This is a genomic window from Methylorubrum populi (genome assembly GCF_002355515.1).
Classification (GTDB): Bacteria; Pseudomonadota; Alphaproteobacteria; order Rhizobiales; family Beijerinckiaceae; genus Methylobacterium; species Methylobacterium populi_A.
The window spans coordinates 1-230,686 of record NZ_AP014809.1 but is presented as its reverse complement, the minus strand read 5'-3'; the positions used below and the strand labels follow the sequence as shown (position 1 = coordinate 230,686).

Sequence of the window (230,686 nt, the reverse complement as noted above, 5' to 3'; positions counted from 1 at the left end):
GCCCGCCGCGATGGTCTGGCCGGTGACCGTCCGGGCCAGGTAGTCGCTGCCGGCGGTGGCGGTGCCGTCCGCCGTGGCGATGTCGAAGGTCACGCCGCTCGCGGTCGCCGGCGCATTCAGGGACACGGTGAAGACGAGCTGCTTGGTGCCCGAATCGCCCTCGCTGACCTGAACGTCGTTGATCGACAGGATCGGGAGGGGTGCGTTGGCGGCCACCGCGAACGCGCTGTAGCTGCCGGCACCGACGCGCACGGCATTGTCCTGGCTCCAGGACCCAGCCGAACCGATCGCCGTCAGGAACTGATCGCGCGTGCCGGAGACGGGGCCGTTGTAGCGGCCGTTATCGGCGCCCAGCGCCACGGCGGTTTGCCCGAGGGTCAGCCCGGGCGGAAGCGCCGAGGTATTCGAATTGGTGGCGTTCGGCGAAAAGCTGCTGCCGCCGTCGGCGAAGTTGATCGCGTACAGGAAGGTCGGATTCGCTGAGCTGCCCTGATAGGCGAGGATCTGGTCGCCGTCCGTGCTGAACGAGAACCGCGGGGCGTCGGTGGCCGTGTAGACGGGGGTGTTCGGCCCTCCGGCCGCGCTGTCGGCGGTAGGGTGAATCACCGTGCCGGCGGAAAGCGCCGTCGGGGCGGTGTAGGTGTAGCTGCCCTCGCTGGTGAGGAGCGCGTTGGTGCTGCTGCTCCAGCCATTGTCGGTGAAGGTGATGGTCGTGCCGGCCTCGATGTCGCGCAGGATGACGAAGGCGAAATCATCGGGATTGTCGGCATCGTATCCGACGAAAACGATGTCGCCGGCGGCGAGGCTCGTGGCCATGTCCATCTCCAGGCAGCCGCGCGGGACGGACGCGCAGGTCGCCCGCTGCAAGGCCAAGGGTTGATCCTCGGCCGGGTGCGAGAAGACGCGGCGGTCATGGACGTCCCGCTTTCGGGACGCTCACGGCACGCGGACAGCGTTTCGATCTATGCCAGCCGGATGCTTCGCTAGCGGCGTTCCGCAACAGTACTGTGAAGCTTGTGTCGCCTTGCGAGAATTCGGCAGGATCGTTTCCGCAGGCCGCTCGCGGGACGTCGCGCGAGACCTTCCCGAGACTCGGCAGGCTCGCTTGGGACGTCGATTCGGTCGGTTGCACGTGGCTTGCAGGCGTCTCGCAGGCGGCTTTCGCGCCGATGGTGGAACCGAGGTGCAAGCGGCATGGATGGACGTGCGAGCAAGGTCGGTTCGGCAGCGCATTGGCGCACGCAGGAGATGTTCCTGATCCAGGAGGTCATGAACCTGATCGGCAAGGGCCTGCGCCTCGATCAGGTCGCCCGGGAGATGCTGCATCTGTTGTCCGAGATCGTCGGGCTGAACCGGGGACGCATCGTCCTGCAGGACCCGAGCGGCGACGGCTTCCGAATCGCCTACTCCTACGGCCTGACCCGTGAGGAGGCCGCCCGCGGCCGCTACGCGCCGGGTGAAGGCATCACCGGGCGCGTCATCCAGGATGGGCACCTGATCATCGTCCAGGACATCGACAAGGACCCGACCTTCCTCGGGCGTGCTGTCGCGCGGGCCCAGCTTCCCCGCGGTGCGGTGTCGTTCCTGGCGCTCCCGATCCGGGTCGATCACCGCACGGTCGGGGCCATCGCCTGTCATCGAATCAGGCACCGGGAGCGGGCGCTGTCGGACGATCTCACGATCCTGCGCATCATCGCGACCATGGTCAGCCAGTTGCTGACGCTGAGCGAACGGGTGGAGCGGAAGACGCGCGCGCTCGAGGAGCACAACGACATGCTGGCGCGCGAACTGCGCATCAGGCGGGCGCGCTACGGCATCATCGGCACGTCACCCGCGCTGCTGCGCGCGCTCGTCCAGGTCGAGAAGGTCGCGAACGCGACCGCAAGCGTGCTGCTGCTCGGCGAGTCGGGAACCGGCAAGGAACTCTTCGCCCGCGCGCTCCACCTCGCCAGCCCGCGGCGCGACCGGCCCTTCATCAAGGTGAATTGCGCGGCGATCCCCGATACCCTGTTCGAGTCCGAGTTGTTCGGGCACGAGCGCGGTGCCTTCACCGGGGCCGTCGATGCGCGGGCCGGCTGGTTCGAGCAGGCGAGCGGCGGCACGATCTTCCTCGATGAGATCGGCGAGTTGCCGGCGATCCTCCAGACCAAGCTGCTGCGGACCTTGCAGGAAGGGACCGTGGTGCGCCTCGGTGGCAAGCGCGAGATCCGCGTCGACATGCGCCTCGTCGCCGCGACGAACCGCGATCTCGCCAACGAGGTCTGTCACGGCCGTTTCCGCGAAGATCTGTTCTATCGCCTCAACGTCGTGCCGATCACGCTGCCGCCGCTGTCGGAGCGCCGCAGCGACATCCCCGATCTGGTGCTCCACTTCCTCACTCAGGCGAACCAGAACAACCAGCGCAACGTCAACCTGACCCAGGCGGCCGTGGCGCATCTCGCCCGGCAGTCCTGGCCCGGCAACATCCGCCAGCTCGCCAACTTCATCGAACGGCTCGTGCTTCTCGCCGGCGAGGGCATCCTCGACGTCGAGGACCTGCGGCCGATGCTCGAAGGCGCCGTCGTCACCGCGCCAACACTGCGTGCACCGGGGCAACCGCCGTTTCCCTCGCTCGACAGAGAGGCTGCCTTCCGTGCCATGGGCACCGTGCGCCCTTATCTGCCGGCCGACTCGCACGATCACGAGGCGCTGCGAATGGCCTTGACCCAGGCGGGGGGCAACAAGACGCGGGCGGCCCAGCGCCTCGGCCTGACCGAGCGCCAGTTCTCCTACCGCTGGCGCAAGCTTCAAGTGACCTCGTGAACCGCTTCGGCGAAAACCGACAATGTCGACAAAGTGTCGACATTTACCCACATGTCGCGGACTGAGCGCGCCAGATGATCCGGAATAACCTGCTGATTATGATCGGTTTCTAGAAATAATCGTCGAAATCCTGCTGCTGGCATCCGCCTTGCGCAACGCCCTTCGAGCCGGCCCCGACCACAGCGGGGGCCGGACCGGAAAAGGAGTTGCCGATGAGTGCGAGCGCCGCCCCCACAACCGTCACCACGTATCTGCGCCCGATTGATCGCGACGGACTGATGCAGTTCGCCGAAAAGGGCCGCTGCAATCCCGGCTCGCGCGGGACCAACCGGGTTCATACCGTCGTCGAGGGACAATATCGCACCCTGAGTTACGTCGGCGACCACGCGCCGGTCGTGGTGGACGAACCCTTCCATCTGTTCGGCGAGAACACGGCGCCGGCACCCGGTGAGATCGTGCTGTCAGCCCTCGGCGGCTGCCTGGCGGTCGGAATCACCGCCGTCGCGACCTGGAAGCAGGTGCGCCTCTCCCGCCTCGAACTCCATCTCGAGGGCGATATCGGCAACCCGGCCGCCTGGGGCGCCGGCGGCGCCGAGAAGCTGCCGGAAGAGATGGGCTTCCAAGAGATCCGGGTGGCCGTGACCATCGAGGGCGACGCGAGCCGCGAGGAGCTCGACGAGATCGTGCGCCACGCGAACCGCTACTCGCCGGTGGCCAACTCCATGCGCAACCCGATCCCCTTCACGATCGGCCTGGCCGGCTGAGCCGCGGCCCGAGCCACTCGGCGGGACCGATCGGGTCCCGCCCCATCCCTGCTCTGTGGAGACTGCACCATGCCGAGCGCACTCGCTCTCCGGCCGGCTCACGCCGCGGCTTGTTCCGTGGCGCAGCTGCCCCTGACCCGGCCGGATGCGCCCGATTGGACGGACGCCGCGGTTCTCGGCGGCACGACCGCCATCGCCGACGGCGCGCTGAAGGCCGCGGCGGCGGCGATCGACCGTGGGACCTACCCGCTCGATATCATGGCTCGGCTCGGCGCCGCGGGCGGGCTCGGCGTCCACCTCGACCGGCACGGCGCCCGCTTCGGACTGTCAGTCGCCGCAATGCAGGCGGCGAGCCGGGCCTGCGGCGCCACCGGTTTCCTGATGTGGTGTCACGACGTCTGCGGCCTCTACCTCGAGCAGTCGGGCAACCCGGCGCTTTCCGGCAGCGTTCTCGACGACCACGCGGTCGGCCGCACCTTCGGCGGCACCGCTTTGTCCAACCCGATGAAGGCCTTCGCCGGGATCGAGCCGATCCTTCTGCGTGCGCGCCGCGTGCCCGGCGGCTACCGGGTGAGCGGCATGCTGCCCTGGGTCAGCCATATCGGGCCGGGCCAATATTGCGGCGCCATCGCCGGGGTGACCGGCGCGGGCGACGCGATCAGCCACGAGATCATGTTCCTCCTGGCCTGCGACCGCGCCGAATTGAGGCCCTGCCCGCATTTCTCCGGCATGGAAGGAACGAGCACCTGGGGTGTGCGGCTCGACGATGTGTTCGTCGGCCAGGATAACCTCATCGCCGATCCGGCCCGGCCCTTCATCGGCCGTATCCGCGCTGCCTTCATCCTGCTCCAGTGCGGCATGGGTCTCGGCGTCGCCGACGGCAGCCTCGACGACATGCTGGCGGTCGAGGAGACCCTCGGCCACGTCAACGAGTACCTCGACGACCGTCCCGAGACGATCGCTGCCGAACTCGCCGAGCTGCGCGCCCGCGTGATGCGGCTTGCCGAAACGCCCTATGACGGCGCCACCGACTACCTGATCGACGTCCTCGACGCCCGCGCCCAAGCCTCCGAACTCGCGCTGCGCGCCTCGCAATCGGCTCTGCTGCACCAGGGCGCGCGGGGTTACCTGATGTCGGCGGCCCCCCAGCGCCGCACCCGCGAGGCGCATTTCGTCGCCATCGTCACGCCGGCGATCAAGCACCTGCGCCGGGAGATGGCGCGGCTCTCGCAGGAGATTCTGCCGACCGGCAGCGTCGGGGGAGGCCGGGCATGAGCCTCCTCGAACCGACCGACGGTCTCGGTCCCTGGAAGCAGTTCCTCTGCCGGGCCTGCGGACTGATCTACGACGAGGGTGAGGGCGACCCCGACAGCGGCCTGCCGCCCGGCACCCGCTTTGCCGACATCCCCGAGGATTGGGCCTGCCCGATCTGCGGCGTCACGAAATCGGATTTCGAGCCCTACCAGCGCAGAGCGACGGTCGCCCCGATATCGAGGCCTGTGGCACTGCAGCGGCGGGCGGGTGTGGTGATCGTCGGCGCCGGCCTCAGCGGGTGGAGCGTGGCCGAGGCGATCCGGGCGGAGGATCAGCACGTTCCGATCACGCTGGTGACGGCCTGCGACGGCAGCCTCTACCACAAGCCGGAACTCTCGGTTGCCCTCGGGCGCGGCCTGTCGCCGGACGCGCTGCGCCGCGAGGCCGGCGCGACGGCGGCAGCCCGCCTCGGCGTGCGCCTGATCGCCGACACGGTCGCGGTCGGCCTCTCGCCGGACCGGCGCAGCCTGCGTACGACGCGTGGCACGCTCCAATACACCCGTCTCGTCCTCGCCCACGGCGCACGGCCGGCGCTGCCGGCCAGCCTCGATCCGGCCCTGTGCTGGCGCGTGAACGATCTCGCCGCTTGGTCCGGGCTCCATGCCGAGCTGGTACAGGGTCCGCGCGCGGTCGCGGTCATCGGCGCCGGGATGGTCGGCTGCGAACTGGCCGAGGATCTGGCGCGGGCGGGCCACGCCGTCACGCTCCTCGGCGCCGGTGCGCTGCCGTTATCGGAACTGCTGCCGGAATTGGCCGCCCGGCGCCTGCTGGCGGGTCTCCAGCGAGTCGGAGTCCGTTACCGGGGCAACAGCCTCGTGCGCGGCCTGAGCGGCGGAGCCGACGGCAATATCGTGGTCGCCCTCGCCGACGGGACGAGCCTTGCCGCCGCGACCGTCGTCGCCGCGACCGGCCTCGCCGCGCCTTCGCGCCTCGTGCGGTCCGCCGGTCTCGCCTTCGACCACGGCATCGCCGTCGATCCGACGACGCTGCGGACGAGCGGTCCGGACATCTTCGCCCTGGGCGATTGCATCAGCATCGCGGGGCGGCCGTGCCGCTTCATCGAGCCCATCGCCCGGCAGGCCGCCGTCATCGCGAATGGAATTCTGGGCCGCCCGCATCCGGGCTACGCACATGCCGCTCCCGTCATCCGCCTGAAGACCCGTTCGGCGCCGATCGCGCTGCACGGTGCGCCCGTCGCCAGCGCGCCGTGGCACGTCGTCGAGGAAAGCGAGCAACGGCTCGCGATGGAGCAGCGGCACGACGGCACCGTCACCGCTTGGCTTGCGGCCTGAGGGAGGACACGATGACGGATGCGATCCGCGCCACCGATCCGGCCCTGACTCGAGCGAAGGATCAGGTCACGGCGAGCCGCTCGGGCGCCGCCTTGTGCCCGGCCGTCCGAGGCTTCTTCGACGAGCCGACGAACACCGCGACCTTCGTCGTCTACGATCCCGTGAGCCGGGAGGCCGCGGTGATCGACAGCGTGCTCGATTTCGACCCGGCGGCGGGAGCCTTGTCCTACGCGGCGGCCGACCGGGTGATCGACTACGTCCGCGAGGAGAAGCTGACGGTCACGTGGGTCCTCGAGACCCACGTCCATGCCGATCACCTCTCCGCTGCCCCTTACCTACAGGCGCAGCTCGGCGGCCGCCTCGCCATCGGACGCGGCATCCTTCGGGTGCAGGAAGAATTCGGCAAGCTCTTCAACGCGGGGACCGAGTTCGCCCGCACCGGCGCCGAATTCGACCGGCTGTTCGACGATGGCGACCGCTTCGCGATCGGAGGGGTCGAGGCGGTGGTGCTGCACGTGCCGGGCCATACCTCGGCCGATCTCGCCTACGTCATCGGCGACGCCGCCTTCGTTGGCGATACCCTTTTCATGCCGGATTACGGCACGGCGCGCGCCGATTTTCCCGGCGGCGACGCCCGCCAGCTGTTCCGCTCGATCCGGCGCCTGCTCGCGCTTCCGGACGCGACGCGCCTGTTCCTCTGTCACGATTACAAGGCGCCGGGCCGGGACCGCTTCGTCTACGAGACCACCGTCGCCGCCCAGCGCAGCGCAAACGTCCATGTCCGTGACGGGACGGCGGAGGACGATTTCGTGGCGATGCGCGAGGCCCGCGACCGCAGCCTGAAGGCACCACGGCTCATCATGCCCGCGATCCAGGTGAACATGCGCGGGGGCCGCCTGCCGGAGCCGGAAGAGAACGGAACGCGCTACCTCAAGATCCCGCTGACGACGGGCCGGGCGTGAATCGATGCTGGAGCCGGTTCAATACGCTCTCGGCGCAGCCTCCGGCTCGGTCGTCGGGCTGATCCTCGGACTGGCCGGCGGGGGCGGCTCGATCCTCGCCGTCCCGATGCTGATCCATGTCGTCGGCCTTCGGAACGTTCACGTCGCGGTCGGAACGGGCGCCTTCGCGGTCGCCGCCTGCTCGCTGGTCAACCTCATCGGCCACCTGAGAATGGCGCGGGTCCCCTGGCACGCCGCCGGCTGGTTCGGCATCGCCGGCATCCTCGCCGCCCTTCTCGGTGCCGATCTCGGCAAACAACTCGATGGAAGCCGGCTGCAATTCCTGTTCGCGCTGGTCATGCTTGCCGCCGCGGGCCTGATGATCAGGCGCCGTTTCGTGCCGCTCGCTCCGAGGCAGAGCGCGACGGGCGGCCGCGTGCCCAAGCTCGTGGGCTACGGCGGCGCGACGGGATTGATGTCGGGCTTTTTCGGCATCGGCGGCGGGTTCCTCGTGGTGCCCGGGCTCGTGGCTGCGACGGGCATGCCGCTGATCAGCGCCATCGGCTGCTCCCTCGTCGTCATCACCGCCTTCGGCCTCACGACGGGTTTGAGCTACGCCCTGTCCCAGCTCGTGGACTGGGCTCTCGTCCTGGCCTTCGTGGTCGGCGGTGCGGCCGGCGGTCTTGCCGGGCTTCGGCTGCGCTCGGTCTGTGCCGCTCGCAAGGGTCTGCTCGAAGCCGTCCTGGCCACGCTCATCGCGGGGGCAGGCCTCGCGATGCTGTTCCGCTGAGTCGAAGCCTGCCGACAATGTCGACATTTGATCGACAAAGTCGCGCTCGCGTTTCCGGCCGCACCGATCCTGTTCGACGCAAATCTCTGATCTGACTGAGAAAACATTTTAGCTCAGATCTTGGCGCGACTGTTGCTGAGAACCTGGGGCTAGCCCTGCCGGAGATCGCGATGGCCCTGTTCGACAATCCCTTTGACGCCCGGCGCCGTCTCGCCCGCGGCGGCTGCTCCTGCGGCGCGCACGAGACCCAGGCCGCGCATGAGGCGGCCCTGCCGGCGGGAGACGCTGCGATCGAGCGCGCGGTCGAGGCAACGATGATGCGCGCGCTGTTTCCGAATGGGGCCGAGCGCCGCGCCTTCCTCCGCAGCGTCGGTCTGGCGACCGCGGCGGCGGCCGTCAGTCAGTTTCTGCCGACGAAGTTCGTGGCCGAGGCCTTCGCGGAGGCGGGCAAGCCCGAGAAGACCGATCTCAAGGTCGGCTTCATCCCGATCACCTGCGCCACGCCGATCATCATGGCCAAGCCCATGGGCTTCTACGAGAAGCAGGGCCTCAACGTCGACGTGGTGAAGACCGCCGGCTGGGCGGTGGTGCGCGACAAGACGCTGAACAAGGAATACGACGCCGCCCACATGCTGGCGCCGATGCCGCTCGCCATCACGATGGGGCTCGGGTCGAACCCGGTGCCCTTCGCTGTACCGGCAATCGAAAACGTCAACGGACAGGCAATCTGCCTCGCGAATAAGCACAAGGACAATCGCGACCCGAAGAACTGGAAGGGTTTCAAGCTCGCGATCCCGTTCGATTACTCGAACCACAACTACCTGCTGCGCTACTACCTTGCCGAGCACGGCATCGACCCCGATACCGATGTGCAGTTGCGCTCGGTGCCGCCGCCCGAAATGGTCGCCAACCTGAGGGCCGACAACATCGACGGCTTTCTCGCGCCCGACAACGTCGTCCAGCGCGCGGTCTACGACGGTGTCGGCTTCATCCACGTCCTGTCGAAGGAGATCTGGGACGGGCATCCCTGCTGCTCCTTCTCGGTGGCGCAGGACACGATCCGCGAGATGCCGAATGCGACGGCCGCGCTGCTGCGCGCCATCCTTCAGGCCACGGCCTATGCCTCCAAGACGGAGAACCGCAAGGAGATCGCCGCGGCGATCGCGCCCGCGAACTACCTCAACCAGCCGCTCACGGTGGTGGAGCAGGTTCTCACCGGCACCTATGCCGACGGGCTCGGCAGCGTGAAGAAGGACCCGAAGCGCGTCGCCTTCGATCCCTTCCCCTACGAGAGCTTCGCGATCTGGACGCTGACGCAGATGAAGCGCTGGGGCCAGATCAAGGGCGACGTCGACTACGCGGCGGTCGCGAAACAGGTCTACCGCGCCACCGATGCCGCCCGGTTGATGAAGCAGGACGGGCTCACGCCGCCGGAGTCCACGACCAAGACCTTCGTTGTCATGGGCAAGACCTTCGATCCAGCCAAGCCCGAGGAGTACCTCGAATCCTTCAAGATCAAGCGCGCGAGCTGAGCCATGCAACGCACCCTCTCGCTTCGCGCCGGCATCCTCTCCCTGGCGCTGCTGGCGCTCATCCTGCTCGGCTGGCAGATCGCCGTGAGCGGCTCGGCCCGGACCGAGGCCATGGACCCGGAATACGCCGCCCTGATGGGGCAGACCGCCACGACCGGGAAGTCGGCCATGCCCGGCCCCCTCGATGTGGGAGCCACGATCTGGAAGCACCTCAAGGACCCGTTCTACGACCGCGGACCCAACGACAAGGGTATCGGCGTCCAGCTCGCCTACTCGATCGGCCGCGTGGCGCTGGGCTACGGCCTCGCGGTGCTGGTGGCAATCCCGGTCGGCTTCCTCATCGGCATGTCGCCGCTGATGAGTCGGGCGCTCGATCCGTACATCCAGATCCTGAAACCGGTCTCGCCGCTCGCCTGGATGCCGCTTGCTCTCTACACGATCAAGGATTCGAGCCTGTCGGCGATCTTCGTGATCTTCATCTGCTCGGTCTGGCCGATGCTGATCAACACGGTCTTCGGCGTCGCCGGCACGCGCAGGGAATGGCTCAACGTCGCCCGCACCCTGGAGGTGGGCCCGGTCCGCCGCGCCTTCACGGTGATCCTGCCGGCCGCCGCGCCGACGATCCTCACGGGCATGCGCATCTCGATCGGCATCGCGTGGCTCGTCATCGTCGCCGCCGAGATGTTGGTCGGCGGCACCGGCATCGGCTACTTCGTCTGGAACGAGTGGAACAACCTCTCGATCACCAACGTGATCACGTCGATCCTGGTGATCGGCCTCGTCGGCATGGTCCTCGACCAGCTTCTGGCGCGCGCGCAGCGCCTCGTCACCTTCCCCGAATGAGGTCCGGCGCGATGAGCAAGCTCCTTCCGTTCACGCGGCGAGCCGGCCGCTCCGCTCCCGCGACCGCCGAGGCCGGGACCAGCCGCATGTCGACATCGGACAAGTTCATCTCCATCGAGGGCATCGCTCGCCGTTATCCGGCACCGGGCGGGGCGACGACGATCTTCGAGAACCTGTGGCTGCCGATGCGCCGCGGCGAGTTCGTCTGCATGATCGGTCATTCCGGTTGCGGCAAGACGACGGTGCTCAACATCCTCGCCGGACTCGATGCCCCTTCCGAGGGCGTCGTCATCGTCGACGGGCAGGCCATCACCGGCACGAGCCTCGACCGGGCCGTCATCTTCCAGGGCCACGCCCTGCTGCCCTGGCGCAGCGTGCTCGGCAACGTCGCCTACGCGGTCTCCTCGCGCTGGCGGAAGGCGGGGCGCACCGAGATCGAGGCGCGCGCCCGGAAGGCGATCGCCACCGTGGGGCTGGCCGGCTCCGAGCACAAGCGCCCCTCCGAACTGTCGGGCGGCATGAAGCAGCGCGTCGGCATCGCCCGGGCGCTGGCCATCGAGCCGAAGATTTTGCTCATGGACGAGCCGTTCTCGGCCCTCGACGCGCTCACCCGCGGCACGCTGCAGGACGAGGTGCGCCGGATCTGCGTCGAGACCGGCCAGACCGTGTTCATGATCACGCACGACGTCGACGAGGCGATCTATCTCGCCGACCGCATCGTGCTGATGACGAACGGGCCGGAGGCGAAGGTCGCCGAGATCGTCGAGAATCCGCTGCCGAAGGCCCGCGACCGCACGCAGCTCCACCACGCGCCCGGCTACTACGCCCTTCGCAACCACCTGATCGACTTCCTGGTGACCCGGTCCCGAACCCTGCGGGACGCGATGCCGGAGGGCTACGACCCGCGCCATCCGCCGAGGGTCAGACCTTCCCTGAGCGAGGCGGACGCGGCGGCCATCGCCGCTGAGCCACCGGCGAAGCGGGCCTGATTCCCACTACCCCTGCCGGCTCGCCACCCGGAGGGCGGCCCGGTGACGCGCGCCTCCGCGGGGGATCGAGCGGGCTGGCGGGTCGCGCTCGCAGCGTTGCCGCTGTAAGGTCCCGCCCCACTCCGTCGAGGCGGGAGGATAAATGTTCGGTTCCGGCGCGCGGTCGCCTGGAGCAGCAGACCTGACTGCGTGCGACAGAGAACCCATCCATCTGCTCGGCACGCTCCAGCCGCACGGCTTCCTGCTCGTTCTGGAGGAGCCGGACCTGCGGATCGTTCAGGCGAGTGCGAACGTCCCGGATCTCCCCGGCTGCCCGGCGGCCGGCATTCGTGGGACGTCCCTCCTTACGGCGTTCCCGCAGGCCGCTGCGGCCCTGGCGCCCTACCTGTCGGAGGGCCAAGCGACAGAGGGCGCCGCCTACTTGACCACCCTGGCGATGGAGGGTTCGGAGGAGGCCGTTTCCTACGATCTCGCCGTGCACCGGGTCGGTGACCTCATCGTTCTCGAGTTCGAGGCGGTCGCGAGCGAGGCCGCCTCCACCCAGAGCCTCGACGCGCTCTATCCGCGCCTGAACGCGTTCGTGGAAGGCCTCCACGCAGCGGGATCCGTGGCCGATCTCTGCGCCCTGCTCGCGTCGGATATCCGGCACATTACCGGCTTCGATCGCGCCCTGGTCTACCGCTTCGACCGCGATTGGCACGGTACGGTCGTGGCCGAGGACGGCAACGGCGTGCTGCCGTCCTATCTCGACCTTCGCTTTCCCGCCTCCGACATCCCTGCCCAGGCGCGAGAGCTCTATCGGCGCAACCGCCTGCGCATCATTCCCGATGCCGGCTACCAGCCCGTGCCGATCATCCCATCGCATAGGCCGTCGACCGGAGCCGCCCTCGATCTCAGCCAAGCGGTCCTGCGCTCGGTCTCACCGGTCCATGTCGAGTACATGCGCAACATGGGCACCATGGCGTCGATGTCCGTATCGATCCTGGTGGACGGCGCGCTCTGGGGCCTGATCTCCTGTCACAACAAGGCACCGCACCGTGTGCCGCTCCAGGCCCGCAACGCCTGCGACTTCCTCACACGCATCTTCGCTCTGCAACTCGCCGCGAGGGAGCGGGGCGCTCTGGCCGAGCAGCGCATCCGGCTCGGCACGATCCAGGCGCGCCTTCTCGCCTACATGGCCGAGGAGGAGCAGTTCATCGACGGCCTCCTCAACCATCCCGAGGACGTGCTGGCGCTCGTCGACGCTGCGGGCGCCGCCGTGGTGACCGCCGAGAGTTGCCGCCTGCTCGGTGAGACGCCAGCTGCCAGCGACGTTCGCAGGATTCACGAATGGGTGTCGAGCCGGCCGATCCATGAGGGCGTCTTCGTCACCGACAGCCTCGGCGAAGACTACCCTCCGGCCCGAGAATTCGCTGATCGTGCAAGCGGCCTGCTCGCCATCTCGATCTCACAGAAATACGCCAGCTACGTCCTTTGGTTCAGGCCGGAAGTGGTGCAGACCGTGAGCTGGGGCGGCAATCCGAGCAAGCCGGCCACCACGGATCCCGACGGCGGACCGGACCGGCTGCATCCGCGCAAGTCCTTCGACACCTGGAAGGAGACCGTACAGGGGCGCTCGCTGCCCTGGGCCGGTCCCGAGATCGACGCCGCCAAGGACCTGCGATCGGCCGTGCTCGGCATCGTGCTGCGTCGAGCCGAGGAGCTCGCGGCCCTGAGCGAGGAGCTGCAGCGCTCGAACAAGGAGCTGGAGGCTTTCTCCTACTCGGTCAGCCACGACCTTCGGGCTCCGTTCCGCCACATCGTGGGCTACTCGGAGCTGCTGCGCACGCGCGAGGGCGCGAACCTCAGCGAAACGGGGCGTCGCTACGTCGACACCATCGCGGACGCGGCGCTGTCGGCCGGGAAACTCGTCGACAACCTCCTCAACTTCTCGCAGATGGGGCGGAACTCGCTCAATCGCGTCTCCGGCGACATGAACCAGCTCGTCGAGGAAGTTCGCCGCAGGATCTTGCGTGACGTGCCGCCGGGCCGCGCCATCCGCTGGCAGGTCGGCTCCCTCGGCCGCGTCTATGCCGACCCGGTGATGCTGCGCCTCGTCATCGAAAACCTGCTCTCGAACGCCGTGAAGTATACCCGCGACAGGCCCGAGGCGCTGATCGAGATCGGCCGCGACGACGATCGCGACGGCGAGGCGGTGTTCTACGTGCGCGACAACGGCGTCGGGTTCGACATGGCTTATGTCGGCAAGCTGTTCGGTGTCTTCCAGCGCTTGCACCGCGTCGAGGATTTCGAGGGCACCGGCATCGGGCTCGCCAATGTTCGCCGCATCGTCGAGCGGCACGGCGGACGAACCTGGGCCGAAGGCAGTCTCGGCCGGGGCGCGACCTTCCACTTCACGCTGCCCTTGCGCGAGGGGGCGCGCTGACATGGCCGACCTGAAGCCGATCCTGCTCGTCGAGGACAACCCGAACGACATCGAACTCACTCTCGCCGCGCTGGAACAGAGTCAGCTCGCCAACGAGATCGTGATCTGCCGCGACGGCGCCGAGGCCTTGGACTACCTGCACCGGCGCGGCATCTACGACCGACCGGACGTGCAGGACCCGGCCGTGGTGCTGCTCGATCTCAAATTGCCCAAGGTCGATGGTCTGGAGGTGCTCGGCGCAGTGAAGGGCGATCCACGGACCCGGGCGATCCCCGTCGTCATGCTGACCTCCTCACGGGAGGAGAGCGATCTCGTCCGATCCTACGAACTCGGCGTCAACGCATTCGTGGTGAAGCCGGTCGGCTTCAAGGAATTTTTCGACGCCATCCAGGACCTCGGCGTATTCTGGGCCGTCCTGAATGAACCGCCACCGCATCGGGGAGGCTGGCCATCGAACACCTGAAGGACGGTGCGGCACGCGGGGCGGAGGTGCCCCTGCAGATCCTGCTGCTCGAAGACAGCGACCTGGACTCGGAGCTTCTCACCTTCGTTCTCGACGGCGCGGGTCTGACCTACCGCCTGGACCGCACCATGACCCGCGAGGCCTTCACGGCCGCGGCGGTCGAGCGGCGTCATGACCTGATCCTCGCCGATTACGTCCTTCCGACCTTCGACGGCCTCAACGCGCTGGCCATCGCCCGCCAGCACTGCCCCGAAACCCCGTTCGTGTTCGTTTCCGGGACCCTCGGCGAGGACATCGCGGTCGAGGCCCTGAAGAATGGTGCGACGGACTACGTCACCAAGCAGCGTCTCGACAGATTGCCGACGGTGATCGTCCGCGCCCTGGCGGAGGCACGGGCCCATTCCGAGCGACGCGCCGCCGAGCAGGCCCTTCACGCGCTCAACGAGACGCTGGAGACGCGGGTCGCCGAACGCACGCGGGAACTCGCCGAGGCGAATGCCGCGCTGCGGCGACAGATCGTCGAGCGCGAGCGCGTGGAGGAGGCCCTGCGGCAGGCTCAGCGCCTGGAGGCCGTCGGGCAACTGACCAGCGGCGTCGCCCATGACTTCAACAATCTTCTCACCGTCATCGCCGGCAACATCGAGTTCCTGGGGCGGGCGGTCTCCGACGACCGCTCGCGGCACCGGCTTGAGATGATGCGCGGCGCGGCCGAGCGGGGAGCCCGTCTGACCGCCCAATTGCTGGCCTTTTCCCGGCGGCAGCGCCTCGATCCGGTTCCCGTTCGGCTGAACGAGACCGCCGCGTCCATGCGCGACCTACTCCAGAGCTCCATCGGCGGTGCGGTGCGCATCGAGATGACGCTGCAGCCGGACCTGTGGCCCGCACTGGTCGACGCCACGCAGATCGAATTGATCATCCTCAATCTGGCCATCAACGCCCGCGACGCCATGGCCGTCGGCGGCTGCCTGACCATCGAGACTGCCAATGTTCGTCTCGGCGGCGCCCCGACGCGCCCCGAGGAGCCGCCTCCGGGCGAGTACGCCATGGTGGCCGTCAGCGATACGGGGTCCGGCATTCCGCCGGACGTGCTTCAGCGCGTCTTCGAGCCGTTCTTCACGACGAAGGAAGTCGGAAAAGGCTCCGGCTTGGGCCTCGCCCAGGTTTACGGCTTCGCCAAGCAGTCGGGAGGCGGAGTACGGATCGAGACGAAAGCAGGGGAGGGCACCACGGTTCGCGTGTACCTTCCGCGCGTCGCCGCCGGCGAGGGTGTCGAGGCCGCCGAGCTGACGGAGATCGATTGTGCGACGGTCCGCAATCCGGGCGACAAACCGTTGCTCCTCGTCGTCGACGACGACGGCGCCGTCCGGGAGATTACGCTCACCAAGCTGACCGAGGCTGGCTACGTCACTCGGGAAGCGAGTTCGGGGCTGGCCGCTATCCATGTCCTCGAGCAGGATCCCTGCTTCGACCTTGTCGTGGTGGATTTCGCGATGCCCGGCATGAACGGCGTCGATGTCGCCGCCGAGATTCGGCGGAGATGGCCGACCGTCCCCGTGATCTTCGTGACCGGATATGCCGATCAGACCGCGCTGACCCGCGGCGGCATCGGCGAGGATCGGATCGTCCAGAAGCCCTTCCTCGACGGCGAACTGGAACGCAAGGTTGCCGCGGCCCTTCCTGCACAGCGCGCGCCGGGCCTGAAGCTCGTGTCGAGCCGGTAACGCCCGCCTCTACCGGGACCGGTCACTCCGTAGCGTTCCGCAAAGCCGTTCGGCCGATTTTCCGAGATAGACTACCCCGTCATCAGGGCACGAAGCCGCGCGGGAGCGCCCCGGCGGGCGAAGCGAATCCCCCTGACAGAAGATGGGTGAGACGCCATCCACTGCAGCCGGGTCCTGGCCCTCGCGCGCCTCAAGCACGTATTCGAAGCCGCCGCTCGTCGAGAGCCCGACGATGGGCGGAAGGTTGAAGGGCCGCACCGTCGCCTGGCCGATTTGGGCGGCATCCGCATCGGCGCGCGCGATCAGGGCTTGTGCGGATTCCGCCGCGCTCCGGCGGTCGGCGAACGGTTTGAGCTGCGCCACCAGGAAGGCGGCGTTCGGCTCCGCCGCCCCGTCCAACAGCGAGAAACCGACGATCGACAGCACTTGGTTGATCCCGGGCATGTCCTTCAGGAGCCCCTCGACCTCGGTCGCGACCGCGCTCGTGCGGGCCACCGAGGCGCCGTCGGGCAGTTGGATCGAGACGAAGAAGGCGCCCTGATCCTCCTCCGGGAGGAAGCCGACCGGCGTGACCCGCGAGAGACCGAAGATGCCGCCCGCGAACAGCAGAACCAGCATGAGCGAGAGCGCGGAGACGCGGACGAGGCGGCGGACGCCTGCGGCATAGCGGTCCCGCACCCAGTCGATCCCCCCGAGCACCCGGCCCATGATGCCGCGCCGCGCGCCCGTCGGACGCAGGAATACCCCGCAGAGCGCGGGCGATAGGGTCAGCGCGTTGATCGCCGAGATCACCATCGCGGCGCTGATCGTCACGGCGAACTGGCGAAACAGCGTTCCCGACACGCCCGGGATGAAGGCGATCGGGACGAAGTCGGAGATTATAGTCGATAAAGCTCAGCCTTTTTCTTGATGGCAATCAATAAAAACCCTGCTTGTCTTCGCCTGAAACTGTCAAAATCCAGCTGCCGATCACGTCGACTTCAGCAGCCAACGGAGCGGGAGGGCGATGGCTGTCAGGGTCGCGACACTCATCGCCCAGAGGAGAACGAACCAGCCGACCCGGCTGAACTGGCCGATCATCCGTGCTCGCCGGACACCCATCAATGATACCCGGATTCCGGCGTGACCTTCCCGCGGAACAGCCAGTAGACGTAGGCCGTGTAGCCGAGCACCATAGGCACGAGGACCGCGGCACCGGCCAGAAGAAAGGCCTGGCTGCTCGGATGCGTGGCCGCCGCCCAGATCGTGATGTCCGGAGGCACGATCGTCGGCCAAAGGCTGATTCCGAGCCCGATATAGGAGAGTAGGAAGAAGCCGAGCGCGCAGAGGAAGGGCATGATCTCCTCCCGCCGCTCCAGCGCGCGCTGGAAGCGCAGCGCGAGAAGTCCGACGAGCACGGGCACCGGCGCCCCGATGAGGATGCCGGGGAAGGAGAGCCAGCGCTCCCGGAAGGGGACGCTGAGGACGAGCATGATGGCCGAGATGATCGCGATCAAAAATAGGGTCGCGAAGCCGAGCGGACGGGCGAGGCGGTAAGCGCGGATCTGCAACTCGCCCCCGGTCTTCCAGATGAGCCAGCATGCTCCCAGAAGCCCGTAGCCCACGACCAGCGCCACGCCGGTCAGAACGGAGAAAGGGGTGAGCCAGTCCCACCAGCCGCCCGCATAGGCCCGGCCGTCGACGCGGATGCCCTGCACGAGGGCGCCGAGCGCGATGCCCTGGCAGAAGGCCGCGACGTAGCTGCCCCAGGAGAAAGCCCGATCCCACCACAGCTGGCCCCGCGCGGTCGCCATGCGGAAGCGCATCTCGAAGGCGACGCCGCGGAAGACGAGGGCGAGCAGCATCAGGATCAACGGCATGTAGAGCGCCGGCAGGATCGTCACGTAGGCCAGCGGGAAGACCGCGAAGAGCCCGCCGCCGCCGAGGATCAGCCAGGTTTCGTTGCCATCCCACACGGGCGCAACGGAGTTCACCATCACGTCGCGGTCGGCCTTGTCGGTCACGGCCGGGAACAGGATGCCGATGCCGAGATCGAACCCGTCCATCGCGACGTAGAGGAACACGGCGGTGGCGATCAGGACGGCCCAGATCAAGGTCAGGTCGAGAGACATGGACATCGCCTCCTTCACTCGGCCGGCTGAGCGTTGGCGCCGGCCGCGAGCGCCGGGGCCGGCGTGATGCCGGCGGTGCGCACCGGCTGGCCGGTGGGCAGACCCGCCTCGTGCGGTCGCGGCGGCTGATTGAAGAGGTGCAGAAGGAACCAGATGCCGGCCCCGAACACGACGAAGTAGACCACCGCGAAGGCGGCGAGCGAGGCCGCGACGGCGGGGGCGGCGATCGGTGAGACGCTGTCGGCGGTGCGCAGCAGCCCGTACACCGTGAAGGGCTGACGGCCGGATTCCGTGACGATCCAGCCCGCCGTGACGGCGATGAGCCCGGAGGGCCCCATCGCGACCGCGCCGCGATGCAGCCAGCGCGAGGTGTAGAGCCGTCCTTTCCAGCGCAGATAGAGCGAGGTCATGCCCAGCCCGATCATCAGGAAGCCGATCCCGACCATGACCCGGAAGGCCCAGAACACCAGAGGCAGGTTGGTCGGCCAGGTGTCGCGCGGCATCGCCTTCAGCCCGCGCACCTCGGCGTTCAGGTCATGGGCGAGATACAGACTCGCGAGCCCCGGAATGCCGATCGCCCAACGGGTCGTCTCGGCCTGCGCGTCCGGCCAGCCGAACAGGATCGAGGGCGCCCGCCGCTCGCTGTCGAAATGGCCCTCCATCGCCGCGACCTTGGCCGGCTGATGGTGGTAGGTATTGGTGCCGTGCAGGTCGCCGAGGACGAGTTGTACGGGGGCGACGATCGCCGCCATCCACATCGCCATCGAGAACATCAGGCGCGCGCGCGGGTTCGACCGGTCGCGCAGGAGATGCCACGCCCCCACCGCGCCGACGATCATCGCGGTGGTCAGGTAGGCGGCGGTGACGGTGTGGGCAAAGCGGAAGGGGAAGGATGGGTTGAACACCACGGCCCACCAATCCTGGGGCGCGAAATGGCCGTTGGCGTCGAGCACGTAGCCCGTCGGCGTCTGCATCCACGAATTGGCCGACAGGATCCAGAAGGCCGAGATCAGCGTGCCCACCGCCACGAGGCAGGTCGCGAGGAAGTGGAGGCGCGGGCCGACGCGCTCCAGGCCGAACAGCATGACCCCGAGAAAACCCGCCTCCAAGAAGAAGGCCGTCAGAACCTCGTATCCGAGAAGGGGGCCCAGAACCGGGGCGGTCTTGTCGGAGAAGACCGACCAGTTGGTGCCGAACTGGTAGCTCATGACGAGGCCGGAGACGACGCCCATGGCGAAGGCAACGGCGAAGATCTTGAGCCAGTAACGGTAGGCATCGAGATAGACCGCCCGGCCCGTGCTGAGCCAGAACACTTCCAGCACTGCAAGAAAGCTGGCCAGACCGATGGTGAAAGCCGGGAACAGGAAGTGCCAAACGACTGTGAAGGCGAATTGGCTTCGAGCCAGATCGAGGGCACTGGGGAGGTAGTCGGCCAACATCTCTGACACCCGATTTGCGGGATTGATGGAATATATTAGTGATAAGTCACATTATATTCTTCGCGACGGTCAGCTTGATCCAGATTTTTTACGCAATTACCTCGGCCGTTCCAGCGAGATTCGCTGGCGTTAAAATGGCAATTGCCGGACGTAATCTTCATTTCTTATGCCGCGTCTGCGCATCGCTGTTTCGAATAGTAGTCCACGGCACTCGACTGAATGAGACGAACCCGGCGGGATCGTCGCACCTCCTGACCGTCTCGTTTGAAGGCACCCTTGACGAATCCCTCAGCAAGAAAGCCCATCACGTTGAAGCTCACATTGATCTCGATCAGACGGGATCGTTGCGGCGCCGGGAGCAGGTGCCTGACTGTGCACCCCGGCCTTCCGTTGTCTCGAAGCGAGAGACCGTCGGTCAGAGGACGGGCGATGGAAAAAGAGCCGCTTCAGGCCGAAGTGCAGTTCATCGGCATCCTGAACGAGTAGCGGGCTGGGCTGCCGGTCGCTGAGATCTGCCGCCGTCGCGGCATCAGCGTCGCGACGTTCGACAGGGCACGCTCGCGCCATGGCGGCATGGAAGCTCGGATGGCCCTGCACTCGCGCAGCAGGCCGGAGCCATCCTTCTCGGCGGCCAGATCCCTGCTCCTGAGGCATTGCGTTCCGTTCGCACTGCCGCTCGACGGTGCCGACACGAAGCAACGTTGCTCCGCCGGGACCCCCCTGCGGAACTCGTCCCTGCCCAACCCATCACGGATGAGATACGGCGCAAGCGCCGCGGCCCGTTCAGACCAGCCGTTGGCACGGCTGGAGGCGGCTTAAGTCATAGCTTCAATGCGGAAATTCCGGCCGAGCGGAGCTTCGGAATAGAATGGCGCGCCAGCTCGAATATAAATGCGAACACGTATGTACTTGAGATTGTGAGGTGAATCGCACTCGCCAGATAGCCACTCGCCCGCTACGACCGCGTCAGAGGTGGCGCGCAGGCGCGGACTGCATGCCACCTGCCGCCAAGTTCGGCCGAGAGTCCCGGCGTCAGCGCGAGGACGAAAGACTTGTTCGTGGCATAGACGGCGTTGAAGCGCTCCGGGGCGAAAGCGACGTTGACGACGGCTGCGTTCGAAACGACGTCGTCTGATGCCCACCGCCGGGAGACACCAACAATGAACGGCCAGACCGAGGGATAGATGACCCGCCTCAAGCTCATGAAGCGGCAGATGTACGGTCGGGCCAAGCTCAATCTGCTTCCTGCGCCGCCGATCGGTGCCAGGTGAGGCAACTGCATCCAGAGTGCGCTAGACCCAATTCTGGACGCCAGTCTGTGCTCAACATTCCACGCTGTTTGACATACAAATAGCGATTCAAATATAATTTCGAACATGAAAGGCTAATCCGAGCAGTTAAAACCAAACTGTTCTGTTTTTCAAGGTCTGCCGCGACGAAATCCTGGTTTTGAAAACATCCGTCTGTACTTGGCTGCGTCAGTGAGGTGCTTGGCTACCATGGCCTCGCTGATAATTAGCATGCCACCTTCATCTCCAAGCAAATATTGGCCCATCGGGAGCGACCAATAACAATGTTGTCGCATCCCCTTATCGAAGGCGTCGGCCAATGGTTCTTCTAGAATCAAGGCGTCAGCCTTTGGCCATAAGGTGACACCCGCAGGTGTGAATACAACGTCCTCGCGTCGGAGCGTGAGGACCCGAGACAGTGGCAGTGCGTAGAGCCTTGCAATAAGTACAGCGATGAGCGCTCGAGCCTCGCGGCTGCTGGCTGGATACTCCAAGCGCTTGCGCCATGTGGTCGCGTCGCGCTGCCATTTTTTATTGGCGGCCAGTTCTGCACGGCTCGGCATTGGCAAGGCGAGGATTGGACCGCCCTGTGCCGCGATAAAGCAGAGAAACTCCTGAAGCGCGTCACGATGCTCCGGGCCTTTGTGGAGCGTGCGCTTAAGGTGTAGCTGACTGAGCTTGGCAAGCGGGGCATCACCGAGTTCGGCGAGGAGATCGACAGCTGCCGTTATCGCCGTCCTTTCGGTGACTGACATACGGACCCGGTCCGCGAAGTCGTTGCGGTATCGATTCAGCAGTGACCGATGTGGGCCCTCCCCATACGCTACAAGGACCTGCATGACCCGGTCCTCCTCAATCTGGTTCATGATCCTGGCGCGATCTAACCTAACTGCACCAACCTCTGCCATGTACGTGATCATGGGAGAGACGCGTTGCAGGCCCCCTGCACCGAGCGCCGCGTAGAGTGCATCGGTCGTCAGGTCATCGGGATGCGGGACCGTAAGCGCGATCTGCCGGCATGCGGCTGCGGCTCGTGCGATACGACCTGTAGCAACCGTTGCCTTAAGTTCGTCGGCCGCTTCCGTGCCGTACTCGGTGAACAGCTTGGCCAACCACTTGTGTGGGATCGTGGCGGCTTCCCTGGCGATCAACCGCTTGAAGTGGTGTTCCTTGCTGCAAGGGAAACAGGGGCCTGGGGCGCTTCCAGATACGACGGCTTGGCAGATCGGGCAGATGTGGGTGGTCCCCACAGAACAGGGGAAGCAGATTTCATCGCCGGCCATCAGGGGGCGACGGCGATCACAGATCCTGCAGCGCCTCTTCATCAGTGCTCAACCATTGCTTCGAAGAGGCGCCAGTCTGCGTCCGGCGGCTCAGGTAAGCCGTTCCAACCTGACAAGCAGCCGCCCGCCGTTCATTCTTTGTTCTAAGGCAATGCGATTCTCAACTGCTCCGAGAGCCTTGCCTTCAGCCTGTGGAGATCGGGGATATCAGCCTGAGCTTAGGCGTTGGAAATGGCGAAGGAATCCTCCCCGGTGATCGATCTGAACACGGTGACGACTAGGTCGCAGACTCATTAAGCTCGGAGCCAGACGCGGACAGCTGCGAGCTTGACGCTGGCGAGGAAGTTTTCCGGATCCTTGTCGTATCGGGTCGCGACCGCGCGGAAGTGCTTGATCTTGCTGAAGAACCGCTCGACCAGATTGCGGTACTTGTACAGGAAGGCGCTGAAGGCGGGCACGGTCTTGCGGTTGGGCATCGGCTTCACGTTGGCCCACGCTCCCTGCTCGGCCAAGCGCTCGCGCCGCGCATCACTGTCGTAGGCGCGATCACCCAGAAGGGTCTGCCCTGGGCCGAGATCGCCGAGCATGTCGTCGGCCGCCCGACCGTCATGCGCTTGGCCTTCGGTGATCTTGAGCGCGATGGGCCGGCCCTCGGCATCCACCAGCGCGTGGATCTTGCTCGTCAGGCCGCCGCGCGAGCGACCCATGCCACGGGATCGGTCGTCTTTTTTTTAGCGCAGCCCGCGTGCTGATGCACCCGCACGCTGGTGGCGTCGATCATCTGCAGGTCGCCCTCGTAAGTCTCTGACACGGCTTTCAGAAGTCGATCCCAGACCCCGCGCTTGCGCCAACGCCGGAAACGGTTGCCGCACGTCGTGTGCGGGCCGTAGCGCGCCGGGATGTCGGCCCAGGGCGCGCCCGTGCGCAGCCGCCAGAAGATCCCGTTCAGCACCCGCCGGTCGTCCGCCCGCTCCTTGCCGCGAACGTCCGTCGGAAGAACCGGCTCGATCGCCGCCCACTCCGCATCCGTCAGGTCAAACCGCGCCATTCGTGATCCTCCAGTCCTGAAGGACCAACGACACAGCCGCTCAACCGTGCCGCCGTTATGAGTTCACGACCTAATGCACTTGACGAGGTGCCCGCCGCGAAGAGGCATGGTCTAAGCAGACTTCGACCATTGCCTAACAGGAGGTCTCAGATGCGCCATAAGCCGACTATGGGCCGGCAGGCGCCGAAACGCCGCTTTTCACCCGTTGGAGACATTTGTTGGCACGGAGCTGTACGGCCGAAGTGCGGTCTCTCGCGCGGTCAAGCAGAGGGCTGATCGCGCTTCGATCCGAGGCGCAAGCCATCCCACGCGCCGCCACTTCAAAAAGATCGTGCGCCGCGTTCCTTCGCCAAACATCCGCGGGCGTATCACGGGGCGCGGCGGACCCGCCGGCCATCCGCGCCACCAGCCTACTTCAAGCCTTCGCTCGGGCAGGACTCGGGATGAATCGGGAAGGCGAAGGCCGCCGCCTCATTGAGCGCCTCCGGCAGCACGCTCATATGGGTGCGGCCGGGGATCAGCTGGAAGCGGCTCGTCACGCCGGGATGGCGGCCGAGCCGTTCTGCCATGGCGCGCGCCCGCTCGACCGTGCTCGCCTCTCGTAGGCGGGCGAGGCGCTGTTCCCGGTCAGGCAGCGCCTGCTGGAACGGCGCCAGCTCCGCCTCGTAGGCACCGGCCAGCAGCAGCAGCTGGGCGCAGACCGGCGATCCCTTCTCGAAGGCGACGATGCTGGGCAGCAGCGATCCGTCCTCCCAGAAGATGCTGGGGCTGGCGGCGATCCAGTGTGAGAACGCGTCGGGCGCGCGGGCGAGCGCGTAGAGAACGAACAGGCCGCCAAAGGAATGCCCAAACAAGGCCTGCCTCGAACGATCGATTGGGCAGCGCCGGGCGATCTCGTCCTTGAGCTCCCGCGTCACGAATTCGAGGAAGGCGGCAGCTCCACCGGTGCGCAGCTCTGGGCCGCCCGGCTTGTAGGGCGGGTAGGTCCGGCCCGGCGGCGGGGTGTAGTCCCATGAGCGGGCCACGCTGTCGTAAGCCTCCTCCGTTGCGGATCCGATCGCGACGATGGCGAAGCGGGAGCCGACACCGCTGCCAGCCGGATAGGCCGCCTGCACCCGCTCGATGTCGATGGCCGTACCGGCCAGGGCGTTGCCGTCGAGCAGGGTGAGGCAGGGCCACCCGGCCGCGGGCGCCTCGCCGGGCGGGACGTAGAGCGTGATGCGCCGGGGGGCGCGGCCCTCGCCAGCCCCGAGAGCGAACCGGACTGTCCCGGGAAGCACGGCGGGCCCGTCCGCCTCCGTCGCCGCCCGGGCCGGGGCACGAAGCGGGAGCCCGATCCCGGCCGCCAACCCCAGGGAGAACTCCATCGAGAGCCGGAGCATCGCGCGGCGCGAAAGGCGTGTCATCGGACGGCGTTCCTCGCGGCCGACGGCCGGTTGCAGCGTTGGAGCATGGGGCGGCGTTCTCCTCGCGATCTGTTAGGCTGCGGGCGGGCGATCGATAGTTGTGCGAGCTGAAAGTATAGGCATCATCTCAAGGGCGGAAAAATCCCTGCCACAAGAATTATACAAAGAACATTCATGCGCATCGATTTATATTAATTCAAAACTGGGAGGATTTTCGAGCAAATTGGCTTGTCTTTTGTACCAATTGCCTTCAAATCCGTTCAAGGCCAAGCTTGAAACCACCGTCCGCACCATGCTCCTGCCCCGCCGCCGTCTCGCCGGCCTGCTTCTCGCCTCCACGGTGCTGTCGTCGGCCCTACCCCTCGCCTCTCCCGCACTGGCGCAGCAGGCCAGCGTCGAGCTGAGCGAGCTGTCAGTCGAGGGCAGCCGGAGCGGGACCGGCCTCAGCGGGGCGGGCGGCAACGTCGCGGTCTCCCAGGACAGCGCCGCCACGAGCGGCGGAGGCGGCGGCCCGAGCGGGGTGACTGGCTATACCGCCCGCGTCAGCCCGACCGCGACCAAGACCAACACGCCGCTGCTGGAGACGCCGCAATCGGTCACGGTGCTCACCCGCGAGGCACTCAACGACCGCAACGTCCAGACACTCAACGAGGCGATCGGCTACGTGGCCGGCGTCTCCTCGAACGTCTTCGGCTTCGATCCGCGCTTCGATTCCTTCTACGTGCGCGGCTTCAGCCTGACCTATGACGGCATCTTCCGCGACGGCCTGCGCCAGATTGCGTCGGGCCTGACCGTGCCGCGCATCGAGCCCTATGGCATCGAGGCGGCCACGATCCTGCGCGGGCCGGCCTCCGGGCTCTACGGCCTCGGCTCGCCTGGCGGCATCCTCGATGTCACCACCAAGCGACCGGTCTTCACGCGCTTCGGCGAGGTGCAGTTGCAGGTCGGCAACTTCGACCGCTACCAGGGCAATTTCGACATCGGTGGCCCGGTCGAAGGCACGGACGGAACGCTCGCCTACCGCATCACCGGCATCAAGCGGCAATCCGACACCTTTCTGCCGGGTGGTGCCGACGACCGCAGCTACATCGCGCCGGCCTTCACCTGGAAGCCGTCCGCCGATACGACCTTCACCTTCTTAAGCGAGTACCAGGAGAACAAGCTGCCGGGCAGCACGACGTTCTTCAACCAGAACTTCCGGCCGACCCGGCTCTATGCAAGCGATCCCGCCTTCAACGACTTCAAGCAGCAGCAGGGCCGCGTTGGCTACGCCTTCGAACACCGCTTCGACGGGGATCTGTTCTTCCGCCAGAACTTCCGCTTCTACGATGTCTCTACCGACTACCGCTACACCTCGATCACCGGCCTCAATCCCGACGGCGTGACCGCGAGCCGCTCCACCGGCTTCTCCCGCCAGCATCTCAGTCAGTTCACCCTCGACAACCAGATCGAGGCGCATCTCGCGACGGGGCCGGTTCAGCACACGCTGCTGGCCGGGCTCGACTACGCACATTACGACTTCAACTACCGCTTCGGCTTTGGCACGGCGCCCGATCTCAACCTCGTCACCCGCAATTACGGCCTTCAGCCGATCCTCGCCGCGCCACTTGGGCCGCGCACCGCGCAGAGCCAGGATCAGGTCGGGCTCTACCTGCAGGAGCAGGCCAAGTTCGACCGCTTCGTGCTGACATTGAGCGGCCGCTACGATTGGGTGTTCCAGAACACGGTCGACACCACGGGCGCCGCGACGCAGCAGAACGACCAAGCCTTCACCGGCCGCGTCGGCCTCAACTACCTGCTGGCGCCGGGCCTTGTCCCCTATGCCAGCTACGCCACCACCTTCGCGCCGCAGCCGGGCACCGACGCCTCGGGCCGTGCCTTCCGGCCGGCGACGGGCGATCAGATCGAGGCGGGTGTCAAGTACCTGATCCCGGGCACCAACATCCAGGCGGGGTTTGCCGGTTTTGACATCGTGCAGAGCAGCGTTCTGCGCACGGACCCGAACAACATCGCCTTCCAAATCGCGACCGGCTCCGTCCAGTCGCGCGGCTTCGAGATGGAGGCGATCGCCAACTTCGCACCCGGCACCAACCTCACGCTGGCTTACACGCATCTCGACCTGCTCTACCTCCGCCAGACCTCGTTCGCGGGGCAGGTGCTGGACGGCAATTATCTCTCCGGCATTCCGGGGGACACCTTCACCGGCTTCCTGACTTACCTGTTCCCGCCGAGTTCGGCCTTGAGCGGCCTGACGCTCGGCGGCGGCGTCCGCTTCAGCGCCAACAGCTACGCCAACGACGAGAACACGGTCCGCAACCCGACCGTGACCCTGTTCGATGCGTTGGTGGCCTACGATTTCGCGGCGATCGATCCGAAGTACAAAGGTTTTCGCGCCCAAGTGAACGCCAACAACATCTTCGACCGTGACTACTTCACCTGTCAGGCGGGCTTCTGCTACCGGGGTGCCCCCGCGACCGTGATCGGCAGCCTGATCTATCGCTGGTGACGAGGGATGAGGAGGATGGCCGGGGGCGCGCGTGCTGAGTGAAGCGGGCACGGGCGTCAGCGATACCGCGCGCCAGAACCGGGCTTCGTCCCGCTGCCATGGAACTTCTGCAATCCACCCCATCCGGACCTTCAGCGGCAGTTCCTCGAATGTCCGCAAGGGGTCAGGAACTCGCCCGCTATCGATAAGCAGGATCTGAGCGACGGCTTCCGAAGACCACCGCTATTCTGCGCCGCCCGGCTCGGACATCTTCCTGTGCCGCTCCGCCTTCATCGAGTCGGGCAGGATGCGGTTCAGCACCGCAGCTTCGAACTGCGTCGCGATGCTACCGGCTACAACCTTCTCCCGGCCCGCCATCATCGCCTCGTAGCCGGCCTTGGCCACATCGGTCGGGTCGCTCTTCGGACCCGCTCCGATGCTGGTGCCGTCCATGCCGGCATGATGGAAGAAGTTGGTCTCGGTCTGACCAGGCAGGAGGGCCGTTACGGTGACGCCGGTGTCGCGCAGCTCGTTGCGGATGGCTTCGGCGAATGAGAGAACGAACGCCTTGGAGGCGCTATAGACGGCCTCGAACGGTACCGGTGTGGTGCCGGAGATCGAGGACGTGAACAGGATGCGCCCGCGCCCCCGGGCGACCATGCCGGGCACGACGAGCTTGGCGAGGTGGACGGTCTCGACGACGTTGATCCGCATGAGGTTCAACTCGTCCTCCCAGCGGTTCTCGACGAAGGGACCGCCGAGGCCGACACCGGCGTTGATGGCGATGGCCTCAAGGGGCCGCTCAGCGGCTTGGATCGCCGCATGCAGTGTCTCGACGCCCGCTGGCGTCGATAGGTCGGCTCGACAGGCTTCGACCGACGTTCCAGCCTCGCGCATCCGGCAGGCCACCTCGTCAACGTGCTCGCTGCGGGCGGCGATTAGAAGGTCGTAGCTATCGGCTGCGAACAGCTTCGCCAGCTCCAGTCCGATGCCGCTGGAGGCGCCCGTCACCACCGCCAACCCCTTGCACTCTCGCACTTCCATCGTCGGTTCCGTCCCACTTGCCATCGCGCTCGTGCCGAGGCGCAACGCTCCGTTGGTCGAGATGATCCCGCGTTGATCTTCGTGCGCTGGAGTCCCTGGCCGTCAGGCTGCATCGCGCCACAAACGGCCTTTCAGACAGACCCGCTGGAATGGCCGCTTGGACTCTGAAAGCTGCCATCAGAAAGGTACGGCAGGTCCCGGCGGCCACAACGTCCTGACGTTGTATGACATTAAAATCGGAGTCGTCGTCTTTGCTGGCCGGCGGAACCGCGGCATAGCCGATCGGCTGGATCCGACTTCCCGGCGCGCACCCATGGATAGAGCGCGCGTGAGCCTGATCAGCTCCGATGCCGGAGCGCATCCACGACCAACGTGAAGGCCGCCGAGGGCTGGAGCCGGCTCGGGTAATACAGGTGGTAGCCCGCGAATGGCTCGCACCACTCTTCGAGGACGCGCCTGAGGCGTCCCGTGGCGATCTCCGAGGCGGCGAGATCCTCCATGACGAAGGCCAGCCCGAAGCCGTCCAGCGCGGCGCGCAGGATGATGTCGTCGTCGTTGAACGCGAGTTGACCCTCGACGCGCACGCGCACCTCGCGTCCGTCCCGCTCCAGCTCCCATGCGTAAAGCCCGCCCGAGGTCACCCGCCGTTGGTTGATGCAGCGGTGCGCGGCCAAGTCCTGCGGCGACCGGGGAACCGGGTATCGCTCGAAGTAGGCAGGCGAGCCGACGACGGCCATGCGGAGGTCCGGACCAATGCGGACGGCGACCATGTCCTTCGCTACCGCCTCGCCGAGCCGAACCCCGGCATCGAAGCGGTCGGACACGACATCGGCGAACCCGGCGTCCAGGCTCAGCTCGACATGGACGTCGGGGTAATCGGGCAACAGCTTGGCCAGCCGCGGCCACAGCGCGCTCATTGCGGCATGCTTCGACGTTGTGATCCGGATGGTCCCGGACGGCTTCTCACGCAGTTCGGTCAGCTCCGTCAGGCCGGCTTCGATCCCGTCGAAATGCGGGGCGATGCGGCGCCGCAGGCGTTCGCCGGCCTCCGTGGTGGCCACGCTGCGCGTGGTCCGGTTGAGGAGGCGCAGCCCAAGCCGGCGTTCGAGTTCCTTCATCGCGTGGCTCAGGGCGGGCTGGGACACGCCCAGCTGCTTCGCGGCACGGGTAAAGCTGCCCGTGCGGGCAACCGCCAGGAAGGCCGCCAAGTCGCCGACGTTCTCCCGCAGCATTCATAAATCCTGACTATAACGCTTAGCGCGTTTGAGCATCTAATCGAATGGGTGCGGACCCGCTACATCGAGCGTGAGCCTCGGCCCCGGGGCAACACCCCTTCAAGAACGAACGCGAGGAGGCGGCCCGGCCGGCGGCCCGGCAGGGCACGGCCGTGCCGCCTCCCATCCGCACGGGAAATCGACATGGCAGTACAAACCGCACCGGCCGGCCTCGCCATCGAGCCGGGCCGCGCTTCCTGGGGGGCCGTGGTCGCGATGAGCTTGTGCGCGGCGACCCTGGTGGCGTCCGAGTTCATGCCGGTGAGCCTGCTCACGCCCATCGCCACCGACCTGCACCTGACCGAGGGACAGGCGGGGCAGGCCATCGCGGTCTCCGGCCTATTTGCCGTGCTGACCAGCCTGTTCATTGCACCGGCGACCCCACGGCTCGACCGGCGTACGCTCCTGCTCGGGCTGACCGTGCTGATGCTGGTCTCCGGGTTGGTCGTCGCATTCGCGCCCAACGCCGTGATCTTCCTCGGCGGTCGGGCGCTCGTCGGCATGGTCATCGGCGGATTCTGGTCCCTATCGGCCGCGACGGTGATGCGCCTCGTCCCGGCGAAAGACGTGCCGCGCGGCCTCGCCATCCTCAACGGCGGCAACGCGCTGGCCACCACGATCGCCGCGCCGCTCGGCAGCTTCCTGGGGCAGTACATTGGCTGGCGCGGGGCCTTCTTCTGCGTCGTGCCGGTCGCCGCGATCACCTTCGCCTGGCTGTTCCTCACCCTGCCGGCGATGCCGAACCGGACGCGGGCTGACGCCTTCGCCACGTTCAAGGTCCTGCAACGGCCGCTGGTGCCGCTCGGCATGGCCGCGGCCGCCCTGTTCTTCCTGGGCCAGTTCGCGCTGTTCACGTACCTGCGGCCGTTCCTGGAGACGGTGACCCGCGTCGACGTCTCGACCCTGTCAGCCCTGCTGTTGGTGCTCGGCGTCGCGGGCCTGGTCGGGACGTCGCTGATCGGCCGCGTCCTACAGGCCTGGTTCCACAGCGCGCTGGTCGCCATGCCGCTGGCGATGGCGCTGCTCGCGGCGGGTCTGATCGCCTTGGGCCCGAGCCTGCCGGCGGTGGCCGTCCTGCTCGCGTTATGGGGCCTGATCGGCACGGCCGCGCCCGTCGGCTGGTGGACTTGGGTGAGCAAGGCTTTGCCGGACGAGGCCGAGGCGGGTGGCGGGCTCATGGTCGCCGTGGTCCAGCTCGCCATCACGGGCGGCGCGGCCTTCGGAGGGCTGCTGTTCGACCATGGCGGCTACCGGACGACGTTCACCTTCGGCGCACTCGTGCTCGTCGCCTGCGCCATCGCGGCGGCCATGGTCGCTCGCGGCGGCCGTGCCACCCTCGGCGGAAACCAGGCTCATGGGACGGCTTGAGCTCCGTCGCCATCTCCGAAGCCGGCGACGGGAAGGCCCCGGCCCGACTCAGGCCGCGGCGATCACCGGCAATTCGTCCAGACGGGTGGTGTAGCGGGGCGAGCGCATCTCGAACTTCGTCGACCAGTCGCGCCGCGCCACGAGCCCAGCCGCCGCGGGCACGACGGCCCCGCGGCCGAACCGGCCGTTGCAGGCGTCGAGCGCCGCCATCAGCGCCGCCCCGTGTTCCCGGTCGAGCCGGCCGAGGCCGGGCAGGGCCCGCTGCGAGGCGGCCAGCGGCACGAGGTCGGTCGTGACCACCCCGGCCTTCGCGTAGCGGTAGCCGTCCCGCCAGACCTTGCGCACGCCGTGCGTCGCCGCCTTCAGCAGCACCAGGGTGTCGTTCGAGGCCTCGGGCAGACCCACCACCGTCGAGACCGAGCGCTGCGGCCGGTCGCGGTCGTGATCCGAGGTGTGGAAGAAGACCGTGACGTGATCGGTCCCGAGTCCCTCGTGGCGCAGCTTCTCCCCGAGCCGGGTCGCGTGCGCGGCGACCGCCTGCTCCATGGTGGCGAGATCCTCGACCCGGCCGGAGAAGCTCCGGGTCACCGCACTGCCCTTCCGGGTCGGGGCGATCTCCTCCAGGTCGAGGCAGGGCACGCCGCGCAGCTCCTGAACCAGGCGCTCGCCCACCACCGTCATGGCCTTGCGCACTGCCCGGGTGTCGAGGTCGCGCACGTCCGCGACGCACTCGCAGCCGAGCGCCTCCAGCTTGCGCGCGTTGGCCGGCCCCACGCCCCAGATCTCGTCGGGCGGGATCCGGGCCATCCAGTGATCGTACTGCACCGGGTCGGTGAGGTCGCAGACGCCGCCGAGTTCCGGCACCGTCTTGGCGACGTGGTTGGCGGGCTTGGCGAGCGTCTTGGTCGCGCCGATGCCGACGCAGGTCGGGATGCCTGTCCAGGCCCGCACCGTCGCGCGCATGTCCCGGGCGAGCGTCATCCGGTCCCCCGCGCGCACGTCCGAGAGGTCGAGGAAGCTCTCGTCGATCGAGTAGACCTCGATCCGGGGCGAGAAGCCCCGGTAGACCGCGTTCACCCGGGCCGACATGTCGCCGTAGAGGGCGTAGTTCGACGAGTAGACCCGTACGCCTTGCGCCCGGCACATCTCCCGGATCTTGAAGTACGGCTCGCCCATGCGGATGCCTAGCGCCTTGGCCTCGCTGGTGCGGGCGATGGCGCAGCCGTCGTTGTTCGAGAGCACGATCACCGGCACTCGCGCGAGCCGGGCGTCGAAGACCCGCTCGCATGAGCAGTAGAAGCTGTTGCCGTCCGACAGGGTGTCGCCGCGCATCTGCTCGGGCCGTGACATGCGGATGTAGGAGTAGGCGATCGGCATCCCGCGAGGATGTCCCGCATCGATTAGGTTTTCGTGCATGGCCTGGGTCGGCGGCCGGGACCGGCCGCCCGTGCGGGGAGGGTGGCGCACGTCGGGCCGGGTCGGCCGACGGCAGGGAGGATCGCGGCTCCCGGGGAGCCGGCCGGCCCTCAGGGTTTTCGGATCCCGACGCGAGTCATGGGCCAAGGGTTACCGAGCGACCGGGCGCGCCACAAGGCGGTAACGCCGTCGTTCCACCGATACCGGAAGGGGTTCTTCACGGATCGTCGGCGAGGATGGCCCGAGCCCCCGAGCCAGCCGCCATGATCGCCCAGCCCTTGTTCGACGCCCTGGCCGACGCCCTCGTCGAGAAGGGGGAGCCCGTCACCTACACGAGCCTCCAGAAGGCGCTGGAGGCCGACCGGGGCCGGGGCACCTCCGATCGCGACCTGCAAGCTCCCTTCGCAGACTGGCGCGCACGGCGCCGGTACAAGCCTCGCCTCGCCGCCCTCGACCTGCCGAAGGCGATGGAGAAGGCAATTGCCGACTTCGCCTTGCTGGCGATGCGCGCCGGCCGGACCCCTACGGACGCCGACGGAGCACTCGCCGCAAAGCTCCCGTACGCGGCCAGCACCGATGGGCTCCTCGACCGGATCGCCGACCTGGAGGAGGTCGTCGACTGCCTCGCCCGCGAGAACCGGGCCCTCAGGACCGAGATCGCCGCCCTGCACGCCGGCCCCGGGACGCCGCCCGCCGACGCTCCGACCGGGAGGCGCAAGCGCGGCACGAGCGCGGCCACGTCACGCTTCTTCTGGCAGCAGATCATGCGCGGGTTCGCCGCGAGGATCCGGTCGGAAGGCCCCCAGCGCCTTGACCAACTCCTCGCCTCCATCGGGGAGGACGACCTGGCGCTGGCCCGGAAGGCATTCCGGCCGATCGATGCCCGAATCCTGAAGAAGGCCCTGGCGGAACGCACGACCCGCAACCGGCACGGTCTGACGGAACTCCCCGATGGACGATACGACGTGACCCGGGTCGGACGAGAGGCGGCCTCGAACGTGTCGTGACGAACGTTTGGTAACGCCCGTGCCTGGTCGCTACGGGAGCGCCACCCTTTGCCGCGTAGCCACGGTAACGATCCGTCGACGCCGTTACCTTCGGGGTTGACGCGCGGATCGGCTTCGAAGCGACGCTTGCTCGACGCCTAGAGGCTGTTACGGACTGATGTGAATTCGGCAGCCCTGCGGAGAAGCAGGACGCTGAAGGCGACGAGGTGCAATCCGGCCAAGGTGGCAGGTAGACGCTCGTAGTCGCGGGCCAAGCGGCGGAAGCGGGCCATCCAGGCGAAGGCGCGCTCGACCACCCACCGTCGCGGGAGCAAGACGAAGCCGCGCTTGGCCTCAGGCAACTTCACGACCTCCAGGGCGATGCCGTGATCAGCCGCCGCTTTCGCCGCGCGCTCGCCCGTGTAGCCCTGAGCGACATAGGCGAGATCGACGCTGTCACCGGTCGCCTCCTGCACGGCGTCGGCCAGGGCCGCTACAGCAGCGCGGTCATCGGCATTGGTGGGCGTGACGTGCAGCGCCAGCACTTGGCCGAGCGTATCGACGGCCGCGTGCAGCTTCGAGCCACGGGTGCGCTTGTGTCCGTCCCAGGCCGCGCGGGCGCCACTCTCGGGCGTCGAACGCAAGGTGCGGCTATCAAGCACGACGGCGGAGGGCTCCTCGGCCCGGCCTGCCGCCAGGCGCAACACGGCCCGCAGATCCTGGACCAGGTTCTCGAAGCAGCCGGCCCGGAGCCAGCGTTGGGCCTGATCGTACACGGCGTGCCAGGGCGGCAGATCGTGGGGCATCGCACGCCAAGCCACGCCATAGCGCACGACGTAGCGTAGCCCGTTGAACACGTCCCGCAGGCTGTGCTCGCGCTGGGCGGCGGTCTCGGGCAGCAGCGTCAGATAAGGGGCGACCAACGCCCATTCTTCATCGCTGACATCGGACGGGTAGGCGCGGCGGGACTGCATCCCCCAGAAACTGGCGCAGCCCCAGGTCCGTAACAGCCTCTAGTTGAACAGGTGCGCCATCTGGCCGTGCCGGCGCTTGAGGTGCAATTCGATCAGCTCGAACAAGCCGCCTCGATTGCGAGCGCGGCGCTCCGGCAAGGCGAGCTCATGGAGCAGCGCATCCATCGCGGCCCTACGCCCCCGGTAGCCCTCGAAATCGTCGAGGTAGGCATCCACGACCCGCTCCGCCCGCACGATGGTGCCGGGCCTGTAGGAAGCCGCGAGGGCGAGGATCGTGCGCACGGTGTCGTCGAGGCTGTCCATGTCGCTAGTAGCGCCGCGTGACCTCCGACGGTTCCGGCTGGCGCGGCAAACACGGTCCCGATGGGCGCTGCCCTGGCCCCCAGGCCCGTCGCCCACGAGGAGCGGTGGACCCTTGGCGTAACCGGTCCGCGCCTCGTGCCGTGGCCTTCGGCCACGTTCGGCCCTCCACCGTCAGGGGCCGGCGATCAGCTCCTTGATGCGCGAGGCGAGCGCCTCCATCACGAAGGGCTTCGTCAGGACCGCCATGCCGGGGTCGAGGTGCCCGTTGCCCACTGCCGCGTTCTCCGCGTAGCCGGTGATGAACAGCACCTTCAGGTCCGGCCGCTTCACGCGGCCCGCGTCCGCCATCTGACGCCCGTTCATGCCGCCGGGCAGGCCGACGTCCGTCACCAGAAGATCGATGCGCACGTCCGATTGCAGCACCTTCAACCCGGCGACGCTGTCGGCGGCCTCGATGGCGGTGTAGCCCAGATCCTCCAGCACCTCAGTGACCAGCATCCGCACCGTCGGTTCGTCGTCGACGATTAGCACCGTCTCACCCTGCTCGGCGCGGGGGGCGCCGGCAAGGTCCGGGAGACCCTCGTCACCTTCCGTCTCGCCGTAGTGCCGGGGCAGGTAGATGCACATCGTGGTGCCCTCGCCGACCTCGGAGTAGATCCGCACCTGCCCGCCCGACTGCCGGGCGAACCCGTAGATCATGGAGAGGCCCAGCCCGGTGCCCTGGCCGAGGGGCTTGGTCGTGAAGAAGGGGTCGAACGCCTTGGCGATGACGTCGGGCGTCATGCCGGTGCCGGTGTCGGTGACACAGAGCGAGAGGTACTGGCCCGGCGGCAGGTCGCGCTCCCGCCCGGCCCGGTCGTCGAGCCACTTGTTGGCGGTCTCTATGGTGATGCGGCCGCCTTCGGGCATGGCGTCGCGGGCGTTGATGCACAGGTTCAGCAGCGCGTTCTCAAGCTGCGGCGGGTCGACCAGCGCGGGCCACAAGCCCGCGGCCCCGACCACCTCGATGTGCACGGACGGGCCCACGGTTCGACGGATCAGGTCCTCCATCCCGTGGACGAGCGCGTTCACGTTGGTGGGCTTCGGGTCCAGCGTCTGCCGGCGCGAGAAGGCAAGCAATCGGTGCGTGAGGGCCGCGGCCCGCTTCGACGCGCCCTGAGCGGCTGTCATGTAGCGGTCGAGATCGGTCAGCCGCCCCTGGCTCAAGCGGGTCTGCATCAGCTCCAGGGAGCCGGAGATACCGGCGAGCAGGTTGTTGAAATCATGGGCGATGCCACCGGTGAGCTGTCCGACCGCCTCCATCTTTTGGGATTGCCGCAGCGCCTCCTCGGTCTTGGTGAGCGCCTCGGCGGCCTCTCTCTCGGCCTGGACGTCTCGCCCGACCGCGTGGATGAACGCTTCGTCCGGCACAGCCGTCCAGGACAGCCAGCGGTAGCTCCCGTCCTTGTGCCGGTAGCGGTTCTCGAAGCGCGGGATGATGGAGCCATCCGAGAGGTCGCCGGCCGCCGCTGCAGTCGAGGCCGCGTCGTCCGGGTGCACAAGGTCCATGAACGAGCGCCCGATGAGTTCGGCCTCGCTCCAGCCGAACAGCGCCGTCCAGGCCGGGTTCACCGCCACGATGGTCGCGTCGAACCGCGCCACCAGCATCACGTCCGAGGACAGGCGCCACATGCGGTCGCGGTCGCGCGTGCGCTCCTCGACCTGCTGCTCCAGGTTGCCGGCCAAACGCGCCAGCTCGGCGGTTGCCTGTTTCTGGTCCTCGATGTCGGTGTTGGTGCCAACCCAGCGGGTGACCCGACCCGCGGGGTCCCGAACCGGCTCGCCCCGCACCAAGAACCAGCGATAGGCGCCGTCGGCGCGCCTTACCCGGTACTCGGTCTCGTAGACGGTCTCGGTCGCACGGGCATGGTCCCAGGCGGCGGCGACGGGCAGGACGTCGTCCGGGTGGACGATGCGGGCCCAGGCATCCGGGCCGAGCAGGCTACCCGTCGGCTCGCCGCAATAGGCGTAGAACTGGTCGTTGAACCAGTACAACGAGCCATCGGGGTGCGCGGCCCAGACCTGATTGGGGATGGCCTGGGCGAAGACCCGGAACTGCTCCTCGCTCTCGCGCCGGCTCGCCTCCGCGCGGAAGCGCTCGATGGCCGCCCGGGTGCGCTCGGCGATGTCGCGGACGAAGGCGAGCTTGTCCGGCCGCCAGTCCCGGACGTCGCGGTCGTGCAGGAAGAACACCGCCACGACGCGCCCGTGCTCCATCACCGGCACGTTGATCAGGGCGCGGACGCCGATGTCGAGCAAGGGACCCGGGTTCCCGGCGGTGCGCGGGTCGGCGGTCACGTCCGTGATGACCACCTCGCGGCCTTGCTCCAGGCCGATACGGACCTCGCCGTAGTCGTCGAAGCGGTGGTGGCCCGCGATGCTGGCGACGCCGGGTGCCGTCCAGTCGCGCTCGATCTCGATGTACCGGAGCGTCTCGTCGACCGTGCCGTAGCCGGCCCGGTCGAGACCGAGGGTCCGTGCCATGACCTCGGCCGCGACGGCCGCCATCCCCGCGGTGTCGCGGCAAGCCTGCAGGCGGTCCCCGAACGTGATCAGGCCGTCCCTGAAGGACTCCTGCCGCCGGCGCTCGGTGAGGTCGCGGGTAACGGTGCCGTAGCCGGTGACCTCGCCTCCCGCGTCGCGCACCGGGAAGAGGGTGTAGTGAACGGGGACGGCCACTCCCGTCGCGAAGTTGCGGAAGGCGAAGTCACCCTCCCAGAAGCCGGTCTCGCGAACCGCCGGGAGCACCTGCCCGAGCACCGTCGGGCGGTCGCCCAGCTCGAAGAAATCAGCCACCTCGTAGCGACGGGCTTCCTCCAGGCTCGCGAGACCGACGAGCCTGCGGCCGGCGTCGTTCAGGAACTCGGCCTTGCCGTCGAGGTCGGCGAGGCCGATGAAATCGCTGGACTGCTCGACGAGGGCCGCCAACCGGCGCGCCTGGGCCTCGGCCGTACGGGCCTCGGTCACGTCGCGGACCGTGCCCACGAAGCGGACGGGCTTGCCGTCCCGGTAGACAGTATCGCCCTTGGCGGCGACCACGCGCTCGACGCCGTCGCGCCGTCCGAGGACGCGGTACTCGATGTCGAAGCCCTCGGGCGAGCCGATGGCCATCTGGACGGCTTGGTCGGCCCGTTCGCGGTCGTCCGGATGCACGCCGGACAGGAAGGCGTCCTCGTACGAGACCGGGTCGTCCGCCGACAGGCCGAACAGGGCGCGGGTGCGCGCATCCCAGGTCAGCGTGCCGGTGACGAGGTCGTAGTCGTAGATGCCGGTGCCGGCCCCCTCCAGCGCCAGCCTGAGGCGGTCCTCGGCCTCCTGCAGGTCGGCCCGGGCGCGCTGGCGTTCTGCGATGTCGGTGACGAGCACGAAGATGCCGTCCACCGTCCCGTCGGGGGTTCGGCGCGGGATGTAGCGGATTTCCGCCTCCCGGGTGCCGCCGCCCCGGTAGGGCATCGCCGCGTCGAAGGTGATCTCCTCGCCGGCGAGCGCCCGCTCCATGACGGGCAGGCGGGCGGCGTAGACCTCCTCGCCGACGACCTCGCGCACGGGCCGGTCGAGGATCTCGCTCGCCGGCCGGTCGAACCAGGTCTCGTACCTGCGGTTCACGAAGCGGTAGACGTGATCCCGGTCGATGAAGGAGATCAACACCGGCAGCGCGTCGGTGACGACCTGGAGCTCGTCCCGGACGCGGCGGGTCTCGCCCTCCCGCGCGATGGCTTCGGTGCGGTCGCGCAGGATCTTGAGGAAGCCCAGGTCCGTGCCGTCGGGCGAGCGCAAAGGCATCAGCTCCCCGCTGGCCCAGAAGCGGGAGTCGTCCTTGCGTACGTGCCATCGCTCGTCGGCCGCGCGCCCAGCCTCGGCGGCGCGCCGCATCTCCGCCGCGGGCTGTCCCGACGCCCGGTCCTCAGGCGTGAAGAACGTCCCGGTCGGCTGACCGAGCATCTCCCCGACCGACCAGCCGAGGATGCGCTCGGCCCCAGGGTTCCAGGCCGTGACCGTTCCTTCCCGGTCCGTGGTGATGATGGCGAAGTCGACTGCGCAGTCGAAGATCGCCTCGCAGTGGGCGGCCCGAAGCGAGGAGCCCTCGCCACGAAGGCGTGCTACCTCCGCCTCCAGCTCGCGCTCGCGCCGCTGGAGTCGCTCGATCTCGGGCTCGCTCACGACCGCGCTCCGATCCAGGTCGAGACAGGCGACGAACGGGAAGGCGCGGGGATGGCGGACGTGATCAAACCAGGTAACCGACGTGGGGCAGAAGGACGGATCTCACCCGCCCAACTAGGAGGGGCGGGCTCGGCGGCAGCGGAGGCGTAGGCTACGCCCCTCCCTTTTACGCAATCGTGCCCCGCGGGAGGGCGGCACAGGTGTCGCACCCGCGTGGCCGCCGTCCGCCACCCCGGGCGTTTTCGAACGGCGCACCGCCTCGCGCGTTCAGTCTCGACCGGCGAGACCGGCTCGCCCGGCCTGTTCGCCGCGGCAGGCCAGGCCGTCCCGGCAAGGTTGGCGTGCTTGGGTGACGATGCGGGATCACGACGGGGACGGACGCACGGGGCCGGGGGCCGGACGACGACCGGTCCAACAGGTGTCGAATGGCTGAACCCGAGCGGCAGGTGCCGGCGCAGCAGGCCAAGTCGAGGCGGATCGTGCTCCGGGCCCGGTGGATCGCGCGGGCGAGCGGCGTCTTCGGGGTCGCCGCCGCCCTGACCGTCCTTGCCGGCTGGTGGTTCGACGTCCCGACCCTCAGACGCATCGTCCCCGGGCAGCCGCCGATGGTCGTGCTCACCGCCATCGGCGTCCTGCTGCTCGGGTCGGCGCTCCTGGTGGCGACGGCAGCCGGTGCAGCCGCGACGACCGGCCGGGCCGGACGCCTCCTCGCCGCCGGGGCGGCGGCCATCGGCGCCGGAGGGCTCCTGCGGTACGTGCCGCCCGGCGACCTCCGCCTCGACGACTGGGCGCAGCGCCTCGTCTTCGGCCCGCTCAAGCCCGGCAGCGGCATGGCCTTGGCAACGGCGACGAGCCTGTTCGCCCTCGCGTCGGGGCTCCTCCTCCAGGACGTCCGATCCCGGCGCTTGCGCCACGCCGGCCTGCTCGCAACCCTGAGCGGCCTCGTCGTCGCGGCGGTGGGCGGGCTCGGCTACGCCTACGGCTTGGGCGCCTTCCATCAGGGCGGACCCTTCTCCCGCATGGCGCTCGTCACCGCCGCCGCCCTGAGCGTCCTCGGCCTCGGCGTGCTGTTCAGCCGGCCGAACCGACCCTGGATCGCCACCCTCCTCGGCACCGGCGAGGCAGGGGCCCTGACGCGCCACCTCCTGCCGGCCTTGGTGCTCGCACCGCTCCTTCTCGGTTGGCTACAGCTCCATGCGGTCCGCGCCGGCCTGACCGAGGCCGAGACCGGCACGGCGCTGCTCGTCATCGTCCTCACCCTCTGGCTTGCCGCCCTTGCAATCCGGATGGCCCGCAACATCGACCGGCGCGCCACCGTCGAGCGGCAGCTCCGGGAGGCGCTGCAGGGGATGAACGCGGCCCTGGAGCAGCGGGTGACCGAGCGCACCCAGGCGCTGGCCGAGGCCCAGGATGCGCTCGTTCAGGCGCAGAAGATGGAGGCCATCGGCCAGCTCACGGGGGGCGTCGCGCACGACTTCAACAACCTGCTCACCATCATCCGGTCCTCTACCGACTTCCTGCGGCGGCCCGACCTGCCGGAGGAACGGCGACGGCGCTACCTCGACGCGGTGACCGACACGGTGGAGCGGGCCGCCAAGCTGACGGCGCAGCTGCTCGCTTTCGCCCGCCGTCAGGCCCTCAAGCCCGAGGTGTTCGATGCCGGCGAGCGCATCCGCGCCATTGCCAGGATGCTCGATTCCCTCACCGGCGCCCGCATCCGGATCGTGACGCAGTTATCCGAGAGCCCTTGCCTCGTGCGGGCCGACGCCGTGCAGTTCGAGACGGCGCTGGTGAACCTCGCAGTGAACGCGCGCGACGCCATGGAAGGCGAGGGCACCCTGACCATCGCGCTTGCTTGCGGACAGTCGAAGCCGGCCATCAGGGCACACGCGGGGTCATCCAGCCCCTTCGTGGCGGTCGCGGTGACCGACACCGGATCCGGCATCCCGCGCGACCAGGTCGCCCGCATCTTCGAGCCGTTCTTCACCACGAAGGAGATCGGCAAGGGGACCGGGTTGGGCTTGAGCCAGGTCATCGGCTTCGCCAAGCAATCGGGCGGCGACATCGACGTGTCCAGCGTCGTCGGGCGCGGCAGCACCTTCACCCTGTACTTGCCACAAGCCGAAGCCGAAGCGGGCGTGGAGAGACCTGCACCCGAGCCCGAGGGGCAGCCGCTGGACGACGGCGACCAGTGCATCCTGGTGGTGGAGGACAACGTTGAGATCGGCCGGTTCTGCGTGCAGATCCTGCACGACTTGGACTACGGGACCGTGCTGACCCAGACGGCGGAGGCGGCGCTGGCTGAGGTCGAGGCAGTGCCCTTCCGTTTCGACGCGGTGTTCTCGGACGTGGTGATGCCGGGCATGGGTGGGATCGAACTCGCCAGGCGGCTACGGGAGATCCACCCGGAGATGCCGGTGGTGCTGACCTCCGGCTACAGCCACGTCCTGGCCAAGGAGGAGATCCAAGGCTTCGAGTTCGTGCGCAAGCCCTATTCGGCCGCGGAGGTCGGCAAGGTCCTGCGCACGGCCACGGCGCGCATGCCGAAGGTCCGTGCAGCTTCCTCGGAAACGTAGACCCAAATGGCGCCTTGGCCGGAGCCGTGGTACTCGTGAGCTCCGCGAGCGACTTACCGGCACGGTCAGCCATCGCGCTTCGTCACGGAGCACACGATGGGCACGGCCGCCGCGGGCCCCGCGCTCGCAACCCTCGCCACCGCCCGGGCCGGCAGGACCCAACGCCGGCTCGCCGTCCTCGTCAGCCTCGCCTTCGGCGCGGTCACGCTTGCACTGCTTCCGTTCGCGAGCCGGCCCATGCCGCCGATGCCGGGCTTCGTACCGGTCTACCAATCGGCCTTGACCGTGGTCTACGGCCTGACCACGTACCTCTTCCTCACCCAGTACCAGCGCACCCGCTCGGGGTCGCTGCTCGTGCTCGGGGCCGGCAGCCTGTACGTGACGCTGGTCGTGCTCCTGCAGATGCTGTCGTTCCCCAACGTCCTCGCGCAGGGACGCCTGCTCGGGACCGGGCCGGACACCACGACATGGCTCTGGACCTTCTGGCATCTCGGTCCCCCGCTTTTCGCGCTGGCCTACGCCATCATGGAGGGCGACGGACACGACCGGTCGGTGCCACCGGCGCGCGTCGGCCCTGTCGGCCTGCTCGCCATCGCTGGAACCGTGGCGGCCGCAGCGCTCACGGCCGTGGTCGTGACGCGATACGTCCACCTGCTGCCGAAGAGTGTGGAGGGCGACGACTATTGGCTGCTCACCACCTCGGGCGTCGGGCCCGCCATCGTCGCCCTGACGGTGCTGGCGCTCGCGGTGCTCTGTTGGACCACGCGGCTCCGCACCGTCCTGCAGCTCTGGCTGGCCGTCTCGCTGCTCCTGCTGGTGTTCGACAACCTGGTTACCCTGCCGGGCGCCGCCCGCGGCACAATCGGCTGGTTCGCGGGCCGCCTGGAGGCGCTGGTCGCCGGCTTCATCCTGCTCGGAGTCTACCTGCGCGAGGTCGACTTCCTGTACGCCCGGGCCGAGGCGACGGCCCAGGAGCGTGAGACGCGGCGGGCGGAGCTGCAACTGGCGCGCGACAACCTCGCCCTGGCGCTCGAAGCCGCCGAGATGGGCGACTGGGAGCTCGACCTGCGCACCGGATCCTCGCGCCGCACCCCGAGGCACGACGCGATCTTCGGCTACGGTCAGCCCTTGCCGAGCTGGGACGTCGAGACCTTCCTGGAGCACGTCGTCCCGGAGGACCGCGGAATTGTCCGCATTGCCCTGGATGGGGCGAGCGGCACGGAGCGTATCGACTTGCACTGCCGCATCCGACGGGCCGACGACGGCGCCACCCGCTGGATCGCGCTCCGGGGCAAGGCATACCTCGACGGAGTAGGGGAAGTGACGACGATTGCCGGTATCGTCATGGACACGACCCGGCAGCACGAGGCCGAGGACCGGCTCAACCAGGCGCAGAAGATGGAGGCCATCGGCCAGCTCACCGGTGGCGTCGCGCACGACTTCAACAACCTGCTCACCATCATCGTGGGCAACCTCGACATGATCGTGCGCAAGCCCGACAACGCGCAGCGCGTGGAGCGGCTCGCGACCTCGGCGATGACGGCGGCGCGGCGCGGCGCCGAGGTCACTGAGAAGCTGCTGTCCTTCTCGCGTCGGCAGGTGCTGCGGCCGGAGACGGTCAACCCAAACCGGCTGCTCAAGGATTTCCGGACGCTCCTGCAGCGAGCGGTCGGCGAGACCGTCGAGGTGCGGCTCGACCTCGACGCGAGCCTCGACCCGGTGCGGCTCGACCCGGGCCAGTTCGAGAGCGCGGTGCTGAACCTCGCGGTGAACGCGCGCGACGCGATGCCGGGTGGCGGCACGCTGACCGTGAAGACCTGCAACGCTCACCTCGATGCGCACGAGATCACGGACCGGCCCGACCTAAGGCCCGGGGCCTACGTGCTCGTTTCCGTCACGGACACCGGCCACGGCATGGATGCCGGCACGCGCGCCCGCGCCTTCGAGCCGTTCTTCACCACCAAGGACATCGGCAAGGGCACCGGCCTCGGCTTGAGCCAGGTCTACGGCTTCGTACGGCAGGCCGGCGGCCACGCGCAGATCAAGAGCGAGGCCGGGAGCGGCACGTCCATCGAGCTTTACCTGCCGCGCTCGGTCGAGAAGGCGGTTGAGAGCCGACTGGATAGTACGCTGCCGCTGCGCCGCGCCGCCTCCGGCGAAGTGGTACTGGTGGTCGAGGACGAGCCGGCGGTGCTGGAGATGGCGGTCGAGAGCCTGGGCGAGCTCGGCTACCGGACGCTGACCGCCACGCAGGCCGCCCAGGCCCTGGAACGACTGGGCGGGCCGGAGCGCATCGACATCCTGTTCTCGGATGTGGTGATGCCCGGCGGCATGAACGGGGTGCAGCTCTCGGTCGAGGCCCGGCGCCTGCGGCCCGGCCTCCGGGTGCTGCTGACTTCCGGCTACACCGGGACGGCGCTCGACGAGCACGGCGTGCCGGCCGACCTGCCGCTCCTCAGCAAGCCATACCAGCGGGACGAGCTGGCGAACAAGCTGCGGGTCGTTCTGAGCTGAGTGGATTGAGGACGACCCGCACGGCGAAAGCGGGCCGAAGCTGATAGACGGACCGTCACCGGCGCGGAGGGGGCCGCGCGCATCGCCGCCAAGGTCCACGCCTCGGACGCCGCGCTCGCGGTGCCGGCGACCGGCATCGTCGTGTGAACCTTCAGGGTCGACGTAGGGCCGCTGGTCGAGCACGTGCCCGCGGGCATCTCGCCCGCAAGGGCGCGGAGGGGCTTCGGGTGGACGCGTCCGAGAAGTGACCGGCCGGCAAGGTGGTCGATCTCCAGCCGGGGCGGGATGCCTGACGAGGCGGCGCCGTCCGGTCGGGCGGGGACGCCCCCTTAACCGAGCGGCGTTCCGGCCTCGATCCGCGCCAGGTGCGCCTCGTGCTGGCGCTGAATGTCCTCAAAGGTGGCGAGCAAGGCCTCTGCGTCGGCGACGGGCAGGCTGTCCGCTTTCAAATGGGCGACGAGCGCGCGTTGGTTGGCGACGTGCCCCGCGCCCTCGCGGACGTGCCGCCTCACCATGTCGAGTTCGGTCTCGTCCCCGTCCATTCGGGCAACTTACACCCTCCGGTTTAGAAGGTCTCGCCCCGCCAGTGGGAATCTGTGTCGGGATAGGGCGGTACGGTCCCGACGCGGCAAACGGCCCAGGAACATCGCCAGCAAGGTCGTGTTGCCAGGAGAGCAGCCAACGGGAGACATCGATGTCAGCACCGAGCAGCCTCAAGGAAGTCTATCTGGACGAAATGAAGGATCTTTGGTCGGCCAACGACCAGATGATCAGGACCATCAAGGAGTTGGGCGGCCATGTCTCCGATCCCAAGCTCAAGCAGATGCTCGAACATTCGGTCGGCGGCATCCAGAAGCACACCGACATCCTCAAGGACCTCATCCGGCAGAACGGCGGCGAGGCCGAGCCCGAGCACTGCAAGGGCATGGAGGGGCTCGTCACGGAGGCCAAGAAGCACGGCATCCAGGAGGCGCCGAGCGACAGCAAGTTGCGCGACGTGGAGATCATCGCGCAGTACCAGCGGATGTCCCACTACGGGCTGGCCGGCTTCGGCTCGGCGGCGGCCTATGCCAAGGCGCTCGGCCGCACCGAGGACGAGCAGAAGCTGAAGCAGGCCGTGTCCGAGATCTACGAGGGCGACGAGATCGCCAGCAAGCTCGCCGAGACCCTGGAGCAGGTGGCGGCCTAAGACAGGGCTGAGCCTACCCCACGCGGCGGATGCCTGCGAACAGGCGTCAGCCGCGCGCGTTTCGGTAGGCTCCGCGGCGCGGCGGCCGTCAGAACTCGACGCCGAAGCGTACGCGCAAGTTGTGGCGCGAGAACTGGTTGAGGTTGAACACCTGGTCCGAGAAGTCCGGGTCGCGGTCGTGCCCGAACACCTGCGTCGAGTAGGCCAGAGTGAGGAAGCCCTTTTCCATCACCTGGTAGTGCAGCACCGGGCCGACGAACACGGCGTGGCCGTCGAAGCGGTTCAGGAACGCGCCGTCGTAGGCGCGCATGTACCGGGCCTCCGGGCCGAGGAAGAGGTTGTCCGCGACCTTCGCCATCAGCGTGCCCGAGACCGAGAGCATCGAGGTCCGGTCGACCTCGCCCGAGCCCTTCAAGCGCGACACCTGCGGGTCGTAGACCAGGTTGACGCCGGCCCAGAGCTTGTCCGGCAGGAGCCGCGCGTCGGCGATCAGGCGGGTCTCGACGCTGAACACGTCCGCGCCCTGACCCTCGACGGGCGTGATGCGCGCGTATTCCGGCTCGACTTGCAAGGCGACGCTGAACGGCCGCTGGTCGGTGCGCTTGAAGAACTGGTACTTCAGCTCCAGCGAGCCGCCGTTGAAGGTGCCGAAGGACTTGTCGGGCACGCCGGCGACGTTGCGGCTGTCGCGGGCGTCAAACCAGAGGCCCGGCTCGATGCTGAAGTTGTCGGTCAGGTCGTACTGGTAGCTGATGATGGGCTGCGCCGCGGCGTAGCCGGACAGGCCGGGGCCAGCCCGCCTTTTGCTGAAGCGGCCGATGATGTCGACGAGGACCTCCTGCTCGCCCTTCTTGCCGACGTCGGTGCCCTCGGTGAAGCCGAACAGGTTCTCGGTGTCGATCTTGTCGGGCTCGCCGTCCTTCTTCCCAGCGCCAGCCTCCGTCGGCGCGTCCTGCGTCAACGAGGCCTTGTCGGCCCAGGCGGGCGCGGCGACGGCCAAGCAGGCCGGCGAGGAGGGCCGCGCCGAGGCGCAGCGTGGTCGAGGAAAGGACGGTCACGTTCTCGGTTCCGGAAGCGACGCATTCTCTACCAGCGCTGCGTCCCCTGGATGCTGCCGTTCCGCCACACCACCCACCATCCTCACTTTAGCCCGTGACAAGCGAGTTGCCGACCACGCCGCCCAAGGCCTGGGCGGTGACCTGTGCGGCCGGGGTCTCCACGGGGAACGCCGTGCCCGCCTCTCCGTTGTCGAGCGCCTGGCCAAGGCAGGGCTTCCATGAGAACGGAGGACGGGATGAGCATCTTCGGGTCGATCATGTCGAAGATCTTCGGCGGCGGCAGCGCGAGCGCCCAGGTGGCGGCCCCGCATGCCTCGGAGACGCCGAGCGTGTCGGCCGCGGCGCAGGGCGAAGACGGCCCGACCGGCTCGGCCAGCAGTGCGGTCGCCCCGTCGATGAGCGGCGCGCCGTCCCCGGTCGCAGCGGGCTCGGCCCAAGCGAACGTCGACGTCGGCCAGGTCCTCGCCGACCTGGCGTCGAGCAAGGGCCAGACGCTCGACTACAAGCGGTCCATCGTCGACCTCCTGAAGCTGCTCGACCTCGACAGCAGCCTGCAGGCGCGCAAGCAGCTCGCCGACGAGCTGCACTACGCGGGCGACAAGGAGGATTCGGCCACGATGAACGTCTGGCTGCACAAGCAGGTGGTCCAGAAGCTCGCCGAGAACGGCGGCAAGGTGCCGGACGACCTCAGGCATGCCTGATCCGCGAGATCGGCCGGCCCCTGGAACGCCGGCCCCGGCCAGGGGGCGGACCCGTCCGACCGCGGGCGAGTTGACCCGTACAGTGGCGCCGGCCGTGCCGGCGTCACCGAGCAGCCACCTTGCCTCTCGCCTCGACGGGACCGCCGCCTCATGCTCCATCGATTGGTTGTCGTGCTTGCCCTCGCGTCCGCGGCTTGCGGTCTTGAGACGCGGGCCGGCTCGCTGGCCGAGGCCGACCGGGCGGCCCTGAAACAGCACTGCAGCGGCGACTACGCGACCTATTGCGGCGACCTGCCGCCGGACGGGCCGGAGGTCCAGGCGTGCTTCCGGAGGAACATGGCCGAGCTATCGCCGGCCTGCAAAGCCGAGATCGGGCGCCACGAGAAGGGCGGCAAAAAGGGCTGAACCGCAAGGTTGTCCCGCGCGCCGCGGGCGGGCCTCAGGCGTGCGGCTCCGGCAGGGGCATGCGGACCGACACCCGCAGCCCGTCCGGCGCGAAATCGACCGCCACCTCAGCGCCCGTCTGCGTGGCCAGGACCTTGTTGAGGAGCCGGTGACCGAAGCCCTCGCGCGTCGGAAGCGGCGCCGGTGGCCCGTCGTGTTCGGCCCAGTCCCAGCGCAAGCCCCGGCCTACCGTGCCATCCTCGATCCACCAAGTGACCTGCAGCCGTCCCTTTGGGTCGGCCAGGGACCCGTGCTGCAGGGCGTTGGTGGTCAGCTCGTGCAGTGCCATGCCAACCGGCACCGCGAGTTCCGACGGTAACACGACCGAGGGACCTTCCAGGCCCAACCGCCCGCGCTCGTCGTAGGGGCCGAGCTCGGCTCGCAGCAGGCTCTCGAACGAGGCCGCCTGGGAGAGGTCCTCGGTGATCAGCGCGTGGGTCCGGGCCAGCGAGGCGATCCGGCCCGACAGGGCGCGGGTAAACTCGGGAATGGAGAGTGCCGAGCGAGCGGTCGCATTCATCACCGCTTGGACGGTGGCGAGGGTGTTCTTCACCCGATGATGGAGTTCGCGCACCAGCAGCGCCTGCCGGTCCTCGCCCGCGCGCCGCTCGGAGATGTCGCGCTGCGTCGAGACCCAGTGCGAGATGCGTCCGTCGGGCTCGCGCACAGGAGTGATCAGCCACTCGACCACGTAGTGAGTGCCGTCCTTGCGGTAGTTGACCGCCTCGCCATGCGCGGGCTCCCCGGCTTCCAGGGCAGCCCGAAGCTCGTCCAGCACGGCCCGGTCGGTTTTTGGTCCCTGCAGGAGCCGGGGCGAGCGGCCGAGCACCTCCGCCGCCGCGTAGCCTGTCATGCGGGTGAAGGCCGGGTTGGCGTACTCGATGCGCGGCCCCGGCTCGTCGAGCTCGGCGGAGGTGATGATGATGGCCTCGCCGGACGCCTCGACCGCCGCGCGCAGCAGCGTGAGGTCGGCCGCCCCTGGTCCCGTCTCGTCGCGCACGGCCACACGGCCCTCCAGGAACAGCCGTCGTCGCCCGGCTCGGAAGCTCGATGAATGCCCGTGGCCGGGCATACGATGCCTAACTTGCGATAATGTCCCCGGTTGCCGCGCCCCGTCGCCGCGCTTGGCCGAAGGGCCGGTCGGGACGTCGCACATGGAGCCGGCACGCTGCGCCCGTGACCCGCGGTCAGGCCGCCGCAGCGATGGCTTCCAGGAGCTCTCCCTGCCGGTAGAGCTTGAGCAGGAAGCGTCCGTGGTCGGGCAGCCCGGCGTCGTGCAAGTCCTTGCCGCCGGGGGGCACCACGAGCCGGATGTCGGGCCAGCGTTCGGCCACCCGCCCGGCCAGGGTAAGGCCGTCCATCGTTCCCGGCATGTCGATGTCGGTGAACAAGGCCCCCACAGACAGGGTACGTTCGAGGATGGTCCAGGCCGCGTCGGCCGAGCCAGCCTCCAGGACATCGAAGCCGGCATCCTCCAGCATGTCGACCGCCACCATGCGCACGAGGCCGTCGTCCTCGACGACCAGGACGGGCGCCGTCGGCGAGAGCGGCTTCTTCGGCATCGGAAGCGGTGACCTGTCGGGAAGGTGACGGACAGGTCAATGGCCGAAGGCAGGTCCCGGTTTCAGCTTGGCCAGTCTACGGATAGCGGCCATGTGCGCCATGGCCCGGGCTCGCGGCCTTGACCGCCGCCCGCACCGTGCCGTCGGCTGGGGGGCGAGCCGGGCTCGGGCGGCGCCTACTGGAACATGCGCGTGAGCTCGCCGTGTCGGCGCCTCAGGTGCAGTTCGATCAGCTCGAACAGGCCGCCCCTGTTGCGGGCGTGGCGCTCCGGCAAGCCGAGTTCGCGGAGCAGGGCATCCATCGCGGCCCGCCTCGCCTGATAGCCCTCGAATGTGTCGAGGTAGGCGTCCATGACACGTTCGGCCCGGATGATGGTTCCGGGCTTGTAGGTCGCTGCGCGTGCCAGGATCGAGCGCACGGTCTGGTCGAGTTGGTCCATCGCCTCAGTAGCGCCGCTCGTTCCGCGAGGTTCCGGTTCGTTTGCCGGGACGGGGCCTGTTCGGCGGCCCGCGCGTATCATGCGGGTCGTGCCCTACACACGTGCCAGCCATAGCCTGAAGTCCTGCAGGGGATACATGCCACGTCTGTCGGTCCGGTCCGGTGCGGAGCCCTTCGTGCGACCCGACGTTGCCCGCCCGTACTCGGCCCTCGGCCGGCAGGCCCAGGCGGGAGCCGCGCCATGTCACTGTCCCGTGCCTTCACGTCCTTCGCTGGCAAGGTCGCCAAGTGGGCCGGCCACCCGCTCGCCTTCGCAGCGGGGGCGGCCATCGTCGTCGGCTGGGCCGTCAGCGGACCGTTCTTCGGGTACTCGGAGACTTGGCAGCTCGTCATCAACACCGGCACCACCATCGTGACCTTTCTGATGGTGTTCCTGATCCAGAACTCGCAGAACCGCGACGGGGCGGCCATCCAGGCCAAGCTCGACGAGCTGATCCGGGCGAGCGCGGCCCAGAACCGCTACATCGGTATCGAGAGCCTGACCGAGGAGGAACTCGACGAGCTTCGTCAGCGCTGCGGGACGACGGCCAGGGCCGAGCGCCTGGACGACGTCCTGGATGCCGCCGACGAGGCCGAAGCCAAGGCCCACGAGAAGGCGGCGCGTGCTGCCTCTAGGATAGCGGGCGGCTAGGGCTGGCGCGTCATGCGACCGCCTCGTCGCGCGCTTCCTGCATGGAGGCGAGCGGCGCCTCCAGGCGGCACGTGAGGCCGCTCGGCGCGTGGGTGAGCTTGACCTCGCTGCCGACCTCGGCCGCGAAGCTGCGCTCGATCAGGCGCGAGCCAAAGCCGCGGCGCGTAGGCTGGCTCAGGATGGGCGTTCCACCCTGCTCGGACCAAGTCAGGCAGAACCGAGGTGCCTCGCCCTCGTGAACCACGTGCCAACGCTGGTCCACGGCACCGGAATCGTTCGAGGGCGCGAAGGCGGTCCGCTTCATCCTCGCTGGTGCAGGCACGATCCATCGTACAGACAGGCTCAAGACGTCCGGGTGGTTCCATCCCAGGAGGATTCCGACGGGAAGCCGGCGTGATCCTGCGTCCCGCCGACCTGACCGTCCGTGGCGGCCGTGCGCGGCGGCACGACCTTGCCGAGGATGCGCCCGAGCTGGTCGGCCGAGTACGGCTTGTGCAGCAACTCGAAGCCGTGAAGCCCGTCCTGGGCCAGCACGTGGCTGTAGCCCGAGGCGAGCAGCACCGGCAGGTCGGGCAGCCGCCGCTGCAGGACCTTCGCCAGCTCGATGCCGCTGGCAGCGCCCACACGACGGCGCTGGAATGAAACGGATGCTCGTTCCCTTGGCCCGCCGAGAGGGGCACCAAGGCACCCAGTGCCGCGTTGGCCTCTCCAAAAACCGGAGGCCGCGATGTCGAAGCTCAAGACCGAGGAACGCCAGGATCTGTCCGAGAGCAAGTTCGCCTTGCCCGAGGAGCGCAAGTACCCCGTGGAGGACAAGGCGCACGCCCGGAACGCCAAGGCCCGCGCTGCCCAGCAGGAGAAGGTGGGCAACCTCTCGACGGCCGACAGAAAGAAAGTCGACGCCAAGGCCGACAAGGTCCTCGGCGGTAAGTAGGCCACCTTCGCTCTGGGTCACAGCTGCACGCAGGTCCGCACGGGAGGATGCACGATGGACAATCCACCGGACACTGACCCCAGGCCGCGCCTCGTTGGCGTGAACCACGTCGCGCTGGAGGTCGGCGACCTCGAAGCCGCGCTCGCCTTCTACGGCGCGATCTTCGCGTTCACGCTGCGCGGTCGGGCGGAAAAGATGGCCTTCCTCGACATGGGCGACCAGTTCCTCGCGCTCGCCGAGACGCCGGCCGCCGCGGCCCGCCCGGCCGACTACCGGCCGGACGGTCACTTCGGCCTGGTGGTCGACGACCGCTCCCGCGCAAAGGCGCTCGCCGAGGCTGCGGGAGCCCGCATGATCGAGGGGAGCTTCCTCGACTTCCTCGACCCCTGGGGCAACCGCGTCGAGGTCGTCTCGTACGCCGACGTTCAGTTCACCAAGGCCCCGGAGGTGCAAGCCGGGATGGGTCTCGACCTGTCCAAGTCGGAGAAGGCCCTCCGGCAGCTCGCCGAGAAGGGCATGAACACCGGCGCCATCGGCTGACCGGTCAGGGCCATCGGAGATCCTGGCCCCGGCCCGGCAGAAGTCGCGCGACCGCTCCTTTGCGTGGTCCGCGACCCGTCCACGACCGGCCTCGACCGAGCGCCTACAGAGACGCAAGACGACCCCAGGGCGCTCCCGCCATGTGTCCGTTCGTCAGGGGAAGGCGCGCAGCAGCTCGTCGGCGCCGTAGGGTTTCTTCACCACCGGGACGTCGCCCAGGTCGGGCGGCACCTTGAAGCTCTCGCCGTAGCCCGTCGCGAAGGCGAAGGGGATGCCGAGCTCGGCGAGCCGGCGCGCCACCGGCACGCTCGTCTCGGAGCCCAGGTTGACGTCGAGCACCGCCCGGTCAGGCCGCGACGCCTCGATCAGGCGCAGCGCCTCACGGACCGAGGCCGCCATGTCGACCGCGCTCGCGCCCAGGGCGGTGAGCACCTCCTCGGCCTCCAGCGCGATGATCATGTTGTCCTCGACCACCAGCACCGTGCCGTCGAGGCGGGTCGCGGGCGACGGCTCGCGAGAAGCCGGTTGGGCTTGCTTCGGGGGAGCGGCGCGGACATAGGCCGGCGGCACCACGAAGCGCGCCCGCAGCCCGGTGAGCTCGTAGCGCACCTCCGCCTCGCCCTTGAGCTCGTAGGGGATGGAGCGCTCGATGATGGTGGTGCCGAAGCCGCGCCGGGTCGGCGCACGCACCACCGGGCCGCCGCTCTCCCGCCAATGGATGACGAGGTGGTCGAGGGCGTCGCGTTCCCAGCGGACGTCGATCCGGCCGGCGCTGTCGCAGAGGGCGCCGTACTTCGCCGAGTTCGTCATCAACTCGTGGATGACGAGGGCCACGGTCGTGAACGCCTGCGGCTCCAGCAGGACGTCGACACCGTCGAGCACGACACGGTCGGCCTTCCTCCCGAGGTAGGCCCCGGCCTCAAGGAGCACGAGGTCGCGCAGCGACCCCGGCCCCCAGTTCGAGCTCGTGACCTGGTCGTGGGCGCGGGCCAGCGCCTGGATGCGCTCGCCGACGACGGCGGTGAAATCCTCGGGCCGGTCCACGTTGGCGCGGCTCTGCGTGACCACGCCCCGGATGAGGTTGAGGATGTTGCGCACGCGGTGGTTCAGCTCGGCGATGAGCAACTCCTGCCGCTCCTGCGCCTCCTTGCGCTCGCGCTCGGCCGAATCGGACAGGCGCAGGATCACCTCAAGCAAGGTGACGCGCAGCGCCTCCGCGGTGCGGAGCTCGACCTCGGACCAGGGCAGCGAGCGCCCGCGCACGGTCTCGGTCCAGGCCTCGAAGCTCTTGCGCGGGGTGAGCCGCACCCCGTTCGGGCCGAGGCCCGCCGGCTTCTCCGGGTTGCCGGCCCAGGTCACGGTCCGCGCGACCTCGCGCCGGAAGAAGACCAGGAAGTCGCGCGGCGTGCGCGAGACCGGCACGGCGAGCATGCCGGCGGCGCGCTCCGTGAAGTCGCGGCCGGGCTCGTGCGCCCGCCCGATCTCGTCGACCGCGTAGACGCGGCTCGCCGCGGTGCGGTTGAGGAAGCGCACGAGCCCGGCGAACTCCTCGGCGGTCGGGGTCGCGCCGTGCAGGGAGACCGTGCCGTCGACCCAGAGGCCGATCCCGTCGCTCGGCACGATGGCGGCGAGTTCCTCGACGAAGTCGGGCAGGCTCTCCAAGCCGGTGACGCCGGAGGCGAGCGCGCCCATCAGCCGGTTGTGGATCTCGCGTGAGCGCGCCTCCTGGGCGGCCTCCTCCTCGCGCTGCCGGCTCTCCAGGATCCAGGAGAACATCTGCCCGAACAGCTCGGCGGCGGTGCGCCGCTCCAGGGAGATGTGGCGCGGCTCCATGTGGTGGCAGGCGAACAGGCCCCAGAGCCGGCCGTTGCGCAGGATCGAGACCGACAGGGAGGCGGCCACGCCCATGTTGCGCAGGTACTCGATGTGGATGGGCGAGACCGCCCGCAGCGTCGAGAGCGACAGGTCGAGCGGCTCGCCTTCGGGGTCGCGCGGCGGCAGGACCGCGGCGGCCGGGGCGCCGACGTCGGCGATGATGCGCAGCCAGTTGCGCTCGTAGAGGGCGCGGGCCTGTTTCGGGATGTCGGAGACCGGGTAGTGCAGGCCGAGGTAGCGGTCGAGGCCGGAGCGTGCGGCCTCGGCGATGACCTCGCCGTGGCCGTCGGGCGCGAAGCGATAGACCATGACGCGGTCGAAGCCGGTGAGCGCGCGCATCTGGCGGGCGGCCTCGCGGCAGAGCGGGTCGTAGCCCGCGGTTTGCTGCAGGCGGCCGACCATGCTGCGCACGAGGTTGCCCGCGCTGAGGTGCTCGGGCTCGCTCGGCTCGGCCTCAATGACGATGGCCGGGCCGGACAGGTGCAGCGCCACGTCGAAGGGCGGCTGGTCAGGGAGCAGCCGCACGGCGAAGATGCGGTCGACGGCGTCCGGCCCGCGCAGCGTCTGCAGGTGGCCGCGCAGCCGGTGGATAGCCTCGGCGTCGACGAACGCGTCGAGCGGCAGGCCGAGCAGGTCCTCGACCGGGCGCCCGAGCCAGGCCGGCGCGTTCTCGCTGACGCGGGTGACGATCCAGTCGGGCGAGACGGCGAGGAGAAAGCCGAACGGCTGGACCGAGCCCAGGATGTGGATGGGCTCGCGGTCGCACGAGGCCAGGTCGACGGTCGCGGGGGGCTGGTCAGGCTGTGTCATGGGAAGGCTGCCAGGGTCGCACACGCGTCCGTGAAAGGCCAGCGAGCCGACTTCGGCCCCAGATCGAGAACAACGTCGGTCCTGCTCGGTCAGGTGTTCGCCAGCCGGGCGAGGCTCGCGGCGAGCTCGTCCTTGCGGAACGGCTTGGTCAGCCGCGGCAGGTCGGGCTCGACCCCGTCGCTCTCCGCGTAACCGGAGACCAAGAGCACGGGCACGCCGGGGCGGTCGCTCCGGACCGCCCGCGCCAGGTCGGTGCCGGTGATGCCGGGCATGAGGTGGTCGGTCACCAGCAGGTCGAAGCGTCGCCCGCCGTCGACCAACCGCATCGCCTCCTCGCCCGATGCCGCCTCGATGACCGCGTAGCCGAGCTCGCCCAGCATGTCCGCCGTGCTCATGCGCACGAGCTCCTCGTCGTCGACCAGCAGCGCCGTCCCGCGCGTTCGCGGCGCCTCGGCGGACTCGGCCGCCACCTGCGCGGCCTCCGGCGCCAGGGCGGTACGGGGCAGCCAGAGCTCGACGTTGGTGCCAAGCCCCGGCTTGCTCCGGATGGTCAGCGCGCCCCCAAGCTGGGAAGCGAGGCCGTGCACCATCGAGAGACCGAGACCGGTGCCCTTACCGACGCCCTTGGTCGAGAAGAAAGGCTCGACCGCTCGCGCCAGCGTCGCCGCGTCCATGCCGGCGCCGGTATCGGCGACTGAAAGGCAAATGTAGTCGCCCGGCCGCAGCTTCGAGCGGTGACGGGCCCCGACCGTCTCGGCGCTGGCCGAGATCCGAAGCGTGCCGCCCTCGGGCATCGCGTCCCGGGCGTTCACGCTCAGGTTCAAGAGCGCCATCTCCAGCTGGTTCGGGTCGGCCAGCGCGGGCGACAGCGCCTCGCTCGCCTCGACCACGACCTTGATCTGCGGGCCGGTCGTGCTCGACACGAGGTCGCCCATGCCCGACACTAGCCTAGCGACGTCGACCGGGACCGATTGCAGCGGCTGCCGCCGCGCGAAGGCGAGGAGGCGCTGCACCAGCGTCTTGGCGCGCTCGGCCGATTGCATAGCCCCCGCGATCAGGCGCTGCTCGCGCTCGCCGCCCAGGCCCCGGCGCTGCAGCATGTCGAGCGAGCCGACGATGGGGGTGAGCAGGTTGTTGAAGTCGTGGGCGACACCGCCGGTGAGCTGGCCCATCGCCTCCATCTTCTGGCTCTGGCGCAGCGCCTCCTGGGCGGCCTCCAGCTCGGCCCGGCGCGCCTTCTCCTCGGTGACGTCGCGGGTGATCGAGTAGAGCTTGCCGCCGTCCGGCACGGCCGCCCATGAGAGCCAGCGCCAGCCGCCGTCACGCGCGCGGTAGCGGTTCTCGAAGCGCATCACGGGGTTGCCCTGCCGCACCTGGGCGAACGCCGCGGCGCTCGCCCCGGCATCGTCCGGATGCACGAAGTCGGCGTAGGAGCGGCCCTCGATCTCGCCCGCCGACCAGCTGAGCGCCGCCGACCAAGCCGGGTTGACCGCGTCGAAGGTGGCCGTGCCCATGTCGATGACGGACAGCATGTCGAGGCTGTGCTGCCAGACGAGGCCGCGCTCGCGCGAGCGCTCGACAACCTGCCGTTCGAGGTCGGCGTTGAGCGCCCGCAGGGCCTCCTCCGCCAGCTTGCGGTCGTGGATGTCGACCGAGGCCCCGAACCAACGCACGACCTCGCCGGACGCCGGGTCGCGGTAGGGCTCGGCGCGAACGAGGAACCAGCGGTAGGCCCCCGATGCCGCGCGGATGCGGTGCTCGACGAGGAAGGTGCCGCCCGACCGCCGGGCCGCGTCGAACGCGGCCATGGTGGCCTCGGCGTCATCCGGATGCACGTGGGTGGCGGCGACCTCCGTGGCGGTGGTCGGCTCGTAGGAAGCGCCGGTGTAGTCCGACCAGTGCCGGTTGAAGAACTCGTTGCGGCCCTCGGCGTCGGTGATCCAGACGATCTGCGGGACGGCGTCAGCCATGAGCCGGAAGCGCGCCTCGCTCTCCTTCAGCCCGCGCTCGCCCGCGACCCGCTCTGTCGTCTCCGCCAGGACGCAGAGCACGCCCGCCGGTCGGCCGCTCTCGTCGATTACCGGCGAGTAGTCGAGGTCCATCCAGACCTGCTCGGGACGACCGTATCGGAAGAGCGTGAGCTCCTTGTCCTTGTACGAGAGCGTCCCCCCGGCCAGGCCGACCCGCACGACGTTGTCGTTGAAGTCGGCGACCTCGGGCCAGCCCTCCCGCACCCTGGAGCCCAGCAACTCGGGGTGCCGCCCGCCCGCGAAGACGGAGTAGGCGTCGTTGTAGAGCATGACGCCGTCCTCGCCCCAGAGCATCACCATGGGCACCGGCGAGCGGAGCAGCATCGCGGTCATGGTCCGGAGGCTCTGGGACCAAGCCTCGACGGGGCCGAGCGAGGTGCAGGACCAGTCCCGTGCCGCGACGAGCCGGCCGCAGGCGCCGCCGGCGAGCAGGCTTTCCCGAAACAGGTGAGCCTGGGCGTCGGCCACGGTCGGTCCTTTAGTCAATGGTGTCGTCGGGCGGAGGGTGGGAAGGGCTCAGTTACACCGACCGGCGGGCTCCGTCATGAGCCGTCGTCGCCGCGGCACCGACGAGGAGCGTCCAACTCCGTCGCTACCAGATCCCGGGGACCAACCGGCGGCGCACCCTGCGGGTGTAGTCCTCGTAGCCGGCGAGAGCCTTCCGCAGGGCCGCCTCCTCTGAGAGGGTGCGGGCGACGAGCGGCGAAACCATCACGGTGAGCCATGTCAAGCCCCAGAGCGAGCCGGGGAGGAGCGGCGTCCCCGCCAGCATCAGAAGGGCGAAGCCGTACATCAGGTGGCGCACGCAGGCGTATGGGCCGGTGTCGACAACGACCGGCCGCTTCAGCCGGCTCCGCTGGTGCCCCAGTCTTGAGGGCCACGGCGCTTGTCCCGCTCGATGCCCGATCTCACCTTCACCGCATGGGCAACGAGTTCGACGTCATCATCGTAGGCGGAGGCGCCGCTGGCATAGGCGCTGCACGGCGGCTGGCGGCGCACAACAGGGCGGCGCTGCTGCTTGAGGCGTCGTCGCGCCTCGGAGGGCGCGCATTAACGCAGGATCTCGCTGGGTATCCACTCGACCTCGGCTGCGAATGGCTCCACTCGGGCGACCGCAACGCTTGGGTTGCCATTGCCGAGGCGTCAGGGTTCACGGTCGACCGCAGTGACCCTCCTTGGACCAAGGCGCACCCCGGCATCGTCAAGGACGAGGACGAGCAGGAGGCGGCGCAGAGGGCGTTCGGCGACTGGGAGGAGCGGCTTCGCGTCGTCGCAGCGGGCAGCGACCGGGCCAGTGATGCCCTTGAGCCCGGCGGCGCCTGGAATGACTACGTGCGCGCCTTCGCCGGCTTCATGAGCGGGGTCGCGCCCGAGGAAATTTCCGCCACCGACTACATGGCCTACGACACGGCCTCGACCAATCGGAACTGGAACGTGCCTCTCGGCTACGGCACCCTGGTCGCCGCCAGTCTGCCAACCTCGACGTCACTGCGCTTGGCCACCCCCGTCGATCGGATCGACCTGACGGCGGATGGCGTCGCGGTCTCGACGCGGGCCGGCACCGTCCGCGCCGGGGCCGCCATCCTCACGGTCTCGACCGCTGTCCTGGCCGGCGACGCGATCCGCCTACCTTCCGGGACCGAACCCTGGCGCGAGGCGGCCGCGGCGCTGCCGCTCGGGCGCAACGAGAAGGTCTTCTTGGTCATCGGGCGCGATGCCGCGTTCGAGCCGAACACGCACGCCTACGGCAACCTGCGCGACCCGAGGTCTGCCTCCTACTCGATCCGGCCCAACGGCTGGCCGATCATCGAGGCGTTCCTCGGTGGCGACGGAGCTCGCATCCTGGAGGAGGAGGGCCCGGCCGCCGGCTTCGCATACGTGTCCGCTCAGTTGGTTGCCCTGTTCGGGAGCGAGGTGGCCTCGGCCGTCCGTCCGCTCGCGGCGACGTCGTGGAGCCGGATGGCATCCATCGGCGGCGCGTATAGCTGTGCCCTGCCAAGCCAATCTCAGGCGCGCGCACGCCTGGCGCAACCGTTCGAGGACCGGCTCTTCTTCGCGGGCGAGGCGACGCACCCCTTCGACTTCACGACCGCGCACGGGGCCCTCGACAGCGGCGAACGGGCAGCCGACGAGGCCCTGGCCGCGCTTCGGGACCGGCATCCCTTCGGGGGACGAGACCCGCTCGCCGCCGCGTAAGGGCGAGCGGCCTGGCGACTTCAGCCGCGGCAGCGCAGCGCCTCGGTGTCGCGTACCAACTGACCCTCTACCTACACGCGTTATGTTACCGCGTGCGATCCACGTTGAGCGCTCCGACGTGTAGCACGTGCCCGCTCCGTGGACGCTGCCCTGCGCCGTTCCTCGCGCAGGACCTTGATGGTCGGCTGCCACCAGCCGCGCTCGGTCTCTGCCGGGCCTGCTTCCTCCCGCGCGGGCCAAGCCCGGACCAACTCGTCGTGCGTAGGCCTGCGCCGAATCGCCCCGACCAGCGTGCCGGCCCCAGCCGCAACGCCCGGGTAGAAGCGGGCCGCGACCTCAGGCTCGACGACCTCGCCGGTGACTACCTCGAACACCACGCATCCTGCATGGGTCTGCAGCACGCGCCCCAGCGGCGGCAGCGCGTCCTCGGGCACGGGGTAGCGGTTGCGCCGACGTTCGGCGGCCTCTGCCAGCCTGTCCGCGTGCTCGGGGGCAGCCCTGCGGCTGGCCTCGCGCTTCCGACGCTCCTCGGGTTCGGCCCGGCGGGCAGCGTCCTCGATAGCCGGCCAGCGGCGGCGCAACTCCTCCAGTGACCGGAAGGGCACGCGCCACGCCTTCGAGGCCGGGTCCCAGCGCGCCCAAGGCACCTGCCGTAGTTCGGCGACCACGGCACGCGAATACGGCGTCCGAACCACCAGGTCGTCCGCGACCTCCAGGTAGCGGCTCACGAGCGGCTCGAAGACAAAGGCATCCCGGCCGCGATCGTCGGCATGGGCCAGGACGCCCGTCCACTCGCGGCTTGACCAGGCGTTGAGGCGCCGCGCCGCCGTGGCGCCGGGCACGAACCAAGCGCCCAGGTCCTCGCGCCAGCGCGCACGAGGGAACGCCGCCCGAAAGCGCTCCACGGTCATCCGGTCGTAGGGAAAGGCCGCGATCGCTCCGGGCGCTCCGTCGCCGGCCTCCCGCTGCGTCGCACTGAACTGCTCGGTCTCGTCGGCCACCGGTCGGACTACGCGTTCCCACCATCCACGCCGCCGTGACGGGCGGATGATGTGGAAGTTCGAGCATGTACGGCCGGTTCCCCGCCTACGTCCCCAAGCCTGCCGTCATTGCGACCTCCATGACGAGGCACTGCTCCGCCGGCGGGCCAGCCGACGACGGGCGCCGTATCGACCTTCACGCGGTCCAGGGCGACGTCGGTGCGATAGTAGTCGACGAGTTCGTTCTCGGCGAACAGACTGCGCGTGAGTGCCTCGTAGGCGCGCATGTCGCGGCAGTCGATGACCTGCTCGTTCGGCATCCGGCGCTGCTCGGGCGGACGATCTCACAAGGGATAGCGCATGGCCACGTTGCAGCGGGCATAGCGCCGGCCGAACCGGTCCATGACCTCCGCGTCGTGTCTGAACCCGACCTTCCCGTACAGGTGCACGGCGGCCGCGCACTTGGTGTTGGTCAGCAGGTAGAGCGTCCCGATCCCCATGGCCACCGCGCGGTCGAGGACCGCCCGCAGGAGGTGCTCGCCCGCCTTGCGCCCACGGGCCCGCTCGGACACGGCCATCTTGGTGAGCTCGAAGCAGCCTTCGTCTACCCTCATCAGCGCGCAGGTGCCGACGATGCCGAGGTCTTCCGCCTCCACGAACAGGATGATCCCGCCATGGTCGAGGATCTGGCCACGCGGGTCGGACAGGATCCGGCGGTCGTTCTCCTCCATCGAGAACATTGCCTCGATCCACTCCGCGTTGATGTCACGGAAGCACCCCGCCAACTCGTCCGTGTACTCGCGGATCGCGAGGCCCGAACGTGCCTGGTCCGATCCCTTGGAGTGCCGGACCCGACTTTCGAAGGGAACGTCGTCGAGCCTGCGCTCCAGCGCGGCGAGTTGGTCCAGCAAGGGGCCGGACAGGCCGGCGCACAGGTCCGTCGCGGCTGCGTGGACCCGCGGCCAGAGGCCGGCCTTTGCGCGCGCCATCAGGTCCCGTCCGCCCGGGCTGAGCGACAGCGCCTTCTGGCGCAGGTCCGCGCCCGACCGCGTCCCCTCGACCAGGCCAAGCTCGACGAGGCTCGCGGCCGTCCTGGTGACCGCCGGCTGGCTGACGCCGAGCGCGGCGGCGGCATCGTTGACGCCCAAGGGACCGTAGCGGTCGAGGGCGGCGAGCAGCGGGAACTGCGCGGGCTGGATGCCGAGCCCCTCGTCGCGCAGGACCCTGGCGGCGTCGGCCTGGAAACGGTCGGCCAGCCGTTTCAGACGGCTGCCAAGGAACAGCGGCCCGAGATCGTCGAGAATGTCAGCGACCATGTCGACCTCCATAAGGCCGATATATAACGTGTTATGTTTCAGGGCAAACCGATGGGTGCGTGTCTGTTCGCTGTGACGCATCGCGCGACCGGTCGCTCTCCTCGGATGCCAGGCCACGGCGCCGATCAGCCCGGGGTAAGCGATGCTCCAAGGTGCTCCACGATAGCCCGGACCTTCGCCGATGGCCTCGGACCTGCCGGGAAGATCGCATAGACCTGGGCCGGATCGAGTCGGTAGGCTTCGAGCACCTGGGCCAACTGGCCGGTCCGAAATTCCTCCCCGGCCATGACGCGGGTCGCCAGCGCGATGCCCATCCCTGCCACCGCGGCGGCCAGGATCCCGGACGCCGAGTTGATCCAGAGCTTCGCGGGCACATCGACGGAGGTGACGGTCTGGTTGTGCGTGAAGCGCCAGCTCTCGCGACCGAACAGGCCGTGCTGGACGATGCAATCGTACTGGGCGAGCTCGCCCGGGTTGGTGGGCGTGCCATGGGCCGAGAGGTAGGCGGGCGCCGCAACGACCAGTCGCTCGACCACGGCGAGCCTGCGGGCCCCGAAGGTGGAGTCCGCCAGCGGCCCGACGCCCAGGCGGATGGCGACGTCGACCCCGTCCGTGATCAGGTTCTGGCGCGCATCGCTCATGGTGATCTCGACCCGGAGGTCGGGATGCCGGGCCAGGAACGTCGAGAGCGCGGGAATGACCGCCCGCGAGCCGTAGAGCACCGGCAACGCGAGGCGGATGATGCCCTGCAGTGAGTCCACCCCCCGGGCCGCCTGCTCGGCCTCCTCGACCTCCGCGAGGAGGGATCTCGCGCGCTCCAGGTACAGGCTGCCGGCTTCCGTCAGCGAGATGCTGCGCGTGGTGCGCAGCAGCAGCGTCGTGCCCAGCCGCGCCTCCAGCGCACCGACGATGCGCGACACGGAGGGCTGCGAAAGCATCAGTTCGCGTCCCGCCCGCGAAAGGCTGCCGGTCTCCGCCACGCGGACAAACACGGCCATTTCCTGCCAGCGGTCACTCATCCGGCATCCGGATAGATGTTGTTCGTAACGAGTGAATACACGGATTTGTACGGATAGCCCATCTTCCGGCTCACGGCGCCGCCACGGCGTCAGGGAGAACGGCGATGAGGCTTCAGGACAAGCTCGACGCCATGCGCGAGGCTTTCGAGAGCGGACGCTTTCCGCTGGTGCCGACCAGTGACTAGCTCGACACAATGCGGCGCGCGACCCAGGCGCTGATCGACGGCGACCGGGTGAGCGACGCGCTTAAGGCCGGCGACACAGCGCCCGAGTTCACGCTCAGGGATGCGGACGGCAACAGCGTCAGCTCGCGAACGCTGCTCCAGCGGGGGCCGCTGGTCGCAACCTTCTATCGCGGGGTCTGGTGCCCCTACTGCAACTATGACCTCCAGGCGCTGGAGGAGGTTCGGCCGGAGATCGAGGCGCGCGGCGCGAGCCTCGTCGCGATCTCTCCTCAGACGCAGGCGAACAGCCGCAAGGCGCAGCGCGACAACAAGCTCGGCTTCCCGATCCTGAGCGACCCCGGCACGGCCGTCGCCGCCCGGTTCGGCCTGCGCTTCGCGCTGCCGGACGACCTGATCGAGGTCTACCGCCAGTTCGGCAACGACCTCGCCAGGATCAACGACGATCCGGCCTGGGTCCTGCCGATGCCGGCTCGCTACGTGATCGGGACGGACGGCGTGATCGCATACGCCGAGGTCAACCCCGATTACACGCAGCGTCCCGACCCGTCGGAGCTTCTGCCGGTGCTCGACCGCCTGTGCGCCGGCGTCCCTGCCTGACCACCCACACCATCACCCAAGAGAAGGAGTGTTTCGCAATGGCTATCAAGATCTACGGCGACCCGGGTTCGGGCAGCAGGCGTCGCGTGACGGCAGCGGCGGCCGCGATGGGCGTCGCCATCGAGGTCGTGGACATCGATCTCTTCAAGGGCGAGAGCCACACGCCCGAGTTCCTGGAGATGAACCCGCACGGGCTGTCGCCCGTGATGGTGGACGGCGAATTCGTCCTCTACGAGTCCGCGGCGATCAACCTGTATCTCGCCGAGAAAGCGGGTAGCGACTTGGCGGGCCGGACGACGCAGGAGCGGTTCGAGATCCTGCAGTGGATGTTCTGGTCGGGCGAGCAGTGGCGGGTCTTCGCGACGCTCACCTTCGATGAGGTGCTCGCCAAACGCTTCATGGGCCAGCCTGCCGACGAGACCATCGTCAAGCTGGCGGCCGACAAGCTCCGGGCGGCGGCCGCCGTGCTGGACGCGCATCTCGCCAAGCACAGCTACATCGTCGGCGACCGGCTGACGCTGGCCGATTTCGACGTCGCCGGTCCGTTCTCCCAGAACGAGCGCACGAAGATCCCGCTGAACGAGTTCCCGAACCTGGTCGCATGGCAGCAGCGCTTGCTGGCCACCGTCCCGGCCTGGGCCGCGACGAAGCGCGAGGTCGACGACCGCATTGACGGCGCGCTCGCGGCGGCGGGCATCAAGCTCTGACAACCGGGCGCCAGCGTCCATCGGGACGACCGGCGCCGAGCCAGAAGGACGGACACATGAAGATCGACTTGATCGGCCGCACGGCCATCGTCACCGGCTCCACCGCCGGCATCGGTCGGGCGACCGCGGAGGGTTTGGCGCAGGCCGGCGCCTCGGTTGTCGTCAACGGCCGCCGGCAGGAGCGTGTCGACGAAGCGGTCCGGCAGGTGCGCGCGGCATATCCTGACAGTGCCATCTCCGGCATCGCCGCCGATCTGTCGACCGCGGAAGGTGCGAACGCCTTCATCGCGGAGGCGCCGGATGCCGACATCCTCGTGAACAACGTCGGCACGGCGTACCTCCGGGAGTACCGGGACATCCGGGATATCGCGGCCATCCCCGACGAGGATTGGCTCGGCCTGTTCCAGCTCAACGTCATGAGCGGCGTCCGCCTGTCGCGACACTACCTGCCACGCATGATCGACAAGGGCTGGGGACGCGTCGTCTTCGTCAGCAGCGAGTCCGGGGTCAACACGCCCAAGGAGATGCTCGACTACGGCATGACCAAGACGGCGCAGCTCGCCGTCTCGCGCGGCCTGGCCGAGGCGGTGGCGGGCACAGGCGTGACGGTCAACGCCGTGCTCCCTGGTCCGACCCGGTCCGAGATCCTCGGCGAGTTCATGGTGAAGCAGGCCGAGGCGGACGGCATCACGGTGGAGGAAGCTGAGCAGCGCTTCCTTCAGGCGCTGCGCCCGACGACCCTGATCCGGCGCTTCGCCACTACCGGCGAGGTCGCGAACATGATCGTCTACGCCTGCTCGGAACAGGCATCCGCGACCAGCGGCGCCGCGCTGCGCGTGGACGGCGGCGTCGTGCGCTTCGTGGCCTGATGTCGAGCGCCCGGCGGGCTCCCTGGACCGTGATGCCGGCGAGACGCGTCAGCCGACGCGGTCCCTCTCGTAGCGCAACCTAATCAAACGCAGGACGAACCATGAAGATCGGTATCGTGGGCAGCGGCCGCATCGGCGGCCTCATTGGAAAGCTCTGGTCCAGGGCAGGGCACGAGGTTCTGTTCTCGTCACGTAATCCGCAGACTCTGGGCGGGCTCGTCGAGCAGGCGGGCGGCAGCGCGAGGGCGGGCACGCCGGAACAGGCAATCGCCTTCGGTGACGCCGTACTGATGTCCGTCCCCTTTCTCGCGCTGCCGGAATACGGGCGCACGATGGCCGAGACCCTCGGCGGCAAGGTCGTCCTCGACACCTCGAACCCCTATCCGAACCGCGACGGAGCCATGGCCGAGGAGGTCAGGCGGTCCGGTCGGGGGACAGGCCCCTACCTGCGCGAGTGGTTCCCGGGCGTCCACATCGTGCGCGCCTTCAACACCGTCTGGGATCGCACGCTGGAGAGCGAGGCCCATCGTGCTGGGCCGCGCGTCGGGATACCGCTCGCTTCGGACGACGCCGAGGTCATGCGGATCGCAGCCGCCCTGGTGACGGACGCGGGCTTCGACCCGGTGACCGTCGGGCCGCTCGACCGCTCCCGTGAGTTCGATATGGGTACGCCCGTCTACGACACCGGGATGTCCGGGCCCGAGGTGCGTGAGGCTCTTGGCCTCCCTCAAGCCTAGCGTCCAGCCGCCAGAGGGAGGCGAAGCGACCGAACAGGTCCAGGACGAGTGCGCCGATCATGTGACCCCGGACGTAGCGGGTAGCGGATGAGGCGACGTGGGTCTGCTACGGTGTGGGACCTCGGCCGGTGCCGTGAGTGAGTGAGGTCGGCGCTGGTCGGGACGTCCTAGCCGCCGACCGTCAACCGGTGAGTATCCGGCGTCGGGTCAGGCGGACCGCGCACCTGACGATTGCCTCTGCTCCTGCGCATAAACGGCCGGCGGCAGGCCCACATGGCGGGAGAACGCCACGCTGAACGTGCTCGCCGAGCCGTAACCCACGCGTTCGGCCACCTCGGCGATGCCGCCACCCTCACGGCGGAGCAGGTCCTTCGCCAGGGCCATCCGCCACGCGAGAAGGTACTCCATCGGCGCGACCCCGACCGCACGGCCGAACCTTTCGAAGAACACCGAGCGCGAGAGCCCCGCCTCGTGCGCCATCCGTGCGACGGTCCAGGCTTCGGTCGGCCGTTCGTGCATCCTGCGCAGCGCCGCGGCCAGGCGGTCGTCGCTCAGCCCCCGCACGAGGCCCGGCGTCGTCGCGGGACCGTCCATGGAGCGCAGCGCCTCGATCAGCATGACCTCCAGCAGCCGCTCCAGGATGAGGTCGCGCGCTGGCCTGCGCTGGCGCGCCTCGTCTCCGATAAGTTGCATGAGGGAGGCCAGCCTGGTCTCGCCCCGGACATGGACGAGGCTCGGCAGGAGCGACACCAGCAGGCCTGCGTCGGGTGAGCCGAAGGTGCAGTAGCCCACGAGCATGCGAATGTCCGCCGGCCGAACCTCATGCCCGATCCGGAACTCGCCGGGCCCCACCTCGACCGGCAGTGTCTCAAAGCCTTCAGTCGGGGGCGTGAGGCTCGACATCTCGAACGTGTCCGCCGCCGGGATCAGGACGAAGTCCCCCGGCTCCAGGATCATCCGGTCGCGCCCCCGGACCGCCAGGCCGCAGGATCCCTCAAGGACGGCGCAGTAGAACGGACGCCCATGCTCCGCTCGGCGGACGCGCCACGGGCCCGAGCCGCTCACGGACTTGGAGAACGCGGCGCTCGGCCGGAGCAGTGTAACGACGTCGGCGAGCGGATCGGTCATTTCCGGACTGACGCTAACGAAAGCGGGACGTACGATTGTAGTCCGTCCCGGCGAGCGGATCTATCCAAAGGCTGTCACAAGCTGTTGGAGCCGACATGCAAACCGTCCTGATCACCGGCTGCTCGTCCGGGTTCGGTCTTGAGACCGCCCGCCTCTTCATCGACCGGGGGTGGAACGTGGTGGCCACCATGCGCACGCCGCGCGAGGTGGGTCTGCCCGCCACCGACCGCCTGCGCGTGCTCGCCCTCGACGTCACCGACGCGGCGAGCATCCGCCAGGCCGTCGAGGCCGCGGGACCCATCGACGTCCTGGTCAACAATGCCGGCATCGGCTGGCTGAACGCCCTCGAAGGCACGCCGATGGACACCGTGCGCGAGCTCTTCGAGACGAACACGTTCGGGACGTTTGCCGTGACGCAGGCGGTGCTGCCGCAGTTTCGCGAGCGCAGGGCCGGCGTCGTCGTGAACGTCTCTTCGAGCGTCACCCAGAAGCCGCTGCACCTGCTCTCGGTCTATACGGTGTTCCTCGAACAGCCGCCCGACCCTGGGCGAGCCGGACAGGACCGCCTCCGGCACGTCGGCCGAGACCAGCGCGTCGAGATCGCCGGCCTCCAGCATGTCGCCGAGGTCCACGTCCTTGCCGACCCATTCCACCTCGACGCCGGGCGGCACCGTGCGGGCCACGAAGTCGATGGGCTCCATCGGGAAGTCGATGCCGCCCACGACCCAGCGGCTCTGCTCGGGCCGCCAGGCGAACTCGTCCGAGAGGACGCCCTTGGCCATCACGCCGGCATCGTGGCCGTAGAGCGCGAGTTCGCCGATCCGCTTGCCGGCCAGGTCCTGCGGTCGCGCGATGCCGCTCGCCCTGTTCACGTAGACCGCCCCGTGGCGAAAGGCACGGTTGAGGAACACCGGGATGGCCACGAAGGGCGAGCGCCCCTCATCGTCGAAGGTGCGCAGGAAGTAGGTCATGCCGAGTTCGGACACGTCGTAGCGTCCCCGGATCATGCCCTCGAAGATCTCGGTGACGATGCGGGCGCCGTGGAAGCGCGGCTCCACGCCCGCGATGCCAACGCTGCCGTCCGTGAGCAGGCGGGTGCGGTCGTAGTCCCAGAAGGCGATGTCGAGTGTCCTGTCGCCCATGGCGACCTCCTTCTCTCAAACCATTGTCGACCCTATTTAGTAAACGTGTTTACTATCTCAAGCTTGGGGTCGGGAGGGCACTCGGCCACGACCCGGTGTTAGGAGAGGACATGGCAGCCGATCCCGAGACCCTGACGGACCTATTCGCCAACGAGACGCTCGGCGCCCCGGAGAACGCCGTCGGCTTCGTGCTGTGGCGGGTGCTGCATCGCTACGTGCGTGAGGTCGACCGCGCGCTCGAGCCGGTCGACCTCACGCATCTCCAGTTCACCGCGCTCGCGCTCGCGGCCTGGATGGCGCGGTCGGGCGAGGCCGTGACGCAGACGGACCTCGCCCGGTTCGGCGACATCCACCCGATGCAGGTGTCGCTCCTGCTCAAGGCCCTCGAAGCGAAGGGCATGGTCCGCCGGTCGCGCCATGCGTCGGACACGCGCGCGAAGCTCATCGAGGTCACGGACGCGGGCGTCGCCGCGCTGCGAAAGGCCATGCCGCTCGCCATCGAAGTCCAGCATCGGCTCTTCGGGAGGGAAGGACAGCCGGGTGGCCCGCTGTTGGCAGCGCTCCTGGCGACCGACCTGGGCGACAAGCCGGCAACCGAGCGTGAGGGAGCCCGAAAAACCCATCGGCGGCCGACGACCCCGCGTGGTGGATAGGCCGCCGGCAGGCATCCGGAGAAGGACACCGGATCGGCTCGTTCCCTTACCGGTGGTCGCGCCGTGCCAGTTTGCTTCGAGGCTCAGTTGGGCCGGTCGACTACCGGATCGATCAGGCGTGGGGCCTATCAGGGTCTCAAGGCCTGTTCGATGAGGGCGCGGACTTCGCGCCAAGCCGAGGTGTGCGGCGTGACCAAGTCGAAGTGGCCGGCGTCCGGGACGTCGACGAGCCTCGGCACGGTCGCGGACTTGCCCCGCATGGCGCGGGCATAGTCGTAGGCGACCCAGGGCGGCACCAGCCGGTCGATCACGCCGCTGACCATCACGACCGACCCGGCCGACGGCGTCAGGGCCGCGGGCGAGACCTCCGCGAGCTTGTCCGAAGGGGCGAGCCGCTCGACGATGCCGGGGCCGCACAGCACCGGGACGAACCGCGCGAACGTCGCGAGGTCGCCCACGCCGCCCAGGCTGATCACGGCGCGCGGCACGAACCGGGGCAGCCCCTGCAGGGGACTCGCGGTCGGAAGCGAGCCGCGCGAGGTCGCCCACAGCGCGAGATGACCACCTGCCGAGTGTCCGGCGAGCACGACCCGCGAGAGGTCAAGCCGGTGGGTGGGCGCGTCCTCTGCGAGCCGGTCGAGCGCAGAGGCGACGTCCTGGTAGGTGCCCGGATAGCCGCCGCCGGCCTCGTTGGCGCGGCGGTAGCCGATGCTCCACACGGCGATGCCACGTCGCGCCAGCTCGGACCCGAGATGGCGCATCTGCTCGCGACCGGCGGTGCTGGCGCTCCAGCAGCCGCCGTGGATGAGGACCGCGACCGGGTGCGGGCCAGGGCCGTCGGGTAGGAAGACGTCGATGCCCTGGGCCGGCGCCTCGCCGTACGCGACCTGCAGGGTGGGCTCGGGCCGCGGCAGGTCGCGGAAGGTCGAGAGCTCCACCGGGTCGGCCACGGCCGGTCCGATGGCCAGCGTCGTCGCCAGCGCGAGGGCAGCACACCGCTTCATGTCAGCCTCCTGCCGGCCGTACCCGGTCGGCACCGACAGATCGCGTTCGCACCCAGCATATCACTCGTTGGTGTCGGGTTCGCCCGCCAACTTGAACAGGGTACCTCCGTTCCGGACATGGACGTGCGACGGAAGCGCCGCGCCAAGCCGATTTTAGCCTCAACCCTTACGGCGACGACCACACTCTGGCCCGCGCTTGTTTGATTGCATTATAAAGTATCTCGAATGGCATGTGCAGGGACAAGCGCTAAGACCACATCTCTGTTCGTCGTATTAAGCCGACTATACGAGAAAACCGATGTAAATTGTCGCACGCGGGCTGCGATCTGCTTTCCAGGCGTTCTCCTCGATGTCGGCGCCCGCAATCCACGCGCCGACGCTCCCACTGGACGACGACGATGAACAATGACGCTCTCAAGACGCTCGTGGCCCAAGGGCTCGCCGCCATGAAGAACGGCGGCAAGGTCGCCGCGCAGGCCACCGACGAGATCCGGAACGACGCCCGCCATCCCGACCTCAAGGCCGCGCTGGAGCAGGGCAACCAGACCTCGCAGCAATGGGCGCAGCGCATCGACCAAGCCCTGCAGGAGGCGGGCGGCAGCGGCGAGCAGAAGAACCCAGTGCTGGAAGGCCTCTACGAGGTCAGCCGCCAGATCCGCCAGCAGGCGCCCGACGACGCCTCGCGCGACCTCGGCATCATCGCCAACGGGCAGTTGGCGCTGCACTACTGGATCGCGGCCTTCGGCACGATCCGCGCGTATGCCGAGCAACTCGGCCTGAGCGGGATCGTGCAGGCGATGCAGACCTCCCTGGACGAGGCCAAGGCGGCCGACGAGCGGCACAACGAGATCGCCGCCACGATCATGGGCGCCTAAGCGACCAACCAACCCTCGGGGTCCCTCGACGCGCAGCATGCGGCTTCAACGCATGCTGCGCGAAGCCGGTGTGATCCACCGGGTAAGCCGACGCTGCTCGATATGCTTGAGCCGGCGCTAGGTCGCCTCAAGGCGATGACCGGCGCCTTTTCGTCTCCGCCGATGCGACCACCAACGCGGCGAGGCAGACGGCGGCGACGTCCTCGGCGAGGCCCCGGGCGCGTCCTGCCGATGTCCGCGAGTCCCCGCCCCGAGCGCCCCGCCCGAGGAGCGTGCCGGCGACCGCGCCAGCTACGCCGGCCAGGGCGCCGTACTCGGGCGATGCGCGCCGGCCGGCCAAGGCCCAGCCTCCGACCGCGCCGATGGCGAGCCGGAGCGCAAACGAGGGCGGGATGCGGCGGTCGGGCGCGAACGGCATCTTGTCCCCGGCCATCTCGGCGGCGGCGGCCGTCGTCGCGACGGCGCGCGCGCCCGGACCGCCGGGAATGAGGTCACCGCGCGTCCGGCCCTGCGACGCCGCCCAGGTCAGGGCGGCGCAAGCGGACATGCTGCGCATCCCCGCCACGAACCCGATGCCGAACGAGGTTCCATATTCCTGCATGCGATCCAGCCGGTATCCCGAGAAGCCCACTCCAGCGGCAAGCCGCGGGCACACCGACTGTTCCGGACCATGGCAGGGCCAGTCTCCACTTCGGTGGATGTCGTCCGCATAATGGGCCACGTTATGCTGATGTTATCGCCGCCGCTTTCAGATCCGCTTTCCCCTTCAGAGCGGACGTCCGAAGAGGTAGGGAGGAAGGTCCGAAAGGGGTCACGAGGAGCCCATCAACTGAGCTGTACTGAACGGCCGCCTGCTTCTTTGCCAAGCTTTGAGGGCGGACCACGATTGGCCAGGAGGTGCAGCAATCAACAGCTAGCCTCGCGATTTTCCGCTTCGGATCAAGTGTCTGTCGATGCCGATCTGATGATTCGTCCAAAGCTGTTAGCGCTTCCGGGATTTTGGACCGTGCTCATGCCTAAGTAGCACAAAGCCTGCTAAAAGCATCAGCCGAAGGTCATGGGACTGCGTAACACAGGTTAGTATTGACTGCATTTCGACCTCCGCTGGAGATCGTGATGGCCTCAGTCTTAAAAGAGAGTCTGTTTCGTCGACAAAAACCCGCTTTTCTCCAGCGCAAAAAGCCGCAGGTCAGCTGAGAAAGGCTGTCTCAGTGCTACCGGTGCGAGTTGCCGGAGACTTGGCGAGCCCGCTCGTTGGGGATGCCACCGACGAGCGGAGACGCATCGCGCAACGCCGCGCCATCACAGGTGCCGCAATCCGGAGACTGAGATCGTGGGTGTGGCTGCGGCCGTAGAGGTAGACGGCCAGCCTTGTCTGCGTGCTCTCGGGGACGTCACCGAGCAGATCGGTGAGCCCATCAGCCTCGGCACGGTAGAGCGCGTTGAGCATTCCAAGCGGCACAGGAGGGATGTCGTCGTACAGCCTGGGACGATAGTCCAGCCGCAGCTCCCTTGGTCACGAGCAGTGTGATCACCTTTTTTGTTCGAGCAGTTTGAACCGTGCTGCCGCCTCCTGCGACCAATGAAGGTGAGGGCCGCTGATAGCCCTCAAACACAGGAGACGAAGATGTCTGGCGGTCGTAAATTGATGAGCCTCGTCCTTCTGGTCGGCCTCAGCGCGGTCGGCGCGACCGAAGCCTTCGCGCACGGGCCGAACCATCGCCCCTTCCCCGGGCACAGGCCGGGCCACGTCGGGCACAGCCATTGGGGCCATAGGCATCATCACTTCAGCCCCTGGGGCTACTCGAACATCTACTATGGGGGGCACTGCCACACCCGTCGCTGGATCAACGACTTCGGCGATGTCGTCGTGCGCAGGTTCTGCCACTGATCAGGCTTAACGACCTCATCGAGCGTGGAAACTTGACGTATCAACGCCAGAACACAGAGGCGTTGCACCATCTGGCGATCCTCAGCATCACTTTCACGCACCTGGCTCCGTTCGGACCCGGGTGCGTTCCTCGTCCTGGGACTCCGTTGAGACGGTAACCACACGTCTTCGTTCTCGGCCTTAGATGCTGCAGCCCCTGCGAAACATTTCGGGGATGCCGGCCAACCCACGCGATCGTTGAACGAAGGGAAGGCGCGGCCTGTACACCGCCGGCGGCGGTGCCTGTCCGCGCACATCTGAGATGATGAGCACAAGGTCAAGCTACGCGAGAGAACCTCCAGCCGTGTCGAAGCTGGAGTGGCCGAGAGCCCACGATTTCTCGCAGCGTACTTTATCGGGGACGTACGCAGTTGCATGACACGCCCACACGGCGTCCTGCCCGCCGGAGACCCTGCGGAGTTTCGACCGCATTCTCCAAAAGGCGAGTGACTTCTTCGTGCCGGCGGCGGTGCGAAGCAGGGCTGAACCCGGCCGGAAATTCGGTGCACATTACTCGCCGGCGTACCGCGCACGGCGGATGTAGGCACCCGGTATGCAAGAACCTACCCGGGATAAAGCGGCCTCGGCCCGCGCCCGGGTTGGGTAGGCGCCGAGCACCGAAACATCGAAGCCCGGCACGAACCCGGAGAACTTCTCCGAGACGTCATTGAAGGGTCTTTCTCCGCAGGACCGCGCCTGCCGCCGCGTCCTGGCGACCGCGGCATCCGCCGAGCGGCTGCCCGTCCCGCCGTTGTTGTCGAAGGAGCCGAGCACCACCCACCAGCCCTCGTCCGCAAGCGGCACGCCGCGCATGGGCTGGGCCTGGGCCGGTGCGACCAGCGTGAGAACCGCGAGGATCAGGGCGACATGCATCTTGGTCTCCTCCCTTCAGCGTACCAGAGCCGTCTCGGGCACTGCGAGAACGACGAGGCCGGGCTTCGCGCGCAGCCGGTCGAGGAGAGCACTCGGATTGTCCTGCCTGTCCGCGGCCTCTCTGAGGCGGAGGCGATAGATGCCACCGGCACGAGGCCCGTCCACGACGGACAACCTGGTCTCCGCGAGGGCTTCCGTAATCTGCGCAGCCGTGGCCGCCGGCGCGAAGGCGACGAGGAAGAAGGTGCCGCCTGTCGAGGGTCCGTTCGCGTTATGGGAGGCGGTCTCGTAAGTCGTCGTCAAACCACCCAGCCACGCGCCCGTCAGCAGCCCCGCCTGCAGCAGGAGTAGGAGGCAAGCGGCGATGGCCGAGCCCGCCAGCATCGGTGGCGACAGGCTCGCCAACGTCTCGCCGATCCGCCGCAGCCAGCCGCGCTCCCGCACCGCTGGGTCCCCGTCAATACGCGCGAACAGGTCGTCTCGGGCCTTCATCGACGGCACGCCGAGGCCCTCGTTCACCGCCACGGTCCCGTCCCGCTCGGCGCGGGCGAGATCGAGCCTGCGCGCGAGTTCCGGTTCGCGCGCGAGCGCCGCTTCGATGCGGGCGGCCTCCGCCGGACGGAGACGGCCGGTGGCGTGCCAGGGCAGCAGCAGCTCGTCCTCGTCGCGCTCCGGGTCGGTCGTGCTCATCGCGGCCTCCTCACGGCCAACCCCGATCGATGCCTGCCTTCAGCAGCAGGTCCGACAGGCGCTTGCGGGCGTGGAACAGGCGGGTCTTCACGGTGCCCGCTGGGATGTCGAGGACCTGCGCCACCTCCTCGACGCCGAGCTCGTGGTAGTAGACGAGGTCGATCACGGTGCGGTGTTCCAGGGACAACGCTTCGAGGCAGCGCCGCATGGCCTCGGCCTTGCTCGCCTTCTGCAGTGAGACCTCCGGCGTATCGGCCTCGTCCTCGATGGCCTCAGCCAGCTCCGGTTCCAGTTCCTCGTGCGGGCGCCGCCGCAGGCTGGAGAGCGCCTTGAAGCGGGCGATGGTCAGCATCCAGGTCGTGACGCTGGACCGACCCTCGAAGCGGCCGGCCTGCTGCCAGACATCGAAGAAGACGTCGCTCATCAGGTCCTCCGCCCGGCTCGGGTCGCGCACCATGCGGACGAGGAAGCGGAACACGGTCGTCGCGTGCCGAGCGTAGAGGCCCTGCATTGCCACCCGGTCGCCACCGGCGATACGCCGGATCAGATCCTCGTCGGAAGGCGTGCTCATCCGCGCCCCTTCATAGGTCGCGTGGGCGAGGCGAGTGGTTCAATCCCGGATGAGGATTTCGCGCCGTGGCTGTCGCCGTCACGGCTTGTCACCATCGTCACGGCTGCGAGTTGGCGCTGACGGGGGTGGCACTTGCCCCCCTCGGCATTGTTCCGTCCGGCTCCTTGGGGGCCATAGGTGCTGTCAGGAACCGCACGGCACCGTCGGCATCGGCGAAGCCGGCGCCGAACTCACGGTCCGGACCTGGGGGACCGAGGTCGCGGGCGCTGTGCGTCAGCGCCGCTCGCACCTCAGCCGGCTTCAGGTCAGGTCTCGCCTGCAGCATCAGGGCAACCACACCGCTGACCTGCGCGGCGGCCATCGAGGTGCCTGAGAGAAGCCCGTATCTGTTGTTCGGCGCGGCGACGAGGATGTCGACGCCCGGTGCGGCGACGCAGAGGTACGAGCCGCGGTTGGCCGCCGGGAAGAGCCTGTCCTCAGCGTCCGTCGCGGTCACGGCGATGACGTTCGGGTCGGCTGCCGGGAACAGTGGCGGCGAGGTCGGGCCGGCGTTGCCAGCCGCGGCCACGTAGACAACGCCGCGTCCGGTTCCGGCGGCCAGGAACTCGGAGAGCGCCGCGTCCCAAGAACCGGCGAAGCTCATGTTGACCACTCGCGCGCCCATTTTCCCGGACCAATCCAGGGCTCGCAGGACGTGCAGCGTAGTGCCTTGGGCCCCGGCTCGCGTCTCGCCCGAGAAGGCGCGCACCACGAGGAGGCTGGCCTCCGGTGCTGCGCTGGCCAGTTGGGCGCGGGCGCCGACGATGCCCGCGATGGCTGTCCCGTGCGGGTGGGCGGCCGCCGCCTTGCCGCCGTCCAGCGCGTCGTGCCGGTCCGTGACGGCACCCTGCAGCGAGGGATGCCCCAGGTCGACGTCGGAATCGATCACGGCGACGGTCACGTCCTTGCCCGTGACCGAGGCGTGCGCCTCCTTCAGGCGGAGCTTGCCCACGACGTACTGTGCGCCGGCGAGGACCGGCATGGCCTCTCCGACGAGCGCGTAGACGTGGTTTGCCTGCGCCGAGGCGACGCGAGGGTCGCGCGACAGGGCGGCGACCACCTCCGCAACCGATCGACGGTCACGGAAGCGGGCTCGGTGCACGGTCACCGGCACCAGCGTGAAGGTGTCCGTGGAGATCAGCGAGAGGCGCTCGCGGCGCAGGATCTCGGGCAGGCTCCCGGCGGACACCTCCGCCTTGAGGACGAACAGGACCTCGCCGGGAACCTCGCCCGGGCCCGCGAGGCTCGGTTGGCTTACGGCCGGGACTGGTGCGGAAACGGGCGCCTGCCGACGCGGCGGAGGCGGTGCTTTGGCGAGTGCAGGCTTCGGCGGTTGCGGCTTGGCGGCGGGTGTCGCGATTGGCTTCGAGCGCTCCGGCCTTTGCGTAACCTTGGGCGAAGATTCGCGAACGGGTGTGGCCTGCTTGGGACGCGGTGCCGGTGCAGGCTCCGCACGATGAACGGGCGACGGGGCCTGTGGCCGGGGACGTGGCCTCGGCCGGTATGCCGGAGGCTCGTCCTCGTACTCCGGTTGTCGGACCGGCCGCCGCGGCGGCTCCTCGTCCTCGACTTCTTCAACCGGCTGTCGCGGGATCAGGCGCGGGATGACGCCGATCATGCCCGGCAGGCCGATCATCGGGCCACCGCGGTAGCCGCCACCGTAGCCGCCCCCTCCGTAACCGCCGCCACCGTAGGGGGCTCCGGCACCGGACCCGGCCGGGCCGCGCATCTGCGCATGAGCGATGAGGCAAGCGGAGAAGAGGAGCACCGCCGCGGTCAGGACGCGGCAGAGCCATCCGAGCATGAACCGAACGAAGGCACTCCGCATCGCAGCACGGGCTCCCGCGACCGCTCGCCCGAGCCGGCGCGCAGCGTCCTGACTGTAGATGAGCGACCAAACTCAGTCTACGCGGACTGGACACTCAGAGCCGCGCAGTTCTGACGGCGAACGCCGTGTCTCATTCGCAGACCCGTACCCGGCGAACATAGACGTTGCCGAAGCCGTCGTAGGTCCGCCGGACCTTGACGATGCACTCGTAGGTCTCGTCGGAGGTGGCGGCGATTGCGCTGCCGACCACCACGGCCCCGAGCGCAAGGCCGCCTAGGACGGCGCCCCCGTGGCCGAAGCCGTGGCTGTGACCGTGCCCGTGGAAGGGCTTCGCCTCGGTGGAGCCTGCTCCGAGAACCAGGCCAACGGTGCAAAGGGCGGCGATGATCTTGGTCCGGGTCATGGCGGCAATCCTCTGAATGGCTCGGGCCGCGCGGTGCGGTTCCGACATTCGTTGGTCGCGCGAGGCCGGGATCTGGTTCGCCAGCTTTCCAAACAAATGGAGGAGCGGTCAGGAGGATCGGGACGGCGTAGTTCGGCAAAAGTTCCGGCGCCCGTTTGCAAGAAGCTCCGCACTCCTCCGGATCATGCGAATCGCGGGGCAGCAGTCGTCCCCTTTCGTCGTGTTGCGGTCAGTAGCCGTGATGGTGATGGTGTGGCCCCGCTCGAAGCCATGGTCGAAGAGGCACGCAGTCTCGGCTTGGCGCGTAGAGCCTGAGCTGATGCGGGGGGAGGGGCGCAGCATTCGTTACGGGAGCTGGCGAGGCTCGTCCGTTGAAGAGTTCCACTCTGTAGGACTTCGCGATCCGTCACGAAGGTCTCCTCGTGTCTGAATAGCGGACTTGCTGCGGCTCAAGAATGAACGTCGGCTTGTGGCGGATTTCGTTGAAAAACTCGGGACCGGTCTTAGGCGGCACCACGACCTGCGCAAGGCGTAGAAAATCTTTCTACCGAGGCGATCATAAGCCGCCGTCGTAGACGGGGATACATCGTCATGTAGAGAAAAATCATTTCTAATTCTCAGCCCGAGATGACGCGCGAAGTGCAGAGCCTGAGTTTTTCAACATCGGGTAATGGGCGGCAGCTCTTCTGCGGAAGTCGTTAGGATCGGCTCTGCTGTTGGAAGAGGAGGCTGATCATGGAGTATTTCGCTGGCCTGGATGTCTCGATGGAGGAGACGCACGTCTGCGTGCTCGACCGCGACGGAGTAATTACCCATCAGGCGAAGGTGGCCTCTACGCCTGCAGACATCGCGCAGGAACTCAAGAAGACGCCCGCCTGCCGTCGGGTTGTGTTCGAGACAGGCCGGATGGCTCCGATGCTGTTCCACGGCTTGGCCGACCATGGTGTGCCGGTCGTCTGCGTCGAGAGCCGGCAGGCTTACCAAGCCTTAAAGTCGCTCACGACGCACAAGACCGACCGCAACGATGCGCGCGGTCTCGCTCACCTGGCACGAACGGGCTTCTTCAAGTCGGTGCACGTGAAGTCGTTGCCGGCACACGCCGTGAGGTCGTTGATCATCGCACGCAAGAAGCTGGTGGGCCAGCGGGTCACGTTGGAGAACCAGATCCGCGGCCTTGCCGTCGTGTTCGGGGTGCGACTGCCGCGGGCGCTCAGCCCTGCGTTCATCGAGCAGGCTCTGCGTTCGAGCGAAGGGATCACTGGGCTGTCTGCCGCCATGCGCGGCCTGATCGGAGCGCGAGCTGCCGTGCTGGCGGCTGTCGCCGCCATCGACGCAGATATCAAGCGGATGGTCCGAGCCTCAGAGGCTTGTCGCCGCTTGATGACGATCCCGGGCGTAGGTCAACTCACCGCGCTCGCCTTCACGGCAGCCATCGACGATCCTGAGCGCTTCAAGCGCTCTCGCGACGTCGGGCCGTATCTCGGTCTCGTCCCACGGCGTTACCAATCGGGCGAGGTCGACTACACCGGCAGCATCTCGAAGTGCGGCGACCGACGGGTCAGAACGCTCCTGTACGAAGCCGCCAACGTGATGCTGACGCGCTGCAGGCAGCCTCTGAAGCTCAAGGCTTGGGCTCTGGCCATTGCGAAGCGCTCGACGATGCGCAAGGCGCGCATCGCTCTCGCGCGTCGGCTGGCGATCATCATGCACGCGATGCTGCGGCAGGGCAGCGAGTTCAAACCTGCCTAGCGGCTGACATCACCGAACAGGAGGCCGAACCGAGCTCCCGAGCGGGAGCGACGCCCGAGGGAGGGAGCAGACGATGGCGCCGATTCTGTAGCATGCGGCCTCGCGCCGACTGCGCTTTCAACCGAGCCGCTCTGTACCCAGCTAACCCCATCAAGTGCCGCACGAGCACGTAGAGAACGCAGGCACCCGAAAGCGTCGAACGCTCTGGACCGAGCTGCCACCCATTGACCCATTAGAGAACAAAATCGGCGCACAGCCGACCAACTGGCATGCGAACTCCTGACCCCTAGCGGACGTTCAGGCGTGCCGGCTCAGAAGTCTGCTCAGTAGGAGCAAGCAGACCTAGCAGCGGCGGCCACGACATCATTTGGTACGGGCACATTTGCGGCCCAATACCCGAGGAGTGTGAAAGTCGAGGTCGGGATAGGGACCGGGCCCGTATCGATCAGCCACGTCCACCCCATCGCTTGCGAAGTCCACTAGGCTGAAAGACGGGACGCCGACCCAAGCTGTTTTGGATCTCAATCTCGGCGGCGGGGCAACGGTCCGAGATCACCCAGACGCTCGGAGAGCGGGGCGTGCCGTTCGTGTTCCTGACCGGCTACGATCCGGAGGTGATCCGGGAGTGCATACGAGACGTCCTACGGCCGCGGACGTTGCTGCCACTCAGGGTACATCGTCGCCGTCCGGTCAGCATGGTTTGCCGATGGCAGCCCTCTGCGACGATTGGGCGAACTCGAACAAGCTTCGTTATCTCCCGTTTGGCAATATCGACGCCGATCTGATCGTCGTCCAATGCTGTCAACGGTCTATGCTCGACGCAGTACGTCCTGCCATTCCGGGCGGCGCTCGATCTGCGCCTTCGCGAACGGACAGAGCGGGATGATGGCGACCCCATCACGCCGGGCATCCTCGACTGCGCGGCGAACCATCTGCTCGCCGATCCTGCGACCTCGCAGGGCGGCCGGGACGTTGGTAGAGTCGATAATGATCAGTTTCTCGCTGGAGCGGGTGTAGGTCATCTCGGCCTCGATACCCTCGACGACGATCCGGTAGCGCCCCTTCGTTGCGCCTTCCTCCCGTTCGACCGTCACGTCGGTCGCCCGTGATGCTTCGTCAGATTGCTCAGCGTCCGGCGCCCGAACCCGGCGAGACCGACCAGGCACGCATTCCAGCAGATCGCGATCCCATCCTCCCCGGTCGGCGGCGGCCTCGTAGGTGGAGACGAGAAACGCCGTGAGAGCCTCGTCGGGATCGGCGGCCGATTGCACAGCGTCGTAGGGCAGAACGAACTCGCCCAGTTCTTCGAGCCAGAAGGCGGCATCGGGCCGAACTGATGCACTGCGAAAGCCGCTCGGCGCCGGGTAGGCGTAGGCGTAGAAGGCGGGATAGTCGAGGCCGCCGCCACCCGGCCAGAAGCCCACCGAGGCAACCTCGCGGTCGTAGGCTTCCCGCGCCACGTCGTCCGGAAGCGCTGGGATGCTGCCGCGATGGAGCGGTGCTCGCCGGCCCGAGAAGCGGGTTACGGCCAAGTCGAGAGCGCCCCAGAACAGGTGGACTGGGCTGGACTTGCCGAGGAAGGAGGTCCGGAACGCCTTGAACACCCGGTCGACAGCCATCAATGCCTGATGGAAGCGCTGTACGGCGTCGCGATCCCAGGGCCGGTCGCGATGATCTTCGCGAAAGGGCATCGGGAAGGGCACCTCGTTCGGCTGTCCGTCGAAGGTGGGCGTACCGCCGAGGTCAGACACCAAGCGGACGAAATCGGCATGGAACGTCGCGACCGTGGACGGGCCGAGCGCGAACGACGCCTGGCGGCCGTCACCATTCGTGCCGACGACCCTGTGCTCGTGAAGGTCGAATAGGATCTCGATCCCCGGCCCATCAGGGATGGGTGAGGAGGAGAGGCCACGAGGCGTGACGTAGAAGGTGGCGTTCCAGGAGTGGTTGAGCCACGGGCTATGCGCCAGCCGGTATTTGCCGGCGATCTGCAGGTAGAGGTGCAGGGCCGAACAGGTCTCGCGCCAACCGAGATAGTCGAGGTGGGGCCACCTGTTGCTCATGCGGCGTTCTCCATCGCGCCTTCGCATATGCGTCGCGCCTGCCGTCTCGGACTGCGCGGCCGGACGCCGCGCCATCACCTTGTCGGCGCCCCTCAAGCCGGGAGCGGAATGTGCTCATCCCGGTCATTGGCCGGCAGGTCGAAGCGCCCTTGGCCCCAGTTCTGCGCGCGCCATTCGGCCTTCGCCGCCTCGATGCGCTCCTTGGAGGAGGCAACGAAGTTCCACCAGATGTAGCGTGGTCCCGCTAGCGTCGCACCGCCCAGGATCATCAGCCGCGCGCCACGCTCGCCCGCGGCCACGGTAATCCTGTCGCCGGGGCGAAAGACCATCATCTGCGCCGCCGCGTAGTCACGGCCGGCGACCGAGATCGAGCCCTCGACGACGTAGATGCCCCGGTCCTCATGGTCGTCCGGCAACGGCAGGCGGCTCCCCGGCTCCAGCCTCACGTCGGCATAGAAGGTCTCGGAGAACATCGTCGCTGGGGCGGCCTTTCCATAGGCGGACCCCAGGATCAGGCGCAGGGAGACACCCCGATCCTCGATGACCGGCAGCGCCTCCTTGCCGTGGTGCTCGAAGCTCGGTGCCACGTCCTCGTGGCTCTCGGGCAAGGCGATCCAGGTCTGGATCCCGAACAGGCTGTGGGGGCCGCTACGCGCCGTTGCCGTGGTGCGTTCCGAATGGGTGACGCCGCGTCCCGCCACCATCCAGTTCAGTGCGCCGGGACGGATGACCTGGTCGGCCCCGGTGCTGTCGCGGTGATGGAAATCACCGCGGAAGAGGTAGGTGACGGTGCCGAGACCGATATGCGGGTGCGGCCGGACGTCGACGCCCTGGCCCGTCAGGAGTTCGGCGGGCCCGGCCTGGTCGAAGAAGATGAACGGCCCGACCATCTGCCGGTTCGGCGCCGGCAAGGCGCGCCGAACCTCGAAGCCGCCGAGGTCGCGCGCACGGGGCACGATGAGCGTCTCGATCGCGTCGACGCCCACATCATCGGGACAGCCCGGTTCCAGGGCCGGGTTCCAGCTCATGACCTCAACCTCTCGATGCGGAGCGGCGTGGACGGATCTTTCCGGCAAAAGCCTGGCGTACCGTCTAGCCCGCGACCGCGTGGCGCGGGTAGTCACGCAGGACGTAGAACCGTGTCGCAGGATGTGGAACGCCGCCCGTCAGGAGCGAGACCCGGGCAATGCGTCGTCCAGGCCCCAAAGCTCCGGCGCGCTCTCGAAATGCTCGATCAGCAGCTCGGTTAGCACCCGCACCTTGCGCGAGGCATGAGGGCCGGGCGGCCGAACGACGTAGGCCGCCGCCGGAGGCGGCGGGTGACGCGTCATGACCCGCACGAGCCTGCCCGAGGCGACGTCCTCATAGGTGATGCAGTCGGGCAGCCAAGCGATGCCGAGACCCGCCGCGGCCGCCGCCGCGAGGGCGACGCCGTTGTCCGCCTTGAAGCGGCCCTGCGGACGGAACGTCCTGATCTCGTCGCCGTCCGTGTACTGCCAGGTCTCGGTCCCCTGCATGAGCGCCTGATGGCCGGCAAGGTCCTCAGGCGTCTCCGGCGAGCCGTGCGCCCTGACATAGTCCGGGCTCGCGACGAAGTTCCCATAGATCGGTCCGACCCTTCTCGCGACCAAGTTCGAGTCCGTGAGGTACCCGACCCGGATCGCGCAATCGAACCCCTCCGCGACGAGGTCAACGAAGCGGTCGCCGTAGCTCGCCTGGATGTGGAGCAGCGGGTGGCGCCGTGCCATCGCCGCGATCACGGGCGCAAAATGGGTTGGGCCGAACGTCAGCGGCATGGCCACGCGCAGTCGGCCCCGGAGGTCGCCCCCGGGTGAGACCGTCTCCCTGGCGACGTCGATCTCGGCGCAGACCCGTGCCGCGTAGTCCCGGAACGTGGTCCCGGCCTCCGTCAGCGAAGCGCCGTGCGTGTTGCGGGCGAGAAGCTGGACACCGAGATCGGCCTCAAGCCGCATAAGCCTGCGGCTGACGATGGACTTCGACACGCCGAGGCGACGCGCTGCGGCCGAGACGCCTCCGGTGTCGGCGACCTCGACGAAGGTGCGCAGGTCCTCGATCTCCAAGATGCCGTTCCTCGTTTCGCGACACGGTGTAGCCGGATACCGGTCTACCGTGCGAACATCGGAACTGACACTGTCCGACCTGTCAACGTGGCGGTTGATGCAAGGCGCGCCGCGGGCCCTGCCAACGGAGGTTGATCTCGGACATGGCTTTTCGGAACGGACTCGACTCTCTTCTTCGCCCCGAGGACTCGGTCCTTGTCCTGATCGACCACCAACCTTACCAGCTCGCGAACCTGAACAGCCACGATCCGCACATGGTCGTGAACAACACGACCGCCCTGGCCAAGTCGGCGAAGGTGTTCGGCGTGCCCACCATCCTGACGAGCGTCGTCGCGGAGCGCGGCGGCCTCATCTTCCCGCAGGTGACCGACGTGTTCCCAGGCCAGGAGGTGATCGACCGCACGTTCATCAACACCTGGGAGGATCCGAAGGCCGTCAACGCCGTCAAGGCGACGGGTCGCAAGCAGCTGATCATCGCCGGGCTGTGGACCGAAATCTGCGTGGCGATGCCGGCGATCCAGGCCGCGGGTGAGGGCTGGGATGTGACGGTGATCACCGATGCGTCGGGTGCCGTCTCTGTCGAGGCCCACGAAGTGGCCATTCAGCGCATGATCCGAGCCGGCGTGAACATGATGACTTGGCTGGCGCTGGCGGCCGAGTGGCAGCGCGACTGGGCCCGCTTGGACACCGCCGTTGGGCTCACCGAGGTGCTCAAGCAGCACGCTGCCGGCAGCGGCATCGCCTATCTTTGGGAGCAGCAGCTGCTCGCCACGCCCGTGCCGAAGGCCGTAGGCTAATCGGAAAACGACCGCCGCGCTCGACAGGGTGATCGATGAGAGCATCGAGCCTGTTCGTTGCGGCGGCGCTCGCTACGATCCCCGCCGCGGCCGAGGCTCAGCTCTCGACCAGCGTCGCGCGGGCGCCGACGCTTACCATCGAGCGCTATCCGGAGGACTGGTCCTACCTCGCCAATCCGGCGAGGCGCACGGGCGGCTGGACGGAGCGGTTCAAGTACATCCCGCTGAGCGAGGATGGCTCGATCTATCTCTCGACCGGCGTGGAGATCCGCACCCGTTACGAGGGCTATGCCAACGTCAACTGGGGATCGGCGCGCAACGATTCCTTCGTCTGGCAGCGCGTGATGCCCTATGCCGACCTGCACACGGGAACACTGCGGATCTTCGTGCAGCCGATCTTCTCCGCGATCACCGGCGCCGACCGCCCGCCGCGCCCCATCGATACGACGGGCGCGGACATGCTGCAGGGTTTCGTTGAGGCTCAGATGCGGGCCAGCGAGCGCCTCACGCTGCGGCTATCGGCGGTACGCAAGCTCGTGTCGCTCGGCGCTGGACGCCTGATTGACACGCGCTACGGCCCCAACGTCCCTCAGGCCTTTGAGGGCATCGACGCCACGCTGACGGGCGAGAGCGGCCAGCTGACCGCCTTAACCTTCCGGCCGGTCGACGCCTTTTCCGGTGATTTCGACGATCGCGCCTCCCGTCAGAGGGCGGTCTGGGGCCTCTATGCGATGCAATGGCTGAGCCAGGAACGGGCGACCGGGTTCGACGCCTATTATCTGGGGCTGGAGGACCGCAACGCGGTGTTCGACCAGGGTGCTGGCAGGGCGACGGTCCATACCTACGGCACAAGGTTCTTCGGTGACACCGGCGCCTGGTTCTTGAATGCCGAGGCGGTGCTCCAGGGCGGACGCTTCTCTGGCCATCCGATCGCGGCCTGGGGCGTGGGCGGCGAAATAGGCCGCCGTTTCCTTGATGTGCCGCTGCAACCCGCCCTCAGTCTCACCGCCGACGTGATCTCGGGGGATGCTGATCGCAACGACCCGAAGCTGGGGACCTTCAATCCGCTGTTTCCGAGGGGCAAGTATTTTGGCGCGCTCTCGCCGATCGGCCCGCGCAACCTGATCCACCTCCGGCCCACCGTCACGGTGAGCCCCCTCGACGACCTCGCCGTCTCGCTGACGGGTGCCGCCTATTGGCGACAGAGCACAGGCGACGGCATCTACGCGATCCCCGGCGTCCTCGTGCGCGGCGGCGAGGGCAGCGACGCACGCTTCATCGGCACGCAGATCGAACTCACCACGGCGTGGCAGGCCACGCCGGAACTGAACCTAACGGTGTCGGCAAGCGCGTTCGAGCCCGGGACGTTCATCCGCGAGACGGGGCCTGCGCGGACGATCGGGATGATCGGGGCGATGGCGAATTACCGATTCTGACCGTGACACCTCCGCCGATCCACAGCAGCAACTCAACAGGGATCTCACATGGAAATTGGCGTCGATAGTTTTGCAGCCATCCTCCCCGATCCGGCCACGGGCCGCTTCCCGTCCGCGGCCGGTCGCATGGCTGACCTCATCGAAGAGGTTGAAGTCGCTGACCGGGCCGGCCTCGATGTGTTCGGCATCGGCGAACACCATCGCGCGGAGTTCCTCGATTCCGCGCCCGCGATCATCCTGGCCGCAGCTGCCGCCCGCACGAGCCGGATCCGCCTGACGAGCGCGGTGACGGTGCTGAGTGCCGCTGACCCCGTTCGGGTCTTTCAGGAATTCGCGACCCTCGATCTCATTGCAAAGGGTCGCGCCGAGATCGTCGTCGGTCGAGGATCGTTCGGTGAGGCCTTTCCGCTCTTCGGCTTGGACACACGGGCCTATGATGAACTCTTCGCGGAAAAACTCGATCTGTTTCTGAAGCTCGGCGAGACGACCCATCTCACATGGGAGGGCCGCTTCCGTCCGGCGCTCCAGGGGCAGGGAATCTTCCCACGCCCGCATCAGCCGCGGCTCCCTCTATGGGTCGGCGTCGGTGGAACGCCACAATCGTTTGCGCGCGCCGGCGCGCTCGGCCTTCCATTGATGATTGCAATCATTGGTGGGACGTTCGAACGCTTTCGTCCGCTCGTCGACCTCTATCGCGAAACCGGCATCCGTGCCGGACACAGCCCCGACAGGTTGACGGTGGGCGTCCATGCGATGGGATTCGTCGGCGAGACCGACGCAGCTGCCAAGGATGCGTTTTTCCCCGGCTGGGCTCATCTGACAGGGATCGTCGGGCGGGAGCGCGGTTGGCCGCCGCCGACGCGGCAGCAGTTCGAAGCCATGGCAAGCCCGGATGGCGCGTTCCTGATTGGCGAACCGGCGACAGTCGTGGCTAAGATGCTCCACGCCGATCAGGCGCTCGGCGGCGTTTCGCGCATCACATTCCAAATGAGCACGGCTTCTCTCGAACCGGCAGCGATGCGGCGCTCGATCGAACTGCTGGGTGCCGAAGTAGCCCCGACCATCCGGGAAACGCGAACGAAAAACGAGTTGGCTTCATAGATACAACGATCTGGCGGCGTAGGGCGCCGGTGCTCCCGGTCCAGGCGCCGATCTCCTACGAGCTGCTCGTAAACAACCGAACGACCCGCGAACTCAGCCTGATGATTCGGATGTCCATTCTTGCCGGCGCCAACGAGGTGATCGGATGAGGAGACGGGATGCTCTGGCCGGCATCGGGGCTGCGGCTGCGACCTGGCCCGCGATGGTCCATGCGGAGGGCACAACCCGGCGCATCGGGGTGCTGATGTCGTATCGGGAGGGGGATGATGAGGGGCGGAGCCGTTTGACTGCGTTTCGCGACAGTTTGCGCGAGGCTGGTTGGGTCGAAAGCCGCAATCTCTCGCTCGACGTGCGGTGGCTCGCGGGCGATTCCGAACGCGCCGCACGTGAAGCCCGGGCGCTTGTTGCGCAAGCGCCTGACGTGGTCCTCGTCAACGGCACACCGGGACTCGCCGCGCTGCGGACCTTGACGCGCACGATCCCGATTGTCTTCGTCGTGGTCACCAATCCAGTTGGCGCCGGTTTCGTTGAAAGCTTGGCACGTCCTGGCGGCAACATCACCGGGTTCAGCAGCTTCGAACCAGAGATCGGCGGCAAGTGGCTCGAGAGTCTGAAAGCCATGACGCCCCAGCTCACGCGCGTGGGCGTGCTGCATGATCCTGAGGCCGCCGGCTTCCTGACCCTACTGCGCGGGACCGAGGCGGCAGCGGGGCGTTTAGCACTGCACGTGCAGCTGATCCACGCCCGGAACCCAGCCGAAATTCAAACCGGGATCGAGGGATTCGCTTCCGGTGGGGGCGGCGCGCTGGTCGTGTTGCCGAACCCGATCAACTCGGTCGAGCGTCGAAGCATCTTCGCATTGGCTGAGCGACATCTCCTGCCCGCGATCTACCCCTTCGCGTTTCACGCCAGGGACGGTGGCCTCGCGGCCTATGGGTTCGATGCCTTGGAGTTGTTTAGGCGTGCCGGTCCCTATGTGGCCCGGATCCTTGCGGGCGAAAAGCCTGGAAACCTCCCAGTGCAGGCCCCAACCAAGCACGGGCTGGTCCTGAACCTCAACGCGGCGAGAGCGATCAAGCTCGAGATTCCACCTACCTTCCTCGCCCGCGCCGACGAGGTAATCGAATGAGCGCCGGCGCCCTCGTTCCGGAGGCGGCCCCAGCGTCCTCTGGCGTACCCTTGAAAGCGGCAGGCCGCTGGCGGGTCCCGCTTTCCGTCAAGCTTGCTTTCGCGCTGGTCGGGCTCGTCACCTTCGTCCTTCTCATCAACGGTGGCGTGAACCTTTGGCTGAACTACGAGGAAGCCAAACGGAACGCAGTGCAGGTGCAGGGCGAGAAGGCGCAGGCGGCGGCGGAGCGCGTAAGCGAATTCATTTCCGAGATCGAGAACCAGATCGGGTGGACGACCCGCGCCGAATGGCGACGCGTGCCACTGGAGCAGCAGAGCTACGACTTCATCCGGCTGCTCCGGCAGGCACCCGCGATCACCGAGGTCTCCTATCTCGATCCAGCCGGCAAGGAGCAGATCAAGGTCTCGCGGCTCGAGCCAGACCAGGTCCGCAGCGGCAAGGATTTTTCCGGCGAACCGCGCTTCAGGCAGGCGGTGGCCGAGAAGGTCTGGTTCGGTCCCGTCTACTTCCGGCGCGGGTCCGAGCCCTACATGACCGTTGGGGTTGCACATTCCGGCCGCAACCCGGGCGTCACGACCGCTGAGGTGAATCTCAAGCTCGTCTGGGACGTGATCACGGGGATCAAGGTCGGCGAGAAAGGCTATGCGTATGTAGTCACTTCCGCCGGCCGCCTCATCGCTCATCCCGACCTCAGCCTCGTGCTGCGGAATACCGACCTGTCGAGCTTATCTCAGGTCGCGCGCACGCTGCCTGCAACCGGGAGCGCAGCACCGCCTGCCGGCCACCTCACCGAACTTAGCGATGACCTATCCGGCAATCCGGTCCTCACCGCCCATGCACGCATCGGCCGGGTCGGCTGGCTCGTATTCGTTCAATCGCCCGTGAGCGAGGCACTGGCGCTCGTCTACCGAGCCCTGACACAGTCGCTGATGTTGCTGGGCTTCGGGCTTCTGCTAGCGACGTTGGTAGGAAGCGTGCTCGCGCGCCGCATGGTGGTGCCGATTCGCCGCTTGCAAGAGGGCGCCGAGCGGCTCGGCGGCGGCGACCTCTCGCAGCGTATCGCCATCCGCACCGGCGACGAGATCGAGACGTTGGCCGATCGGTTCAACCAGATGGCCGGCCGCATCCAGGAGAATTACGAGACGCTGGAAGCCAAGGTCGAGGAGCGGACAAAAGAACTCAGCGCGACCTTACAGCAGCAAACCGCGATGTCAGAGGTTCTGAAGGTTATCAGCCGCTCAGCCTTCGATCTAGAGGCCGTGCTTTCCACGCTAATCTCGTCAGCTGGCGAACTCTGCGAGGCGCCGAGAGGCTTCGTCTACCTTCGCGAGGGCGATGCTTTCCGAGCCATGGCTGCGTGCGGTTACTCCGATGCAGACTTTGCGCTGCTCAGATCGACCCCTCAATGGCCCGGACGTGCGAACGTCGTGCAGCGGGTGGCTGCATTGGGACGGGTCGAGCACATTGCCGATTCGCTCGCAGATCCCGAACTCGATTATCCTATTCCCGTAAGTGTCGGCATGGCCCAGGCGCTGCTCGGAGTGCCCCTCAAGCGGGAAGCGCGCACCGATGGGGTGTTCGTCTTGAGCCGTTCTGAGCCGCGCCCTTTCAGCAGCCGCGACGTCGAGTTGGTACAAACGTTCGCCGACCAGGCAGTCATTGCTATCGAGAACTCTCGGCTCTTCGAGCAGGTGCAGGCCCGAACACGTGATCTTTCCCAATCTCTTGAGAACCTACGCAAGGCACAAGATCGACTCGTTCAGTCGGAGAAGCTGGCTTCGCTAGGACAGCTCACGGCCGGCATTGCACACGAGATCAAGAACCCGTTGAACTTCGTGAACAACTTCTCCTCGCTTTCAGTGGACTTGATCGACGAGCTCAACGAAGTTCTGGCGCCCATACCGCTCGACCAATGGGTACGGGAGGAACTCGACGAGCTCACCGGCATGCTAAAGAGCAATCTCGAGAAAGTGGTCCAGCACGGCAAGCGCGCGGACTCGATCGTCAAGAACATGCTCTTGCACTCGCGCGAGGGGTCGGGCGATCACCAGATGGTGGACGTGAACGCGCTTGTTGAGGAGAGTATAAATCTCGCCTATCACGGTGCCCGGGCGGCGAAGCCCGGCTTCAACGTGACGCTCGCGAAAGACTTGGATCCGGCGGCAGGCGAGGCTGACCTCTACCCGCAGGAGATTACGCGCGTCCTACTCAATCTGATCGGCAACGGCTTTTACGCCGCGGCGAAGCGCGAGGCGGAGATGGGCGGAGCTTTCGACCCGATGCTCGCGGCCAAGACACGCAACCTCGGCGACAGGGTCGAGATCCGAATCCGAGATAACGGCACCGGCATCCCGGATGAAGTGGTGGCCAAGATGTTCAACCCGTTCTTCACCACGAAGCCCGCGGGTGAAGGGACTGGCCTCGGGCTCTCCCTCAGCTACGACATCGTGGTGAAGCAGCATGGCGGAACCATTGAGGTCGCGACCGAGCCCGGCGATTTCACCGAGCTCACTATCGTCCTGCCGCGGAGTGGCGCAGCCGCGGCGAAAAGGACAGGCCCAGGATCGGTATTCTGAGATGAGCTTTCTGATCCTAGTCGTGGACGATGAAACTGATGTCGCAGATCTCTTCCGCCAACAATTCCGGCGCGAGCTCCGCTCCCGGCGCTTTGTCATGGACTTCGCCCACTCGGCCCAGGATGCGCTGGACCGGATCGCGGTGTCAGGCGACACGTGCCTGATCCTCGTCCTGTCCGACATCAACATGCCAGGTACGACCGGGCTTGAGCTTCTGCCGAAGATCAAGGCCGCGCATCCGGACGTGCCTGTGATCATGATCACAGCATACGGGGATGCCGAGACGCGCCGGAAGGCAGCAGAGGCAGGCGCCGCCGGGTTCCTGACGAAGCCGATCGACTTCGAGGCACTCCGGCAGGAGGTCGACAGGCGGCTCGCCGAAATCGATCGTGCCGCCTGAATGCGTCGACGCCGAAGGAACAAATCGATGAGAGCAGCGGTGTTCCATAGGATAGTCATCTCCGCCGTGCTCGGCACCATGGCGTGTGCCACCTCAACAGCCGCACAGGGAAGCAGCGGGACGAAAACGGCCATCATCCTGTGCCATTATTTCAGGTTTGCGGGCCGGATGGGGCTGAACATCGCCCCGTCCTTCGTGGCGCGAGTGGATGAGCTCGCCGTTTAATGTCGCCCAAGCCCCCTCTCTGCTTCCTGGCTGCCCGGCATGCCCACTAATATCCTAGTGGTCGATGACGAGCCCGACCTTGAGGCACTCGTCCTGCAGAAATTTCGCCGGCAGATCGGCGCGGGGCAGATCAGCTTCCTGTTCGCCCGTGACGGGATCGACGCGCTGTCGATGCTGTCCGAGAACCCAGGAGTCGACATGGTCGTGTCGGACATTAACATGCCGCGCATGGACGGGCTGTCGCTGCTGGCGAAGCTGCAGGAGGCTGACGAGAAGCTCTCGACAGTGATCGTGTCGGCCTATGGCGACATGGCCAACATCCGCATCGCGATGAACCGCGGCGCCTTCGACTTTCTGACCAAACCGATCGACTTCGTAGATTTGGAGACCACAATTGCGAAGACGATTAGGCACATTGAGGTGCTGCGTCAGGCGCGGCGGCGGCAATTAGAGGCCGAGCGCGCGCACGCCAGCCTGTTGCGCTACTTCTCGCCCAACCTCGCGCAGCAACTCGCGGGTGACGGCTCGATTCTCGGCATCGCCGGAGAGCGGCGCGAGGTCGCCTCGCTTTTCACCGACATCACTGGCTTCACGTCCCTCGTGGAGAGCCTTGAGGCGGCGCTGCTCGCCGAATTGCTCAACGAGTACCTAGCCGAGCTGACAAATGTCGTCTTCGCCTATGATGGAACGGTCGCGAAGATCGTCGGCGACGCGATTCACGTACTCTTCGGCGCGCCAAGCGACCAGCCGGACCATGCCGATCGTGCCGTAGCCTGCGCACTTGATCTCGATAAGGTCGCGGAGGCTCTCAGGGCGCGCTGGTTCGAGCGCGGGGTGAAACTTGGTGAAACCCGCATCGGCGTCCATGCCGGGCCAGCGATCGTCGGCAGTTTCGGCGGCGGCCGATTCTTCGACTACACGGCTTATGGTGACACCATAAACACAGCAGCCCGGCTCGAGGCAGCAAACAAGCAACTCGGCACACGCATCTGTATTAGCCGGGCGGTAGCGGATCAAATGATCCGCTTCTGCGGCCGTCCGGTAGGCGACCTCGTCCTAAGGGGAAAATCAGACGCCATCCGCGCCTTCGAACCACTAACGGAGGAAGCCTGTGGCGAGCAGGCCACGATCAACTATGGCAGAGCTTTCAGCAAGCTGGAGGCTGGCGATCCCGGTGCGATGCCCGCTTTCGCCGCTCTTGTCGGGCTCAAATCTGACGACCGCCTAGCCGAGTTCCATCTCAGACGTCTGCTCAACGGTGCCGCCGGGACTAGGATTGACTTGGTATGAGGAGCCTCGGGTTGAGGTTGAAGCGGGCTGTGTGTCGGAAGCGGCTCGAGCACCATGTCCGCTCTCAGCTGTGTCAGCTCCTTCGAACCGGAAGCTTTCGACCCATTCTCAGTCATTCCAGGCCAATAAGACTGTCGGCAAGCTGGCCGTCCGGAGGCTTGGAAAAGCGACGCACCGATTCGGGGCGGCGTGACGTTACTTGTCGGACCGCGAGCGGCTCGGCTTCGGTAGCCCCGAATGTCATGCTGACGTCGTCTCGACCCAGGTCGAGCGGAGCCACAAAGCAGCCTCATCCAGGCCGCAGATCCTGTCGCCGGCCTATCGTTCAGCCGCGAGTTTGAACGCTTGGAAGCCACACCTCCGCAGGCAAGTCTGCTTACGAAACAACAGCGGGCCTGCCGCCGCACAAGAGCGAAGGTCTGCTGATGGCGCATAGCTGAACAAGAGGCATTCGGACGGAGGCTCGATCAGGTCCCAGGCCAGTGGGCGATGCTCTGCACCGCCCACAGCCTTCTGCAGCTAGCACATGCCGGCCGCTAAGCCCTTCAACCGGCTTCGACTACTCACGCTTCGCTGTTACATCGTGGCCCTCGGGCCCGTCTTTCGCGCGGGCTCCTAGCTGATCGGACAGCGGCCTCGGCCTGTGTAAACGTATGGCCTACCGGCGAAGTTATAACAGACCTTCCCCATCCCAGGCCCGCCACCATACCCGCCTTGTCCGTAGCCGCCTCCGCCGTACTCAGCAGGCCGATAAACCCCACCGCCGGGGCGACCTTGGCTGCCACCGTAGCCTCCCCCCTGGTTCCAGCCGCCAGGACGACCCCCGCTGCCAGGACGGCCTCCACCGCCATAGCCTCCACCCTCATTCCAGCCACCTGGGCGACCTCCACCGGGACGCCCTCCGCCGCCGTAGCCGCCACTCTCACTCCAGCCTCCGGGACGACCACCACCGCCGTATCCGCTGCCCTCGTTCCAGCCGCCAGGACGACCTCCACCGCCAGGACGACCTCCACCGCTCTCGTTCCACCCGCCAGGACGACCTCCGCCGCCACCGTAGCCGCCGCCCTCATTCCAGCCGCCGGGGCGACCTCCGCCGCCAGGACGTCCTTGGCTGCCCGGCTTGCTGCCGATGCTCGGCGTTCCGCCATAGCCGCCGCCCCATTCAGCCTGCGCGGGGACGGCAAATGAGAACATCGCTGCGCCAAATAACAAGGCGCCCATGCCGGATTTTCTATACGCAAGCATTGCTTCCGCTCCTCTGTGAGGTCTAGCCCCCAGGCGACAGAGTGCGTGTTCTTATCTGCCTACAATCGAGTCGGAACCGAAGATTATTATCACAGCCGGGGCCATGAGTATAGATGCATCGTTCGTTCATGCAAATAACAACAAAAGACCTATTAGATTTGATTCCCAGATACCAGAAAATAATCTGAATTTGAGCTCCGTAGGCAGGTGCGAGACGCCATTCTGATGGCTCTAGCCAAAGTTCTGGAAGTGGCGCAGCGCTGATGGTCGGCCTGCGTGCATCATGAGGCCGCTGGGCGTAGGAGGAGAACTCCACCACCGTCTTCTCTCCTGATGCATAGAATCCTGAGCAGGCTCGGCCTGCGCTTCGAAGATCCCGTCGACGAGCGCGCCTTCGTTGCGCGCTTCACCCTCGACGACCTCTTCCGTACGCAGGCGGCGATGCTGCTCGGCGCCTTCGTCTACTGCGTCTTCGCCGTGTGGGACTGGATCCTCGACCCGGCGCACTGGATCGATACCCTGTTCCTACGCCTCACCGTCGCGACTGCTGTGCTCCTGCCCGCCACCGTGGCGCTCAGCTGGCCTGCGGCGCGGCCCTGGGCCGAGGAGATCTACCTCGGCTACTGCGTCGTGCCTGGCTGCGTGCTCAGCCTAATTTACCTGCGGCTGGGACCCGGCTTCGATCATGCTGCCGCAGGCTTGATCATCATCATCCTCTTTGTCTCAACGCTGCTGCCGTTGCGCCTGCCCTCGCTCGCCATATTCTGCGGACTTACCTGGCTCTGGTTCGCCGTGTGCGAGGCCTTCGCGACGCACGAGCGGCCGGGCATGCGGTTCATAAACAACTTCGAGATAGGTATGGCCTACGCGCTCTCGCTCTACGCGGTAGGCGCGCGAGAGTTGAGAGCTCGACGCCAATTCCAGATAGAGGAAGCGCTTCGGCGGGAGACCCAGCGCTCAGAGGCAGCCCTGTCTGAGCTGCGCGAAGCGCAAGCCCAGCTTGTGCAAGCCGAGAAACTGGCGGCCCTGAGCCAACTCGTGGCGGGGGTCGCTCACGAGATCAACACGCCGATCGGCTTGGCCCTGACAACCTCGACGGCCGCCGACGGAGATCTGAGGCATCTTCAGCGCGCGGTCGAGACAGGACAAATCCGCCGATCGGATCTCACGCAAGGCCTTAGTCGTGTAAGTGAAGGCCTGCGGCTACTGTTCTTGAATCTGACGCGGGCAGCCGACCTCGTGCATAGCTTCAAGCAGGTCGCGGTCGATCAAGCTAACGAGGAACGGCGCACCTTTGAACTGCATGGCTGGCTGGATGACCTAATGAGTACGCTTGAGCCGCTCGCGCGCCGCAAGGGCCATGCGGTGCGCATCCGCTGCGAGGACGGGATCATACTCGACTCCTATCCCGGCGCGCTGGCTCAGGTGATCAGCAATCTGGCGCTCAACGCCATCGTGCACGGTTACCCAGATTGCCAGTCAGGCGTGCTCGATGTTGCGGCATCACGGTCGGGCGAGAGCCGGCTGCACATCATCGTTGCGGATGACGGCGTCGGCATCCCGCCAGAGAACCTGTCCAAGGTGTTCGACCCGTTCTTTACCACGCGGCGTGGTAAGGGCAGTACGGGGCTCGGCCTGCACATCGTCTTCAACCTTGTTACCTCAACCCTGCAGGGTCAGATCGCGCTATCGAGCAACGGGGACAGAGGCACGCGCTTCACCATCGACTTGCCACTCTCGTTGTCTGAGGGTGAAGCACGCGAACCAGCCGAACCGCGGGTCGTCCATTGGCAGAGCCCTGGATCAGCCTCTGGCTCATCTGAGCCCTTGGTCTAGCCTGAGGCGAATGGGTGAACGTGACCCCTTGCAGGCTTTCCAGCTTGCTGGCCCAGACGTCCGCTCAACAGGAGGAAGCGGACCTGTAAGCGGCGGCCACGGCATCAGCATGTCGTAGCCCATTAAGCGGGCTTCGCGTTCGACGGCGCGCCCTCCTCGTCTCCGTCGGGCGCGGTGATCAACATGTCCCATGGAGCCGGAGACGGGAACACCTCTCCGAGGAAGGCCAGGAACGCCTTCACGTTCGGGTTGCCGCGTCGGCTCTCCGGCCACAGCGCGGTGATGACGGAGCGCTCGACCGCGAACTCCTGTAGGACGGGCACCAGGGCGCCCCGCTCGATGTACGGAGCGGCGATGTAGGTCGGCGAGATGCCGATACCGCCACCCGCGACCAGAACAGCCGCCACGGCGTCGCTGAAGTCCGTGACGATGCCAGCATCCGGAACGAGCTCGACCGTGCGACTGCCTACGCGGAATGGCCAACGCAGAGCCTGGCCGGTGCTCTGGAAGCGGAAGTTGATGCAGTCGTGGTGGACCAACTCGTCCGGGTGTTTCGGGATGCCGCGTCGCGCCAAGTAGGCTGGCGCGGCGAAGGCGCAGAGCCTGTGGGGGGCGAGACGCCGGGAGACCAGGCGAGAGTCGGCCAGATCGCCGACGCGGATGGCGACGTCGATGCCCTCCTCGATCAGGTCCGCAAAGCGGTCGCCCAGGCGCAGGTCGACCGACAGCTTCGGGTGGCGCTCGCGGAAGCGCGGCAGAGCTGGGGCAAGCAGGTGCACCCCGATAGGGAACGGTGCCGTGACCTTCAGGATGCCGGCCGGCTCGGACCGAGCCGCCACGGCGGTCTGCTCGATCTCCTCGGCCTCGCGTAGGAGCCGCAGTGCCCGCTCATGGATGTCGCGGCCCTCCGGCGTCAGGGTGAGCGAGCGGGTGGTCCGCGTGAAAAGGCTCAGGCCCAGCCGCTCCTCCAGCCGCTGCACGCTTTTGCTCACCGCCGAGGGCGAGATGCCGAGGGAGCGCGCCGCGGCCGTGTAGCTGCCGAGCGAGGCGGAACGCGCGAAGGCGATAATGCCGGTGAGGCGGTCGAGGCCAATCTGTTCCATGATGGCATAACTGAAACGATTTTCAGCCCAATTAGCAAGGTGTCTGCCTAGGGGCATTCTTCCTCTCACCGGCGCAGCAGCCGCGCCGTCGAGAAGGATCATCGTCATGGGAAGCACCCTTCAAGACCGTACCGTCGTCATCTTCGGCGGCACCTCCGGCATCGGCCTCGCCGCAGCCCAGCAGGCTAAGATTGCAGGCGCCAAGGTCATCGTGGTCGGCTTCAACGCCGAAGGTGCCGAGCGCATCGCCGCCGAGAACGCCTTTGCTGGCTGGCGCGCCGCGGACGTGACCCGGTCCGAGACCATCACGGCCGCGCTCGCGGACATCCCGCACGTCGACCATCTCGTCCTGCTCGCCGGCACCTTCGTGGCTGGCAAGGTGTTTGAGGCAGAGGTCGACTACCTGAAGTGCGCCTTCGACGAACGGATTTGGGCCGCCGTACATACGCTGCGCGCCTTGGGCGACCGCCTAGCGAAGGACGGGTCCGTCACCTTCATCTCCGGCGCTTTGGCGGATCGCCCCAGCGCCCAGGGCACCGCCGTGCTGGCGGCAGCCTCGGCCGCGATGGAAGCACTCGCCCGCGGCCTCGCGCTGGAGCTGGCGCCGGTGCGGGTCAATACCCTGTCGCCTGGGACGACCGACACACCGCTCCTCGCCCGCACGCTCGGCGCCCACCGGGACGCCTACGTCGCCGCGCTGACCGAGAAGCTGCCGCAGCGGCGTCTCGGCACGGCCGAGGAGGCGGGCGCAGCGGTCGTCTTCCTTATGAGCAACGGCTTCATGAACGGCGAGACCCTGCACATCGACGGCGGCGCCCGCCTCGTCTGATCCTGCGAAACTGGCCTCGATTGAAACGTAAGCCTTCAAGAAGCTTTCCCATGACACGCTCTCTCACCGGTAAGGTCGCCCTGGTCACGGGTGGGGCGCGCGGCATCGGCGCGTCCATCGTGCGACGCCTGAGCCAAGAGGGCGCCACTGTCGCTTTCACCTACGCGGCCTTGGCGGATCGAGCCGAGGCGCTGGCGGCGGAGCTGACCGCGTCCGGCGCTTCTGTGGCCGCCCTGAGGGCCGACAGCGCCGATTCCGACGCCGTCCGCGGGGCCGTGCAGGCCACCATCGAGCGCTTCGGCCGCCTCGACATCCTCGTCAACAATGCCGGCATCCTCGTTCCCGACACGGTCGAGGACGTCTCGCTCGCCGACTTCGACCGGCAGGTCGCCGTCAACGTCCGGGCGCCGTTCGTCGCTGCGCAGGAGGCCGCCCGCCACATGAGCGCGGGCGGGCGGATCATCTCGGTCGGCAGCGTTGGGGCGGACCGCAGCGGCTTTCCGGGTACCACGGTCTACAGCATGACCAAGGCGGCCGTGGCCTCGCTGACCCGTGGCCTCGCGCGCGACCTCGGGCCTCGCGGCATCACGGTTAACACGATCCAGCCGGGGCCGGTGGTCAGCGAGATGTCGGCCGGCATGGAAGCGATGCTCACGCCGCTGATCGCGCTCGGCCGCATAGGGCAGGACACCGAGATCGCGGCCCTGACGGCGTTCCTGAGCGGCCCGGACGCCGACTTCATCACGGGCGCGGCGCTGACCGCGGACGGCGGCTATCTCGCCTGAACGGACCAAAGCCCTGGCCGACACCATTCAGCCCATGCGTCATCAACATGCGAAGGAGAACACCGATGCCTGACACCGAGACCCCGCCTGCGGCGGAGCCGGACTACGACCGGCTTCTGCGCGCCAACCTGGAGCGCGTATTCAATGAGCGAGACGCCGGCAAACGCGCCGCGGCCTTGGCGGACCTCTTCGTGGACGAACCGGTCATGTACGAGCCGACCAATGTCATACGCGGACGCGATGCCATCTCGGCGGTCGCCGGCAAGCTCTTGGAGCAGTTCGGGCCGGCCTTCCGGTTCAGCCCAGTCGGCATGGCCGTCGGACACCACGGCCTGGGTTCGCTGCGGTGGCAGGCCGGGCCGGAGGGCGGCCCGGTCGCGGTTACCGGAACAGACGTCGCCGAAGTCGTCGGCAGCAGAATCGCGCGCCTCTGGGTACTGCTAAACCCGCCGAGTGAGGAAGTCACAAATCCAGCAGGTACGGGCACAGCAGCGACCCCGTAGGGCTCATCCGAAGGACGTGCGAGGTTCCTAGTGCCCGCACGACCGATTCAAGTCAGACAAGTTCATTCGGTCGTTCCATCGCGTGAAGCTGCTTCGGACACCCACGAGCTTCTATCGCGCGTGTACCGCCATCGCTGAGGCATACCGCGATCTCGCGGCGGAAGTCGCCCGCGACTGGCGCGGCGCCTGCGTGCCCGCGAGGCGGGGCGGCCTTACCGGGTCGCCCCGCCTCGCCAGCGAAGTGCCTCGATCAGGCTTCGCATCGCCGGGCTGACTTGCCGGTCCGGGTAGTAGAGGTGGCAGCCAGGGAACGGCGGGCACCATGAGGCGAGCACCTGAACCAGCCGGCCGGCCGCGATGTCGTCGGCGACCTCGTCCTCCAGCATGTAGCCGAGCCCGGCCCCGGCCCTGACGGCGGCCGCCGCCAGGTTCCCGTCGTTCGCGATCAACTGCCCGCCCGCGCGGACCCGAACCTCCCGGCCATCGCGGGCGAACTCCCAGGGCAGCAGGCTCCCTCCGCCGACCAAGCGGTAGTTCACACAGCGATGCGCCTCCAGGTCGGCCGGCGTGTCCGGTCGCGGGTGGCGCGCGAAGTAGTCCGGGGTCCCGACCACCACCGTGCGCAGGTCGGGCCCGACGCGCACCGCGACCATGTCCCGCTCGACCGTCTCGCCGAACCGGATGCCGGCGTCGAACCCCGCCGCCACGATGTCGGTCAGCCGGTCGTCGACGATCACCTCCACCGAGACGGCCGGATGGTCGATGAGAAAGCGGGGCAGCCTCGGTTCGAGGATGGTCCTGGCGGCGTAGGGGAACGTCGTTAGGCGCAGGCTGCCCGACGGCTCGCCCCGCCAGTCGGCCAGCGCGTCGAGGCCCCGGGCGACCTCGTCGAGGGCGGGGGCGACGGAGCGGAGCAGCCGCTCGCCGGCGGGGGTCGGGGCGACGCTGCGCGTGGTGCGCGCGAGGAGCCGCACGCCGTGCCGCTCCTCCAGCGCCCGCATCGTGTGGCTGAGGGCGGAGGCCGACAGCCCCATCTCGGCCGCGGCCCGGGTGAAGCTGCGATGGCGGGCCACCGCCGCGAAGGCCGCCAGATCGTCGAGGGTGCCGCGTCGCATTCCTGAGCCGTGCTCATAAGCCCTTGCCGACCATAGCCGCTAATCACGTCGTCGGTCGCGGATTACCTCTCGCCCTTCAACAGAGAGGAGCGACGATGGACCTGACGCAGTATCGGACGCTGGGACGCTCGGGCTTGGCGGTGAGTCCGCTTGCCCTCGGCACCATGACCTTCGGCGCGGGCCGCTGGGGCTGCGACGCTGCGGCCGCGGGCGCGATCCTCGACCGCTACGTCGAGGCGGGCGGCAACTTCATCGACACGGCGGACGTCTATTCGGGTGGCATGAGCGAGACGATGCTCAGCGACCTGATCGCGGAGCGCGGGCTGCGCCACCGCCTCGTCATCGCGACGAAGTCCGGCTTCTCGCGCGAGCAGGGCACGCCACTCGCCGGCGGCAACAGCGCCCGCAACATCCGCGCAGGCCTGGAAGGCTCGCTGCGCCGCCTCAAGACCGGCTGGATCGACCTCTACTGGACGCATGTCTGGGACCGGACCACGCCACCCGAGGAGGTGCTGCGCGCCCTGACCGATGCCGTCACGCGCGGGGACATCCTTTACTACGGCTTCTCGAACGCGCCGGCGTGGTACGCGGCGCAGATCGCCACCCTGGCGCGCGCCCACGGCCTGCCGGAGCCGGTCGGCCTACAATACGCTTACTCGCTGGTCGACCGCGGGGTGGAACTCGACGTTCTGCCCGCCGGCCGGGCGCTCGGCATGGGATTGGTTCCGTGGAGCCCCCTGGCGGCGGGCCTGCTGACGGGCAAGTACGGGCGCGACAAGCTCACTGAGGCCGGCCCGGCGGGGTCGCTCCCGGACCGCGCGGGCGACACGGCTGCCGGCGGCAGCGACGGGCGGCTGAACGGCGACAACCCGTTCGGCGGCATGCTGTTCACGGAGGCCAACTTCGCGGTGGTGGACGTGCTGCGGGCCGTGGCGGAAGAGACCGGCCGCCCGATGGCACAGGTGGCGCTCGCCTGGGTCGCGCGTCGGCCGGGGGTCTCTTCGGTGCTCGTGGGCGCGAGCCGCCCGGAGCAGCTCGTTCAGAACATCGCCGCGCTCGACGTCACGCTGTCCCCCGAGCAGCAGGGCCGCCTAGACGCGGTGGGGCGACCACCAAGCCTCAACCCCTACTTCATCTTCGACCTGCCGATGCCGACCATCTTCGGGGGGCAGGCGGTCGAGGCTTGGAGGGGCTCTCCGGGGTCCTGACGTCCCCGGCATGCTGATTGAGTGGGTGCTTCCGCTCCCGTTGCGGACATCCGAGGCACTGACGCTGAAGGACCGGATGGGGTGGGTAACCGGCATTCGGGCAGGCGGTTTCAATGGACCACATCGGCCGCAGAAGCGGACCTTCGCCGCTTGAATGTCACGGAACAGGCTGAGGAGAGGCGCTGAGCTTCAAGATCGCTCGCACCAGCTCTGTCTCCACGAACGGCTTTTCCAGACGCGGTCGGTCATCGTAGCCGGCGGCATGCGGCATTCGAACGTCCCCGGTCGCGAACAGATGCGGCACGCCGAGCATGCCGAGACGGTCAGCAATCGGGAGCGCCGTTCTTCTCCCGCCGAGGTTGAGGTCGAGCACAGCCGCATCGATGCCGCCATCCTCAATGAGATCCAGCGCCCGCTCGACGCTCGGCACCGGCCCGATCACTTCGGCTCCGGCGTCCTGCAGCCAGCGCTTCATCTGGATGGCGATGATGTACTCGTCCTCGACAACGAGGATGCGTCGTCCGTTGAGTGGCTGCGCGGTTTTCGACATGGGCGCACTTTGTGACACAGCGGAGCCCATCAGGGTAATCGCTTCATACAGGTTCGCGATTACGCAGGTTAGGAGAGGGGCATCTCGATCCGGCAGCGCACGCCGTCGGCGCCCATGACGTAATCGACCTCCGCCTCCAAGGCATATGCAAGCGCTTCCTGGATTAACTCGGTGCCGAAGCCACGGCGCGTGACATTCTCTGGCTCGATGGCGACCCCGCTCTCGATCCAGCTCAGTGCCAGCCGGTAGCGGCCGCGCTTGTCCAGAACGATCTCCCAAGACGCGGCGAGCCGGCCGGTCTCGACCTTCAGTGCCCCGTACTTCACGGCGTTCGTGGTCAGTTCATGCACCGCCAGCGCGAAGTTCTGCACCTGTGGCGCCCTGAGCAGAACCTCCGGCCCCACAACGGTCACACGGCCTCCCGCCTCGTCCTCGTATGCGGCTAGTTCGGCCCGCAGCAGCGCTCCGACCTCGACGGTGTCGCTGCCGCCTTTGCTGAGCAGGCCCTGCGCTCGGCTGAGCGCCTTGAGCCGTTCTTCAAACGCCTCAACCGAACCGCCCCGCTTCACCGTCCGATCCGCTACGGCCGTGATCACGCCCAGCAGGTTACGCGCCCGATGCTGCAGCTCATTGACCAGCACTTCCTGGCGCGTGGCCGCTGTCTTCTCCTCGGTGATGTCGAAGCTGACGCCGTTGATGATCCAGGGTCTCTCGCGCTCGGCGCGGCCGCGTAGCTGAATCCAACGACCGGCAGCCGGGCCTCTGGCCACCTTCAGCCGACCGTGGAACTCCTCACCAGGACCAAGCCCCTTGGCCATTGCGGCTTCGAGCCAAGCCACACCTTCGGGGGTCATCAAATCGGCATAGACTGAGACTGAGTGAGGCTGTTCAGAGGTCGAGATACCCCATAGCTTCTGGACGACATCATCCGCCCTGACCGACCAATCGCGGGTGTTCCACCTCCAGGCCCCCATTTCGCCGCTCTCAAGGGCAATGCGGCGTAGCTCCTCGCTCTCGCGCAGCGCCTGGTCAGCGTAACGACGCTTCGTGACGTCCTGACCGATCTTGAGGAAGCCGCGCAGCGAACCGTCGGCGGCCCGCAATGACGTGGTGGTGCCCTCGATGAACACGCGTGAGCCGTCCTTGCGGACGTGCCAGCGCACGTTCGGAGCCGAGCCCTCTCGCGCGGCCATCTCGGTCTCATGGGCATCCTCGCCCTTTTCGCGGTCCTCAGGTGTGAAGATGATGGCTGCCGGCTGACCGATAACCTCCTCAGGTGACCAGCCAAAGACGGTTTCCGCTCCTGGGTACCAGTCGGTGACGCGGTCCTCACGATCTGAGGTGAAGATCGCGTAGTCGCGGGCGTTCTCGACCACGAGGCGGAAGCGTTCCTCGGTGGCGCGCAGGGTGCTCAGCTTTTGCAAGCGGTCGATCACCGGCCCCAGAATGATGGCGTAGGTGCGCAGGAACTCCGTGTCCTGATGGCCGAAGTCGCGCGGCTCGGTCGCGTCGACTTGGAGCAGGCCGTAGGCCTTCCCGCCAGGAAACCGGATCGGCACATTGACGAGCGCTTTCACGCCAGCCTGCTTCATGAACTCGGGGACCTCGAAGCGTTCCTCCTTGCTGATGTCCTGCGAGATGACCGGTTTGCCTTCGTTGATGGCGAACGTCTCTGAGGAGCGCTCGCTCATAGGCAAGTGCATGTGGCCGACGACCGCAGGATCCCAACCTACGCCGGCTCGCACGAACAAGGACCGCCCCTGATTCTGGATCTCCAGCACCTTGGCCCGGCCCGTTCCGAGCGCATCGCCAACGAGGCGGCAGGCTTCGTTGAGCACCGCATCGAGGTTTTGGTTGTGCAGAGTGAACTCGCCGAAGTCGGCTAGCACCTGCTGGCGCTTCATCAACTGCTCATAGTCTCGCATCGCGGTTTCCCAGCCGCGAGGCGTCGAGGACCCGCCTGGTAAGAATTGCGGCCCAAAGCGGTTGCAGCCACTCGGTCAACTTAAGAAACGCACAAGCCAAGGCCGGTTCCATGTTTGCGCCAAAAGGGCCTGTCCGCGCAAAGCGTTTGCATCTGAGTCCCGCCTCATTCACTTCGTACCCGTGAAGGGCCGCCTAGGCACCGTCAGCGGCCCTTCACTGACGAGGTACCGAAGGTCCTCTCAGGGTCGCAAGCGGCGGTTCAAGTCTGGCGCGCCGAGGGTCGGCTCCTGGCGCTGTGCGGACCTGCCGCCCATCCTTGCCGGTTGTGGAGTGCTTCGGACGCAGCGTTGACCAGGGTCCACTCTGATGGTCCATTCCCCAGGTCCGATGCTGCTCAAGACGGGTGATCGAGGGTCTAACCCTTTGATGTCGTACCCCTTCGGTTTTGGCTGAGAATCCTGGCTACCCACCCGCAATCTGCTGGGATTCTCCATAGGGCTGCTTGTCTAAACGCGACCATCAAGCGGTCTGACAGCGCCCGGATTGATCGGACACCGCCGCCTCACTGGCTTTAAGCTTGAGAACACGGCTTGCGTTCACCCGAGTTTCCAGGAATCTTAGCCGTACATGGCGGTTCGCGACTAAGCGGACGCGTCGTGTCGCGCCGGGGAAGGTGAAGAAACTGCCCCACGCTGGCCGGCGGCCAGCCTCGGATGCGTAGGCTGCCGGTCGGCGTGGGACCTCACGTGCTTCGTGGTGTATCGACCCTCCGCTCCGCCGGCGGCGTGCACCTCAGGTGCGTCGAAGCCGGCACGGATGACATCGGGCGCGGTAGCCGGCGCCAAGACATCGCTGAAGTCCCCGGCCGCCGGAGCACCTGTCAAAGGTCGGGGAGCCCACTTCGGCACTGACGTGCCCGCGCCGCTGTCTCCGCAGCGCAAACGCGGACGCGCGTCCCGACGCGAGCCTGATCCGCCTCAGGTCGTGAACGATCTCCCGCGCCCGCTGCCGGTCTCCCGGGCCCAACTCGACGTACTCGAGACCTTCCTCGGTGCCGAGATCGACGCGCTTTTTCGTGACCTGCTGCCATGACGCGCCCGTTCGTCTCGACGGTGCCTGTCAAAGCCCCATCCGAACACGGCGCGGCGAGAGGTCTGTGGATCGCGTCCCATCGCCGCTTTGCCTCTTCCCTTGACCGACTCACCTTGCCGCCAGCTGCGTCGGAGGCTTGACCGATGAAACTGATCAACCGCTCGAACCGCCTCCTACCCGCCCGGGACGGTCAACTACGTGCCTGCCTGTACCTACGTGTCTCAACGGGCCGGCAAGCCGAGAACGACCTCTCCATCCCCGACCAGCGCAAGTCGGTGCGCGCCTACTGCACCGCCCATGGCTGGCCTGTCATCGCCGAGCATGTCGAACCCGGAGCCTCCGCCCTCGACGACAACCGCCCCGCATTCCAGGCTATGATCAACCGGGCCGAGGACGGCGATCACCCCTACGACGTCATCGTCGTGCACTCACTGTCACGCTTCTTCCGCGACGCGCTCGGACTGGAGATGTATGTCCGCCGCCTCTTGAAAGTCGGGGTACGGCTCGTCTCGATCACCCAGGAGTTCGGCGACGATTCTGCCGCCAAGATGATGCGCCAGATGATCGCGCTGTTCGACGAGTACAACAGCCTCGAGAACAGCAAGCACGTCCAGCGCGCGATGAACGAGAACGCACGCCAGGGCTTTTACAATGGCGCCACGCTACCGCTCGGCTACACGCTCGAAGAGATCGAGCGACGCGGCAGCCGGGTCAAGAAGCGTCCGATCATCGATCCGGTTGAGGCGGAAACAGTTCGCCTGATTTTCAAGCTCTACCGGCACGGCGACGGCCGCTCTGGCCCGCTCGGCGTAAAGGCGCTCACCTGCCACCTGAATGAGCGCGGCTATCGCACACGCGCCGGGGCCCGCTTCGGCGTGGCTACGATCCACGGCATACTGACGAACCGGATCTATGTGGGGGAGTGGGGCTTCAACAAGCGCTGCTCGAAAACGCGACAAGCCAAGCCGAAGGCGGAGCACATCGCCATTGCGGTGCCGCCTATCATCGCCTCGGATGAGTTCGAGGGTGTGCAGGCTACGCTGAAGGCGCACAACCCACGCGTCACGCCGGCGCGGGTCGTGACAGGCCCGATCCTGCTCACCGGGCTTGCGACCTGCAGCACCTGCGGCGGTGCGATGACGCTGCGCACTGGCACCTCGGGATCGGGGCAGGTGCACCGCTACTACAGTTGCTCGACGAAAGGACGGCAGGGTCCGACGGGCTGCTCGGGCCGGACGATCCGGATGGACACGCTCGACACCCTGGTCACCGAGCGTCTCGTGGCCGACCTCCTGCAGCCCGACCGATTGCGGGCGACGCTGGCCTCGCTGTGGGCGCTGCGCGCTGAGCGAGCAACGCAGGTCGATGGCCGCGTAGCTGCGCTACGCAGCGAGCTCACGACCGCAGAGGAGAAGCTCAGGCGGCTTTACCGGTTGGTGGAGAACGGCGACGATGAGCCGGACGATCTGCTGAAGGAGCGGCTGTCGAGTTTGCGAGCCGAGCGAGATCTGGCGAAAGCTGCCCTCGGCCGGATCCGTATGGTCAGCCCGAATCCAACTGAGATCGGGCCCGAACTGATCGAGCGCTTCGGGCGTCTGCTGCGCGAGAATGTAACCTCGGGTGAGATCCCTTTCCGGAAAGCGTGGCTTCAGGCGATTGTCGACCGCGTCGAGGTGGGAGCGGACGTGATCCGCATTGTCGGCGACAAGGAGAGCCTAGAGAATGCCCTGACGGGTTCGGGCGGCGAAGCCGTGTCCGGCGTTCGCAGTTCTGTACGGAAATGGCGCGCCCTGCGGGAATCGAACCCGCCTTTTCAGCGTGAAAGGCTGACGTCCTAACCGATAGACGAAGGGCGCTGTCCGTCGGCGCCCGGTCTATAGTCGGGTTCGCAGCCGACGGCAACGGCCATGCCGCAGGAATCCGACGCAACGATCCGACGCTTGACGCGGGACGATCCCGTCGGTTTCTCGGAAATCCGACAGACGCCCCGTTTCCTCTCTGAAAGACGAGCCCATGACCCCGCCGCGCGACCGCCCGGCCAAGCCCTACGGCTTCCGGCCCCGCCCGCGACCGCAGCAGCCGCCGGGACCGGCCGCCCGCGAGGGCAGGGACCATGTCGTGCTCTACGGATGGCATCCCGTGTCGCAGGCGCTGGCCAATGCGGGCCGCCACTTCCATCGGCTGCTGGCCACAGAGAACGCGCTGGCCCGCCTCAAGGAGGCCGGGGTCGAGCTGCCGATCGAGCCGGAACTCGTCCGGCCGAGCGCCATCGACAAGCTGCTCGGCCCCGACGCCGTGCACCAGGGCCTCTACGCGGAAGCCGAGCCGCTCGCCGCGCCGGCCCTCGATGCCATGCCGGACGACGCGCTGCTGCTCGCCCTCGACCAGATCACCGATCCGCACAATGTCGGCGCCATCGTGCGGACCGCGGCCGCTTTCGGTGTCACCGCCATTGTCACCACCGCGCGCCACTCGCCCAACGCCACCGGCGTGCTGGCGAAATCCGCCTCCGGCGGGCTGGAGCACGTGCCGCTGGTGATCGTGCGCAACCTCGCCGAGGCGCTGATCACCCTCGGCGAGCGCGGATTCACCCGGATCGGGCTCGATTCGGACGCCGGTACGCCGCTCGATGCGGTCGGTCCGCGCCGGCCGGCGGTGCTCGTGCTCGGCGCCGAGGGCAAGGGCCTGCGCCAGCGCACCACCGAATGCTGCGACCTGCTCGTGCGCATCGACGCGACCGGAGCCATCCGCAGCCTCAACGTCTCGAACGCGGCGGCAATCACGCTCTACGCTCTGACCCGGCCGGCCGGCAGCCAGGGCTGAGATCGCGCTATCTCCGATGGGCTGCGGCGTACCGGACCCGTCCGAGCGCGCGCCGCTCAGGCGGTCATGTTCCGGCGCAACCATCTTGAGACGTTTCAAGACATTGCGTCGGAGACGCGATTCCGATATCGCTCGCACCGATTTCCTCATCGATACCGTCAGGATCCGGGCGTTGTGCCCGGCGGGCGCATCGCCGGGGCAATCGGCCCTCGACCATCGCTTTGAGCATGCGTCGGCCCTCCGAGAGGAGGCGAGCCCGGCCGGATCGTCCATCCGGCGGGCGGCGGTGACGGGGGCACTTCGCAACACGAGCCGCCGGCGCGGCCTCACGAAATGAGGCCATTCAGGAGAAAGAATGTCTGCTGGTCTGAACGCAAGCTCCGCGGCCCGCGAGGATTTCGCGGCCCTGCTCGAGGAATCTTTCCTCCAGCACGAGATCACCGAGGGTTCGGTCGTCAAGGGCACCGTCGTCGGCATCGAGAAGGATGTCGCCGTCATCGATATCGGTGCCAAGACCGAGGGGCGCGTCCCCCTCAAGGAATTCACCGGCCCGGGCCGCGAGGGCGAGCTCAAGGTCGGCGATGAGGTCGAGGTTTACGTCGACCGCATCGAGAACGCGCTGGGCGAGGCCGTCATCTCGCGCGACAAGGCACGCCGCGAGGAGAGCTGGGTCAAGCTCGAGAAGGCCTTCGAGGCCAACGAGCGCGTCACCGGCACGATCTTCAACCAGGTCAAGGGTGGCTACACCGTCGATCTCGACGGCGCCGTGGCGTTCCTGCCGCGCTCGCAGGTCGACATCCGCCCGGTGCGCGACGTGACCCCGCTGCTCGGCACGCCCCAGCCGTTCCAGATCCTCAAGATGGATCGCCGCCGCGGCAACATCGTCGTGTCGCGCCGCACCGTGCTCGAGGAGAGCCGCGCCGAGCAGCGCTCGGAGCTGGTGGCCAACCTTGAGGAAGGTCAGGTCATCGACGGCGTCGTCAAGAACATCACCGAGTACGGCGCCTTCGTCGATCTCGGCGGCATCGACGGCCTCTTGCACGTCACCGACATGGCGTGGCGCCGCGTGAACCACCCGTCCGAGGTCGTGACCATCGGCCAGACGGTGAAGGTCAAGATCATCAAGATCAACCACGAGACGCACCGCATCTCGCTCGGCATCAAGCAGCTGCTCGCCGATCCGTGGGAGGGCATCGCCGCCCGTTACCCCGAGGGCGCCAAGCTCAAGGGCCGCGTGACCAACATCACCGATTACGGCGCCTTCGTGGAGCTGGAGCCGGGGATCGAGGGCCTGATCCACGTCTCCGAGATGAGCTGGACCAAGAAGAACGTCCATCCGGGCAAGATCGTCTCCACCTCTCAGGAGGTCGAGGTGCAGATCCTGGAGGTCGATTCGGTCAAGCGCCGCATCTCGCTCGGCCTCAAGCAGACCCTGCAGAACCCGTGGGAGGCCTTCGCCGAGAAGCACCCGGTCGGTTCTGAGGTCGAGGGCGAGGTCAAGAACAAGACCGAGTTCGGTCTGTTCATCGGCCTCGAGGGCGACGTCGACGGCATGGTCCACCTGTCGGATCTCGACTGGAACCGTCCCGGCGAGCAGGTGATCGAGGAGTTCAAGAAGGGCGACATGGTCCGCGCCCAGGTTCTCGACGTCGACGTCGAGAAGGAGCGCATCTCGCTCGGCGTGAAGCAGCTCGGCGGCGATCCCTTCGCGGAAGCCGGCGAGATCAAGAAGGGTCAGGTCGTCACCTGCGAGGTCGTCGAGGTGAAGGATTCCGGCCTGGAGGTGAAGCTCGTCGACACCGACATGCAGACCTTCATCCGTCGCGCCGAACTCGCCCGTGACCGCGGCGACCAGCGTCCCGAGCGTTTCGCCGCCGGCGAGAAGTTCGACGCCCGCGTCATCCAGTTCGATCGCAAGGCCCGCCGCGTGCAGGTCTCGATCAAGGCGCTGGAAGTCGCCGAGGAGCGTGAGGCGATGGCCCAGTTCGGCTCGGCCGATTCGGGCGCCTCGCTCGGCGACATCCTGGGTGCCGCCTTCAACAAGAAGAAGACCGGCGACGAGGAGTAAGCCTCGGCTCGCTCTTCGACGATGCCTCGGGGCCGGCTCTGCCGGCCCCGAACTTATTTTCAGTCCCGTTTGTAGCGTCCCGAGGCGCGCGCGATGGCACACCGCCGCCCGAGCTTAGGCACCGGCCTGAGATGGTTGAGGGGAAAGTCCGCCGGACGCCGCCCCGACCCGCTCCCCCCCGATTTCGAGCCCGCGCTGTACCTCGATCTGAACGCCGACGTAGCGATGGCGGTCGAGGCCGGTCACATCGCCTCCGCGGAAGAGCATTACCGTCTCTTCGGTCGTCGTGAGGGCCGCCCCTACCGTCCACCGGCCGCGAGTGCCGAACTCGGCGGCGGCCTCGCCGGACCGTGGACCTACCGGTACCCCTACCGTGCCTGGCCGGATCTGCCGGCAATCGCCTTCGCTGCGCCTCGCCCGAGCCCGGAGGACGAGACGATCGCGCGCCGGCTCATCGCCGCATGGCAATCCGGTATCGGACGCTCACCGGCTCAGGCGGATAACGAGGGCATGTGGGCCGCCCGGATGCAGGGCTTCCCGGCATTCCATAGAGCATTGCGGAACGGCGATACCGGGCTACTGGCCGACCTGCTGAACAACCTGTTCCAGTCCCATCTCGCGCACGGAATCGCCATGGGGCGGACGATGGCGACGCTGGCCCGCAATGCGCCGACGCCGTTCGCCGCGAGTTGGTGCGACCGTCTTCTGCGGCTCTCGGAGGCCCTCGGCCTCGCCCCTGTCCGCTCACCGGAGCAGGGCGACTTCGCCGCCCCCTTGGCCGGTGATCTGGCCCACCGCGTGAAGCAGGCCCGCCTCGAAGCCGAACTCGGCTTTCCCCTGACCTTTCCGGATGTCGGCGCGCCCTTCGGTGTCCGGTACGGCGCGGGAATCCTGCCTGAGCACGCCTTCAGCCACGCCTACGCCGCCTGGCGAGTTGGACAGCTCGGCGAGTTCGGCCGCGTGGTCGAGATCGGCGGCGGCTTCGGAGGCCTCGCATGGTTCCTGCAGCGCCCCGGCCGACGTTACACGATCCTCGATCTTCCCTTCACCAACGTCCTTCAGGGCTGGTTCCTGCTCAAGGCGGGCCTGGACGTCTCCCTGGCCGGCGAACCGGAAGCCGCGATCCGCATCCTGCCGTGGTGGGAGATCGCGCGGAACGAGAGCTACGACTTGGCCATCAATCAAGACTCGCTTCCCGAAATGCCGCCGGAAACGGCGGCGATGTACATCGCACGCATTCGCGCCATCGCTCCGATGTTCTACTCGATCAACCAGGAGGCGGCGGCACCGAACACCGAAGAATTCCGACAGGTCGTCGTTCCCGATCTGATCGCGGCGGATGGCGGCTATCGGAGATTGAACCGACAGCTCTTCTGGATGCGCGACGGCTATGTCGAGGAAGTCTACGCTCGGCGTTGAGCCTGGCGCCCTCCGACGACATCGCTTTCGGCGACGGCGGGCCCCGGTTGTGCCGCCAGGAGCGGAACAGGCTCTTGCCCGCCTGCCACAGGCGGCGCTAAACACGAGCCGGACTCGGTGGTCGGGATCGAATCCAAGCCCATCAAGGACTTGGCCGACATCCTGATCGATCGGCCGCCCTGGCGCCGGGACAGTTTGCGGGATCGTCTCGGCGAGGCGGGCAGATCCGCGGATCGAACAAGGCAGCGTCCGGACAGGGCGCGGCCTGTGAGATCCCAAGAGAACAACGGTCGGCATGGACCGCTTGGAGAGGAGTTGATCGTCGGATGGCCGCAGACGCCGAGTTTCTCATCGACCGCCGTCGTCTGCGCCGCAAGCTGACGCTGTGGCGGATGCTCGGAATCGGTGCCGCGATCATCGCCGTCGGCGCGGTGGGCTATCGCGCCCGGGTCGGCGAGGGACGATTCTTTCCCGCGACGGAAAAGCAGATCGCTCGGATCTCGATCGGCGGCTTCATCGCCGGCAGCGAATCGACCCGCAAGCTGATCGAGCGCGTCGGCAAGGCGGATTCGGTCGAAGGCGTGGTGATCTCGATCTCGTCACCCGGCGGCACGACGACGGGCTCGGAGGAACTCTACCGCAACCTCCGCGCGCTTTCGGCGAAGAAGCCGATGGTCGCCTTCGTCGACGGCACAGCCGCTTCCGGCGCCTACATCACCGCCATCGCCGCCGACCACATCGTCGCCCGCGAGACCGCGCTGGTCGGCTCGATCGGTGTGCTGTTCCAGTATCCGGACGTCTCGGGCCTGCTCGACAAGGTCGGCGTGAAGGTCGAGTCGGTGAAATCCTCGCCGCTGAAGGCAGAGCCGTCGGGCTTCAGCCCGACCTCGCCGGAGGCCCGTGCCGCCCTGTCCTCGATCGTCCTCGACACCTACGGCTGGTTCAAGGGCTTGGTGGCGGAGCGCCGCGGCATGGATGAGAGCCAGCTCTCCGCCGTCGCCGACGGGCGCGTCTTCAGCGGCCGCCAGAGCTTGCCCCTGAAGCTCGTCGATGAACTCGGCGGCGAGCGCCAGGCCGTGGCGTGGCTGGAGAAGGAGCGCAAGGTGCCAGCAAATCTTCCGGTAAAGGATTGGAAGCCGAAGGCCGAGGGCGGTTTCAAGCTGTGGTCGGCCCTCGGGATCGGCGCGGACCTTCTCGGTCTCGACGGGCTCGCCAGCCGCCTTCGTGCGGTCGAGGACGAAGCCGCGGGTGCCGCCCAGGGCGGCCTCCTCGCCGTCTGGCGCCCGGCTCCGTAAGATTTCGCGCCGTGTCGCGTCCGCACCGCACCCGGAAGAGAGCCGCATGATCAAGTCGGAACTCGTGCTCAAGATCGCTGAGCAGAACCCTCACCTCTACCAGCGCGACGTCGAGACCCTCGTCAACGCGATCCTGGACACCATCGCCGATGCCCTGGCCCAGGGGGACCGGGTGGAACTGCGCGGATTCGGCGCCTTCTCGGTCAAGCGCCGCGAGGCCCGCCGCGGTCGCAATCCCCGCACCGGCGAGTCGGTCGCGGTGTCGGAGAAGGCGATTCCGGTCTTCAAGACCGGCAAGGAGATGCGGCTGCGGCTCAATCGCGCCGGTATCGGCGATGAGCAACCGAGCGCCTGACGCGTTGACCGAATCTCCTCGGCCGCCGCCGCGATGGGCGAGAGGCGCCGTGACCGTTCGGTTCGATGTCTCCCCGCGTCGAGCCGCCATCCCCAAGGTTGAATTGCGCTCTAGTTCTGCGGTCTGAGCCGCGAACGGCGCCCGCTCGAAGGCCGTCAGCGGCCCCGGGCGGGGTCGGCCGAGGCTCCTGCCATTCGTCGGAGACCCGTTGCATGATCCGTTTTCTGAAAGCGCTGGTTCTGCTGCCGATCGCGGTGGTGATCGTCCTGCTCGCGGTGGCCAACCGCGAGCCCGTGACGCTCTCCTTCGATCCTTTCTCGCCCGAGCCGGTGTTCAGCCTCGTTCTGCCGCTCTACACCGTGCTGTTCGGCGCGGTGGCGCTCGGCATCCTGGTCGGCGGGATCGGCAGCTGGCTCGGACAGGCGGGGACGCGTCAGCGCGCGCGCTACCATCGCCGGGAAGCCGACCGCCTCGCCAAGGAAGCCGCCGAGTTGAAGACGTTCGGCACGCCCGGCTTCGAGCCGGGCTACGCCGGGGCCGCCTCCCGGACCGCGCTGCCGGCCCCGGCGGCGCGCTGACGCTTCGGAGCATCCCCGTCAATGGCCGAGGTCCGGATCAAGATCTGCGGACTCAGCGGTGAGGCGACGCTCGACGCGGCACTCGATGCGGGTGCCGACCTCGTCGGCTTTGTTCATTTTCCGCGGAGTCCGCGCCACGTCAGCCTCGAACAGGGGAGCCGCCTCGCGCGGCGGGCACGGGGGAGGGCGGAGCGCGTCGTGCTTCTGGTCGATCCCGACGACACCCTCCTCGCGGCCGCGATCGAGGCGCTCGATCCGGATTGGATCCAGCTTCACGGCGCGGAGTCGCCGCAGCGCGTCGCCGAGATCCGCGCCCGGACCGGCCGAGCTGTCATGAAGGCCGTCGGCGTCGCCGCAACTCAGGATCTCGTTGCGCTTCCGGACTACGCGGGCGTGGCCGACCGCCTCTTGCTCGACGCCAAGCCACCTGCGGGTGCGGATCTGCCCGGTGGAAACGGGCGCAGCTTCGATTGGGACATTCTGAAGGGCGTCGTCCTGACCTCGGGCACGATGCTGTCGGGCGGCCTTAATGCCGACAATGTCGAGGAAGCCCTGGCGCGCACGGGGCTTGCGGCCGTGGATGTCTCGTCCGGCGTCGAGGGTCGTCCGGGCGAAAAGGATCCGGCCAAAATCGCGGCCTTCGTCGCCGCCGCGCGCCGCCGGCGCTGATCACCGCCCGCGAACCCGTTTCTCGACCGCATCGCCGGACGGCAATCTCCGAAGCGTTTGTCCGGCTGTGCCGCATTGCGGCCGTCGTCCCATGGGTCTAGCACGCGAGACGACAATCGATTTTTCGCGAAGGACCGTCCCCGTGACGCTGAACCCCGCTCCCAATTCCTTCCGCACCGGGCCGGACGAGCGCGGTCGCTTCGGCATCTTCGGCGGCCGCTTCGTGGCCGAGACGCTGATGCCGCTGATCCTCGACCTGGAAAAAGCCTACGCCGAGGCCAAGGCCGACCCCTCCTTCAAGGCGGATATGGAGGCCTACGGCACCCACTATATCGGCCGGCCGAGCCCGCTCTACTACGCCGAGCGCCTCACCGAGCACCTCCGCGCCCAGGCGCCGGCCGGACAGGGGGCGAAGATCTACTTCAAGCGCGAGGAGCTGAATCACACCGGCTCGCACAAGGTGAACAACGTGCTCGGCCAGATCCTTCTGGCCCGCCGCATGGGCAAGCCGCGCATCATCGCCGAGACGGGCGCGGGTCAGCACGGAGTCGCCACGGCGACGCTCTGTGCCCGGTTCGGCTTGAAATGCGTGGTCTATATGGGCGCCGTCGACGTTGAACGGCAGGCGCCGAACGTGTTCCGCATGAAGATGCTCGGAGCCGAGGTCGTGCCGGTGCAGTCGGGCACGCGCACCCTCAAGGACGCGATGAACGAGGCCCTGCGCGATTGGGTGACGAACGTCGCCGACACGTTCTACTGCATCGGCACCGTGGCCGGACCCCATCCCTATCCGGCGATGGTGCGCGACTTCCAATCGGTCATCGGCATCGAAACCAAGAAGCAGATGCTGGAGATGGAGGGCCGCCTACCGGATTCGCTCGTCGCCTGCATCGGCGGCGGCTCGAACGCCATGGGGCTGTTCCATCCCTTCCTCGATGACCGCGAGGTCGAGATCTACGGCGTCGAGGCGGCGGGTCACGGCGTCCAGAGCGGTCTCCATGCCGCCTCGCTCACCGGCGGCAAACCGGGCGTGCTGCACGGCAACCGCACCTATCTCCTGATGAACGAAGATGGGCAGATCGCCGACGCGCACTCGATCTCGGCGGGCCTCGATTATCCGGGTATCGGCCCGGAGCATGCGTGGCTGCACGAGATGGGGCGCGTCACCTACCTCTCGGCGACCGATTCGGAGACGCTGGAAGCGTTCAAGCTCTGCTCGCTGCTCGAGGGCATCATTCCGGCCCTGGAGCCCGCCCACGCGCTGTCGAAGGTGCTGGAGCTCGCCCCCGCCAAGCCGGCCGACCACCTGATGGTGATGAATCTGTCCGGACGCGGCGACAAGGACATCCCCCAGGTGGCCCAGATCTTCGGACAGACGCTCTGAGCGGGAGAATGGGCTCCGGGGTCGCAACAGACCGTTGACACCGCCACGCCCTTCTCCATATACCGCGCCCACCGGACGACGCCTCGGCGCCGTCCGCGAGCGTGGCGGGGTAGCTCAGCTGGTTAGAGCAGAGGAATCATAATCCTTGTGTCGGGGGTTCAAATCCCTCCCTCGCTACCAAATTTATGCAACCCCGCTAAGCACTTAGCGGGGTTTTTGTTTGCCTTGCTCTCTGCGGGTTTCGGCTTTAAGTCCTAGAACGGCGCTAGCGCAGCCGAAAAAATTATCGTGCGGGCGTAACGGTTTGCTGGGAGCTCACGGAGCAGCCTAGCGCACTTCTAGCGCAGTCCCCTGCACCGCAGTAACCAGACAGGGCCGCATCGTGAGCACCCCTGCAAACGCCCAAGCCGAGCGCTACCAGCTGTTCCAGCGTGCCGGCAGCACCCGATGGCAGGTGCGCTTCAGCATCAAGGGCCAGGGGCAGTTCAAGCGCTCCCTCGACACGGATGACCGCAGAGAGGCTGAGTGCAAGGCTGAAGCCATCTGGTACGAGGCCACCTACCGCGCCAGGCAGGGGCTCACAGCCAAGACCCATACCTTCGACAGCGTGGCTGAGGCCTATATCGCGCAGATCCTGCGGGAGGTGGAGCGCGGTGAGCGGCGGCCCGACCAGGGCAAGAGCGAGCCCGCAGTGATTCGCCGCTACTTCGTGGGCTACTTCGGCGTCAAGCTCGTCGACGCGGTCACCGAGGCCGATCTCGAGCGCTACGCGGAGTGGCGGCGCACCTACTGGACCGAGGGCCCTGGCAAGCTCGTCACGCACATCGAGTACGAGCGCGGCGGTCACCGCCTGCGCCGGCCCGTACGACGCTCTGCACCGTCCCTGAGCCGCCAGCGCGGTGAGACCGTGGTGCTGCGCGCGCTCCTTCGCTGGGCCACGCGGCAGGGCTATCTGAAGACCCCTCCGGAGATCAGCATCAAGGCCCGACGCTCGCCCGACAACCGGCGGCCGAGCTTCGAGCCGCACGAGTTCGCCCAACTGGAGGCGGCGAGCCTCAGCCGGCTGGTGGATCCCATGATGGACGGCACTGGCGCCGAGGTTCGGGCCAGCGACCGGCGCAGCTGGCGCATCAAGCGGCTGGACGACCATACACGACGCGATCGTACCGTGCTGCACGCCTACGTGATGATCGGCGCGTTCTCAGGCCTGCGCCCCACCGAGATGTACAACCTGACCTGGGGCGACGTGCTGGGCTACCGCGCCGGCAGGGACAAGAGCGTGGATGATCGGGACATCCGGCTGCAGGTGCGGGGCAAGGGCAAGAGCGGCAAGGCCATTCCGCAGAAGGCAGCGATCCCGTGGTTCGACACGCTGTGGATGCTGTTCGAGCGCGGCCTCGGCCGAGAACCCGCTGATTCGGACCCAGTGTTCGCGAGCGACCAGGGCAAGCGAATCAGCTCGGTGGCGAACGGCTTCACCGAGCTGCTGAAGGCAGCCGGTCTGGAACGGGATCACCGCGGTATCAAGCGCACCCCGTACTCGCTGCGCCACTTCTACATCAGCGAGCAGCTGGCGAACGGGGCTGAGGTGCTCGACGTAGCCCGGAACTGCCGGACCTCACTCGCTATGATCGACAAGCACTACGGACAGGTGCGGCTCGAGCGTGTGGTGGACCGGCTGCGACCGGAGTGGACGCGCGCCTGAACAGGCATCTCCGGAAGGGCTATGGAAGTTCATCGGAGGGGGCTCTAACGACACGATAGGTTCGGCGACTCGCCGCGAGCCGAACGTCTAAGGTCCTATGGGGTGACCTGTTATCACAGCGGATGATCCAGGAGTTCCGGGGGTTAATCGATGGGCGATGAAGGCATTGTCGGTGGAGAACAGGTCGACGACCTCACCAAACTCTACAAGACTGATCCGTCCATTGAGCACTACGTCAGGCTCCGTCGCGAGAAGCCGGGCGCTAGAATCGAGGTTGCCGTGATCGGTGGCCTCGAGTCCATGTTCTACATGCGGGAAGAGTTTGAGCGTTACGGAATCGACCCTGATCTCCTAGGCGGCATCTTGGACGCCGACCCAGAGGCGGTCAGCGAGGTTTCGCTGCGCCTTATGGAAAAGATGATCGAGGCTCGGCAGATGGACGGCGCCGGCCAGACGCATCTTATCCGTCGAGGTATGGCTATCCCCGACCGCCTGATCGATTGGGTGATCAGCTGCTCCCTCGACGCAATGAGCTGGAACGATGAACTTGAAGTTCCTCGCGATCTCATCGTGCTGATCAGGGAGCGTTTGGGAGGTCCAAAGCCGCAGTATGAGCAGGAGCGCGAGGTTCGGCACAAGAAAAGCAGCGCTGAAATCCTTGCTGGACAGCTTAAAGCCAAGGGCATCACGCCAACTTTCCGGCTCCTCGGCCAATACCTGAATGTCGCGCCCAGCACGGTAAAACGCTGGTTCGCGCCGGGCGAACTCGAGGAGGCCAGCGATCGCTGGGCGACGTTCTACGATGAGAACGGACAGATGCTTCCACTCAACCGCGTTGGCCGATGAGCGTTGCGCGCGAATTTAGGTGCGCAACGACGGCAACCTCGGCATCGTCAGGGTTAGCGACACCCTACAGCAGGCAAGACGATGCCCAAGCGTTCCATATTGTCCGTCCGTATCCCGCTCGTCGTGGAGGCCGAAGCTGAAGGTCCTCTCGCTGTCTGCCTACTGTTCGCGCTCGTGATCGGGCTCATTGTTGTCACTACCTTGTAGCGATACCCGTGCCCGCGACCCCGCGGGTTACCTCAAAAGCAAGACCGCAGTAGCCGCCTACCGGACATTGCAAGTCGCCGCGGAACCGAAGCGTCAGGCTTCAACGATACTTCATCAAGAGCTCCCGACACCAAAGGGAGTCAGCTCCAGCCGACCATAAAGTAACTTTTGACTCAAACCAACGCATCGGGAGCAATCTTCGTTTGCAATGAGCATAATCACGATCACATAGAAGATGTTGGCGGTCGCAAAGGTCGCTACCGGTCCCATCTGACATGCAAACGTGCAAAGCTCACTCGCACTTCGGCAGCGCCGAAATTGAGCCACGTTCGAAGTTTAGCGCTAACCCCCGACCTACCCTTTGCTCCCAGAGCGCCGAATACCAATATGATCGACCCCTCCCTACGCGCTGTTCTCCGCAGCCGCTACACAATACGCAGATTTTTTGTCATGTTTTGTCTACTTCTAGCAGGACTTCTGGTCTTGCTATGGCTTATTACAGCACTCGGCCCGGATCATGCGGCTTGGCGAGAGGCATCGACAAATTTCCTTGGTAATTTTGCGACCAGCGTTGCGGCATTCCTGGTGGTTTACGGCTTCTACGTCTACATCACACCTCCCGGTCTGCGAAACGCCGAAGTCGTTCCTCTGCGCGACGTCGAAATTGGCGATGAGATCATCCGGGCGAGTGAGGATATCTCCAACTACTGGTTCTGGGGCCGGAGCGGCAACTATTTCCGATCTGTCGTTCTTCCGAAGCTCGACGAGGCAGCGCGCGCTCGACGTCGGCGCATAACCGTCAAGGTAGTGCTTCCAGATCCCTGCCAGGCAGGAAGTGGGGAACTTTATCGACGCCTGAAAATAGGGCTGGGGGAAGCAGCCGACGACAATACACTTGCGGCCAACGTACTCGCGACAGTAGTCGCCACAGTCCAAGCCTGTCGAGCCAACCCTTACCTCAAAGCGGAGATCGGCTTGAGTCGCACCGTGCCAGTCTTACGATATGATCTGTCCTCAGCTGGCGGCCTTGTAACACGCGACGCAAAAAAACTGCCCGCCATCCTGGTCAATGCGCACAATCCCTATTTCGACATGCTGCAGGACGCGGTCGAGAATGAATTAGCGCAGTCAAGACTATTATCCTGGGATGACGCCGCTGCCATGCCGGCCGACGCAGATGGATTCGCACCTGAGCTCCTATCGTCTGTCCGAGGATTACCGATCTTCACCGACGAGGTCGTTGCGGCCGCCCGGGAAGCGATTTCGAAAGCGTCTCGCTATGTATGATGAGGTTATCACGGCCCTTGTGTCAGGGAGGGACATAAGGCGACTCGAGCCGGCGGTATTCGGACGACTGGCAGAACTCTTCCGCGTCCGGATGGAAGAACTGCTTCCGACGGCTGCTCGGATGCACCCGCTTGGCTTTGTGTACGCGACCGATAGACCTTACGAAGGGGTTGGCCTTCGATATCATCTCTGGCCGGCATCCTACGTTGCTTCGGCTGTGGAATCGGTAGCAGGCATTCACGATCATTCGTACGAGCTCAACTCCCTGGTAGTTGCCGGCGAATTGGTGCACGAAACCTTTGTCGCTGAGGAGCACCGTGACGGCCCCTACGAACTACTCGAAGTGAACTATGTTGACAGCGCATCGCAACTTCGACAGACCGGCCGGCGCTGCTCCCTCCGGCAGGACACGGAAACCCGTCATGTCGCCGGAACCGCTTATCGGCTCAATCCAGGGCATATTCATCGAGTACGCACCTTCGGAGGACTTTGCGCGACTCTCGTTGCTACCCGGTTGACCGATAGCAACCGAACACCGCGCGTGCTTCTCCCGGTCGGCGCTCAGATTCCAACGCCGAACGAGCGGCCCAGACTGACTCCGCTCGAACTGTATGACGCCCGCTCAGCATTGGCCGAGATTGCCGCCCTATCATAAGCCAACCACCACCGCGTTGCGGCTATGGCTGAATGGTTGCGGCGCTCCGCCACTCACGGCCTTGAACAATTCGACCACGACCGTGTCCGCTCCAAGGCAGCCCGATGATCATCGAATGCACCAACTGCCGGTCTTACGTTGATGCCACCGTTCGTGGCACTTTCGAGCAACTCTCGAGGGGACAGGGACCGTCATCTCTCTTTTCCCTGCTTTCCTGCCCACAGTGCTCATCGCCAATTTTGGTTCGCCAGACCAACATTGGGAACATGGCTGACGGTGACATTTGGAATAGTCCACAACTCGTATATCCGACTTCCGATCTTCTTGCTAACCCTAAGGCCTCCCAGAATATTCGAAAGGCTTTCGATGAGGCCTGCAGCTGCTATCGCGCTGATGCGTACACAGCATCAGCAATAATGTGCAGGAAGACGCTCGAAGGTATTTGTGAAGCGCACGGCGTGAGCGAACGAACGCTTGCTAGTTCTTTGAAAAAGATGCTTGATTCAGGGCTTATCGATGACCGACTTTTCCAATGGTCTGATTTACTACGGCTGGCCGGCAATGAGGCGGCCCACGGAGCAGGTCTCACGATAAGCCAGCCAGATGCGAAAGATATCCTCGATTTCACCGCTGCGATCATGGACTATATGTTCTCATACAGAGACCGCTTCGAGGAATTTAAAGCGCGCCGAATCAAGCCAAATCAAGGCCGCGATACGTAATTATTCGCCGCGGCCGGCGGCCAATGCGCCGAATGCGTGAAAAAGTAGAGATTGTTATCCATTAGATTCCCATGCGAATAAAAAATGTAAGACAGGTGCGGTTGTAATGCCTATAACTAGTAAGTGTATTTTTATTGTCATTAAGGCGTGCCAGCTTTCCGGCGGTTGAAAGAGTCGAAATGCCGCTTCAGGGATCGTTGACTTGGGCTGTGCGATGGATTTTTTGGAGCGCGGAGCTTGCGTCCACTTAGAGCTTCGTAAGTCGAACCTACTAGACCTGCGCCGATGACAATCGTCCGCGATATAGGCTCGACAGACAGAAGCCCACAATCGAAGAGAGTATGGAGATCGGCTCGCAATAGCAATCCATTTGTTACATGGTTCGTGGTTGCACCCATGTAAGGAGTGATGTGAGCCGCTTCGAGGACGTCAACGACGCTACAAGCCGTCATGGCACATCGGCGTGCGTAAGCATCCAGTAGAGCGTTCCGAAAATTAGCTTGCCCACGGCGAACTGTAATTGCTCTTACAGCACGCTCTGGCTGACTAGCAGAGGCTGGATCGAAGCTGCCGTCATCGCCATGGGTTCCGTCGATCTGGCCAAAGCCGTGCTCCGCGCTGGAAAGCATGCGCTCCAACTCTTCCGCAACTTCAGGCGGAACGCTATTTCCACTTGCCTGCGCTTCAACGAGCTCCTTCGGCACGAGGTGCTGTAGGTCCTCGTAGCTGATCAGGAAATCTTTAGTTGGATCAACAAGCTGATCAAACAAGACGAGAGCACGCCACGCAAGGCCATCGTTGTCGTTGATGCTTTCACGCTCCTCAGGACCACCTACAATCGTACCTGACGCGAAGATCCCGCGAGCTCCCTGTCCCTGTTTGAAAATAAAGACGCGATCACCCGGCTTTGCGGAGCGATGTGAGGAGATGCGCCACCACTCAGTTGCAGTTGAAGGGGTAGCCTCGAAGCGGGAAACGAGTGCTTGAAGCTCCTCCAGGGGCCAGCCGCGTGGGGCCGTTCGGTCCTTCTGTTTGAACGTTAGCCAATATGCCGCCACTAGCCTCGAAACCCTTCTGCATGGTACAGACAAGTCAGAAGGCATGGATAATCGGACGGTGCTTCGGGCGCAACCTCGACTGACTAAAATGAATTCATACCGGTAATCTCGCTCGCCAGTGCCGTGATCATGATCTGCTAATCACCGATCGCGCGTCGGCACTCACCATGGGTAGTTCTGTCAAAGCCAAGAACTCGCCTCAGTTCTTGATGGCAACACGAGGCTTAATGCCCCTCCACGGCGACACGCATCATCTCGTCGTTCACATCGATGTAGCGCTGCGTGGTCGAGAGATGCCGGTGATCAGCCAGCATCATGATCGCCTCGGGCGAGATCCCGGCATGTGCGAGACGGGTGATGAACCAGCGCCGGCTGCTATGGCTTGAGGCAGCGTCCAAACCAGCTTGGACGTAGAAGCCTTTCTTAACTGCGTGTGAACGTTAGCGCTGAATGCTTACTGCAGATTGTCAGCCTGTGCCAAATCTCGGGATATGGCCCTGAGCGCCCTGCCTCTCTCGTGCGGCGAGGAGGAATGGCAGAAGGACAGCCGTAAATGCCTCCGGATGCGAGTAGTTGATCCCATGGGCTGCGGCGGGGATGACGGCAAGGCGACCACGAGGCAGGGCGCCGGCGAGGCTCGTTACGAACTCATAGGGGACGATGTAATCGCGCGAGCCCCAGACCACGAGCGTGGGCTGGGAGACCCGCAGCGCCTTCTCCGCGATGCGATTGTCCACCATACTGCGCAAGGTCCGAATGTAGCGTCTGATCCCACCACGGGCATAGTCGGCGAGTGCTACCCAGGCGAGCGACCAGCGCTCGAACGGCGCGATTAGGAGGAAGCCCGCGATTTGCCGGATGATGCCTCGTGCCTCCGGGTCCGGCGTCGGCCCTTGCAGCACAAGGCGGTCGACAAGCTGCGGGTGATTGACTGCCAGTTCGACCAGCACCTCGCAGCCGAGCGAATTGCCGATGAAAGCCGCGCGCTCCAGTCCGACCTCCTGCATCCAGGCAGCCAGTGCGTCGGCAAGCTCGCCAACCGTGAGCGCCCCAGACGGCTTATCGCTCAGGCCGAAGCCGGGCAGGTCAGGCGCGTAGACTCGCATATGAGGGGCGAGATGCTCCGCGAGCGGGATCATGTAGAGACTCGACATCCCAAGGCCGTGAACTAGGATCACCGGCAGGCAGTCGTCCGATACGGGATCGACCGAAACACGGGCGTGCATTGTGATGCCACCGACGCGGTCGTGTCTCGCCGCGAGTCGACTAAGTCGTACTCTGTGCCCATGGCCCGCACGCCCTCCGGCTGCCGATCGGACGAGGGCCATTCCGGCCAGCAACGCAGCACCCGCCGCGACGGTCCACCGTACAAACACCCTCATCCACTCGCTTTTGCCGATCGCCGCCACGCTCTTTCGGCGGATGAGCGGCTGCTCGCTATGCCTGCGAAGCCGTCTCATCGGCTACGAAAGAGCGTACCCGGGGTCGAAGAATGTTGATGAAGCGGTTCACACGCTCGGCGAGCCAGACGAACGCCTGTTGCCTGATGGCAGAATCATCCAACGCCCCAAACGAGGCGCTATCGCCGATCCGCTGCCGGCCGTAGGGATCCGTGGAAAGGCGCGCCGAGCCGCCAAGTTCTTCGCGAACGCTATCCCATTCTTCAACAATAGCTTGGCTTGCGCGCTCCCCTACGGTACCGCGCGTTGAGGATAGGAAGACGCCGACTTCGTTCTTCAGCATGTCCCGATAGACTGTTAGCCAAGAGCTGCCATTAGGAGCAGGCATCGATACCGAGATGTAGCCTTGCCGAGCTGGGTTGGGTCTAGGCTGCTCTGGATCATCCAGCTTGAGCTGATCCAGAAATGCCTTCCAGAACTCAAAGCGAGCGTCGCCTAGAACTGCACGTTCAGGATCAAGATCGGCTTTGCTGGCGGCATTATCCAGGTCGCCTTGCTCGCCAAGCGCGAAACCCTCTGGAACAGCAACGATGTTGCGGATGATATTCGTCGTTCGTACCAACACCCTCGGTGTGACGAGGCGCCCTCCATCGGGCATCGTGAAAATCGGCAGCTCTACAAGACCCAATGAGAAATGTAGACCAGCATGAGCCTGGAGGTACTCTGCGATGGCCTCAACACCCTCTCGGATGCCATCGCCAACGATGAGCAGAAGGAAACGGCCTCGACGAAGATTGATGGTGAGATTGTCGTTGAACTCAATCTCATTCACCTCGTGGCCAGCCTCTCGCACCAAGCTGAGGACAGGATCTTGCAGCAGTTTCCACTTCAAACAGCGAGAGACCTCGCGCTGTAAGTCCGATGACGACCAGCGGCTCAGCTCTTTGGCGTAATCGAGGATCTGGCCGACCACCTCACGACGGCCCTGAGGGTTTCGCCAGAGTTTGCACTCTACGAGAATTGGCAGACCGGTCGGAGTGATCAGTAGGTTGTCGATCGGACCAGCTGGCGTTTGCAGCTCTCTGCAGATGGCCACCGGACTGGCGAAAATTGCATCGATTTCGCTGATAGGCAGGCAGCATGGATGCGCGTGCACCAGTGCCTGAATCTCCGCTTCGCTTACAGCCTCGGCGCTCGCCTGCTGGCTCAAGGGCGTGAGTGGAACGCCGGTCTTGGAATTGGGTGATATAAGGATAGGAGCGCTATGTTGCCGACTCATAGATGCTGTTTCAATTCTTTAACTGAAGGTCCACAGAGCAATCACGCCAAAGCTTTGTGGTGGCGAGTCTGCGTTCCGTTGAAATAGTGGCCGAGAGAGCAACCAGAATGGCCGATGAGGTGCTCGAAATGCGGTCGCATACCATCCTTGCCCGCACTATGGGCGCGCACCGCTCCGTGACATTCCCGACAGCGTAGTTTGCGTCCCGTATATTTTGTAAGCACGCTTGCCACGTCGACCGGCGTCCATGCCTTGTTCGCCCATAGCTCACATGTGTCGGCATCGTTAGGCATACTCAGCACCATGTCACTCTTGCCCTACCGATCTAAGGTCGAAAGAACCTCGCCGGCTTCGAAGACAGCCCCTCCCACGAAACTGTGAGAAGATCGGACAAAGCGATCGTGGCACCGGTCAATTGAAAAGTCGTGAAGCCTGGACGTAGAAACGCTCGATCAGAGCACCTCTACGGCGGCGCGCATCATCTCGTCGTTAACGTCGATGTAGCGCTGCGTGGTCGAGAGGTGCCGGTGGCCAGCCAGCATCATGATCGCCTTGGGCGAGATACCAGCGTGGGCCAGACGAGTGATGAACCAGCGCCGGCCGCTGTGACTTGAGCCACCATCCAAGCCAGCCTGTACGTAGAAGCCCCTCATTAACTGCGTGAGAACGTTGGCGCTGAACGCCGACCTCTTCTGCGTGATGAGGACCGACTGCGAAGCTTGTGGCGCTTCGATCAGGCTGGATCGGAACTGCTCGATCTCCCGTCGGAGGCGAGCGTTCATGAAGACAACTCGCGCGTGTCCACCCTTTGTCACGGCCGCACTAAGCCGGAGCTGTTCGCGTACCTTGCCCTCGCCATCTACGAGGTCGCCCCAGCGGAGCGCGGCAATTTCACCAACGCGCAGACCCGCCATGTAGCTCAGCATCAGAGCAGTTCGATTCCGACGGCCATATCTGCCCTGACTTGCGACGGCCAAAAGCCGTTTTAGTTCAGCCTCAGTGGGCACCTGGGCCTGCGGCATCTGAAAACCTCATACTTTGTGCGCCTTAATAGCAATGTATGATGTTTCCAAAATGAACTAAGAGCGAGTGCATACCTGCGCTCAGTAAGTTCAACAACTTAGCTGTAAATCTCAGAAAAACTAACTTTTATGATGTTTTGCGCTTGCTTCAGAACAACGCCCGACACGAGCAGCCGTTGGGAGCTCGAGAGCGACACCCGCTGCTCGCGCGCCCCCTTCTCAATGCGCTGTGGAAGCGTCTGCTAACCCGTAATCCGGACGGCTTAAAATGACCGCACCTGGCCGATTTTGTTGAAAAACCCGATGGCTGCCGCGATCACCGTCGGACGGGATGGGCGTCTGTCGTCGGGCCTCGTAGGTGCCTGGCCGGTCAAGCTGGGCTCGGCTGCGGGACCGGGATGATCTTTGCGAGCTTTCTGAGGTTCTGGGCAGCGGCTGCGAGGTGGAACTCGTCTTTCGCTCCGTTCGGCCCTCGCAGCCGGAGGCGGTCGAGCTTCAGGATGCGCTTGAGGTGGGCAAACAGCATCTCGACCTTCTTGCGCTCGCGCCGTGAGGTTTTGCCTTCCTCCGAGCGTGCGATGTCGCGGGCCATGTCCCGTGCGCCCTCGTAGATCGAGCGCGGGACCTTGCGCCTCGGCTCGTTCGGGCAGCACCGCGCCTTCAACGGGCATGGCGTGCAGTCGAACTTGCTCGCGCGATACAGCAGCGTCGCCCCGTCGTTGACCCGGGTGCCGGTCGTGGTCAGCACCTGGCCCGCCGGGCAGCGATAGACGTCGTCCGGCCGGTCGTAGGTGAAGTCGGCGCGTGAGAAGGTGCCGTCGGTGCGGGTCGATTTGTCGAACACGCTGATGTGCGGCTCGATGCCCTGCTCGTAGACGAGCCAGCCCAGCATCTCGGCCGAACCGTAACCGCTGTCGCCCGCCAGCTTGGCCGGATAGAGGTCGAAGCGCTCGCGCGAACGCTCGATCATGCGCTTGGCCGCAGTGACCTCGGCTTGTCGGATGGCCGTGGTCGCTTCGACGTCGACGATGATCGCATGGTCGAGGTCGATCAAATAGTTGGCCGTGTAGGCGAAGAACGCCTGCCCGCCGTGCGCTCCCGTCCAGCGCGCGGCCGGATCGGCGGGCGAGATGAACTTGGGCGGCACCGGCGTTGCTGCCCCGAAAGCGGCCTCGTCGAGGACAGCGAGGTACTCCCGAGCGGCGCGGCTCACCGCTTCGGGCGGCAGGCCGGCAGACTTTTCGACCCCCTTCTGCCGGTTGGCATCGGCCCTGATCAGGCTGCCATCGACGGCAAAGCCTTCGCCACCTACGAGGCCCTCGGCGATGCAGCGGGCCAGCACGGTCTCGAACAGGCGGCGCAAGAGGTCACTGTCGCGGAAGCGGCCATGGCGGTTCTTGGAGAAGGTGGAATGATCCGGCACCCGGCCGTCGAGACCGAGCCGGCAGAACCAGCGATAGGCGAGGTTGAGGTGGACCTCGTCGCAGAGCCTGCGCTCGGAGCGGATGCCGAGGCAGTAGCCGATGATCAGCATGCGGATCATCAACTCGGGATCGACCGAGGGGCGGCCCGTCGAGGCGTAGAACGGGGCCAGCTCCTGGCGCAGGCCAGTGAGATCGACGAAGCGGTCGATGGAGCGCAGTAGATGGTCAGCGGGAACGTGGGTGTCGAGCGAGAACTCGTAGAACAGAGCACCTTGCTCGACTTGCCGAGGTCCCATCATCTGCGTCGATCCCCGCCTCACAAAGGCAGTGAATCACCTCGCAAATGCCGCTGCAACAGCCGAGTTTTTCAACAAAATCGGCCGAAAGCGGAATGGCTGCTGTTAGGCTCAGATTGCGGGCAAGCGGACGTTCAGCGCGGCTAATTTAATGGGCTCAGAGTGCCGTCCTCAGGACCATCCACATCATACCACTGAAGGTCTGCATCAAGTTGCGAATCGGGCGTGACGCTGCTGATGCTGGCGCAAGCTGACGCCCAGTTTTTGCGCTCCGGACCAATGATATGTTTTGCAACTCAAAGTTATTCTTAAAGCAGATCCAACTTAACCGGAGGATACGATCGTCAACCTGAGGCTGATTTAGGTCTTGCGTGCGCTGGATTTGATCGCCTTGACCTCCCCAAGGGCATCCTTGGCGAAGTCCCGCCCTGTGGCGGTAACCACCAAGCCGGCCCTAGCCGCGCGTGCCGTCAGATGGCGAACTCGACGTCCGGCACCACCGCGAGCCGCTCGGGCAACGGCGCCTCGAGCGTGAACCGCACCCAGCCGGGCGGTAGTCGATCCCGGCCTTGCCGCCCATCTCGGACGCGAGCGCCCGCTCGATCAGGCGTAAGCCCAACCCGGCGGTCGTCTCTCTGATCGAGGCCTCGGCCGGAAGTCTGTGACGCGCAGGGTCGCCGATCCGCATCGCGCCCGGCAGACGCACCCGTACCCGCATCATGCGCCGTTGCACAAAGGGCCCGAATTCCGCTCCTTGGTCATCCGGACGACCAAGCTTCGACCTTCCGCGGCAGGATCCCGTGCACGTCCGTCCCGCAGCCTTTTGAAGCTTGCAACTTGCGCGGACTTATATATGTACGTGTGAGCATATATGGGGACGGTGACGATGCTGGCTGAGGGGTCAATCGGCGCTCGACGGACGTCGCGGCAGGCATTCCTGTTCCCCGGGGCGGCGCTGTTCCTCGGCCAGGCCACCGATCAGCGGCTGCATCGCCACAGGGCGTTCGAGGTCGCCATCCCGCTGGAAGGCCATATGCGCATCGAGACGGCGCGCGCCCCGGGCATCGGTCCCGAGGCAGGCGTCCTCGCGCCACTCGAACATCATCGCGTCATCGCGACCGGCAGGACCGCCTTCCTGTGGGTGGATCCTGAAACCCGTGCGGCCCGCGCCTTGGCGCAGGTCCGCCCCTCCGTGGACGGCAAGGGGCACGAGCGGTTGGTGTCACTGCTGCGCGAGATGGACCGTTCGGAGCCGACCCATGACGAGGCATGGGCGCTGCTCGACCTCTGGCGTTCGATCTGGCTCGACGGACTGCCGCAGTTGCCGCGGCTGGACCGCCGCGTGTCAGAGGTTGTCGATCTCATCGATTCCGCGCCGGTACCGCTGGCCAACCGCTACGAGGCTGCCGACCAGGTCGCCCTCTCTCCGAGTCGGTTCTCGGCGCTCTTCACCCAACAGGTCGGCATGCCGCTCAGGAAGTACCTCCTCTGGCGGCGCCTGCTCTTTGGCATTCGCCGCCTCGGCAACGGGGCTTCGGTGACGTCGGCCGCGGTCGAGGCCGGCTTCGCCGACGGCGCGCATTTCAGCCGGGTTTTCCGGGCGACCTTCGGATGCAAGCCCTCGTCGCTCGCGAACATGAGGGTCGTCGCGAGCGAAGCCCACCCGATCTCGCCGCGACCCCGACCGAGCTAGGTCGTGAACTCATAACGGCGGCACGGTTGAGCGGCTGTGTCGTTGGTCCTTCAGGACTGGAGGATCACGAATGGCGCGGTTTGACCTGACGGATGCGGAGTGGGCGGCGATCGAGCCGGTTCTTCCGACGGACGTTCGCGGCAAGGAGCGGGCGGACGACCGGCGGGTGCTGAACGGGATCTTCTGGCGGCTGCGCACGGGCGCGCCCTGGGCCGACATCCCGGCGCGCTACGGCCCGCACACGACGTGCGGCAACCGTTTCCGGCGTTGGCGCAAGCGCGGGGTCTGGGATCGACTTCTGAAAGCCGTGTCAGAGACTTACGAGGGCGACCTGCAGATGATCGACGCCACCAGCGTGCGGGTGCATCAGCACGCGGGCTGCGCTAAAAAAAAGACGACCGATCCCGTGGCATGGGTCGCTCGCGCGGCGGCCTGACGAGCAAGATCCACGCGCTGGTGGATGCCGAGGGCCGGCCCATCGCGCTCAAGATCACCGAAGGCCAAGCGCATGACGGTCGGGCGGCCGACGACATGCTCGGCGATCTCGGCCCAGGGCAGACCCTTCTGGGTGATCGCGCCTACGACAGTGATGCGCGGCGCGAGCGCTTGGCCGAGCAGGGAGCGTGGGCCAACGTGAAGCCGATGCCCAACCGCAAGACCGTGCCCGCCTTCAGCGCCTTCCTGTACAAGTACCGCAATCTGGTCGAGCGGTTCTTCAGCAAGATCAAGCACTTCCGCGCGGTCGCGACCCGATACGACAAGGATCCGGAAAACTTCCTCGCCAGCGTCAAGCTCGCAGCTGTCCGCGTCTGGCTCCGAGCTTAATGAGTCTGCGACCTAGGACGCGGCCCCGTCTCGCGGGACCGTCGTATCGTTCAAGGAATTCCCGTCGCCCGGCCCAGATGTAGGTGCAACCAGCGCAAGACCGGGTCGAGGGCGAAAGCCCCCACGTCAGGTATCCGCATTTGCGCGGAGCTCTTGCAGAAACATGGAGATCATCGATGAGAGCCGTAGGCCCCCGTAAAAAGCACCTTCCCACCGCGCTCGTCGGACTGGTGCTGACGTGCCTCGTCGGATCGGTCATGCAGGTCGAGGCACAGGAGTTTCACGACACCCCGTCGGAGACGATCCGCGACCGCCAGGCATGCACATCTGACGTCATGAATCTCTGCCGGGCCTTCATCCCGAACCGGACCGCCATCACCAACTGCCTGGTCGAGAACATCGACCATCTCAGTCCGGCCTGCCGCACCGTGATCGCGAGCCGTCGATGACCGCGGCACCACTCGACCAGCCCCTGGCCGGCGACGGGGTGGGCGGCGAGGCCGGTCACGGTCATCCGCCCTCGGTGGGCCGCCGCGTCTGCTTGCAGCGTCGACGCCCGACGTTATATGTACGAAAGGACACTTATTCGGCGGGTGGGATGGTTTCTCGACCCAGAGGGCCGGCCGAGGCGGGAACCCGTCCGCGCGGCCGCAGGACCAAAGACATGCCGGACGGTCGGCAGGCCCTTCTCCGTGCGGCGACCCTCGCGTTCTCCAACGACGGCTTCGACGGAGCCGACATCCGGAGCATTTCCATCGCTGCGGGGGTCAGCCCGAACCTGGTTCGCATCCATTTCGGCAGCAAGGCGGAGCTCTGGGAAGCCTGCCTCGACTTAATCGTGACGGCGACGACGCCTGTCATCGACGAGGTCGGAAAGCTTTCCAGGCAATCGGATAGGCCCTTTTACGAACGTCTGAGCAATCTCATCACCACGGTCGCGAACTTCTACGCGGTCCATCCGGAGGTAAGGGATTTCGTCTTCCACCACGGGTCGGACGCCCCCGAGCGAGCGGTGATGGTGACGGAGCGCCTCCTCAGGCCGGCCTACGAGGCCTGCCGTTCGTTGTTCGCAGCCGGCATCGAGGCCGGGATCGTGCGCAGCAGCCATCCGGCCCTGTTCTTCTCGCTGCTCAACGGTGCCGTGGGCCAGCCGCCCGCCTTCCCGGCGATGCTGAATCGGCTCGCGCCCGACATCGACGTCGAAGAGGCGCGCAGGCGCATGGCCGAGACCGTGGTCGCATCGCTGCTTCACCGGGCCGCCTGACCCGACCAGCCTTCTCCCGACGTCGATGGCGCCGGACCGAGCGACGGGACGCCGGCATCACCAGCCGGGTCCCGGCTGGCCAGCGGTCCCGGGCACGATGGTGAAGATTGAGAGAGCCGCCATGCCGCTCACCTTCGTTCGACGTCCATCCTCTCACGGAGGCCGACCACGCCTCCGCATAGGACGCTGGGCCTTCGGCTTCGCCCCCTCGCCGGAAGTCCAGCCAGCAGGCCGCGCGGGCAATAAGCCCGATCCCCGCGCGGCCTCCGACCTCGCCGACTTCCGGGGGGCGGTCCGCGGCAAGGAAAGCCTTCGCCGGTGCCGGTGGACCGAAATCCAGCCGCGGCAGGATCATCGGCTACCCCCGTGCCGAAGCCATCACTTGTTCGAAGAACTTCGAACCCATCGCCTTAAGCCGCGGTGGAGAACTTCGTCTCGGCTGCCGCCAGCGACGGCAAGTCAGTCGTATCGTTCAAGCGTTCAGGGCCGCCTGCCCGTAGCGTCCCTGCTCCGGCCCGAGGGCCGAAGCACCATCGGCCGGGGGGCTCAGTGAATGTGCCGGCTTCCCGGACGATGGCAGTGATGCAAGCCGCGGCACCGACCTTCAGCCTCTTCGGGGCCTTCTTCCCTGCGTGGCTCGTCTGCGCGGTCGCGGGGATCGTCGGCGCGTTGTCGCTCAGGGTGGCATTCTCCGTCATCCAACTCGACGACGGCATCCCGTTCAAGCTGCTGACCTACACCTGTGCGGCCTTGGCCATCGACTGTGGCCTCTGGCTGCTGCTGTTCGGCCCGTGAGCGATATGCGGCCGCATGGTTAAGGCACTCCTCGGCAGGCTCGTCGCCCTCGCGATCATCCTCACGGCGGTCGGCGTAGGCTGGAGCTACTACCGCGCGACGCAGCACAACCCGACCTCCGACGATGCGTCCATCGATGCGGACGTGGTCCACATGGCCGCCTCGGTCGGGGGACGGATCGTCGAGTTGCCGGTGCAGGAGAACCAACTGGTCCGGAAGGACGAGGTGGTGTTCCGCATCGACCCGGAGCCCTACCGCCTGCGCCTGGAGGCGGCCCTGGCCGAGGTGAAGGCCGGCGAGGGCCTGCTCGCGAGCCAGACCCGGGCCGTCGCCACCGAGCGGGCGAACGTGGAGATCGCCGATCAGCAGGTCGTGCGCGCCCGTTCAAACCTCGAACTGGCCACGAACACCCTGGCGCGGATCAAGCCGCTGCATCCGAAGGGGTACGTGTCGGATCAGCAGGTGGACGATGCCGCCACGGCCAAACGCAACGCCGAGACAAGCCTGACCCAGGCGATGCAGCAGGCCGCCGCCGCCCGCGGCGCGGTCGGTGACACGGAATCGGCGAAGGCCAACCTGGAGACCCGCAAGGCCACGGCGGCCCTGGCGGCGCGTGACCTCGCGAACACGGTCGTCAAGGCGCCCCACGAAGGCCGCGTCACCGGCCTCACCGTCAAGTCGGGGGAATTCGTCGCCCCCGGCCAGTCGCTCTTCACCCTGATCGTCACCGACGAGTGGTTCGCCGTCGCCAACTTCCGCGAGACCGAACTCAACCGCATCCGGGGCGGCGGGTGCGCGGTCGTGTACTCGATGATCGACCGGACTGTGCCCATCAAGGGACGCGTCGACAGCATCGGCTACGGCGTCTCGGGACAGGACCGGGTGAACCTGCCGCGTTCGGTCCCCATCGTCGTCCGTTCCGTCGACTGGGTCCACGTCGCCCAGCGGTTCCCCGTGCGCGTGAAGCTGGAGAACCCGCCGGAGGATCTCGCCCGGCTGGGCGCCAGCGCCATCGTCAGGATACCCCGCGATGGCGACTGCTGAAGCACGCGGCCCGTCGCCCCTCCTCGCCGAGTTGGCGCCTTTCCCAGGCCGCACCGGGATGGCCCCGCGGGTGACCGCGGTGTCCGTGCTCGTCGTCCTGGCATCGATGACCTTCAAGGTCCCCGAGACCGCGGTCAGCGTCTTCCTCGTCCTCTTCCTGCAGAAGCCCGACAGCGCGACCACCGTCCTGATGTGCATCGCCCTCTCGGTGCTGCTGCCCATCATCGTGGGGATCATCTTCGCCGTCGCGATCCTGACCCTGGACTTCCCCCAGGCGCGGGTCGCCGCGATGGTCCTGCTGTCGTTCGGCATCCTTTGGTTAGCCTCGGCGAGCAAGCTCGGCGCCCTGGGCAACACGATAGGCCTCGTCCTCGCCTACGGCATCGACCTGCTCGGCAAGGGCGCCAACGGCGAGCTCGTGACCCGGGGCCTGCTTTATGCCCTGCAGTTCTCGATGATGCCGCTCGCGGTGTTGATCGCCTTCAACCTGCCCTTCGGCCGGCATCCGGAGCGGCTCGCGAGGGAGGCGCTGGCGGAACGCCTCAGGCTCGCTGCCGCGTGCTTCGAGGACCCGGGCCGCGCGGATGCCATTCGCGTCGTGGACCTGGACGATGGCGCGATCCGGAAGCTGGTACGTCTGGCCGGTCTCCTGGGCCGTCTGAAGCGGACGTCGGCGGCGCGGCTGGGCGCCCTGATGCCCGTCAGTCGGGCGCTCCTGATCAGGCTTGCCGCCGGTGGGGGCGCCGGACAGCCCACGGACCGTCCCGACCTCGGCGCCCGGTGCCGGGACCTGGCGCAGACGGTCGAACACGGGCGACCGACGACAGGGGGCGCAAGGCCGGCCGTCCAGCCGGGAGACGCCCTCGGGGATCTGGTCACGGAAGCGGAGGAGGCTTTCGCGAGCGGCCGGGCCGCAGCGAAGCCGAAGGTCGCGAAATCGGGATTCCTCAAACCCGACGCGTTCTCGAACCCCGACCACGTCCGCTACGCGCTGAAGACGACGTTGGCGGCGATGGCCTGCTACCTCACCTACGCCATCCTCGACTGGCCGGGCATCCACACCTGCATGATCACGTGCTTCGTGGGGTCGCTGCTCACGGTCGGCGAGACCAACCGGAAGCTGGTCCTGCGCCTATCCGGCTGCCTGATCGGCGCGACGCTCGGCCTCGCGACCCTCGTGTACGTCCTGCCGCACATCGACGGCATCACCGGCCTGCTCGTCGTCGTCGCCGCCGTCGTCCTGCCGAGCGCGTGGGTCGTCGTCGGCAGCGAGCGGATTTCGTACATGGGCATCCAGATCGCCTTCGCGTTCTGCCTGTGCGTACTGCAGGGCTTCGCGCTGAAGACGGATCTGACCGTCGCCCGCGACAGGATCATCGGCATCGTCTTCGGCGACCTCGTGATCTTCCTGGTGGCGACCCGGCTCTACCCCGTTTCGATCCTGCCGGAGGTGGAGGCGACGGTGCGCCGCTTCCTCGCCGGCATCCGCGGCCTCGTGGCGAGGGAGGAGACCGGTCCCGTCGGCCAGCGTTCCGACCCCGGCGCGCTGGAAGCCCTGGAGCGCCTGCGGGACCAGATCGACGCCCTGGCCTACGAGCCGGGCGACGGCCCCGAACGGGCGCGGCCCGCCACCGACATGCTCGACGCCGGGGAGGGTCTCTACGAGCGCGCGGCCCGCATCGGATCGCTCGCCGCGGAGCACCGCCCCCCCGCCATGGCCGGTGCCCGAGCCATGGCGGCTGCCGTGGACGGGGCGATGCACGAGGCGGACGACCCCGAAGCGCCCGCAAGGGGCGCCCCGGACGTGGCCGGGTTCGCCGAGGCGTGGCGGACGCTCCGTTCGGACGCAGCGAGGCGTCACGCACATGCTTAGGATACTCCGTCGCGCCTTCGGTTTGGCGACCGTCCTCCTCACGGCGGGATGCGCGACGTCGTCCCTGGACCTCGCCCCGGCGACGCCCGGCACGCCCTTCGTGCCGCCAGGCGCACCGGCGCCCATCGAGATGAGCGAGGTCGATTTCGGTCTCCCGGCCAGGCCTGCGCTCGCGGTCGTTCAACCGCCGCCGGCCACAGACCCCGTCCGGGTCCACACCTTGCCGGAACTCATCGACATCGCGCAGACCACGAACCCGACGACCCGCATCGCATGGGAGCAGGCCCGGCAGGCGGCTTTGGCGGTCGGCATCGTCAAGGCGAGCTACCTGCCGGTCGTCACCGCCACGGTCCTCGGCGGGTATCAGTATACCTCGTCGAGCCAGACGCTGCCGCTCACCGGCCGGACCGGCAACCTCGGGACCGAGGCTACCGGCACGGTCTCGACGGCAGCCTTGCAGTGGCTCCTGTTCGATTTCGGGCAGCGTGACGCGCTGGCGAAGGCGGCCGGCAAGCTGTCGCTCGCCTCGAACATCTCGTTCAACGCCGTCCACCAGAAGATCATCTATGACGTCGGGCGGCAGTTCTACGAGTTCGGCGCCGCCCGCGAGCGCGTCCGCATCGCGGGTGCGTCGCAGCGTGACGCGCGGGCCGTCCTCGACGCCGCCGAGAGCCGCCTGCACCAGGGCGTCGGGACCACCGTCGAGGTCGCGCAGGCCAAGCAGATGCTCGCCCAGGCCGACTTCGACCTGGTCCAGGGCCGGAACGCCGAGCGGGATTCCTACAACGGCCTCATCGGCGCGATGGGCGTGTCGCCGGTCACGCGGATCCGCGTCGAGGACGCTTCCGTCCATCCTCTGCCCCCATTGGTCGGTGCCCCCCTGGAAACGCTCGTCGGAACGGCCCTGCGCCACAGGCCGGACCTGCAGGTCGCGGTCGCGACCGCACAGGCCAGCCGCGCCGGCGTCGCCGCGGCGGAAGCCGACTTCCTGCCGAAGGTCTTCACGTCGGTCTCGGGGAACTCCGTGAACGGCCGGCTGAGCGTGACGTCGTTGCCCATCGTGGGGAACGTCGGGAGCTCCGCCCTTGGCACGTCGCCAGGAAGCAGCAACGTCACCGTGCTCGGCGGCGTTTCCGTGCCGATCTTCGACGGAGGCGTGCGGGCCGCGCGCCTCGAAGAGGCGAGGTCCCGGACCGCGCAGGCCGAGGACACGTTCATCCGCCTACAGCAGGACGCGGCGCGGGAAGTGGTCGTGTCGGTCGACGCGCTGAAGAGCGCGCTCGCCGCGTTCCGCGCCGCTACCACGCTCGTGGCAGCGTCCGCGGTCAGTTACGACGCGACCCTGTCTGCCTATCGCAGCGGCGCGGGGACGATCACGGCGGCGCTGGAGGCGCAGAGGGCTCTCTTGGCGGCCCGGAATGCGCGGGGCCAGGCCCATGGCACGGCGCAGATCGCCGCCGCCACGCTGGCTTTCGCCATGGGTAGCGCGACCAACGCCCGGGCTTTCTCACGATGACCGCGGCGCCGCCGTCCCGACGACGATCTGCACTTGGCGTGCCGCCGGGACCTGCTTACTGAATGAGCCTCTAGCTTTAAGCTTTAGCAATCTCGGATCGCAGCTCCGGGACGACCTGGAACAGATCGCCAACGAGGCCGTAATCGGCAACTTGGAAGATTGGCGCGTCCTCATCCTTGTTGATCGCGACGATGATCTTCGAGTCCTTCATGCCGGCCAGATGCTGGATCGCGCCGGAGATGCCGACCGCTACGTAGAGGTCCGGGGCCACGACCTTGCCGGTCTGGCCGACCTGCCAGTCGTTCGGCGCGTAGCCGGCATCCACGGCTGCGCGCGAGGCACCCACCGCCGCGCCGAGGCTGTCAGCTAGGGGCTCGATCAACTCATGGAACTTGTCCGACGATCCTAGCGAGCGGCCACCCGATACGATGATCCGCGCGGAGGCCAGCTCCGGGCGGTCGGACTTGGCGATCTCCTCGCCCTTGAAGCTCGAACGGGCCGCGTCAGGCGCGGCGGCGGAGACCGGCTCGATCGGGGCCGCGGCTCCACTTTCCTCGGCGGCCTTGAAGGCCGCGGTGCGCACCGTGATCACACGCTTGCCGGTCGGCGTCTGCACGGTCTGGATCGCATTGCCGGCGTAGATCGGCCGCTCGAAGGTGTCGGGTGCGATGACCTTGATGATGTCCGACACCTGCGCCACGTCGAGCAGGGCGGCCACGCGCGGCAGCACGTTCTTGCCCGTGGTCGAGGCCGAGGCGATGACCGTCTCGTAGGGGTCGGCGATCGACGCTATCAAAGCCCCGACCGGCTCGGCGAGATCGTGATCGTAGACCGCATCCTCGGCAACGAGCACCTTCTCGACGCCGTCGAGCTTGGCGGCCGCTTCCGCCACGGATTTCGATCCGGAACCGAGCACGAGGGCGTGGATCGGTGCGCCGATAGTCTTGGCGGCGGTCAGCGCCTTGAGCGTGCCGTCCTTGATCCGGCCGTTGCCGTGCTCGACGAAGAGAAGTGTGGTCATGTGCGTGCGAACCCCTGTGTGTGCGGGCCGCGCTCGACCGTAGCGGGAGCGCGGCCACGGTTGCGTAGACTTATATGACGCCGGCCTCGACCTTGAGTTTCTGTACCAGCTCGGCCGCGGAGCTGACTTTGACGCCGGCTGACCGGCCCGGCGGCTCAGCAGTCTTGAGCACCGTGAGCTTCGGCGTCACATCGACACCGAGCGCGTCGGGCGCGAGTTCTTCGAGCGGCTTCTTCTTCGCCTTCATGATGTTTGGCAGGGAGGCGTAGCGCGGCTCGTTCAGGCGTAGATCCGTCGTGACGATCGCCGGAAGCGTCAGTGTCACGGTCTGCAGGCCGCCATCGACCTCGCGGATCACGTCGAGGCTGCCCTCGCCGAACTCGATCTTGTACGCGAAGGTGCCCTGCGGCCAGCCGAGCAGGGCGCCGAGCATCTGCCCGGTTTGGTTTGAATCGTCGTCGATCGCCTGTTTGCCGAGGATGACGAGTTCGGGATTCTCCTTTTCCACGACCCCCTTCAGGAGCTTGGCGACCGCGAGCGGCTCGCAGTTGACGTCGGTCTTCACCAGAATAGCCCGGTCGGCGCCCATGGCGAGCGCGGTGCGCAGAGTCTCCTGCGCAGCCTGCGGGCCGATCGAGATGGCCACGATCTCGGTGACCTGGCCTTTCTCCTTGAGCCGGATCGCCTCCTCGACGGCGATCTCGTCGAAGGGGTTCATCGACATCTTGACGTTAGCGAGTTCGACCCCGGAGCCGTCGGCCTTTACGCGGATCTTGACGTTGTAGTCTACAACCCGCTTGACGGGCACAAGAACCTTCATCCTGTCTCTCCTGAAGATCTTCGATGGCTGCACGCGCAGACCGGCGTCACCTCCAGCGCACGCATCACTGATCGAGAAGACCGGCGAGCTTCATCGCCACGCCCTGCGAGCCCTGGACCTTGAGGCGGCCGGTAGAGAATGCGATCGTCGGGCTCAGCTTGCCCCGCACCAGCTTAAGAAGGTTGTCGGAACTCAGCTTCATCACCGTATCGGCCTCGCCGCCCTCGCCGGTGGAGACGTTCACGCCGCCGCCGGTCGCGTCCACGAGGATGCTGCCGCCATCGGTGAGATCGAACCGGACCCGGTAGCCGAGGGCACTGAGCGCCTCCGACCGTTGCTCGATGCAATCGACCAGTTGCCCGAGATCCGCCATTGCTCTTCTCCGCATCGCCTCGAATGAATGCCCCCGCCCGGTTTTCGGCCGAGGAAGCTTCCCGTCAGAACATCGCCTCGTCGAGCGCCATCATCGCGCCCTTGCCGGACTTCACCGCCGCCAGCAGGCCCGCGACCTGGGGCAGGATGCGCTCCATGTAGAAGCGGGCCGTCGCGAGCTTAGCCTCGTAGAAGTCGCGCTCGTCCGTCCCGGCCTCGAGCGCGGTGTGGGAGACCTTGGCCGTGCGCAGCCACATGTAGCCCAACGCCACCAACCCGAAGAGACGCAGGTACTCGGTGGCGGCGGCACCCGCCTCCTCCGGATCCTTGAGGCCCCGCTGGGCGATGTGAGCGGTGGCGAGTTGTAGGGCGCCGAAGGCCTTCGACAGGGGCTGGGCGAGGGGGGCGAGGTCGTCGTCCTCGATCGCCTCGTCCAGGGCAGCGAGCACCGGGTGGAAGAAGCTGCGCAGGTAGCGGCCGGCATGGGCCGGGAGTTTGCGGCCGACGAGGTCGAGGGCCTGGATGCCGTTTGTGCCCTCGTAGATCATCGAGATCCGGGCGTCGCGGACGTACTGCTCCATGCCGTGGTCGCGGATGAAGCCGTGGCCGCCGTAGACCTGCATGCCGATGCTCGCCGATTCGAAGCCGAGATCGGTGAACAGCGCCTTCACGATGGGGGTCATCAGGGCGGAGAAATCCTCAGCCCGCCGCCGCTCGGCCGGATCGGGATGGTGCTCCATCACGTCGAGGCTTCGGGCGACCCAGGCGCCGAGCGCCCGGCAGCCCTCGTTGTACGCGCGGATCGTCATCAGCATCCGCCGCACGTCCGGGTGGACGAGGATCGGGTCGGCGGGCAGGTCCGGCCGCTTGGCGCCCGAGAGCGCGCGGCCCTGGAGGCGCTCCTTCGCGTAGGCGATGGCGCCCTGGTAGGCGGCCTCGCCCGCGCCGAGCCCCTGGATGCCGACCGACAGGCGCTCGCTGTTCATCATCGTGAACATCGCGCGCATGCCCTTGTGCGGCTCGCCCACGAGCCAACCCGTGGCGTCGTCGAACGACATCTGGCAGGTGGCCGAGGCCTTGATGCCCATCTTGTGCTCAAGGGCGCTACAGGTCACGCCATTGCGCTCGCCCGGCGAACCGTCCGCCCGCGGCAGGAACTTCGGCACGAGGAACAGGCTGATACCCTTCACGCCCTTGGGCGCGTCGGGGATCTTGGCCAGCACCAAGTGGATGATGTTCTCGGTGAGGTCGTGGTCGCCCGCCGAGATGAAGATCTTCGAGCCGGTGACGCGAAAGGACCCGTCGTCATGCGGCACGGCCTTGGTCCGCAGGAGGCCGAGATCGGTGCCGCAATGGGGTTCGGTCAGGCACATCGTGCCGGACCACGTGCCGTCCACGAGCTTCGGCAGGTAGGCCGCCTTCAGCTCCTCCGAGGCGTGGCCCTCGATCGCCTGATAGGCCCCGTGGCTGAGGCCGGGATAGAGGCCGAAGGACAGGTTCGTGGAGCAGATCATCTCCTCGACGAGCTTGTTGATGCCCGCCGGCAGGCCCTGGCCGCCATAGGCGGGGTCCGCGCCCATGGCGGTCCAGCCGCCCTCCCGGAACGCCTTGTACGCCTCGGGAAAGCCCTTCGGCGTACGGACGACGCCGTTCTCCAGGCAGCAGCCCTCCTCGTCGCCGGAGGCGTTCAGCGGCAGCAGGCGCTCCGTGCAGAACTTGCCGGCCTCCTCCAGGATGGCGTCGGCGACGTCGGGGGTGAAGTCTTCCAGGCCCGGCAGGGGCTGGGCGTCGGCGTGCAACTCGTGCAGCACGAAGCGCATGTCGCGCAAGGGAGCCTTGTAGGTCTGCATCGGGTCAGTTCCTCACCGGCCGGCCGGTTTCGATGACGCTCTCGAAGCGGTCGAGGGTCGCCTCCGTCCGCACGAGGCGCATGAAGCTGTCACGTTCGAGTTCGAGGATTGCATCCTCGTCCAGCGCATCCAGGATGTCGGCCTCGCCCCCGGAGAGCACTGAGGCCAGTTCCCCCGCCACGACGAGGTCGTGCTTGGTGGCGATGCCGCGACGGGCGAAGCCCTCCGCCGCCATGCGCATGGCGACCCCGCCCGCGGGGCCGGGCAGCGTCACAGTGACGGGCTTGGGTGCCTCGTAGCCCTCGATGAGCGACAGGGCCTTGGCCTTGGCGTCGGCGAGCAGCCGGTCGCGGTTCATGGTGATCCCGTCGCTCTCGCGCAGGAACAGGAGGTCGCGGGCCTCCTCCGCCGACTTGGCGACCGTGGCGGTCGAGATCGTCTCGAACACCTTGGCGGCGGCGGGCATCGGCCCCCTCGGCAGCTTCGGCGACGATTGCCAGCGGGCCAGCATCTCCTTGCAGCCGCCCCAGGCCGGCACGAGCCCGACGCCCGCCTCCACGAGGCCGATATAGCTCTCGGCATGGGCCTGCACGGCATCGCTGTGCAGAAGGATCTCGCAGCCGCCGCCAAGCGCCATGCCGGCGGGGGCGCTCACCACCGGGAAGGGCGCGTATTTCAGCTGACCGTAGGTCTGCTGACCGAGGCTGACCAGCTTCTCGATCTCGCCCCAGGCGGCGATGTTGGCGGCGAACAGGGCCAGCCCGAGATTCGCGCCGACCGAGAAGTTCGAGCCTTCGTTGTAGACGACGAGCGCCTTGTACTTATCCTTGATCAGCTTGATGGTCTTGCCGAGCAAGACCATGATCTGCTCGTCCAGCGCGTTCGACTGCGAGATGAACTCGAAGCAGACCACGCCGTCGCCGATATCCCACAGGGCGGCGGAGCCGTTCTTGAGGAGTGGCTTGGCGGACAGTTTGATGTCCTCCAACCGCAGAACGCCCTCGGGGCGGACGACATCCTTGTAGCCGCCCTCGGCCTGCAGCACCTGCCGACGGCCGTTCTCGACCCGGTAGAAGGTCTGGCCGTTGAGCCCGGCGAGGATCGGCGGGACGGCATGGCCGTCCTTCGCCAGCCGCTCGGCCACGTAGGCACCGCCGATCCTGTCGGTCAGCTCGAACGGCCCCCACTTCCAGTTGTAGCCCAGGCGCATGGCCTCATCGATGGCGGCGACCTCGTCGCTCGCCTCGCCGACGAGCCCGGCGGCATAGGCCAACGTCGGGCCGATCACCTTCCAGGCGTAGTCGCCGGCGCGGCCCTTCAGGTCGAGCACCGCGCGCGGGCCCTTGGCCTCCTTCAGCGCCGGCAAGTCGGCCTTCGCGGAGGGCCTGTACTCACCGGTCTTTAGGTCGATGGCTTCCTTGGTCTTCTGCCCGTCCTTCCGGTTCAGGCGGTAGAAGCCGCCCTTGCCCTTGCGGCCGGTGAAGCCCTCCGCGATCAGCTTCGTGACCACCGGCATCTCGCGATAGGTGGCGTGGAATGCGTCCTCCGGCGGCAGGGCCGCCCGCAGGCTCTTCGTGGTGTGCGGGATCAGGTCGAGCCCGACGAGATCGACGAGGCCGAACACGCCGGTCTTCGGGATGCCGAAGGGGCGGCCCATCACCGCGTCCGCCTCCTCCACCGGCACGTCGAGGTCGTCGGCCGCCGCGATGGCGTTCTGGATCCAGAAGATCCCGAGCCGGTTGGCGATGAAACCCGGCCGGTCCTTGCAGCGGACGATGCTCTTGCCGAGCTTGCGGTCGGCGAAGTCCGCCACGGTCTGGGCGAGCGCCGGATCGGTCTTCGGCCCCGTCACGATCTCCAGAAGCCGCATGTAGCGCGGCGGGTTGAAGAAGTGGGTGATGAGGAAGTCTCGCTGGAATGCCTCGGGCATCCCTTCGACCAGCGCGTCCAGCGGAATGGTCGAGGTGTTCGACGAGACCGCCGTGCCGGGCCGGCGCACGGCGTCGATCCGCTTGTAGAGCGCCTGTTTCGCGTCAAGCCGCTCGATCACCACCTCGATGATCCAATCGACCTCGCCGAGGCGGTCGAGATGGTCCTCGACGTTGAGCGTCTCCACGAGCTTGGCGGCCCGCGGGGACATGAAGGCGGCGGGCTCGGTCTTGAGCAGCTTCGCGATGGCGCCCTCGGCCAGCGCGTTCCGGCCGGCGGCGCCCTCGGGGACGATGTCCATGAGGAGCACCGGCATGCCGGCATTGGCGACATGGGCGGCGATGCCGGCGCCCATGACTCCGGCGCCGATGACGGCGACTTTGCGGATCCCGGTCATCAGATGCGCTCCAGAACGGTGGCGATGCCCTGGCCGCCGCCGATGCACTGGGTGGCCAGCGCGAAGCGACCGCCCTCGCGGGACAGGAGCGAGGCCGCCTTGCCGACGATGCGGGCCCCTGTGGCGCCGAGCGGATGGCCGAGCGCGATGGCGCCGCCGTCGATGTTGACGATCTTTTCGTCGAGGCCGAGGTCGCGCATGCAGGCGAGCGCCTGGGAGGCGAAGGCCTCGTTCAGCTCGACCACGCTTAGGGCGTCGGCGGCGATGCCCGCCCGGGCCAAGGCCTTGCGCGAGGCGACGACGGGACCCATGCCCATGATCTCCGGCTCGCAGCCCGCGACCGCGACCGAGGCGACCCGCGCCAGCGGCTTCAGCCCGTGACGGTTCGCGAAGCCTGCGCTGCACACCAGCACCGCCGAGGCGCCATCGGTCAGCGGCGAGGACGTGCCGGCGGTGACTGAGCCGTCCTGCTGGAAGGCGGGCTTGAGGCTGGCGAGACCTTCGGCGCTGGCATCCGCCCGGATGCAGCCGTCCGTCTCGACCGTGCCGCCCTTGGTGGCGATCGGGACGATCTCGGCGGCAAGCCGCCCTTCTCCCTGCGCCTTGGCCGCCTTGTGGTGGCTCGCCACCGCGAAGGCCTCCTGATCCGCACGGGAGATCTCCCAGCGGCGGGCGACGTTCTCGGCGGTGTCGCCCATGCCCATGTAGGCGCCGGGGCGCTTCTCATGGAGAGCCGGGTTCGGCATCGGGTTGAAGCCCATCATCGGCACGCGGCTCATGCTCTCCACACCCGCGCAGACGAAGGCCACGCCCGCGCCGAGGGCGATCTGCCCCGCCGCCATGTGGACCGACTGCATCGACGAGCCGCAGAAGCGGTTCACCGTGACGCCGCCGACGCCGAGGTCGAGATCGGCCATCAGGCCGATCAGGCGGGCGATGTTGAAGCCCTGCTCGCCCTCGGGGAAGGCGCAGCCGACGATCAGGTCCTCGATGTCCTTCGAGGGGATCCCGATGTCGGCGACCAGCTTGCGCACCACCTGCGCGGCGAGGTCGTCGGGACGGACCCGGGCGAGCGCTCCCTTCTTCGCGGGTGTGAAGGGCGAGCGGGCATAGCCCGCGATGACGATGTCGGTCATGTTTACCTCCCGGAAAGACTACGATGAGAGAGCGCCGGCGACGTCGCGGCTGCGGGCAGCCGCATCGCCTCCGCGAAGCCCTGGGCGCATGGGCTTGTGAAGTGCGGCCCGACCCACGCCTCCAGGGCGGGATGCAGTCCCGGGGATGCGGCCGGAAAGCCTGCCGGCGCCCGGCGGTGGCATCCCGCGGGCAGGCCGGCGCTGCGTCCGACTGAATCCTCGGTGCGCAGCAGTTCTTCGTCGCGAGACCGGCGACGGTTCTTGCGAGCCCTTGCTAGCGCGCGCGCCGCGTCTTGTCGGGCTCCGCGTCGTCGAGGCCGGCCAGAGCGTAAAGCCTGAGCTTCTCCAGTTCGCCGAGCGTCTCGATGAGCGCCTTCTGCTGATCGACGAGTTGATCGATCCGGCCCTGAACCTTCTTCAGAAGGTCGCGCCACTGCTCTCTCTGGGTCGGATCGGCCGCGTAGAGGTCGAGATATTCCTTGATCTCGCGGAGCGAGAAGCCCAACCGCTTGCCCCGTAGGATGAGGATCAACCGGACCTTGTCGCGATGGGCGAAGATGCGGGTATTCCCGGCGCGCTGCGGGGTCAGCAGCCCCTTGTCCTCGTAGAAGCGCACCGTCCTCGCCGTAACCCCCAATTCCGTGGCGAGTTGGGTCACGGTGTACAGCGTTTCGGACACAGACGGCCTTTTCGTGAAGAACGTCATCGTATGCCCCGAGGGTCCTTAGGGTCAACATCATGCCGAAGCCCGCCTGTTCATGGCCGCCAGCCCGGCCCGTTCGCGCTCCTCCGCGATCAGTTCCTTCTTCGACAGCTTGCCGACCGCGGTCTTCGGCAGGCTTGTCCGGATCTCGATTTCCCTGGGCATCTCGATCTTCGAGATACGCTCGGAGAGGAAGGCGCGAAGCTCATCGGGCGTCGTCGGGAACCCGGCGCGCAGCTTCACGAACGCCTTGGGACTTTCGCCGCGGTACGCATCCGGGATGCCGATCGCGACCACCTCTTCGACGGCCTCGTGCTCGTACAGTGCATCCTCGATCTGGCGCGGATAGACGTTGTATCCGCCACAGATGATGAGATCCTTGATCCTATCGACGAGGAACAGGAATCCCTCCGGATCGCGGTAGCCCACGTCCCCGGTCCTGAGCGCCCCGTCGACCAGAACCTCAGAGGAGTCGGCCGGACGGCGCCAGTAACCCGCCATGATCTGCGGGCCCCGGATGTAGACTTCGCCCTTTGCGCCAGCCGGCATCAGCCGATCGGGGCAGTTCGGATCCCGGATCTCGATGGTCGTGTCCACCAGTGGCAGGCCGACCGAACCCGCGCGACGCCGGGCGTCGAACGGATTGACGCTGACGACGGGCGAACTCTCCGTCAGCCCATAGCCTTCCGACAGCCGGCATCCCGTCAGCGCCTCGAAACGGGCCCCGACCTCGGCGGGCAGCGGCGCGCCGCCCGAGATGCACAGACGGATGGAGCGGAGATCGACGTCGGCCGTTTCCGCCGCCTTGTTGATCGCCGCGAAGATCGTCGGGACGGCCGGGAAGAACGTGGGCTTTGTTCGTGCGATCGTGGCGAGGAGTTCCTCGATCTTGAATTGCGGAACGAGGACGATCTGGGCGCCCATATCGAGGGCCAGATTCATCGCGACGGTCATCGCGAAGACGTGGAACAGCGGGATCACGGCGAGCACTCGCTCTTGTCCGTCGCGCAGCCCTCCGCCCTGCATCAGGGGCGACAACTGACGAACGTTTCCGGCGAGATTGGCGTGGGTCAGCATCGCACCTTTGGGCACGCCGGTCGTCCCGCCGGTGTACTGCAGCAGCGCGACATCGTCCGGACGCGGTGCGGGACGTCGCTGGGTAGCGCTGCGGCCGGACAGCAGCTTCGAGAAGGAAACGTGCCGCGCATCGTCATGAACGCGGGCCTTTTCCGTCCGCTTGAACAGCCGATAGAGAACGCCGCGGCCGAAGGGCAAAGCATCCGCAAACGGACAGACGACCAGATGGCGAAGACCGGCCTCATCCGCCACGGCGGCGACGGGGCCATAGACCCGTTCTATGTCGGGCAAGACCATGATCGTCGTGTCCGAATCGAGGATCTGCGCTAGGCACTCCCGCGGGGTATAGAGTGGATTGTAGTTGACGACGGTTCCGCCGGACTTGAGAATGGCGAAGTAGAACACCACCGAATACGGCGAGTTCGGCAAGCACAGACCGACCTTAACGCCGTGTCCGACGCCGAGGCGGATGAGGCCCTCGGCCACGCGATCGGTCAGCTCGCCGACGTCACGATAGGTCCACTTCCGCCCGAAAAAATCGAGCGCCGGCCTGTCCGCGAAACGACGCACGGCCCGGTCGAATACCTCCGGCAACGTGTTCGGCTCACTGGCGGACAGACGTGGTGCCGAGGGTGCGGCTGCTTGCCTGCAACCGCCATCATCGTGGGTGGCCGACATGTTCCCCCCTTCCTGCGTCGCTCTCTTCGGAAGCGCTTCGTTCGAGCAGGTCTGGATTGACGTATACGTTAGTCTATATCCGCATAGGTAAACCAAACGCAAGCCCCCACCCCGGCATTCGATCGCGGCGGTGTCCGGTCGAACTTGGGTTCTGCCGCGCCCGACGGATGACGGGACGCCGGTGGTCGACCTTCGAGATCTCGCTGCCGACGAGGATCCGAGGCGCGGCCCGCCGTTCCGTGCCGAGATCGGCGGCCCTCACACCGCGCGCGCGAATATTTGCGCAACACGTCGTTGTGCGCTGCAGCGAGAGCGCCGTTGGTGCCCAAAGGCCACATCCATTGGCGATCACATTCGGCCGATCGAATTTCGGTGAGAAAGGGGCAATCCGTGCTTGCAACTTTTTGCAGCATTAGTCAGCATCATGACGTATCGGTTATGTTAGTGCCACAAGCCGGCGCGATGAGTCGGTCTCGGCACCTCGGCATCCGATCTTGCCAGCCGCCGTTTCTCCCGCCCGTGCCTGCTAAGCCTGGGCGCTCCGGAACGGACTCAAAATTCGAAATCCGCATCGGCTCAATCAGCGGATTCGTGTGGGGGAAACCATGAATTCACGCCTTCGCATCGGCTCGATTGCCGTCCTCACCGCGCTCTGCGCCGTTACGGAAGCATCTGCGGGCGCATTCGGCCTGCGGGAGCAGAGCACGCAGGCCCAGGGCCTGGGATTCGCGGGTGCGGCGGCCGGCTCCGGCGGCGTGTCGTCGATGTTCTGGAACCCGGCCGTCATCACGATGCGGCCTGGCTTCGTCACCGAGCAGAACCTCACGTATCTCGGTCCCTCTGCGACCATCACCCCGTCCACCGGCACCAACCCGGCCTTCGGGGGCCTCGGCGGCTCGGGCGATATCGGCCAGGGCGCGGTGCTCCCGGCGGGTGCAAGCTCTTACCAAATCAACGACCGCCTCTGGCTCGGCATCTCCACCGGCGCGCCGTTCGGCCTGACTACCAAGCCGAACGAGGTCTGGGCCGGCGAGGTCTACGGTCGCTCTTCGCGAATCTTCTCGCTGGTCTTCAACCCGGTCGTCGGCTTCAAGGTGAACGAGTGGCTCTCGGTCGCCGCCGGTCCGAACATCGAGTATTTCCGCCTAACCCTGCGCCAGGCCCTGCCGCTTCCCGGCCTGCCCCCGACGGCCTATCCCAGCTCCTTCCTGAAGGGTGAGTCCTGGGGTGTGGGCTTCACCGCGGGCGTGAACATCACGCCCTGGGAAGGGACGGCGCTCGGCATCGGCTACCGCTCCTCGGTGCATCACGACATCGACGGCTCGATCGGCGTGCCGATCCTCGCCCTGGCGCCGCTGGCCGGACAGGTGCGCGCAAACGTCAACACGCCGGAGAAGCTCAGCGTGGGCCTGACCCAGGCGGTGAGCCCGATCGCCCGCGTGTCCCTCGGCTTCGAGTGGGACAACTGGTCGAGGCTCGGCACCGTCGGCATCGTGTCGAAGACGCTGGGCGTACCGGTGAACTCCCTGCCGCTGAACTACAAGGACGGGTATTACTACTCGATCGGCGGTGAGTACGACGTGAACGCCGCCCTGACGGTGCGCGCCGGCTTCGGCTACGAGACTTCGCCGATCGACTTCAGCAACCGCTCGGTCCGCCTGCCGGACGGCGACCGCTACAGCCTGAACGTCGGTGCGAGCTACCGCTGGAACAATCAGCTGACGCTGAACGCCGCCTATTCTCACCTCTTCCTGGACCGCTCGCGTATCCTCGCGGGCATCGGGCGGGACTACAACGTTGGCAACATCGCCTTCGCGGGTGTGGTCGATTCGAGCGTCGACATCGTCTCGGTCGGCTTCCGCTACGCCTTCGGCGCCCCGCCGCCGCCGGCGCCCGTCCCGCTGGTCCGGAAGAACTGATCAGGTTTCCGCCCAGCATTTGTCTTGACGGTAAATCGCAGCCTTCCAGGCAGATCGTACGGGATTGTCCGCCGCAACGACCAGGATCTCGTCCAGCCGGGTCGTGTAGCGCGGCGAGCGCATCTCGAACTTGGTCGACCATGCCCGCGCCGGGGTGAACCCGGCCGCGGCTGGGACGACCGCCCCGCGCCCGAAGCGCCGGTTGCAGGCATCGAGCGCCGCCATCAGCGCGGCCCCCGCTCGCGGTCGAGCTGGCCGAGGCCGGGTATCGCTCGCTGGGAGGCGTGGAGAGGCAGGAGGTCCGTCGTGACCACTCCGGCCTTCGAATAACAAAAGCCGTCCCGCCAGGTCTTGCGGACGCCATGCAGTGCGGCCTTCACCAGCACCAAAGTGTCGTTCGACGATTCCGGCAGGGTCACCACCGTCGAGACCGACCGCTGCAGCCGAGTCCGGTCGTGCTCGGAGGTGCGGAAGAAGACCGTGACGTGGTCGGTTCCGAACCCCTCCCGGCGGAGCTTTTCCCCGAGCCGGGTCGCGTTGGCGGCGACCGCCTGCTCCATCGTTGCGTGATCCTCGACCCGGTCGGAGAAGCTCCGGTTCACGGCGCAGCCCTTCCGAGTCGCGGCGACCTCCTCCAGGTCGAGACAGGCCTCGCCGCGTAGCTGCCGCAACAGCCGCTCGCCGACCACTGTCATGGCCTTGCGCACCGCCCGGGGGTCGAGATCGCGCACGTCGGCGGCGCTCTCGCACCCCAGCGCCCCAAGCTTGCGGGCGTTCACCGGGCCAACGCCCCAGATGTCCTGCGTCAAGTTCTGGGCCATCCAGTGGTCGTGGGCGGGTCGGTCCGGTCGTAGCCCGAACGGCTCTGTCAACAAGTGGAGCGGGAATACGGGTATCGGCACCCGCCATGTCTGCTTTGGAGATGCCATCGAACCCCTGCGAACGACTGGCTTGGGCGGATTCTGTTGAAAAACTCGGGTGTTGCGGCGGTAATCGTGAGGTGATTCACTCCTGTCGAGAGACGGAGATCAAAGCAGATGATGGGACCTCGGCAAGTCGAGCAGGGTGCCTTGTTCTACGAGTTCTCGCTCGATACCCACGTTCCCGCCGACCATCTGCTGCGCGCCATCGATCGCTTCGTCGACCTGTCGGGCCTGCGCGCGCACCTGCGGCCCTTCTACAGCACGACGGGCCGGCCTTCGGTCGATCCCGAACTGATGATCCGCATGCTGCTCGTCGGCTACTGCTTCGGCATCCGCTCCGAGCGCCGCTTGTGCGAGGAGGTGCACCTCAACCTCGCCTACCGCTGGTTCTGCCGACTCGGATTGGAAGGCGCGGTGCCCGACCACTCGACCTTCTCGAAGAACCGCCACGGCCGTTTCCGCGACAGCGACCTGCTGCGCGAGGTGTTCGAGATCACCGTGCAACGCTGCATCGACGCGGGGCTCGTGGGTGGTGAGGGCTTCGCGGTTGACGCTAGCCTGATCCGAGCCGACGCCAACAAGCAGCGCTCTGCGGACGCTTCTGAGTCCGTCGATTGGGACGACTTGGCCCGGACCCGCCGGTCGGTGCGCGAGTACCTCGACACCCTCGACGAGGCTGCCTGGGGAGCCGCAAGCGAGAGCACGCCGAAGTTTATTTCCCGCTCCGACCCGGCGGCGCAGTGGACGGGCGCGATGAAGGGCCATGCCTTCTTCGCCTACGCCACCAACTACCTGATCGACCTTGACCACGCCGTGATCGTCGACGTCGAGGCCAGCCGCGCCATCCGGCAGGCGGAGGTCGGGGCGGCCCGTACCATGGTCGCGCGCACGCAGGATCGCTTTGGGCTATGGCCGGCGCGGCTTGCGGCGGACAGCGCCTACGGCTCGGCCGAACACCTCGCCTGGCTGGTGCACGAGCGTGGGATCGAGCCGCACATCCCTGTCTTCGACAAGTCCGAGCGCAGCGACGGCACCTTCAGCCGGTCAGCCTTCACGTACGACCCTGAAGCCGACGTCTACACTTGCCCGGCCGGCAAACCGCTGCGGCAACGCCAAAAGGTCTACCGGACGCCGCCCCCGCTGGTCGATGCGGATGGGATGATGCGCTACCACGCCAGCAAGCGTGACTGCGACGCCTGCGCCCTGAAGCCTCGGTGCTGTCCCAACGCACCCGCCCGCAAGATCCCCCGCTCGATCCACGAAGGTGCTCGGCAGATGGCGCGCGACATCTGTGCCTCGGAGGAGGGCCGCACCTCACGGCGGGAGCGCAAGAAGGTCGAGATGCTGTTTGCCCACCTCAAGCGGATCCTGAAGCTGGATCGACTCCGGCTACGGGGGCCGAACGGGGCTCGGGACGAGTTCCACCTCGCCGCGGCAGCCCAGAACCTCAGGAAGCTCGCCAAGCTGATCCCGGTGCCGCAGCCGAGCCCGGCCTGATCGGCCGGGGCCACCCTCTCATCCAGCCGCCGCGCTCGTCCGACCTGCACCCGATCCAACTAGACCGCGAGTTTTTCAACGAAATCGGCGCTTTGCCGAAGGTCCGCTCTCCGGCCAGATGCCACAGCCTGAAACATGGCGCATAACAACACCTCATCTCCACAAGCGATAAGACATAGCGGCCGCACGTTGCATTAAGGCCAAAGACCAGCGGTAACAAGAGGGGCGAACAATTAGGTTGATCGGTAGAACAGCGGCATTACCGTCTCCGCATAGCAGCTCATCGAGCGCGATGAAGGAGGCGGAAGTGAGCGGTCTACTCAAAACACTGAAACTTGGCCCAGCTACGCCTGCAGTGAACGCCGCGGATCCACTTTCGCGCGCCCGTGGCAGGCTGCTGGAGCAACTGGCCGAGCAGCGGGAACTCGCAACGGCTGGCCTTGAGGGCCGAATCTACCAGCCGCCGAAGCGGATTGCCCTCCGGACAAATGCAGATGGCGAACGCATCCGCACGGAAGTTGCGCGCCGCGTCCGGAAGAACTTCTACCAGGATCAGGCAGGCGCATATCAGTTCGTGATGCGCATCGGTCTTGGCGCAAAGTTTCTCGAACTGCAGCCGGGCAAGCCCGCGATCAACGTGGGTACGCTCGACAAGCTGCCTATCCTGATCGACTCACTTATCGCCGCGGTTCGAGCGGGAGAGCTAGACCCCATGCTGATGGACGCCTTGGCTGCACAGGGCGTGATGATGGCCAAGCGCCGGTCCAAGGCGGCTTAGCCACACCCTGAGAAGGGTAGTCGCCGCCCGCGCTGCCCGAAACACCCGGTTCAGCCATACTATCCGAGGGACCCGATGAGCACAGAGACGATCAAAGACCGCTATCAAAGAACGCTCGGATATATCGAGACACAGTCGAACGGGAAGCAGCGCGCTTTGGATGCGAGCCGTAGGACACTCGGCTTCTATGACCCTCAACAGGATACCACGAAGGACGCACACCAGCGTACGATCGCTCACGGCAACGTGCTGGCGTCACTCATTTTCAACAGCAACTAATGGGCCATGACAGGCAATAAGCTAGTTAGTATCATGTATGTAAAAGTCATGATTATTATGTCTAACAAGACCTGACTACGAACCTGATCCTCTCGAACCCGCCTCTTCTCGACATCAACCACTCCGAATACGACCTGATGTCCTTATTGCTCCACCAGCTACGAGCAACAACATCTCCACCTACATCAACCGAGGCGCTGCCGTTCGCTTTGAAATCTGTCTCGATGCGGAATTTCAAAGCGTACCGGATGACGCTCTTGATGTTCTTCACGACGGTTCGGTGCGCGTCGAACGCCTGCAGATCCACCTGATACGGAGCGCCGTGCCCCGTGGTTCGTAGAGCTTCGGCGAACTCCTCCCGGCTCACCCGGCCCAATGCCACGATCCCATGCAGATGCGGACGCCACACGGTGGAGTCGTCCCGAGGTGCGAACAGCGGCCATCCCAGAGCTTCCATGGCGATCCGCTTGTTACGGCCAAACCCGGGTAGATCACCGAAGTCATCCCGGTCCATCTCCCACCAACCAGTCAGCTGCACGGCATTCCAGCGTGGGTCCTGAGCGCGTCGGTAGGCGACCATGTTCCGGATCCGGCGCTTGGTTACCGCGATAGAGCCATCTACGGAGCCCAGATCCAGCGTCGGCGGCAACAGGAGGGTAAGGAACGCCAGCTGGTCGTTCGGCACCCCAGCGAACGCCTGCTTCAACGCACGACCCGTTTCCATACCACGTCGGCGCATGAAGCAGCGCGGGCACAAGGGCACGCCGCAGGTCACTATGTTACAGCGGCCCTCGTCCATGGTGCCGCAGGCTTCCATACGCTCGTACAGCGGGTGCATCATACCCAGCGCCCCAAGTACCCGGGTGCGTTGCTCGTGCATCCCTGGGCTCAGCCATCGAATCTGACGACGTTCCCAAGGCTCAAATAGCTTGATCAGGGCAGCGCGAAACTCTTTCATGGATAAATACGACATCAGGCTTTCTCCAGTTGAACCTGAGGTATTTAGCAATGAGCCCCTTCGCTAATATACCGACCAAATCCACCGATTAGATCGGCGGAAAGGCATGGCATGCGAGCCTTTGGCTCGCATGCCATAGTCTTACGTAGACTCTGATTGCCCAGCCTGATTTTTCAATGTGATCTGCCAATCACAAGGCCTGTGACACGCCAACAAATTCCAGGAGGGTTTTAGGGCTGCATAGATGACCTATCTTCCTCGCCGAGCGCATTCGGCGGGAGGTGGGTCATGGGTCTGCAGTGCAAGCGTTGTGGCAGTGAGGAGCACGTCAAAAATGGGCTGATGCGCTCCAAGCAGCGGTATCGGTGCAAGGCCTGTGGCCTGAACTTCACCGACACGCCCGCCCGCGGCAAGCCGCTGGCCATGAAGGCCACCGCGGTCCTGCTGTATGTCAGCGGCTTGTCGATGAACCGCACCGCCAAGCTGCTCGGTGTCTCGACACCGACGATCCAGGCTTGGCTGGAGCAGTTCGCCGCCGCCTACGCGCACAAGCCCGAGCCGGAAGGCCGGGCGGTGGTGATCGAGCTTGATGAGATGTGGCACTATGTGAAAAAAAGTCCGAGCCGCTCTGGATCTGGAAAGCTTGGGATCGTGCTTCAGGGCAGTTGGTGGACTGGGAATGCGGCGGTCGTGACAAGGCCACCTGCGAGCGCCTGATCCAACGGCTGCAGCGCTGGCGCACCCGGCTCTACTGCACGGACGCCTACGCTGCCTACACCGCGCTGTTGCCGATCGGGCAGCACTATACGGGCAAGGACGAGACCCACAGCATCGAGCGGGACAACGCCCGGCAGCGGCATTGGCTCGCCCGCTTTCGACGCCGCTCAATCGTGGTCTCGAAAGCCAAGCGCATGGTGGACGTCAGCCTCGCCCTCTTCGCCCGTTTCGCCGGAAACTGCAGGATCAGCGACCTGCTCTCTATGCTAACCTAAAACCCTCAATTCCAGTGCTTTGCGGCGTATCTTGAGCATGTTCGCATATAAACATTAGTTGCGGAGTACATCCCGAGCCTTTTCCAATTCCTCAGCATCGAACACACGAAACAGCTCGAAGCTTGGAAACTGCTCAAGAACCACCTGAAGGAACTGCACAGCGCCGCTGTCACATTTAAGCTTAACTTCTACTAGCGGAGCATTGTCGCGACCCGCGTTACTCACGTCTGTTTTGGACGCCTTGATACCCTTCTCATTTAGGAGATCAGCGAGTGCTCTGTATGTCCAACCTTCATTAAATACACCCCATTCATTCCGGACGAACGCACGCAGGAACAGTCGCTTCAACGCGCCCTTAGTCCCGTCGCGTCGAAGGCCAATGCCCCGCCCTGGCGAACCGATGCGAGCGCTCTGTTCGCAGTAAGTGACCCAGTCGTCATAGTCCTTGAGTGTTTTCAGAACCCGACCGGTACCAAGCGCTCCCTTGCGCCAGCCATCGAACCGTGCACGAACCTCCAGCGCCTCTTGAACGCTACGCCAAGGCTGCGTGCTGAACGCGAGATGCTGCCGACCACGTATTTCCCTTTCATGTGCTCGCCCCGGTCGGCGTTTCATGTCGAACTCGAGATTCAATCGTGACTCTTTGAGAATGCTGGTCATGTCGCTCTCAGTGACCCACATTTCGCGGGTGCTGATCAAAGATTTGTAGGCGTGCTGCTGCCCTGGCTGCCGCTCCAGATAAAGATCAAGCATGTACTCGTTCTGGTCCTCAGCCTCTGCCGGCGGCTTAACGCCGGCCTTCGCAAGGACAATTTGGAAACCGTCGATACCCTGCGCCGTCAGCTGACCACGCGTCCGCATAGCCACGACTTGCCGGACACGATGCTTTTCCTCAAGAATAACGTCCTCACCGAACAGCCTCTGCCGAAGTTTTAGAAAAGCCGCGCAAAGGGGACCAGAGGTATCGATTTCATCTAGAGGAGCATCCGTCAGGAAGCCATCAGTGGTGACGCTGATCACCGTGCGATTTGGAGGCACGCCAGCAATTTGCTCGCCTACGACAGCCCGAATGAAGCTGGTTACATAGGCTGCAAAATATGGGTTTGTGATCGCTGACGGCCGTAGCTCCTCGGTGAAGCCTTTTCGAGAGTTGAACACGCGTTTCGGATGTACACCCTGCGCAGTCTTTCCGTAGAGGCTATTACCGATTTCCTTGAAAAGCTTATCCTCAAGAGATCCCTTTCCATAGACGGCTTGCGCCTCACGTCGGCGCGTCTGAACCATCCTTGTGAATGGTTCGAAGAGGCGCTCGTCGCTTGCCCAGGGGATAATAAGTCCGTTGACGATCTCAATCTCCGCTCCCAATTGCCGTGCAAGGACCAGTTCGGGCGATGCACACACGCTCTCGCCCTCGAGCGGAAACAAGAGACCATGATCGGTCCGGACCGGCAGGCCCGGAAAGCGCGTCCCGTCAGGAAAGCGAAATCGAACATGCGCTAAGCCGAGGACACCGACTCCGAAATCGTCGAGGTTTTTCGACGTACGTATGCCTTCGTAATCGAGAGGCCGAATCGCACACATTGCGGTGGTGTATGCGGCAGGAAGATCGTAGTCGTAGTAGACACCTTCGGGAGTGGGACCGCAGAAGAAACACTCATTACGCCCACCGAGGTAAGCCGCAGCCGCAAATTCCTCGAACAGCTGCCGAGAGGTGATCGAGGCAAGCTGTTTTACCGTGCGGTATCGACGGGTATGTTCGGAGAACAGGGTACGTTTCTCAACGCGCAGCCCGAGAGCGCTATTCAGGTCGACGCCGTCTTCGGTTGCCTGACGGCGCAACATAGCAGGACCAAACCCAGCTAACGTCGCGGGTAAATCCCTCAACCCGTTCTCGCGAGCGAACTCAGCCATACGGATGCCGAAGGCAAGCGGGATGTCGACATCCCGCATGGCATACGCTCTGAATTCCTCGGGCCGCTCGCGATAAAATTTGCGCATCTGGTCTTTGGTGTAACCGGATGGGAGCTCAGCTTTTGGAATTCTGAGAAACTGGCCGACCGTGTCCAAGCTTGCACGGCCCGGCGTAAGGAGCAGGGTATCGACGAAACGGATTCGGATCAGCTCCGGCATGCCGTCGTCGCCAGGAAGGATCAGCGCCTCTTTGTGCTGCGTGCGCTTACGATCAGCGAGCTCGGGCAGCTCCTCTTCGCCGAGTGCGACCGAAAGAGATCGTGCAGTGAACGTTTTCCCGATGGAGTCGAACTCGTCCTTTCGTGCCCAAAAGTCGAAAAAAGTGGTTACGTCGGCCCGAAGGAAGTGGCCAAACACCGTGATCCGATCCGGCCACTCCGTAATCACGCCGGCCTTCCGAGCCTTCTTCAGCATCAACCGGATCGCGGATGCAAACCTCGTCCGCGCACTACGATTCGCGCTATCGACGACGAACAGCTCCGAAACGCTGCGCCCGCCACACTCGAGCTTAAACTGCAGAGACAGTAGATGGATTCGTTCTCGGTCGATGCCGAGCTCACGCTCAAGCGTCTCCCACTCGGCGTCGACGGCCATATAAACCGGCGGCCCGTCGTACTTCCGGCTGCGAGGCTTCTTGCCTCGGGCAAACCGGTGGCGCAGCTTGGCCGCCTTTGAGGTGTAAGTCGACGACGATGATTCCCCAACGGTAGAGTTACACCGTTTGATCCCTGATTCAGCTGGCATTAGGTTGCTCCTGCAACGAAAAGGGGCGCCGAAACGCCCCTTCATAGATGCGATTTAGTTGATATCTCGGGTATTTAGTCCATCAATCTCGATTTTAGATCTTGATAGAATACGCCGAGATCGCCAACATCGTCCTCTTCTACGGAGGCGATCAGGGCTCCGCTGGTTCCGATGATTGCTACCTTGCCGTCTAACGGCTTAGCCACTTTGACCTCGTCAATTCGGAAAATGCCTTTGGGGCCAGCATCCACCCACTTCGAGTTCTTCTTCTTCTCCGTCATCGTCACTCCTGTCGGTTGGGCGACCTTGAGCCGCCGCCTCACTCTGAGGCAGCTCCGACATATCAACAAGTCAGCAATGTGCCAACACAGCATATTGCTGACATGACTACGTAGGCTGGCGTCGTCCTGGCGCATAGGGTAGTGAGACGAACGAAGAGTGATGCGACAGTGCCATGACCCAGGAAAAGCCGAACGTACTGACACAGGAAGAAGCCAAGAAGACACTAAGTGATCTCCTCTCAGCGTTTAGGTTCCTCGAGGCAGCGGCGCCTGATATCACTGTCGAGGGCTTCAAAGCTCTACTAGTAGTGGCTCTTACTAGCTGGGGTAATGACCTTGTACGTCTTCCAGACGTGACAAAAGTGTCGAAGGTGCTCGATAAAAGTCCTTCGAGAGCGAGTCGACTTGCGGGAGCTCTTTCAGATCCAGAGGGATTAGCGTTGGTAGAAGCAAGATCAGGACTTTCGGGCACGCGATCAGAGTCTCTTATCATTACGGATCACGGCAAGGCACTTGTTTCTTCGTTTCTGGAAGTATTGACAGATCGACGGATCGAAGAGCTCCCATTTCAAAATTTTGAAGGACTTCAGGGCGCGAAGAATTCTGCTAGAAGTTCGAAGAAAGAAAAAGAAATTTATCTCAAGCAAAGCGAATATGATAAGGAAACTTTGACGCTTAAGGTTGGCCCAAAATCTGACGTGTTCTCAGATGAAGTACGAAATTGGTGCCTTGATAACTTGAGTGCGCCGCCGATGATGGTGCCCGATGCCGAAGAAGTATTAATTTCCTTCGCGAAAGTGTCTGATGCCGTATATTTTAAGCTTCAATGGTGCTGGTGAACACCTTTGTGTTCCGCTCTTTGGATCTGACTGCCGTAACTTATTCCGGAATCAGCTACCCGCAGGCGGCGCCTGCAATGTGGAGAAGAGTATCAGTTCCCCTTAGCGCAGTGCTAGCGCAGCACCTTGGCGCCCCCTATCCTATCAATGACTTAGCCGTGCTCGCGTTCAGATCATAATCCTTGTGTCGGGGGTTCAAATCCCTCCCTCGCTACCATCATTTTTCCAAGCTCCGTTAAGCACTTAGCGGGGCTTTTTCTTTGCCTTGTCCTCTGCGTTTTTCGGCTTTAATTCCTAGTACAGAGCTAGCGCAGCCGAAAAATTGTCGTGCGGGCGTAACAGTTTACTGGGGGCTCACGGAGCACTGACGGTCCCCCGGATTTTGGTCCGGCCGAAAGGTGAGCTTCCGGATCTCATTCGGCGGCCTGCAGGGCCGCCGCCAGGGCGAATTCCTGGGGCGTTCGCCACCCCAGGGCGGTGTGAGGACGGCTCTCGTTGTAGTGCCGCCGCCACGTCTCGATCTTGCTCCTCGCGTCGGCCAACGACAAGAACCAGTTCGCGTTCAAGCACTCGTCGCGCAGCCGGCCGTTGAACGACTCGACCAGCGCGTTGTCGGTCGGCTTGCCGGGCCGTGAGAAGTCCAACGTGACACCATTCTCGTAGGCCCAGCGGTCGAGTGCTTTCGAGACGAACTCAGGCCCGTTATCGACCTGAATCGCGCGCGGTGCTCCGCGCAGCAGCGCCAAGCGGCCGACGACAGCCACGACCTGCTCGCCTTTGATGCCCTCGTCGACCTCGATCGCCAGAGCCTCGCGCGTGAACGCATCGACGACCGTCAGGGCCCGCAGCCGGCGGCCGTCGAACAGCGCGTCGGAGACGAAGTCCATCGACCAGCGTTCGTTCGGCCGGAGCGCAGCAGGCTGACGCTCACGGTGTGCCGCGCTGACGTTCCGGCGCGGCCGCTTGAGCCGCAGGCTCAGCCCCTCGTCCCGGTAGAGACGGTGAACCCGCTTATGGTTCACCCGCCAACCCTCCCGGCGCAGCAGTATGTAGATCCGGAAGTACCCATAGCGCACCCGGCTCTTGGCCAGATCGCAGATGCGCATCCGCAGCGGTGCCTGATCGGGCTTGGTCGAGCGGTAGCGGACGCCCGACCGGCCGACGCCGAGCGCGGCGCAGCCGCGCCGCTCACTCACCCCGTGCGCCTCCTGAACCTGGTGCACGAGCTCGCGTCGCCGAGCAGGCGTCAGAGCTTTTTTGCGAGCACGTCCTGCAGGATGTGCTTGTCGAGGCTCAGATCGGCCACGAGTTGCTTGAGCTTGCGGTTCTCGTCTTCGAGCTGCTTCAGCCGCCGCAACTCGCCCGTGCCCAAGCCGCCGTAGAGCTTCTTCCAGCGGTAGAATGTCTGCTCGGAGATGCCCATCCGGCGCATCACCTCCGCGACCGGTGTCCCGGTCTCGGCCTGCTTCAGTGCAAAGGCGATCTGCTCTTCGGTGAACCTGCTCTTCTTCACGGCTCTGCTCCTCCCCTCAGGGGCTCACGAAACCGGAAAACTCGCACTCACGCCGGACCAAAGCGATGGGGGGACGTCACTCATGTCACTTCTAGGTCAGGCTTCAGCCCCCTTCCGGAAACACCGCCATCCCGACCACTCAACCCCACAGCACACACTTATCGGACAGGCTCTGAGAAGCAAAGCTTTGAAGCCATCTCAACATAATTTTGATTCAAGTCATTGCAGGAAATTGCGGGACCATGATTGTCAGCGCCGGCCTACACCTATCATTTCGGGGACCGACCCGGCTGCCTGAGAGCAGACCTCAACTAAATCCCTAAAATTTACCCATGAACGAAATATAATTTTGCAAACATGCACTACAGTACAATAGTTTGATGAGGATATGTCGCAATGACATGGATTTTTTCAATCAGAATTTTCTTGTCGGTGGTGGCATTCTGGGCCACGCTTCAAGGCGTTGTTGAACCCGCAGGCGCCTGCTCCCGCTTCGTTTACCTCGGACGAGACGGAAAGATTTTCACGGCCCGATCGATGGACTGGGAAACACCGATCGGAACCGACCTTTACATCCTGCCGCGCGGGATGGCGCGCAATGGTGAAGTCGGGCCAAACTCGATCCGGTGGACGTCGAAATATGGATCCCTGGTCGCGACAGCGTTCGACAACTCAACCTCGGACGGCGCCAACGAAGAGGGCCTTACGGCCAATGTGCTCTGGCTTGAAGAGTCGCAGTACCCGGCTTTCGACGGCAAGGGTCCGCCTGGATTGGCGATCTCAGTCTGGGCGCAATACGCTCTCGACAACTTCGCGACTGTCGATGAAGCCGTTGCCGCCCTTGAGAAGCACCCCTTCACCCTCGTGACGAGCACGATTCCCGGCACCCAGGTCATAGCAAACGTCCATATGTCCCTGTCCGATTCCAGCGGAGACAGTGCAATCATCGAATATATCGACGGCAAGCAGGTCATCCATCATGGACGTCAATACCAAGTTATGACGAACTCTCCGACCTACGAACAGCAGCTTGCCCTTGCATCCTACTGGTCGCAGATCGGCGGAACGGTCATGCTGCCTGGTACGAACCGTGCGTCCGATCGCTTCGCCCGCGCCTCCTTCTACGTCAAATCGATCCCGCCGGATGGAGACTCGGATCATCTCTTGGCCAGCGTCTACGGCATCATACGCAATGTTTCCGTGCCGCTCGGGCTTTCGACGTCGGAACAACCGGAAATATCCTCCACACGTTGGCGCACGGTCTTCGATCACAAGCGCCGCCTCTATTTCTTCGAATCGGCGCTTTCACCCAACACATTCTGGACCGACCTGAACGAGATCGATTTCTCCAAGGAAACGGGAAAAGTGCTGAAACTCGATCTCGGCGTCGATCAGGCCAACGTCTTCGCCGGGAATGCGACACGGTCCTATCGCGAGGCGAAGCCTTTTCCTTTTGCCGGACTGCCGCGATAGAGCGGCGTCCTGGATGGCGGCACGAGCCTCATACCGGGATCGTAGACGCTTGGTTCTTGGCGATACCCGCTGCCCAGACGAGTTCGCTCGCGGGCTCGGCGTAGACGAAGGGACCGTGCGGGACATTTACGAGGCCGTTGGACGGGAGGCCATGGCGACAGGCGCTGATGTCCGCACCTCCACGAGACGCGGTCCAGCGTCTCACCCCTGAGCCGCCCACCGGCGCAGCCGCCTATTAGGCCCGTAGCGCACCTAGCTACAAGGTGGACTGTCCAGTGTTAGCGCATTGCTAGCGCAGCTCACCGGCGCCCCCTGTTGGATCAATGGCTTAGGCGTGTTCGCGCTCAGATCATAATCCTTGTGTCGGGGGTTCAAATCCCTCCCTCGCTACCATTCATTTCACCCGCTAGGTCAATGACTTGGCGGGTTTTTCGTTGGCTGAAACGTGTTCCAGCGGCTTTGCAACGCGCTGCAACACGGCTCCTGGTTTTACAACGGGTTACGACTCGGCGTAGGCTGGTACGTGCAACACATCGGGAACACGGTAGGCATCTTCGGACGCCTATCTCCTGCGATACAGCCTCGGCTTAGTTTTCCGATCACTGCACGGGCAGCCGAGGGCACTCTATACCCGGCGCGCGCACCACCTCCTCCAATGCCTTGCATGCAAGAAAATCCTCGCCGCGGCTGAGCCGGGCGGGACAGCTTCATCGTGGAGGCCTTCTCGACTGCACCCGAAGGGCAGAATGCCGAGAAGCTGGAGGTGGGCGACTGTCGGCGGCCAGGCGCCGGACTTAATTCCGTGTGCAACAGGAAATCCTGCCTGGATATCGCTCGGAATATGGCTGAATTCGCAGCGATTACCCACACAGTGCTAAAAATACTGATTGAGATCAATTGACATAAACAGTCAAGTTCCCTATTCGAATCTGCATTCTAGCGGAAACGCACCTGATAAGGACTGCATCCGATGGAACAGCATCGTGCGAATATGACCAGCTACAAGCCGGCGGTGGCAGCGCTCGTTTCGATAGTCTGCCTATCTCTGCCGGCGTCTGCGCAAGTTGCGGACGGCCATTTTCCTGCCGGGGCCGGCGCACCCGGTAGCAGAAGCGATGCAGATCCCATGCAGGCCAAGTCATCTGATCTCTTCTTCGCCACCCACGATGTCTCCGGAACGCTCGGCAACTCTCTGCCGCTGGAGATAAAGCTTGTCCGCACAGGCAGCGTCTCCATCGAAGCCATCCTCCTTCAGGGCCTGCCTCGAGGCGTGACGATCAGCGACACGATCAACACGTTCTCGCCGTCAGAGGACAAAGGGGATGTCGACATCGCAGCGTGGGACCTTCCGAACATCAAGATCACCCAGGTGGACGAGCGCGAGAGCCGCTTCTCGCTCGCCGTGGCGGCAATCTGGACGGCGGCGTCCGGTGGGAAGCCCAATGTCGCGACGAGCCTACTCAACGTCAGTTTCCGTCCCGACGGTCCCAATCGTACCATCGCCGCCGGCGACGAACCGCGAAGCCCCGAGAAGCCTGCCGCTGCGATGCGCGGAACACCGTCGCCTCCTGAGGCGATCGCCAGCACTGCGGCACCTGATGCATCCACCACGGGCGAGGCTGTCGTGGTGCCGTCCGCCCGTGGCACACCCCTCACGAACACGGCAGGGATCGATCCCCCGGCATCGCCCGCCGTCATAGAGAGAAGGCCGGCCGCTGAGGGCGAGGCTGCACGGCTCGCACGTCCCGCGGAACCCGCACGGCCGACGCTCCAAGTGGACCCGCTGGTGGAGCGCGCCAGGGGCCTGATACGGCTCGGCGATATCAGCGGTGCCCGACTTCTCCTGGAGCGCGCGCAGGCGCGCAACGCTCCGAACGCGACCTTCATCCTGGCTCAGACCTGGGATCCGGACATGCTGCGGCGCTGGAGTGTGCGTGGGCTACCGGGCGATCCGGATCTCGCCAGAACCCTGTACGCAAGGGCCGCGGGTCAGAAGCAGACGGATGAGCGGCTGCTCGCCGCGACGGGCCGCTGATAGCGCGCCTGCCGAAGGTCCGACGATCACCGAGGGACACGCACATGTCGAGGCTTGCCCAATACGCTGCCGTCCTCGGGATCGCCTTGGTGGCGAGCGCAGGCGACCCTGCCGCGGGAGCCCCAGACACGGTACCAACCGATGTCGGCCCCGCGACGGAAGCTGCTCTCGGCGAGCGCATGAACGCCAACACCGTCACGGTGGTGACCGGAACGCCCGGCGGAACATACTTCCGCATCGGCGCCGAGCTCGCCTTCGTGCTGGACGACGGGGATAAGCTGCGGATCCTGCCGATACTTGGCAAGGGCGCGGGCGAGAATGCCTATGACATCCGGTTCCTAAAGGGCGTTGATCTCGGCTTCGTTCGCACCGATACATTGGACCAGCTACGACAGGACAAGCGCCTGAAGAACATCGAGCAGCAGATCCATTACATTGCCAAGCTATTCAACGACGAACTGCATATCATCGCACCGAAATCGATCCGTACGATTAGCGATCTTGCGGGCAAGCGGATCAGCTTCGACGTCAAGGGCAGTGGAACCGACTACAGCGGCCGGGCCATGTTCCGCGAACTCGGCGTGACTGTGGAGGGGATCAACGTCGATCAGCCCACTGCCCTCGAGATGCTGCGCGCCGGCGAGATCGAGGCTGTCGTGTCGGTGGCGGCTAAGCCGGTGGCGTTCATTGCGAACTTCGATCCGGGTGACCGCTTCCACTTCGTGTCAGCCCCCTACCCGGACACGATGAAAGAAGCCTATGTTCCCGCGACGCTGATGCGGGCTGATTATCCGAAGTTTGTCGGCGAAGAGGCGGTGGAGACCGTGGCGGTTGGCACGGTCCTCGGGGTCTACAACAGCCCCAAGGGATCAGCGCGCTATGAGAAGCTCGTCCGCTTCGTCGAGGCCTTCTTCGGCAAGTTCGACAAATTTCTAGCTCCCTCGCGTCATCCGAAATGGCGGGAGGTCAACCTCGCGGCCTCGGTCACGGGCTGGAAGCGCTTCCGGCCGGCGCAGGAATGGCTCGACCGCCACAGAGAGCTGGAGGCCGTTGCCCAGCCGAATCTGGACCGGTTCTTCCAGTCACAGCCTCAGCGGCCGGCCGGAAAGGACGAGATCTATCAAGCCTATCTGAAGTGGCGGCAGGCGCAGACGCCGCCTCGATGACCCCGGAGTTCAACACTCCCGATACGCGATTTCCGATGTTCAGGCGCTGATCGTTGTTTTCGATCGAAGCATTTCGTTCACTTTGAGCGGTGTGGCCCGATGCCGATGCCTGTGCAGGGTCCTGTCCAGATTCAAAGGTGTTTGACGTTCAGTCAGGTCGCTCAACGGACCGCTTCAGGGCCGTATGATTGGGCATGCGAAACCTCCAGCCCAGAAAGTGCAGCGTGTTGCGCGCAGCGCTGCATGACACCCGTGGGTGGTGGGTAGAGCCGTCGCGTCGAAAGCCTGAGCAGGATTGGCAGCTCTCGGCCAAAAGCCTCCGTGATCGTCGGACAACGACGCTCGACTCGTACCCATAAAAACGTCCCGTTGACCAAGCGCTACGGACGCAGCGGCATCAGCCCAAGGATGCCCGGCTTCGAACAGAAGCACGGTCCACCGATATCAGGAACGTGATCTCGAAATACCAGCAAATAAGCGGAACCGGTTTGCGCGCAACTCGTTTGTGCACCGCTGCCATACCGGCAGTTGCAGGTGCAAAGGAGCGGCACGCGCGTGACGGTCGATGTCGACAGGCATGAGCTGAGGCAGATCATCGCTGGCCTGAGCGAAGGGGTGATCCTGGTCGAGCCCGATCAGACCATCGCCTACGCCAATGGGGCCGCGCTTGCCATGCACGGGGTCGAGAGCATCGACGAGCTCGGGAGCGACGTCGATGCCTATCGCGAGCGCTTCGCCCTGCGCTACCGCAACAATCGGACACCGGAACATTATCCCATCGAACGTGTCGTCGCCGGCGAGCAATTTCACGATGTCGTCGTCGAGGTTCGGCGCGCCGATCGGCCGGAGATCGATTTCGTCCATTCCCTGCGCAGCCTAGTCGCCACCGATCGGGAGGGACATCCGAGCTGCCTCGCCCTCATCCTGAAAGACGTCTCGGATCAGTTCGAGGCCGAGCAGCGCTTCGAGGCCACGTTCAACGCGAACCCGGCCCCCGCGGTCATCACCCGGCTATCGGATTTGCGCCACGTCAAGGTCAATGCCGGCTTCCTCGAGATGACCGGACTTACCCGTGACGCCGTCATCGGTCGGAGCGTCTATGAGGTCGATGTTCTGGCCGGCGCACGCAACCGCGAGCTTGCGATCAATCGTCTCAACGAGGGCGGCACCATCCCGCAGATGGAGGCCTGCCTCTCGCTTCCGGACGGCGACAGCCGTTTCGTCATCGTAGCCGGCCAACCCATCGAGATGGGTGACGAGCCCTGCATGCTCTTCACCTTCGCCGATCTCGAATTGCGCCGGAAGGCCGAAGCCGCGTTGCGCCAAAGCGAGGAGCGCTTCGCCAAGGCATTCCGGCTGACCCCCGTTCCGACCCTGCTGGCGCGCCTCGACGCCTTCACGGTGACCGGCATCAACGAGGCGTTTGCCCGGGTCTTCGGTCACGGAGAGGACGGGGTCGTCGGGCGCTCGTTCAGCCAGATCGGGCTCTGGGTCGCGGAGGCGACCCGCGAGCGGTTCGAGGACACGATACGGCGCACCGGGTTCGTGTCAGGGCAGGAGGTCTGTCTCCGCCACGAAGACGGCACCGAGCTCGACTGTCTCGCTTCCGGCGAACGCATCGAGATCGGAGAGGCGACGTTCGCGCTCCTGGTCCTTCAGGACATCACCGAGCGCAAGCGCGGCGAGCGGGAGCTGTTCGAGGCCATCGAAGCGGTCATGGCCGACACCTCCTGGTTCAGCCGCGGGCTCATCGAGAAGCTGGCCAATCTGCGCCAGCCCGGGCCTCGGGACGGCGATGGAGCGAGCCCGACCCTGACGGTGCGCGAGCGGCAGATCCTAAACCTGATCTGCTCGGGGCTCGCCGACGACGCCATCGCCAAGCGGCTCAATCTCTCGCGCAACACCGTGCGCAACCACGGAGCCGCCCTCTATCGCAAGCTCGGCGTCCACAAGCGGGCGGAGGCGGTGATCTGGGGACGCGAGAACGGCTTCCCCCTCCCTTCGCCCAGTACTTAAAAACCGGTCTACCGGTATTTTCGTACTATTGAATAGCGCAGTCGATCGAACATCTGAAGCACGCCGGAGACGCTCCGGTGATTGTTGAGGTGCCTGTGACCGAACGCGCGAAACCAACTTCCGTGGAGCACGCCAAAAGCTCGCTGAAGGAGGCCATCGGAAAGCTCACCGGGAATGCCCGCGTCGAGGCCGAGGGCCGAACGGAGAAGCGCCGGACGCGACCGCCCGAAACGGAGTCGCCCCGCGACTGAACCGGAATTCACCCGGCGCCGCACGGTGGCGGCGCCCCTCACGAACGACAGACAACAGGAGGCCCACATGGTCGATACGGACAGGATCACGGGTGCCGCGAAGGAAATCGGCGGCAAGGTGCAGGGCGCGGTTGGCGATCTGACCGGTTCGCGCAGCGACGCGGTCGAGGGTCGCTTCCGCGAAGCCCAGGGCAGTGCCGAGAACCTCTACGGCCAGGCCAAGGACGCCGTCCGACATGCCGCCGACGAGGCCTACGAAGTGGCCGAGGACGCCTACGAGCAGGGGCGTCGCTACTTGCGCGGCGGCTCGCGCGAGGTCGGCGAATACGTGTCCGACGCGCCCGTCGCCTCGCTCCTCGTTGCGGGCGCTGTCGGCTTCGGCCTCGGCCTGCTCGTCAGCAAGCTCTGACTCTTTCGCATTCCGCCTTCAACGACCATCGGAGTACACGCGTGACCACGATCACAAGCCCTTCCTCCGTCGCATCCGCCGACACCCGGGCCGTCCTTCTCAACGAGGTGTCCTGGGGTGCCATCCTGGCCGGCACCGTCATCGCGATCGTGACGCAGGTCGTCCTGAACCTCGTCGGCGTGGGGATCGGGCTCGCCGCAGTCGGCACCAACGCCGCCGACAACCCGACCGCCTCGACCTTCTCGCTCGGCGCGGGGCTATGGTTCGTGGCCTCCGGCGTCGTCGCCTCGCTGGCCGGCGGCCTCGTCGCCGGTCGCCTGTCCGGCAAGTCCCTGCCGGGCGCCGCCGCTCTGCACGGCCTCGTCTCATGGGCGGTCACCACACTGGTTGTGCTGTACCTGCTGACCTCGGCGGCGAGCGGCCTGGCCGGCGGCACGCTGAGCGCGGTTTCGGGCGCTCTCGGGGGCGCGGGCAACCTCGTCGGCGGCACCGTGCAGACGGCGGCCCAGGCGGCGGCGCCGTCGCTGTCCAAGATCTCCAACCCGTTCGAAGGGATCGAGCAGAAGGTCCGCGAGCAATCCGCCGGCCAGGATCCGCAGGCGGCGCGTGACGCCGCGGTGGCCGCTATCCGGGCCGTGCTGACCGGCGATCCGGCACAGAAGGAGCAGGCCAAGAACCGCGCGGCCGATGCGCTCGCTAAGGCGCAGGGCATCTCGCCGGACCAGGCCAAGACGCAGATCGACGATTACCAGAAGCAGTACGAGCAGGCCGTGACGGCGGCCAAGCAGAAGGCTGAGGCCGCTGCCGCCTCCGCAAAGTCGGCGGCCACGCAGGGGGCCTTCTACGCCGCCCTCGCACTGGTCCTCGGCGCGCTCGCCGCCTTCTTCGGCGGTCGTCTCGGCGCTCCGTCGCCCGTTACCGCGCTCGGCACCTACGACGCCCGCCGCGCCTGACCGATTCCCCTCGGCTCCCGCCACCGGGCGGGGGCCTCCACGACCGGCCCCGCCGGTGACCACTCCCTCGAAGCAGGAGCACATCCGATGAGCAGCACCTCCGACAAGATCAAGGGCCTCGCCAATGAGGCCGTCGGCAACATCAAGCAGGGCGTCGGCAACGTAACCGGCAACGACCGGCTCGTGGCCGAAGGCAAGGCGCAGGAGCTCAAGGGCGAGGCGCAGAAGACGGTCGGCGACGTCAAGGACGGCGCCAAGAACCTCGCCGACAAGATCACCGGCAAGCGCTGACCCAGGGCGCGGGGCCGGCCGTCCCGGCCCCGACCCCACGAATTCCATTCCGATAAGGAGAGCATCATGAACCGCGATCAGTTCCGCGGCGCGTCCCGTCACATCAAGGGCCGAGCCCAGACCGCACTCGGCAGCGTCACCGGCGATCCCGCCCGCCAGATGCGCGGGGCCGTCAATCAGGTCGCCGGCGGTGCGCAGTACGTCTACGGCAGTGCCCGCGACCGGGCGGAGGATCTTGCCCGCGACGGACGCCACCTCGCCCGCGCCGCCCACGAGCGGGCGGACGATCTGATCGAGGACGGCCGCCGCTTCGTCGGCGAAGCCCGGCGCCACGGCCGGGACTACGGTCGGCGCGCCGTCCGCTACGCCGAGACCAACCGCACCTCGACCCTGCTCGGACTCGTGGCCGCCGCCTTCGCGCTCGGCTGGCTCGCGCGTCCCACGCGCTGAGCGCCTCGACCGGGAGCAATGCCATGATCCGCAAGCTTCTCACCGCCCTCGTGCTGCCGAGGGTGATCGCCTTCGTCAGCCGCAGGCTCACCGGCCGAACCACGGCCCCGTCGCGCCATCGGCGCTGAGCCGAACCGACGACATCATCAAACCGGAAGAGGACACGCCATGAGCAAGGGATATCCGTCGATGACGGCCCTGCTGGGACTGCTGGCGATCGCCGGCTACCAGAACCGGGACAAGATCGCCGAATTGCTGAAGGGGAACCAAGACCGGATCGGGCATTCGCCGGTGCCGCCATCGCCGAATCCGAGCGCGGACCAGGGAGGCTCCGGTGCGCTGGACAACCTCGGGGGGCTGTTCGGCGGCATCGGATCGGCCGGCGTGGGCGGCCTGATCGCCTCCGGGCTGAGCGAACTCGTCGAGCATTTCACCAAGGGTGGCCATGGCGAGGCCGCGAATTCCTGGGTGCGGCAGGGACCGAACCGCGATATCGCCGAGGCGGATCTGGAGCGCGCGATCGGTTCGGAGACGCTCGAACATCTCACGCGGCAGACCGGTCTGAGCCGTGCCGCTCTGCTGTCGCGGCTCTCGCGCGAACTTCCTTCCGCAATCGATCGGTACTCGCCGGACGGGCGCCTGCCGGTCTGACCCTACCGGACCGGGCGCGCCGCTCGGTCCGCCAATCCCTTTTCCCTTCCAGACGGAGACCATCCGCCGATGATGTTCCGCCCGACCTTCTGTGCCCTTCTGCTGCTGGCGAGTGCGCCGGCATTGGCCCAGGAGCCCGCACCCGTGGCTGCCCAGCCGGCAACGCTCAACGATGACCTTCGGGCGAAGTTCGTCGCTCAGGCACCGGAGGACGTGGTCGCCTCGAAGTTGATCGGGTTGAGCATCCGCAATGGCGGCAACGAAACTATCGGCTCGGTCGCCGACGTGGTGTTCGACGAACGGCGCGCGGTGAAGTCCTATGTTGTCAGCGTCGGTGGCTTCCTCGGTCTGAACGCCAAGTACGTCGCCGTGGCGCCCGACACCTTGAAGCTTTCGCGCAAGGACGGCGGGACCCTCGACGCGGTGATCGAGACCGACAAGGATCAACTCCGCGCGGCGCCGGAATACATTTATCTCGGAGCTGAACCGAAGAAGTGATCGGGCCGCCAATCGACCGCCGTCGGCGCGATCCGGTGCCTGCGCCGCATTGCGCAGGCGGAACCGACCGACATGTTCCTCCACCTTCGAAATCTTGCATGAAATTCCGCATGAAAAGTCTTCGCGCGTCTGTGCTGTGTAGCGCCCTTTTCGGCATCGTCACCGTGGGTTCCGCCCAGGCGGACGACACGCCGACAACGGCGGGCGCGGTCGATCGGCTCAAGGGTCTGACGAATGAGGTCACCGGCAGCGCGAAACGCGGCGTCGGCAACCTGACGGAAGACGAGGCGATGAAGGCCGAGGGCCGCGAACAGAAGCTTGGGGGCCAGGCGCAGCAGGAGCGCGGCAGAGCCAAGGATACGGTCGAGAACGCCCTCGACAAGTAGCGCGTCGGATTTCCCGGCGGCGCGGGCGGCCGGGATTCTTCTACCGTTTTGACGCTGACGGGGACCGTTCACCGACGGAACGGCCTCGAACGAACGGCGCTTGATCGTGAATCGACGTCCCGGATCACGCTCACGATGGACAAGTTCCTCTACTACCTCGTCACCTTCCTCGAATCCGCTCTGTCGGTGGTCGGCATCCGCGCGACCTACGAGGAGCCGCGCTACGCCGTGGTCGAACGGCTCGAGCGCGGCGTCGAAATTCGGGACTACGAAGGGCGCGTGGCGGTCGAGACGGATGCGAGGGGCCAGCAGGACGGTGAAGCGTTCGGGCGCCTGTTCCGATACATCACAGGCGCGAATGGTGGAGCGGCCCGCATCGCGATGACCACGCCCGTCGAGACCAGAGGCCGGCTGATCGCGATGACCGTGCCGGTCGAGCAGGGCGCGGCGGGCACGATGCGATTCTACCTGCCGCGGAAGGTGGTCGAGGCAGGGGCACCGGAGCCGACCGAGCCCGGTGTCCGGCTGGCACGCATCCCGCCCGAGCGGCTGGCGGTCCTGCGCTTCTCCGGCAGCGCGACGGCTGAAGCGCGTGAGCATCAATCCCGCATCCTCACCGAGGTGCTGGGCAGGGCAGCGGTCGGGAAGCCGGCGCGGCCGCCGTTCTTCATGGGCTACGATCCCCCCTTCTCAGTTCCTTTCCTGCGAAGGAACGAGGTCGCTGTCCGGTTGCAGTCCGCGAAAACCTGAATGGCGGAGTGCGCGGGGATCAGACTCCATTGCGCGTCGTCCTCAATTGCCTCTGATCCAATCCGCGGCTCCCGAGGCGGAACGGAATTCCTCCAGAGCGTGGACACGTGCCCTCGGAAGCGCCTCACGGGCCATGGTCGCGAGGGCATGGCCGGGGCCGAGTTCGAGCACGGTCTCGCAACCATACTCCCGGCAGGCCACTAGGCAGGCGGCCCAATCGATCGTCCGAGAGATCTGGCTTGCGAGCTTCGACAAACCGGCCTGAACGTCGAAGACGGCGGCGCCGTCGAGGCCGCTGATCAGCCGCGGCGCCCCCGCGGGCGGGCGGCGCGGGCGCTCGGCAGCGAGCGCCTCCTCGAAGCGTCGGCTTGCCTCGCGCAAGATCGGCGTGTGCGAGGGCGTGCGCACCGAGAGGACCACAGCCCGCTGCGCACCGGCCGCGCGGGCTCGCGAGCAGACCTCTTCGAGCGCCGCACGCGGACCGCCGACGACGGCGCTGTCGGCGGCATTGCGGATGGCAAGATGGCAGCCGTGGCCTTCGGCCATCGTCTCGATCTCGGCAAGGCGCAATCCGCGGATTCCGGCAAGCGCGAAGCCCTCGCCGCTGGCGGCATCCATCGCTTCGGCACGGGCCGCGGCGAGACGCAGGATCTCCTCCGCGTCGAAGCGGCCGGCGCATCCCCAGGCCGCGAGATCGCCGATGCTGTAACCGGCAACGATCGCGCGGGCCGGACGGGCCGCTTCCACGATGGTCCAGCCCGCCAGCGCGGCGGCGCAGCAGAGGATCTGTCCGGTGCGGTTGCCGTGCAGATCCGCGCCCGGCGCGCGAACGAAGGCCCGGGGGTCCTGGCCGAGGATACGCGCCGCCGCGGCGAAGACCGGTTCGGCCGCGGGCCAGTCCGCGGTGAGATCGAACATGCCGGGGTGCTGTCCGCCCTGGCCGGACAGGAGGACCGCGAGCGTCATGGACGAGCCTCGATGGCATCCACGAACAGCGTCATGGCGAGGAGGTCCGCCGCGCCGCCGGGGCTTAGGTTGCGAGCGACGAAGGCGCGGTGCAGCGCCTCGGCGCGTGCCCGCCAGTCGGATCGAGCGACACCGCCCGCCGCGATGAAGCGCGCCGCCTCGGCACGCGCGAAAGCGAGCCCTTCCGGCCCGCCGCGATGCAGCAGGTTCGTGTCCTCCAGATGCGCGATCAGGGCGAGGCAGGCCTCCACCCGTGAAGCTCCATCGTCGCCGGGACGGACCCGCCGAGCGCGCCTCAGGGCCGGTAGGCCGACGCGGTAGAGGCTCGGGAACCCGCTGGCGGCCTCGACCGGCGCGCCGCCGACTCCGTGGCGGCGACGTACCCACGCGCCCGGGGCGTGGAGCAGTACCGTACCGTCGAGGATTGCCGCACCGTAGCGTTCGCGCACGAGGGCACCGAGCGCCCCGGCCGACGGACGTGCCAAGGCTCCGGCCGCGACGCAGAGGAGACCGAGCCCGAAGATCGCGCCGCGATGGGTGTTCACGCCCCCCGTCGCGGCCCGCATCGCCGCTTCGGCGTCGAGACCGATGCGGCGCAGAGCCGGCATCGTTGCCCCCGCGGCACCGGCGAGGGCGAGATCGCGGAAGAAGGGCGTGATCGCCGCACTGCTGTTCCGGAACGTTTCCGCGTCCATGTCGGCGTGGCTGCCGGAGTCGATCGGACTCACGAGGCCGGGCTTCGGGTAGGTGTCGAGTTCGAGACGGAGCGCGTCTGCGGCCGCCCGCGCGATCGTGTCGGCCCGAGACGATCGGCCGACGATCTCGTTGTTCGGAAGGGACCGAAGCGCTTGGAGCCGACTCATTCTCCAACTCCTGCTAAGCCGCCCGCCGGCCGGCCCGCGAGAACTGCGGCGGCCTCGCGGAGAACCAAACGGTCACGGTGCTTGACCAGAACCGTGTCGTCGGGCGCGGCGGCGTGCAGTTCGCGCCAATTCACGCCGCTTCCGTCCGGAAACAGGATCTCGCCGTCGAGGCGCATGGGTGCGCGCGCGTCGATGTTCGCCAAGCCGTCGAGCAGGCCGGGCGGAATCGCAGCCCGGACCGGCCAGAGCAGGTCGAGGTCCGATCGCTCCGACAGGTAGGGCAGGCCGGTCAGGCTCTGCCAGAGCAGGCTCCCGAAAGGACGCGGCGCGAGGCCATGACACTCGCTCAGCGCAATGAGCGCTCCCAGCGTTGCGGCCCAGGCAGGTGGGCAGGCGCCACGTGACTCCGCCAGCAGGAGGGGACGGCGCGGACGGACCGCGTCCGGCGGAAGAGCGAAGCCGATCCGGCGCTTGCCGTCGCGCGGCGGCAGCGGCAGGCCGACGGGGATGAGCCCCGCTTCGTCGCCCGGATTCCGGCGGCGCAGGATGACCGGTCGCCCGTCCTCCGCCCATGCCGCGACGTGCGGCACCCCCGCGAGGTCCGCGCGCGCAGCGATCGCTGCCGCCCAGGCGCCCGGCTCCACATCGAGCAGGTCGTGGCGCCGGTACGCCTCAGCCACGGCCAGCCTCAGCCGAAGGCCGCTTCGCGGACGACCTGCGCGGCAATCTCTTCCGCCACCGGCCGCCCGCCGCGCTCGCGTCCGAGCCGGTCGCGAACATCCTCGGACGGCATGGCATCGATCACGGCGGCGATCTGGGCCGCAAGAGGCTGGTCCGGGTCGAGCACGGCCTGCACCGCGCCGGTGCGCACCATGTTGTCGAGGCCGGGTGCGAAAACCGGCGTGTCCTTGGCCATGGCTTCGAGCCGGTCGAGCGGCAGCTTCGTCACGCGCGCCACCGAGGGCAGGTCCATCACGCTCGGATTGGCCCCCGGCAGGCCGACGAGGACGCGGGTCGCCAGGGCCGTTGCGATGAAGGCGCCCGCCGCCGAGTGGCCGTAGATCAGCCCGACCGTCGGGTGGCCGTGGGCGTCGGCGAGCAGCAGCGTCTTGGCGAGGTGGGCGAGATACTCGTTGAGGCCGAGCAACTCGTCGCGCCGGCTCATGCGCTGACTGTCGGAATCGATGGCGACGAGAATCGGCGTGCCGCCGCCCCGGCGCACCACGTCGAGGACATCGCCCGCGAGCCGGCAGGCGCCGTCGACGCCGAGGGCGGTATCGCCGTCGATGCCGATCACCGCGAGACGGCCGCCCCTGAACGGACCCTCGCCGCTGACGAGACCCTCCTCGACGGTGACGGAATGGCCTTCGGGGAACAGGCCGGCCAGGATCTCGGGCAGCGACGTATTAGCGCGCGTCATGGGTCGTCTCCCCGAGGTTGGCGAGCAGGGCATCGAAGTCGGCCGTGGTCAGCGCCGGCACCGCCTCTGGATTGTTGACGCCGAGCCGCGCCCAGATCTCGACCGCGTCGCGACAATCTCCGAAGCGCGCGAGCCGCTCCTCCAGGCGCTTCTGCTCGGCCTCCAGGGTAGCGAGATCGAAGGCCGGGGCACGGCCGATCCCGTCGAGCGCCGCCTGCCGAAAGGCCGCGACCGTGTCGTCGGCATAGGCGTCGGCGCCCCCGGTGAGGCGGCGATGCTTGCCGCCCATGGTGCGCCAAACCAGGGCACGGTCGCGGGAATCGAACTCTTCCGCGCCCTTGTTGGTCTCGATCACCTCCGGTCCCGAGACGGAGATACGTCCGCCCTCGGAGACGACGAGGTGCGAGCAGGTACCGGCGATCAGCCCGCCGCCGCCATAGGCCCCGGCCCGTCCGCCGATCAGGCCGATAACGGGCACGCCGGCTGCACGAACTTCTGTGATTGCGCGCATCACCTCGGCGATGGCGGTCTCGCCGGCATTGGCTTCCTGCAGACGCACGCCGCCGGTATCGAACAGGATCAGCACCGCGTCCGGCTTCAGCATCAGGGCGGCGCGCAGGAGGCCGACGAGCTTGGCGCCGTGCACCTCGCCGAAGGCACCGCCCATGAAGCGGCCCTCCTGCGCGGCGACGAGCACCGGCTTGCCGTCGAGGCGGCCCGAACCGACGATCATGCCGTCGTCGAAGGCGCGCGGCAGGTCGAACAGCGGCAGATGCGGACTCATCCGGCGCTGCTCCGGACCGATGACCTCGCGAAAGCTGCCGGCATCCAGAAGGCCGTCGATGCGGGCGCGGGCGCTCGCCTCGTACCAGCTCGTGGCCCAGCCCCTGCTGGCGGGGTCGATGATCCGCTCGCTCATCCTCAGACCTCCATCAGCCGGGCGCCCTGGAGCAGGCGCAGGGACACGGTGTCGGGGCGGGCGCCGCCGTCGTTGACCGTGATGCGCAGGCCCCCGGGCTGGGCGCGTGCGACGAAATCGGCGACCACCGCCGCCCAGACCTCGCCGTAGCCGCGGATCGGCGTCTCGATCTCGACCGTGCATTCGGTCGCGGGCAGCGTGCGTTCCAGCAGCACTTCGAGGTTTCCGGAGGCGACGACGCCGGTGATGGCCTGCGCCTTGCCGCCGGGCAGGGCCTTCTGCGTCGTGTGTCGGAAGCTGAGCTTTTCCATCGCGGCCTCACCAGTTCCGGAACTTCGCCGGCGGCTCGTAGAGCCCGCCCGACCAGTGCACGAGATCCTTGATCGACTTCGCCGCGAGCAGGGAGCGGTCGGCGTCGAGAGGTTCGATGCCGAGATCCTCCGGGCGGCGCACGATACCGCGCTCGCGCAAGCGCTCGACCATGGCCCGGTCGCGTCCGCGGCCGATCTCGGTGTAGCCGGCGACCCCGCGGATCGCCTGCTCGCGCTCGTCGGCGGTGCGGCACAGGAGGAGGTTGGCGATGCCCTCCTCGGTGACGATGTGGGTGACGTCGTCGGCGTAGACCATCACCGGCGCGAGTTCGAGGCCGATCTTCCTGGCGAGTTCCAGCGCATCGAGCCGCTCGACGAAGGCCGGCACCAGCCCCTCGCCGAAGGTCTCGACGATCTGCACCACGAGCTTGCGCCCGCGCATCAGGGCCGGATCGCCGGTCACCTGCGCCTCGCGGCCGGCCTTCATCCAGGTGTCGGAGGGGTGGCGCCGCCCGTGCGGGTCCGAGCCCATATTCGGGGCGCCGCCGAAGCCGGCCACGCGGTTCTGCGTCACCGTCGAGGAATGGCCGGCGAGGTCGATCTGCAGGGTCGAGCCGATGAACAGGTCGCAGGCGTAGAGGCCGGCGGTCTGGCAGAAGGCCCGGTTCGAGCGGAGAGAGCCGTCGGCGCCGGTGAAGAAGATGTCGGAGCGCTCGCGGATGTAGCGGTCCATACCCACTTCCGAGCCGAAGCAGTGAACTTGGCGGACCCAGCCCGATTCGATCGCCGGGATCAGGGTCGGGTGCGGGTTGAGCGCCCAGTGCGTGGCGATCTCGCCCTTCAGACCGAGCCGCTCGGCATAGGTCGGCAGCAGCAGTTCGATCGCCGCCGTGCCGAAGCCGATGCCGTGGTTGAGGCGGCGGATGCCATACTCGGCGTAGATCCCCTTGATCGCCATCATGGCCATCAGGATCTGCGTCTCGGTCATCGCGGCCGGATCGCGGGTGAACAGCGGTTCGACGTAGAACGGCTTGTCGGCCTCGACCACGAAGTCGATCCGGTCGCCTGGGATGTCGACGCGGGGCACGCGCTCGACGATCTCATTGACCTGCGCCACCACGACACCGTTCTTGAAGGCGGTGGCCTCCACCACAGTCGGCGTGTCCTCGGTGTTCGGCCCGGTGTAGAGGTTGCCCTCCCGGTCGGCCGAGACGCCGGCGATTAGCGCCACGTTCGGGGTGAGATCGACGAAGTAACGGGCAAACAGCTCGAGATAGGTGTGCACCGCCCCGAGCTGGATCTGCCCGCCATAGAGCATTCGGGCGATGCGCCCGCCCTGCGGCCCCGAATAGGAATAGTCGAGCCGCTTCGCGATCCCCTGCTCGAAGATGTCGAGATGCTCCGGCAGCACGATGCCGGACTGGACCATGTGCAGGTCGTGCACGCGGCCGGGGTCGCACTGGCTCAAGCCCCGCGCGAGGCAATCCGCCTGCTTCTGGTTGTCACCCTCCAGGCAGACCCGATCGCCGGGCCGCAGGATCGCCTCCAGCAGATCGACCACGGCCGAGGCCGCCACGACCTTCCCCGCGGCATGGGCCCGGCCCGCCTCGATCCGCGCATCGCGGGCTTCCCGTTCCCGACGCCAGCCGCTCATCCGGTCCGCTCCCTGTAATGGCCTCGCTGCGCATACACGCCTCGACCGTTCGGCCGGCTTCGTATGTCGTGCGGCGTTCTAATGCCGGTTTTTGTATTCCTCCTTGCGTCAAAGTCAATATCTTGCATACGATGACCGAACAAAAACGAATCACTGAATACGGGAAGGAGACGCCTGATGGCGGCTGCATGCAAACGGCCCATCGAAGGCCGCTGGACTGACGAAAGGCCGGCCGCGCGGTCGGTTGGCTCGCGCTGGGGAGAGAGCCGATGACGATCCTCGGCGTCGCGCTCCTCGCGATCTGCACGCTGGTCGGCGTATTCCTGGGCGACCTGCTCGGGATCCTGCTCGGCGTGAAGGCCAATGTCGGCGGTGTCGGCATCGCCATGATGCTGCTGATCGCCGCCCGGATCTGGCTCATGCGCCACGACCGGCTCGGCCACGCGACCAAGCTCGGGGTCGAGTTCTGGGCCAGCATGTACATCCCGATCGTGGTGGCCATGGCGGCGCAGCAGAACGTCGTCGCGGCGGTGAGCGGCGGCCCGATCGTGATCATCGCGGCGGTCGGCAGCGTGCTCCTGTGCTTTGCCGCGACCGCCCTGCTCGGCCGGATCGGCGGGGGCCCGGCGCGGGACGGTGCCGAGGCCGAGCAGGCGGGCGCCGTCATCGCCGGAGACGCCGAGGCGCCGTCCTCCGCGCGACCCACGACCGGAGCCGGGAGGTAAGACCATGCTGCACATGCTGGAACACGTCTTCGTCGAGCAGAGCCTGGTCGCCGCCTTCGCGGTCATCGGCGGCCTGATGCTGGTGTCGAACTTCATCGGGAAACGCCTGACCGGCGGCCGGGTCCACGGCTCGGCCATCGCCATCGTGCTCGGACTGGTGCTGGCCTATCTCGGCGGGCTCGCCACCGGGGGCAAACATGGACTCGCCGACATTCCGGCGCTCGGCGGCATCGGTCTGATGGGCGGCGCGATGCTGCGCGACTTCGCCATCGTCGCCACCGCCTTCGAGGTCGATGTGATCGAGGCGCGCCGCGCCGGCCTCCTCGGCGTCGTCGCACTGGCACTCGGCACGGTGCTGCCCTTCATCGTCGGCACCGTGACGGCAATGGCCTTCGGATATCACGACGCGGTGTCGATCACGACGATTGGGGCGGGCGCGATCACCTACATCGTCGGCCCCGTGACCGGCGCGGCGCTCGGCGCCGACTCGACCGTGATGGCGCTCTCGATCGCCACCGGCGTCACCAAGGCGGTGATGGTGATGGTGGGCACGCCGCTGGTCGCCCGGCTGATCGGCCTCGACAACCCGCGCTCGGCGATGGCCTATGGCGGCCTGATGGGCACGGTCAGCGGGGTCGCGGGCGGGCTTGCCGCCACCGATCCCAAGCTCGTTCCCTACGGGGCGTTGACCGCGACCTTCCACACCGGCATCGGCTGCCTCGTCGGCCCGTCGCTGCTGTTCCTGATCGTGCGGGCGCTGGTGGGGTGAAGCGGGTGGGAGAGGGCTGCGAGATGGACGGCATGGCCGAGGGGCGCGGCCTTCTCTCCGACCAGATCCGCAATGCCCTGACCGACGAGATCGCCTCCGGCGTGCTCGCGGCGGGCATCGCTCTCGACGAGCAGGACCTCGCGGATCGTTTCGGCGCCTCGCGCACCCCCGTCCGCGAAGCCCTGCGCCAGCTCGCCTCGAGCGGCCTCGTCGAGATGCGCCCCCGGCGCGGCGTCGTCGTCACCCGCATGACGCCCGAGCGGATCATGGAGATGTTCGAGACGACCGCCGAGTTCGAGGCCTTGTGCGTGCGCCTCGCCACCTACCGGATGACGCCGCTCGAACTCAGCGCGCTGATGGACCTGCACGAGCAATCGGCGGAGCCGGTGGCGGCGCAGGACTACGATACTTACGACGCCCTCAACCGCGCCTTCCACGAGGCGCTGTACCGCGCGACCCACAACGGCTTCATGGCCGAGCAGGCGCTCGCGATCCGATCGCGCTTGTCCGCCTTCCGCCGGACGCAACTTCGGCAGGGCGAGCGCATCCTGCGCTCGCGCGCCGAGCACGGCGAAATCCTACAGGCGATCGCCGAAGGTGACGGCGAGGCGGCGGCCCGGCGGATGCGGGCCCATATGCTCAATGCCGCCAGTGCCCTCGGGCGTTACGTCGCCGAACATGCCAGTGTGTAGCTCCGAAGACGATCCGAGCTGATCGGCACGTGTGAACGGAGACGGCACAGTCTATCGTCGGCTGTTCGCTGGCCGGGCAGACCGATCCGCCTCGGCTTGGTTCGTGGCTCGGCTCAGAGAACCGCATGTTCGACTGGAACGATCTTACCTTCTTCTTGGAGCTCGCCCGCCACGGCCGGCTCATGCCGGCGGCGCGGCGGCTCAAGGTCGACAACACGACGGTCAGTCGCCGGATTGCCGAACTGGAGCGCGACCTCGACACCAAGCTGTTCCAGCGCTGCTCCGATGGCTTCCTGCTGACCGAGGCAGGCCACAAGCTCTTCGTCGTGGCGGAAGGCATCGAGCAGAAGATGCTGTCAGTGCCGGATCTGCTCGGCCTTCCCGACGGCGCCGAGCCCGCCGGACGCGTCCGGGTTGCCAGCATGGAAGGCATCGCCGCCTTCTACCTTTCGGCCAAGTTTGCCGAACTCGCCGCAGCCACGCCGGGTCTCGTGGTCGAGCTGGTCACCGAGCGGCACCTCATCAACCTGACCAAGCGGGAAGCCGACATCTCGGTCTCGTTCGTACCGCCCCAGGGGCCGCGTCTCAGGGTGCGGCGAGCCGGCGAGTTCCGCCTCGCCCTCTTCGCATCCGAGCGCTACCTGACCGCGCGCGGATCGCCGCGCACGCGCGGTGATCTCAACGACCATGATTTCGTCGATTACGTCGATGATCTCGTGGCAATCGAGCCTGTGCACTGGCTGCTCGAAGTCTTGAAGCCCGCGAATGTGGTCTTCCGATCCACCAGCATGGCGGCGCAGCAGACCGCCGTCGCCTCGGGCGCCGGGATCGCGCTGCTGCCGCTTTTTTCAGCAAAGACCAACCCGGCCCTCGTGCCGGTCCTGCCGGACGAGATCGTCGTCCGTCGCAAGCTCTACCTCTCTGTGCATGAAGACATCGAGCATGTCGGCCGCGTCCGCGCCGTGACCCGCTTCCTGAGTGATCTGTTCATTCGCGAGGCAGGCTATTTGAACGCGTTCTGAGCACGTCTCGGCAGGTTTGCAGCGGCCCTTGCGATTTTTCCATCTTCGCGGTGGCGATCGTCTCTGTTGCAAATGCGGCATTCCCATTGCGGAGCCGCACCGATGTCCGTTCTCTATCCGAAGTTCAAAGCGGCCGCGTGCCACGTTGCCCCGGTCTTTCTCGACAGCGTTGCTTCCGCGGAGAAGGCGGTGGCCCTGATCGGCGAGGCGGCCCGTGCGGGCGCCGACCTCGTGGTCTTTCCCGAGGGATACATGCCGGGCTTTCCGCTCTGGGCGGCTCTGCGCGCACCGATCCACAACCACGATCTCTTCAAACGTCTCGCCGCCGAATCCGTGCGGCTCGACGGCCCGGAGATCGGTGCGGTGCGGGCCGCCGCGCGGCGCAACGGCGTCCTCGTCTCACTCGGATTCAGTGAAGGCACCGAGGCCAGTGTCGGCTGCCTGTGGAACGCCAACGTTCTGATCGGCCGCGACGGCGCGATTCTCAATCACCACCGCAAGCTCGTCCCGACCTTTTACGAGAAGCTCATCTGGGCCAACGGCGATGCCCGGGGATTGCGCGTGACGCCGACCGAGATCGGCCGGGTCGGCATGCTGATCTGCGGTGAGAACACCAATCCGCTGGCACGATACGCGCTGATGGCACAGGGCGAGCAGGTCCACATCTCGACCTATCCGCCGGCTTGGCCGACCCGCCCGCCGGGCGAGAGCGCCGCCTACGACCTGAAACGCGCCATCGAGATCCGCGCCGGAGCCCATGCCTTCGAGGCGAAGGTCTTCAACATCGTCTGTTCCGCCGTGCTCGATGCAGGCGCCAAAGCGATCCTCTGCGAGGGCGATCCCGCGCTTGCCGATCTCGTCGATCGGACCCCGGCGGGCGTGTCGATGATCCTAGATCCGACCGGCTCGCACGTCGTCGCCCCGCCCCAGGGGGACGAGACGATCGTCTACGCCGACATCGACACCTCGGCCTGCGTCGAGCCCAAGCAATTCCACGACGTCGTCGGCTACTACAATCGCTTCGACATCTTCCAGCTCAGCGTCGATCGCACGCCCCGCGAGCCGGTCAACTTCGGCACCGGCGCACGACCGATGGCATACGCCGCCGACGGCACCGACGGAGCTGTGGGCCTCACCTCGGATGGCACAGACGCGCATCGGAGCCTCGATGAGCCGCGCGCAGCCCAGCCGCAGCGCCGCGCCGATCACTGAGACGTTCGCGCGGATTTCACATCCCCCGGCTTGCCGGAGGTGTTCGGCAGCCCCCTCGCCGATGACGGAGGTGCATCATGCTTTCACCGGACAGAGTGCTCGTAAAGGACGAGGCCGACGAGATCGTGAAGCTTTCACGAAAACGATCGCGCGTTGCCGTCGCGCTGAGCCTCGTGATGATCACGATGTATTTCGGCTTCATGACGATGTTTGCCTTCGCCAAGCCGACAATGGGGACAATGCTCGCCCCGGGATTATCGCTCTGCATCCTTCTCGGAGCGGGCGTCATCGTCGGATCATTTGCACTTTGTTTTGTCTACGTCGTCTGGGCGAACCGGTTCTACGATCCGGCCGTGCGCCAGATCATGCGCTGAGGAGGGAGCGATGCAGGCAGCCAACAATCCACTCGCGGTCACCTTCTTCTTCCTCTTCATGGCGCTGACGCTCGGCATCACCTACTGGGCCGCGCGGCGCACCCGCACGACGGAGCAGTTCTTCGCCGCAGGCGGTCAGATCACGGCTTGGCAGAACGGCTGGGCACTCGCGGGCGACTTTCTCAGCGCGGCCGCACTGCTCGGCATCGCCGGCATCATCACGTCGAACGGCTTCGACGGGCTGATCTACTCGATCGGCTTTCTCGTCGGATGGCCGATCATCTCGTTCCTCATCGTCGAGCCGCTGCGCAACCTCGGCAAGTTCACCTTCGCCGATGTCGTCGCCTATCGCCTGCGGCAGCGGCCGGTGCGGATGGCCGCCGCCCTCGGCACGCTGACGGTGATCCTGCTGTACCTGATCGCCCAGATGGTCGCGACCGGCTCCCTGATCAAACTCCTGTTCGGTCTGCCCTACACCGCCTCGGTCATCGTGGTCGGAACGGCGATGCTCATCTACGTGATCTTCGGCGGCATGCTGGCGACGACTTGGGTCCAGGTCATCAAGGCCGTCCTTCTCTCCCTCGGCGGCCTCGTCCTCGCGCTCCTTGTACTCGTCCATTTCGAGATGAACCCGCTGCGCCTCTTCTCGGCTGCCGCCGAGCGATACGGCGAGCGCGTGCTTCAGCCGGGCTCCAAGGTGGCGGGCAGCGGATGGGACGCGATCTCCCTCGGCGTCGGCCTGATGTTCGGAACCGCCGCCCTGCCGCACATCCTGATGCGCGCCTTCACGGTGCCGGATGTGAAGGAGGCGCGGATGTCGATCCTCTACGCCACCGGCATCATCGGCTCGTTCCACCTCCTCGTCTTCGTGATCGGCTTCGGTGCGATGGTCCTCGTCGGTCCCGAAGTCGTGACGAAGGCCGGCGGCGGCGGCAACATGGCGGCCCCTCTGCTCGCCCTCACGGTCGGCGGCAACGGCTTCTTCGGCTTCATCTGCGCCGTCGCCTTCGCGACCATGCTCGCGGTCGTTGCCGGCCTCACCCTCTCGGGCGTGGCGACGGTCTGCCACGACCTGTGGGTCAACGTGGTTCGCAACGGTCATGCGCCGGAACGCGAACAACTCACCGTCGCCCGGATCGCGACCGTCGCCATCGCGGCCCTGGCGGTGTTCCTCGGCATCGTGTTCGAGGGGCAGAACGTGGCCTTCATGGCGGGCCTCGCCTTCGCGGTTGCCGCGGCCGCCAACTTTCCCGCCCTGCTGCTCTCCATCACGTGGAAGCGTTTCACGACCGCGGGCGCCGTCGCCAGCATTCTGGTGGGCACCATCGCCTCGCTCCTGCTGATCAGCCTCTCGCCGACGATCCAGGTCGATGTGCTGGGACGCAACCTCGCCGACGTCTCGCAAGCGTGGTGGTTCGTGCCGATGAAGAACCCGGCCCTCATCAGCATGCCCCTGTCCTTCCTGGTCGCGATCGCCGTCTCGCTCGTCACCTCGGAGGATGGCGCGGACAGCACCTTCCGCGAGATGCGCCGGAGGATCATGTTCGGTGCGCCGAGGGAGGCCTAGCCGGCAGCTGAGCCATAGGTCCTGTCGCACGGGCGGGGCGCCGGCAGGCGGCCCGCCCCGATGTCTTGGCATGGACGGCTCGTGCAGGCGCGTTGGCGCTGCCCCCGCGGCTCACGGCCGTTCAGCGAGCCCGGCAGCAAAGCGTTGGGCCGTCGCGATCCGGCGGCTCGTGATCGCCGCCATCGAGGCACGAGCTTGTTCCAGGATGGCCGGCGGAGCCTTGTCCGGCGTGCCGCTATCGAACGGCGGCTCGGGTGCGTAGGCCATGTAGAGTTGGATGGCCTTCGCGGCATCCTCGCCCCGCAGTTCCGCCGCAAGCCGCAGGGCGCCGTCGATTCCCGCCGTGACGCCGGCCGCGAACACCCACCCGCCGTCGACGACGACGCGCGCGTCCACGGGGATTGCGCCGAAAGAGGGCAGCAGGTCGAAAGAGGCCCAATGGGTCGTGGCGCGGCGGCCCCGGAGCAGCCCCGCTGCTCCGCACAGCAGGGCACCGGTGCAGACCGAGAAGACGCTGCGTGCACCGGCTGCCTGACGCCGCAGCCAATCGAGGACGGCCCCGTCGTCCATCAGATCCTCCTGGCCGAAGCCTCCGGGGACGTGAACCACGTCGAGCTGCGGTGCGTCGTCGAGGGTCGCATCCGGCGTCAGCCTGAGGCCCCGCACGTCGCGAACGGTTTCAGCCGACTTGCCGTAGAGGCGGTAGGTTGCGTTCGGGAGACGGGACAACACCTCGAACGGACCGGTCAGATCAATCTGATCGACGCCCTCGAACAGCAGCGAACCGATCTCCAGGTGGGTGTCGGGCGGGATCATCATGGCCTCCGATGGACAAGCGGAGGCTACCGCGGCAGGCTCTGGCAAGAATGCCAAAAGTCCCTCGCTTCTCGCCAAATGATCACCGGCTCGTGGAGCTTCTCGCCTTTTCGGAGGTGCAGATGCTCGATGTCGCCGGACCGCTTCAGGTCTTCGCATCCGCTAACGAGGAGGCGAGACGGGCCGGAGTCGAGCCGCCCTACCGCCTCCGCGTCATTTCCCGCGACGGAGGTGCGATCGCCTCCTCGGCGGGCTTGGCACTCGCGACGGAGCCGCTGAGCGCGACCTCGGAGGAGGTTGATACGCTGATCGTGGCCGGTGGCCCCGGCGTCGACAGAGCCGCGGAGGATGGCGGCACGGTCGACTGGCTGCGGCGGCGCGCAAGTCGGGCACGGCGCGTCGCGTCCGTCTGTACCGGCGCTTTTCTCCTCGCCGCCTCGGGGGTGCTCGACGGGCGGCGGGCGGTCACGCACTGGTCGTATTGCGAGGCGTTCTCACGCCGCTTTCCCGCCGTGCGCGTCGAACCGGATCCGATCTTCCTGCGGGATGGACCGGTCTGGACCTCGGCCGGGGTGACGGCCGGCATCGATCTGGCGCTCGCGCTGGTCGAGGAGGATCTCGGCCGGGAGACGGCTCTGGCTGTGGCGCGCTACCTCGTCGTCTTCCTGAAACGTCCTGGCGGCCAAGCGCAATTCAGCGCTGCCCTCTCGCTGCAGATGAGGGGCGACCGTTTCGAGGCGCTGCACCGTTGGATGCGGAGCAATCTGGCGGCGGACCTGTCGCTGTCCGCGCTTGCCGCGGAAGCGGGAATGAGCGAGCGCAGCTTCAGCCGGCGCTACCTCGAAGAGACCGGCCTCACGCCGGCGCGGGCGGTCGAGCGCCTGAGAGTCGAGGGTGCAGGTCAGATGCTCATCGAGACCGATGATCCGGTGAAGCGGATCGCACGACGCTGCGGTTTCGGCTCCGAGGAAACCATGCGGCGCAGCTTCCTCCGGCAGCTCTCGACCACGCCGCAGGACTATCGCTCGCGCTTCGGTGCCGGGCCGCGGATCTAGGACGATGCCCGCCTCTTCGATGCTCCGCGAACCGGCCCCGGCTCGCGATTTGACGGACCGGGAACACCGGACCTGCGCGGTTTGCGCGCGGTCCGAAACAGTTTGGCCCGTCGCGGGTATCCTCATCGCTGTCGCATCGACGCGACAGGATAGGAGCTGCCGGGATGGGACATAAGCCGCTGCGCGAGCAGGTCATCGTCGTCACGGGAGCATCCAGCGGGATCGGACTCGCGACCGCGCGGATGGCCGCGCGGCGCGGCGCGCGCGTCGTGCTCGCGGCCCGCAGCGACGATATCCTGGCCAAGGTCGCGGAGGAGCTCGGCCCCCGCGCCACCTACGTCGTCGCGGATGTCGGCCGGCGCGAGGACGTCCGGGCTGTCGCCGACCGGGCAATCTCGACGTTCGGCGGCTTCGATACCTGGGTCAACGTGGCCGGATTGACGGTCTACGGACCGCTTCGCGAGATCGCACCCGAGGACCATGAGCGGCTGATCCGGACGAATCTGTGGGGCACCGTATACGGCTCTCTGATCGCGGCCGAGCATCTGCGCGAGCGCGGCGGCGCCATCATCAACGTCGGCAGCATCGCCTCGGACCTCGCCTTCCCGTTCCAGGGGCTCTATGCCGCCTCGAAGCACGGGGTGAAGGGTTTCACCGACACGCTGCGCATGGAGTTGCGGGCAGAGGGCGCTCCGGTCTCCGTGACGCTCGTGAAACCCGCCTCCATCGACACGCCGCTGCCGAACCGGGCACGCAACTACATGGACCGCGAGCCGACGCTTCCGCCGCCGATCTATCCGCCGCAGGAGGTCGCCAACGCGATCCTGCACGCTGCCGTGCATCCACAGCGGGACATCTTCGTGGGCGGAGGCGGCAAGCTCTTCGTCATGGGTAAGGAGTTCGCGCCGGGGGCCTACGACGAACTCGCGCCGGCCATCATCGCGATGCAGAAGCGGTCGGAGCCCCCGCGCAACCCGGAGGGCGCGCTGCACGCGCCCCGGGCCGCCGGACAGGAGCGCGGTGATCCGCCGATCTACGTCATGCGCACCAGCGCCTATACCCGCGCGAGCCTGCACCCCCTCGCCACGGCCGGACTCGCGGCCGGGCTGGCGGCCGCGGCAGCCCTGGTCCTCGGCGGCCGGACGGGCCGCCGATCCTGAGAAAGGCGCCGACCTTATCGTCAGGCAGCCCGCTGGTCGGCATAGCGAAGGCAATGCTGAAGGTAGCCGACCTCGTGGCGCCCCGCGAGCTCAACGACGCTGGACCACAGCCAGGACGGCGCCCCGTCTCCGGCCCCCCGCGTCACCTCGGCGCGCCAGCCTGAGCGTGCCTCGATCTCCATCTGCCGACCATGGGCCTTGCCGACCACGTAGGCGAGGTAGTGCGCGGCCCGCACCGCCTCCTCGCGGCTGAACTGGTCGACGTCGAGCTTCAGATCCTGCGGCGCCAATTCTCGCACTACGACCGGCCGGCCGAGAAGGCGCACGGGCAGCATGCGTTCGCCGAGATTCGGTGACAAAGCTCGCGCGCCGGCCACGACGCGTTCGGCCGGATCCGACGGCATCTCGGCACCGGACGCGGCCGGCGCGGCGGGTTCGACGGCCTCCTTCAGGTCCACCAAGGCAAGGCGACGCTTGCTCTCGAGCTCGGTGATGCCGACGAGCGCGGCGTAGCGCAGGAAGCCCAGCGAGCTGCATCCCTTCATCCAGTAGGCCGCGTCGATGAGGCGGGCCTCGGCCTCCTCACTTCGCCCATTCAGCGCCAGCACGAGGCGGCGTACCTTCTTCTCCGTGAAGAGGTCTTCGAGGGCCCGACGCTCATTCCGATCGAGAGCCCAGAACTTGCGTCCCAGCGGGATGGCGGGCTCCGCGCCCTTCAGGCGCTCCCGCGCGAGGTGCTTCCAGTGCCGGCCGAGGGCACGGCGACGCACCGAGCGCACCACATCCGGCTCGGGCGGCTGCCGGTTTTCCTCGTTTTCTCCGAGGCCCACCGCGTAGCCCGCAATCATCTCCTTCAGCATCCGGGCCGTCACGACACCGGGGAGGTCCGAGCCGCGGGCCGCGCTCGCCAGCGACAGTCCGAGGCGAACGAGGTCATGCGTCGGATTGCCGATCACCGTCTGGTCGAGATCCCGGATCTGGATATCGACGCGACCGTCGGCGTCGGCCAAGGGACCGAGGTTTCCGAGATGACAGTCACCGCAGATCCAGATCGGCGGCCCTTCCGGCAAAGTGCCGCGCGGAAGTCCGTCCAACCACTCGTAGAACTTCAGAGTGTTTCCGCGAACGTAGGCGTGCGCCGATCGTGCCATCTTGAGCGTGCGCTGCCGCTCCAGCACGATCGCACGCTCCTCAGGACCATACGCGCCGTTCATACGCATCAAAACACCTTCGCCAAAACACCATCGCTCCGGGGCGCCGATCTTCCGGCCCGGTCCGAGCGTCAACGCGCGCGAACGGGTCGGTGAAGCGCGGCCGATCGTCCTCGACCCGGATTACCTCGAAGCACAGAACGTGCTGACGCGGAACCGCGCCCACCGTGGCAGCCGATAGCAACCAAACGGTTGTATCTTGAAGTGTGGTGCCACGATTGCTCAGCATTCATTGCCTCGATACGAGCATCAAAGGCTAAAGCGCGAATTTGCCTGCGAATTCAGGCGGCATATGAAGCTGGCGGGGTATGTCTAGTGCGAATTGACATACTGCTTCCGGCCATGTGACGAGGGCAGATGCCCACGGCGCAGTCCCACAGAAGTCTTTCCTATGCCGGCCTGGGCGTTCTTTTCGGTCGCTCGGCCGTGCCTGGTTCGGAACGTTCCGTGGGAAAGCGCGTCCGCATCCTTCCGCTGATGGCGGTCGTCGCCGTGCCCTTATTCCCTGTTTCACAAAGTGAGGATCTCCAGGCGTGACCGACGCTGAGGCCGAGGAACTGCGCCGGCATATGGAAGCGCTGGAGGCTGAGAATGCCCGTCTGCGCCAGGCGCTCGAGGATCGAAACCGCGACCCCGACATCGACCCGCATGCGATGCCCGCCTCGACCCTGGCGAACAGCCGGGCGCAACTGCGGGAAGCGCTCACGATCGCGATGGTCGGTGGCATCTATTTCGACCTCGATGGCCAGCTTCTCGATGCCAACGACGCGTTCCTCGCCATGTGCGGTTACAGCCGCGAGGACCTGAGGGCCGGACAGCTCAGCTGGCAGGTGCTGACACCGCCGGAATGGCTCGACATCTCCTGGCGCGCCCTCCACGACCTGAAGACCACCGGGCACAGCACTCCCTACGAAAAACAGTATTTCCGCAAAGATGGCTCCCGGTTCTGGGCTCTGTTCGGCGCCACACTCCTGGAAGACGGCCGCGGCTTCGAATTCGTCATCGACATCACGGACCGGAAGCAGGCCGAAGCCGATCGGGCCGCGCGCGAGGCGGAACTTCGTCTGATCGCCGATGCCATGCCGGTGCTGATCGCCTTCATCGACCGCAGCTTGACCTACCGGTTCGCCAATGCCGCCTACGAGACTTGGTTCGGCCGCACCCCCGAGCAGGTTCTAGGCCGCACGATCGAGGAGATCCTCGGCACCGCCGAGTTCGAGGCACGCCGCCCGTTCATCGAACAGGCCATGGCCGGCGCGGACGTCCATTTCGAGCGGAGTTGGCCGCGCGCTGACGGACAGCCGCGCGAAGCGGCGATCCGCTATATCCCGAGTTGCGGTCCGACTGGCGAGGTCACCGGCATCTACGTCTTCGTGCAGGACATCACGGACCGCAAGCAGACCGAGGAACTGCTGGCCTTGCGGGCTCGGCAGCTAGAAGCGCAGGTGGCCGAGCAGGAGAAGGCCCGGGATCGCATCTGGAACCTGTCGCCGGTCCTCAAGTTCGTGGCGCGCCACGATGGCGAGATCCGGTCGGTGAATCCATCCTGGACACGCTCCCTCGGCTGGACGGAGCAGGAAACCATCGGGCGCAATGTGCTCGACTTCGTCGCCCCCGACGGACGGGAGCAGGCCGCCTCCGACCTGATGCGGCGGGCCGCTACCCCCGCATCGGGCGACATCGAGCTCGCGCTTCTCACGAAGGAAGACGGACCGCGCCACGTCTCGTGGACCGTCGTGCCGGGGGACGACCTTCTCTTCGGGTTCGGCCGGGACATCACCGAGCAGCGCGTCGCGGAAGAAGCCCTTCGCCAGTCGCAGAAGCTGGAGGCGGTGGGACAGCTCACCGGCGGCGTGGCGCACGACTTCAACAACCTCCTGACCATCATCCGCTCGTCCATCGACTTCCTGCGCCGCCCGGAACTGCCGGAGGACCGCAAGGCACGCTATCTCGACGCCGTTTCCGAGACCGTGGACCGCGCCGCGAAGCTCACCGGGCAGCTTCTGGCCTTCGCACGCCGCCAGACCCTCAAGCCCGAAGTGTTCGAGGTCGCGGGACGCCTGCGGGCGATCGCCGACATGCTCGATACCCTGACGGGTGCCCGCATCCGCGTCGTCACGGAAGGATTGGAGACGACCTGTCACGTCCGGGCGGATGTGAGCCAGTTCGAGACGGCGCTCATCAACATGGCGGTCAACGCCCGCGACGCCATGGAGGGGGAGGGCACCCTGACGCTGCGACTGACGTGTTCTGTGCCGATGCCGCCGATCCGCGGTCATGCCGGCGCTCCGGGTCCGTTCGCCGCAATCGCCCTCTCCGATACGGGTTCAGGCATCGCAGCCGACCGGATCGGCCGCATCTTCGAGCCGTTCTTCACGACGAAGGAGGTCGGACGCGGAACCGGTCTCGGCCTCAGCCAGGTCTTCGGCTTCGCCAAGCAATCCGGTGGCGACGTCTCGGTCGAGAGCGCGGTGGGTCGCGGCACGACCTTCACCCTCTTCCTTCCCGAAACGGAGGCTGCACGGGAAGCGGTTGAAGATGGGAGACACGGCAGCGAACCACCGGTCGGCGCAGGCCAGCGCATTCTCGTCGTCGAGGACAATGTCGAGGTCGGGCGGTTCGCAACGCAGATCCTGCAGGATCTCGGGTTCGAAACACGGTGGGCAGCGAACGCCGAGGAGGCCCTGGACGCGCTCGGGTCCGAGAATGCGGCGTTCGAGGCGGTGTTCTCCGATGTCGTGATGCCGGGCATGGGCGGGATCGAACTGGCCAAGCGGCTGCGCCGCACGCATCCGGATCTGCCGGTGATCCTGACCTCCGGATACAGTCATGTGCTGGCGCAGGAAGGCGCACATGGCTTCGAGCTGGTGCAGAAGCCCTATTCGGCCGAACAGGTCTCGCAAGCCCTCTGCAGGGCGATCGCCCCGCGAGCCAGGTCCGGCCGGGTCATGTAGGAGCGTCGAAGGCGGTGCCCCGCGCGGATCCGTCCGAAGCCGGCACAGGACCGACCGCCCGCCCGTGTGATATCGCCAGCGCTGGCGCCTGACCCTACACCGCCTACATTCGGTCGGGAGCCATCACACGGCAGGGGAGCTCCGTCGGAACCAATGAACGAGGCAAGAGGGACGACAGGTGCTCGGTCCGATGCCGACATCAGGATCTCGACCGGCGTGTCTGGCCTCGACGAGGTTCTCGGCGGCGGGCTGACGCCGGATCGGCTCTACCTGCTGGAAGGCACTCCCGGGACCGGAAAGACGACGCTCGCGCTGCAATTCCTCCTCGAAGGCACGGCGCGAGGTGAGCGGAGTCTCTACGTCACGCTGTCGGAGACGGCGGATGAACTCCTCGCCGCGGCGGCGAGCCACGGCTGGTCCCTGGACGGGATCGACATCTACGAACTGGTCAACGAGATCGGCCTCGATCCCGACAGCGAGCAATCCATTCTGCACCCGTCCGAGATCGAGCTCGGCGAGACGGTCCGAGAGGTCATCGCCCGCGTCGAGAGCGTGAGGCCCGAGCGCGTGGTATTCGACAGCCTATCGGAGCTGCGCCTGCTGGCTCAGAATTCCCTTCGCTACCGCCGCCAGATCCTGGCTCTCAAACAGTTCTTCTCCAAGCGGTCCTGCACCGTGCTGATGCTCGATGACCGCACGTCCGAGAGCGGCGACCCGCAGCTCCACAGCATCGCCCACGGCGTGATCTCCCTCGATCAAGCGCCGAGGGAGTTCGGTTCCGAGCGTCGGCGCCTCCGTATCGTCAAGATGCGCGGCATCAAGTTCCGGGGCGGCTATCACGACTTCGTCATGGAGACAGGCGGCATCGAGATCTTCCCACGCCTCATCGCCGCCGACCACCACGCGACCTTCGATACGAAGGCACAATCGACGGGTTCGAACGAGCTGGACCTGCTGCTCGGCGGCGGCCTCGTTCGCGGCACCAATACCCTGCTGCTCGGACCGTCCGGCGTGGGCAAGACCACAACCGCAGTTCGTTGCATGCTCGCCGCGCTCGAACGCGGCGAGACGGCGACGTACTACCTGTTCGACGAAGGGCTCAACACCCTGATCACCCGCGCCGCGTCACTCGGCATGGATATACGGCCGCATATCGAGGCGGGACGGCTCACCTTCAAGCAGATCGACCCGGCCGAGCTCTCGCCGGGGGAGTTCGCCGCGATCGTCAGGCAGGCCGTCGAGGAGCGCGGCTCGACCTTCGTCGCCGTCGACAGCCTGAACGCCTACCTGCACGCGATGCCGGGCGAGGAGTATCTCGTTCTGCAGATGCACGAACTGCTGAGCTACCTCAACCAGAAGGGTGTGACGACGCTGCTCGTGCTCGGGCAGCACGGCGTCGTCGGCGAGATGCGGACCGACATCGACCTGAGTTATCTCAGCGACTGCATCCTGCTGTTCCGCTTCTTCGAATCGCGAGCGGAGATCCGAACCGCGCTCTCCGTCGTCAAGAGCCGTGTGAATGCGCACGAGCGCACGATCCGCGAATTGCGGCTCTCCAACGACGGGCTCCGTGTCGGCGAGGCACTGGACGACTTCGAGGGCCTGCTCACCGGCATGCCGTCCTACCGCGGACGGGTGTCGATGTTGAGGGATCGCGAAGCACCGGGAACCGACACGTGAGCGGATCGTCCGAGGAGCGAGTCCTCATCCTGGCTCCGCGCGGGCGCGATGCCGCGGTGATCGAGCAGGTGCTGGCTCGCTCGGGCATCGACAAAGCCGCATGCGCGGACGTGGCGGAGTGGGTGGCGTGCCTGCGCGCCGGCGCGGGGACCGCGATCGTCACAGAGGAGGCCTTGGCCGACGATGACATCGCGGAACTGTCGGGCTGGCTCGATGCGCAGGCTCCGTGGTCGGACTTTCCCTTCGTCGTGCTGGCCACGCGTCAGGCCGGCCCGCGCACCCGGCATGCGGCCGAACTGCTGAAGCGGCTCGGCAACGTGGTCTTGCTCGAGCGCCCGATCAACGCCGAGACACTGACCAGCGCCGTCCTGTCGTCCCTTCGCGCGCGGCGTCGCCAGTACCAGGCACGGGAACATCTCCTCGAACGGGAGCGGGCACAGGACCAGCTCCGTCTCGCGAACGAGGAATTGGAGCAGCGCGTGGCCGCGAGGACGCGCGAGGTCGAGGCGGCCCACGAGACCCTGGCCTTCGCGCTCGATGCGGCCGGGATGAGCTCGTGGGACATCAACGCCGTGACCGGTGTCCATCGCCGCTCGCCGCGCTTCGATGCGGTGTTCGGCTACGAGGGCGGGGAGAGGGCCTGGGACCGCGAGACGTTTCTGGGCCACGTGCTCGACGAGGATCGCGGCATCGCCGAGGAGGCCTTCGCGGGCATCGCCGAGACCGGCCGGCTCGATTTGGAGTGCCGCATCCGGCGCACGGATGGAGCGGTGCGCTGGATTGCCATGCGCGGGCAGGTCAAGCGCGACGAGGCCGGCCGGCCGCTGCGCGTGGCGGGCATCCTGATGGATCGCACGGAGCAGCACATCACGGAGGAGGCACTGCGGCAGGCGCAGAAGATGGAGGCGATCGGCCAGCTCACCGGGGGCGTCGCGCACGACTTCAACAACCTCCTCACCGTGATCGTCGGCGGCCTCGACATGATGCTGCGCCGCCCCGAACAGGCCGACCGCGTGAAGCGATTGGCCGAAGCGGCCATGGGCGCAGCGCGGCGCGGCGAGCAATTGACCCAGCAGTTGCTCGCCTTCTCACGTCGCCAGATGCTGCGGCCGCAGACACTCAACCCGAACCGGCTGCTGCTCGACTTCAGGCCACTCGCCGAGCGCGCGGCCACCGGATCCGTCGAGCTGGTCTTCGATCTCGACCCGGCGTTGGACCCGATCCGCATCGATCCGGCCCAGTTCGAGGCGGCGGTGCTGAATCTCATCGTCAATGCGCGCGACGCCCTCGAGGGCAGCAGCGCGCTGGCGCGCATCGCGGTCACCAGCCGGAACGTCCGGCTCGGCACCGCCGCGGTCGCCGACAAGGGGGTGCCGCCGGGTCCCTATGTCATGGTCTCTGTCACGGATACCGGCAGCGGCATCCCGGCCGACAAGCTCCAGCGCGTCTTCGAGCCGTTCTTCACCACCAAGGAGGTCGGCAAGGGGACCGGCCTCGGGCTCAGCCAGGTCTACGGCTTCACCCGCAGCGCCAAGGGCTTCGCGCAGATCGAGTCCGAGTTGGGGAAGGGCACCACGGTCAGCCTGTACTTCCCGCGCTCGACCGATCCGGCCGGCGAGGAGATCGGGACCGGTCCGGTCGGCTCGATCCCGCTGCGCCGCGCCGGAGAGGGCGAGACGGTGCTGCTGGTCGAGGACGACGAGCAGGTCCTCGGAATGGCGGTCGAGAGCCTGGAAGAGTTGAGCTACCGGGTCATCGTGACTCGCAACGCCAGCGAGGCTCTCGATTACCTTCGCGGCGTGGAGCGCATCGACATCCTGTTCTCGGACGTCGTCATGCCCGGCGGGATGAACGGCTCGCAACTCGCGGTCGAGGCACGCCGCTTGCGGCCCGACATCAAGATCCTGCTGACCTCGGGCTATGTCGCGAATCTCGACGAGGGTCAGGTCATCGGGCAGGGCGAGCTTCCGGTGCTCAACAAGCCTTACCGCCGCGACGAACTTGCGCGGTCGCTCAGATTGGTGCTCGGCGGCGAGAGAGCCTGATACGGGCAGAGCCGCCCATCCATTGGCGCGTCGTGCGGACGGGCTCTCGCCGAGACCGCAGCGGAAACCGGGCGGAGCCGCCCGCCCGCTGATCAGTCGTTGAGATCGATCACTCTGCGCTTCGGCGGGGGCCGGTCCGGTGCCTTGCCGGGGCTGCCCAACCATTCGGGCGAGTCCTTGTAGCTCGCGGCCGGCGGGGTCTTGCTGTTGAGTTGGTCCCGCTCGGCCTGAGCCGGACTTTCGATCGGTGGGATGGGAGCGGATTGCGGGTATTGCGCCGCGGGCCCACGAAGCTGGAACCCGTCGATACAGCGGCGGAGCGCGATCGGGTCCGTGATGAACGTACACTCGTTCACGTTGGTGATGGCCTGGGCCACGGTGATCTCGGGCGAAACCGAGAGCAGGATGGCAAATGTGGTCAACATCCGTCCCATCGGCAGCCTCCCGATCTCCGATACCCATCTGACCGCTCAGGCCGCCGTCAGCGACTCGCCGAAGGCGCAACCTGACGAATCTCGACTTCGCTCGGTTCACTCGGCCGTGGCCGCTTCACCTGAGCCTGCGGCGGAGCCGTGCCAGTCTGCCCGCGCCCGGCACCGGCCGAGCCGGCGGGGAGGGCGGCCGCACCCGTATTCGCGCCTTTTCCGTCGATCCGTCCGAGGCGCACTTTGACACCACGAACGGACCGGCCGGCCGTGTCGTAATCGCATTCGTAGGTGATGCGCACCCACTGGCCCTGCGGATTGAGGAACCGCACCGAGTCGCCGCGGAACTTGACGACCGTATCCGCTCCAGCCGGCGGTTCGGCTTCCTGGAAGATCGTCCCGGTCGGCCGGTTCATCCACTCGAAATCCGTCGGTGCCTGGCGCTCAATTCCCGGCACGCAGGCCTGCACGGCCGCGGGGATGGCCTGCCGCGCGCAGGCTGCATCGCACCCGGCCTTAGCGCCTTCGGTCGAACCCGGCTTCACGTCCGGCTTCGCGTCTTGGGCGGAGGCCGCGCACAGACTCAAGCCGACCCATCCGATGCAGGCCAGGGCACGGCCCCATCCAGACAGGGACACGGCCCAACCCGCCCTCGGTCCAGCCACGATCCGTGTCATCCGTGGAACTCTCCATTACCCGCGCGAGCACGCCAGTGCCCGGACGCAACCCGCTTCGGAAGGCCTATCGACCCATAGACGCCATTTCCACGCTCCACCACTAACGAACGGTCGAGTCGGGCCGCTTTCTCAGCGTCGGACTGATCATTGCGCGGGGCTGTTGCCGAAATGTAAATTGAGGATTCATGCCCGGATAAAAATGCGCCGCCTCCGGCAAAATCCAATGCAGATACATCGACTGTCGGGGCGCCTCTCCAGATATCTACGGCCGGATCGCCCCAAAACTCTTGAACTGAGAGGAGAATTTCGGCACATTCTGATGAAAAATCAAGATCACCAATGTTACCACATCAGGTTTTGAGCCGGCGACAATTGGCAGACTCGAGCAAGTAGGGCAACCAGCTCCGGCTGCCGTGACGTGCCCGTCTTGCCGAAGATCGAAGCGAGCTGCGTGCGGAGCGTCGCGATACTGACTTTGCGACTCTGGGCGATCGTGGCCAGCGGAACGCCTCTGCTGAGTTCCGCGGCGAGACGTCCCTCGGCCGTGGTGAGGCCGAAGATCTTCTCCAGGACCGGAGCGCACACCTGAGTGCGGACGGCGAGATCGATCAGGATCAGCAGCCGATGGGCCTCTCCCATCGCGGTGATGTCCATGGCTTGAAAAACCAGCCGCTGGTCTGTGCGCGGTCGCTCCAGCTCCACCGTACCGAACGGCTCCACCAAGGCGTTACTGATCGTTCGAGTTGTGAACGGCTCGGCCTCCAGTGGCAAGGAATCAGGTCTATCCGCCAGGATGATGCGCTTCGCAAGGCTGTTGCAATCGATCGTTTTCACGCGGCAGTTTATCAGTACCGCCGCCGATCCAACCTTATCGAGAACATTGAGAAGAACGATTTTTTCCGGCATCCGAAGCGTTCACGAATTTACAATCAAATTACATTTCTCGATGCCGCGTAAATTTCTGACTATCCGACCTAACGGAGTGTCTACAAGCGGCCCCCGCCGTACGATTAACGATACAAGCCCAGTGATGCAATCAAGCCACTGCCGGTCATTACGGATCGCGTGAAATTGCACACAGCGGGAAACTACGCACGTTTCGGCATTGGCATCCTAAAGACTGATATAGGAATCCTGCGTACCTCCCTTGTTGCAAAGACCTTCTGCGCCCTGGGCATCCCCGAGCGCAGTGCAATCCGAACAAAGTCGATCAGCACACGCGATAACCCGAAATATCGCGAAACACACAAGTTCGGGCAATCGTCGGACGAAAGTCCGATCTGCTATCAGAATTGTAGGCTCCGATCGCAACGTATCTTTTCAATATCCATTTGTATCATCGCGCCCATCCGCGCTCAACTTAGACAATCAACTGCCCGATCTTCGCAAATTTTGCCAATCCATTAACGTAAACAGTCCGTTTCGATCCGACCGGGCATCTTATCATTCGAATGAATGATGCGGCTTTTGCCGGCCTCTCGTATTTAACCTCTCGTTAACGACTGCACGAGGCAGCCGCTCCACCCGCCGGACCGGTTAACAATCGGTGAAATCCGGTGAAGCGGCCGCTGGATGACAGAAATCAACTTACAGGGGATGAGTCATGAAGCACTTCACGATTGCGACCGTCAGCACGCTCGCTCTTCTCGCCGCCTCTCCGGTCTTCGCTGCCAGCCACAACTCGGCCGAGACCACTCAGGACGGCAATTACAACATCCTCGATCTGACCCAGACCGGCGATGATGGCACTGCCAACATCACGCAGAAGGGCGAGAACAACGGCGATACGAAGAAGGGCGCCAAGAGCACGCAGTCCGGCAAAGCCAACTCGGTCACGGTCTTGCAGGACGGCTCGAAGAATTCGTTCGTGACGCAGCAGAAGGGCGGTCGGAGCAACTCGATCGATCTGACCCAGACCGGCAACCACAACTCGTCCGACGTCACCCAGGAAGGTGGCCGGAATGCCACCGTGACGGTGTCGCAGGACTCGACCGAAAGCGGCGCGAAGGGGCATTCGGCCAGGTCGACACAGACCGATACCTATAACTCGCAGATCGAAATCAAGCAGGTCGGCTCGAAGCAGGCGGCTTCCGCCCGCCAGGAGGACGGCACCCGGAACGACTCGAAGATCCTGATCGAGCAGTCGTTTGCAGACAACATGGCGACTGCCGGCCAATCGGATGCCGCTGCCTCCACGGTGTATATCGGTCAGGCTGGCTACGGGAACTCGGCGATCGCCACTCAAGTGGCCACGAATAACACCTACGCCACGATCTACCAGGCTGGTGTCAGTCAGACTGCCGAGATCCTTCAGAGCGATACCCGCAATTCGACGGCGACCGTCGTGCAGGGCGGCTTCTATAACGATGCCTATGTTTACCAGGCTGGTTCGAAGGGAAGCAACATCTTCGCGACCCAGTTCGGCTTCGGCAACGAAGTGAAGGCGTCGCAGGTCGCCTCGGATGGCGCGCAAATCGTGGTCACGCAATTCGGAGCTGCCAACAAGGCCGACATCAAGCAGAACACTTCGAATGAATCCGGCATCTACCTGACTCAGGCAGGCCTGCTGAACTCGGCGAAGCTCGAGCAGACTGACTCCGCCGGGAGCACGATCACCGGCTTCCAGGCCGGCACTTCGAACATTCTGAATGCTTCGCAGATCGGCAGCGCGAACAGCACGATCCTGAGCACCCAGACGGGCACCGGCAACGTCGCGAACATCGCGCAGCGCCGCTAACCTCGAAAATCGATCGAGGGGCGTAGCCGCCCTGAAAGCCGGTGGCTACGCCAACGCTACGGCCACGGCCATCGACCTGCCTCGTCAGGCCGATGGCTCTTCTCACTCCGACATCGCCTACGATTGGCGAGCCATAGCGGGCTTGCCGTATCCCGTCCCCTGGACAGGCGGACAAGTGCCGAGAGGCGACCGTTCGGGCTTTTGCAGCAATGCGGGAGATCATGATGACCGGCGACCTTCCGCCTCCGCCCATCGTCTGCCTCCTCTCGGAGCACCGCGAGGGTTCGCTCCTTCAGATCGAAGCGGAGATTCGATCGACCTCCGTGAAGTCAGGGACCTACCGCCTGCTGGTTCGGAAGCAGGGGTCATCCGGCAGCACGCAGATTAGTCAGCAATCGAATTTCTCCATCGCTTCGAATTCCACCGTACGACTCGATGGACTGCGCATCTCGCTCGAGCCGGACGGACGCTATCGGGCGCAACTCTCTGTCCGTATCGGCGCCATCGAGTACACGTGCGAGCGAGAGGGGCCGGACGTGTCTACTCCACTCTGAAGCCGGTTCGATCTCGTCCCCGACCGAGCAGCGGGTGCCGGGGTCCATTTGCTCCACCGCGCTGTGGCACACAGGTCACGCTACCTCGGCGGAACAGCTCTGAGGCCTACGACCGAAGCGTTTGCGCGTTGACTTCAATCCAAGCGCATCTCAATACAAAATCCGCAACAGGAGATTAGTCTTTTCCGTAGGGTATTTTTAATATGTGCTGATGTAGGATTCGCAGTCAGCACATGTTTCCATTATAAAGAAGATGGGATCGGCAAATCAACAGATTTGAATGGACGGAAGAACGATATGATCAGTACCATTCGAATTTGGTCGCCCAGACATACAGCAAGGATCCTTGCAGCTTTCGGCCTTTGCCTGTCTCTTTCCGGAAACCTGTCCGCGCAGCAAGCGGGTCTGGCCGCCCCGGTCACCGGGCAGCCGATCTCCACCGAAGTCGCCGTCGAGTACGCGATGATCGGAGCGGTGTCGCTCCCGATCCGAATCCTCGGCCTCAACGGAAACGTTGCCGGACCGGGCGGTCAGATCGCCTTCAATCAGCAGATCGGTAATGGCAACCGAACCGATATCAATCAGATCGGGAAGGGTAACGCTGCAGCCGTACAGATCTTCGGCGACGGCAACACCGCGGCGATTGTCCAGCAGGGGACGAACAACCTCGGACTGGGCGCGATAACCGGCTCCGCCATCCGCTTCGATCTGCAACAGAACGGCATCGGCAACCAGGCCGACCTGAGCGTCAACGCGCCTGCAGGCGCGAACCTCCAAGTCCGGCAGGACGGCAACGGCAACAGCGTCTCCGGGTCCGTCCCAGGCGCCGCCAACGTCGTCGTCAACCAAGTTGGCAACGGCCTCTCGCTCGACGTCAGTCAAACCGGCGTCCCCAAGAGCATCAACATCCAGCAGGTCCGCGCCCGCTGAGGTGCGGGCGTCCGGCGCTTGAGTAGGTGAGCCCGACCATGAAAACGCGCATCTTGGCCGCAAGTGCTCTGCTGATGCTCTCGGCCGGACCGGTCCCGGCCGGCAATCTCATCTATCAGCCGGTCAACCCCGCTTTCGGAGGAAGCCCTCTCAACGGAAACTGGCTGCAGAGCGAGGCCAATGCCCAGAACATGCCGCAGGCCCGAGAGCAACGCCTGAATCAGATCTTCACCAGCCAGACCGGACGCAACGGCCAATCGCTGACGCCGGGACAGATCTTCGCGCAGCAGCTGCAATCACAACTCTACAGCTCTCTGGCGAACCAGATCACGCGGGCAATCTTCGGCGAGAACGCTCAACAAAGCGGAACGTTCGAATTCCAGGGGACAAAAATCGACTTCAACCGCGAAGGGGCGAACGTCCGAATCAACATCTTCGATGGGCAGACGAACAGTACCGTCCTGGTGCCTGCTGGCCCATAACGTGTCCAAGCTCGATATCGCCGTCTCACGAAAGTCCCGAGATCAAATCGGACGCGTTCGATGCGGTGTTTGAACCACGATAATCCGAAGGTTGCACCAAGCAACCCGGTCATGATCGGGATTTTTGATCCTTATGTGGGCTGAACATTTCTCGATCCGACGCCTCGCCGTCGGTGGTCTTCTCGCCGTGACGCTCGGTTTGGGCGGTTGCGTTGCCGTCGGCGAGCGCGAACCGCTCAACGAGGCGCCGACTGTCACCGAGACCTCGCCGACGGGCTTGAACCTCGAATTGCTTCCGCCCCCCGTCAAAGCCGTGGACCTTGCCGTCTACAGCTTCCCCGATCTGACCGGCCAGAACAAACCGAGCGACAACTTCGCCGAGTTCTCGCGAGCCGTGACGCAGGGCGGCGCCGCCTTCCTCGTGGACGCCCTGCGCCGCACCGGCGGGGGCAGTTGGTTCCGGGTCGTCGAGCGCGGCAGCCTCGCCAACATCCTGCAGGAACGGCAGCTTATCCGGGCTACCCGCCAGGAATTCGATCAGGACCAGGCCAAGCCCCTGCCACCGATCCGCTTCGCCGGTTTGCTGGTCGAGGGCGGAATCCTTGCCTACGACGCGAATTTCGTCACGGGCGGCATCGGCGCCCGCTATCTCGGCATCGGCGGCGACATCCGCTATCGCCGCGACATCGTAACGGTCGGGATGCGCATCGTGTCCGTGCAGTCGGGCGAGGTGCTGACCAGCGTCACGACGACGAAGACGATCTACTCGATCGGCCTCAACACGAACACGTTCCGCTACGTCGCGGTCAACAAGCTGTTCGAACTCGATGCGGGCGTGACACGCAACGAGCCGACGCAGTTCGCCGTGCGGGAATCGATCGAACTGGCCGTCTACTCGACCTTGATGGAGGGCGCGCGCAAGGGCCTCTGGAGGTTCCGCAATCCTGCAATCGGCCAGCGACTTCTCCAGGAATATATCGAGCGGGACAAGCCGTTGCCGCCCGCCAGCGCGAACGCCGAGATCGTTCAGGAAGCCGTCGTCGTCGCGAAGAACTGAGACGATGCGCGCTCGACTGGCTTGGATGGTCTCGGCCCTGGTGGCTGCGGTTCTGTTCCCGTCGCCCTCGCAGGCCGATGTCCGCTCCCGCGTTGCGGTCGTGGATCTGACCGCGATGGCACAGGCTGAGGCGCCGATCGAACCGCAAGGCGCGGCAATGATCGCAATCGTCGAGAAGATCGTGCCCGAATTTCCGGCCTCGGCGATCTCGACGCTGATCGCCCAGGCGGCGGCGAGCAGCGGTGTTCCCTCCGATTTTCTCCTGAAATTGCTGAAGCGAGAGAGCGGCCTGAACCCGATGGCCGTGAGCCCGAAGGGGGCGCTCGGCATCGCCCAGTTCATGCCGACGACGGCGGCCGAGCGCGGTCTGGCCGATCCATTCGATCCGATTCAGGCCATTCCAAAGGCGGCCGAACTCCTGCGCGATCTGCGTCAGCGCTACGGAAGCTGGGCGTTGGCGGCAGCCGCCTACAATGCGGGACCCGGCCGGGTCGATGCGTGGCTGCTCGGTCGCCTGAGCCTGCCGAAGGAGACGGTCGATTACGTCGCCAACATCACAGGCGCGGACACCTTGAGCTCGACAGCGGTCTATCGTCCGGTCGGCTCCGGTTGGCCGCTCCAGATCGCATCCTTCGCGGCCCCCCTTCCGTTGTTCAGCATCACACCGGAGTTCCCTGGCGTCCGCACACCGGACCGCCGCGAGACGTCGGCGGTGGCGAAAGGAACAGCGAAGCCGGCGGAGGGCGTCACGGCGCCTCTCACGACGGCTCAGCTGCGCGCCGCAGCCGGAGGCATCGTGCGGTCAGCGGGCGCAGCGAGCAGCCCCTGCGCCGCGCTGCTCAACCCGGCCGCGCAATGTCTCAACTTCAGTCGGTATTGAACCGTTCGTATCGTATCCGCTTGAACCATCCCGTCGGTCGTCCGTCACGCCCCGGCGCCGACAGCCAATCCACAATCCTCGACAGCCACCGAGTGGCTGCGGGACTCGCACGAGATTCGGATACCCGGTTCCATCGCGCCGCCTCCGAGCGGGGGCGGCCGGCGGTAACGAGGGAAGCGGCCGGAACGGGCCCGCATCACGACTTCGCGCGCATCGTCACGTTGGAGAGCGTGGTCGCCGTCGGTACAGACCCAACGACGACCCGCTGGTGCTCGTCAACGACCCTGCTTCAGCGTGATCTGGTTGAATGAGCCGGATTGCGCGATGACGGCGGTGTTGGACACACCGCTCTGCATGATGCGGATGACGTTGCCGATGCCGGCCTGCGTCGCATCGATGCGATTGGACTGACCATCCTGCAGGCCGTAGAAGGCATTGCCCTGACCGGGGCTCGGAAGGTTGTCCGTCGCCGTCGACACGCGGTTCATCGTGTTTCGGAGGGCACCGTTCTCGATGTCCTGCATCGTCGCGTCCGACCGTGTCAGCAGGGCAGAGAGGTCTTGTGCCGAGGCGGACACCGGCATCTGCACCACGGCAGCGAACGCGACACAGAGCGGAACGATTTTTCGCATCGGGGGACATCCTCTCGTCGCCCGAAGATCCGTCGTCTCCGTTAACAAAGCTTGTAGAGTTAAGTGGTCGCCAGCAATCGCTGGACCCCGGCCTGCCGGCAATGGTCGCGACATCAACAGAGTTTTCCGAAGGCGGGGCCTCATCTGAGGATGGCTCAGGAGACTCGGGATCCGATGACACGCCCGATCCTCGATTGGCTGGACACGAGAGACGGACTCGATGCCCCCTTTAGGATCGGCTGTACCAGCCGCCCGGGCACCCGAGCCGCCCGCCGCCCCTAAATGCATCATCGTCGAGTTCCGTGCCCCAGCCGCGGTACCCGTCCGTCCTCGCTGCGGATCACCTGAGGCGCGGATCGTGCGGCGTCAGGTGTTGGAGAGGCGGCTCAGCGTATCGGTCAGCGTCAGGGCGAACAGGATGGCGAGCCAGAACAATCCGCAGGCCGCCGCCAGCCGCACTAGGTCGCAGACTCATTAAGCTCGGAGCCAGACGCGGACAGCTGCGAGCTTGACGCTGGCGAGGAAGTTTTCCGGATCCTTGTCGTATCGGGTCGCGACCGCGCGGAAGTGCTTGATCTTGCTGAAGAACCGCTCGACCAGATTGCGGTACTTGTACAGGAAGGCGCTGAAGGCGGGCACGGTCTTGCGGTTGGGCATCGGCTTCACGTTGGCCCACGCTCCCTGCTCGGCCAAGCGCTCGCGCCGCGCATCACTGTCGTAGGCGCGATCACCCAGAAGGGTCTGCCCTGGGCCGAGATCGCCGAGCATGTCGTCGGCCGCCCGACCGTCATGCGCTTGGCCTTCGGTGATCTTGAGCGCGATGGGCCGGCCCTCGGCATCCACCAGCGCGTGGATCTTGCTCGTCAGGCCGCCGCGCGAGCGACCCATGCCACGGGATCGGTCGTCTTTTTTTTAGCGCAGCCCGCGTGCTGATGCACCCGCACGCTGGTGGCGTCGATCATCTGCAGGTCGCCCTCGTAAGTCTCTGACACGGCTTTCAGAAGTCGATCCCAGACCCCGCGCTTGCGCCAACGCCGGAAACGGTTGCCGCACGTCGTGTGCGGGCCGTAGCGCGCCGGGATGTCGGCCCAGGGCGCGCCCGTGCGCAGCCGCCAGAAGATCCCGTTCAGCACCCGCCGGTCGTCCGCCCGCTCCTTGCCGCGAACGTCCGTCGGAAGAACCGGCTCGATCGCCGCCCACTCCGCATCCGTCAGGTCAAACCGCGCCATTCGTGATCCTCCAGTCCTGAAGGACCAACGACACAGCCGCTCAACCGTGCCGCCGTTATGAGTTCACGACCTAGGGTATCGGCCCGGTCGAGCCGCATGAACAGCAACGCCACGAGGCCGGCTTGGGTCGCGGCAATCCCGAAATTGAGGGCCCCAGCCCAGGAGGCGGGAGCAGCGTAGGCGGTGACAACGCTCAGGCCCAGAAGTGCGAGCAGCAGCGCCCAGACGACGAGGCCGCGCAGCCAGATTCCGCCAGTCGACGGCCGTTCATGCTCACTCATCCGCCGCGCCCGTCGAGATAGAGCATGGGGTAGAGCACGATCCAGATCATGTCGACGAAACCCCAATAGAGCATCGCCACCTCGACCTGCGGGCTCTCGAACAGAAAGCCCGGCTCGCGCCACTCCTTCCAGATCAGGCGGACGACGAGGCCGATGCCGATCGAGAGGTGGATGGCGTGGATCGAGGTCGCGAGCCAGTAGAAGCCGAAGAAGAGCTGCGTGGCCGGCTCTTTCAAGGCGAAGCCGGCGCCGGGCACGAGGTGCTTCTCGATGTCCTCGCGGTATTCCAGCCCTTTCACCACCATGAAGGCGAGGCCGAGCCCGGCGGTGAGGGCGAGGCACCACAGGGTCAGGCGGCGCAGACCTTCCCGTTCCGAGGCCTGCGAGGCGATCGCGGCGCAGAGCCCGCTGGTGAGCAGGAGGGCGGTGTTGAGCGTGCCATAGACGATGTTGGTCTCGCGCGCCGCGGCGGCGAAATCGGCGGCGTGTTCCAGCCGCATCGCTGTGTAGAGCAGGAACAGCGCGCCGAAGAACAGCACCTCGCTGGCGATGAAGATCCAGATGCCGAAGGTCGCCCCGGCGCGCTGGTAAGCGAAGGCGGGGCCTTTCGCGAGGCGGAGTTCGTCCCAGGGTTCGCGCAGGTGCCGTTCGGCGGTCTTCTCGAGGAGGTCGCCGCCCGCGCTCACGTCAGCGCCCCTTCCTCGGCGATACGCGGCTCGTCACCCGGCGGTGTCGCCTCCGGATGGTAGTCGTAGGGCGGCGCGAGGACCTGCGGATTGCCGAAGAAGTTCTGCCGCGGCGGCGGCGAGGTGGTGCGCCATTCGAGGCCGGAAGCGTTCCAGGGGTCGTTGAGGGCGCGGCTGCCGTAGAACAGCGACCAAGTGAGGTAGCCGAGGGGCATCAGGTAGGCGACGGCGAGCACCGCCGCGCCCGAGGAGGAGAGCACGTTCCAGACCTGGAATTCCGGCGGATAGGAATAGTAGCGCCGCGGCATGCCGAGATAGCCGGCGATGAATTGCGGGAAGAAGGTGAGGTTGAAGCCGAAGAACATCAGCAGGGCGGCGAAGCGCGCCCAGCTCTCCGGATACATCCGCCCCGTCACCTTCGGCCACCAGAAGTGCAGGCCGGCGAAGTAGGCCGACACCGAGGCGCCGACCATGATGTAGTGGAAATGGGCGACGACGAAGTAGGTGTCCTGCACGTGGACGTCGATCGGGACGGAGGCCAGGAAAAGGCCGGTGAGCCCGCCCATGGTGAACAGGCCGAGGAAGCCAAGGGCGTAGAGCATCGGCGATTCGAAGCCGATCTGGCCGCGGTAGAGCGTTGCGGTCCAGTTGAACACCTTGATGGCGGAGGGCACCGCCACGATGAACGAGAGGAACGAGAACACCAGGGCGGCGAAGGGCGACATGCCGGAAGTGAACATGTGGTGGCCCCAGGTGAAGAAGCCGATCACCGCGATCGCCACCAGGGCGTAGACCATGAAGGAATAGCCGAAGATCCGCCGCCGAGCGTAGCAGGTGATGACCTCCGAGATCACGCCCATGGCCGGCAGGATCATGATGTACACGGCCGGATGCGAGTAGAACCAGAACAGGTGCTGGAACAGGATCGTATCGCCGCCGCGGGCCGGATCGAAGATCGGCAGGCCGAAGGTGCGCTCGGCGACGACGAGGATCAGCGTCAGGGCGAGAACCGGCGTGGCGAGCACGAAGATCAGGCTCGTCGTGTACATCGACCACACGAACAGCGGCAGGCGGAACCACGTCATTCCGGGGGCCCGCAGGTAGTGGACCGTGGCGATGAAGTTGACGCCCGTGGCGATGGTCGAGAAGCCGGAGACGAAGACGCCGAGCACGGCCAGCGTGACGAAGGTATTCGAGAACACCGTCGAGTAGGGAACGTAGAAGGTCCAGCCGGTGTCGATGCCGCCCGCCAGCACAGCGGCGAGCGTCAGCAGCCCGCCGGCCATGTTGAGGTACCACGAGATCAGGTTGAGCTTGGGGAAGGCGAGATCGCGCGCGCCGATCATCAGCGGCAGCAGGAAATTCCCCATCGTCGTCGGGATCGACGGGATGAGGAAGAACCACACCATGACGATGCCGTGCAGCGAGAACAGCTTGTTGTAGGTGTCCGCGCCGACGACATCGCCCTGCGGCGTGAACAGCTCCAGCCGCACCAGCGTGGCGGCCGCGCCGCCGATGAAGAAGAAGAACGTGATCGAGAGCGCGTAGAGGATCGCGATGCGCTTGTGATCGGTGGTGAGCAGCCAGGAGCGCACGCTGTGCCCCTCGGCGAGGTAGCTGACCGGCAGGCCGAGATCCAGCTCGCGGGGATTGGCCAGCGTCGAGGCATCGGACGAGGCGCCGCTCATCGGAGGCTCCCGACGACGGATGGATTGCGCGTCATGGCGGGGTGTCTCCCAAGGCGGGCGCGCCGGGCACCATGGCGGGGCTGCGCAGGGATTGGTTCGGCGCGCTCTCCTGCGGGGTCTGCCCCGGGGCGCAGATGTTCTGCGCGGGCGCGAGGTTGAGCGAGCCGATCAGGTCGAACCGGTCGGTGCCGTGGCGGATATAGGCGGTGAGCGCCTGGATCTCGCCGTCGGAGAGCTTGCCCTCATAGCTCGGCATGATCGGCTCGTAGCCGGCCACCACGTCGCGCTGCGGCTGGAGGATCGAGTCGCGGATATAGGCCTCGTCCACAGTGGCGGTGCGCCCGCCGTCCAGCGGCACCGACTGGCCCCAGATGCCCGCGAGCGAGGGGGCATGCACCTTCGAGCCGGCCGCGTGGCAGCCGGAGCAGCCGCGCTCGGAGAACAGCCGCTCGCCGAGTTCGGCGAGCCCGTCCCGCTCCGGCTGCTTGGTGAGCCATTGCGCGTAGTCCTGCGGCTCCATCACGATGACCCGGCCGAGCATGCGCGAGTGGTCTGTGCCGCAATATTCGGTGCAGAGCAGGTGGTAGGTGCCGGTCTTGGTCGCCTGAAACCACGTTTCCGTCTGCTGATAGGGCAGGGCGTCGCGCTTCAGGCGGAAGGCCGGGACGTAGAACGAGTGGATCACGTCCTGCGAGGTCAGGAGCAGCCGCACCGGGGCACCGACGGGGACGTGCAGCTCGTTGATCTCGCGCGTGCCGCTGGGGCCTTGCGTCTTCCACATCCACTGCTTGCCGACGACGTGGATCTCGATGGCGTCCTTTGGCGGCGAGAAGGCGCCGATCTCGACCGAAGCCGCCCACCAGAAGATGAAAACGAAGATGAAAAGGGTCGCGGCGGTCCAGCCGATCTCGAATTCCCGCGAGACGAGGCTCGGCATCTCGCCGCGCTTGGCCGACGAGCCCCGGCGGAACCGGATCGAGAAGGTGACCACGAGCCCGACCACCAGCAGGACGATGGCCGAGGAGATCAGCAGCAGGCCGATGAAGATCGCATCGACCTTCGCCGCCTGAACGGAGGCGGAGTCCGGACGCAGGAAGGCGGGGATGAGAGCGTCGAGCATCAGGGCGTCCCTTTCCCCGGCTCGGCGTTCGCGGGCGTGCGGACGGCGCCCGGCCCGGCGCCGGGCGAGAGGACGGCGCTCGACGCACCGCCACGGCTGCCGAGGGCGGGCGTTTGCTCGGGCTGGGCCGGCGCTGCGTAGGCCGGGCCGCCGCGCTCGGCCAAGAGCCGCATCGCCTCTGTGATCGGGACGCGGGCGATTCCCTTTTCGCGGTCGATCCAGGCGTAGGCACTGAGCTTGGCCCGCTGGTCCTTCAGCATGGCCGCGAGATCGGCCTCCGGACTCTGCTGAAGCCGGGGCGCCGGAAAGACCCGCGCCTGCTGGACGAGCGGCCCGAGCCCCTGACGATTGTAGTAGAAGCGCAAGCCCCCGACGGCGACGGCGGTGAAAAGGACGATGAACAGGCCGGTCAACAGCAGCGGCTTGAGCCGGATATCGGGCGCCTCCGTGCCGGGCGGAGCGTGACCGACGACGTCGTCGTGGACCCGCGTGTGGAGCTGACCGCGCGCCGCATCAGACATGACGGAGCCTCCCGATACGCCGCACGATGTGCCGGGACGCGAATACGGAGAGAAGCACCAACACGACGAGCGCGACCACGGCCGCCGCGGCAGCGGAACCGGCCTCGGCGCCGTAGGCCGGCAGAACGAACCAGGCGAAGTGAAGGGCGACGCCGATCAGCACGAGCAGGCCGACGCCGCGCAGCAACGCCGGGCTTTTGCGCACGGCCGAGAAGAGAAGGGCGAGAAAGGGCAGGATCCCGCCGAGGATCAGGCTCGCGACGAGGACGCCGCTCCACGGGCCAGCACCGCGCTTCAGATACCAAGCCGCCTTGGGCGGAAGGTCGCCGTACCAAGCGACGATGTAGGACATCAGTTCGAGGTAGATCACGCCGAGAAGCGTCGCGAGCATCAGGCCGGCAAGGTCCGAGGCGCCGCGGCTGTCGAGGCTCCGCGGGCTCGCCAGTGCCGCGAAGGCGAGCGCGGCGAGGATCTGGTGCAGCGCGACGTCGGCGGGAAAGGCCGAGGAGTTGAAGCCGGGCTCGACGGAAAGGATCCAATCGACGGAAACGAGGCTGATGGTCAGGCCGTAGAAGGTGAGGCCGAGGCCGGCGACGAGGGTGTTTGTCCGACCTGACAGGTAGAGACCGGCAAGGATCGACCAGCCGAACAGCGTCACGGCCGCGCGGACGAGGAACAGCGTCGGATCGAGATAGAGCCGGAGGACATCCGCCTTGGCGCCGATTCCGGCGGACCAGGGAAAGGCAGCCTGCAGCCCGAGGGCGACGCCGAGGAAGGTCAGCGCGACGAGCGGCACGAGGGCCGTCGCCGGCCGCAGGACGTTTGCCAGGATCTCGCCCCACCGCCCGCCGGTGACGGCATGGATCATCGCGAGAACAAGTGCGCCGACCGGCACCGCGCTCCAAACGATCCAGGCGAGGAGCCAGCCACGAGAGAGAGCATCGCTCACGGCAGCTTCTCCGCGAGGCCGGGATTCTCCGCGACGCGGGCGCCCTGGGAAAGCTGCAGCGCGCGGATATAGGCGGCGATCGCCCAGCGGTCGCGCGGCTCGACCCGGTTGGCGTAGGCGTACATCACGCCGTAGCCGCGGGTGATGACATCAACGAAGTAGGCGGCCGGCGCCGCCCGCAAGCGGTCCTCGTGATACGAGGGCGGGGCGGGAAAGCCGCGCTGCACCACCATGCCGTCGCCGTGGCCGGTATAGCCGTGGCACGGCGTGCAGATCGCGTCGTAGCGCTGGCGCCCGCGCTCCAGCAGGGCGGCGTCCAGGGGCGGGGGATCGCGCAAGGCGGCTTCGCGGGCGAGCGCGCCGATCTCGACTGTGCCTTCCGGCGGGCGGCGCGCCTCGGCTTGATCGGCAAAGAGCGGCGCCTTGCCATAGACCTCGTAGCGCGCCTGCTGTCGCATCGATTGATCCTCGCAGGCGCCGAGGGCGGCCAGCAGTGGCAGCAGGAGGGGCAGGGGGCGCCTCACGGGTGCATCTCCGCGACGAGCAGGGCGCCGGCCCGCTCAAGGCTCTCGCGAAGCGCCGTCGCATCCTCATCCTTCGGTGCGATGAGGAGAAGGAAGCGGTCCTGGCTTGCTCGCTCGAACTGCGGGATCGCGAAGAGCGGGTGGTGCAGGCGCGGCAGCCCGCATGTCCAGAAAAGGGCGACAAGACCGGCAATCGCCGCGATCAGCACGCCGAACTCGAACGGCACCAGCAGGAAGACCGGCCAGGAATGGAGCGGGCGCCCGCCGGTGTTCAGCGGGTAATCGATCACCGCCGAGTACCATTGCAGGGCGTACATCGCCGCCGCCGCGCCGAAGCCGGCCAGCGCCATCGCCGGTCTCACCGGGTTGCGCGGCGGTGCGAAGGCCTCGGTGAGGGCCGGCACCGGAAAGGGGGTGAAGGCGTCGAGCGCGCGGTGGCCGTCGGCCGCGGCGAGCCGCATTGCCCGCACGAGTGCCTCGGGGGTGTCGAATTCGGCGAGCAGCGGGGCGCTCATGCCGCCGTCCCTCTCGTCGCACCCTCGTCATGGGCGAGCTGGCTCACCTCGTGGATCGAGACGATCGGAAAGATCCGCACCAGCACGAGGAAGCCGAAGGCGAACATGCCGAGTGGGGCGACCAGAATCACCAAGTCGTAGACGCTGACGTGATAGGTCCGCCACAGGCTGACGGCGTGCCCGTGCGAGAGCGTATTCCACACGATCAGAATGCGCTCCAGCCACATGCCGAGGTTGATCACCACCGCGATGATCGCCAGCGCCCAGAGGTTGAGGCGCACGCGGGCGAACCAGAGCGCCTGCGGCACGAGGCAGTTGCAGAACAGGAGGCTGTAGTAGAGCCAGCGATAGTCGCCGGTGAAGAAGTAGGCGATCACCGAACGGTCGGCGTGATCACCGCCGTACCAGCCCATGAACCACTCCGTGGCGTAGGAGAGGGTCATGACGAGGCTGGCGAACAGCATCACCTTCGCCATCGCATCGAAATGAGCCGGGGTGATCACCGCCTGCAAGTTCAGGCCCCAGCGGATGACGATCGCCAGCACCACCACCATGGCGAAGCCCGAATACATCGCGCCGACCACGAAATAGGGCGGGAAGATCGATTCCTGCCAGCCGGGCATCAGGCTCGCGGCGAAGTCGAGGCCGACGATGGAATGGACTGAGCAGACCAGCGGGACCGCCAGCGCCGCCATGGTCCTATGGAAGGTCTCGTAGACCGCCCAGTGCCGCGCCGAGCCGCGCCAGCCCAGTGCCAGCGCGCCGTAGATCCGCCGGCCGATGCGCGACTGCGCCCGGTCGCGCATGGTCGCGAGGTCGGGCAGCAGGCCGGTGAACCAGAAGATCAGCGAGAACAGCAGGTAGCTCAAGATTGCCCAGAAGTCCCAGACCAGCGCCGAGCGCCATTGCGGCCAGAGATCCATGGTGTTGGGGTAGGGCGCGAGCCAGTAGGAATAGAGCGGCCGCCCGAGATGGATGATCGGGAAGATGCCGGCGATGGCGGCCGCGAACAGCGTCATCGCCTCGGCGAAGCGGTTGATCGAGGCCCGCCAGTGCTGGCGCGTCAGCAGCAGCATCGAGGAGATCAGCGTCCCGGCATTGCCGATGCCGATCCACCAGACGTAGTTGGCGATCGAGAAGCCCCAGACCACCGTGGTGTTCACCCCCGACAGGCCAATGCCAATGGTGAGCACCGCACCGATGGCGATCACGGTGGCGAGCACCAGCGGCAGCACGCCGAGGAAGGCAATGGCCCACGCCCGGCCCGGCCCGCGCCTCTGGATCGGATCGGCGACTGCGGCGCAGATCTCGCCGTAGCCGAGCCGCTCGCGGGCGATCCATCGATGCGGTTGCACCGTGCCGCTCACGCGTGATCCTCCTTAAGGTCCGGGTTGGGAGCGCGGAGGTTCGCGAGGTAGGTCGTGCGGGGTCGGGTGTTCAGTTCCTCCATCAGTGCGTAGTGCCGCGGATCCTGCCGCAGCTCTGCGATGGCGTTACCGGGCTTGGCGAGATCGCCGAAATGGATCGCCCGCGTCGGACAGGCCGACTGGCAGGCGGTGGCGACGGCGCCCATCTCTCGCCCGTCGCGTTCGGCCGCCTGCCGTTCGGCGGCGATGCGCTGGATGCAGTAGGTGCACTTCTCCATCACGCCGCGGGCGCGAACCGTGACATTGGGGTTGCGCTGGGCCTTCACGGATTCCGCGCCGAGATTGGCGTAGGGCTGGCCGTCGGCGTAGCCGAAGAAGTTGAAGCGGCGGACCTTGTAGGGGCAGTTCGCCTCGCAGAAGCGGGTGCCGACGCAGCGGTTGTAGACCTGAAGGTTCAGGCCCTCGTCGTCGTGGACCGAGGCCGCGACGGGGCAGACCGGCTCGCAGGGCGCGTGCTCGCAATGCATGCAGGGCACGGGTTGAAATCCGGCCCGCGGCGCCTCCGGACCGCCGGCGTCGTAGATGTCGATGCGCAACCAATGCATCATCCGGCCGCGGGCGATCTCCTCGGGGCCGACGACGGGGACGTTGTTCTCGGACTGGCAGGCGACGACACAGGCGTTGCAGCCGATGCAGGCATCGGTGTCGATCACCATGGCCCAGGCATGGCCGTCCTTGTCGCCGGACCAGGGGGCGAGCAGGCTCGGCTGGTCCGCGCCGATCCCCTTCGGCTCGGCCTTGCTCAGCGCCGCGAGGTCGATCTGCCGGAACAGCTTTTTCGTTTCGCCCTCGATCTCCACGTAGTTCTGCGTGCGCAGGATCATCTCAGACCGGCCGGTCTTCGTAAGTTCGACGTTCGTCAGCAGCCGTGACGCCACCTGCGTCGCCACTTTGTAGCCGTCGGCGCCGACACCGTTGCCGATGGCGCCGGCCCGCTCGCGGCCGTAGCCGAGCGTCAGTACGCCGACGCCCTCGGCGACGCCGGATTCGATGGCGACCGGCACGTCGATCGAGCGTCCACCCGCGCTCGCCCGCACCACGTCGCCGGCCTTGAGCCCGCGCCGTCCGGCCTCCGCGCGGGACAGCGCGAGCGCGTTGCCCCAGACCTGTTTCGAGATCGGCTTCGGGCATTCCTGAAGCCAAGCATTGTTGGCGAAACGCCCATCCCAGAGGCAGGGGTCCGGCCGCAGCTCGACAGTCAGGCCCGCGGCTCGGCCGAGGTCCGGCAGGGCGATCAGGCGCGGCTCACCGGGGTCGAGGACCGGCGCCAGCGTGCCTTCGACGATGCCGTCGTGCAGGCAGCGGCGCCACCAGCCCTCGAAGTCGGTGCCCCCATGCGCCTTCCACGTCTCGCGCACGAGCGCATATCCCGCCGTCGCGGTGCGGCTGGAGAACAGCGGCAGGATCTCGTGCAGCGAGCGCCCATCGTAGAGCGGGCGGAGCAGCGGCTGGACGAGGCTCGCCGTGCCATCGGTGGCGCGCAGGTCGGACCAGCTCTCCAGTTCGTGCGTCAGCGGCAGGTGCCAGTGCGTGGCGCCCGCGGTCTCGTCGCCGTGCAGGCCGGCATGGACGCTGAAGCGGGCGCGCCCGATACGCTTGGCGAGTTCGAGATCGGCCGGTGCCGTCGCGACCGGATCGCCGCCGAGGATCGCGAGGCAGGTCACAGTGCCGCGATCGAGGGCGTGCGCCAGTTCGGCGAGGGTCGAGGGCTTGCGTCCCGCGATCCCGTCGGGCGGCACGATGACGTCGACGGGCGCCCGCAGACGCGCGTTGATCCAGTGCACGAGCGCGTGACATTCCGGTGCCAGCGCGGGCCCGGCGAGCACAAGGGCGCGTCCCTCGCGCGCCTTGAGATCGTCGGCAGCGGCCCGGGCAAACTGCCGGACCGCCTCGGGCAGTTCGGGGCCCGGCAGACCGGCGCCGAGGACGTTGGCGACGGTCGCCAGGACCGCCGGCTGATCGAACGGATGGACGGCACGGCGCGCATCGGCCTTCACGCCGGTCAGCGTCAGCGCGGCCTCCGCCACGTAGAGCCGGCCGAACCGCGCCCTGTCGCGCCGCCGGCCGATGAGGGCGTTCGAGAGCCGGATCTGGTCGGGTCCGGGCCCGAGCGGGTCGGCGCCGACGCACAGGATGGTCTCGGCCCGGTCGAGCCGGGGCAGGGCGCGCAGGCGCCGGCCGAAGGCGAGTTCGGCGCCGCGCGCGGCATTCTCCTCCTCGACCGCCTCGTGGACGTGCCAGGCGGCCTCCGGAAGATCGCGCAGCAGGGCGTCGATCTGGCGCGCGAGCGTCGGCGAGGTGACGCGGCCGGTCACGAGGTGCAGGCCGCGACCGCGAGCCGCCCTCACCGTCGCGAGCGGTCCGCTCAATGCCCGCTCGAACATGTCCCAGGAGGCGATGCCGTTGACCCGCTCGGTCACCGTGCGCGAGCGATCGGGATCGTAGAGGTCGAGGATCGCGGCCTCCGCGAACACGTCGGTCGCGCCGAGGCTTGCCGGATGCAGCGGGTTGCCCTCGATCTTGATCGGTCGTCCGTCCACGGCGATGGCGTGGACGCCGCGTGCCCAGCCGCTGAGGGAGAGCGCCGTCGCGTAGCGCACGGGCACGCCGGGCAGGAGCTGCTCGGGGAAGCGCACATACGGCACGATCGTCTCGACCGGCTTGGAGCACCCGCCCGCAGCGAGCGTGACGCCGGCGCCGAGCAGTCGCAGCGCCTCGCGGCGCGAGGGAGGGGTCAGCGGTGGCATATCGAGCACTCGCTCAGCCGCTCGGGCGATTTGATGTGGCGTTCCTCGACGAGACGGGCGCCGATCACGGCCTGATCGGCCGGCGGCTTCCAGGTCATGTCGAATACCGCCTCATGCGGGCGGAGGTTCGGCGCAGGGTCGCGATGGCAGTCGAGGCACCAGCCCATGGTGAGCGGGGCCGACTGCCGCATCAGTTTCATCGTCTGGACCGGACCGTGGCAGGTCGAGCAGCCGACCCCCTTCGCCACGTGAACCGAGTGATTGAAGTACACATAGGCGGGAAGGTTGTGGACCCGATTCCAGGTCAGCGGACGTCCCTCGGCGAGGCTCCGGCGCACCGGCGCCAGCATCGGCGCGTTGGTCCATTCCTGCGAGTGGCAGCTCATGCAGGTCTCGGTCGGCGGGATGCCGGCAAATGCCGCCTTCTCCACCGATGTATGGCAGTAGCGGCAATCGATCCCGAGACCGCCGACATGGTGCTCGTGGCTGAACGGCACCGGCTGCTCACGGGTCACGTCCTGGGCGGTCGCATAGGGCGAGCGCCACAGCGTATAGGCGAGCCCCATCGCCAGAACCGGCGCGGCGCCGATCGAGGCGAGGACGAGGCGGGCCACGGTGTCCGCGCCCGGATGAAAGATCTGCACCATCCCGCGCGAGACGCCCTTCGCTCACTCACTCCGGCACTGCCTCGAATCCAGGCTGATCGAACATGCCGGCACCCACAAGTAAAAATGCCAGATCCCGATCGGATTTTCTGCAAAAATCTCTTTATATCAAACAAATTTGATCTTCAACATAAATATATAAAGAGATATCGACTGCGATGTTTATATATACAACTCTACATCAGCATCGTGCTCCTAACACCTCGAAACACGCCCGTTTCCGCCCCCAGATGCGGCCTGTGATCGAGGGCACGGTGCTGTTGCCGACCCATCACGATCACGGCCACCTCACCCGGGAACGGCACCTGAACGGCTAACCTTCCGCGTGGGAGAAAGATCAATCGCAGCCGTGTCGGATCGCGGCCGTTGCCGGCCGATGCGTGCGGGCAGATCGGTGTCATGCACCTGATCGGGATCGGGGTGCCGGTTCGGCGAGAGAATGCGCGCCGAAACCGGGACCGGCGAACCCTGACCGGTCCGCCCGACTCCAACCGGAGGGAACAATCCGGCGCCCGCGCGACGGTGCGATCCGAAGGAGCATTCTCGGTGCACGGCTGCCCGGTGCTTTGCGCCGAAACCCTCGCGAACGCCCCGGCCGGCAAGTAACCTTTCAGTAAACAAACATCGTTAACGAAAAAATCGAACGCCGGACGGAATGTCTTTCGGTCGACTGTCGCCACACCGACCTTATCGGGCCGCGCAGTTCTGCCTGAAGCCGGCGGATCGCGTGGATCATCGTTCGGGGCCGGCCGGCCTCGTCAGCGAAAGGCCTTTGCCATGTCGGAGACGGTCCAAGCGGGCAAGAGCGCGGCGAAGACGCCGGCCGGAACGATGTCGCCCGAGGAAATGCTCAAGCGCGCGGTCGCCGGCGCGAAGGCCGGGTCGGCCGCAGCGCCGACCACGCCGTCCGCGCGCAGGAGCCTCCGCCTCGGCGCCAATGGCCGTCTCGCCGCCGCGAGCGCGGCCGCCCTGATCGGGGGCCTGTCTCTCGGCCTTCTGGCCGCGCCGCAGGAGCGTTCCGGGGACATATTCGCACAAGTTCAGGCCGAGTTGTCGGCGGGGCGGCAGGAAACAACCCGGCTCGCCCAGGAGATCGACCGACTGGCACGGACCGCCACGGCCCTGCGCGAGGCGAGCGAGGCCGCCCGCAACGAGACCAAGTCGCTCGCGAGCAGCCTCGGCGATCGGATCGGTCGCAGCGAGCAAGCGTTCGAAAAGCGGCTGACGAGCCTGACCGAGTCGGTGACACGCAGCGAGCGCGAGCAGAGCGAGCGCATCGCCGGCATGATCGCGCAGTTGGAGAAGAAGACGCCGGCCGCCGCCGTCGCGCCGGCCAAGCCGGATCCGAAACCGGAGGCGCGCGCCGCGGAGCCGACACAGACCGGCAGCCTACCGGACAAGCCGAAGACCGAGACCGTGGAGGGCTGGGCTCTGCGCGACGTTTACGACGGTGTCGCGATCCTCGAAGACCGCCGACGCCGGCTCGTCGAGGTCGGTCGGGGTGACGCAGTGCCGGGGATTGGACGGGTGGAGGCGATCGAGCGCCGGGGCCGGCAATGGGTCGTGGTGACGCGCCAGGGCATCATCACGCCACAGACGTGGTGAGGACGCGCCGCGTCAGGTAACCGGCAGGATTTCGGCGGGCGTGACCGCGCCAAGTGTCGTGCCCGGCACGGCGGGATCGATTTCCGCCAGCATCGTCGCCCGCTCGGCACGCATCCGACCGCGCTCGCGTGCCTCATCGCGCGCGCGCGGCGTCGCGTGGAGGATCATCGCGAGAAGCACCTCGCCGTCGCCCTGTTCTGTGAGACTCTTCGCATCGAAGACTGGCATGTCCCGCTCCCGCCCTCGACGAGGGCACGCGGTTTGCGAGCGAAAGCTCGACCGTTTGTAAAGAACCAGCGAATTGGGGATAAGTTCCACCAATTCATCGGCTTTAACCGCGCTTTCATATTTGCGCCGCAACAGACGCTACTGCGGTGCGAAACCGCACGCTACGGCCGCAATAGTTGTACAACTCAGGTTCGCGGCCAATCCAGAAGGTTTGGTGCAACTCCACGGAAGTCCGTCTCGACTTGATAGAGATGGCCCGCCATCGGATCGATTGTCGGATCCCGGCCGCGCAGGCACGTCGTCACATAGAGCGTCGAGAGGTCGTCCCCGCCGAAGGCGCATTTCGTCACGAACGGCGTCGGCATCGGCACGACATAGGCCACCCGCCCATCCGGTGCGAAGCGGGTGACGCGCCCGGCACCGTAATGGCAGATCCAGAGGTGATCCTCGGCGTCGACGGTCAGGCCGTCCGGCTTGCCCCAGCCGTCTTCGAATCGAAGAAGGGATCGTCCCTCGCCAATCCGATCCGCGTCGAGATCGTGAACCTGTACGACGCCGTTGGCGGTGTCGATCGTATAGAGGCGGCGGCCATCCGGACTGACGATCGGACCGTTCGTAACGGCGGCAGCGCTGCCGAAGGTTTCGAGGTGTGTCCCGTCCCAGCGATGGAAGCGGCCGGTCGGGGCTTCCTCGGCATCATCCATGCTGCCGAAGTAAAGCCGCCCGTCCGGCCCGACCTGTCCGCTGTTCAGCCGGTTGCCTTCCGGATAGTCGTCCGGACGCACGAGGGGCGTGCGGGATCCGTCCGACAGCCGCAGGGCAGCGACGCCCGACTTGAAGCCGGCGACCACGCGATCCGGGTCCCGGGTCAGGAGGGCGAAGCCGATTTTTTCATCGAGGGGCAGGCGGATGGTTTCGTTCGTCGCCGGCCAATGTCGCCAGACCGCCGGGTTCTCGATATCGACCCAGAGCAGAGAACCGTCGCGAACATCCCACACGACCTCCTCGCCGAGGGCGCAGCCGCAGGCGACCGCCACGCGCGGCGTCTTGGGATGGACGGGTGGGATCATCATGGCTCCGGAATTCGAAGGGAAGGGGCGCCCGGCGCCCGCTTCGAACAACGCGCCGTCGCGCGGCTTTATCCTTCGCGTCGAGAACGGAACGGTCGATCCGGCCCGCTCTATCGCGTCGCCTCCGCCACGAACTCGGCATTGATCGCGAAGGCGGCCATCGCGCCCTCCGCCGCGGCCACGACCGCGAACTGAACCCGACGCGAAGCGTCGCCCGCGACGTAGAGGCCCGGCACGTTGGTCTTCTCGTATTCCCGGGTCGGCACCACACTGCGGGTCTCATCGAGTTCGCAGCCGAGCTGCGTGATGAGCGGCGAGGGACTGCAGGCGAACGGCATCAGGAACAGCGCGGTGCAGGCCGTTTCGCTATAGTCGCGGAAGCGCAGACAGGTGGGACGCGAACCATTTCCCTCGAGTCGCGCGATCTCCGTCTCGATCACGCGAACCCCGTTGCGTTCGAGCCGGTCGCGGTCCTTGCCCGTGAGATCGCCGTCGCCGCCATTGGTGCAAAGCGTGACGTCGCGGCTCCAGCCGGTCAGTTCGAGCGCGAGGCCGCAGCCGCCGTGCCCGCGGCCGTACACGACGAGCGGACGGTCCCGGACCTCGAAGCCGTCACAATAGGGGCAGGAATGTACACCCGTCCCCCAGTAGGTGTCGAACCCCTCGATGTCGGGGATGTCCTGGGCGAGGCCGGTGGCGAGGATCAGGCGGCGCGCCCTCTCGCGGCGACCGTCGGCCAGGACAACGATGAAACCGTCGCCGTCGCGGGAGGCTTCCGTCACCGAGATTTCGCGGCACTCGACGGTGTCGTACCGCTCAAGATCGGCCCGGCCCTGCGCCCGCAGGTCGAAGGGTGGGGTGCCGTCGCGGGTGAACAGACCCCAGGTGCGCGGGGTCGCGGCGTTGCGCGGCTCGCCCGCATCGCAGAGCAGGACCGTGCGCCGCGCACGGCCGAGAATCAGGGCGGCGTTGAGCCCGGCCGGGCCACCGCCCACGATGATGACGTCATGCATGCTGATCTCCCGGCCTACCCGCCGGGAGACAAGCCGCGCGATCGCGAAAGGGTTTCGTGAAAGGGCGCCAGATCAGGCGGCGCTCTTCACCGGCACACCCTTCTCGGACAGGAAATGCTGCAGCTCGCCCGACTGGAACATCTCGCGGGCGATGTCGCACCCACCGACGAACTCGCCCTTCACGTAGATCTGCGGGATTGTCGGCCAGTTGGAATAGGCCTTGATACCCTCGCGAACGGCCATGTCGTCGAGCACGTTCACGCCCTTGAACGGTACGCCGAGGTAATTGAGGATCTGGACCACCTGTCCGGAAAAGCCGCACATCGGGAATTGCGGCGTGCCCTTCATGAACACGACCACATCCTGGGAATCGATCTCGGTCTTGATGGCGGTGTTGACGTCGGTCATCGCGCGGTCCTCGTTGTCTCGTCGTCTCGGTCGGATGTGAAATCAGACCTGTCCGTCCGATTTCAAGATCGGCTCAATCCTGGGGAACGCCGGTGGTCAGCGCAAGGGCGTGGAGCACGCCCCCCATCCGCCCCTGGAGCGCGCCGTAGACCATCTGGTGCTGGGCGACGCGGGTCTTGCCCTTGAAGGCGGAGGAGATGACGGTGGCGGCGTAGTGGTCGCCGTCGCCCGCCAGATCCTTGATCTCGACCTGCGCGTCGGGCAGCGCCTCGCGGATCATCGACTCGATCTCGCGCGCATCCATCGGCATGGGGGCTCTCCGCTCGCTTTCGTCTCGTTACGCCGCAGGCGCGGCCGGCTGGCTCGCCATGTAGGCAGGGAACCAGCCCTCGTGCGCGGCCTTCAACGCGGCCACGGATATGGTCTCTTCGCCCGGCAGCACCAAGCTGTCGCCGCCGACAATGCCGACGGTGGCCGCGTCGATTCCCTGCGCCGAGGCGCTGTAGAGGAGATCGGCCGCCGCCTCGGCGGGCACCGCGATCAGGTAGCGAGCCTGATCCTCGCCGAACAGGTAGGCATGGGCCGGCACGCCGTCGGGCGCCGCGGGGAGTGCCGCGCCGATCCCGCCGGCCATCGCCATCTCGGCGAGCGCCACGGCGAGGCCGCCGTCGGAGAGGTCGTGCACGGTGTCGACGATCCCTGAAACGATCAGGCTGCGCACGAAATCGCCGTTGCGGCGCTCGACGGCGAGATCGACGGGCGGCGGCGCGCCCTCCTCGCGGCGGGCAATCTCCGAGAGATAGAGCGACTGGCCGAGCCAGCCCTCGGTGCGACCGATCAGCACCAGAACGTCGCCCTCGCGCTTGAGCGCGACCGTCGCGTGGCGCTCCACGTCGTCCATGACGCCGACGCCGCCGATGGTCGGGGTCGGCAGGATGCCGACGCCGTTGGTCTCGTTGTAGAGCGAGACGTTGCCGGAGACGACGGGGAAGTCGAGGGCGAGGCAGGCCTCACCGATTCCCTTCAGGCAGCCGACGAGCTGGCCCATCACCTCGGGCTTTTCCGGATTGCCGAAATTGAGGTTGTCGGTGATCGCCAGCGGGCGCCCGCCGACGGCAGTGATGTTGCGCCACGCCTCCGCCACGGCCTGCCGGCCGCCCTCGACCGGATCGGCCTCGCAGTAGCGCGGGGTCACGTCGGTGGAGATCGCGAGGCCCTTCGGCCCGTCCTCGACCCGCACGATCGCCGCGTCGCCGCCCGGTTTCTGCACGGTGTTGCCGAGGATGAAGTGATCGTACTGCTCGTAGACCCAGCGCTTCGAAGCGAGTTCCGGCGAGCCGATCAGGCGCTTGAGCGCCTCCGCGTTCGGCACGCTGGCCTCGACGCTCGCGGCCGCGATGACCGGCTGGTGCGTGTTGGCGATGTGCGGCCGGTCGTAGAGCGGCGCCTCGTCGCCGAGCTCCTTGATCGGCAGGTCGGCGACGGTCTCGCCGTTGTGCTTGATGACGAAGCGCAGCGTATTGGTGGTGTGGCCGATGACGGCGAAGTCGAGGCCCCACTTCACGAAGATCGCCTCGGCCTCGGCCTCCATGCCGGGCTTGAGCACCATGAGCATGCGCTCCTGGCTCTCCGAGAGCATCATCTCGTAGGGGGTCATGCCCTCTTCGCGGGTCGGCACGTTCTCCAGATGCAGCTCGACGCCGAGATCGCCCTTGGCGCCCATCTCGACGGCCGAGCAGGTCAGGCCCGCCGCGCCCATGTCCTGGATCGCGATGACGGCGCCGGAGGCCATCAGCTCAAGGCAGGCCTCCAGCAGCAGCTTCTCGGCGAAGGGGTCGCCGACCTGCACGGTCGGACGCTTCGACTCGCTGGCCTCGTCGAACTCGGCCGAGGCCATGGTCGCGCCGTGGATGCCATCGCGGCCGGTCTTTGAGCCGAGATAGACGATCGGATTCCCGACGCCGGTGGCCGCCGCGTAGAAGATCGCATCGGTCCGCGCGAGGCCCACCGCCATGGCGTTGACGAGGATGTTGCCGTCGTAGCGCCGATGGAAGCCGACGAGGCCGCCCACCGTCGGCACGCCGAAGGAATTGCCGTAGCCGCCCACACCCGCGACGACACCCGAGACGAGGTGGCGGGTGCGCGGATGGTCGGGCGAGCCGAAGCGCAGGGCGTTGAGCGCCGCGATCGGGCGCGCGCCCATGGTGAACACGTCGCGCAGGATGCCGCCGACCCCGGTCGCCGCGCCCTGATAGGGCTCGATGAAGCTCGGGTGGTTGTGGCTCTCCATCTTGAAGACGCAGGCCAGCCCGTCGCCGATGTCGATGACGCCCGCGTTCTCGCCCGGTCCCTGGATCACCCACGGCGCCGAGGTCGGCAGGCCGCGCAGGTGCTTGCGCGAGGACTTGTAGGAGCAGTGCTCGTTCCACATCGCCGAAACGATGCCGAGCTCGGTCAAAGTCGGCTCACGGCCGACGAGGGCGCGGAAGCGCTCGTACTCGTCGGGTGTCAGGCCGTGCTGGCGCACCAGCTCGGGAGTGATCGGAACATCGTTGCGAAACATCCGAGGGTCCTGTCCCAAACCTCTCTCGCGTGTCGATCCAGCTCCACTCGGAGCCGGTCGGAGGCGAACCCGAGAGGTTCGCTGCGAAGCGAATTGACTTTGTGCATCGCTCTAGAGCGGATCAGCACGCGCTGCAAAGGGCGCGTACGGCCGCTGTCGGCTTGCGCACAAGCCGGTTCCGCCTTTTCCGTCAGGTGAATTCCGGGGTCGCGGCCACGACGCGCTGCCTCCGGCAGCGCTCCACCGCCTCATGGACCGGCTCTGGTCCCGCCACGAAGGCGACGTAGTCGAAGCCGTTCCGCGACCGGCTCGACATCAGGAGCTGGAAATGCATGCGGAACAGGTTCCAGCGCCGTCGCGCGACCAGCGCCGGCTCGATCAGGTCCTCGATCTCGACGCGCATCACCGCGAAGCGGTCGCGGGGCGGTGCCGTCAGGCCTGAGGCGCTGACCGGATCGCGCAAATGGATCGAGAGCCAATCCCAGTTGGCGCGGATGTCGAGCCAGCCGATCGCGGCGTCGCGGCCGATCCGATCGAGCGCCCGCCGCGTCTCGTCTGCCCGCGGATCGAGGGTGATCCACGGGATCACGCTGCCGATGGTCACCAGCGTCACCGGGGTGCCGCGCCGGCCGAAGCCGGGATCGGATTGAAGGATGCGGTCGAGGCACTCGAAGGCGAGAAAGCTCGACGAGGAATGCCCGATCACCACGATCTCGTGGGCTTGACCCTCGGCCCTCCGGATGCGCTCCGCCCACGGCCCCAGGCGCGCGCGCATCGCGGTCTCGCATCCCGAGGCATGGTCGTGCGTGAAGGCGGTATCGTCGACGAGATGGGTGACGTAGAGCGGTTTCCCGCGTGTCAGCTGGGTGAGGAACGCCAGGATCACGTAGGCGAGCACCGGAACGAGGGCCGCGCAAGCCAGGGGAGGCAGCTGCGCGAGCGGCGTCAGCGTCACCGCCGCGACGGCAAGCGCGAGGCTCGCCAGAACGAAGACCAGATAGAAATGATGGACGCTAGCAATGACCCGGTAGAAGCGGCGCGCCTCGCGTTGGAGCTTTCGCATGTAGCCGGACCGCCAAAGGCGCCATCCCAATCCCGGAAGGCTTGCGAGCCGGCGCAGGTTGGAACGGGGAAAGCGGTCGCGGACGATGTCGTCCCAGCGAAGGAGGCTGTAACGCACCCGCGTCGCGGCACCATCGGCCTCGCTCCGCACATCCCAATCGAGGCTGATGCCATCCTCGGACCGGACCGGTTCACCGACGGCGATCGTCAGGCCGCGCCGCTCGGCCGTGAGGCGACTCTCGCGGCGGAACAGGCCCCAATAGGTTTCCGGCTCGCGGGGATCGAAACCCGGCAGATAGAAGACCTGCCGCACCGGCTGCGTGTGGTCGGGATCAGGAATAGCGGGGCGCTCGCCTCGTGGAGGGACCGGGCGCGCCGAAGACGCCGCCGGTTCTCCCGCTGCCTACACGATGAGCAAGGCCTGGGGCGAGGGCAAATCGGTTACAACTCTGCCGTCAGTCCGCCTCGATCCATTCCCGCAGCTTGGTCCAGCGCCGTCGGGCGGAACTCTCACGGATCGCCATTCCGATCGCCCGGCGCTGACCGACCAGCACCACCAGGCGGCGCCCGCGGGTGACGCCGGTATAGAGGAGGTTGCGCGCGAGCATGGTGCGGTGCTGCGTCACCACCGGGATCACCACGGCCGGATATTCCGAGCCTTGCGCCTTGTGGATCGTGGTGGCGAAAGCGGGGACCAGCGTGTCGAGCTCGGCGAAGGGATAGATCACCGGGCGGCCGTCAAAATCGACGCTGAGCGCCTCCTCCTCGGCATCGATGGCTTGGACCGTGCCGAGATCGCCGTTGAACACGTCGCGGTCGTAGTCGTTGCGGGTTTCCATCACACGGTCGCCGGGTGCGAAGCGCCAGCCGAAGCGCTCGACCTGCGCCGGGGGCGAGGGATTCAGCACGCGCTGCAGGGCGTGGTTGAGGTTGCGGCTGCCGAGCGAGCCGCGGATCATCGGCGTCAGCACCTGGATATCACGGGCCGGGTCGAGGCCGAATCGGAGTGGGATGCGCCGGGCCACGAGATCGACGAGCCGGTCGACGCCCTCGTCCGCGTCCTCGATCTCGACACTGTAGAAGTCGCTCGCCTCGCCCTTCGGCGCGGCTGCCGGCATGCGGCCGGTGTTGATGTTGTGAGCGTTGACGACAATCCGGCTCTCCGCCGCCTGCCGGAAGATTTCGGTGAGCCGCGCCACCGGCACCCGGTTGGAGGCGATCACGTCGGCCAGGATCTGGCCGGGACCGACGGAGGGCAGCTGGTCGACGTCGCCGACGAGGATCAGGCCCGCATGCTCCGGCACCGCCTTGAGCAGGGCATGCATCAGCGGCACGTCGACCATCGAGGTCTCGTCGACGACGAGAAGGTCGCAGTCGAGGGGGTTGCCTTCGTCGCGCTGAAGTCCGCCGTTGCGCGGGTCGATCTCCAGCAGGCGGTGGAGGGTACGCGCCTCCAGTCCCGTCTGTTCGGCCATGCGCTTGGCCGCCCTGCCGGTGGGGGCGGCGAGCAGAACCCGCACGCCCTTGGCGGTGAGGATGCGCAGGATCGCATCGAGAGTGCTGGTCTTGCCGACGCCGGGCCCGCCGGTGAGCACGCACAATTTCGAGCACAGAACCAGACCGATCGCTTCGGCCTGCGAGGCGGAGAGGGTCTTCCCGGTCCTGGCCTCGACCCAGGGACGGGCCAGGGCGAGATCGATGGCCGGCCAGGGCGGGGTGCCGGCGGCACGCTCGACGAGCCGCATCGCGATGGCGCGCTCGGCCCCGTGCAGCCCCTTGAGAAACAGGCAGGGTTCGCCGCGCAACGTGTCCGCGACGACGTCGCGGCCCTCGCGCAGGGCGAGCGCGGCAGCGATGCGAACGAGGTCGGCTGCGACGTCGAGCAGTTCGGCGGCGAGGCTTACCAACCGCTCGACGGGCAGGCCGCAATGCCCCTCGTCCATCGCCGCCTGCAGGGCGTAGGATACGCCGGCGGCGAGCCGTTGCGGCGCATCGCGGGCGAGGCCGAGGCGCAGCGCGATGGCATCCGCCGTGCGAAAGCCGATACCGCGGATGTCGCGGGCGAGGCGATAGGGATCCTCCGCCATCACCTTCAGCGCATCGCAGCCGTAGGTGCGGAAGATGCGGGTTGCCCGCGCCGTGCCGACGCCGTGGGCGTGCAGGAAGATCATGATCTCCCGCACGGCCTTCTGCTCGGCCCAGCCCTTGACGATGCGGGCGGCGCGCTTGCGGCCGATGCCCTCGACCTCGGTGAGGCGGGCCGGTTCGGCCTCGATGATCTCGAACACCGCCTCGCCGAAGGCGGCGACGATGCGCTTGGCCATCATCGGGCCAATGCCGCGCATCTGACCCGAGGCCAAGTAGCGCTCGATCCCCTCGATCCCGGTCGGGGGCGTGACCTGAAGTGTGTCGGCGCGGAACTGGAGGCCGTGCTCGCGGTCGGTCACCCAGCGCCCGGCGGCCGTCAGCCACTCCCCGGCGGCGATGGCGGGGGCATGGCCTACCACCGGCACGAGATCGCGCCGGCCGCGGGCATGAACCTTCAGGACGCAGAAGCCGGTCTCGGCGCTGTGGAAGGTGACGCGCTCGACCGAGCCCGCGAGCAGGTCGAGATCGGGCGGCCGGACCGGCGCGTTCATGCCCTCACCCCATCATGGTTTGGAGAGATCGAGACCTTCGGATTCTGGTTATGCCGCGCGGCTGCCGCGCCCGCCCTTCTTGGCCGGCGGCCAGCCCAGCGCCCGCAGGCGCGCCTTGGCGTAGTCGCGCACCTCCTCGCGGGTGCCGTGCGGCATGGCGTTGAGGATGCCTTGCGTCCGCTCGTCGAGCATCAGGTCGGTCACCGCGTTGATCGATTCCGCCTCGTCGATCAGACGCTTGAGATCGGCCTCCTGCTCGGTCACCTCATCGAAGGCCGGGGTGGCGTCGAAATCCTCGTCCACGGCCCGGATTGCCATGGGCTGGTTCTGGCGGAACTCGTCCGCCTCCTCCTCGGAATAGACGAGGCCGTGCAGCTCGATCAGCTTGAGGATCACCCGATCCTTCGCCCGTTTCTCGGCCATGGCGTAGACATAGGCCGCCTGCCGGCCGGAAACGCGGTAGTTCACGTTCACCAGCGCCTCGCCGATCGACCACTCGATCCGCTCCTCGCCCGCCTTCTCGCCCGGCATGCGGCCGGTGACGAGGATCACCGCCTCGTCGCGCTCGCTGCGCAGGAGGGTGGGCGGGTCGAAGCGGATCTTGGTATGGGCGGCGATCCGCTCCAGGGTCTTGTGATAGATGACGGCGGTGCCCTGCACGCGCCAGACGTTGCCCGCGAAGGGCTCGCCGTAGCGCACGAGGATATCGGCAATCTGCTTGTCGGCGGTTCTCATGGTGCGTCCCTCAGGATGTGGACAGGGCCCGTGAGCGGAAGCGCGCCGCCTCTGCCGGCGGCCTATGTTCGTGTTATGTTCTTTCTGTGGACAATATGTGGATAACCCTTGCATGGCAAGCCAGCCGACACGCGACAGGCGGTCCCGCCGAGTCGCCGCCCGATCGCGAGAAGGTAACCGGGCGCGGTGATCGGCCGGCCGATGAGCCTCACCCGGCCTTTTTGGCGTCGTCCAGAAATTCGCGGATCGCATCGGTGAACCGCTCGCCGTAGGCGTCGCGCTTGCGCTCGCCGACGCCGTGGACGGAGCGCAGGGCCCAGAGATCGACGGGTTTCGACCGCGCCATTTCGATCAGTGTTCGATCGGGGAACACCATGAAGGCTGCGATGCCCTCGGCACGGGCGATGGTGGCACGCAAGCCCCGGAGGTGCTGAAACAAGGCCTCGTCGGCCTCGCTCAGCGCGTTTGCCTCGTCGTCGCGTGCCGACGGGCGTCGGCCGCGCGGCTCGGCCTTCTTCGGCTCGGGATCGGGCCTGACCTCGATCGCCTCGCGCCCGAACAGGATCGCCTCGCCCTTCTCGGTCATCACGAGACCGCCGTAGCCGTCGGTATTCTCGGCGACCGCTCCGGCGGCGAAGAGTTGGCGCAACAGGGCGCGCCAGGCCGCCACAGGTTTGTCGGCACCCACGCCGAAGGTCTTCAGCGCCGTGTGGCCGTTGCGGCGGATCGGTTCGCTCTCCTTGCCGTGAACCACGTCGCAGACATAGGCCGCACCGAAGCGCTGGCCGGTGCGCACGATCGCCGAGAGCAGCTTCTGAGCCGCCACCGTCCCGTCGATGAGCGAGACGCCGCTGCGGCACAGGTCACACCGGCCGCAGCGCTCGCTTGCCTCACCGAAATAGCCGAGAAGCGATTGACGGCGGCAGGCGGCGCCCTCGCATAGGGCGATCATCGCCTCGAGCTTGCGCCGCTCGACGCGGCGGCGCTCCTCCGAGATCTCCTTCTCATCGATCTGGCGGCGGCGCAGCGCCATGTCGTCGAGGCCATAGAGCGTCAGGGTGTCGGAGGGCAGCCCGTCGCGCCCGGCGCGGCCGATCTCCTGATAGTAGCCCTCGATGTTGGTCGGCATGTCGGCGTGGCAGACGTAGCGCACATCCGGCTTGTTGATGCCCATGCCGAAGGCGATCGTGGCGGTCATCACCACGCCGTCCTCCTGCAGGAAGGTGTCCTGGTTCCTTGCCCGCACGCCCTGGTCGAGCCCGGCATGGTAGGGCAGGGCGTTGAAGCCGTCGCCCTTCAGGGTGTCGGCCAGTTGCTCCACGCGCTTGCGCGACGAGCAGTAGATGATGCCGCTTTCCGCCCGCCGGTCGCGCAGGAAGCGCTCCAGCTGGCGGGTCGGGTTGTCCTTGGGCTGAAAGGTCAGCCGGATGTTCGGCCGGTCGAACGAGTGGACGAAGGTTTTGGGCGGCCGCCCCGCCGGGAACAACCGTTCGGCAATCTCGGCCCGGGTGGCCGCGTCGGCGGTGGCAGTGAGCGCCAGCGTCTGCACGTTGCCGAGCGCCTCGCGGGCTCGGGCGATCTCGCGGTATTCGGGGCGGAAGTCGTGGCCCCATTGCGAGACGCAATGCGCCTCGTCCACGGCGAGCCGCCGCACCCCGGCGCCGCGCAGCGCGTCCATGCAGCCGTCCATCAGGAGGCGTTCCGGCGAGACGAACAGGAGGCGCAGGTCGCCCGAGCGGATCTTGCGCCACGTCTCCCGCGAGGTCGCTTCCGCCACGGTCGAGTTGAGGGTCGCGGCCTCGATGCCGAAGGCGTGCATCTGTTGCACCTGATCGTGCATCAGCGCGATCAGGGGCGAAACGACCACCGTCAGCCCGGCATCGACCAGGGCGGGCAACTGGTAGGTCATCGACTTGCCCGAGCCCGTCGGCATCACCGCGAACACGTCGGCGCCGTCGAGCACGGCGCCGATCACCTCGTCCTGACCGGGGCGGAAGTCGTCGTAGCCGAAGGTCTTCTTCAGCGCGGCACGGGCCTCGTCGAGGCGAGCTGTCATCGGGTCACTTGCGAAGGCGAGAGGCTGAACGAAGCCTCTATCCAGCTTGCGGATGAGGCGTGTAGGCAATAGCTTGCGGGCGTCTACACAGTGAGGCCGCCATGCCCCTGAACATCCGCAGCGAGGAGGTGAACCGCCTCGCCGAAAAGCTGGCATCGCAGGCTCGCGTGAGCAAGACCGAAGCGGTGCGTATGGCGCTTGCGAACGAACTGCAACGCCGAGAATCGTCCCTGCCGCTGGCCGATCGCATCAGGCCGATCCAGGATGCCTTCGCGCGTTGGCCGAAGACGGGCATGAAAGCCGACAAGGCATTCTTCGACGAGATCAACGGCGAACCCTGATGTTCGTCGATGCTTCCGCGATGGTCGCCATCATCGCGCGCGAGCCTGAAGCGGAGGCGCTGACGGTACGGCTCGAAGAGGCACGGACGAGATACACGTCGGCGGTGGCCGTCTTGGAGACTGTCATGGCGCTGCGCCGCCTCGGCACGGGAACGGTCGCGCAGGCCGAACATCTCGTGCGGCAGTTGCTTGAAAGCGCAGATATCGAGGAGGTCGCGATCACGGGCCGGGAAGCAACCGCAGCCATCGCGGCTTACGCGCGCTACGGCAAAGGCCAGGGCCACCGGGCCCAACTCAATCTCGGCGACTGCTTCGCCTACGCCTGCGCGAGCACGCGCAACGTTCCGCTCCTCTTCATCGGCAATGATTTTTCGCAGACCGACATCGTCTCCGCGACGGCTTGAGCCTCAGGTCGACGTTCGCAGGATCCGCCCGTCCGCGACCCCGATCAGATCGGCGCGCCCCTCCAATTCGGCGAACAGGGCCGGGTCGGCCCCCGTCATCCAGACCTGACCCTCCAGCGCTTCGAGGGCATCGAACAGCCCGCCGCGGCGGCGCGGATCGAGATGGGCGGCGACCTCATCGAGGAGAATGAGGGGGGTGAGCCCGCTCATCGCCCGCACGAGGCGGGCATGGGCCAGAACGAGGCCGATCAGCAGCGCCTTCTGCTCGCCGGTCGAGGCGGTGGCCGCCGGCACGTCCTTGGGGCCGTGGCGCACCAGAAGGTCGGTGGTCTGCGGCCCGATCAGGGTGCGGCCCGCCGCCCGGTCGCGATGGCGGCCCTGCATCAGCGACCGGCGGAAGCGGTCCTCCGCCTCCAGTGCCGGCCAAACCGCGACGAGGTCGTCGAGATCGCCCTCCAAGCGGATGGAGGCCCAGGGGAACGGTGCGGCATCGTCCCGCGTCTCGGCGATCAGCCGGTCGAGGCGCTCCACGGTCTCGCGGCGAGCCAGCGCCACGGCGACGCCGAGTTCGGCCACCTCGCGCTCGATCGCGTCGAGCCAGCGGCCGTCGTCCGGCCGCTCGTCAAGCAGGCGGTTGCGCGAACGCAGGGCCCGCTCCATCGCCGAGACGCGGGCGCCGTGGCCGGCATCGACGGCCAACACCAGCCGGTCGAGGAAGCGGCGACGGTCGCCGGCCGCGCCGCGGAAGAGCCCGTCGAAATCCGGCGTGAGCCAGACGATCCGCAGGAATTCCGAAAAGGCGACGGGGGAGGGGGCGGGCGCCCCATCGATACGGCAGACGCGGCTGCCACGCCCGTCATAGCCCGGCGGCTCGTAGCCGGAGCCGAGCCGGTGCTCGGCCTCCGCCGTCTCCAGTGTGGCCGAGACGGCGAAGCCGCCCGGCCCGCCGACCCGCGCCATGGTCGCGAGATCCGCCCGGCGCAGGCCGCGGCCGGGGCAGAACAGCGAGACGGCCTCGAGGATGTTGGTCTTTCCCGCGCCGTTCTCGCCGACCAAAGCCACGAAGCGGCGCGTCGTGGCCAGATCGAGATCGGTGTGGTTGCGGAAATCGCGGGCGATCAGTCGGGTGAGGCGTGTGCCTCCCGGCAGGGTGTCCATCCGAGCGATATATCCGATCCGGCCGGAGCCGGAAGCGGACTCACACGCGCATCGGCATCAGAACGTAGAGGGCGGGCGCTCCGTCGCGATCCTGGATCAGCGTCGGCGAGCCGGGATCGGCGAGCTTGAACAGCGCCGTGTCGCCCTGGAGCTGGGCGGTGATATCGAGGAGGTAGCGGGCATTGAAGCCGATATCGAGGGCGGAGGCCTCGTAATCGACATCGAGCTCCTCGGTCGCCGAGCCGGCATCCGGGTTCGTCACCGAGAGCGCGAGCCGTCCGTCGCCCATGGCGAGCTTCACCGCGCGGCCCCGCTCGGACGAAATCGTCGAGACGCGGTCCACCGCCTTGGCGAAGGCATCGCGTTCCACGGTGAGGCGCTTGTCGTTGCCGGTCGGAATCACCCGTTGGTAGTCGGGGAAGGTGCCGTCGATCAGCTTCGAGATCAGGGTCACGCCCCCGGCGAAGGTCAGCCGAATCTTGGCCGGCGACAGCTCGACCTGCACGCTCTCGCCGCCATCGTCCACGAGCTTCTGGATCTCGGCTACCGCCTTGCGCGGCACGATGACACCCGGCATGCCGCGGCTGCCCTCGGGCGCGTCGGTCTCGACCCGTGCGAGCCGGTGCCCGTCGGTCGCCACCGCGCGCAGCTTCAGCGAACCCTCGACCTCGACGGTGTGGAAATAGATGCCGTTGAGATAGTAGCGCGTCTCCTCCGTCGAGATCGCGAATTGCGTCTTCTCGATGAGCTGCTTCAACTCGGCCGCGGGAATGGCGAAGGAATGCGGCAGCTCGCCCGCGGCGAGATCGGGGAAGTCGCCCTCGGGCAGGGCGCCCAGGGCGAAGCGCGAGCGGCCGGAGCGGATCGTCATCTGACCCGTCTCGCCGGAGGTCTCCAGCGAGACCTGCGCGCCCTCCGGCAGCTTGCGCACGATGTCGTAGATGACGTGGGCCGGGACGGTGGTGGCACCGGCATCGAGCACGTCCGCGGCGACGGTCTCGGTCACCTCGATGTCGAGATCGGTCGCCTTCAGCTGCAGGCCGTTCTCGCCGGTGCGCAGAAGGACGTTGGAGAGGATCGGGATCGTGTTGCGCCGCTCCACCACCCGGTGGACGTGGCCGAGCGATCTCAGGAGGGCCGCGCGCTCGACTGTGACTCTCATCGGAAAACCCGTCGTCTCTTGAACAATCGGCCCGTCCGCCATCGGTCAGGCCGGATAACGGAGCCTCTCCCTCGAAGCGCCCTTCCCGCCATCGCGGCCGGAGGGCTGGTCGGTGACCGGGCGTTTCGCGAAGCGCTCCGTAGCGGAACGGGCCCGGCAGCTTGGCGAAGCGCCCCCGCGAAGGCAAGGGCGCCGTCCGCGCTGTCCCGCCTCGCGCGGGGGCGAAGACCGAAGGAGTGCTTCGATCCGAGCAAGGCCAGCCCCGGCATCGGAAGATGCGGTCGGCCGCAATCGTGAGGGCGAAGCCGGGATGCACCCGGCTCCGCCCTCGGCTTCGGCGCTCAATCCTGGAGCATGCGCTTGAGCAGCTCGACCTCGTCGCCGAGCACGGCGTCCTCGCCGATCTGCTTCTCGATCTTGCGCACGGCGTGCAGCACGGTGGTGTGATCGCGCCCGCCGAAGCGGCGGCCGATTTCGGGGAGAGAGCGCAGGGTGAGCACCTTCGACAGATACATCGCGATCTGGCGCGGCTTCACCACGGCGGCGGTGCGGCGCTCGGACAGGATATCGGAGCGCGAGACGTTGTAGCGCGAGGCCACCAGCTTCTGGATGTCCTCGATCTTCACCCGCTTGGGCTCACGATTTTTCACGAGGTCGCGAATCGCGGTCTCGGCGGTCTCGACGGTGACCGGAGCGCCGGTCAGCGTGGCATGGGCCAGGAGCCGGTTCACCGCGCCTTCGAGGTCGCGGCCGTTCGCGGTGATCGCTCGGGCGACGTAGGCCGAGACCGCGGGAGAAACCTCGAAATTCGGGTGGCTCTGCCGCACGGCATCGAGCCGTGCGGAGAGGATCGAGGCACGCAGGCCCTCGTCGAGCCCACCGATCTCGACGACGAGGCCGCCGGCGAGGCGCGAGCGCACGCGCTCGTCGAGCGCCTCCAGCTCCGTCGGCGGACGGTCGGAGGCGACGACGACCTGACGTCCGGAATCGATCAGAGCGTTGAGGGTGTGGCCGAACTCGGTCTGGATCGACTTGCCCTGGATGAACTGCACGTCGTCGAGGATGAGCAGGTCGATCGCCCGCAGGCGCTCCTTGAAGGCCAGCGCACTCTGCGTTTTCAAGGCGTTGACGAAGCCGTACATGAAGCGGTCGGCGGTGAGGTAGATCACCCGTCGTCCCGCCTCGCGGGCGGCGTGGCCGGCGGCATGGAGCAGGTGCGTCTTACCGAGTCCGACGCCTGCATGGACATAGAGCGGATTATAGAGCGAACCGTCGCCGTCGCTGCGGGCGATCCGCTCCGCCGCGGCGTGGGCGAGCGCGTTGGACCGGCCCACGACGAAGTTCGCGAAGGTGAGCCGTGCATCGAGCGGCGCACCGTTCAGGTCGACCGCGGCCGAATCGCCGCGGGGCGACGTGATCTCGGTCTCGACCAGAGGACCGGGCCCCTGGAGGGCGGCCGGTGTCGCCATGGCGTGAAGGCGCGTCAGGGGACCGCTGGTCGGGTTCGACTTCGCCGGGGCGCCGGCACTCGGGCGGGCCGTTGCGGACGGGCCGCGCACGCCGACCTCGATGCGACTCACGTCGTCGGCCTCGGCCCGGAAGGTCGTCAGCACACGATCGAGATAGTGCGATTCGATCCAGCTCTTGAGGAACCGGGTCGGCACCGTGAGGCGAGCGACGCCGCCCTGCACATCTTCCAGCTCGAGGCGGGCGAACCAGCTGGCGAACACGTCCTCGCCAAGCTCCGCCCGTAGCCGCCGCTTCACCCGCGTCCAGGCCGCGGGAAAATCCACGTTCCCCCTGCCGTTTCCGCCATCGCCGTCCGACATGCTGCCGTCGAGGTGCATCACCGTGTCTCCTCGCATCCAAGCCGGCGGACCGGAGGGGATGCGTACGCATACGCCACACGAGAGAAGGCAACGCCCGACTCGGGCGGTGCCCAGAATG

201 protein-coding genes, 2 tRNA genes and 7 pseudogenes (1 of these 210 cut by a window edge) are annotated in these 230,686 nt (G+C 66.7%); 107 read left to right on the top strand and 103 right to left on the bottom strand.

Annotated elements, in window-relative coordinates; translation table 11 throughout:
- On the bottom strand, positions 1–816 hold the beginning of the coding sequence (locus tag MPPM_RS01055; RefSeq protein ID WP_096487653.1) for an ExeM/NucH family extracellular endonuclease. Its footprint begins 7,560 nt before the window's first position; 816 of the gene's 8,376 nt are visible here — the first part of the coding sequence; the start codon lies at positions 814–816; its stop codon lies beyond the left edge, outside the window.
- A gap of 378 nt (positions 817–1,194) precedes the next feature.
- Between MPPM_RS01055 and MPPM_RS01050 the strand changes: the two genes are divergently transcribed.
- The 12 genes from MPPM_RS01050 to MPPM_RS00995 all read left to right on the top strand — a co-directional run bounded on the left by MPPM_RS01050 (position 1,195) and on the right by MPPM_RS00995 (position 15,876).
- Positions 1,195–2,802 (top strand): sigma 54-interacting transcriptional regulator, encoded by a 1,608-nt coding sequence (locus MPPM_RS01050; RefSeq protein WP_096483089.1) that lies wholly within the window; start codon positions 1,195–1,197, stop codon positions 2,800–2,802.
- Positions 2,803–3,014: 212 nt separating this feature from the next.
- A complete protein-coding gene (locus MPPM_RS01045) occupies positions 3,015–3,566 on the top strand; it encodes an OsmC family protein (RefSeq protein WP_096483087.1) in 552 nt (183 codons plus the stop codon).
- Between the two features lie 69 nt (positions 3,567–3,635).
- Positions 3,636–4,841: an acyl-CoA dehydrogenase family protein gene (locus MPPM_RS01040; protein ID WP_096483085.1), complete on the top strand. Its 1,206-nt coding sequence runs from the start codon at positions 3,636–3,638 to the stop codon at positions 4,839–4,841.
- Positions 4,838–6,172, top strand: coding sequence for an FAD-dependent oxidoreductase (locus MPPM_RS01035; RefSeq protein ID WP_096483083.1), 1,335 nt, complete (start codon positions 4,838–4,840; stop codon positions 6,170–6,172). Before MPPM_RS01040 ends, MPPM_RS01035 begins: the two co-directional genes overlap by 4 nt.
- An 11-nt stretch (positions 6,173–6,183) precedes the next feature.
- Complete coding sequence (locus MPPM_RS01030) at positions 6,184–7,134, top strand: MBL fold metallo-hydrolase (protein ID WP_096483081.1); 951 nt, start codon at positions 6,184–6,186, stop codon at positions 7,132–7,134.
- 4 nt (positions 7,135–7,138) lie between these two features.
- On the top strand, positions 7,139–7,903 hold the full coding sequence (locus MPPM_RS01025; protein ID WP_096483079.1) for a sulfite exporter TauE/SafE family protein: 765 nt from the start codon (positions 7,139–7,141) through the stop codon (positions 7,901–7,903).
- A 170-nt stretch (positions 7,904–8,073) separates the two neighbouring features.
- Positions 8,074–9,435, top strand: a complete 1,362-nt coding sequence (locus MPPM_RS01020) for a CmpA/NrtA family ABC transporter substrate-binding protein (RefSeq protein ID WP_096483076.1) — start codon at positions 8,074–8,076, stop codon at positions 9,433–9,435.
- A gap of 3 nt (positions 9,436–9,438) precedes the next feature.
- The gene (gene ntrB / locus MPPM_RS01015; protein WP_096483074.1) at positions 9,439–10,278 is read left to right on the top strand and encodes a nitrate ABC transporter permease; all 840 of its coding nucleotides are present in this window, start codon (positions 9,439–9,441) and stop codon (positions 10,276–10,278) included.
- An 11-nt stretch (positions 10,279–10,289) separates the two neighbouring features.
- Positions 10,290–11,267 (top strand): ABC transporter ATP-binding protein, encoded by a 978-nt coding sequence (locus tag MPPM_RS01010; protein WP_157914068.1) that lies wholly within the window; start codon positions 10,290–10,292, stop codon positions 11,265–11,267.
- A 142-nt stretch (positions 11,268–11,409) separates the two neighbouring features.
- Positions 11,410–13,692, top strand: a complete 2,283-nt coding sequence (locus tag MPPM_RS01005) for an ATP-binding protein (RefSeq protein ID WP_096483072.1) — start codon at positions 11,410–11,412, stop codon at positions 13,690–13,692.
- 1 nt (position 13,693) lies between these two features.
- Positions 13,694–14,155, top strand: coding sequence for a response regulator (locus MPPM_RS01000; RefSeq protein ID WP_096483069.1), 462 nt, complete (start codon positions 13,694–13,696; stop codon positions 14,153–14,155).
- 26 nt (positions 14,156–14,181) lie between these two features.
- Complete coding sequence (locus MPPM_RS00995; protein WP_096483067.1) at positions 14,182–15,876, top strand: response regulator; 1,695 nt, start codon at positions 14,182–14,184, stop codon at positions 15,874–15,876.
- Between the two features lie 150 nt (positions 15,877–16,026).
- Here MPPM_RS00995 and MPPM_RS00990 read toward each other — a convergent pair.
- The 4 genes and pseudogenes from MPPM_RS00990 to MPPM_RS00975 form a co-directional block, all read right to left on the bottom strand.
- Positions 16,027–16,758, bottom strand: a pseudogene (locus MPPM_RS00990) (efflux RND transporter permease subunit); the annotation flags it as partial.
- Between the two features lie 87 nt (positions 16,759–16,845).
- The gene (locus tag MPPM_RS00985; RefSeq protein ID WP_173807859.1) at positions 16,846–16,977 is read right to left on the bottom strand and encodes a DUF2474 family protein; all 132 of its coding nucleotides are present in this window, start codon (positions 16,975–16,977) and stop codon (positions 16,846–16,848) included.
- Positions 16,977–17,987, bottom strand: coding sequence for a cytochrome d ubiquinol oxidase subunit II (gene cydB, locus MPPM_RS00980; RefSeq protein ID WP_096487651.1), 1,011 nt, complete (start codon positions 17,985–17,987; stop codon positions 16,977–16,979). Before cydB ends, MPPM_RS00985 begins: the two co-directional genes overlap by 1 nt.
- Positions 17,988–18,001: 14 nt before the next feature.
- The gene (locus MPPM_RS00975; RefSeq protein WP_096483065.1) at positions 18,002–19,426 is read right to left on the bottom strand and encodes a cytochrome ubiquinol oxidase subunit I; all 1,425 of its coding nucleotides are present in this window, start codon (positions 19,424–19,426) and stop codon (positions 18,002–18,004) included.
- A 433-nt stretch (positions 19,427–19,859) separates the two neighbouring features.
- Here MPPM_RS00975 and MPPM_RS29320 point away from each other — a divergent pair.
- Positions 19,860–20,041: pseudogene (locus MPPM_RS29320) on the top strand (transposase); the annotation flags it as partial.
- Positions 20,042–20,846: 805 nt separating this feature from the next.
- Here the strand turns inward: MPPM_RS29320 and MPPM_RS27710 are convergent.
- The 3 genes from MPPM_RS27710 to MPPM_RS00960 form a co-directional block, all read right to left on the bottom strand.
- Complete coding sequence (locus MPPM_RS27710; RefSeq protein WP_157914067.1) at positions 20,847–21,827, bottom strand: hypothetical protein; 981 nt, start codon at positions 21,825–21,827, stop codon at positions 20,847–20,849.
- 464 nt (positions 21,828–22,291) lie between these two features.
- Positions 22,292–23,046 (bottom strand): IS5 family transposase gene (locus MPPM_RS00965; protein ID WP_096482775.1). Its coding sequence is split into 2 segments (ribosomal slippage): positions 22,292–22,731 and positions 22,731–23,046, totalling 756 coding nucleotides; the frame shifts between segments, so codons are not numbered across the junction.
- 410 nt (positions 23,047–23,456) lie between these two features.
- Entirely contained in the window at positions 23,457–24,452 is a 996-nt protein-coding gene (locus MPPM_RS00960) for an alpha/beta hydrolase (RefSeq protein WP_096483062.1), read from the bottom strand.
- Between the two features lie 292 nt (positions 24,453–24,744).
- Here MPPM_RS00960 and MPPM_RS00955 point away from each other — a divergent pair, with 292 nt between their 5' ends.
- Positions 24,745–26,958, top strand: a complete 2,214-nt coding sequence (locus MPPM_RS00955; RefSeq protein ID WP_096483060.1) for a TonB-dependent siderophore receptor — start codon at positions 24,745–24,747, stop codon at positions 26,956–26,958.
- A 222-nt stretch (positions 26,959–27,180) separates the two neighbouring features.
- Here MPPM_RS00955 and MPPM_RS00950 read toward each other — a convergent pair whose 3' ends face one another.
- Positions 27,181–27,981, bottom strand: a complete 801-nt coding sequence (locus MPPM_RS00950; protein ID WP_096483057.1) for an SDR family NAD(P)-dependent oxidoreductase — start codon at positions 27,979–27,981, stop codon at positions 27,181–27,183.
- Between the two features lie 338 nt (positions 27,982–28,319).
- A complete protein-coding gene (locus MPPM_RS00945) occupies positions 28,320–29,213 on the bottom strand; it encodes a LysR family transcriptional regulator (protein WP_096483055.1) in 894 nt (297 codons plus the stop codon).
- A 186-nt stretch (positions 29,214–29,399) separates the two neighbouring features.
- Between MPPM_RS00945 and MPPM_RS00940 the strand changes: the two genes are divergently transcribed.
- On the top strand, positions 29,400–30,623 hold the full coding sequence (locus MPPM_RS00940) for an MFS transporter (protein ID WP_096483052.1): 1,224 nt from the start codon (positions 29,400–29,402) through the stop codon (positions 30,621–30,623).
- A gap of 48 nt (positions 30,624–30,671) precedes the next feature.
- Here MPPM_RS00940 and MPPM_RS00935 read toward each other — a convergent pair whose 3' ends face one another.
- Entirely contained in the window at positions 30,672–32,000 is a 1,329-nt protein-coding gene (locus tag MPPM_RS00935; RefSeq protein ID WP_432419837.1) for a Y-family DNA polymerase, read from the bottom strand.
- A gap of 275 nt (positions 32,001–32,275) precedes the next feature.
- On the opposite strand from MPPM_RS00935, the gene MPPM_RS00930 reads away from it, so the two are divergent.
- Entirely contained in the window at positions 32,276–33,046 is a 771-nt protein-coding gene (locus tag MPPM_RS00930) for a coiled-coil domain-containing protein (RefSeq protein ID WP_157914066.1), read from the top strand.
- A gap of 137 nt (positions 33,047–33,183) precedes the next feature.
- Here the strand turns inward: MPPM_RS00930 and MPPM_RS00925 are convergent, their stop codons facing one another.
- From MPPM_RS00925 to MPPM_RS00915, 3 genes are all read right to left on the bottom strand, one after another.
- Positions 33,184–33,999 carry an IS5 family transposase gene (locus MPPM_RS00925; RefSeq protein WP_096483047.1) on the bottom strand — a complete coding sequence of 272 codons (816 nt, stop codon included), beginning with the start codon at positions 33,997–33,999 and terminating at the stop codon, positions 33,184–33,186.
- Between the two features lie 39 nt (positions 34,000–34,038).
- Complete coding sequence (locus MPPM_RS00920; protein WP_096483044.1) at positions 34,039–34,302, bottom strand: hypothetical protein; 264 nt, start codon at positions 34,300–34,302, stop codon at positions 34,039–34,041.
- 171 nt (positions 34,303–34,473) lie between these two features.
- On the bottom strand, positions 34,474–38,502 hold the full coding sequence (locus MPPM_RS00915) for a PAS domain S-box protein (RefSeq protein ID WP_244573441.1): 4,029 nt from the start codon (positions 38,500–38,502) through the stop codon (positions 34,474–34,476).
- A 425-nt stretch (positions 38,503–38,927) separates the two neighbouring features.
- Between MPPM_RS00915 and MPPM_RS00910 the strand changes: the two genes are divergently transcribed.
- Together MPPM_RS00910 and MPPM_RS00905 are read left to right on the top strand one after the other, a co-directional pair.
- On the top strand, positions 38,928–41,078 hold the full coding sequence (locus MPPM_RS00910) for an ATP-binding protein (protein WP_096483042.1): 2,151 nt from the start codon (positions 38,928–38,930) through the stop codon (positions 41,076–41,078).
- Between the two features lie 96 nt (positions 41,079–41,174).
- Positions 41,175–43,592 (top strand): MASE4 domain-containing protein, encoded by a 2,418-nt coding sequence (locus MPPM_RS00905; RefSeq protein ID WP_096483040.1) that lies wholly within the window; start codon positions 41,175–41,177, stop codon positions 43,590–43,592.
- Between the two features lie 329 nt (positions 43,593–43,921).
- On the opposite strand, the gene MPPM_RS00900 is transcribed toward MPPM_RS00905, so the two are convergent.
- Entirely contained in the window at positions 43,922–44,134 is a 213-nt protein-coding gene (locus MPPM_RS00900) for a hypothetical protein (RefSeq protein WP_096483038.1), read from the bottom strand.
- A 152-nt stretch (positions 44,135–44,286) separates the two neighbouring features.
- Here MPPM_RS00900 and MPPM_RS00895 point away from each other — a divergent pair, with 152 nt between their 5' ends.
- Positions 44,287–44,781, top strand: coding sequence for a YciE/YciF ferroxidase family protein (locus tag MPPM_RS00895; RefSeq protein WP_096483035.1), 495 nt, complete (start codon positions 44,287–44,289; stop codon positions 44,779–44,781).
- Positions 44,782–44,869: 88 nt separating this feature from the next.
- On the opposite strand, the gene MPPM_RS00890 is transcribed toward MPPM_RS00895, so the two are convergent.
- Positions 44,870–45,742: a DUF6662 family protein gene (locus MPPM_RS00890; RefSeq protein ID WP_157914065.1), complete on the bottom strand. Its 873-nt coding sequence runs from the start codon at positions 45,740–45,742 to the stop codon at positions 44,870–44,872.
- A 333-nt stretch (positions 45,743–46,075) separates the two neighbouring features.
- Between MPPM_RS00890 and MPPM_RS00885 the strand changes: the two genes are divergently transcribed.
- Both MPPM_RS00885 and MPPM_RS00880 read left to right on the top strand, forming a co-directional pair.
- Positions 46,076–46,540: a DUF3597 domain-containing protein gene (locus MPPM_RS00885; RefSeq protein ID WP_096483030.1), complete on the top strand. Its 465-nt coding sequence runs from the start codon at positions 46,076–46,078 to the stop codon at positions 46,538–46,540.
- Positions 46,541–46,690: 150 nt separating this feature from the next.
- Positions 46,691–46,945: a hypothetical protein gene (locus MPPM_RS00880; protein WP_096483028.1), complete on the top strand. Its 255-nt coding sequence runs from the start codon at positions 46,691–46,693 to the stop codon at positions 46,943–46,945.
- A 34-nt stretch (positions 46,946–46,979) separates the two neighbouring features.
- Here MPPM_RS00880 and MPPM_RS00875 read toward each other — a convergent pair whose 3' ends face one another.
- The 3 genes from MPPM_RS00875 to MPPM_RS00865 form a co-directional block, all read right to left on the bottom strand.
- Positions 46,980–47,990, bottom strand: a complete 1,011-nt coding sequence (locus MPPM_RS00875; protein ID WP_244573440.1) for an HWE histidine kinase domain-containing protein — start codon at positions 47,988–47,990, stop codon at positions 46,980–46,982.
- 181 nt (positions 47,991–48,171) lie between these two features.
- Positions 48,172–48,546 carry a response regulator gene (locus tag MPPM_RS00870; RefSeq protein ID WP_096483023.1) on the bottom strand — a complete coding sequence of 125 codons (375 nt, stop codon included), beginning with the start codon at positions 48,544–48,546 and terminating at the stop codon, positions 48,172–48,174.
- Positions 48,547–48,722: 176 nt separating this feature from the next.
- On the bottom strand, positions 48,723–48,986 hold the full coding sequence (locus tag MPPM_RS00865; RefSeq protein ID WP_096483021.1) for a hypothetical protein: 264 nt from the start codon (positions 48,984–48,986) through the stop codon (positions 48,723–48,725).
- A 240-nt stretch (positions 48,987–49,226) separates the two neighbouring features.
- On the opposite strand from MPPM_RS00865, the gene MPPM_RS00860 reads away from it, so the two are divergent.
- On the top strand, positions 49,227–49,676 hold the full coding sequence (locus MPPM_RS00860) for a low affinity iron permease family protein (protein WP_096483019.1): 450 nt from the start codon (positions 49,227–49,229) through the stop codon (positions 49,674–49,676).
- 10 nt (positions 49,677–49,686) lie between these two features.
- Here the strand turns inward: MPPM_RS00860 and MPPM_RS00855 are convergent.
- A pseudogene (locus MPPM_RS00855) lies at positions 49,687–49,938 on the bottom strand (histidine kinase); the annotation flags it as partial.
- Between the two features lie 80 nt (positions 49,939–50,018).
- Positions 50,019–50,300, bottom strand: a complete 282-nt coding sequence (locus MPPM_RS00850; RefSeq protein ID WP_096483014.1) for a response regulator — start codon at positions 50,298–50,300, stop codon at positions 50,019–50,021.
- A gap of 103 nt (positions 50,301–50,403) precedes the next feature.
- Between MPPM_RS00850 and MPPM_RS00845 the strand changes: the two genes are divergently transcribed.
- On the top strand, positions 50,404–50,610 hold the full coding sequence (locus tag MPPM_RS00845) for a DUF6582 domain-containing protein (protein WP_096483012.1): 207 nt from the start codon (positions 50,404–50,406) through the stop codon (positions 50,608–50,610).
- Between the two features lie 54 nt (positions 50,611–50,664).
- Positions 50,665–51,150, top strand: coding sequence for a VOC family protein (locus MPPM_RS00840; protein ID WP_096483010.1), 486 nt, complete (start codon positions 50,665–50,667; stop codon positions 51,148–51,150).
- Positions 51,151–51,303: 153 nt separating this feature from the next.
- Here the strand turns inward: MPPM_RS00840 and MPPM_RS00835 are convergent, their stop codons facing one another.
- The 3 genes from MPPM_RS00835 to MPPM_RS00825 form a co-directional block, all read right to left on the bottom strand.
- Positions 51,304–53,835 carry an HWE histidine kinase domain-containing protein gene (locus tag MPPM_RS00835; protein ID WP_096483008.1) on the bottom strand — a complete coding sequence of 844 codons (2,532 nt, stop codon included), beginning with the start codon at positions 53,833–53,835 and terminating at the stop codon, positions 51,304–51,306.
- Positions 53,836–53,924: 89 nt separating this feature from the next.
- Positions 53,925–56,333, bottom strand: a complete 2,409-nt coding sequence (locus tag MPPM_RS00830) for a PAS domain S-box protein (RefSeq protein WP_244573439.1) — start codon at positions 56,331–56,333, stop codon at positions 53,925–53,927.
- Positions 56,334–56,457: 124 nt separating this feature from the next.
- Positions 56,458–56,712 carry a methyltransferase family protein gene (locus MPPM_RS00825; protein ID WP_280176358.1) on the bottom strand — a complete coding sequence of 85 codons (255 nt, stop codon included), beginning with the start codon at positions 56,710–56,712 and terminating at the stop codon, positions 56,458–56,460.
- 74 nt (positions 56,713–56,786) lie between these two features.
- On the opposite strand from MPPM_RS00825, the gene MPPM_RS00820 reads away from it, so the two are divergent.
- Positions 56,787–58,061, top strand: coding sequence for a flavin monoamine oxidase family protein (locus tag MPPM_RS00820; RefSeq protein WP_096483004.1), 1,275 nt, complete (start codon positions 56,787–56,789; stop codon positions 58,059–58,061).
- An 80-nt stretch (positions 58,062–58,141) separates the two neighbouring features.
- Here MPPM_RS00820 and MPPM_RS00815 read toward each other — a convergent pair whose 3' ends face one another.
- The 4 genes from MPPM_RS00815 to MPPM_RS00800 are packed head-to-tail and all read right to left on the bottom strand — an operon-like array spanning position 58,142 to position 61,376.
- On the bottom strand, positions 58,142–59,062 hold the full coding sequence (locus MPPM_RS00815) for a hypothetical protein (RefSeq protein WP_096483001.1): 921 nt from the start codon (positions 59,060–59,062) through the stop codon (positions 58,142–58,144).
- A gap of 8 nt (positions 59,063–59,070) precedes the next feature.
- Complete coding sequence (locus tag MPPM_RS28645) at positions 59,071–59,361, bottom strand: hypothetical protein (RefSeq protein ID WP_197705066.1); 291 nt, start codon at positions 59,359–59,361, stop codon at positions 59,071–59,073.
- A gap of 24 nt (positions 59,362–59,385) precedes the next feature.
- Positions 59,386–60,438, bottom strand: a complete 1,053-nt coding sequence (locus tag MPPM_RS00805) for a bifunctional helix-turn-helix transcriptional regulator/GNAT family N-acetyltransferase (RefSeq protein WP_244573438.1) — start codon at positions 60,436–60,438, stop codon at positions 59,386–59,388.
- Positions 60,439–60,482: 44 nt separating this feature from the next.
- A complete protein-coding gene (locus tag MPPM_RS00800; RefSeq protein WP_096482999.1) occupies positions 60,483–61,376 on the bottom strand; it encodes a LysR family transcriptional regulator in 894 nt (297 codons plus the stop codon).
- A 194-nt stretch (positions 61,377–61,570) separates the two neighbouring features.
- On the opposite strand from MPPM_RS00800, the gene MPPM_RS00795 reads away from it, so the two are divergent.
- The 4 genes from MPPM_RS00795 to MPPM_RS00780 all read left to right on the top strand — a co-directional run bounded on the left by MPPM_RS00795 (position 61,571) and on the right by MPPM_RS00780 (position 64,471).
- Complete coding sequence (locus tag MPPM_RS00795; protein WP_432419836.1) at positions 61,571–62,158, top strand: peroxiredoxin-like family protein; 588 nt, start codon at positions 61,571–61,573, stop codon at positions 62,156–62,158.
- A complete protein-coding gene (locus tag MPPM_RS00790; RefSeq protein WP_244573437.1) occupies positions 62,137–62,865 on the top strand; it encodes a glutathione S-transferase family protein in 729 nt (242 codons plus the stop codon). The genes MPPM_RS00795 and MPPM_RS00790 overlap by 22 nt, the downstream gene beginning before the upstream one ends.
- Before the next feature lie 56 nt (positions 62,866–62,921).
- Complete coding sequence (locus MPPM_RS00785) at positions 62,922–63,734, top strand: SDR family NAD(P)-dependent oxidoreductase (RefSeq protein WP_096482997.1); 813 nt, start codon at positions 62,922–62,924, stop codon at positions 63,732–63,734.
- Between the two features lie 101 nt (positions 63,735–63,835).
- Positions 63,836–64,471: an NADPH-dependent F420 reductase gene (locus MPPM_RS00780; RefSeq protein ID WP_096482994.1), complete on the top strand. Its 636-nt coding sequence runs from the start codon at positions 63,836–63,838 to the stop codon at positions 64,469–64,471.
- Positions 64,472–64,678: 207 nt separating this feature from the next.
- Here MPPM_RS00780 and MPPM_RS00775 read toward each other — a convergent pair whose 3' ends face one another.
- Positions 64,679–65,599: an AraC family transcriptional regulator gene (locus MPPM_RS00775; protein ID WP_096482992.1), complete on the bottom strand. Its 921-nt coding sequence runs from the start codon at positions 65,597–65,599 to the stop codon at positions 64,679–64,681.
- A 95-nt stretch (positions 65,600–65,694) separates the two neighbouring features.
- Here MPPM_RS00775 and MPPM_RS00770 point away from each other — a divergent pair.
- Positions 65,695–66,117 (top strand): annotated as a pseudogene (locus MPPM_RS00770) (SDR family NAD(P)-dependent oxidoreductase); the annotation flags it as partial.
- Positions 66,118–66,851: 734 nt separating this feature from the next.
- Entirely contained in the window at positions 66,852–67,394 is a 543-nt protein-coding gene (locus MPPM_RS00765; protein WP_096482989.1) for a MarR family winged helix-turn-helix transcriptional regulator, read from the top strand.
- 128 nt (positions 67,395–67,522) lie between these two features.
- On the opposite strand, the gene MPPM_RS00760 is transcribed toward MPPM_RS00765, so the two are convergent.
- Positions 67,523–68,398, bottom strand: a complete 876-nt coding sequence (locus MPPM_RS00760) for an alpha/beta hydrolase family protein (protein WP_096482987.1) — start codon at positions 68,396–68,398, stop codon at positions 67,523–67,525.
- A 398-nt stretch (positions 68,399–68,796) separates the two neighbouring features.
- Here MPPM_RS00760 and MPPM_RS00755 point away from each other — a divergent pair, with 398 nt between their 5' ends.
- Positions 68,797–69,273: a YciE/YciF ferroxidase family protein gene (locus MPPM_RS00755; RefSeq protein ID WP_096482985.1), complete on the top strand. Its 477-nt coding sequence runs from the start codon at positions 68,797–68,799 to the stop codon at positions 69,271–69,273.
- A gap of 127 nt (positions 69,274–69,400) precedes the next feature.
- Here the strand turns inward: MPPM_RS00755 and MPPM_RS00750 are convergent, their stop codons facing one another.
- Positions 69,401–69,874: a hypothetical protein gene (locus tag MPPM_RS00750; RefSeq protein WP_096487645.1), complete on the bottom strand. Its 474-nt coding sequence runs from the start codon at positions 69,872–69,874 to the stop codon at positions 69,401–69,403.
- A 1,047-nt stretch (positions 69,875–70,921) separates the two neighbouring features.
- Here MPPM_RS00750 and MPPM_RS00740 point away from each other — a divergent pair.
- The gene (locus MPPM_RS00740; protein ID WP_096482981.1) at positions 70,922–71,164 is read left to right on the top strand and encodes a hypothetical protein; all 243 of its coding nucleotides are present in this window, start codon (positions 70,922–70,924) and stop codon (positions 71,162–71,164) included.
- Between the two features lie 549 nt (positions 71,165–71,713).
- Here the strand turns inward: MPPM_RS00740 and MPPM_RS00735 are convergent.
- The 5 genes from MPPM_RS00735 to MPPM_RS00715 form a co-directional block, all read right to left on the bottom strand.
- Positions 71,714–72,076, bottom strand: a complete 363-nt coding sequence (locus tag MPPM_RS00735; RefSeq protein WP_096482979.1) for a sporulation protein — start codon at positions 72,074–72,076, stop codon at positions 71,714–71,716.
- 15 nt (positions 72,077–72,091) lie between these two features.
- On the bottom strand, positions 72,092–72,766 hold the full coding sequence (locus tag MPPM_RS00730) for a hypothetical protein (protein WP_096482977.1): 675 nt from the start codon (positions 72,764–72,766) through the stop codon (positions 72,092–72,094).
- Between the two features lie 10 nt (positions 72,767–72,776).
- Positions 72,777–73,337 carry a sigma-70 family RNA polymerase sigma factor gene (locus tag MPPM_RS00725; RefSeq protein WP_096482975.1) on the bottom strand — a complete coding sequence of 187 codons (561 nt, stop codon included), beginning with the start codon at positions 73,335–73,337 and terminating at the stop codon, positions 72,777–72,779.
- 97 nt (positions 73,338–73,434) lie between these two features.
- Positions 73,435–75,012 carry a S8 family peptidase gene (locus MPPM_RS29150; protein WP_280176342.1) on the bottom strand — a complete coding sequence of 526 codons (1,578 nt, stop codon included), beginning with the start codon at positions 75,010–75,012 and terminating at the stop codon, positions 73,435–73,437.
- A gap of 322 nt (positions 75,013–75,334) precedes the next feature.
- A complete protein-coding gene (locus tag MPPM_RS00715) occupies positions 75,335–75,607 on the bottom strand; it encodes a hypothetical protein (protein ID WP_096482970.1) in 273 nt (90 codons plus the stop codon).
- Between the two features lie 735 nt (positions 75,608–76,342).
- Between MPPM_RS00715 and MPPM_RS00710 the strand changes: the two genes are divergently transcribed.
- Positions 76,343–77,356, top strand: coding sequence for an IS110 family RNA-guided transposase (locus tag MPPM_RS00710; protein WP_096482968.1), 1,014 nt, complete (start codon positions 76,343–76,345; stop codon positions 77,354–77,356).
- 809 nt (positions 77,357–78,165) lie between these two features.
- Here the strand turns inward: MPPM_RS00710 and MPPM_RS00705 are convergent.
- The 3 genes from MPPM_RS00705 to MPPM_RS00695 form a co-directional block, all read right to left on the bottom strand.
- Complete coding sequence (locus MPPM_RS00705) at positions 78,166–79,419, bottom strand: DUF5996 family protein (protein WP_096482966.1); 1,254 nt, start codon at positions 79,417–79,419, stop codon at positions 78,166–78,168.
- A 92-nt stretch (positions 79,420–79,511) separates the two neighbouring features.
- On the bottom strand, positions 79,512–80,447 hold the full coding sequence (locus MPPM_RS00700) for a pirin family protein (protein ID WP_096482964.1): 936 nt from the start codon (positions 80,445–80,447) through the stop codon (positions 79,512–79,514).
- A 138-nt stretch (positions 80,448–80,585) separates the two neighbouring features.
- Complete coding sequence (locus MPPM_RS00695) at positions 80,586–81,500, bottom strand: LysR family transcriptional regulator (RefSeq protein ID WP_096482962.1); 915 nt, start codon at positions 81,498–81,500, stop codon at positions 80,586–80,588.
- Between the two features lie 143 nt (positions 81,501–81,643).
- Here MPPM_RS00695 and MPPM_RS00690 point away from each other — a divergent pair, with 143 nt between their 5' ends.
- From MPPM_RS00690 to MPPM_RS00645, 8 genes are all read left to right on the top strand, one after another.
- Positions 81,644–82,297, top strand: coding sequence for a hydrolase (locus MPPM_RS00690; protein ID WP_096487644.1), 654 nt, complete (start codon positions 81,644–81,646; stop codon positions 82,295–82,297).
- A gap of 35 nt (positions 82,298–82,332) precedes the next feature.
- On the top strand, positions 82,333–83,733 hold the full coding sequence (locus tag MPPM_RS00685) for an alginate export family protein (RefSeq protein WP_096482960.1): 1,401 nt from the start codon (positions 82,333–82,335) through the stop codon (positions 83,731–83,733).
- 48 nt (positions 83,734–83,781) lie between these two features.
- Positions 83,782–84,834: an Atu2307/SP_0267 family LLM class monooxygenase gene (locus tag MPPM_RS00680; protein ID WP_096482957.1), complete on the top strand. Its 1,053-nt coding sequence runs from the start codon at positions 83,782–83,784 to the stop codon at positions 84,832–84,834.
- Between the two features lie 145 nt (positions 84,835–84,979).
- Positions 84,980–85,963, top strand: coding sequence for an ABC transporter substrate-binding protein (locus MPPM_RS00675; RefSeq protein WP_096482955.1), 984 nt, complete (start codon positions 84,980–84,982; stop codon positions 85,961–85,963).
- Positions 85,960–88,539 carry an ATP-binding protein gene (locus MPPM_RS00670; RefSeq protein ID WP_096482953.1) on the top strand — a complete coding sequence of 860 codons (2,580 nt, stop codon included), beginning with the start codon at positions 85,960–85,962 and terminating at the stop codon, positions 88,537–88,539. The genes MPPM_RS00675 and MPPM_RS00670 overlap by 4 nt, the downstream gene beginning before the upstream one ends.
- A gap of 1 nt (position 88,540) precedes the next feature.
- Positions 88,541–88,939, top strand: a complete 399-nt coding sequence (locus MPPM_RS00665) for a response regulator (RefSeq protein ID WP_096482951.1) — start codon at positions 88,541–88,543, stop codon at positions 88,937–88,939.
- A gap of 264 nt (positions 88,940–89,203) precedes the next feature.
- Positions 89,204–90,454, top strand: a complete 1,251-nt coding sequence (locus tag MPPM_RS00655) for an adenylate/guanylate cyclase domain-containing protein (protein WP_096482945.1) — start codon at positions 89,204–89,206, stop codon at positions 90,452–90,454.
- A gap of 1,578 nt (positions 90,455–92,032) precedes the next feature.
- Positions 92,033–93,535 (top strand): sensor histidine kinase, encoded by a 1,503-nt coding sequence (locus MPPM_RS00645; RefSeq protein ID WP_096482943.1) that lies wholly within the window; start codon positions 92,033–92,035, stop codon positions 93,533–93,535.
- Positions 93,536–93,657: 122 nt separating this feature from the next.
- On the opposite strand, the gene MPPM_RS00640 is transcribed toward MPPM_RS00645, so the two are convergent.
- Complete coding sequence (locus MPPM_RS00640) at positions 93,658–94,638, bottom strand: LysR family transcriptional regulator (RefSeq protein ID WP_096482939.1); 981 nt, start codon at positions 94,636–94,638, stop codon at positions 93,658–93,660.
- A 106-nt stretch (positions 94,639–94,744) separates the two neighbouring features.
- On the opposite strand from MPPM_RS00640, the gene MPPM_RS00635 reads away from it, so the two are divergent.
- The 3 genes from MPPM_RS00635 (at position 94,745) to MPPM_RS00625 (ending at position 96,755) form a co-directional block, all read left to right on the top strand.
- On the top strand, positions 94,745–95,467 hold the full coding sequence (locus MPPM_RS00635) for an SDR family oxidoreductase (RefSeq protein WP_096482937.1): 723 nt from the start codon (positions 94,745–94,747) through the stop codon (positions 95,465–95,467).
- Positions 95,468–95,517: 50 nt separating this feature from the next.
- Positions 95,518–96,252 (top strand): SDR family NAD(P)-dependent oxidoreductase, encoded by a 735-nt coding sequence (locus MPPM_RS00630; RefSeq protein WP_096482935.1) that lies wholly within the window; start codon positions 95,518–95,520, stop codon positions 96,250–96,252.
- Positions 96,253–96,317: 65 nt separating this feature from the next.
- Positions 96,318–96,755: a nuclear transport factor 2 family protein gene (locus MPPM_RS00625; protein WP_096482933.1), complete on the top strand. Its 438-nt coding sequence runs from the start codon at positions 96,318–96,320 to the stop codon at positions 96,753–96,755.
- Between the two features lie 212 nt (positions 96,756–96,967).
- Here MPPM_RS00625 and MPPM_RS00620 read toward each other — a convergent pair whose 3' ends face one another.
- Positions 96,968–97,870, bottom strand: coding sequence for a LysR family transcriptional regulator (locus tag MPPM_RS00620; protein ID WP_096482930.1), 903 nt, complete (start codon positions 97,868–97,870; stop codon positions 96,968–96,970).
- Between the two features lie 95 nt (positions 97,871–97,965).
- Here MPPM_RS00620 and MPPM_RS00615 point away from each other — a divergent pair, with 95 nt between their 5' ends.
- Entirely contained in the window at positions 97,966–99,078 is a 1,113-nt protein-coding gene (locus MPPM_RS00615; protein ID WP_096482928.1) for an aldo/keto reductase, read from the top strand.
- Positions 99,079–99,235: 157 nt separating this feature from the next.
- On the opposite strand, the gene MPPM_RS00610 is transcribed toward MPPM_RS00615, so the two are convergent.
- Positions 99,236–99,628 carry a response regulator gene (locus MPPM_RS00610; RefSeq protein ID WP_096482926.1) on the bottom strand — a complete coding sequence of 131 codons (393 nt, stop codon included), beginning with the start codon at positions 99,626–99,628 and terminating at the stop codon, positions 99,236–99,238.
- Between the two features lie 68 nt (positions 99,629–99,696).
- The gene (locus MPPM_RS00605; RefSeq protein WP_096482924.1) at positions 99,697–101,553 is read right to left on the bottom strand and encodes a PAS domain S-box protein; all 1,857 of its coding nucleotides are present in this window, start codon (positions 101,551–101,553) and stop codon (positions 99,697–99,699) included.
- 1,236 nt (positions 101,554–102,789) lie between these two features.
- On the opposite strand from MPPM_RS00605, the pseudogene MPPM_RS00600 reads away from it, so the two are divergent.
- Positions 102,790–103,914: pseudogene (locus MPPM_RS00600) on the top strand (recombinase family protein); the annotation flags it as partial.
- A 513-nt stretch (positions 103,915–104,427) separates the two neighbouring features.
- Here the strand turns inward: MPPM_RS00600 and MPPM_RS00595 are convergent.
- Positions 104,428–104,502: transfer RNA gene (locus MPPM_RS00595), tRNA-Glu, on the bottom strand.
- Between the two features lie 157 nt (positions 104,503–104,659).
- Here MPPM_RS00595 and rlmB point away from each other — a divergent pair.
- From rlmB to MPPM_RS00535, 13 genes are all read left to right on the top strand, one after another.
- A complete protein-coding gene (gene rlmB, locus MPPM_RS00590; RefSeq protein WP_096482922.1) occupies positions 104,660–105,469 on the top strand; it encodes a 23S rRNA (guanosine(2251)-2'-O)-methyltransferase RlmB in 810 nt (269 codons plus the stop codon).
- A gap of 355 nt (positions 105,470–105,824) precedes the next feature.
- On the top strand, positions 105,825–107,537 hold the full coding sequence (gene rpsA, locus MPPM_RS00585) for a 30S ribosomal protein S1 (protein WP_096482920.1): 1,713 nt from the start codon (positions 105,825–105,827) through the stop codon (positions 107,535–107,537).
- A 135-nt stretch (positions 107,538–107,672) separates the two neighbouring features.
- A complete protein-coding gene (locus MPPM_RS00580; RefSeq protein ID WP_244573436.1) occupies positions 107,673–108,956 on the top strand; it encodes a putative sugar O-methyltransferase in 1,284 nt (427 codons plus the stop codon).
- A 326-nt stretch (positions 108,957–109,282) separates the two neighbouring features.
- A complete protein-coding gene (gene sppA / locus MPPM_RS00575) occupies positions 109,283–110,251 on the top strand; it encodes a signal peptide peptidase SppA (protein ID WP_096482916.1) in 969 nt (322 codons plus the stop codon).
- 46 nt (positions 110,252–110,297) lie between these two features.
- A complete protein-coding gene (gene ihfB, locus MPPM_RS00570; protein ID WP_003600667.1) occupies positions 110,298–110,606 on the top strand; it encodes an integration host factor subunit beta in 309 nt (102 codons plus the stop codon).
- Between the two features lie 212 nt (positions 110,607–110,818).
- On the top strand, positions 110,819–111,184 hold the full coding sequence (locus MPPM_RS00565; RefSeq protein WP_096482914.1) for a LapA family protein: 366 nt from the start codon (positions 110,819–110,821) through the stop codon (positions 111,182–111,184).
- A 21-nt stretch (positions 111,185–111,205) separates the two neighbouring features.
- Complete coding sequence (locus MPPM_RS00560; protein WP_096482912.1) at positions 111,206–111,853, top strand: phosphoribosylanthranilate isomerase; 648 nt, start codon at positions 111,206–111,208, stop codon at positions 111,851–111,853.
- Positions 111,854–111,995: 142 nt separating this feature from the next.
- The gene (gene trpB / locus MPPM_RS00555; RefSeq protein ID WP_096482910.1) at positions 111,996–113,237 is read left to right on the top strand and encodes a tryptophan synthase subunit beta; all 1,242 of its coding nucleotides are present in this window, start codon (positions 111,996–111,998) and stop codon (positions 113,235–113,237) included.
- Between the two features lie 103 nt (positions 113,238–113,340).
- A tRNA-Met gene (locus MPPM_RS00550) sits at positions 113,341–113,417 on the top strand.
- A 202-nt stretch (positions 113,418–113,619) separates the two neighbouring features.
- A complete protein-coding gene (locus tag MPPM_RS00545; RefSeq protein ID WP_096482909.1) occupies positions 113,620–114,942 on the top strand; it encodes a tyrosine-type recombinase/integrase in 1,323 nt (440 codons plus the stop codon).
- Positions 114,943–115,092: 150 nt separating this feature from the next.
- Complete coding sequence (locus tag MPPM_RS00540) at positions 115,093–115,788, top strand: hypothetical protein (protein ID WP_017482992.1); 696 nt, start codon at positions 115,093–115,095, stop codon at positions 115,786–115,788.
- A gap of 594 nt (positions 115,789–116,382) precedes the next feature.
- Complete coding sequence (locus MPPM_RS27705) at positions 116,383–117,282, top strand: hypothetical protein (RefSeq protein WP_157914060.1); 900 nt, start codon at positions 116,383–116,385, stop codon at positions 117,280–117,282.
- A 759-nt stretch (positions 117,283–118,041) separates the two neighbouring features.
- Positions 118,042–118,659 carry a DUF4145 domain-containing protein gene (locus tag MPPM_RS00535; protein ID WP_197705065.1) on the top strand — a complete coding sequence of 206 codons (618 nt, stop codon included), beginning with the start codon at positions 118,042–118,044 and terminating at the stop codon, positions 118,657–118,659.
- A gap of 140 nt (positions 118,660–118,799) precedes the next feature.
- On the opposite strand, the gene MPPM_RS00530 is transcribed toward MPPM_RS00535, so the two are convergent.
- The 7 genes from MPPM_RS00530 to MPPM_RS00505 form a co-directional block, all read right to left on the bottom strand.
- Positions 118,800–119,717: an HNH endonuclease gene (locus tag MPPM_RS00530; RefSeq protein ID WP_197705064.1), complete on the bottom strand. Its 918-nt coding sequence runs from the start codon at positions 119,715–119,717 to the stop codon at positions 118,800–118,802.
- A 224-nt stretch (positions 119,718–119,941) separates the two neighbouring features.
- A complete protein-coding gene (locus MPPM_RS00525; protein WP_017482993.1) occupies positions 119,942–120,115 on the bottom strand; it encodes a tyrosine-type recombinase/integrase in 174 nt (57 codons plus the stop codon).
- Positions 120,116–120,184: 69 nt separating this feature from the next.
- Positions 120,185–120,943, bottom strand: a complete 759-nt coding sequence (locus tag MPPM_RS00520; RefSeq protein WP_096482903.1) for an alpha/beta fold hydrolase — start codon at positions 120,941–120,943, stop codon at positions 120,185–120,187.
- Positions 120,944–121,154: 211 nt separating this feature from the next.
- Positions 121,155–122,327: a hypothetical protein gene (locus MPPM_RS00515; protein WP_244573434.1), complete on the bottom strand. Its 1,173-nt coding sequence runs from the start codon at positions 122,325–122,327 to the stop codon at positions 121,155–121,157.
- Positions 122,328–122,437: 110 nt separating this feature from the next.
- Positions 122,438–122,689 carry a hypothetical protein gene (locus MPPM_RS29415; protein ID WP_506992360.1) on the bottom strand — a complete coding sequence of 84 codons (252 nt, stop codon included), beginning with the start codon at positions 122,687–122,689 and terminating at the stop codon, positions 122,438–122,440.
- Between the two features lie 159 nt (positions 122,690–122,848).
- Positions 122,849–123,418, bottom strand: a complete 570-nt coding sequence (locus tag MPPM_RS00510) for a tyrosine-type recombinase/integrase (protein ID WP_096482898.1) — start codon at positions 123,416–123,418, stop codon at positions 122,849–122,851.
- Between the two features lie 370 nt (positions 123,419–123,788).
- A complete protein-coding gene (locus MPPM_RS00505) occupies positions 123,789–125,141 on the bottom strand; it encodes a transposase (protein WP_096482896.1) in 1,353 nt (450 codons plus the stop codon).
- 883 nt (positions 125,142–126,024) lie between these two features.
- On the opposite strand from MPPM_RS00505, the gene MPPM_RS00500 reads away from it, so the two are divergent.
- The 8 genes from MPPM_RS00500 to MPPM_RS00465 all read left to right on the top strand — a co-directional run bounded on the left by MPPM_RS00500 (position 126,025) and on the right by MPPM_RS00465 (position 134,148).
- Positions 126,025–126,831, top strand: coding sequence for an AraC family transcriptional regulator (locus MPPM_RS00500; protein ID WP_162296242.1), 807 nt, complete (start codon positions 126,025–126,027; stop codon positions 126,829–126,831).
- A gap of 70 nt (positions 126,832–126,901) precedes the next feature.
- Positions 126,902–127,656 (top strand): IS5 family transposase gene (locus MPPM_RS00495; RefSeq protein ID WP_096482775.1). Its coding sequence is split into 2 segments (ribosomal slippage): positions 126,902–127,217 and positions 127,217–127,656, totalling 756 coding nucleotides; the frame shifts between segments, so codons are not numbered across the junction.
- 176 nt (positions 127,657–127,832) lie between these two features.
- A complete protein-coding gene (locus tag MPPM_RS00490) occupies positions 127,833–128,105 on the top strand; it encodes a hypothetical protein (protein WP_244573433.1) in 273 nt (90 codons plus the stop codon).
- Positions 128,102–128,920, top strand: coding sequence for a TetR/AcrR family transcriptional regulator (locus MPPM_RS00485; RefSeq protein WP_244573432.1), 819 nt, complete (start codon positions 128,102–128,104; stop codon positions 128,918–128,920). Before MPPM_RS00490 ends, MPPM_RS00485 begins: the two co-directional genes overlap by 4 nt.
- A 582-nt stretch (positions 128,921–129,502) precedes the next feature.
- Positions 129,503–129,715 (top strand): YtcA family lipoprotein, encoded by a 213-nt coding sequence (locus MPPM_RS00480; RefSeq protein ID WP_052516914.1) that lies wholly within the window; start codon positions 129,503–129,505, stop codon positions 129,713–129,715.
- A gap of 15 nt (positions 129,716–129,730) precedes the next feature.
- On the top strand, positions 129,731–130,759 hold the full coding sequence (gene mdtN, locus MPPM_RS00475) for a multidrug transporter subunit MdtN (protein ID WP_043074402.1): 1,029 nt from the start codon (positions 129,731–129,733) through the stop codon (positions 130,757–130,759).
- A gap of 70 nt (positions 130,760–130,829) precedes the next feature.
- Positions 130,830–132,632 (top strand): FUSC family protein, encoded by a 1,803-nt coding sequence (locus tag MPPM_RS00470; RefSeq protein WP_157914058.1) that lies wholly within the window; start codon positions 130,830–130,832, stop codon positions 132,630–132,632.
- Entirely contained in the window at positions 132,625–134,148 is a 1,524-nt protein-coding gene (locus MPPM_RS00465) for a TolC family protein (RefSeq protein WP_244573431.1), read from the top strand. Before MPPM_RS00470 ends, MPPM_RS00465 begins: the two co-directional genes overlap by 8 nt.
- 76 nt (positions 134,149–134,224) lie before the next feature.
- Here MPPM_RS00465 and MPPM_RS00460 read toward each other — a convergent pair whose 3' ends face one another.
- The 8 genes from MPPM_RS00460 to MPPM_RS00425 all read right to left on the bottom strand — a co-directional run bounded on the left by MPPM_RS00460 (position 134,225) and on the right by MPPM_RS00425 (position 144,131).
- Positions 134,225–135,169: an electron transfer flavoprotein subunit alpha/FixB family protein gene (locus tag MPPM_RS00460; RefSeq protein WP_043074428.1), complete on the bottom strand. Its 945-nt coding sequence runs from the start codon at positions 135,167–135,169 to the stop codon at positions 134,225–134,227.
- A gap of 70 nt (positions 135,170–135,239) precedes the next feature.
- Complete coding sequence (locus MPPM_RS00455; protein ID WP_096482889.1) at positions 135,240–135,989, bottom strand: electron transfer flavoprotein subunit beta/FixA family protein; 750 nt, start codon at positions 135,987–135,989, stop codon at positions 135,240–135,242.
- A 64-nt stretch (positions 135,990–136,053) separates the two neighbouring features.
- Positions 136,054–136,362 (bottom strand): SCP2 sterol-binding domain-containing protein, encoded by a 309-nt coding sequence (locus tag MPPM_RS00450; RefSeq protein ID WP_043074401.1) that lies wholly within the window; start codon positions 136,360–136,362, stop codon positions 136,054–136,056.
- A 64-nt stretch (positions 136,363–136,426) separates the two neighbouring features.
- Positions 136,427–138,211, bottom strand: a complete 1,785-nt coding sequence (locus MPPM_RS00445; RefSeq protein WP_096482887.1) for an acyl-CoA dehydrogenase C-terminal domain-containing protein — start codon at positions 138,209–138,211, stop codon at positions 136,427–136,429.
- Between the two features lie 4 nt (positions 138,212–138,215).
- Positions 138,216–140,537 carry a 3-hydroxyacyl-CoA dehydrogenase/enoyl-CoA hydratase family protein gene (locus tag MPPM_RS00440; RefSeq protein ID WP_043074400.1) on the bottom strand — a complete coding sequence of 774 codons (2,322 nt, stop codon included), beginning with the start codon at positions 140,535–140,537 and terminating at the stop codon, positions 138,216–138,218.
- Positions 140,537–141,673, bottom strand: coding sequence for a thiolase family protein (locus tag MPPM_RS00435; RefSeq protein ID WP_059409521.1), 1,137 nt, complete (start codon positions 141,671–141,673; stop codon positions 140,537–140,539). Before MPPM_RS00435 ends, MPPM_RS00440 begins: the two co-directional genes overlap by 1 nt.
- Before the next feature lie 274 nt (positions 141,674–141,947).
- Complete coding sequence (locus tag MPPM_RS00430; RefSeq protein WP_244573430.1) at positions 141,948–142,352, bottom strand: MerR family transcriptional regulator; 405 nt, start codon at positions 142,350–142,352, stop codon at positions 141,948–141,950.
- Positions 142,353–142,409: 57 nt separating this feature from the next.
- A complete protein-coding gene (locus tag MPPM_RS00425) occupies positions 142,410–144,131 on the bottom strand; it encodes a long-chain-fatty-acid--CoA ligase (protein WP_096482885.1) in 1,722 nt (573 codons plus the stop codon).
- 605 nt (positions 144,132–144,736) lie between these two features.
- Between MPPM_RS00425 and MPPM_RS00420 the strand changes: the two genes are divergently transcribed.
- The gene (locus tag MPPM_RS00420; RefSeq protein ID WP_096482884.1) at positions 144,737–146,050 is read left to right on the top strand and encodes an OmpP1/FadL family transporter; all 1,314 of its coding nucleotides are present in this window, start codon (positions 144,737–144,739) and stop codon (positions 146,048–146,050) included.
- On the opposite strand, the pseudogene MPPM_RS00415 reads toward MPPM_RS00420, so the two are convergent.
- A pseudogene (locus tag MPPM_RS00415) lies at positions 146,051–146,895 on the bottom strand (DUF4113 domain-containing protein); the annotation flags it as partial. It abuts the gene before it with no gap.
- A gap of 192 nt (positions 146,896–147,087) precedes the next feature.
- On the opposite strand from MPPM_RS00415, the gene MPPM_RS00410 reads away from it, so the two are divergent.
- The gene (locus MPPM_RS00410; protein WP_096482882.1) at positions 147,088–148,470 is read left to right on the top strand and encodes a transposase; all 1,383 of its coding nucleotides are present in this window, start codon (positions 147,088–147,090) and stop codon (positions 148,468–148,470) included.
- Positions 148,471–148,777: 307 nt separating this feature from the next.
- Positions 148,778–149,248, top strand: coding sequence for a hypothetical protein (locus MPPM_RS00405; RefSeq protein WP_244573429.1), 471 nt, complete (start codon positions 148,778–148,780; stop codon positions 149,246–149,248).
- A 340-nt stretch (positions 149,249–149,588) separates the two neighbouring features.
- Here MPPM_RS00405 and MPPM_RS00395 read toward each other — a convergent pair whose 3' ends face one another.
- Complete coding sequence (locus MPPM_RS00395) at positions 149,589–150,500, bottom strand: hypothetical protein (protein ID WP_157914057.1); 912 nt, start codon at positions 150,498–150,500, stop codon at positions 149,589–149,591.
- A 273-nt stretch (positions 150,501–150,773) separates the two neighbouring features.
- On the opposite strand from MPPM_RS00395, the gene MPPM_RS28640 reads away from it, so the two are divergent.
- Positions 150,774–151,202, top strand: coding sequence for an IS1/IS1595 family N-terminal zinc-binding domain-containing protein (locus MPPM_RS28640; RefSeq protein ID WP_083461089.1), 429 nt, complete (start codon positions 150,774–150,776; stop codon positions 151,200–151,202).
- Positions 151,154–151,477: an IS1 family transposase gene (locus MPPM_RS28635; RefSeq protein WP_053622179.1), complete on the top strand. Its 324-nt coding sequence runs from the start codon at positions 151,154–151,156 to the stop codon at positions 151,475–151,477. The genes MPPM_RS28640 and MPPM_RS28635 overlap by 49 nt, the downstream gene beginning before the upstream one ends.
- Positions 151,478–151,531: 54 nt before the next feature.
- Here MPPM_RS28635 and MPPM_RS00385 read toward each other — a convergent pair whose 3' ends face one another.
- Positions 151,532–154,192, bottom strand: a complete 2,661-nt coding sequence (locus MPPM_RS00385) for a DNA polymerase type-B family protein (protein WP_157914056.1) — start codon at positions 154,190–154,192, stop codon at positions 151,532–151,534.
- A 74-nt stretch (positions 154,193–154,266) separates the two neighbouring features.
- Entirely contained in the window at positions 154,267–154,473 is a 207-nt protein-coding gene (locus tag MPPM_RS00380; protein WP_096482871.1) for a hypothetical protein, read from the bottom strand.
- Between the two features lie 173 nt (positions 154,474–154,646).
- Here MPPM_RS00380 and MPPM_RS27700 point away from each other — a divergent pair, with 173 nt between their 5' ends.
- Positions 154,647–155,312: a hypothetical protein gene (locus MPPM_RS27700; protein ID WP_157914055.1), complete on the top strand. Its 666-nt coding sequence runs from the start codon at positions 154,647–154,649 to the stop codon at positions 155,310–155,312.
- Between the two features lie 413 nt (positions 155,313–155,725).
- Here MPPM_RS27700 and MPPM_RS00375 read toward each other — a convergent pair whose 3' ends face one another.
- A complete protein-coding gene (locus tag MPPM_RS00375; RefSeq protein ID WP_244573583.1) occupies positions 155,726–156,706 on the bottom strand; it encodes an IS3 family transposase in 981 nt (326 codons plus the stop codon).
- A pseudogene (locus tag MPPM_RS28755) lies at positions 156,673–156,825 on the bottom strand (transposase); the annotation flags it as partial. The pseudogene MPPM_RS28755 and the gene MPPM_RS00375, both read right to left, overlap by 34 nt.
- Before the next feature lie 396 nt (positions 156,826–157,221).
- On the opposite strand from MPPM_RS28755, the gene MPPM_RS00370 reads away from it, so the two are divergent.
- The 12 genes from MPPM_RS00370 (at position 157,222) to MPPM_RS00310 (ending at position 168,154) form a co-directional block, all read left to right on the top strand.
- The gene (locus MPPM_RS00370; RefSeq protein ID WP_096482867.1) at positions 157,222–158,298 is read left to right on the top strand and encodes a linear amide C-N hydrolase; all 1,077 of its coding nucleotides are present in this window, start codon (positions 157,222–157,224) and stop codon (positions 158,296–158,298) included.
- 970 nt (positions 158,299–159,268) lie between these two features.
- On the top strand, positions 159,269–160,333 hold the full coding sequence (locus tag MPPM_RS00365) for a hypothetical protein (protein WP_096482865.1): 1,065 nt from the start codon (positions 159,269–159,271) through the stop codon (positions 160,331–160,333).
- 44 nt (positions 160,334–160,377) lie between these two features.
- Positions 160,378–161,499 carry a TAXI family TRAP transporter solute-binding subunit gene (locus tag MPPM_RS00360; RefSeq protein WP_096482862.1) on the top strand — a complete coding sequence of 374 codons (1,122 nt, stop codon included), beginning with the start codon at positions 160,378–160,380 and terminating at the stop codon, positions 161,497–161,499.
- Positions 161,500–162,054: 555 nt separating this feature from the next.
- The gene (locus tag MPPM_RS00355; protein ID WP_096482860.1) at positions 162,055–163,515 is read left to right on the top strand and encodes a helix-turn-helix transcriptional regulator; all 1,461 of its coding nucleotides are present in this window, start codon (positions 162,055–162,057) and stop codon (positions 163,513–163,515) included.
- Between the two features lie 318 nt (positions 163,516–163,833).
- The gene (locus tag MPPM_RS00345) at positions 163,834–164,175 is read left to right on the top strand and encodes a CsbD family protein (protein WP_096482856.1); all 342 of its coding nucleotides are present in this window, start codon (positions 163,834–163,836) and stop codon (positions 164,173–164,175) included.
- A gap of 41 nt (positions 164,176–164,216) precedes the next feature.
- On the top strand, positions 164,217–165,128 hold the full coding sequence (locus MPPM_RS00340; protein ID WP_096482854.1) for a PhnA-like protein: 912 nt from the start codon (positions 164,217–164,219) through the stop codon (positions 165,126–165,128).
- A gap of 87 nt (positions 165,129–165,215) precedes the next feature.
- On the top strand, positions 165,216–165,419 hold the full coding sequence (locus tag MPPM_RS00335) for a CsbD family protein (protein WP_096482852.1): 204 nt from the start codon (positions 165,216–165,218) through the stop codon (positions 165,417–165,419).
- A 66-nt stretch (positions 165,420–165,485) separates the two neighbouring features.
- Entirely contained in the window at positions 165,486–165,869 is a 384-nt protein-coding gene (locus MPPM_RS00330) for a CsbD family protein (RefSeq protein WP_096482850.1), read from the top strand.
- A gap of 168 nt (positions 165,870–166,037) precedes the next feature.
- Entirely contained in the window at positions 166,038–166,520 is a 483-nt protein-coding gene (locus MPPM_RS00325) for a YidB family protein (protein ID WP_096482848.1), read from the top strand.
- A 69-nt stretch (positions 166,521–166,589) separates the two neighbouring features.
- Positions 166,590–167,018 (top strand): PRC-barrel domain-containing protein, encoded by a 429-nt coding sequence (locus tag MPPM_RS00320; protein ID WP_096482846.1) that lies wholly within the window; start codon positions 166,590–166,592, stop codon positions 167,016–167,018.
- A gap of 110 nt (positions 167,019–167,128) precedes the next feature.
- Positions 167,129–167,404 carry a CsbD family protein gene (locus tag MPPM_RS00315; protein WP_096487643.1) on the top strand — a complete coding sequence of 92 codons (276 nt, stop codon included), beginning with the start codon at positions 167,129–167,131 and terminating at the stop codon, positions 167,402–167,404.
- 135 nt (positions 167,405–167,539) lie between these two features.
- Entirely contained in the window at positions 167,540–168,154 is a 615-nt protein-coding gene (locus MPPM_RS00310) for an SOUL family heme-binding protein (RefSeq protein WP_096482844.1), read from the top strand.
- 42 nt (positions 168,155–168,196) lie between these two features.
- On the opposite strand, the gene MPPM_RS00305 is transcribed toward MPPM_RS00310, so the two are convergent.
- Genes MPPM_RS00305 through mdcA form a run of 7 tightly spaced genes read right to left on the bottom strand, consistent with a single transcriptional unit; the run spans position 168,197 to position 174,287 of the window.
- Positions 168,197–169,120, bottom strand: coding sequence for an acyltransferase domain-containing protein (locus MPPM_RS00305; RefSeq protein ID WP_096482841.1), 924 nt, complete (start codon positions 169,118–169,120; stop codon positions 168,197–168,199).
- Positions 169,117–169,983, bottom strand: a complete 867-nt coding sequence (gene mdcB / locus MPPM_RS00300; protein WP_096482839.1) for a triphosphoribosyl-dephospho-CoA synthase MdcB — start codon at positions 169,981–169,983, stop codon at positions 169,117–169,119. The genes MPPM_RS00305 and mdcB overlap by 4 nt, the downstream gene beginning before the upstream one ends.
- On the bottom strand, positions 169,980–170,663 hold the full coding sequence (mdcG, locus tag MPPM_RS00295) for a malonate decarboxylase holo-[acyl-carrier-protein] synthase (protein ID WP_096482837.1): 684 nt from the start codon (positions 170,661–170,663) through the stop codon (positions 169,980–169,982). The genes mdcB and mdcG overlap by 4 nt, the downstream gene beginning before the upstream one ends.
- A gap of 8 nt (positions 170,664–170,671) precedes the next feature.
- Positions 170,672–171,403, bottom strand: a complete 732-nt coding sequence (gene mdcE / locus MPPM_RS00290; RefSeq protein ID WP_096482835.1) for a biotin-independent malonate decarboxylase subunit gamma — start codon at positions 171,401–171,403, stop codon at positions 170,672–170,674.
- Positions 171,390–172,322 carry a biotin-independent malonate decarboxylase subunit beta gene (locus MPPM_RS00285; RefSeq protein ID WP_096482832.1) on the bottom strand — a complete coding sequence of 311 codons (933 nt, stop codon included), beginning with the start codon at positions 172,320–172,322 and terminating at the stop codon, positions 171,390–171,392. Before MPPM_RS00285 ends, mdcE begins: the two co-directional genes overlap by 14 nt.
- 2 nt (positions 172,323–172,324) lie before the next feature.
- Entirely contained in the window at positions 172,325–172,633 is a 309-nt protein-coding gene (mdcC, locus tag MPPM_RS00280) for a malonate decarboxylase acyl carrier protein (RefSeq protein ID WP_096482829.1), read from the bottom strand.
- Positions 172,634–172,640: 7 nt separating this feature from the next.
- Positions 172,641–174,287, bottom strand: a complete 1,647-nt coding sequence (gene mdcA, locus MPPM_RS00275) for a malonate decarboxylase subunit alpha (RefSeq protein ID WP_096482826.1) — start codon at positions 174,285–174,287, stop codon at positions 172,641–172,643.
- A gap of 269 nt (positions 174,288–174,556) precedes the next feature.
- Between mdcA and madL the strand changes: the two genes are divergently transcribed.
- The 7 genes from madL (at position 174,557) to MPPM_RS00240 (ending at position 180,648) form a co-directional block, all read left to right on the top strand.
- Positions 174,557–175,012, top strand: coding sequence for a malonate transporter subunit MadL (gene madL, locus MPPM_RS00270; RefSeq protein ID WP_096482824.1), 456 nt, complete (start codon positions 174,557–174,559; stop codon positions 175,010–175,012).
- A 4-nt stretch (positions 175,013–175,016) separates the two neighbouring features.
- A complete protein-coding gene (madM, locus tag MPPM_RS00265; protein ID WP_096482822.1) occupies positions 175,017–175,781 on the top strand; it encodes a malonate transporter subunit MadM in 765 nt (254 codons plus the stop codon).
- Positions 175,782–175,804: 23 nt separating this feature from the next.
- The gene (locus MPPM_RS00260; RefSeq protein WP_173807965.1) at positions 175,805–176,473 is read left to right on the top strand and encodes a GntR family transcriptional regulator; all 669 of its coding nucleotides are present in this window, start codon (positions 175,805–175,807) and stop codon (positions 176,471–176,473) included.
- A gap of 125 nt (positions 176,474–176,598) precedes the next feature.
- Positions 176,599–177,495 carry a LysR family transcriptional regulator gene (locus tag MPPM_RS00255; RefSeq protein ID WP_096482819.1) on the top strand — a complete coding sequence of 299 codons (897 nt, stop codon included), beginning with the start codon at positions 176,599–176,601 and terminating at the stop codon, positions 177,493–177,495.
- 102 nt (positions 177,496–177,597) lie between these two features.
- A complete protein-coding gene (locus MPPM_RS00250) occupies positions 177,598–178,707 on the top strand; it encodes a carbon-nitrogen hydrolase family protein (RefSeq protein ID WP_096482817.1) in 1,110 nt (369 codons plus the stop codon).
- 77 nt (positions 178,708–178,784) lie between these two features.
- Complete coding sequence (locus tag MPPM_RS00245; RefSeq protein WP_096482815.1) at positions 178,785–179,081, top strand: DUF485 domain-containing protein; 297 nt, start codon at positions 178,785–178,787, stop codon at positions 179,079–179,081.
- 10 nt (positions 179,082–179,091) lie between these two features.
- The gene (locus MPPM_RS00240; RefSeq protein ID WP_096482813.1) at positions 179,092–180,648 is read left to right on the top strand and encodes a solute symporter family protein; all 1,557 of its coding nucleotides are present in this window, start codon (positions 179,092–179,094) and stop codon (positions 180,646–180,648) included.
- A gap of 111 nt (positions 180,649–180,759) precedes the next feature.
- On the opposite strand, the gene MPPM_RS00235 is transcribed toward MPPM_RS00240, so the two are convergent.
- The gene (locus MPPM_RS00235) at positions 180,760–181,464 is read right to left on the bottom strand and encodes a DJ-1/PfpI family protein (protein ID WP_096487641.1); all 705 of its coding nucleotides are present in this window, start codon (positions 181,462–181,464) and stop codon (positions 180,760–180,762) included.
- A gap of 50 nt (positions 181,465–181,514) precedes the next feature.
- On the opposite strand from MPPM_RS00235, the gene MPPM_RS00230 reads away from it, so the two are divergent.
- Entirely contained in the window at positions 181,515–182,519 is a 1,005-nt protein-coding gene (locus MPPM_RS00230) for a GlxA family transcriptional regulator (RefSeq protein ID WP_096482811.1), read from the top strand.
- Positions 182,520–182,683: 164 nt separating this feature from the next.
- Complete coding sequence (locus tag MPPM_RS00225; protein ID WP_096482809.1) at positions 182,684–183,679, top strand: SDR family oxidoreductase; 996 nt, start codon at positions 182,684–182,686, stop codon at positions 183,677–183,679.
- A 20-nt stretch (positions 183,680–183,699) separates the two neighbouring features.
- On the opposite strand, the gene MPPM_RS00220 is transcribed toward MPPM_RS00225, so the two are convergent.
- Positions 183,700–184,899: a DUF2252 family protein gene (locus MPPM_RS00220; RefSeq protein ID WP_096482807.1), complete on the bottom strand. Its 1,200-nt coding sequence runs from the start codon at positions 184,897–184,899 to the stop codon at positions 183,700–183,702.
- Between the two features lie 524 nt (positions 184,900–185,423).
- On the opposite strand from MPPM_RS00220, the gene MPPM_RS00215 reads away from it, so the two are divergent.
- The 3 genes from MPPM_RS00215 to MPPM_RS00205 all read left to right on the top strand — a co-directional run bounded on the left by MPPM_RS00215 (position 185,424) and on the right by MPPM_RS00205 (position 191,569).
- Positions 185,424–187,844: a hybrid sensor histidine kinase/response regulator gene (locus MPPM_RS00215; RefSeq protein ID WP_096482805.1), complete on the top strand. Its 2,421-nt coding sequence runs from the start codon at positions 185,424–185,426 to the stop codon at positions 187,842–187,844.
- Positions 187,845–187,997: 153 nt separating this feature from the next.
- Complete coding sequence (locus MPPM_RS00210) at positions 187,998–189,524, top strand: ATPase domain-containing protein (protein WP_096482802.1); 1,527 nt, start codon at positions 187,998–188,000, stop codon at positions 189,522–189,524.
- The gene (locus MPPM_RS00205) at positions 189,521–191,569 is read left to right on the top strand and encodes an ATP-binding protein (protein WP_096482800.1); all 2,049 of its coding nucleotides are present in this window, start codon (positions 189,521–189,523) and stop codon (positions 191,567–191,569) included. Before MPPM_RS00210 ends, MPPM_RS00205 begins: the two co-directional genes overlap by 4 nt.
- A 92-nt stretch (positions 191,570–191,661) precedes the next feature.
- On the opposite strand, the gene MPPM_RS00200 is transcribed toward MPPM_RS00205, so the two are convergent.
- From MPPM_RS00200 to MPPM_RS00190, 3 genes are all read right to left on the bottom strand, one after another.
- Positions 191,662–192,003, bottom strand: coding sequence for a hypothetical protein (locus MPPM_RS00200; protein WP_157914054.1), 342 nt, complete (start codon positions 192,001–192,003; stop codon positions 191,662–191,664).
- A gap of 47 nt (positions 192,004–192,050) precedes the next feature.
- Positions 192,051–192,581, bottom strand: coding sequence for a hypothetical protein (locus MPPM_RS00195; RefSeq protein ID WP_096482795.1), 531 nt, complete (start codon positions 192,579–192,581; stop codon positions 192,051–192,053).
- A gap of 432 nt (positions 192,582–193,013) precedes the next feature.
- Positions 193,014–193,577 (bottom strand): helix-turn-helix transcriptional regulator, encoded by a 564-nt coding sequence (locus MPPM_RS00190; RefSeq protein WP_157914053.1) that lies wholly within the window; start codon positions 193,575–193,577, stop codon positions 193,014–193,016.
- A gap of 697 nt (positions 193,578–194,274) precedes the next feature.
- Between MPPM_RS00190 and MPPM_RS00185 the strand changes: the two genes are divergently transcribed.
- The 6 genes from MPPM_RS00185 to MPPM_RS00160 all read left to right on the top strand — a co-directional run bounded on the left by MPPM_RS00185 (position 194,275) and on the right by MPPM_RS00160 (position 199,311).
- Positions 194,275–195,408, top strand: coding sequence for a hypothetical protein (locus MPPM_RS00185; RefSeq protein WP_096482790.1), 1,134 nt, complete (start codon positions 194,275–194,277; stop codon positions 195,406–195,408).
- A 221-nt stretch (positions 195,409–195,629) separates the two neighbouring features.
- Entirely contained in the window at positions 195,630–195,962 is a 333-nt protein-coding gene (gene csgH, locus MPPM_RS00180) for a curli-like amyloid fiber formation chaperone CsgH (RefSeq protein ID WP_162296241.1), read from the top strand.
- Positions 195,963–196,259: 297 nt separating this feature from the next.
- Entirely contained in the window at positions 196,260–196,892 is a 633-nt protein-coding gene (locus MPPM_RS00175; RefSeq protein WP_157914051.1) for a curlin repeat-containing protein, read from the top strand.
- A gap of 38 nt (positions 196,893–196,930) precedes the next feature.
- Positions 196,931–197,374 (top strand): curli production assembly/transport component CsgF, encoded by a 444-nt coding sequence (locus MPPM_RS00170; RefSeq protein WP_096482784.1) that lies wholly within the window; start codon positions 196,931–196,933, stop codon positions 197,372–197,374.
- 133 nt (positions 197,375–197,507) lie between these two features.
- Positions 197,508–198,431, top strand: a complete 924-nt coding sequence (locus tag MPPM_RS00165; protein WP_096482782.1) for a CsgG/HfaB family protein — start codon at positions 197,508–197,510, stop codon at positions 198,429–198,431.
- A gap of 4 nt (positions 198,432–198,435) precedes the next feature.
- Positions 198,436–199,311 (top strand): lytic transglycosylase domain-containing protein, encoded by an 876-nt coding sequence (locus tag MPPM_RS00160; protein ID WP_096482779.1) that lies wholly within the window; start codon positions 198,436–198,438, stop codon positions 199,309–199,311.
- Positions 199,312–199,586: 275 nt separating this feature from the next.
- Here MPPM_RS00160 and MPPM_RS00155 read toward each other — a convergent pair whose 3' ends face one another.
- From MPPM_RS00155 to MPPM_RS00090, 13 genes are all read right to left on the bottom strand, one after another.
- Entirely contained in the window at positions 199,587–199,943 is a 357-nt protein-coding gene (locus MPPM_RS00155; protein WP_096482777.1) for a curlin repeat-containing protein, read from the bottom strand.
- A gap of 474 nt (positions 199,944–200,417) precedes the next feature.
- A protein-coding gene (locus MPPM_RS00145; RefSeq protein WP_096482775.1) for an IS5 family transposase occupies positions 200,418–201,172 on the bottom strand; the annotation gives its coding sequence in 2 pieces (ribosomal slippage) (positions 200,418–200,857 and positions 200,857–201,172; 756 coding nt in all).
- Positions 201,154–201,453 carry a cytochrome C oxidase subunit IV family protein gene (locus MPPM_RS28745; protein ID WP_244573428.1) on the bottom strand — a complete coding sequence of 100 codons (300 nt, stop codon included), beginning with the start codon at positions 201,451–201,453 and terminating at the stop codon, positions 201,154–201,156. The genes MPPM_RS00145 and MPPM_RS28745 overlap by 19 nt, the downstream gene beginning before the upstream one ends.
- Entirely contained in the window at positions 201,450–202,139 is a 690-nt protein-coding gene (locus MPPM_RS00135) for a cytochrome c oxidase subunit 3 (protein ID WP_096482772.1), read from the bottom strand. Before MPPM_RS00135 ends, MPPM_RS28745 begins: the two co-directional genes overlap by 4 nt.
- Positions 202,136–203,827: a cytochrome c oxidase subunit I gene (ctaD, locus tag MPPM_RS00130; protein ID WP_096482770.1), complete on the bottom strand. Its 1,692-nt coding sequence runs from the start codon at positions 203,825–203,827 to the stop codon at positions 202,136–202,138. The genes MPPM_RS00135 and ctaD overlap by 4 nt, the downstream gene beginning before the upstream one ends.
- Before the next feature lie 31 nt (positions 203,828–203,858).
- Positions 203,859–204,947 (bottom strand): cytochrome c oxidase subunit II, encoded by a 1,089-nt coding sequence (gene coxB / locus MPPM_RS00125; protein ID WP_096482768.1) that lies wholly within the window; start codon positions 204,945–204,947, stop codon positions 203,859–203,861.
- Entirely contained in the window at positions 204,947–205,468 is a 522-nt protein-coding gene (locus tag MPPM_RS00120) for a hypothetical protein (protein ID WP_096482765.1), read from the bottom strand. Before MPPM_RS00120 ends, coxB begins: the two co-directional genes overlap by 1 nt.
- Positions 205,461–206,417 carry a hypothetical protein gene (locus MPPM_RS00115; RefSeq protein WP_096482763.1) on the bottom strand — a complete coding sequence of 319 codons (957 nt, stop codon included), beginning with the start codon at positions 206,415–206,417 and terminating at the stop codon, positions 205,461–205,463. The genes MPPM_RS00120 and MPPM_RS00115 overlap by 8 nt, the downstream gene beginning before the upstream one ends.
- Entirely contained in the window at positions 206,414–206,941 is a 528-nt protein-coding gene (locus MPPM_RS00110; protein ID WP_096482760.1) for a c-type cytochrome, read from the bottom strand. Before MPPM_RS00110 ends, MPPM_RS00115 begins: the two co-directional genes overlap by 4 nt.
- Positions 206,938–207,456: a DUF3341 domain-containing protein gene (locus tag MPPM_RS00105; RefSeq protein ID WP_096482758.1), complete on the bottom strand. Its 519-nt coding sequence runs from the start codon at positions 207,454–207,456 to the stop codon at positions 206,938–206,940. Before MPPM_RS00105 ends, MPPM_RS00110 begins: the two co-directional genes overlap by 4 nt.
- Positions 207,453–208,823 carry an NrfD/PsrC family molybdoenzyme membrane anchor subunit gene (gene nrfD / locus MPPM_RS00100; RefSeq protein WP_096482755.1) on the bottom strand — a complete coding sequence of 457 codons (1,371 nt, stop codon included), beginning with the start codon at positions 208,821–208,823 and terminating at the stop codon, positions 207,453–207,455. Before nrfD ends, MPPM_RS00105 begins: the two co-directional genes overlap by 4 nt.
- Positions 208,820–211,630: a 4Fe-4S dicluster domain-containing protein gene (locus tag MPPM_RS00095; RefSeq protein WP_096482752.1), complete on the bottom strand. Its 2,811-nt coding sequence runs from the start codon at positions 211,628–211,630 to the stop codon at positions 208,820–208,822. Before MPPM_RS00095 ends, nrfD begins: the two co-directional genes overlap by 4 nt.
- Complete coding sequence (locus tag MPPM_RS00090) at positions 211,618–212,277, bottom strand: cytochrome c3 family protein (protein ID WP_096482750.1); 660 nt, start codon at positions 212,275–212,277, stop codon at positions 211,618–211,620. Before MPPM_RS00090 ends, MPPM_RS00095 begins: the two co-directional genes overlap by 13 nt.
- A gap of 795 nt (positions 212,278–213,072) precedes the next feature.
- On the opposite strand from MPPM_RS00090, the gene MPPM_RS00080 reads away from it, so the two are divergent.
- Positions 213,073–213,900, top strand: a complete 828-nt coding sequence (locus MPPM_RS00080) for a hypothetical protein (RefSeq protein WP_096482746.1) — start codon at positions 213,073–213,075, stop codon at positions 213,898–213,900.
- A gap of 12 nt (positions 213,901–213,912) precedes the next feature.
- Here the strand turns inward: MPPM_RS00080 and MPPM_RS00075 are convergent, their stop codons facing one another.
- The 10 genes from MPPM_RS00075 to recQ form a co-directional block, all read right to left on the bottom strand.
- The gene (locus MPPM_RS00075; protein ID WP_096482744.1) at positions 213,913–214,128 is read right to left on the bottom strand and encodes a hypothetical protein; all 216 of its coding nucleotides are present in this window, start codon (positions 214,126–214,128) and stop codon (positions 213,913–213,915) included.
- Between the two features lie 185 nt (positions 214,129–214,313).
- Positions 214,314–215,198, bottom strand: a complete 885-nt coding sequence (locus MPPM_RS00070; RefSeq protein WP_096487640.1) for an SMP-30/gluconolactonase/LRE family protein — start codon at positions 215,196–215,198, stop codon at positions 214,314–214,316.
- Between the two features lie 110 nt (positions 215,199–215,308).
- The gene (locus MPPM_RS00065; protein ID WP_096482742.1) at positions 215,309–216,211 is read right to left on the bottom strand and encodes an NAD(P)/FAD-dependent oxidoreductase; all 903 of its coding nucleotides are present in this window, start codon (positions 216,209–216,211) and stop codon (positions 215,309–215,311) included.
- A 72-nt stretch (positions 216,212–216,283) separates the two neighbouring features.
- Positions 216,284–216,619: a Grx4 family monothiol glutaredoxin gene (gene grxD, locus MPPM_RS00060; protein ID WP_096482740.1), complete on the bottom strand. Its 336-nt coding sequence runs from the start codon at positions 216,617–216,619 to the stop codon at positions 216,284–216,286.
- 73 nt (positions 216,620–216,692) lie between these two features.
- Positions 216,693–216,929, bottom strand: coding sequence for a BolA family protein (locus MPPM_RS00055; RefSeq protein ID WP_012451972.1), 237 nt, complete (start codon positions 216,927–216,929; stop codon positions 216,693–216,695).
- Between the two features lie 27 nt (positions 216,930–216,956).
- The gene (gene purL / locus MPPM_RS00050) at positions 216,957–219,182 is read right to left on the bottom strand and encodes a phosphoribosylformylglycinamidine synthase subunit PurL (RefSeq protein ID WP_096482738.1); all 2,226 of its coding nucleotides are present in this window, start codon (positions 219,180–219,182) and stop codon (positions 216,957–216,959) included.
- A 190-nt stretch (positions 219,183–219,372) separates the two neighbouring features.
- Positions 219,373–220,557 (bottom strand): hydrolase, encoded by a 1,185-nt coding sequence (locus MPPM_RS00045; protein WP_096482736.1) that lies wholly within the window; start codon positions 220,555–220,557, stop codon positions 219,373–219,375.
- Between the two features lie 142 nt (positions 220,558–220,699).
- Complete coding sequence (gene recD2, locus MPPM_RS00040; protein ID WP_096482733.1) at positions 220,700–222,883, bottom strand: SF1B family DNA helicase RecD2; 2,184 nt, start codon at positions 222,881–222,883, stop codon at positions 220,700–220,702.
- Positions 222,884–222,931: 48 nt separating this feature from the next.
- Positions 222,932–223,618, bottom strand: a complete 687-nt coding sequence (locus tag MPPM_RS00035; RefSeq protein WP_017483053.1) for a hypothetical protein — start codon at positions 223,616–223,618, stop codon at positions 222,932–222,934.
- Positions 223,619–223,826: 208 nt separating this feature from the next.
- Positions 223,827–225,674, bottom strand: a complete 1,848-nt coding sequence (recQ, locus tag MPPM_RS00030) for a DNA helicase RecQ (RefSeq protein ID WP_096482730.1) — start codon at positions 225,672–225,674, stop codon at positions 223,827–223,829.
- Positions 225,675–225,775: 101 nt separating this feature from the next.
- On the opposite strand from recQ, the gene MPPM_RS00025 reads away from it, so the two are divergent.
- Positions 225,776–226,015 (top strand): type II toxin-antitoxin system VapB family antitoxin, encoded by a 240-nt coding sequence (locus MPPM_RS00025; RefSeq protein ID WP_096482728.1) that lies wholly within the window; start codon positions 225,776–225,778, stop codon positions 226,013–226,015.
- On the top strand, positions 226,015–226,419 hold the full coding sequence (locus tag MPPM_RS00020; RefSeq protein WP_096482726.1) for a type II toxin-antitoxin system VapC family toxin: 405 nt from the start codon (positions 226,015–226,017) through the stop codon (positions 226,417–226,419). The genes MPPM_RS00025 and MPPM_RS00020 overlap by 1 nt, the downstream gene beginning before the upstream one ends.
- A gap of 3 nt (positions 226,420–226,422) precedes the next feature.
- On the opposite strand, the gene recF is transcribed toward MPPM_RS00020, so the two are convergent.
- The 3 genes from recF to dnaA all read right to left on the bottom strand — a co-directional run bounded on the left by recF (position 226,423) and on the right by dnaA (position 230,586).
- Entirely contained in the window at positions 226,423–227,577 is a 1,155-nt protein-coding gene (gene recF / locus MPPM_RS00015; RefSeq protein ID WP_096482723.1) for a DNA replication/repair protein RecF, read from the bottom strand.
- A 40-nt stretch (positions 227,578–227,617) separates the two neighbouring features.
- Positions 227,618–228,739 carry a DNA polymerase III subunit beta gene (gene dnaN, locus MPPM_RS00010; protein WP_096487639.1) on the bottom strand — a complete coding sequence of 374 codons (1,122 nt, stop codon included), beginning with the start codon at positions 228,737–228,739 and terminating at the stop codon, positions 227,618–227,620.
- A gap of 341 nt (positions 228,740–229,080) precedes the next feature.
- Positions 229,081–230,586, bottom strand: coding sequence for a chromosomal replication initiator protein DnaA (gene dnaA, locus MPPM_RS00005; RefSeq protein ID WP_096482721.1), 1,506 nt, complete (start codon positions 230,584–230,586; stop codon positions 229,081–229,083).
- Between the last annotated feature and the right edge of the window lie 100 nt (positions 230,587–230,686).

Coding starts and splice junctions, on each gene's coding strand:
- csgH (WP_162296241.1), top strand. CDS start 195,630: ATGATGACCGGCGACCTTCCGCCTCCGCCCATCGTCTGCCTCCTCTCG.
- MPPM_RS00120 (WP_096482765.1), bottom strand. CDS start 205,468: ATGTCTGATGCGGCGCGCGGTCAGCTCCACACGCGGGTCCACGACGAC.
- MPPM_RS00640 (WP_096482939.1), bottom strand. CDS start 94,638: ATGGAACAGATTGGCCTCGACCGCCTCACCGGCATTATCGCCTTCGCG.
- MPPM_RS00665 (WP_096482951.1), top strand. CDS start 88,541: ATGAGCTTTCTGATCCTAGTCGTGGACGATGAAACTGATGTCGCAGAT.
- MPPM_RS01025 (WP_096483079.1), top strand. CDS start 7,139: ATGCTGGAGCCGGTTCAATACGCTCTCGGCGCAGCCTCCGGCTCGGTC.
- MPPM_RS01045 (WP_096483087.1), top strand. CDS start 3,015: ATGAGTGCGAGCGCCGCCCCCACAACCGTCACCACGTATCTGCGCCCG.
- MPPM_RS00190 (WP_157914053.1), bottom strand. CDS start 193,577: ATGCCGGAAAAAATCGTTCTTCTCAATGTTCTCGATAAGGTTGGATCG.
- MPPM_RS00425 (WP_096482885.1), bottom strand. CDS start 144,131: ATGTCGGCCACCCACGATGATGGCGGTTGCAGGCAAGCAGCCGCACCC.
- MPPM_RS00705 (WP_096482966.1), bottom strand. CDS start 79,419: ATGAGCAACAGGTGGCCCCACCTCGACTATCTCGGTTGGCGCGAGACC.
- MPPM_RS00880 (WP_096483028.1), top strand. CDS start 46,691: ATGCTCCATCGATTGGTTGTCGTGCTTGCCCTCGCGTCCGCGGCTTGC.
- MPPM_RS00645 (WP_096482943.1), top strand. CDS start 92,033: ATGCATAGAATCCTGAGCAGGCTCGGCCTGCGCTTCGAAGATCCCGTC.
- recQ (WP_096482730.1), bottom strand. CDS start 225,674: ATGACAGCTCGCCTCGACGAGGCCCGTGCCGCGCTGAAGAAGACCTTC.
- ntrB (WP_096483074.1), top strand. CDS start 9,439: ATGCAACGCACCCTCTCGCTTCGCGCCGGCATCCTCTCCCTGGCGCTG.
- MPPM_RS00075 (WP_096482744.1), bottom strand. CDS start 214,128: ATGCCAGTCTTCGATGCGAAGAGTCTCACAGAACAGGGCGACGGCGAG.
- MPPM_RS00225 (WP_096482809.1), top strand. CDS start 182,684: ATGGGACATAAGCCGCTGCGCGAGCAGGTCATCGTCGTCACGGGAGCA.
- MPPM_RS01035 (WP_096483083.1), top strand. CDS start 4,838: ATGAGCCTCCTCGAACCGACCGACGGTCTCGGTCCCTGGAAGCAGTTC.
- MPPM_RS00210 (WP_096482802.1), top strand. CDS start 187,998: ATGAACGAGGCAAGAGGGACGACAGGTGCTCGGTCCGATGCCGACATC.
- MPPM_RS29415 (WP_506992360.1), bottom strand. CDS start 122,689: ATGCCTAACGATGCCGACACATGTGAGCTATGGGCGAACAAGGCATGG.
- MPPM_RS00910 (WP_096483042.1), top strand. CDS start 38,928: ATGGCTGAACCCGAGCGGCAGGTGCCGGCGCAGCAGGCCAAGTCGAGG.
- MPPM_RS00610 (WP_096482926.1), bottom strand. CDS start 99,628: ATGTCGAAAACCGCGCAGCCACTCAACGGACGACGCATCCTCGTTGTC.
- MPPM_RS01030 (WP_096483081.1), top strand. CDS start 6,184: ATGACGGATGCGATCCGCGCCACCGATCCGGCCCTGACTCGAGCGAAG.
- MPPM_RS00535 (WP_197705065.1), top strand. CDS start 118,042: ATGATCATCGAATGCACCAACTGCCGGTCTTACGTTGATGCCACCGTT.
- MPPM_RS00955 (WP_096483060.1), top strand. CDS start 24,745: ATGCTCCTGCCCCGCCGCCGTCTCGCCGGCCTGCTTCTCGCCTCCACG.
- MPPM_RS00765 (WP_096482989.1), top strand. CDS start 66,852: ATGGCAGCCGATCCCGAGACCCTGACGGACCTATTCGCCAACGAGACG.
- MPPM_RS00490 (WP_244573433.1), top strand. CDS start 127,833: ATGAGAGCCGTAGGCCCCCGTAAAAAGCACCTTCCCACCGCGCTCGTC.
- grxD (WP_096482740.1), bottom strand. CDS start 216,619: ATGACCGACGTCAACACCGCCATCAAGACCGAGATCGATTCCCAGGAT.
- MPPM_RS00080 (WP_096482746.1), top strand. CDS start 213,073: ATGTCGGAGACGGTCCAAGCGGGCAAGAGCGCGGCGAAGACGCCGGCC.
- purL (WP_096482738.1), bottom strand. CDS start 219,182: ATGTTTCGCAACGATGTTCCGATCACTCCCGAGCTGGTGCGCCAGCAC.
- MPPM_RS00240 (WP_096482813.1), top strand. CDS start 179,092: ATGCAGGCAGCCAACAATCCACTCGCGGTCACCTTCTTCTTCCTCTTC.
- MPPM_RS00605 (WP_096482924.1), bottom strand. CDS start 101,553: ATGCGAGACTATGAGCAGTTGATGAAGCGCCAGCAGGTGCTAGCCGAC.
- MPPM_RS00255 (WP_096482819.1), top strand. CDS start 176,599: ATGTTCGACTGGAACGATCTTACCTTCTTCTTGGAGCTCGCCCGCCAC.
- MPPM_RS00395 (WP_157914057.1), bottom strand. CDS start 150,500: ATGTCGTATTTATCCATGAAAGAGTTTCGCGCTGCCCTGATCAAGCTA.
- MPPM_RS00700 (WP_096482964.1), bottom strand. CDS start 80,447: ATGAGCTGGAACCCGGCCCTGGAACCGGGCTGTCCCGATGATGTGGGC.
- MPPM_RS00435 (WP_059409521.1), bottom strand. CDS start 141,673: ATGACCGACATCGTCATCGCGGGCTATGCCCGCTCGCCCTTCACACCC.
- MPPM_RS00950 (WP_096483057.1), bottom strand. CDS start 27,981: ATGGAAGTGCGAGAGTGCAAGGGGTTGGCGGTGGTGACGGGCGCCTCC.
- MPPM_RS00670 (WP_096482953.1), top strand. CDS start 85,960: ATGAGCGCCGGCGCCCTCGTTCCGGAGGCGGCCCCAGCGTCCTCTGGC.
- MPPM_RS00055 (WP_012451972.1), bottom strand. CDS start 216,929: ATGCCGATGGATGCGCGCGAGATCGAGTCGATGATCCGCGAGGCGCTG.
- MPPM_RS00420 (WP_096482884.1), top strand. CDS start 144,737: ATGAATTCACGCCTTCGCATCGGCTCGATTGCCGTCCTCACCGCGCTC.
- MPPM_RS28645 (WP_197705066.1), bottom strand. CDS start 59,361: ATGCCGAACGAGCAGGTCATCGACTGCCGCGACATGCGCGCCTACGAG.
- coxB (WP_096482768.1), bottom strand. CDS start 204,947: ATGCTCGACGCTCTCATCCCCGCCTTCCTGCGTCCGGACTCCGCCTCC.
- MPPM_RS00615 (WP_096482928.1), top strand. CDS start 97,966: ATGGACCTGACGCAGTATCGGACGCTGGGACGCTCGGGCTTGGCGGTG.
- MPPM_RS00065 (WP_096482742.1), bottom strand. CDS start 216,211: ATGCATGACGTCATCATCGTGGGCGGTGGCCCGGCCGGGCTCAACGCC.
- MPPM_RS27700 (WP_157914055.1), top strand. CDS start 154,647: ATGACCCAGGAAAAGCCGAACGTACTGACACAGGAAGAAGCCAAGAAG.
- madL (WP_096482824.1), top strand. CDS start 174,557: ATGACGATCCTCGGCGTCGCGCTCCTCGCGATCTGCACGCTGGTCGGC.
- MPPM_RS00025 (WP_096482728.1), top strand. CDS start 225,776: ATGCCCCTGAACATCCGCAGCGAGGAGGTGAACCGCCTCGCCGAAAAG.
- MPPM_RS00175 (WP_157914051.1), top strand. CDS start 196,260: ATGATCAGTACCATTCGAATTTGGTCGCCCAGACATACAGCAAGGATC.
- cydB (WP_096487651.1), bottom strand. CDS start 17,987: ATGTCTCTCGACCTGACCTTGATCTGGGCCGTCCTGATCGCCACCGCC.
- MPPM_RS00160 (WP_096482779.1), top strand. CDS start 198,436: ATGCGCGCTCGACTGGCTTGGATGGTCTCGGCCCTGGTGGCTGCGGTT.
- sppA (WP_096482916.1), top strand. CDS start 109,283: ATGGCCGCAGACGCCGAGTTTCTCATCGACCGCCGTCGTCTGCGCCGC.
- MPPM_RS00510 (WP_096482898.1), bottom strand. CDS start 123,418: ATGCCGCAGGCCCAGGTGCCCACTGAGGCTGAACTAAAACGGCTTTTG.
- MPPM_RS00655 (WP_096482945.1), top strand. CDS start 89,204: ATGCCCACTAATATCCTAGTGGTCGATGACGAGCCCGACCTTGAGGCA.
- MPPM_RS00440 (WP_043074400.1), bottom strand. CDS start 140,537: ATGACCGGGATCCGCAAAGTCGCCGTCATCGGCGCCGGAGTCATGGGC.
- MPPM_RS00315 (WP_096487643.1), top strand. CDS start 167,129: ATGAAAAGTCTTCGCGCGTCTGTGCTGTGTAGCGCCCTTTTCGGCATC.
- MPPM_RS00735 (WP_096482979.1), bottom strand. CDS start 72,076: ATGCATGTCGCCCTGATCCTCGCGGTTCTCACGCTGGTCGCACCGGCC.
- MPPM_RS01050 (WP_096483089.1), top strand. CDS start 1,195: ATGGATGGACGTGCGAGCAAGGTCGGTTCGGCAGCGCATTGGCGCACG.
- MPPM_RS00690 (WP_096487644.1), top strand. CDS start 81,644: ATGGCTTTTCGGAACGGACTCGACTCTCTTCTTCGCCCCGAGGACTCG.
- MPPM_RS00755 (WP_096482985.1), top strand. CDS start 68,797: ATGAACAATGACGCTCTCAAGACGCTCGTGGCCCAAGGGCTCGCCGCC.
- MPPM_RS00070 (WP_096487640.1), bottom strand. CDS start 215,198: ATGATCCCACCCGTCCATCCCAAGACGCCGCGCGTGGCGGTCGCCTGC.
- MPPM_RS00520 (WP_096482903.1), bottom strand. CDS start 120,943: ATGCACGCCCGTGTTTCGGTCGATCCCGTATCGGACGACTGCCTGCCG.
- MPPM_RS00685 (WP_096482960.1), top strand. CDS start 82,333: ATGAGAGCATCGAGCCTGTTCGTTGCGGCGGCGCTCGCTACGATCCCC.
- MPPM_RS00785 (WP_096482997.1), top strand. CDS start 62,922: ATGAAGATCGACTTGATCGGCCGCACGGCCATCGTCACCGGCTCCACC.
- rlmB (WP_096482922.1), top strand. CDS start 104,660: ATGACCCCGCCGCGCGACCGCCCGGCCAAGCCCTACGGCTTCCGGCCC.
- MPPM_RS00105 (WP_096482758.1), bottom strand. CDS start 207,456: ATGAGCGCCCCGCTGCTCGCCGAATTCGACACCCCCGAGGCACTCGTG.
- MPPM_RS00200 (WP_157914054.1), bottom strand. CDS start 192,003: ATGGGACGGATGTTGACCACATTTGCCATCCTGCTCTCGGTTTCGCCC.
- MPPM_RS00165 (WP_096482782.1), top strand. CDS start 197,508: ATGTGGGCTGAACATTTCTCGATCCGACGCCTCGCCGTCGGTGGTCTT.
- MPPM_RS00750 (WP_096487645.1), bottom strand. CDS start 69,874: ATGCAGGAATATGGAACCTCGTTCGGCATCGGGTTCGTGGCGGGGATG.
- MPPM_RS00370 (WP_096482867.1), top strand. CDS start 157,222: ATGACATGGATTTTTTCAATCAGAATTTTCTTGTCGGTGGTGGCATTC.
- mdtN (WP_043074402.1), top strand. CDS start 129,731: ATGGTTAAGGCACTCCTCGGCAGGCTCGTCGCCCTCGCGATCATCCTC.
- MPPM_RS01040 (WP_096483085.1), top strand. CDS start 3,636: ATGCCGAGCGCACTCGCTCTCCGGCCGGCTCACGCCGCGGCTTGTTCC.
- MPPM_RS00680 (WP_096482957.1), top strand. CDS start 83,782: ATGGAAATTGGCGTCGATAGTTTTGCAGCCATCCTCCCCGATCCGGCC.
- MPPM_RS00775 (WP_096482992.1), bottom strand. CDS start 65,599: ATGACCGATCCGCTCGCCGACGTCGTTACACTGCTCCGGCCGAGCGCC.
- MPPM_RS28745 (WP_244573428.1), bottom strand. CDS start 201,453: ATGAGTGAGCATGAACGGCCGTCGACTGGCGGAATCTGGCTGCGCGGC.
- MPPM_RS00485 (WP_244573432.1), top strand. CDS start 128,102: ATGACCGCGGCACCACTCGACCAGCCCCTGGCCGGCGACGGGGTGGGC.
- MPPM_RS00860 (WP_096483019.1), top strand. CDS start 49,227: ATGTCACTGTCCCGTGCCTTCACGTCCTTCGCTGGCAAGGTCGCCAAG.
- MPPM_RS00505 (WP_096482896.1), bottom strand. CDS start 125,141: ATGATGGGACCTCGGCAAGTCGAGCAAGGTGCTCTGTTCTACGAGTTC.
- MPPM_RS00170 (WP_096482784.1), top strand. CDS start 196,931: ATGAAAACGCGCATCTTGGCCGCAAGTGCTCTGCTGATGCTCTCGGCC.
- MPPM_RS00305 (WP_096482841.1), bottom strand. CDS start 169,120: ATGACGCTCGCGGTCCTCCTGTCCGGCCAGGGCGGACAGCACCCCGGC.
- MPPM_RS00865 (WP_096483021.1), bottom strand. CDS start 48,986: ATGGACCAACTCGACCAGACCGTGCGCTCGATCCTGGCACGCGCAGCG.
- MPPM_RS00710 (WP_096482968.1), top strand. CDS start 76,343: ATGGAGTATTTCGCTGGCCTGGATGTCTCGATGGAGGAGACGCACGTC.
- MPPM_RS00450 (WP_043074401.1), bottom strand. CDS start 136,362: ATGGCGGATCTCGGGCAACTGGTCGATTGCATCGAGCAACGGTCGGAG.
- MPPM_RS00380 (WP_096482871.1), bottom strand. CDS start 154,473: ATGACGGAGAAGAAGAAGAACTCGAAGTGGGTGGATGCTGGCCCCAAA.
- MPPM_RS00820 (WP_096483004.1), top strand. CDS start 56,787: ATGGGCAACGAGTTCGACGTCATCATCGTAGGCGGAGGCGCCGCTGGC.
- MPPM_RS00385 (WP_157914056.1), bottom strand. CDS start 154,192: ATGCCAGCTGAATCAGGGATCAAACGGTGTAACTCTACCGTTGGGGAA.
- MPPM_RS00155 (WP_096482777.1), bottom strand. CDS start 199,943: ATGCGAAAAATCGTTCCGCTCTGTGTCGCGTTCGCTGCCGTGGTGCAG.
- MPPM_RS01020 (WP_096483076.1), top strand. CDS start 8,074: ATGGCCCTGTTCGACAATCCCTTTGACGCCCGGCGCCGTCTCGCCCGC.
- MPPM_RS00930 (WP_157914066.1), top strand. CDS start 32,276: ATGGCCCGAGCCCCCGAGCCAGCCGCCATGATCGCCCAGCCCTTGTTC.
- MPPM_RS00740 (WP_096482981.1), top strand. CDS start 70,922: ATGAGCCTCGTCCTTCTGGTCGGCCTCAGCGCGGTCGGCGCGACCGAA.
- MPPM_RS01005 (WP_096483072.1), top strand. CDS start 11,410: ATGTTCGGTTCCGGCGCGCGGTCGCCTGGAGCAGCAGACCTGACTGCG.
- MPPM_RS00285 (WP_096482832.1), bottom strand. CDS start 172,322: ATGAGCGAGCGGATCATCGACCCCGCCAGCAGGGGCTGGGCCACGAGC.
- MPPM_RS00940 (WP_096483052.1), top strand. CDS start 29,400: ATGGCAGTACAAACCGCACCGGCCGGCCTCGCCATCGAGCCGGGCCGC.
- dnaA (WP_096482721.1), bottom strand. CDS start 230,586: ATGCACCTCGACGGCAGCATGTCGGACGGCGATGGCGGAAACGGCAGG.
- MPPM_RS00840 (WP_096483010.1), top strand. CDS start 50,665: ATGGACAATCCACCGGACACTGACCCCAGGCCGCGCCTCGTTGGCGTG.
- MPPM_RS00635 (WP_096482937.1), top strand. CDS start 94,745: ATGGGAAGCACCCTTCAAGACCGTACCGTCGTCATCTTCGGCGGCACC.
- MPPM_RS00540 (WP_017482992.1), top strand. CDS start 115,093: ATGGGCGATGAAGGCATTGTCGGTGGAGAACAGGTCGACGACCTCACC.
- MPPM_RS00020 (WP_096482726.1), top strand. CDS start 226,015: ATGTTCGTCGATGCTTCCGCGATGGTCGCCATCATCGCGCGCGAGCCT.
- mdcC (WP_096482829.1), bottom strand. CDS start 172,633: ATGGAAAAGCTCAGCTTCCGACACACGACGCAGAAGGCCCTGCCCGGC.
- MPPM_RS00975 (WP_096483065.1), bottom strand. CDS start 19,426: ATGTTGGCCGACTACCTCCCCAGTGCCCTCGATCTGGCTCGAAGCCAA.
- MPPM_RS00465 (WP_244573431.1), top strand. CDS start 132,625: ATGCTTAGGATACTCCGTCGCGCCTTCGGTTTGGCGACCGTCCTCCTC.
- MPPM_RS00245 (WP_096482815.1), top strand. CDS start 178,785: ATGCTTTCACCGGACAGAGTGCTCGTAAAGGACGAGGCCGACGAGATC.
- MPPM_RS00360 (WP_096482862.1), top strand. CDS start 160,378: ATGTCGAGGCTTGCCCAATACGCTGCCGTCCTCGGGATCGCCTTGGTG.
- MPPM_RS00335 (WP_096482852.1), top strand. CDS start 165,216: ATGAGCAGCACCTCCGACAAGATCAAGGGCCTCGCCAATGAGGCCGTC.
- MPPM_RS00260 (WP_173807965.1), top strand. CDS start 175,805: ATGGACGGCATGGCCGAGGGGCGCGGCCTTCTCTCCGACCAGATCCGC.
- MPPM_RS01000 (WP_096483069.1), top strand. CDS start 13,694: ATGGCCGACCTGAAGCCGATCCTGCTCGTCGAGGACAACCCGAACGAC.
- MPPM_RS00895 (WP_096483035.1), top strand. CDS start 44,287: ATGTCAGCACCGAGCAGCCTCAAGGAAGTCTATCTGGACGAAATGAAG.
- MPPM_RS00185 (WP_096482790.1), top strand. CDS start 194,275: ATGAAGCACTTCACGATTGCGACCGTCAGCACGCTCGCTCTTCTCGCC.
- MPPM_RS00410 (WP_096482882.1), top strand. CDS start 147,088: ATGATGGGACCTCGGCAAGTCGAGCAGGGTGCCTTGTTCTACGAGTTC.
- mdcE (WP_096482835.1), bottom strand. CDS start 171,403: ATGACGCGCGCTAATACGTCGCTGCCCGAGATCCTGGCCGGCCTGTTC.
- MPPM_RS00480 (WP_052516914.1), top strand. CDS start 129,503: ATGCAAGCCGCGGCACCGACCTTCAGCCTCTTCGGGGCCTTCTTCCCT.
- MPPM_RS00725 (WP_096482975.1), bottom strand. CDS start 73,337: ATGAGCACGCCTTCCGACGAGGATCTGATCCGGCGTATCGCCGGTGGC.
- MPPM_RS00250 (WP_096482817.1), top strand. CDS start 177,598: ATGTCCGTTCTCTATCCGAAGTTCAAAGCGGCCGCGTGCCACGTTGCC.
- MPPM_RS00460 (WP_043074428.1), bottom strand. CDS start 135,169: ATGACCACACTTCTCTTCGTCGAGCACGGCAACGGCCGGATCAAGGAC.
- MPPM_RS27705 (WP_157914060.1), top strand. CDS start 116,383: ATGATCGACCCCTCCCTACGCGCTGTTCTCCGCAGCCGCTACACAATA.
- MPPM_RS00675 (WP_096482955.1), top strand. CDS start 84,980: ATGAGGAGACGGGATGCTCTGGCCGGCATCGGGGCTGCGGCTGCGACC.
- MPPM_RS00760 (WP_096482987.1), bottom strand. CDS start 68,398: ATGAAGCGGTGTGCTGCCCTCGCGCTGGCGACGACGCTGGCCATCGGA.
- MPPM_RS00920 (WP_096483044.1), bottom strand. CDS start 34,302: ATGGACAGCCTCGACGACACCGTGCGCACGATCCTCGCCCTCGCGGCT.
- MPPM_RS00630 (WP_096482935.1), top strand. CDS start 95,518: ATGACACGCTCTCTCACCGGTAAGGTCGCCCTGGTCACGGGTGGGGCG.
- MPPM_RS00985 (WP_173807859.1), bottom strand. CDS start 16,977: ATGGGTGTCCGGCGAGCACGGATGATCGGCCAGTTCAGCCGGGTCGGC.
- MPPM_RS00095 (WP_096482752.1), bottom strand. CDS start 211,630: ATGCCACCGCTGACCCCTCCCTCGCGCCGCGAGGCGCTGCGACTGCTC.
- MPPM_RS00905 (WP_096483040.1), top strand. CDS start 41,175: ATGGGCACGGCCGCCGCGGGCCCCGCGCTCGCAACCCTCGCCACCGCC.
- mdcA (WP_096482826.1), bottom strand. CDS start 174,287: ATGAGCGGCTGGCGTCGGGAACGGGAAGCCCGCGATGCGCGGATCGAG.
- MPPM_RS00715 (WP_096482970.1), bottom strand. CDS start 75,607: ATGACCCGGACCAAGATCATCGCCGCCCTTTGCACCGTTGGCCTGGTT.
- MPPM_RS00870 (WP_096483023.1), bottom strand. CDS start 48,546: ATGCCGAAGAAGCCGCTCTCGCCGACGGCGCCCGTCCTGGTCGTCGAG.
- recD2 (WP_096482733.1), bottom strand. CDS start 222,883: ATGAACGCGCCGGTCCGGCCGCCCGATCTCGACCTGCTCGCGGGCTCG.
- MPPM_RS00935 (WP_432419837.1), bottom strand. CDS start 32,000: ATGCCGATCGCCTACTCCTACATCCGCATGTCACGGCCCGAGCAGATG.
- MPPM_RS00885 (WP_096483030.1), top strand. CDS start 46,076: ATGAGCATCTTCGGGTCGATCATGTCGAAGATCTTCGGCGGCGGCAGC.
- MPPM_RS00455 (WP_096482889.1), bottom strand. CDS start 135,989: ATGAAGGTTCTTGTGCCCGTCAAGCGGGTTGTAGACTACAACGTCAAG.
- MPPM_RS00560 (WP_096482912.1), top strand. CDS start 111,206: ATGGCCGAGGTCCGGATCAAGATCTGCGGACTCAGCGGTGAGGCGACG.
- MPPM_RS29150 (WP_280176342.1), bottom strand. CDS start 75,012: ATGATCGGCCTGCCGGGCATGATCGGCGTCATCCCGCGCCTGATCCCG.
- rpsA (WP_096482920.1), top strand. CDS start 105,825: ATGTCTGCTGGTCTGAACGCAAGCTCCGCGGCCCGCGAGGATTTCGCG.
- MPPM_RS00090 (WP_096482750.1), bottom strand. CDS start 212,277: ATGGTGCAGATCTTTCATCCGGGCGCGGACACCGTGGCCCGCCTCGTC.
- MPPM_RS00345 (WP_096482856.1), top strand. CDS start 163,834: ATGGTCGATACGGACAGGATCACGGGTGCCGCGAAGGAAATCGGCGGC.
- MPPM_RS00230 (WP_096482811.1), top strand. CDS start 181,515: ATGCCAAAAGTCCCTCGCTTCTCGCCAAATGATCACCGGCTCGTGGAG.
- MPPM_RS00235 (WP_096487641.1), bottom strand. CDS start 181,464: ATGATCCCGCCCGACACCCACCTGGAGATCGGTTCGCTGCTGTTCGAG.
- MPPM_RS00945 (WP_096483055.1), bottom strand. CDS start 29,213: ATGCTGCGGGAGAACGTCGGCGACTTGGCGGCCTTCCTGGCGGTTGCC.
- MPPM_RS00220 (WP_096482807.1), bottom strand. CDS start 184,899: ATGCGTATGAACGGCGCGTATGGTCCTGAGGAGCGTGCGATCGTGCTG.
- ihfB (WP_003600667.1), top strand. CDS start 110,298: ATGATCAAGTCGGAACTCGTGCTCAAGATCGCTGAGCAGAACCCTCAC.
- mdcB (WP_096482839.1), bottom strand. CDS start 169,983: ATGAGTCGGCTCCAAGCGCTTCGGTCCCTTCCGAACAACGAGATCGTC.
- MPPM_RS00805 (WP_244573438.1), bottom strand. CDS start 60,438: ATGCGTCACAGCGAACAGACACGCACCCATCGGTTTGCCCTGAAACAT.
- MPPM_RS00960 (WP_096483062.1), bottom strand. CDS start 24,452: ATGACACGCCTTTCGCGCCGCGCGATGCTCCGGCTCTCGATGGAGTTC.
- MPPM_RS00445 (WP_096482887.1), bottom strand. CDS start 138,211: ATGCAGACCTACAAGGCTCCCTTGCGCGACATGCGCTTCGTGCTGCAC.
- MPPM_RS00925 (WP_096483047.1), bottom strand. CDS start 33,999: ATGCAGTCCCGCCGCGCCTACCCGTCCGATGTCAGCGATGAAGAATGG.
- MPPM_RS00035 (WP_017483053.1), bottom strand. CDS start 223,618: ATGAGAACCGCCGACAAGCAGATTGCCGATATCCTCGTGCGCTACGGC.
- MPPM_RS00365 (WP_096482865.1), top strand. CDS start 159,269: ATGGAACAGCATCGTGCGAATATGACCAGCTACAAGCCGGCGGTGGCA.
- MPPM_RS00325 (WP_096482848.1), top strand. CDS start 166,038: ATGAGCAAGGGATATCCGTCGATGACGGCCCTGCTGGGACTGCTGGCG.
- MPPM_RS00780 (WP_096482994.1), top strand. CDS start 63,836: ATGAAGATCGGTATCGTGGGCAGCGGCCGCATCGGCGGCCTCATTGGA.
- MPPM_RS00320 (WP_096482846.1), top strand. CDS start 166,590: ATGATGTTCCGCCCGACCTTCTGTGCCCTTCTGCTGCTGGCGAGTGCG.
- madM (WP_096482822.1), top strand. CDS start 175,017: ATGCTGCACATGCTGGAACACGTCTTCGTCGAGCAGAGCCTGGTCGCC.
- MPPM_RS01010 (WP_157914068.1), top strand. CDS start 10,290: ATGAGCAAGCTCCTTCCGTTCACGCGGCGAGCCGGCCGCTCCGCTCCC.
- MPPM_RS00620 (WP_096482930.1), bottom strand. CDS start 97,870: ATGCGACGCGGCACCCTCGACGATCTGGCGGCCTTCGCGGCGGTGGCC.
- MPPM_RS00625 (WP_096482933.1), top strand. CDS start 96,318: ATGCCTGACACCGAGACCCCGCCTGCGGCGGAGCCGGACTACGACCGG.
- MPPM_RS00730 (WP_096482977.1), bottom strand. CDS start 72,766: ATGAGCACGACCGACCCGGAGCGCGACGAGGACGAGCTGCTGCTGCCC.
- MPPM_RS00800 (WP_096482999.1), bottom strand. CDS start 61,376: ATGAGTGACCGCTGGCAGGAAATGGCCGTGTTTGTCCGCGTGGCGGAG.
- MPPM_RS00310 (WP_096482844.1), top strand. CDS start 167,540: ATGGACAAGTTCCTCTACTACCTCGTCACCTTCCTCGAATCCGCTCTG.
- ctaD (WP_096482770.1), bottom strand. CDS start 203,827: ATGAGCGGCGCCTCGTCCGATGCCTCGACGCTGGCCAATCCCCGCGAG.
- MPPM_RS00330 (WP_096482850.1), top strand. CDS start 165,486: ATGAACCGCGATCAGTTCCGCGGCGCGTCCCGTCACATCAAGGGCCGA.
- MPPM_RS28640 (WP_083461089.1), top strand. CDS start 150,774: ATGGGTCTGCAGTGCAAGCGTTGTGGCAGTGAGGAGCACGTCAAAAAT.
- MPPM_RS00795 (WP_432419836.1), top strand. CDS start 61,571: ATGCGGCGCGCGACCCAGGCGCTGATCGACGGCGACCGGGTGAGCGAC.
- MPPM_RS00845 (WP_096483012.1), top strand. CDS start 50,404: ATGTCGAAGCTCAAGACCGAGGAACGCCAGGATCTGTCCGAGAGCAAG.
- MPPM_RS00900 (WP_096483038.1), bottom strand. CDS start 44,134: ATGGACGGGGACGAGACCGAACTCGACATGGTGAGGCGGCACGTCCGC.
- recF (WP_096482723.1), bottom strand. CDS start 227,577: ATGGACACCCTGCCGGGAGGCACACGCCTCACCCGACTGATCGCCCGC.
- MPPM_RS00500 (WP_162296242.1), top strand. CDS start 126,025: ATGCTGGCTGAGGGGTCAATCGGCGCTCGACGGACGTCGCGGCAGGCA.
- MPPM_RS00835 (WP_096483008.1), bottom strand. CDS start 53,835: ATGACACAGCCTGACCAGCCCCCCGCGACCGTCGACCTGGCCTCGTGC.
- dnaN (WP_096487639.1), bottom strand. CDS start 228,739: ATGAGAGTCACAGTCGAGCGCGCGGCCCTCCTGAGATCGCTCGGCCAC.
- MPPM_RS00565 (WP_096482914.1), top strand. CDS start 110,819: ATGATCCGTTTTCTGAAAGCGCTGGTTCTGCTGCCGATCGCGGTGGTG.